197 protein-coding genes, 8 pseudogenes and 5 riboswitches (1 of these 210 only partly in view) are annotated in these 228,609 nt (G+C 73.4%); of the genes and pseudogenes, 106 read left to right on the forward strand and 99 right to left on the reverse strand.

The annotated features are described in order from the left end of the window. The first annotated feature begins 94 nt into the window (after positions 1-94). From DVR05_RS16215 to DVR05_RS16240, 6 genes are all read left to right on the forward strand, one after another. A complete protein-coding gene (locus DVR05_RS16215; RefSeq protein WP_116246737.1) occupies positions 95-1,180 on the forward strand; it encodes an S-(hydroxymethyl)mycothiol dehydrogenase in 1,086 nt (361 codons plus the stop codon). Continuing rightward, on the forward strand, positions 1,177-1,806 hold the full coding sequence (locus DVR05_RS16220; protein ID WP_116246738.1) for an MBL fold metallo-hydrolase: 630 nt from the start codon (positions 1,177-1,179) through the stop codon (positions 1,804-1,806). The genes DVR05_RS16215 and DVR05_RS16220 overlap by 4 nt, the downstream gene beginning before the upstream one ends. Positions 1,807-1,841: 35 nt before the next feature. Continuing rightward, positions 1,842-4,292 (forward strand): FAD-dependent oxidoreductase, encoded by a 2,451-nt coding sequence (locus DVR05_RS16225; protein WP_116246739.1) that lies wholly within the window; start codon positions 1,842-1,844, stop codon positions 4,290-4,292. Between the two features lie 106 nt (positions 4,293-4,398). Further along, positions 4,399-5,565, forward strand: coding sequence for an aromatic ring-hydroxylating dioxygenase subunit alpha (locus DVR05_RS16230; protein WP_116246740.1), 1,167 nt, complete (start codon positions 4,399-4,401; stop codon positions 5,563-5,565). A gap of 5 nt (positions 5,566-5,570) precedes the next feature. After that, positions 5,571-7,328, forward strand: a complete 1,758-nt coding sequence (locus tag DVR05_RS16235; RefSeq protein ID WP_116246741.1) for a BCCT family transporter — start codon at positions 5,571-5,573, stop codon at positions 7,326-7,328. Between the two features lie 3 nt (positions 7,329-7,331). After that, on the forward strand, positions 7,332-9,659 hold the full coding sequence (locus DVR05_RS16240; protein WP_116246742.1) for an FdhF/YdeP family oxidoreductase: 2,328 nt from the start codon (positions 7,332-7,334) through the stop codon (positions 9,657-9,659). 80 nt (positions 9,660-9,739) lie between these two features. Here the strand turns inward: DVR05_RS16240 and DVR05_RS16245 are convergent, their stop codons facing one another. Continuing rightward, a complete protein-coding gene (locus tag DVR05_RS16245) occupies positions 9,740-10,396 on the reverse strand; it encodes a GntR family transcriptional regulator (RefSeq protein ID WP_116246743.1) in 657 nt (218 codons plus the stop codon). Between the two features lie 76 nt (positions 10,397-10,472). Between DVR05_RS16245 and DVR05_RS16250 the strand changes: the two genes are divergently transcribed. Genes DVR05_RS16250 through DVR05_RS16285 form a run of 8 tightly spaced genes read left to right on the forward strand, consistent with a single transcriptional unit; the run spans position 10,473 to position 19,138 of the window. Then, on the forward strand, positions 10,473-11,720 hold the full coding sequence (locus DVR05_RS16250) for a sarcosine oxidase subunit beta family protein (protein ID WP_116246744.1): 1,248 nt from the start codon (positions 10,473-10,475) through the stop codon (positions 11,718-11,720). Between the two features lie 17 nt (positions 11,721-11,737). Continuing rightward, the gene (locus DVR05_RS16255; RefSeq protein ID WP_116246745.1) at positions 11,738-12,037 is read left to right on the forward strand and encodes a sarcosine oxidase subunit delta; all 300 of its coding nucleotides are present in this window, start codon (positions 11,738-11,740) and stop codon (positions 12,035-12,037) included. Continuing rightward, positions 12,034-14,904 carry a 2Fe-2S iron-sulfur cluster-binding protein gene (locus tag DVR05_RS16260; protein ID WP_116246746.1) on the forward strand — a complete coding sequence of 957 codons (2,871 nt, stop codon included), beginning with the start codon at positions 12,034-12,036 and terminating at the stop codon, positions 14,902-14,904. Before DVR05_RS16255 ends, DVR05_RS16260 begins: the two co-directional genes overlap by 4 nt. Then, entirely contained in the window at positions 14,894-15,505 is a 612-nt protein-coding gene (locus tag DVR05_RS16265; RefSeq protein WP_116246747.1) for a sarcosine oxidase subunit gamma, read from the forward strand. Before DVR05_RS16260 ends, DVR05_RS16265 begins: the two co-directional genes overlap by 11 nt. Next, the gene (locus DVR05_RS16270; protein ID WP_116246748.1) at positions 15,502-16,875 is read left to right on the forward strand and encodes an L-serine ammonia-lyase; all 1,374 of its coding nucleotides are present in this window, start codon (positions 15,502-15,504) and stop codon (positions 16,873-16,875) included. The genes DVR05_RS16265 and DVR05_RS16270 overlap by 4 nt, the downstream gene beginning before the upstream one ends. A 54-nt stretch (positions 16,876-16,929) precedes the next feature. Further along, positions 16,930-17,781: a formyltetrahydrofolate deformylase gene (gene purU / locus DVR05_RS16275; RefSeq protein WP_116246749.1), complete on the forward strand. Its 852-nt coding sequence runs from the start codon at positions 16,930-16,932 to the stop codon at positions 17,779-17,781. A gap of 47 nt (positions 17,782-17,828) precedes the next feature. Further along, a complete protein-coding gene (locus DVR05_RS16280) occupies positions 17,829-18,329 on the forward strand; it encodes a cyclodeaminase/cyclohydrolase family protein (RefSeq protein ID WP_116246750.1) in 501 nt (166 codons plus the stop codon). After that, a complete protein-coding gene (locus DVR05_RS16285; RefSeq protein WP_116246751.1) occupies positions 18,326-19,138 on the forward strand; it encodes a bifunctional 5,10-methylenetetrahydrofolate dehydrogenase/5,10-methenyltetrahydrofolate cyclohydrolase in 813 nt (270 codons plus the stop codon). The genes DVR05_RS16280 and DVR05_RS16285 overlap by 4 nt, the downstream gene beginning before the upstream one ends. Before the next feature lie 76 nt (positions 19,139-19,214). On the opposite strand, the gene DVR05_RS16290 is transcribed toward DVR05_RS16285, so the two are convergent. From DVR05_RS16290 to DVR05_RS16315, 6 genes are all read right to left on the reverse strand, one after another. Beyond that, entirely contained in the window at positions 19,215-19,607 is a 393-nt protein-coding gene (locus DVR05_RS16290) for a VOC family protein (RefSeq protein ID WP_116246752.1), read from the reverse strand. Between the two features lie 37 nt (positions 19,608-19,644). After that, positions 19,645-20,202 (reverse strand): DUF2752 domain-containing protein, encoded by a 558-nt coding sequence (locus tag DVR05_RS16295; protein ID WP_116246753.1) that lies wholly within the window; start codon positions 20,200-20,202, stop codon positions 19,645-19,647. A gap of 53 nt (positions 20,203-20,255) precedes the next feature. Beyond that, entirely contained in the window at positions 20,256-21,245 is a 990-nt protein-coding gene (locus DVR05_RS16300; RefSeq protein ID WP_116246754.1) for a M56 family metallopeptidase, read from the reverse strand. Further along, complete coding sequence (locus DVR05_RS16305; protein WP_116246755.1) at positions 21,242-21,640, reverse strand: BlaI/MecI/CopY family transcriptional regulator; 399 nt, start codon at positions 21,638-21,640, stop codon at positions 21,242-21,244. Before DVR05_RS16305 ends, DVR05_RS16300 begins: the two co-directional genes overlap by 4 nt. A gap of 87 nt (positions 21,641-21,727) precedes the next feature. Continuing rightward, positions 21,728-22,747: a F510_1955 family glycosylhydrolase gene (locus tag DVR05_RS16310; RefSeq protein ID WP_116246756.1), complete on the reverse strand. Its 1,020-nt coding sequence runs from the start codon at positions 22,745-22,747 to the stop codon at positions 21,728-21,730. A gap of 153 nt (positions 22,748-22,900) precedes the next feature. Next, positions 22,901-23,746, reverse strand: a complete 846-nt coding sequence (locus DVR05_RS16315; RefSeq protein WP_116246757.1) for an SDR family NAD(P)-dependent oxidoreductase — start codon at positions 23,744-23,746, stop codon at positions 22,901-22,903. 170 nt (positions 23,747-23,916) lie between these two features. Here DVR05_RS16315 and DVR05_RS16320 point away from each other — a divergent pair, with 170 nt between their 5' ends. Further along, positions 23,917-24,633 (forward strand): TetR/AcrR family transcriptional regulator, encoded by a 717-nt coding sequence (locus DVR05_RS16320; RefSeq protein ID WP_116246758.1) that lies wholly within the window; start codon positions 23,917-23,919, stop codon positions 24,631-24,633. A 243-nt stretch (positions 24,634-24,876) separates the two neighbouring features. Here DVR05_RS16320 and DVR05_RS16325 read toward each other — a convergent pair whose 3' ends face one another. Further along, positions 24,877-26,322 carry an FAD-binding oxidoreductase gene (locus DVR05_RS16325; protein ID WP_157982456.1) on the reverse strand — a complete coding sequence of 482 codons (1,446 nt, stop codon included), beginning with the start codon at positions 26,320-26,322 and terminating at the stop codon, positions 24,877-24,879. 352 nt (positions 26,323-26,674) lie between these two features. Further along, positions 26,675-27,127: an Lrp/AsnC family transcriptional regulator gene (locus DVR05_RS16330; protein ID WP_116246760.1), complete on the reverse strand. Its 453-nt coding sequence runs from the start codon at positions 27,125-27,127 to the stop codon at positions 26,675-26,677. Between the two features lie 111 nt (positions 27,128-27,238). Here DVR05_RS16330 and DVR05_RS16335 point away from each other — a divergent pair, with 111 nt between their 5' ends. The 4 genes from DVR05_RS16335 (at position 27,239) to DVR05_RS16350 (ending at position 31,105) form a co-directional block, all read left to right on the forward strand. Next, complete coding sequence (locus DVR05_RS16335; protein WP_116246761.1) at positions 27,239-27,859, forward strand: LysE family translocator; 621 nt, start codon at positions 27,239-27,241, stop codon at positions 27,857-27,859. A gap of 144 nt (positions 27,860-28,003) precedes the next feature. Then, positions 28,004-28,444, forward strand: coding sequence for a hypothetical protein (locus tag DVR05_RS16340; protein ID WP_116246762.1), 441 nt, complete (start codon positions 28,004-28,006; stop codon positions 28,442-28,444). 93 nt (positions 28,445-28,537) lie between these two features. Continuing rightward, positions 28,538-29,218, forward strand: coding sequence for a hypothetical protein (locus tag DVR05_RS16345; RefSeq protein WP_157982457.1), 681 nt, complete (start codon positions 28,538-28,540; stop codon positions 29,216-29,218). 381 nt (positions 29,219-29,599) lie between these two features. After that, the gene (locus tag DVR05_RS16350) at positions 29,600-31,105 is read left to right on the forward strand and encodes an endonuclease/exonuclease/phosphatase family protein (protein WP_116247047.1); all 1,506 of its coding nucleotides are present in this window, start codon (positions 29,600-29,602) and stop codon (positions 31,103-31,105) included. A 211-nt stretch (positions 31,106-31,316) separates the two neighbouring features. Here DVR05_RS16350 and DVR05_RS16355 read toward each other — a convergent pair whose 3' ends face one another. Then, the gene (locus DVR05_RS16355; protein ID WP_116246764.1) at positions 31,317-35,024 is read right to left on the reverse strand and encodes a hydantoinase B/oxoprolinase family protein; all 3,708 of its coding nucleotides are present in this window, start codon (positions 35,022-35,024) and stop codon (positions 31,317-31,319) included. Positions 35,025-35,235: 211 nt separating this feature from the next. Here DVR05_RS16355 and DVR05_RS27930 point away from each other — a divergent pair. Then, positions 35,236-35,346, forward strand: a pseudogene (locus tag DVR05_RS27930) (DUF4259 domain-containing protein); the annotation flags it as partial. Between the two features lie 37 nt (positions 35,347-35,383). Here DVR05_RS27930 and DVR05_RS16365 read toward each other — a convergent pair. Beyond that, positions 35,384-35,833, reverse strand: a complete 450-nt coding sequence (locus DVR05_RS16365; RefSeq protein WP_116247048.1) for a GNAT family N-acetyltransferase — start codon at positions 35,831-35,833, stop codon at positions 35,384-35,386. A gap of 93 nt (positions 35,834-35,926) precedes the next feature. Beyond that, positions 35,927-36,550, reverse strand: coding sequence for a TetR/AcrR family transcriptional regulator (locus DVR05_RS16370; RefSeq protein WP_232832179.1), 624 nt, complete (start codon positions 36,548-36,550; stop codon positions 35,927-35,929). Between the two features lie 90 nt (positions 36,551-36,640). Between DVR05_RS16370 and DVR05_RS16375 the strand changes: the two genes are divergently transcribed. Then, a complete protein-coding gene (locus tag DVR05_RS16375) occupies positions 36,641-37,222 on the forward strand; it encodes a DUF1772 domain-containing protein (protein ID WP_232832180.1) in 582 nt (193 codons plus the stop codon). Here DVR05_RS16375 and DVR05_RS16380 read toward each other — a convergent pair. After that, on the reverse strand, positions 37,219-38,514 hold the full coding sequence (locus DVR05_RS16380) for an isochorismate synthase MenF (protein ID WP_116246766.1): 1,296 nt from the start codon (positions 38,512-38,514) through the stop codon (positions 37,219-37,221). The two genes, DVR05_RS16375 and DVR05_RS16380, sit on opposite strands and share 4 nt — an antisense overlap. A gap of 230 nt (positions 38,515-38,744) precedes the next feature. Between DVR05_RS16380 and DVR05_RS16385 the strand changes: the two genes are divergently transcribed. Continuing rightward, the gene (locus DVR05_RS16385; RefSeq protein ID WP_116246767.1) at positions 38,745-40,451 is read left to right on the forward strand and encodes a glycoside hydrolase family 10 protein; all 1,707 of its coding nucleotides are present in this window, start codon (positions 38,745-38,747) and stop codon (positions 40,449-40,451) included. Between the two features lie 136 nt (positions 40,452-40,587). Here DVR05_RS16385 and DVR05_RS16390 read toward each other — a convergent pair whose 3' ends face one another. Beyond that, complete coding sequence (locus DVR05_RS16390) at positions 40,588-41,082, reverse strand: GNAT family N-acetyltransferase (protein WP_116247050.1); 495 nt, start codon at positions 41,080-41,082, stop codon at positions 40,588-40,590. Between the two features lie 170 nt (positions 41,083-41,252). Here DVR05_RS16390 and DVR05_RS16395 point away from each other — a divergent pair, with 170 nt between their 5' ends. The 3 genes from DVR05_RS16395 (at position 41,253) to DVR05_RS16405 (ending at position 44,490) form a co-directional block, all read left to right on the forward strand. Further along, positions 41,253-42,989 carry a GAF domain-containing protein gene (locus DVR05_RS16395; protein WP_116246768.1) on the forward strand — a complete coding sequence of 579 codons (1,737 nt, stop codon included), beginning with the start codon at positions 41,253-41,255 and terminating at the stop codon, positions 42,987-42,989. A 152-nt stretch (positions 42,990-43,141) separates the two neighbouring features. Beyond that, a complete protein-coding gene (locus tag DVR05_RS16400; RefSeq protein WP_116246769.1) occupies positions 43,142-43,912 on the forward strand; it encodes an HAD family phosphatase in 771 nt (256 codons plus the stop codon). 158 nt (positions 43,913-44,070) lie between these two features. Beyond that, positions 44,071-44,490 (forward strand): Hsp20/alpha crystallin family protein, encoded by a 420-nt coding sequence (locus DVR05_RS16405; protein WP_116246770.1) that lies wholly within the window; start codon positions 44,071-44,073, stop codon positions 44,488-44,490. Positions 44,491-44,688: 198 nt separating this feature from the next. On the opposite strand, the gene DVR05_RS16410 is transcribed toward DVR05_RS16405, so the two are convergent. After that, the gene (locus tag DVR05_RS16410; RefSeq protein WP_116246771.1) at positions 44,689-45,594 is read right to left on the reverse strand and encodes a universal stress protein; all 906 of its coding nucleotides are present in this window, start codon (positions 45,592-45,594) and stop codon (positions 44,689-44,691) included. Between the two features lie 34 nt (positions 45,595-45,628). Further along, complete coding sequence (locus DVR05_RS16415; RefSeq protein ID WP_304598597.1) at positions 45,629-46,381, reverse strand: response regulator transcription factor; 753 nt, start codon at positions 46,379-46,381, stop codon at positions 45,629-45,631. 145 nt (positions 46,382-46,526) lie between these two features. On the opposite strand from DVR05_RS16415, the gene DVR05_RS16420 reads away from it, so the two are divergent. The 5 genes from DVR05_RS16420 (at position 46,527) to DVR05_RS16440 (ending at position 52,450) form a co-directional block, all read left to right on the forward strand. Continuing rightward, on the forward strand, positions 46,527-47,345 hold the full coding sequence (locus tag DVR05_RS16420; RefSeq protein WP_116246772.1) for a PP2C family serine/threonine-protein phosphatase: 819 nt from the start codon (positions 46,527-46,529) through the stop codon (positions 47,343-47,345). An 83-nt stretch (positions 47,346-47,428) separates the two neighbouring features. After that, positions 47,429-47,800: a metalloregulator ArsR/SmtB family transcription factor gene (locus tag DVR05_RS16425; protein WP_116246773.1), complete on the forward strand. Its 372-nt coding sequence runs from the start codon at positions 47,429-47,431 to the stop codon at positions 47,798-47,800. A gap of 3 nt (positions 47,801-47,803) precedes the next feature. Beyond that, complete coding sequence (locus DVR05_RS16430) at positions 47,804-49,921, forward strand: cation-translocating P-type ATPase (protein ID WP_198659215.1); 2,118 nt, start codon at positions 47,804-47,806, stop codon at positions 49,919-49,921. Beyond that, positions 49,918-50,556 (forward strand): isoprenylcysteine carboxylmethyltransferase family protein, encoded by a 639-nt coding sequence (locus tag DVR05_RS16435; RefSeq protein WP_116246774.1) that lies wholly within the window; start codon positions 49,918-49,920, stop codon positions 50,554-50,556. Before DVR05_RS16430 ends, DVR05_RS16435 begins: the two co-directional genes overlap by 4 nt. A 385-nt stretch (positions 50,557-50,941) precedes the next feature. Then, positions 50,942-52,450, forward strand: a complete 1,509-nt coding sequence (locus DVR05_RS16440) for a hypothetical protein (RefSeq protein WP_116246775.1) — start codon at positions 50,942-50,944, stop codon at positions 52,448-52,450. 87 nt (positions 52,451-52,537) lie between these two features. Here the strand turns inward: DVR05_RS16440 and DVR05_RS16445 are convergent, their stop codons facing one another. Further along, the gene (locus DVR05_RS16445) at positions 52,538-53,299 is read right to left on the reverse strand and encodes an SDR family oxidoreductase (RefSeq protein ID WP_116246776.1); all 762 of its coding nucleotides are present in this window, start codon (positions 53,297-53,299) and stop codon (positions 52,538-52,540) included. 133 nt (positions 53,300-53,432) lie between these two features. On the opposite strand from DVR05_RS16445, the gene DVR05_RS16450 reads away from it, so the two are divergent. Together DVR05_RS16450 and DVR05_RS16455 are read left to right on the forward strand one after the other, a co-directional pair. After that, the gene (locus DVR05_RS16450) at positions 53,433-56,501 is read left to right on the forward strand and encodes a BTAD domain-containing putative transcriptional regulator (protein WP_116246777.1); all 3,069 of its coding nucleotides are present in this window, start codon (positions 53,433-53,435) and stop codon (positions 56,499-56,501) included. Between the two features lie 139 nt (positions 56,502-56,640). Beyond that, positions 56,641-56,835: a glyoxalase/bleomycin resistance/extradiol dioxygenase family protein gene (locus DVR05_RS16455; protein WP_116246778.1), complete on the forward strand. Its 195-nt coding sequence runs from the start codon at positions 56,641-56,643 to the stop codon at positions 56,833-56,835. Between the two features lie 63 nt (positions 56,836-56,898). Here DVR05_RS16455 and DVR05_RS16460 read toward each other — a convergent pair whose 3' ends face one another. The 5 genes from DVR05_RS16460 to bla form a co-directional block, all read right to left on the reverse strand. Continuing rightward, positions 56,899-57,246 carry a DUF3817 domain-containing protein gene (locus tag DVR05_RS16460; RefSeq protein WP_116246779.1) on the reverse strand — a complete coding sequence of 116 codons (348 nt, stop codon included), beginning with the start codon at positions 57,244-57,246 and terminating at the stop codon, positions 56,899-56,901. 206 nt (positions 57,247-57,452) lie between these two features. Beyond that, entirely contained in the window at positions 57,453-57,659 is a 207-nt protein-coding gene (locus tag DVR05_RS16465) for a DUF5988 family protein (protein WP_116246780.1), read from the reverse strand. A gap of 123 nt (positions 57,660-57,782) precedes the next feature. Then, complete coding sequence (locus DVR05_RS27075; protein ID WP_198659216.1) at positions 57,783-58,403, reverse strand: hypothetical protein; 621 nt, start codon at positions 58,401-58,403, stop codon at positions 57,783-57,785. Positions 58,404-58,531: 128 nt separating this feature from the next. After that, a complete protein-coding gene (locus DVR05_RS16480; RefSeq protein WP_116246781.1) occupies positions 58,532-59,134 on the reverse strand; it encodes an HAD family phosphatase in 603 nt (200 codons plus the stop codon). A 239-nt stretch (positions 59,135-59,373) separates the two neighbouring features. Further along, on the reverse strand, positions 59,374-60,330 hold the full coding sequence (gene bla, locus DVR05_RS16485; RefSeq protein ID WP_198659217.1) for a class A beta-lactamase: 957 nt from the start codon (positions 60,328-60,330) through the stop codon (positions 59,374-59,376). A gap of 306 nt (positions 60,331-60,636) precedes the next feature. Here bla and DVR05_RS16490 point away from each other — a divergent pair, with 306 nt between their 5' ends. Together DVR05_RS16490 and DVR05_RS16495 are read left to right on the forward strand one after the other, a co-directional pair. After that, entirely contained in the window at positions 60,637-61,866 is a 1,230-nt protein-coding gene (locus tag DVR05_RS16490) for a hypothetical protein (RefSeq protein WP_116246783.1), read from the forward strand. Beyond that, the gene (locus tag DVR05_RS16495) at positions 61,863-62,798 is read left to right on the forward strand and encodes a carbohydrate kinase family protein (RefSeq protein WP_116246784.1); all 936 of its coding nucleotides are present in this window, start codon (positions 61,863-61,865) and stop codon (positions 62,796-62,798) included. The genes DVR05_RS16490 and DVR05_RS16495 overlap by 4 nt, the downstream gene beginning before the upstream one ends. A gap of 1 nt (position 62,799) precedes the next feature. Here the strand turns inward: DVR05_RS16495 and DVR05_RS16500 are convergent, their stop codons facing one another. Both DVR05_RS16500 and DVR05_RS16505 read right to left on the reverse strand, forming a co-directional pair. After that, positions 62,800-64,941 carry a tetratricopeptide repeat protein gene (locus DVR05_RS16500; RefSeq protein ID WP_232832182.1) on the reverse strand — a complete coding sequence of 714 codons (2,142 nt, stop codon included), beginning with the start codon at positions 64,939-64,941 and terminating at the stop codon, positions 62,800-62,802. A gap of 591 nt (positions 64,942-65,532) precedes the next feature. After that, on the reverse strand, positions 65,533-68,679 hold the full coding sequence (locus tag DVR05_RS16505) for a BTAD domain-containing putative transcriptional regulator (RefSeq protein ID WP_116246786.1): 3,147 nt from the start codon (positions 68,677-68,679) through the stop codon (positions 65,533-65,535). A 277-nt stretch (positions 68,680-68,956) separates the two neighbouring features. Between DVR05_RS16505 and DVR05_RS16510 the strand changes: the two genes are divergently transcribed. Continuing rightward, positions 68,957-69,733: a creatininase family protein gene (locus tag DVR05_RS16510; protein ID WP_116246787.1), complete on the forward strand. Its 777-nt coding sequence runs from the start codon at positions 68,957-68,959 to the stop codon at positions 69,731-69,733. 27 nt (positions 69,734-69,760) lie between these two features. Here DVR05_RS16510 and DVR05_RS16515 read toward each other — a convergent pair. The 8 genes and pseudogenes from DVR05_RS16515 to DVR05_RS16550 all read right to left on the reverse strand — a co-directional run. Further along, a pseudogene (locus DVR05_RS16515) lies at positions 69,761-70,630 on the reverse strand (YbhN family protein); the annotation flags it as partial. Next, positions 70,627-71,466 (reverse strand): trans-aconitate 2-methyltransferase, encoded by an 840-nt coding sequence (locus tag DVR05_RS16520; protein WP_116246788.1) that lies wholly within the window; start codon positions 71,464-71,466, stop codon positions 70,627-70,629. The gene DVR05_RS16520 and the pseudogene DVR05_RS16515, both read right to left, overlap by 4 nt. Further along, positions 71,463-72,500: a glycosyltransferase family 4 protein gene (locus tag DVR05_RS16525; protein WP_116246789.1), complete on the reverse strand. Its 1,038-nt coding sequence runs from the start codon at positions 72,498-72,500 to the stop codon at positions 71,463-71,465. Before DVR05_RS16525 ends, DVR05_RS16520 begins: the two co-directional genes overlap by 4 nt. Further along, positions 72,497-72,880, reverse strand: a complete 384-nt coding sequence (locus tag DVR05_RS16530; protein WP_116246790.1) for a 6-carboxytetrahydropterin synthase — start codon at positions 72,878-72,880, stop codon at positions 72,497-72,499. Before DVR05_RS16530 ends, DVR05_RS16525 begins: the two co-directional genes overlap by 4 nt. A gap of 47 nt (positions 72,881-72,927) precedes the next feature. After that, complete coding sequence (locus DVR05_RS16535) at positions 72,928-73,902, reverse strand: zinc-binding alcohol dehydrogenase (protein WP_116246791.1); 975 nt, start codon at positions 73,900-73,902, stop codon at positions 72,928-72,930. Between the two features lie 93 nt (positions 73,903-73,995). Continuing rightward, entirely contained in the window at positions 73,996-74,709 is a 714-nt protein-coding gene (locus DVR05_RS16540) for a CDP-alcohol phosphatidyltransferase family protein (RefSeq protein ID WP_116246792.1), read from the reverse strand. Continuing rightward, positions 74,702-75,346 carry a GTP cyclohydrolase II gene (locus DVR05_RS16545; RefSeq protein ID WP_116246793.1) on the reverse strand — a complete coding sequence of 215 codons (645 nt, stop codon included), beginning with the start codon at positions 75,344-75,346 and terminating at the stop codon, positions 74,702-74,704. The genes DVR05_RS16540 and DVR05_RS16545 overlap by 8 nt, the downstream gene beginning before the upstream one ends. Positions 75,347-75,517: 171 nt before the next feature. After that, complete coding sequence (locus DVR05_RS16550; RefSeq protein ID WP_116246794.1) at positions 75,518-76,138, reverse strand: hypothetical protein; 621 nt, start codon at positions 76,136-76,138, stop codon at positions 75,518-75,520. A gap of 32 nt (positions 76,139-76,170) precedes the next feature. Here DVR05_RS16550 and DVR05_RS16555 point away from each other — a divergent pair, with 32 nt between their 5' ends. Both DVR05_RS16555 and DVR05_RS16560 read left to right on the forward strand, forming a co-directional pair. Next, positions 76,171-76,455 (forward strand): hypothetical protein, encoded by a 285-nt coding sequence (locus DVR05_RS16555; protein ID WP_369974545.1) that lies wholly within the window; start codon positions 76,171-76,173, stop codon positions 76,453-76,455. Positions 76,456-76,522: 67 nt separating this feature from the next. Further along, complete coding sequence (locus tag DVR05_RS16560) at positions 76,523-77,356, forward strand: alpha/beta fold hydrolase (protein WP_116246796.1); 834 nt, start codon at positions 76,523-76,525, stop codon at positions 77,354-77,356. A 58-nt stretch (positions 77,357-77,414) separates the two neighbouring features. Here DVR05_RS16560 and DVR05_RS16565 read toward each other — a convergent pair whose 3' ends face one another. Further along, positions 77,415-78,308: a polysaccharide lyase gene (locus DVR05_RS16565; RefSeq protein WP_116246797.1), complete on the reverse strand. Its 894-nt coding sequence runs from the start codon at positions 78,306-78,308 to the stop codon at positions 77,415-77,417. A 183-nt stretch (positions 78,309-78,491) separates the two neighbouring features. Beyond that, a riboswitch (cobalamin riboswitch) is annotated at positions 78,492-78,705 on the forward strand. 58 nt (positions 78,706-78,763) lie between these two features. On the opposite strand from DVR05_RS16565, the gene DVR05_RS16570 reads away from it, so the two are divergent. From DVR05_RS16570 to DVR05_RS16600, 7 genes and pseudogenes are all read left to right on the forward strand, one after another. Beyond that, the gene (locus DVR05_RS16570) at positions 78,764-79,801 is read left to right on the forward strand and encodes an ABC transporter substrate-binding protein (protein WP_116246798.1); all 1,038 of its coding nucleotides are present in this window, start codon (positions 78,764-78,766) and stop codon (positions 79,799-79,801) included. After that, entirely contained in the window at positions 79,798-80,814 is a 1,017-nt protein-coding gene (locus DVR05_RS16575) for an iron ABC transporter permease (RefSeq protein WP_116246799.1), read from the forward strand. The genes DVR05_RS16570 and DVR05_RS16575 overlap by 4 nt, the downstream gene beginning before the upstream one ends. Beyond that, positions 80,811-81,590, forward strand: a pseudogene (locus DVR05_RS16580) (ABC transporter ATP-binding protein); the annotation flags it as partial. The gene DVR05_RS16575 and the pseudogene DVR05_RS16580, both read left to right, overlap by 4 nt. Positions 81,591-81,674: 84 nt before the next feature. Then, a riboswitch (cobalamin riboswitch) is annotated at positions 81,675-81,792 on the forward strand. A 34-nt stretch (positions 81,793-81,826) separates the two neighbouring features. Continuing rightward, complete coding sequence (locus DVR05_RS16585) at positions 81,827-85,417, forward strand: cobaltochelatase subunit CobN (protein ID WP_116246800.1); 3,591 nt, start codon at positions 81,827-81,829, stop codon at positions 85,415-85,417. Next, positions 85,414-86,139 (forward strand): precorrin-6A synthase (deacetylating), encoded by a 726-nt coding sequence (gene cobF, locus DVR05_RS16590; protein ID WP_116246801.1) that lies wholly within the window; start codon positions 85,414-85,416, stop codon positions 86,137-86,139. Before DVR05_RS16585 ends, cobF begins: the two co-directional genes overlap by 4 nt. Further along, positions 86,136-87,617, forward strand: coding sequence for a cobyric acid synthase (locus DVR05_RS16595; RefSeq protein ID WP_116246802.1), 1,482 nt, complete (start codon positions 86,136-86,138; stop codon positions 87,615-87,617). The genes cobF and DVR05_RS16595 overlap by 4 nt, the downstream gene beginning before the upstream one ends. Continuing rightward, positions 87,614-88,333, forward strand: coding sequence for a cobalt-precorrin-6A reductase (locus tag DVR05_RS16600; protein ID WP_116246803.1), 720 nt, complete (start codon positions 87,614-87,616; stop codon positions 88,331-88,333). Before DVR05_RS16595 ends, DVR05_RS16600 begins: the two co-directional genes overlap by 4 nt. 892 nt (positions 88,334-89,225) lie before the next feature. Here DVR05_RS16600 and DVR05_RS16610 read toward each other — a convergent pair. Beyond that, positions 89,226-89,795, reverse strand: coding sequence for an ATP-binding protein (locus DVR05_RS16610; RefSeq protein WP_116246805.1), 570 nt, complete (start codon positions 89,793-89,795; stop codon positions 89,226-89,228). A 300-nt stretch (positions 89,796-90,095) separates the two neighbouring features. Between DVR05_RS16610 and DVR05_RS16615 the strand changes: the two genes are divergently transcribed. Then, positions 90,096-91,406 (forward strand): hypothetical protein, encoded by a 1,311-nt coding sequence (locus DVR05_RS16615; protein ID WP_232832183.1) that lies wholly within the window; start codon positions 90,096-90,098, stop codon positions 91,404-91,406. On the opposite strand, the gene DVR05_RS16620 is transcribed toward DVR05_RS16615, so the two are convergent. From DVR05_RS16620 to DVR05_RS16670, 11 genes and pseudogenes are all read right to left on the reverse strand, one after another. After that, positions 91,400-92,287 carry a phosphotransferase enzyme family protein gene (locus tag DVR05_RS16620; protein WP_116246807.1) on the reverse strand — a complete coding sequence of 296 codons (888 nt, stop codon included), beginning with the start codon at positions 92,285-92,287 and terminating at the stop codon, positions 91,400-91,402. The two genes, DVR05_RS16615 and DVR05_RS16620, sit on opposite strands and share 7 nt — an antisense overlap. A 77-nt stretch (positions 92,288-92,364) precedes the next feature. Continuing rightward, entirely contained in the window at positions 92,365-93,039 is a 675-nt protein-coding gene (locus DVR05_RS16625) for an HIT domain-containing protein (protein WP_116246808.1), read from the reverse strand. A gap of 16 nt (positions 93,040-93,055) precedes the next feature. Beyond that, a complete protein-coding gene (locus DVR05_RS27750) occupies positions 93,056-93,994 on the reverse strand; it encodes a DUF2797 domain-containing protein (RefSeq protein WP_116246809.1) in 939 nt (312 codons plus the stop codon). Then, positions 93,991-95,013 carry a hypothetical protein gene (locus DVR05_RS16635; RefSeq protein ID WP_232832184.1) on the reverse strand — a complete coding sequence of 341 codons (1,023 nt, stop codon included), beginning with the start codon at positions 95,011-95,013 and terminating at the stop codon, positions 93,991-93,993. Before DVR05_RS16635 ends, DVR05_RS27750 begins: the two co-directional genes overlap by 4 nt. After that, the gene (locus DVR05_RS16640; protein ID WP_116246810.1) at positions 95,010-95,669 is read right to left on the reverse strand and encodes an AAA family ATPase; all 660 of its coding nucleotides are present in this window, start codon (positions 95,667-95,669) and stop codon (positions 95,010-95,012) included. Before DVR05_RS16640 ends, DVR05_RS16635 begins: the two co-directional genes overlap by 4 nt. Then, positions 95,662-96,552 carry a hypothetical protein gene (locus DVR05_RS16645; protein ID WP_116247053.1) on the reverse strand — a complete coding sequence of 297 codons (891 nt, stop codon included), beginning with the start codon at positions 96,550-96,552 and terminating at the stop codon, positions 95,662-95,664. The genes DVR05_RS16640 and DVR05_RS16645 overlap by 8 nt, the downstream gene beginning before the upstream one ends. A 5-nt stretch (positions 96,553-96,557) precedes the next feature. Continuing rightward, positions 96,558-97,250, reverse strand: coding sequence for a pyruvate phosphate dikinase (locus DVR05_RS16650; protein ID WP_116246811.1), 693 nt, complete (start codon positions 97,248-97,250; stop codon positions 96,558-96,560). Between the two features lie 130 nt (positions 97,251-97,380). Further along, positions 97,381-97,988: pseudogene (locus tag DVR05_RS16655) on the reverse strand (Uma2 family endonuclease). Positions 97,989-98,045: 57 nt separating this feature from the next. Beyond that, positions 98,046-100,430, reverse strand: coding sequence for a cobyrinate a,c-diamide synthase (locus DVR05_RS16660; protein ID WP_116247054.1), 2,385 nt, complete (start codon positions 100,428-100,430; stop codon positions 98,046-98,048). 41 nt (positions 100,431-100,471) lie between these two features. Further along, positions 100,472-101,086 carry a cob(I)yrinic acid a,c-diamide adenosyltransferase gene (cobO, locus tag DVR05_RS16665; RefSeq protein ID WP_116246812.1) on the reverse strand — a complete coding sequence of 205 codons (615 nt, stop codon included), beginning with the start codon at positions 101,084-101,086 and terminating at the stop codon, positions 100,472-100,474. Beyond that, on the reverse strand, positions 101,086-103,161 hold the full coding sequence (locus DVR05_RS16670) for a VWA domain-containing protein (protein WP_369974546.1): 2,076 nt from the start codon (positions 103,159-103,161) through the stop codon (positions 101,086-101,088). The genes cobO and DVR05_RS16670 overlap by 1 nt, the downstream gene beginning before the upstream one ends. A 45-nt stretch (positions 103,162-103,206) precedes the next feature. Continuing rightward, a riboswitch (cobalamin riboswitch) is annotated at positions 103,207-103,310 on the reverse strand. A gap of 71 nt (positions 103,311-103,381) precedes the next feature. Between DVR05_RS16670 and cbiE the strand changes: the two genes are divergently transcribed. Further along, positions 103,382-104,704, forward strand: a complete 1,323-nt coding sequence (gene cbiE, locus DVR05_RS16675; RefSeq protein WP_116246814.1) for a precorrin-6y C5,15-methyltransferase (decarboxylating) subunit CbiE — start codon at positions 103,382-103,384, stop codon at positions 104,702-104,704. Here the strand turns inward: cbiE and DVR05_RS16680 are convergent. The 5 genes from DVR05_RS16680 to DVR05_RS16700 all read right to left on the reverse strand — a co-directional run bounded on the left by DVR05_RS16680 (position 104,673) and on the right by DVR05_RS16700 (position 109,485). After that, positions 104,673-105,455 carry a cobalt-precorrin-4/precorrin-4 C(11)-methyltransferase gene (locus DVR05_RS16680; RefSeq protein WP_116246815.1) on the reverse strand — a complete coding sequence of 261 codons (783 nt, stop codon included), beginning with the start codon at positions 105,453-105,455 and terminating at the stop codon, positions 104,673-104,675. The genes cbiE and DVR05_RS16680 overlap by 32 nt on opposite strands. Continuing rightward, positions 105,440-106,945: a precorrin-2 C(20)-methyltransferase gene (locus DVR05_RS16685; RefSeq protein WP_116246816.1), complete on the reverse strand. Its 1,506-nt coding sequence runs from the start codon at positions 106,943-106,945 to the stop codon at positions 105,440-105,442. Before DVR05_RS16685 ends, DVR05_RS16680 begins: the two co-directional genes overlap by 16 nt. Beyond that, positions 106,942-107,607, reverse strand: coding sequence for a precorrin-8X methylmutase (locus DVR05_RS16690; RefSeq protein WP_116246817.1), 666 nt, complete (start codon positions 107,605-107,607; stop codon positions 106,942-106,944). Before DVR05_RS16690 ends, DVR05_RS16685 begins: the two co-directional genes overlap by 4 nt. Further along, a complete protein-coding gene (locus DVR05_RS16695) occupies positions 107,604-108,497 on the reverse strand; it encodes a nitrite reductase (RefSeq protein ID WP_116246818.1) in 894 nt (297 codons plus the stop codon). The genes DVR05_RS16690 and DVR05_RS16695 overlap by 4 nt, the downstream gene beginning before the upstream one ends. A gap of 62 nt (positions 108,498-108,559) precedes the next feature. Further along, positions 108,560-108,768, reverse strand: a riboswitch (cobalamin riboswitch). A gap of 54 nt (positions 108,769-108,822) precedes the next feature. After that, positions 108,823-109,485: a protein-L-isoaspartate(D-aspartate) O-methyltransferase gene (locus tag DVR05_RS16700; RefSeq protein ID WP_116246819.1), complete on the reverse strand. Its 663-nt coding sequence runs from the start codon at positions 109,483-109,485 to the stop codon at positions 108,823-108,825. 194 nt (positions 109,486-109,679) lie between these two features. Then, a riboswitch (cobalamin riboswitch) is annotated at positions 109,680-109,900 on the forward strand. 30 nt (positions 109,901-109,930) lie between these two features. On the opposite strand from DVR05_RS16700, the gene DVR05_RS16705 reads away from it, so the two are divergent. The 4 genes from DVR05_RS16705 to DVR05_RS16720 are packed head-to-tail and all read left to right on the forward strand — an operon-like array spanning position 109,931 to position 112,753. Continuing rightward, positions 109,931-110,692: an energy-coupling factor ABC transporter permease gene (locus DVR05_RS16705; protein ID WP_116247055.1), complete on the forward strand. Its 762-nt coding sequence runs from the start codon at positions 109,931-109,933 to the stop codon at positions 110,690-110,692. Beyond that, positions 110,689-111,069, forward strand: a complete 381-nt coding sequence (locus DVR05_RS16710) for an energy-coupling factor ABC transporter substrate-binding protein (protein WP_116246820.1) — start codon at positions 110,689-110,691, stop codon at positions 111,067-111,069. Before DVR05_RS16705 ends, DVR05_RS16710 begins: the two co-directional genes overlap by 4 nt. A 5-nt stretch (positions 111,070-111,074) precedes the next feature. Next, on the forward strand, positions 111,075-111,815 hold the full coding sequence (gene cbiQ / locus DVR05_RS16715; protein ID WP_116246821.1) for a cobalt ECF transporter T component CbiQ: 741 nt from the start codon (positions 111,075-111,077) through the stop codon (positions 111,813-111,815). Positions 111,816-111,850: 35 nt separating this feature from the next. Next, on the forward strand, positions 111,851-112,753 hold the full coding sequence (locus DVR05_RS16720; protein WP_116246822.1) for an energy-coupling factor ABC transporter ATP-binding protein: 903 nt from the start codon (positions 111,851-111,853) through the stop codon (positions 112,751-112,753). 307 nt (positions 112,754-113,060) lie between these two features. Here DVR05_RS16720 and DVR05_RS16725 read toward each other — a convergent pair whose 3' ends face one another. The 5 genes from DVR05_RS16725 to DVR05_RS16745 form a co-directional block, all read right to left on the reverse strand. Next, entirely contained in the window at positions 113,061-114,107 is a 1,047-nt protein-coding gene (locus DVR05_RS16725) for an ABC transporter substrate-binding protein (RefSeq protein WP_232832185.1), read from the reverse strand. Beyond that, positions 114,104-114,940: an ABC transporter ATP-binding protein gene (locus DVR05_RS16730; RefSeq protein WP_116246823.1), complete on the reverse strand. Its 837-nt coding sequence runs from the start codon at positions 114,938-114,940 to the stop codon at positions 114,104-114,106. Before DVR05_RS16730 ends, DVR05_RS16725 begins: the two co-directional genes overlap by 4 nt. Further along, positions 114,937-115,962 (reverse strand): iron ABC transporter permease, encoded by a 1,026-nt coding sequence (locus tag DVR05_RS16735; protein WP_116247057.1) that lies wholly within the window; start codon positions 115,960-115,962, stop codon positions 114,937-114,939. Before DVR05_RS16735 ends, DVR05_RS16730 begins: the two co-directional genes overlap by 4 nt. A gap of 165 nt (positions 115,963-116,127) precedes the next feature. Next, complete coding sequence (locus DVR05_RS16740; RefSeq protein WP_116246824.1) at positions 116,128-117,873, reverse strand: prolyl oligopeptidase family serine peptidase; 1,746 nt, start codon at positions 117,871-117,873, stop codon at positions 116,128-116,130. A 3-nt stretch (positions 117,874-117,876) separates the two neighbouring features. Beyond that, positions 117,877-119,079 (reverse strand): hypothetical protein, encoded by a 1,203-nt coding sequence (locus DVR05_RS16745; protein ID WP_116246825.1) that lies wholly within the window; start codon positions 119,077-119,079, stop codon positions 117,877-117,879. Positions 119,080-119,195: 116 nt separating this feature from the next. On the opposite strand from DVR05_RS16745, the gene amiA reads away from it, so the two are divergent. From amiA to DVR05_RS16780, 7 genes are all read left to right on the forward strand, one after another. Continuing rightward, positions 119,196-119,378, forward strand: coding sequence for a streptamidine family RiPP (gene amiA, locus DVR05_RS16750; protein ID WP_017598926.1), 183 nt, complete (start codon positions 119,196-119,198; stop codon positions 119,376-119,378). 85 nt (positions 119,379-119,463) lie between these two features. Further along, the gene (locus tag DVR05_RS16755) at positions 119,464-120,354 is read left to right on the forward strand and encodes a hypothetical protein (protein ID WP_116246826.1); all 891 of its coding nucleotides are present in this window, start codon (positions 119,464-119,466) and stop codon (positions 120,352-120,354) included. Continuing rightward, positions 120,351-121,349 carry a CocE/NonD family hydrolase gene (locus DVR05_RS16760; RefSeq protein WP_116246827.1) on the forward strand — a complete coding sequence of 333 codons (999 nt, stop codon included), beginning with the start codon at positions 120,351-120,353 and terminating at the stop codon, positions 121,347-121,349. The genes DVR05_RS16755 and DVR05_RS16760 overlap by 4 nt, the downstream gene beginning before the upstream one ends. Further along, a complete protein-coding gene (locus tag DVR05_RS16765) occupies positions 121,346-122,776 on the forward strand; it encodes a YcaO-like family protein (RefSeq protein ID WP_116246828.1) in 1,431 nt (476 codons plus the stop codon). Before DVR05_RS16760 ends, DVR05_RS16765 begins: the two co-directional genes overlap by 4 nt. A 10-nt stretch (positions 122,777-122,786) precedes the next feature. Further along, on the forward strand, positions 122,787-123,881 hold the full coding sequence (locus DVR05_RS16770) for a hypothetical protein (RefSeq protein WP_157982458.1): 1,095 nt from the start codon (positions 122,787-122,789) through the stop codon (positions 123,879-123,881). Continuing rightward, positions 123,878-125,539 (forward strand): ATP-binding cassette domain-containing protein, encoded by a 1,662-nt coding sequence (locus tag DVR05_RS16775; RefSeq protein ID WP_116246830.1) that lies wholly within the window; start codon positions 123,878-123,880, stop codon positions 125,537-125,539. The genes DVR05_RS16770 and DVR05_RS16775 overlap by 4 nt, the downstream gene beginning before the upstream one ends. Further along, entirely contained in the window at positions 125,536-127,224 is a 1,689-nt protein-coding gene (locus DVR05_RS16780; protein WP_116246831.1) for an ABC transporter ATP-binding protein, read from the forward strand. The genes DVR05_RS16775 and DVR05_RS16780 overlap by 4 nt, the downstream gene beginning before the upstream one ends. Before the next feature lie 157 nt (positions 127,225-127,381). On the opposite strand, the pseudogene DVR05_RS27935 reads toward DVR05_RS16780, so the two are convergent. The 5 genes and pseudogenes from DVR05_RS27935 to DVR05_RS16805 all read right to left on the reverse strand — a co-directional run. After that, a pseudogene (locus DVR05_RS27935) lies at positions 127,382-127,548 on the reverse strand (ISAzo13 family transposase); the annotation flags it as partial. Positions 127,549-128,038: 490 nt separating this feature from the next. After that, on the reverse strand, positions 128,039-128,524 hold the full coding sequence (locus DVR05_RS27940; RefSeq protein WP_369974547.1) for a transposase: 486 nt from the start codon (positions 128,522-128,524) through the stop codon (positions 128,039-128,041). Positions 128,525-128,589: 65 nt separating this feature from the next. Then, positions 128,590-128,752, reverse strand: a pseudogene (locus DVR05_RS16795) (IS481 family transposase); the annotation flags it as partial. A 112-nt stretch (positions 128,753-128,864) separates the two neighbouring features. Next, positions 128,865-129,803, reverse strand: coding sequence for a phosphatidylinositol-specific phospholipase C (locus tag DVR05_RS16800; protein WP_116246834.1), 939 nt, complete (start codon positions 129,801-129,803; stop codon positions 128,865-128,867). A 186-nt stretch (positions 129,804-129,989) separates the two neighbouring features. After that, a complete protein-coding gene (locus tag DVR05_RS16805; RefSeq protein WP_116246835.1) occupies positions 129,990-130,607 on the reverse strand; it encodes a TetR/AcrR family transcriptional regulator in 618 nt (205 codons plus the stop codon). Positions 130,608-130,714: 107 nt separating this feature from the next. Here DVR05_RS16805 and DVR05_RS27760 point away from each other — a divergent pair, with 107 nt between their 5' ends. Together DVR05_RS27760 and DVR05_RS16815 are read left to right on the forward strand one after the other, a co-directional pair. Continuing rightward, a complete protein-coding gene (locus tag DVR05_RS27760) occupies positions 130,715-133,945 on the forward strand; it encodes a bifunctional cytochrome P450/NADPH--P450 reductase (RefSeq protein WP_198659219.1) in 3,231 nt (1,076 codons plus the stop codon). 90 nt (positions 133,946-134,035) lie between these two features. Next, entirely contained in the window at positions 134,036-134,557 is a 522-nt protein-coding gene (locus tag DVR05_RS16815) for a GNAT family N-acetyltransferase (protein WP_116246836.1), read from the forward strand. A gap of 61 nt (positions 134,558-134,618) precedes the next feature. On the opposite strand, the gene DVR05_RS16820 is transcribed toward DVR05_RS16815, so the two are convergent. Beyond that, complete coding sequence (locus DVR05_RS16820; RefSeq protein WP_232832187.1) at positions 134,619-135,683, reverse strand: aldo/keto reductase; 1,065 nt, start codon at positions 135,681-135,683, stop codon at positions 134,619-134,621. A gap of 76 nt (positions 135,684-135,759) precedes the next feature. Here DVR05_RS16820 and DVR05_RS16825 point away from each other — a divergent pair, with 76 nt between their 5' ends. Beyond that, positions 135,760-136,371: a TetR/AcrR family transcriptional regulator gene (locus tag DVR05_RS16825; RefSeq protein ID WP_116246837.1), complete on the forward strand. Its 612-nt coding sequence runs from the start codon at positions 135,760-135,762 to the stop codon at positions 136,369-136,371. Between the two features lie 4 nt (positions 136,372-136,375). Here DVR05_RS16825 and DVR05_RS16830 read toward each other — a convergent pair whose 3' ends face one another. Further along, a complete protein-coding gene (locus DVR05_RS16830) occupies positions 136,376-136,927 on the reverse strand; it encodes a TFIIB-type zinc ribbon-containing protein (RefSeq protein WP_116246838.1) in 552 nt (183 codons plus the stop codon). Further along, on the reverse strand, positions 136,924-137,727 hold the full coding sequence (locus DVR05_RS16835) for an IclR family transcriptional regulator C-terminal domain-containing protein (RefSeq protein WP_116246839.1): 804 nt from the start codon (positions 137,725-137,727) through the stop codon (positions 136,924-136,926). Before DVR05_RS16835 ends, DVR05_RS16830 begins: the two co-directional genes overlap by 4 nt. A gap of 173 nt (positions 137,728-137,900) precedes the next feature. Here DVR05_RS16835 and pcaD point away from each other — a divergent pair, with 173 nt between their 5' ends. Beyond that, on the forward strand, positions 137,901-138,668 hold the full coding sequence (pcaD, locus tag DVR05_RS16840) for a 3-oxoadipate enol-lactonase (RefSeq protein WP_116246840.1): 768 nt from the start codon (positions 137,901-137,903) through the stop codon (positions 138,666-138,668). 179 nt (positions 138,669-138,847) lie between these two features. Here the strand turns inward: pcaD and DVR05_RS16845 are convergent, their stop codons facing one another. From DVR05_RS16845 to DVR05_RS16865, 5 genes are all read right to left on the reverse strand, one after another. Then, entirely contained in the window at positions 138,848-139,684 is an 837-nt protein-coding gene (locus tag DVR05_RS16845) for an SAM-dependent methyltransferase (RefSeq protein ID WP_116246841.1), read from the reverse strand. A 347-nt stretch (positions 139,685-140,031) separates the two neighbouring features. Then, on the reverse strand, positions 140,032-140,775 hold the full coding sequence (locus DVR05_RS16850) for a hypothetical protein (protein WP_116246842.1): 744 nt from the start codon (positions 140,773-140,775) through the stop codon (positions 140,032-140,034). Beyond that, complete coding sequence (locus DVR05_RS16855) at positions 140,772-143,792, reverse strand: DEAD/DEAH box helicase (RefSeq protein WP_116246843.1); 3,021 nt, start codon at positions 143,790-143,792, stop codon at positions 140,772-140,774. The genes DVR05_RS16850 and DVR05_RS16855 overlap by 4 nt, the downstream gene beginning before the upstream one ends. A gap of 66 nt (positions 143,793-143,858) precedes the next feature. Next, positions 143,859-145,265 (reverse strand): MFS transporter, encoded by a 1,407-nt coding sequence (locus DVR05_RS16860; RefSeq protein WP_116246844.1) that lies wholly within the window; start codon positions 145,263-145,265, stop codon positions 143,859-143,861. Between the two features lie 8 nt (positions 145,266-145,273). Then, on the reverse strand, positions 145,274-146,098 hold the full coding sequence (locus DVR05_RS16865) for a glycerophosphodiester phosphodiesterase family protein (RefSeq protein ID WP_198659220.1): 825 nt from the start codon (positions 146,096-146,098) through the stop codon (positions 145,274-145,276). Between the two features lie 152 nt (positions 146,099-146,250). On the opposite strand from DVR05_RS16865, the gene DVR05_RS16870 reads away from it, so the two are divergent. The 5 genes from DVR05_RS16870 to DVR05_RS16885 all read left to right on the forward strand — a co-directional run bounded on the left by DVR05_RS16870 (position 146,251) and on the right by DVR05_RS16885 (position 152,567). Continuing rightward, positions 146,251-146,742 carry an Rv3235 family protein gene (locus DVR05_RS16870; RefSeq protein WP_116246845.1) on the forward strand — a complete coding sequence of 164 codons (492 nt, stop codon included), beginning with the start codon at positions 146,251-146,253 and terminating at the stop codon, positions 146,740-146,742. A 320-nt stretch (positions 146,743-147,062) separates the two neighbouring features. Next, positions 147,063-148,961, forward strand: coding sequence for a S9 family peptidase (locus DVR05_RS16875; RefSeq protein ID WP_116246846.1), 1,899 nt, complete (start codon positions 147,063-147,065; stop codon positions 148,959-148,961). 488 nt (positions 148,962-149,449) lie between these two features. After that, positions 149,450-150,460, forward strand: a complete 1,011-nt coding sequence (locus DVR05_RS16880) for a C40 family peptidase (RefSeq protein WP_116246847.1) — start codon at positions 149,450-149,452, stop codon at positions 150,458-150,460. A 140-nt stretch (positions 150,461-150,600) separates the two neighbouring features. Further along, positions 150,601-150,777 (forward strand): hypothetical protein, encoded by a 177-nt coding sequence (locus DVR05_RS27080; RefSeq protein WP_198659221.1) that lies wholly within the window; start codon positions 150,601-150,603, stop codon positions 150,775-150,777. A gap of 191 nt (positions 150,778-150,968) precedes the next feature. Further along, positions 150,969-152,567 carry a glycosyltransferase family 2 protein gene (locus DVR05_RS16885; protein WP_116246848.1) on the forward strand — a complete coding sequence of 533 codons (1,599 nt, stop codon included), beginning with the start codon at positions 150,969-150,971 and terminating at the stop codon, positions 152,565-152,567. Positions 152,568-152,719: 152 nt separating this feature from the next. Here DVR05_RS16885 and pstS read toward each other — a convergent pair whose 3' ends face one another. Next, positions 152,720-153,874, reverse strand: a complete 1,155-nt coding sequence (gene pstS, locus DVR05_RS16890) for a phosphate ABC transporter substrate-binding protein PstS (protein WP_116246849.1) — start codon at positions 153,872-153,874, stop codon at positions 152,720-152,722. A gap of 241 nt (positions 153,875-154,115) precedes the next feature. Here pstS and treY point away from each other — a divergent pair, with 241 nt between their 5' ends. The 4 genes from treY (at position 154,116) to DVR05_RS16910 (ending at position 160,207) form a co-directional block, all read left to right on the forward strand. Next, entirely contained in the window at positions 154,116-156,542 is a 2,427-nt protein-coding gene (gene treY / locus DVR05_RS16895; protein WP_116246850.1) for a malto-oligosyltrehalose synthase, read from the forward strand. Positions 156,543-156,563: 21 nt separating this feature from the next. Next, on the forward strand, positions 156,564-157,478 hold the full coding sequence (locus DVR05_RS16900; protein ID WP_116246851.1) for a putative RNA methyltransferase: 915 nt from the start codon (positions 156,564-156,566) through the stop codon (positions 157,476-157,478). A gap of 30 nt (positions 157,479-157,508) precedes the next feature. Next, complete coding sequence (gene treZ / locus DVR05_RS16905) at positions 157,509-159,317, forward strand: malto-oligosyltrehalose trehalohydrolase (protein ID WP_116246852.1); 1,809 nt, start codon at positions 157,509-157,511, stop codon at positions 159,315-159,317. A gap of 134 nt (positions 159,318-159,451) precedes the next feature. Next, entirely contained in the window at positions 159,452-160,207 is a 756-nt protein-coding gene (locus tag DVR05_RS16910) for an alpha/beta fold hydrolase (protein WP_116247061.1), read from the forward strand. 5 nt (positions 160,208-160,212) lie between these two features. Here DVR05_RS16910 and erm read toward each other — a convergent pair whose 3' ends face one another. Next, positions 160,213-161,013: an ErmE/ErmH/ErmO/ErmR family 23S rRNA (adenine(2058)-N(6))-methyltransferase gene (gene erm / locus DVR05_RS16915; protein WP_116246853.1), complete on the reverse strand. Its 801-nt coding sequence runs from the start codon at positions 161,011-161,013 to the stop codon at positions 160,213-160,215. A 467-nt stretch (positions 161,014-161,480) separates the two neighbouring features. Here erm and DVR05_RS16920 point away from each other — a divergent pair, with 467 nt between their 5' ends. Together DVR05_RS16920 and DVR05_RS27945 are read left to right on the forward strand one after the other, a co-directional pair. Next, complete coding sequence (locus DVR05_RS16920; protein WP_116246854.1) at positions 161,481-162,182, forward strand: class I SAM-dependent methyltransferase; 702 nt, start codon at positions 161,481-161,483, stop codon at positions 162,180-162,182. 311 nt (positions 162,183-162,493) lie between these two features. Beyond that, positions 162,494-162,679, forward strand: a pseudogene (locus DVR05_RS27945) (GNAT family N-acetyltransferase); the annotation flags it as partial. A 133-nt stretch (positions 162,680-162,812) separates the two neighbouring features. On the opposite strand, the gene DVR05_RS26630 reads toward DVR05_RS27945, so the two are convergent. The 5 genes from DVR05_RS26630 to DVR05_RS16940 all read right to left on the reverse strand — a co-directional run bounded on the left by DVR05_RS26630 (position 162,813) and on the right by DVR05_RS16940 (position 166,816). Then, positions 162,813-163,034, reverse strand: a complete 222-nt coding sequence (locus DVR05_RS26630) for a hypothetical protein (RefSeq protein WP_157982461.1) — start codon at positions 163,032-163,034, stop codon at positions 162,813-162,815. A 182-nt stretch (positions 163,035-163,216) separates the two neighbouring features. Continuing rightward, positions 163,217-164,116, reverse strand: coding sequence for a phosphotransferase (locus tag DVR05_RS16925; protein ID WP_116246855.1), 900 nt, complete (start codon positions 164,114-164,116; stop codon positions 163,217-163,219). A gap of 169 nt (positions 164,117-164,285) precedes the next feature. Beyond that, on the reverse strand, positions 164,286-165,500 hold the full coding sequence (locus DVR05_RS16930; protein WP_232832188.1) for a M20 family metallopeptidase: 1,215 nt from the start codon (positions 165,498-165,500) through the stop codon (positions 164,286-164,288). Beyond that, positions 165,497-166,279, reverse strand: coding sequence for a helix-turn-helix domain-containing protein (locus tag DVR05_RS16935; RefSeq protein ID WP_232832189.1), 783 nt, complete (start codon positions 166,277-166,279; stop codon positions 165,497-165,499). The genes DVR05_RS16930 and DVR05_RS16935 overlap by 4 nt, the downstream gene beginning before the upstream one ends. 21 nt (positions 166,280-166,300) lie before the next feature. After that, positions 166,301-166,816, reverse strand: coding sequence for a hypothetical protein (locus DVR05_RS16940; RefSeq protein ID WP_232832190.1), 516 nt, complete (start codon positions 166,814-166,816; stop codon positions 166,301-166,303). A gap of 215 nt (positions 166,817-167,031) precedes the next feature. Between DVR05_RS16940 and DVR05_RS16945 the strand changes: the two genes are divergently transcribed. Genes DVR05_RS16945 through DVR05_RS16965 form a run of 5 tightly spaced genes read left to right on the forward strand, consistent with a single transcriptional unit; the run spans position 167,032 to position 171,101 of the window. Next, complete coding sequence (locus DVR05_RS16945) at positions 167,032-168,135, forward strand: NAD(P)-dependent oxidoreductase (protein WP_116247064.1); 1,104 nt, start codon at positions 167,032-167,034, stop codon at positions 168,133-168,135. Next, positions 168,132-168,887, forward strand: coding sequence for a methyltransferase domain-containing protein (locus tag DVR05_RS16950; protein WP_116246856.1), 756 nt, complete (start codon positions 168,132-168,134; stop codon positions 168,885-168,887). The genes DVR05_RS16945 and DVR05_RS16950 overlap by 4 nt, the downstream gene beginning before the upstream one ends. After that, complete coding sequence (locus tag DVR05_RS16955) at positions 168,884-169,564, forward strand: class I SAM-dependent methyltransferase (RefSeq protein WP_116246857.1); 681 nt, start codon at positions 168,884-168,886, stop codon at positions 169,562-169,564. The genes DVR05_RS16950 and DVR05_RS16955 overlap by 4 nt, the downstream gene beginning before the upstream one ends. Continuing rightward, positions 169,561-170,682: a hypothetical protein gene (locus DVR05_RS16960; RefSeq protein WP_116246858.1), complete on the forward strand. Its 1,122-nt coding sequence runs from the start codon at positions 169,561-169,563 to the stop codon at positions 170,680-170,682. The genes DVR05_RS16955 and DVR05_RS16960 overlap by 4 nt, the downstream gene beginning before the upstream one ends. Beyond that, on the forward strand, positions 170,679-171,101 hold the full coding sequence (locus DVR05_RS16965; protein WP_116246859.1) for an S-adenosylmethionine decarboxylase family protein: 423 nt from the start codon (positions 170,679-170,681) through the stop codon (positions 171,099-171,101). Before DVR05_RS16960 ends, DVR05_RS16965 begins: the two co-directional genes overlap by 4 nt. Positions 171,102-171,174: 73 nt before the next feature. Here the strand turns inward: DVR05_RS16965 and DVR05_RS16970 are convergent, their stop codons facing one another. Together DVR05_RS16970 and DVR05_RS16975 are read right to left on the reverse strand one after the other, a co-directional pair. Then, positions 171,175-171,354, reverse strand: coding sequence for a DUF397 domain-containing protein (locus tag DVR05_RS16970; RefSeq protein ID WP_116246860.1), 180 nt, complete (start codon positions 171,352-171,354; stop codon positions 171,175-171,177). After that, positions 171,314-172,090, reverse strand: coding sequence for a DUF5753 domain-containing protein (locus tag DVR05_RS16975; protein ID WP_116246861.1), 777 nt, complete (start codon positions 172,088-172,090; stop codon positions 171,314-171,316). The genes DVR05_RS16970 and DVR05_RS16975 overlap by 41 nt, the downstream gene beginning before the upstream one ends. A 423-nt stretch (positions 172,091-172,513) precedes the next feature. On the opposite strand from DVR05_RS16975, the gene DVR05_RS26635 reads away from it, so the two are divergent. The 8 genes from DVR05_RS26635 (at position 172,514) to DVR05_RS17010 (ending at position 176,854) form a co-directional block, all read left to right on the forward strand. Further along, positions 172,514-172,708: a hypothetical protein gene (locus DVR05_RS26635; RefSeq protein WP_157982462.1), complete on the forward strand. Its 195-nt coding sequence runs from the start codon at positions 172,514-172,516 to the stop codon at positions 172,706-172,708. Continuing rightward, positions 172,705-173,118, forward strand: a complete 414-nt coding sequence (locus tag DVR05_RS16980; RefSeq protein WP_116246862.1) for an ATP-binding protein — start codon at positions 172,705-172,707, stop codon at positions 173,116-173,118. The genes DVR05_RS26635 and DVR05_RS16980 overlap by 4 nt, the downstream gene beginning before the upstream one ends. Further along, a complete protein-coding gene (locus DVR05_RS16985) occupies positions 173,115-173,558 on the forward strand; it encodes a hypothetical protein (protein ID WP_157982463.1) in 444 nt (147 codons plus the stop codon). The genes DVR05_RS16980 and DVR05_RS16985 overlap by 4 nt, the downstream gene beginning before the upstream one ends. After that, positions 173,555-173,803, forward strand: a complete 249-nt coding sequence (locus DVR05_RS16990; protein ID WP_116246864.1) for a hypothetical protein — start codon at positions 173,555-173,557, stop codon at positions 173,801-173,803. Before DVR05_RS16985 ends, DVR05_RS16990 begins: the two co-directional genes overlap by 4 nt. Positions 173,804-173,824: 21 nt before the next feature. Further along, positions 173,825-174,370: a DUF6879 family protein gene (locus tag DVR05_RS16995; RefSeq protein WP_116246865.1), complete on the forward strand. Its 546-nt coding sequence runs from the start codon at positions 173,825-173,827 to the stop codon at positions 174,368-174,370. 122 nt (positions 174,371-174,492) lie between these two features. Next, positions 174,493-175,320, forward strand: coding sequence for a DUF6879 family protein (locus DVR05_RS17000; protein ID WP_116246866.1), 828 nt, complete (start codon positions 174,493-174,495; stop codon positions 175,318-175,320). 18 nt (positions 175,321-175,338) lie between these two features. Next, entirely contained in the window at positions 175,339-176,307 is a 969-nt protein-coding gene (locus DVR05_RS17005) for a hypothetical protein (protein ID WP_116246867.1), read from the forward strand. A gap of 334 nt (positions 176,308-176,641) precedes the next feature. Beyond that, positions 176,642-176,854 carry a hypothetical protein gene (locus DVR05_RS17010; protein ID WP_157982464.1) on the forward strand — a complete coding sequence of 71 codons (213 nt, stop codon included), beginning with the start codon at positions 176,642-176,644 and terminating at the stop codon, positions 176,852-176,854. Positions 176,855-176,860: 6 nt separating this feature from the next. Here the strand turns inward: DVR05_RS17010 and DVR05_RS17015 are convergent, their stop codons facing one another. The 3 genes and pseudogenes from DVR05_RS17015 to DVR05_RS17025 all read right to left on the reverse strand — a co-directional run bounded on the left by DVR05_RS17015 (position 176,861) and on the right by DVR05_RS17025 (position 178,186). After that, a complete protein-coding gene (locus tag DVR05_RS17015; RefSeq protein ID WP_116246869.1) occupies positions 176,861-177,049 on the reverse strand; it encodes a hypothetical protein in 189 nt (62 codons plus the stop codon). A gap of 112 nt (positions 177,050-177,161) precedes the next feature. Further along, positions 177,162-177,539, reverse strand: a pseudogene (locus tag DVR05_RS17020) (aminoglycoside phosphotransferase family protein); the annotation flags it as partial. 272 nt (positions 177,540-177,811) lie between these two features. Further along, entirely contained in the window at positions 177,812-178,186 is a 375-nt protein-coding gene (locus DVR05_RS17025; RefSeq protein ID WP_116246870.1) for a cyclic nucleotide-binding/CBS domain-containing protein, read from the reverse strand. Positions 178,187-178,349: 163 nt separating this feature from the next. Between DVR05_RS17025 and DVR05_RS17030 the strand changes: the two genes are divergently transcribed. The 7 genes from DVR05_RS17030 (at position 178,350) to DVR05_RS26640 (ending at position 189,428) form a co-directional block, all read left to right on the forward strand. Further along, a complete protein-coding gene (locus DVR05_RS17030; protein ID WP_116246871.1) occupies positions 178,350-179,285 on the forward strand; it encodes a ribose-phosphate pyrophosphokinase in 936 nt (311 codons plus the stop codon). A gap of 896 nt (positions 179,286-180,181) precedes the next feature. Beyond that, on the forward strand, positions 180,182-182,836 hold the full coding sequence (gene lanKC / locus DVR05_RS17035) for a class III lanthionine synthetase LanKC (protein WP_116246872.1): 2,655 nt from the start codon (positions 180,182-180,184) through the stop codon (positions 182,834-182,836). A gap of 37 nt (positions 182,837-182,873) precedes the next feature. Further along, positions 182,874-182,999, forward strand: a complete 126-nt coding sequence (locus tag DVR05_RS17040) for a SapB/AmfS family lanthipeptide (RefSeq protein ID WP_116246873.1) — start codon at positions 182,874-182,876, stop codon at positions 182,997-182,999. Positions 183,000-183,154: 155 nt separating this feature from the next. Then, positions 183,155-184,912 (forward strand): ABC transporter ATP-binding protein, encoded by a 1,758-nt coding sequence (locus tag DVR05_RS17045; RefSeq protein ID WP_116246874.1) that lies wholly within the window; start codon positions 183,155-183,157, stop codon positions 184,910-184,912. Between the two features lie 131 nt (positions 184,913-185,043). After that, positions 185,044-186,792: an ABC transporter ATP-binding protein gene (locus DVR05_RS17050; protein WP_198659231.1), complete on the forward strand. Its 1,749-nt coding sequence runs from the start codon at positions 185,044-185,046 to the stop codon at positions 186,790-186,792. Between the two features lie 399 nt (positions 186,793-187,191). Beyond that, complete coding sequence (locus DVR05_RS17055) at positions 187,192-188,052, forward strand: ABC transporter ATP-binding protein (protein WP_116246875.1); 861 nt, start codon at positions 187,192-187,194, stop codon at positions 188,050-188,052. After that, positions 188,049-189,428 (forward strand): hypothetical protein, encoded by a 1,380-nt coding sequence (locus DVR05_RS26640; protein ID WP_157982465.1) that lies wholly within the window; start codon positions 188,049-188,051, stop codon positions 189,426-189,428. The genes DVR05_RS17055 and DVR05_RS26640 overlap by 4 nt, the downstream gene beginning before the upstream one ends. Here the strand turns inward: DVR05_RS26640 and DVR05_RS17065 are convergent. Further along, positions 189,418-190,689, reverse strand: a complete 1,272-nt coding sequence (locus DVR05_RS17065; protein ID WP_116246876.1) for an MFS transporter — start codon at positions 190,687-190,689, stop codon at positions 189,418-189,420. The two genes, DVR05_RS26640 and DVR05_RS17065, sit on opposite strands and share 11 nt — an antisense overlap. Positions 190,690-190,776: 87 nt before the next feature. Here DVR05_RS17065 and DVR05_RS17070 point away from each other — a divergent pair, with 87 nt between their 5' ends. After that, a complete protein-coding gene (locus DVR05_RS17070; RefSeq protein ID WP_116246877.1) occupies positions 190,777-191,337 on the forward strand; it encodes a transcriptional regulator in 561 nt (186 codons plus the stop codon). Positions 191,338-191,700: 363 nt separating this feature from the next. Here the strand turns inward: DVR05_RS17070 and DVR05_RS17075 are convergent, their stop codons facing one another. Continuing rightward, on the reverse strand, positions 191,701-192,297 hold the full coding sequence (locus DVR05_RS17075) for an ABATE domain-containing protein (protein ID WP_116246878.1): 597 nt from the start codon (positions 192,295-192,297) through the stop codon (positions 191,701-191,703). Between the two features lie 122 nt (positions 192,298-192,419). Between DVR05_RS17075 and DVR05_RS17080 the strand changes: the two genes are divergently transcribed. From DVR05_RS17080 to DVR05_RS17095, 4 genes are all read left to right on the forward strand, one after another. Continuing rightward, positions 192,420-193,211 (forward strand): MBL fold metallo-hydrolase, encoded by a 792-nt coding sequence (locus tag DVR05_RS17080; RefSeq protein ID WP_116246879.1) that lies wholly within the window; start codon positions 192,420-192,422, stop codon positions 193,209-193,211. Positions 193,212-193,598: 387 nt separating this feature from the next. Then, positions 193,599-194,171 (forward strand): rhodanese-like domain-containing protein, encoded by a 573-nt coding sequence (locus tag DVR05_RS17085; protein WP_116246880.1) that lies wholly within the window; start codon positions 193,599-193,601, stop codon positions 194,169-194,171. 154 nt (positions 194,172-194,325) lie between these two features. Continuing rightward, complete coding sequence (locus DVR05_RS17090; RefSeq protein ID WP_116246881.1) at positions 194,326-195,744, forward strand: rhodanese-like domain-containing protein; 1,419 nt, start codon at positions 194,326-194,328, stop codon at positions 195,742-195,744. Between the two features lie 200 nt (positions 195,745-195,944). Next, positions 195,945-196,823 carry a sulfite exporter TauE/SafE family protein gene (locus tag DVR05_RS17095; RefSeq protein WP_116246882.1) on the forward strand — a complete coding sequence of 293 codons (879 nt, stop codon included), beginning with the start codon at positions 195,945-195,947 and terminating at the stop codon, positions 196,821-196,823. A 75-nt stretch (positions 196,824-196,898) separates the two neighbouring features. Here the strand turns inward: DVR05_RS17095 and DVR05_RS17105 are convergent, their stop codons facing one another. The 3 genes from DVR05_RS17105 to DVR05_RS17115 form a co-directional block, all read right to left on the reverse strand. Beyond that, positions 196,899-198,287 carry a hypothetical protein gene (locus tag DVR05_RS17105; protein ID WP_157982466.1) on the reverse strand — a complete coding sequence of 463 codons (1,389 nt, stop codon included), beginning with the start codon at positions 198,285-198,287 and terminating at the stop codon, positions 196,899-196,901. A 248-nt stretch (positions 198,288-198,535) separates the two neighbouring features. Further along, complete coding sequence (locus tag DVR05_RS17110; RefSeq protein WP_232832191.1) at positions 198,536-200,848, reverse strand: DUF6351 family protein; 2,313 nt, start codon at positions 200,846-200,848, stop codon at positions 198,536-198,538. Positions 200,849-201,063: 215 nt separating this feature from the next. After that, on the reverse strand, positions 201,064-201,636 hold the full coding sequence (locus DVR05_RS17115; protein WP_116246885.1) for a pyridoxamine 5'-phosphate oxidase family protein: 573 nt from the start codon (positions 201,634-201,636) through the stop codon (positions 201,064-201,066). A gap of 286 nt (positions 201,637-201,922) precedes the next feature. On the opposite strand from DVR05_RS17115, the gene DVR05_RS17120 reads away from it, so the two are divergent. Further along, positions 201,923-203,140 (forward strand): NAD(P)/FAD-dependent oxidoreductase, encoded by a 1,218-nt coding sequence (locus DVR05_RS17120; RefSeq protein WP_116246886.1) that lies wholly within the window; start codon positions 201,923-201,925, stop codon positions 203,138-203,140. Here the strand turns inward: DVR05_RS17120 and DVR05_RS17125 are convergent. From DVR05_RS17125 to DVR05_RS17145, 5 genes are all read right to left on the reverse strand, one after another. Continuing rightward, a complete protein-coding gene (locus DVR05_RS17125; protein WP_116246887.1) occupies positions 203,130-204,008 on the reverse strand; it encodes a hypothetical protein in 879 nt (292 codons plus the stop codon). The two genes, DVR05_RS17120 and DVR05_RS17125, sit on opposite strands and share 11 nt — an antisense overlap. 106 nt (positions 204,009-204,114) lie before the next feature. Continuing rightward, complete coding sequence (locus tag DVR05_RS17130) at positions 204,115-205,332, reverse strand: FAD-dependent oxidoreductase (protein WP_116246888.1); 1,218 nt, start codon at positions 205,330-205,332, stop codon at positions 204,115-204,117. Continuing rightward, complete coding sequence (locus DVR05_RS17135) at positions 205,329-205,949, reverse strand: TetR/AcrR family transcriptional regulator (RefSeq protein WP_116246889.1); 621 nt, start codon at positions 205,947-205,949, stop codon at positions 205,329-205,331. The genes DVR05_RS17130 and DVR05_RS17135 overlap by 4 nt, the downstream gene beginning before the upstream one ends. A 59-nt stretch (positions 205,950-206,008) precedes the next feature. Beyond that, a complete protein-coding gene (locus tag DVR05_RS17140; RefSeq protein ID WP_116246890.1) occupies positions 206,009-206,665 on the reverse strand; it encodes a nucleoside/nucleotide kinase family protein in 657 nt (218 codons plus the stop codon). Between the two features lie 53 nt (positions 206,666-206,718). Continuing rightward, entirely contained in the window at positions 206,719-207,255 is a 537-nt protein-coding gene (locus DVR05_RS17145; protein WP_116246891.1) for an NUDIX hydrolase family protein, read from the reverse strand. Between the two features lie 377 nt (positions 207,256-207,632). On the opposite strand from DVR05_RS17145, the gene DVR05_RS17150 reads away from it, so the two are divergent. Then, the gene (locus DVR05_RS17150; protein WP_116246892.1) at positions 207,633-207,995 is read left to right on the forward strand and encodes an STAS domain-containing protein; all 363 of its coding nucleotides are present in this window, start codon (positions 207,633-207,635) and stop codon (positions 207,993-207,995) included. 21 nt (positions 207,996-208,016) lie between these two features. Here the strand turns inward: DVR05_RS17150 and DVR05_RS17155 are convergent, their stop codons facing one another. Next, positions 208,017-209,810 carry a PH domain-containing protein gene (locus tag DVR05_RS17155; RefSeq protein WP_116246893.1) on the reverse strand — a complete coding sequence of 598 codons (1,794 nt, stop codon included), beginning with the start codon at positions 209,808-209,810 and terminating at the stop codon, positions 208,017-208,019. Further along, positions 209,807-210,304 (reverse strand): PH domain-containing protein, encoded by a 498-nt coding sequence (locus DVR05_RS17160; RefSeq protein WP_116246894.1) that lies wholly within the window; start codon positions 210,302-210,304, stop codon positions 209,807-209,809. The genes DVR05_RS17155 and DVR05_RS17160 overlap by 4 nt, the downstream gene beginning before the upstream one ends. Positions 210,305-210,406: 102 nt before the next feature. On the opposite strand from DVR05_RS17160, the gene DVR05_RS17165 reads away from it, so the two are divergent. Further along, positions 210,407-211,315 (forward strand): SPFH domain-containing protein, encoded by a 909-nt coding sequence (locus DVR05_RS17165; RefSeq protein ID WP_116246895.1) that lies wholly within the window; start codon positions 210,407-210,409, stop codon positions 211,313-211,315. A 15-nt stretch (positions 211,316-211,330) separates the two neighbouring features. Then, positions 211,331-211,549, forward strand: a complete 219-nt coding sequence (locus DVR05_RS17170; protein ID WP_116247067.1) for a hypothetical protein — start codon at positions 211,331-211,333, stop codon at positions 211,547-211,549. Between the two features lie 56 nt (positions 211,550-211,605). Here DVR05_RS17170 and DVR05_RS17175 read toward each other — a convergent pair whose 3' ends face one another. From DVR05_RS17175 to DVR05_RS17185, 3 genes are all read right to left on the reverse strand, one after another. Further along, positions 211,606-214,980 carry a pyruvate carboxylase gene (locus tag DVR05_RS17175; RefSeq protein ID WP_116246896.1) on the reverse strand — a complete coding sequence of 1,125 codons (3,375 nt, stop codon included), beginning with the start codon at positions 214,978-214,980 and terminating at the stop codon, positions 211,606-211,608. A 188-nt stretch (positions 214,981-215,168) separates the two neighbouring features. Beyond that, positions 215,169-215,786: a Uma2 family endonuclease gene (locus DVR05_RS17180; protein WP_116246897.1), complete on the reverse strand. Its 618-nt coding sequence runs from the start codon at positions 215,784-215,786 to the stop codon at positions 215,169-215,171. 132 nt (positions 215,787-215,918) lie between these two features. Beyond that, positions 215,919-217,583 (reverse strand): FAD-binding dehydrogenase, encoded by a 1,665-nt coding sequence (locus tag DVR05_RS17185; protein WP_116246898.1) that lies wholly within the window; start codon positions 217,581-217,583, stop codon positions 215,919-215,921. A gap of 206 nt (positions 217,584-217,789) precedes the next feature. On the opposite strand from DVR05_RS17185, the gene DVR05_RS17190 reads away from it, so the two are divergent. After that, positions 217,790-218,647, forward strand: a complete 858-nt coding sequence (locus DVR05_RS17190; protein ID WP_116246899.1) for a hypothetical protein — start codon at positions 217,790-217,792, stop codon at positions 218,645-218,647. 4 nt (positions 218,648-218,651) lie between these two features. Here DVR05_RS17190 and DVR05_RS17195 read toward each other — a convergent pair whose 3' ends face one another. Continuing rightward, complete coding sequence (locus DVR05_RS17195) at positions 218,652-219,746, reverse strand: alcohol dehydrogenase catalytic domain-containing protein (RefSeq protein ID WP_116246900.1); 1,095 nt, start codon at positions 219,744-219,746, stop codon at positions 218,652-218,654. 247 nt (positions 219,747-219,993) lie between these two features. Between DVR05_RS17195 and ddaH the strand changes: the two genes are divergently transcribed. Then, positions 219,994-220,821: a dimethylargininase gene (gene ddaH, locus DVR05_RS17200; RefSeq protein WP_116246901.1), complete on the forward strand. Its 828-nt coding sequence runs from the start codon at positions 219,994-219,996 to the stop codon at positions 220,819-220,821. 218 nt (positions 220,822-221,039) lie between these two features. After that, positions 221,040-221,687: a TetR/AcrR family transcriptional regulator gene (locus tag DVR05_RS17205; protein ID WP_116246902.1), complete on the forward strand. Its 648-nt coding sequence runs from the start codon at positions 221,040-221,042 to the stop codon at positions 221,685-221,687. 10 nt (positions 221,688-221,697) lie between these two features. Here DVR05_RS17205 and DVR05_RS17210 read toward each other — a convergent pair whose 3' ends face one another. The 3 genes from DVR05_RS17210 to speB form a co-directional block, all read right to left on the reverse strand. After that, positions 221,698-223,140, reverse strand: coding sequence for an aminobutyraldehyde dehydrogenase (locus DVR05_RS17210; protein ID WP_116246903.1), 1,443 nt, complete (start codon positions 223,138-223,140; stop codon positions 221,698-221,700). A gap of 175 nt (positions 223,141-223,315) precedes the next feature. Then, positions 223,316-224,938: a thiamine pyrophosphate-binding protein gene (locus DVR05_RS17215; protein ID WP_116246904.1), complete on the reverse strand. Its 1,623-nt coding sequence runs from the start codon at positions 224,936-224,938 to the stop codon at positions 223,316-223,318. A gap of 15 nt (positions 224,939-224,953) precedes the next feature. Continuing rightward, positions 224,954-225,898, reverse strand: coding sequence for an agmatinase (speB, locus tag DVR05_RS17220; RefSeq protein WP_116246905.1), 945 nt, complete (start codon positions 225,896-225,898; stop codon positions 224,954-224,956). Positions 225,899-226,046: 148 nt separating this feature from the next. Here speB and DVR05_RS17225 point away from each other — a divergent pair, with 148 nt between their 5' ends. Beyond that, positions 226,047-227,561, forward strand: coding sequence for a PucR family transcriptional regulator (locus DVR05_RS17225; RefSeq protein WP_116246906.1), 1,515 nt, complete (start codon positions 226,047-226,049; stop codon positions 227,559-227,561). 187 nt (positions 227,562-227,748) lie between these two features. Continuing rightward, a protein-coding gene (locus tag DVR05_RS17230) for a helix-turn-helix domain-containing protein (RefSeq protein WP_116246907.1) crosses the window boundary here: on the forward strand, positions 227,749-228,609 show its 5' portion. It continues 462 nt past the right edge of the window; 861 of the gene's 1,323 nt are visible here — the first part of the coding sequence; it begins with the start codon at positions 227,749-227,751; the stop codon falls past the right edge of the window.

Raw genomic sequence — 228,609 nt, forward strand, 5'->3', positions numbered from 1 at the left:
CCCGGGCCCTGCGGGGTCGGGTGCGGGCTCTGACGGACAAGCACCCGCTCTACCCCAACCTGTGACGGGTCCTGACACGACAGGGAGAAGAACAGTGGTACACGCAGTCAAGGGTGTCGTGGCCCCGGGGCGCGGAGCCGAGGTCTCCGTCGAGACGATCCTGGTCCCCGAGCCCGGCCCCGGCGAAGCCCTGGTGAAGGTCCAGGCATGCGGGGTCTGCCACACCGACCTGCACTACCGGGAGGGCGGCATCAACGACGACTTCCCGTTCCTGCTCGGGCACGAGGCCGCCGGGGTGGTGGAGGCCGTCGGAGACGGTGTCACCGACCTGTCGGCGGGGGACTTCGTCGTCCTCAACTGGCGTGCCGTCTGCGGAGTGTGCCGGGCGTGCCGACGCGGACGGCCCTGGTACTGCTTCGACACCCACAACGCCGCGCAGCCGATGACGCTGGAGGACGGCACCCCGCTGAGCCCCGCGCTGGGCATCGGCGCCTTCGCCGAGAAGACCCTGGTCCACAGCGGCCAGTGCACCAAGGTCGACCCGAAGGCGCCGCCGGAGGTGGCCGGACTGCTCGGCTGCGGCGTCATGGCGGGCATCGGCGCGGCGATCAACACCGGGTCGGTCGGCCGCGGGGACAGCGTCGCCGTCCTCGGCTGCGGCGGTGTCGGCGACGCGGCCATCGCGGGCGCCCGACTGGCTGGCGCCCACACGATCATCGCCGTCGACCTCGACCGGCGCAAACTCGACTGGGCCGAACAGCTGGGCGCCACCCACACCGTGGACGCGGGGGCCCGGGACGTGATCGAGTCGATCCGGGAGCTGACCGGCGGTCACGGGGCGGACGTCGTGATCGACGCGGTCGGCAGGCCGGAGACCTTCCGCCAGGCGTTCTACGCCCGCGACCTCGCCGGGACGGTGGTGCTGGTCGGCGTTCCCACCCCGGACATGACCGTCGAGCTCCCCCTCCTGGACGTGTTCGGCCGCGGCGGGGCGGTGCGGTCGTCCTGGTACGGCGACTGCCTGCCCAGTCGCGACTTCCCCATGCTCGTCGACCTGTACCTCCAAGGCCGGCTCGACCTGGGCGCCTTCGTCACCGAGACGATCGGCATCGGCGACGTCGAACGCGCCTTCGAGGACATGCACGCCGGGCGCGTCCTGCGATCGGTGGTGGTCCTGTGAGCGCGCGTATCGAACACCTGGAGACCTTCGGGACCTTCAGCCTCGACGGCGGCACCTGGGAGGTGTTCAACAACGTCTGGCTGGTGGGCGACGACGAGGAGGTCGTCGTCATCGACCCCGCGCACGACGCCGCGGCGGTCTCGGCGGCGATCGGCGGTCGCACCGTGGTCGCCGTGGTCTGCACCCACGGACACGACGACCACATCAACGCCGCCGCCGAGGTGGCCGACAAGTCCGGTGGGCCGATCCTGATCCACCCCGACGACGAACCGCTCTGGCGGTCCGTCCACCCCGACCGCGACCCCGACGTCTGGCTGGCCCACGGGGAATCCGTCACGGTGGCCGGGGTGACGCTGCGGGTGCTCAGCACGCCGGGCCACACCTGGGGCGCGGTCTCGCTGTACGCCCCCGACCTGGGCGCCGTCTTCTCCGGCGACACCCTCTTCCAGGGCGGTCCGGGCGCCACGGGCCGCTCCTACTCCTCCTTCCCGACCATCATCGAGTCGATCCGGGACAGCCTGCTGACACTGCCCGCCGACACCGTCGTCCACACCGGACACGGTCCCACCACGACCATCGGCGCCGAGGCGCCGCACCTGGACGGCTGGATCCAGCGCGGATTCTGACGCGCTCCGACCACACGATCAGGAGGGACCCCCCTATGCCGACCCAACCACGCGTCGTGCTCATCGGAGCGGGCATCGTCGGCTGCGCGCTGGCCGACGAGCTGACCGCACGCGGGTGGACCGACGTCACCGTGCTCGAACAGGGGCCGCTGTTCGCCACCGGTGGCTCCAGCTCCCACGCGCCCGGTCTGGTGTACCAGACCGTCGGGTGCAAGACCATGACGGAGTTCGCCAAGTACACCGTCGCCAAGTACACCGCGCTGACGCTCGACGACAAGTGGTGTTTCCAACAGCTCGGCGGTCTGGAGGTGGCCACCACCCCGGAGCGCTGGGCCGACCTGAAGCGCAGGCACGGCTGGGCGACGTCGTGGGGGGTGGAGAGCTACCTGCGCGACCCCGGCGAGTGCGCCGAACTGCACCCGCTGCTCGACCCCGGCAAGGTCCTCGGCGGGTTCCACATCCCCAGCGACGGCCTGGCCAAGCCGCTGCGCGCGGCCGAGGCCCAGGCCAGGCGGGCGATGGACCGCGGCGCGCGCTTCCTCGCGCACCACAAGGTCACCGGGGTAGAACGCCAGGGCGGACGGGTCCGCTCCGTCGTCACCGAGCACGACACCTTCGCCGCCGACATCGTCGTCTCCTGCGCCGGCATGTGGGGACCGCGGATCGGCCGCATGGTCGACCTCGACATCCCGCTGGTGCCGATGGCGCACCAGTACGTCAAGACCTCGCCGCTGCCGGTCCTGCGGGGCGTCAACGACGAGCTGCGCGAGATGAGCAAGCCCCTGCTGCGGCACCAGGAGGCCGGCCTCTACTTCCGCGAACACGTCGACCGCCTCGGCATCGGCGCCTACGAGCACCGCCCGATGCCGGTCTCCGCCGACGACATCCTCGACCCCGGGGACGCGCCGACCATGCCGTCGGAGCTGCCGTTCACCCCGGACGACTTCGACACGTCCTGGGCGGACTCGGTCGACCTGCTGCCGTGCCTGGCCGACGCCAAGGTCGACGAGGGGATCAACGGGCTGTTCTCCTTCACCCCGGACGGCAACCCCCTGCTCGGCGAGCACCCCGACCTCCGGGGTTTCTGGGTGGCCGAGGCGGTCTGGATCACGCACTCCGCGGGCGTGGCCAAGGCGATGGCGGAGTGGCTGGTCGATGGTCACCCCACCCTCGACCTGCACGGCTGCGACCTCAACCGGTTCGAGGAGGTCGAGCGCGGAGCGGACTACGTCCACCTGCGCAGCTGCCAGGCGTTCGACGAGGTCTACGACGTGCTGCACCCGTTGCAGCCCGCCGAACGGCCGCGTCCGCTGCGGACCAGCCCGTTCCACGAACGACAGGTCGAACTCGGCGCGGTGTTCCTCGAGGGGGGCGGCTGGGAGCGGCCGCACTGGTACGAGGCCAACGCGGACCTGCCCGAGATCGAGGAGATCCCCGAACGGGGCGACTGGGCCGCCCGGTTCTGGTCGCCGATCGCGGGTGCCGAGGCGTTGGTGGCGCGCAAGCGGGTGGCGATGTTCGACATGACCCCCCTGAAGCGGATCGAGGTCACCGGCCCCGAGGCGCTGACCTTCCTCCAGACGATGACGACCAACCAGCTCGACCGCAGGGTCGGATCGGTCGTCTACACCCTCATGCTCAACGAGGACGGCGGGATCCGCAGCGACCTCACCGTGGCCCGGCTCGCCGAGGACCGCTTCCAGGTGGGCGCCAACGGCCCGATCGACCTCGACTGGCTGCGCCGGCACCTTCCGCCGGGCGGGCGCGTGCAGGTCCGTGACATCACCGCGGGCACCTGCTGCATCGGGCTGTGGGGGCCCGCCGCGCGCAGGCTCCTCCAACCGCTGACCCGTGAGGACTTCTCACACGAGGGGCTGGGCTACTTCAAGGCCAGGTGCGCCTTCGTCGGCGACGTCCCGGTGACCGCGATGCGCCTGTCCTACGTCGGCGAACTGGGCTGGGAGCTCTACACCACCGCAGACCTGGGCCGTCGCCTGTGGGACACGCTCTGGGAGGCGGGCCGGGAGCACGGCGTGATCGCCGCGGGCCGCAGCGCCTTCAACAGCATGCGCCTGGAGAAGGGCTACCGCTCCTGGGGCACGGACATGACCACCGAACACGACCCGTACGAGGCGGGGCTCGGCTTCGCGGTGCGCATGAACAAGGGCTACTTCCACGGGAAGAACGCCCTGAAGGGCCGCTCCGAGGACACCGTCACACGCAGGCTCACCTGCCTGACCATCGACGACCCCCGCCAGGTCGTCATGGGCTCGGAGCCGGTCCACGCCGACGGCGCGCCGGTCGGCTACGTCACCAGCGCCGCGCGCGGCTACACCGTCGGCAGGAACATCGCCTACGCGTGGCTGCCCGCCCAGGTCTCCCGGCCCGGCACCCCCGTCGAGATCGAGTACTTCGGCGAGCGCGTTCCCGCGGTGGTCGCGGCCGAGCCGCTCTTCGACCCCGACATGACCCGTATCCGGTCGTGAACCGGACACGGAACTCCCGGCCACCGGCCACGGTTCCCGAACGTTCCCGTCCCCTTCGATCCCCGGCGCCCCGTCAGCGTCCGCACAGCACGGAACGGAGACCACATTGACCGAGAACCTCGTCGCCCCTCCAGCCACCGGCGGTTCCGAACTGCCCGAAAGCCTGATCCCGACCCTGCCCGGCCACACCTACACCGACCCGGAGGTCTTCACCCGGGAACAGGAGAGGATCTTCGAGCGGATGTGGTTCTGCGCGGTCCGCGGCGCCGACCTGCGCAAACCCGGCGACTTCCGCACCGTCCAGATCGGACGGGAGAGCGTGGTCGTCACCCGGTCCCGCGACGGCGCGCTGCGCGCCTTCCTCAACATCTGCCGGCACCGGGGCGCCAAGCTCTGCGTGGAGGAGTCGGGCAGCGTCAAGCGGAACTTCCAGTGCCCCTACCACGCCTGGACCTACGGGCTCGACGGGAAGCTGGTCGCTGCCCCCAACCTGACCTCGATGCCGGACATCGACCGCACCGAGTACGGCCTCAAGCCGGTACACCTGCGGGAGTGGCTCGGCTACGCGTGGCTGTGCCTGGCCCAGGACCCGCCCTCGTTCGCCGACACCGTGCAGGCCGACGTCATCGGGCGGCTGGGGTCGCTGGAGGCCATCGACAACTTCGAGATCGACGAGCTCGAACTCGGCCGGCGCATCACCTACGACGTCAGGGCCAACTGGAAGCTCATCATCGAGAACTTCATGGAGTGCTACCACTGCGCGACCATCCACCCCGAACTCACCGAGGTGCTGCCCGAGTTCGCCGACGGCTACGCCGCCCAGTACTTCGTCGGCCACGGCGCGGCCTTCGGTGAGGACGTCTCCGGGTTCACCGTGGACGGCAGCGAAGGCTTCGACAAACTGTCCGGGGTGGGCTCCGACCAGGACCGCAAGTACTACGCGATCACCGTCCGGCCGCAGGTTTTCGTCAACCTGGTCCCGGATCACGTTATTCTGCACCGGATGTTCCCATTGGCCGCCGACCGCACCCTCGTGGAATGCGACTGGCTGTACAGCAAGGACGTCGTGGCGTCCGGCCGCGACGTCTCGCACTCCGTCGAGCTGTTCCACCGGGTCAACCAGCAGGACTTCGACGCCTGCGAGCGCTGCCAGCCCGCGATGTCGTCGCGGGCCTACGCCGACGGCGGTGTCCTCGTTCCCTCCGAGCACCACATCGGCGAGTTCCATGAATGGGTGCAGAACGTACTATCCCCCGACAAGGACGGTGACTAGCAGGCATGATCACTGCCCCCAGGGTCTTTTGGCCCTCAGTGATTCTAGTAACGGTATTCGTCGCGTTCACGGTAGCCTTCACCGACGTCGTGTCCACGGCGATCACCACCATGCAGAGTACCCTGATCGGCACGTTCGGGTGGTACTACATCCTGATCGTGTGCGGGTTCGTGGTGTTCTCGGTCCGGGTGGGCCTCGGCCGGTTCGGCGACATCAAGCTCGGCCCCGACGACGAGGAGCCCGAGTTCAAACTCAGCACCTGGTTCTCGATGCTGTTCGCCTCGGGCATGGGCATCGGGCTGGTGTTCTGGGGCGTCGCGGAGCCGCTGAACCACTTCGCCGCCCCGAAGCCGGGTGTCGAGGGAACGTCGCAGGAACTCGCCCAGCAGTCGCTGGTGCAGACGTTCCTGCACTGGGGCCTGCACCCGTGGGCGATCTACGTGGTGGTCGGCCTCGCCATCGCCTACGCGATCCATCGCAAGAGGCGTCCGGTGTCGATCCGCTGGGCGCTGGAACCGTTGCTGGGCAAGCAGCGGGTGAACGGCTGGCTCGGCGACCTGATCGACATCGTCACGGTCATCGGGACCCTGTTCGGTGTGGCCACCTCGCTCGGCCTCGGCGTGCTGCAGATCGCCTCCGGGCTCGACGCGCTCGGGATCGTCAGCGACCCGGGCAACTGGACGAACATCATCCTGATCGGCGGCATCACGGCGCTGGCCATCTTCTCGGTGACCACCGGCGTGAAGCGCGGGGTCAAGTGGCTCTCCCAGATCAACATGGGGCTCGCCGCCGTCCTGATGCTCGTCGTGCTGGTCACGGGGCCGACGCTGTTCCTCCTCCGGGAGTTCGTGCAGTCGATCGGGCTCTACTTCCAGAACCTGCTTCAGCTGAGCTTCGACACCACCGCGCTGGAGGGTCAGGACGGCGCCCAGTGGCAGGGCGGGTGGACGACCTTCTACTGGGGCTGGTGGATGTCCTGGGCGCCGTTCGTCGGCGTGTTCATCGCGCGTATCTCGCGTGGCCGGACGGTGCGGGAGTTCGTCACCGGTGTCCTGCTGGTGCCGACCGCGGTCACCTTCCTGTGGCTCACCGTGTTCGGCGGCAGCGCACTGTACCGCGAGCTGTTCGGTTCCGGGGGAGGCGTCTCGGCGGACGGAGGCGTCAACACCGAGGGCGCCCTCTTCGGCCTGCTCGGTGGTCTGCCGGGGGGCACCGTCCTGGTCGCGGGCGCGGTCGTCCTGATCGTGCTGTTCTTCGTGACCTCGTCGGACTCCGGTTCGCTCGTGGTCGACATGCTGGCCTCCGGGGGCAGCGCCGAGACGCCGGTCTGGAGCCGGGTGTTCTGGGCGACCGCCGAGGGACTGGTCGCCGTCACGCTGCTGCTCGCGGGTGGCTTGGGCGCCCTTCAGGTCGGCGCCATCCTCATCGCCCTGCCGTTCAGCGTCGTCATGCTGCTGATGTGCGTGGCGACCTGGAAGCAGCTCGGGGAGGAACGCCGCCGCCAGATCCGGGCCCAACGCAGGATGGAGCGCGAGGAACTCACCGAGCAGGTCTCCCAGAACCTCCTCGAAGAGGGGGAGTTCACCGAGCAGGTCTCCCAGAACCTGCTCGAAGAGGGGGAGTTCACCGCGCAGCTCTCCCAGAACCTCATCGAAGAGGGCTGGACCGACCCGAACGGCGGAGCGAACGGTACGGAACCCTCGCCGAACGGTACGGGCTCCTCGGACACCGCGGCCGCCGACACCGCCAAGGACAAGGTCTGACACATGGCGAAGCGCGTATCCGACGAGGACATTGACGAGGATGCGCTGCGCGTGGGTGAGCCCGGCCACGCCGCGGCCGGGCTCACCGGGGTTCTCGTCTCGCTCCAGCGCAGCCGGGAGCAGATGGGCGTCGGCCGGACCGTGCGGACGCTGCCGCTGATCAACCAGCGGGCCGGGTTCGACTGTCCCGGCTGCGCGTGGCCGGACCCGCGCGCGGCCGAGGGAGAACGGCGCAAACCCGCCGAGTTCTGTGAGAACGGGGCGAAGGCCGTCGCGGAGGAGGCCACGACCCGCCGGGTCGGCCCCGACTTCTTCGCCCGGCACCCGGTCGCCGAACTGGCCGAGCGCACCGACTACTGGCTCGGCCGGCAGGGGAGGCTGACGCAGCCGATGATCCTGCGCCGCGGCGACGATCACTACCGGCCGATCGGCTGGGACGCGGCGTTCGACGTCATCGCCGAGAACCTGGCCTCGCTCGGTTCCCCGGACGAGGCGGCGTTCTACACCTCGGGCCGGACCAGCAACGAGGCGGCGTTCGCCTACCAGCTGATGGTGCGGTGCCTGGGCACCAACAACCTGCCCGACTGCTCGAACATGTGCCACGAGTCGTCGGGGGTGGCGCTGAAGGAGACGATCGGGGTCGGTACCGGGTCGGTGTCGCTGTCCGACGTGGAGCACGCGGACCTGGTCCTGGTGCTCGGCCAGAACCCGGGCACCAACCATCCGCGCATGCTGGCGTCACTGGAGAGGGTGAAGCACCGCGGCGGCCGGATCGTGGCGGTCAACCCGCTGCCGGAGGCCGGGCTGTACCGGTTCAAGAATCCGCAGAAGCCGAGCGGGATCGTGAGCCGGGGCACCGCGCTGGCGGACGAGTTCGCGCAGATCCGCATCGGCGGCGACCTCGCGCTGCTCCGGGCCCTGACAGGGTTGCTGGCGCAGGCCGAGGACGCGGCGCCGGGCACGGTACTGGACCGCGCGTTCATCGAGGCGCACACGCACGGCTTCGCGGAGTTCCTCGCCCAGGCCCGGCGGATCGACTGGACGGCGACCGAACGCGCGACCGGACTCGACCGGCGGCAGATCGAGCGGATCGCGCGCATGCTGATGGACTCGGAGCGCACCGTGGTGTGCTGGGCGATGGGCCTGACCCAGCACAAGCAGGGGGTGGCGACCATCCGGGAGGTCGTCAACCTGATGCTGATGCGCGGCATGGTCGGCAAACCCGGGGCCGGGCTGTGCCCGGTGCGCGGGCACTCCAACGTGCAGGGCGACCGCACCATGGGCATCTACGAGAAGATGCCCGACTCGTTTCTGGACGCTCTGGAACGCGAGTTCGGGGTCACGGTACCGCGGGAACACGGCATGGACACCGTCGAGGTGCTGCACGGGATGCACGACGGGCGGGTCAGGGCGCTGTTCGCGATGGGCGGGAACTTCGCCGCCGCCACCCCGGACACCGAGGCCACCGCGCGGGCGCTGCGCGGCTGCGCGCTGACGGTGCACGTCTCGACGAAGCTCAACCGCTCGCACGTCGTGCCGGGGGAGACCGCGCTGATCCTGCCCACCCTCGGCCGCACCGAGCGGGACGTCCAGGAGTCGGGGGAGCAGTTCGTCACCGTCGAGGACTCGATGTCGGTGGTGCACGCCTCCCGGGGCAGGCTCCGCCCCGCGAGCGAGCACCTGCTGTCCGAGGTGGCGATCGTCAGCCGTCTCGCCCGCAGACTGCTCGGCGCGGACCATCCGGTGCGGTGGGAGGAGTTCGAGCGCGACTACGACGTCGTCCGCGACCACATCGCGCGGGTGGTGCCGGGCTGCGAGGACTACAACCGGCGGGTGCGGGAGCCGGACGGGTTCGTGATGCCGCATCCGCCCCGTGACTCACGCACCTTCCCGACGCGGACCGGACGGGCGAACTTCACGGTCAACGTCCCCGAACCGATCGAGGTCCCCGAGGGCAGGCTGCTCCTGCAGACGCTGCGCAGCCACGACCAGTACAACACCACGGTCTACGGGCTGTCCGACCGCTACCGGGGCATCGAGGACGCGCGCCGCGTGGTGCTGGTCAACGACGCCGACATCGCCGCGCTCGGCTTCGCCGACGGGGACCTGGTCGACCTGGTCTCGGAGTGGCCCGATCCGCGCGGCGGCGTCGAGGAGCGCCGCGCCCGCCGGTTCCGGATCGTGTCCTATCCGACGGCCGTCGGGTGCGCCGCCGCCTACTATCCGGAGGCGAACTCGCTGGTGCCGCTCGGCGCGGTGGCGGACAGGTCCAACACGCCCGTGTCGAAGGCGGTCGTGGTGCGGTTGGAGGCCCCTGCCGGTGCCGACTAGATTCCGCGTCTCGGAAGGGGTACTCCGGGGGCGCCCGAACGCGGGCCGCAGCGCAGCGGAGGGCCAAGGCGAGGACAGCGTCAGATCAGGGCGCGGATGGCCTCCTCGAACCCGGTGACGTGTCTCAGGGCGAGGTCGGCGGCTTGGTCGGCCTCGCCCTCGATGATGGCGGTCAACAGCGGGACGTGCTCGTCCACGTGGCCGGTCACCCCGGACAGCCGGGGGATGAAGACGCACCAGATCCTGGTGGCCAGACTGTCGTAGGCGATCAGCGTGTCCTCGAGGAAGGGGTTGTAGGCGCACCGGTAGATCGCCCGGTGCACGGCGACGTCGGTGCGGAGCAGTTCGGCGTTGTCGTTGCCCCGCTCGCTCTCCAGACGGGACCGCAGCTCGGTGAGCTCGGCGCGGTCGGCGGGCGTGGCGCGCTCGGCCGCGGCCGAGGCGGCGAGCGGCTCCAGGGTGCGCCGCACCTCCGAGATGTGCGCCAGGTCGGAGATCTGCACGTCGGTGGCGAAGGTGCCGCGGCGCGGGTAGGCGACGACCATGCGGTCCCTCTCCAGGCGTTTCAACGCCTCGCGGATCGGCGTGCGACCCATCCCGAGGTCGGCGCTGAGCCGGTCCTCGTTGATCGGATCGCCCGGCTTGATCTCCAGCATCACCAGCCGGTCGCGGATCGTGACGTAGGCCTGTTCCGCGAGTGAGGCTCCCGACGATTGGTTCTTGACCTGAGTTCCCATGTGACCTACAGTACTACGAAGACTGATATATCAGTAGTTGATCAGATGGCGTCCCCCTTCCGCTGGAGGCATCGCGATGACCGACCCCGTGCCCCCCGTCCAGCCGCCCGGCGCGCACCTGCCCGACCACCCCGACTTCCTCTGGGACGACCTGGGCCCCAGGGCCTTCTACGACGTCGTGATCGTCGGCGGCGGCGGTCACGGCCTCGCCACCGCCTACTACCTCGCCAAGGTGCACGGCATCACGAACGTGGCGGTGCTGGAGAAGGGGTGGCTGGCGGGCGGCAACATGGCCCGCAACACCACGATCATCCGCTCCAACTACCTGTGGGACGAGAGCTCGGGCATCTACGAGCACTCCCTGAAGCTCTGGGAGGGCCTGGAGGAGGACCTCGGCTACCCGATCCTGTTCGACCAGCGCGGGGTGCTCAACCTCGCGCACAGCCTCCAGGACGTGCGCGACAGCGTGCGGCGGGTCAACGCCAACCGGCTCAACGGCATCGACGCCGAGTGGCTCGACCCGCGGGGCGTCAAGGAGGTCTGCCCGATCGTCAACATCTCGGAGGACGTGCGCTACCCCGTGCTGGGGGCGACCTACCAGCCGCGCGCCGGGATCGCCAAGCACGACTACGTGGCCTGGGGCTACGCACGCGCCGCCCACGAGATGGGCGTCGACCTCATCCAGAACTGCGAGGTCACCGGGATCGAGACGGTCGGCGGCCGGGTCACCGCGGTGGAGACCACCCGCGGCCGCATCGCCGCGGGCCGCGTCGGACTGTGCGCGGCGGGCCACAGCTCCATCCTCGCGGCGATGGCCGGCATCCGGCTCCCGCTCGCGTCGCACCCGTTGCAGGCGCTGGTCTCGGAACTGCTCGAACCCGTGCACCCCACCGTGGTGATGTCCAACGCGGTGCACGTCTACGTGTCCCAGGCGCACAAGGGCGAACTGGTGATGGGCGCCGGGATCGACAGCTACAACGGCTACGGCCAGCGGGGGTCGTTCCACATCATCGAACGGCAGATGTCCGCCGCGCTGGAACTGTTCCCGATCTTCGCCCGGGCGCACCTGCTGCGGACCTGGGCGGGCATCGTCGACGTGAGCCCGGACGCCTCCCCGATCGTCGGCCTCACCCCCGTCGAGGGCCTCTACCTCAACTGCGGTTGGGGCACCGGCGGGTTCAAGGCCACCCCCGGCGTCGGCGACTGCTTCGCCTTCACCATCGCCCACGACAAACCGCACGCCCTCAACGAGCCGTTCACCCTCGAACGGTTCACCACCGGAGCCCTCGTCGACGAACACGGCGCCGCCGCCGTCGCGCACTGAGGGACAAGGAGCCAGGCATGCAACTCATCCCCTGCCCGTGGTGCGGGCCGCGTGAGGAAACCGAGTTCCACTACGGCGGCCAGGCACACGTCGCCTACCCCGAGGACCCAGCCGCCCTGACCGACGAGGAGTGGGCGCGGTACGTGTTCTTCCGCGACAACCCGAGCGGCCCGTTCGCCGAACGCTGGAGCCACAGCGCGGGTTGCCGCCGGTGGTTCAACGCCGTCCGCGACACCAGAACCTACGACCTGCTGGCCGTCTACCGCATCGGTGAGCCGATGCCCGATCTCAGCGAGAGGGACGAGGTGGTCTCGTGAGCGCGACCTTCCGCCTGCCCACCGGCGGCCTCATCGACAGGGACACCGCACTGCGGTTCACCTTCAACGGCCGGTCGATGACCGGGCACCCCGGGGACACCCTGGCGTCCGCGCTGCTGGCCAACGGCGTGCACGCGATCGGCACCAGCGTCAGGTACGGCCGGCCGCGCGGCATCGTGGCGGCGGGCTCGGAGGACCCGACGTCGCTGGTGCAGATCGAGCGGCCGTTCCCCGAGCCGATGCTGACCGCGACCACCGTCGAACTCCACGACGGCCTGGTGGCGTACGGCCTGCCCGGACAGGGCAGGCTGGCGGACGAGCCCGACCCCGCCCGCTACGACGCCAAGCACGTGCACTGCGACGTCCTCGTCGTCGGCGCGGGGCCCGCGGGCCTGGTGGCCGCGCTCACCGCCGCCCGCGGCGGCGGCCGGGTCGTCGTGGTCGACGAGCAGGACCGGGCCGGGGGCGCGCTGCTCGGCACCAGGGAGTACCTCGGCGAGCGGCTGTCGCAGGAGTGGGTCGCCGACATCGTGGCGGAACTGCGCGGCACCCCCGGCGTGCTGGTCCTCGACCGCACCACGGCGTTCGGCGTCTACCAGGACGGGTTCGTCCTCGCCCTCCAGCGCCGCACCGACCACCTCGGCTTCGACGCGCCCGCCGACGCGGCCCGTCAGCGCGTCTGGCGGATCAGGGCCAGACAGACCGTGCTCGCCACCGGCGCCCACGAGCGCCCCGTCGTCTTCGCCGACAACGACCGTCCCGGGATCATGCTCGCCGGTTCGGCGCGCACCTTCCTGCACCGCTACGGCGTCCTGCCCGGCACGCGGGCGGTCGTCTTCACCACCAACGACAGCGCCTACCGCGCGGCGATCGACCTCGCCAGGGCCGGTCTGGACGTCGCGACGGTCGTCGACGCCAGACCCGCCGCGCCCAGCGTCCTCGCCGCACGCTGCTCCGCCCGCGGGATCGAGGTGCGCGCCGGTCACGTCGTCACCGGCACCGAGGGCGACGCCCGGGTCACCGGCGTCCGCATCGCCCCGCTGCCCGGCGCCGACGGGACCCCCGAGACCGTCGACTGCGACACCCTGCTGGTCTCCGGCGGCTGGAACCCCGTCGTGCACCTGTTCAGCCAGGCGCGCGGCATGCTCCGCTACGACTCCGGGCTCGGCGCCTTCGTTCCCGGCGAGGAGCTGCCGACGGTGCGGGTCGCGGGGTCGGCGACGGGTGCGCTGGACCTCACCTCGTGTCTTCGACAGGGTCGCGCCGCCGGGCTCGCGGCCGCGCTCGCGGCGGGGTTCGCCCCGGTGGACGAGGACGAGCTCCCGGTGTCGGGCGAGCGGACCGACGAGCAGCCCGGCACGGTCATGTGGCGCGTCCCGGGCGAGCCCCGCAAGGGCGCCCCGGACACCCGCTTCGTCGACTTCCAGCGCGACGCCACGGTCTCCGACGTGCTGCGCGCCACCGACGCGGGGCTGCGCTCACTGGAGCACGTCAAGCGGTACACGACCATCGGCACCGCCCACGACCAGGGCAAGACGTCCGGGATGATCACCGCGGGGCTGGTCGCCGAGGAGCTGGGCGTCGAGCTCTCCGAGCAGCGGCCCACCACGTTCCGGCCGCCGTACACCCCGGTGTCCTTCGCCGCGCTGGCCGGACGGGACCGGGGGGAGCTGCACGATCCGGTGCGCGTGACCGCACAGCACCCCTGGCACGTCGCGCGCGGCGCGCTGTTCGAGGACGTGGGCCAGTGGAAGCGGCCCTGGTACTTCCCCCTGCCGGGCGAGGACATGGACACCGCCGTCCTGCGGGAGTGCCGCGCGGCGCGCGAGGGCGTCGCCCTCATGGACGCCTCGACCCTGGGCAAGATCGACCTCCAGGGCCGGGACGTCGGGTCGTTCCTCGACATGCTCTACACGAACAAGATGAGCAGCCTGAAGGTCGGCAGGATCCGCTACGGGGTGATGTGCGGCGTCGACGGCATGGTCATCGACGACGGAACCGTCATCCGGCTGGCGGAGGACCGGTTCCTGGTGACCACGACGACCGGCAACGCCGCGACGGTCCTGGACTGGATGGAGGAGTGGCTCCAGACCGAGTGGCCGCACCTGGACGTGTACGCCACCTCGGTCACCGAGCACTGGGCCACGTTCCCGTTGGTGGGGCCGCGGGCGCGGGACGTGCTCGCCGGGATCGCCCCCGACCTGGACGTGAGCAACGGGGCCTTCGGGTTCATGGAGTGGCGGGACACCGTGCTCGACGTCGGAGCGGGCGTCCCCGCGCGGGTGTGCCGGATCAGCTTCTCCGGCGAGCTGGCCTACGAGATCAACGTGACCGCCTGGCACGGCCTCGCCGTCTGGGAGGCGCTCATGGCGGCGGGCGAGCGGTACGGGATCACGCCGTACGGCACCGAGACCATGCACGTGCTGCGCGCCGAGAAGGGCTACCCGATCGTCGGTCAGGAGACCGACGCCACGGTCACCCCCCAGGACCTGGGAATGTCGTGGGCCGTGTCGAAGAAGAAGGCCGACTTCATCGGCAAGCGGTCCTTCGCCAGGGCGGAGAACACCCGGCCGGACCGCAAGCAGCTCGTCGGACTGCTGCCGGTCGACCCGCAGGTCCGGCTGCCGGAGGGCGCGCAGGTCGTCGGTACCGATCGCCTGCCCGACCCCCCGGTCCCGATGCTCGGCCACGTCACCTCCAGCTACCGCAGCGCCGCACTGGAGCGGACGTTCGCGCTCGCGGTCGTGCGCTCCGGCCGCGAACGCCTGGGGGAGACGCTCTACGTCCCCGTCGGGGACGACCTCGTTCCGGTCACCGTGACCGAGTCCGTGCTCTACGACAAGGAAGGAGCCCGCCGTGACGGCTGACACCAGCTCCCGGACCAGTCCGCTGACCGCCTGGGCGGACCGCCTCGCCGACCTCGCGCCCGCGCTGACGGCGGTGGAGCGGCCGTTCCTGACCCAGCTCACGGTCCGGGTCTCGGACCCGGAGGCCGTCGTCGCGATGGGGGAGGCGCTGGGCGTCGCGTTCCCTGCCGCCCCGTGCACGTTCACCCGGGGAGGCGGCCCCTTCGGCGACGTGGAGGTGCTGTGGCTGGGGCCGGACGAGTTCCTCGTGGTGGCCCGGTCGGAGCTGGACCTGCGGGTTCCGGTCGAGGACGCGCTGCGGGCCGCCCTCGGGCCTGCGCGGGGGGCGGTCGTGGACACCTCGGCCCAGCGCACGACGGTGGCGCTGTCGGGGCCGCACGTGCGGGACGTCCTCGCCCACGGCTGCGCCGTCGACCTGCACCCCTCGGCGGCCCCGACCGGCACCTGCGTGCAGACACTGCTGGCCAGGGCCGGGGTCATCATCCAGGTCGTCGACGCCGAGGCCGACATGTTCACCGTGCTGGTGCGGTCGTCGTTCGCCGAGTACCTGGCCGCGTGGCTGAGCGACGCCTGCGTCGAGTACCGGGCGGCCCTGTCATGAGCCTGAGCGTGTTCGACCTGTTCAAGGTCGGCATCGGGCCGTCGAGCTCGCACACCGTCGGTCCGATGCGCGCGGCGAGGACGTTCGCGGAGGGGCTGCGGGAGGAGCGGCTCCTGCCGCGGGTGGCGTCGGTACGCGTCGAACTGTTCGGATCGCTCGGAGCCACCGGCCACGGACACGGCAGCGTCAGGGCGGTGGTGCTCGGGCTCGCGGGGCACGCGCCCGACACCGTCGACCCGGTCGCGGTCCAGCCGGTGGTGGACGACGTGGCGGCGACCGGGAAGCTGGAGCTGGCGGGCGGCCGTGTGATCGGGTTCTCGGTCGACGACGACATCGTGCTGCACCGGAACAGGCGGCTCGACTTCCACAGCAACGGCATGGTGTTCCAGGCGTTCGACCGCGCCGGGACCCCGGTCGCGAACCGGACGTACTACTCGGTCGGCGGAGGCTTCGTCGTGGACGGGGACACCGCCGGGGCGAAGGTCCTCGTCGAGGACCCGACCCCCGTGGAGTACCCGTTCTCCACCGCCGAGGAACTGCTGGCCCACACCGCCCGCACCGGCCTGTCCCTCAGTTCGCTGATGCTGGCCAACGAGCGGGCCCGCCGCCCGGAGCAGGACACCAGGGACGGGCTGCTGGAGATCTGGGCGGTGATGCGGGAGTGCGTCGAACGCGGCTCCACGACCCGGGGCGTGCTGCCCGGCGGGCTCAGGGTCCGACGGCGCGCCGCGGCGCTGCGGGAGGAACTGGAGGCCGCGGGTGACCCCGGTGATCCGCTGCGGGCCATGGAATGGGTCACGATGTTCGCCCTGGCGGTCAACGAGGAGAACGCGGCGGGCGGTCGGATCGTGACCGCGCCGACCAACGGCGCGGCCGGGATCATCCCGGCGGTCCTGTGCTACTACGACCGCTTCGTTCCCGGAGCCGACGAGGACGGGATCGTGCGGTTCCTGCTCACAGCGGGCGCGGTCGGCATGCTGTTCAAGCGGAACGCCTCGATCTCCGGAGCGGAGGTCGGCTGCCAGGGTGAGGTCGGCTCCGCCTGCTCCATGGCCGCCGCCGGTCTCGCCGAGGTCCTCGACGCGACCCCCGCCCAGGTGGAGAACGCCGCGGAGATCGGGATCGAGCACAACCTCGGCCTCACCTGCGACCCGGTGGGCGGCCTGGTGCAGATCCCCTGCATCGAGCGCAACGCGATCGCCGCCGTCAAGGCCATCACCGCGGCGCGGATGTCGGTACGCGGCGACGGCGCACACCACGTGAGCCTGGACAAGGCCATCAAGACCATGCGCGAGACCGGTGCCGACATGAAGGACAAGTACAAGGAGACGGCTCGTGGCGGGCTCGCGCTCAACGTCGTCGAGTGCTGACCGGCGCCGCCTGAGCGTGGAGAACCCCCATCCCTGCACTCCGAGGAGGACATCGTGGCGCGCAACTTCATCCTCACCCTCCGGTGCCCGGAACGGGCCGGCATCGTCCACGCGGTGACCGAGTTCCTGGTCGACCGGGACTGCGACATCGTCGAGCACCAGCAGTTCGACGACGACATCCGCGGACAACTGTTCCTCAGGACGTCGTTCTCGTGCTCGGAGCCGGATGCGGACCTCGACGACCTGCGCAGCGCGTTCGTTCCCGTGGCGCGGGAGTTCGCCATGGAGTTCCAGATGTGGGACGAGCGGCCGCCCCGTGTCCTGGTGATGGTGTCGAAGACCGCCCACTGCCTCAACGACCTGCTGTTCCGCTGGCGTGCGGGCAACCTCGGCGGGGAACTCGTGGGGGTGGTGTCCAACCACGAGGACCTGCGGCCGATGGCCGAGGCGGCCGGCCTGGACTTCGTCCACGTGCCGGTGACCGCCGAGACCAAGGCCGCCGCCGAGGCGCGTCTGCTGGAGCTCGTCGAGGAGTACCGCGTCGACCTCGTGGTGCTCGCCCGGTACATGCAGGTGCTCTCCGACGACCTGTGCGCCAAGCTCGAAGGGCGCGTGATCAACATCCACCACTCGTTCCTTCCGGGTTTCAAGGGCGCGAAGCCGTACCAGCGGGCCTACGAGCGCGGCGTGAAGTACGTCGGAGCGACCGCGCACTACGTGACGGCCGACCTCGACGAGGGCCCGATCATCGAGCAGGAGGTGCTGCGGGTGGACCACTCCCACGACCCGCGCGCGCTGGCGACGGTGGGCCGCGACGCCGAGGCGCTCGCGCTGTCCCGGGCGGTGCGCTGGCACTGCCAGCACCGTGTCCTGCTCAACGGCCGCGGCACCGTCGTCTTCCGCTGACTTGCCAGGGCTGTCCCGCCCCCGACCCCCCAAGGACGGACATCGTGATGCACAGCCAGACCATCGGCGACTTCCTGGCCGAACTCGCCGCCCGGACACCCGCCCCCGGAGGCGGCGCCACCGCCGCCGTGCACGCGGCCCAGGCCGCCGCGCTGCTCGGCATGGTGGCCCGGTACAGCGACGGGGCGCGCTTCGCCGAGCACGCCGAGGAGATCTCGGACATCGTGCGGGCCGCCGACCGGCTGCGGACCGAGGCACTGCGTGTCGCGGAGGCGGACGCGGAGGCGTTCTCGGCCGTCGCCGACGCCTACGCCCTGCCCCGCTCGACCGACGACGAGAAAGCGGCGCGCGCCACCGCCGTCGCCGCGGCCCTGAGGGCGGCCTGCGCCGCCGCCACCACGGCCCGGGTGAACATCGAGGTCCACCTGGGCGGCATCGGGGACGACGGGGCGCGGGTGGAGTCCTCGGCGGCGACCCGGTCCGTCGACCCCGTCGTCGAGCGGGCGGAGAAGGCCCCCGCCGCGGTCAGGAAGGAGCTCGCCGGATGACCACCGCGACGACGTCGGAGCACCACGTCACCGCAGCGCTGTCGGGCAGGCCACTGGCCGCGGAGATCCGGCGGCGCGTCCGGGAGGAGGCCGCCGACCTGGGGGCGGCGGGCACCCAGCCGAGGCTGGTCGTCGTCGCTGCCACGGACGACGGGTCGACCATGTGGTACGTGCGCTCGATCGCCAAGGCGACCGCGGCCGTCGGGATCGACTGCGACATCGCCGACCTCGGCCCGTCGGCCTCGCGGGCGATGGTCCGGGACACGCTTCGCGCCCTGAGCCGGGACCCGGAGGCGCACGGAGTCATCCTGCAGACCCCGCTGCCCGACGGCATGTCGTCGGCCGAGCTCGCCGCGGAGATCGACCCGGCCAAGGCCGTGGTGCGGCTGCTCGACCACCACGGGACCGAGCTCGCGGGCAGGGACGTCGCCGTGGTCGGCCGGTCGGTCGTCGTGGGCACACCGACGGCGCTGCTGCTACTGGAACGGCACGCGACGGTGACGGTCTGCCACTCCCGGACGGCCAGCCTCGAGGACCACACCTCCGCCGCCGACATCGTGATCGTCGCGGCGGGCGTGCCCGGACTGATCGGCGCGAACCACCTCAGGCCGGGTGCGGTGGTCATCGACGTGGGCACCAACGCCACGGACGTCGGCCTGGTCGGCGACGTCGACGCGGACGCGGCGGACGGCGTCGCGGGGGCGCTCACCCCGGTGCCCGGCGGCGTCGGACCGGTCACCACCGCTCTCCTGCTCGCGCACACCGTGCGGGCCGCGGGCGGTGCGGCGGTCGACGCCCTGGAGGCATAGCGACGGGGCCACCGGTGGCGCCGTCCGGCGTCACCCGTGCCGCCCCGGAGGCCGCCCCAGCGGCGGGGCGGCCGTCTCAGAACGTACGTCGGTCGCGGCGCAGAGGATGGTCGTCCGGGACCTGGACCAGGACGATCCGCACACCGTCGGGGTCGGCGATCCACGCCTCCCACAGCCCCCAGGGCTCCAGCCTCGCCTCGCGCAGCCCCCGCACACCGGCCTCCCTCAGGCGCGCGTACTCGGCACGGACGTCACGCACCTGCAACCAGAGGGACAGCGGCGGCGCCGCGAAGGGCTCGGAACTCCCGGAGACCTCCAGCAGCCCGTTGCCGACGAAGAAGACCGTTCCAGGCCGCTCGGGGTCGCCGAACTCGCGATGCACCGCCAGACCCAGCACGTCACGGTAGAAGTCGCGGCTCCGGATCAGATCGGTGGGGCGCAGCAGGATGCGACTGCTCAGAATGTCCATACCCGCATCCTCCCAGTCACCCGGGGAGCCCGCCGGGTCACGCCTTCGGCCGTGCCCGGGCGGCGCGGCTCCGGGCGATGATCCGGCGGCGCTGGACGGTGATCCAGGCGCCCGCGACCAGGACCGGCAGCGCGTTCAGGAACACGCCGAGGAACGAGAAATCGTCGTCCGGGGTGCGCAGGAGGTCGACGTTGAGCTGCTGGCGGATCCCCAGCAGCACGAAGAGGGCGCCGCCCACGACCCACAGCGTCCTCGTGTGGGTGACGTACACGTTGATCCACCGGCCCGTCGCGAACCCGAACAGGATCCGCAGGACGGTGAGGACGGCCCCCGCCACCAGGGGGATCCCGACCGGGTTGTACGTCCACGACAGAGCCGGGTCGCCCTTCATCGCCAGCCACACCGACCGGGTGCCCCCGCACATCGGGTCCATGACCCCCAGGAAGTGGAGCGGCCCGTGGATGCTGACCGGGGGCAGTCCGAAGACCGCCATGCCCGCGCCGAGGGTGAGTCCGGCCACCGCCAGCCAGAACATCCACCGGTGCTGGTCGTGGTCCTCGATCCGTGCCGCGATCGGTGTCGCCCACTGGGGCATCGTGTGGCTCCCGTCAGGTGTCGTCTCGCAGGTGGGGTAATCGTGACCGGCGGTCAACCGTGGACCAGGCAGCAGTCCACCGTCGCCGTCAGGAGACCGGAGGGCGCCACGACGGCGAACGGCACCGCGAGCGCCGCGCCCACCGCGACGGCGGCCACGAGCAGTCCGCCCCGCCCCAGCGGGGGCTGTGCGTCCAGCAGGCGCCGCACCCGGCGTCCGCTCCCCGAGCCGCTGGCGGCCAGGGCGACACCGGGTATCCCGTCGGCCGGGGGCGCCTGTCCGGCCGTGTCGCCGCGGTCGCCCCGGGCCAGGGCCAGCAGCGCCCCGGCGACGGTGAGCCGGTCGGTGGCCGAGGCGGCGGCGTCGTCGGCGGCCAGCTCGGTGAGTCTGGCGACCTCCGCACGAGCGTGGGCGAAGGCCGAGGCGAACGGGAACGCCCGCTGCACCCCGCGCGCCGACGCGACCATCAGATGGTGGCGTCGGCGCAGGTGTTCGCGCTCGTGCGCCAGGACCGCGGTCAGCTCCGGACCGTCCAGGGCGGCCAGCGCGGCGCTGGTGAGCACCACGTGGCCGCCGCGTCCGGGCAGGCAGTAGGCGGCGCACGCGTCGTGGTCGACCACGGTCGCGCCCAGACGCGCGTTCCCGGTGCCGACCACGGCCAGGGCCGCGAGGTGGCGGCGGCGGTCGAGGACCGTCCGCGCCCACTCGGCGCCGAGCCCGTAGCCGGTCCGCAGCACGACCACCGCCGACACCGCGAGCCCGGCGGTGGCCGTGAACGCACCGCCCGGCGTGGCGTAGGCCCGGCGGAGCATCGCCGCGCAGGAGTGCAGCACCTGGGCCAGGTCACCGGAGACGGGGGTGACGGGTACGGCGAGGGTGATCCCGGCCAGGACCGCCGAGACCAGGACGGAGAAGGTCAGGACCTGCCAGGCCAGCAGTCCCAGCCGGGGCGCCCGGTCGACCCAGGCGGCGCGGCGCAGGAGCGGTGCGACGAGGAGGAGCCCCGCGACCGTGTGGGCGGCCAGGAGCGGTGCGGCGCTCACGAGGGCCTCCCCTCGGCGGAACCGTCCCGGCCGGAGTGCCGTGCCCTGGCGGTCGCCAGGCGTTCGGACAGCTCGGAGATCTCCTGGGCGTCCATGCCGTCGACGAACCTGGCGAGCGCCGCCGACCGGTCGGGGCTCTCGTCCAGCGCGTCGCGCATCAGCCGGGCGACGTAGTCCTCGCGGCCGGCCGTGGCCCAGTACCGGTAGGCGCGCCCGTCCATCCGACGGTCCAGCCAGCCCTTCCCGTGCAGGATGTTCATCACCGTCTGCACGGTGGTGAACGCCGGCGCGGGGTCGCGGTCGAGCCGCTCCAGGACCGCGCGCACGGTCAGGGGCTCCCCGACGCCCCACACCGCGTCCATGATCGCGGCCTCCAGGTCTCCGAACCGCTGCACGACTCCCTCTCCTCCCTGTTCGCCGTCCCCCGGCCGGGGCATCCGCAGCGTACCGGGCGCGTACCCGCCGAGCGCCCCGCCCCGGGATCAGCCGGACGCGACCCGCCCCCGGTCCACCACGGCCTCCCACGTCCGGCCGCCGTCCTCGCTCCGGTGCAGGCCCGCGCCGAAGGTGCCCGCGTACACCACATCGGGGTCCTCGGGGTGGATCGCGAGGTGGCCGACCGCGTCCTCCTCCAGCGTCCAGCCCAGCTCCGACCAGGTCCGTCCGGCGTCGGTGCTCTCCACGAGCCCGGTGGCGACACCGTAGGCCAGGACGTGGTCGGGGTCGGCGGGGTCGAGGTGCACCGCGCTCACCGCGCCCCGGTCCAGGACCGGTTCCCACCCCTGCCCGCCGTCGGTGCTCCGGAGCAGACCGTCCTGGGTCCCGGCCCACACCTCGTCGGGGTCCTCGGGATGGGCGGCCAGCGCGGTCGCGCCCTGGGCCCGGACCAGCGCGGGGGCCTCCACCCGGTCCCAGGTGAACCCCTCGTCCCCACTGCGGTACAGCCCCTGGGACCAGCCGTACACGGACTCTCCCCCGGCGCCGACGCTCATCGCGTGGAAGTCGACCTCCCCCTCCAGTGAGCGCGTCTCCCAGGTCCGGCCGCCGTCCTCGCTGACCATGAAGCCGAGCGGGTTCACCAGCGAACTGCCGGGGGCGGGGTGCCCGCTGGAGAACATCCGCCCCTCCTGCGTGGGGTGCGCCGTGAACCCCATGAAGTCGTGGCGTTCCTCGCTGACCGTCCGCCAACCGCCGTCGGATCCGCTCTCGACGAGACCGTCGTGGGTGGCCACGAACGGCTCACCCGACGACCACGCCGGGAGGGAGACCCCGTGGATGTGGGTGAACGCCGCCGTGTCCCCGCCGTGCCCGTCCGGCCCCTCCGACGACACGACCGTCCACCCGACGCCCGCCGCGAGGGCGACGGCGCCCACGGCGGCGCCCCCGCCCCAGAGCCAGCGGCGGCGTGTCCTCACCCCGCGCTCGCGCTCCCGCTCCCGGCGGCGCCGTTCGGCGGCCTCCCGGCGTGCTCGGGCCCGTTCCGCCCCCCTGCCGTCTGCCATCGGTGTTCCCGTCTGTCCGAGCACGTGCGGTCGGTGCCGACAGCGCGGCCCCGCACATGCTGACCTATGTACCTAAGTTGCTTAGGTCTGATGTCGGGGGACACGCTACCCCCTCCCCGGGGCCGCCCGTACCCGGCCCCGGTCCGACGCGGCTCAGCCGGTCGGTTCGCGGTCGCCGGCCCCGACGTCCTGCCGTCCCACCAGACGCAGACTGCGGCGCCACAGCTGTGCCCTGACCTTCGGGTCGGCGGCCTGGTCATGGGCCCGGCTCTCGCGCAGCCGGTCGTAGAAGCGGTCGGTCACCCCGGTCAACGCGGGGTCGGTGACCAGGCGGTACGTCGCGGCCACGCCCTCCTCCAGGGTGTCGACGGGGGTGATGCCGTGCAGCGTGACGATCTTGGTCGGCATGTAGGTGGCCGGATGGAGGCTGGTGAAGGTGACCTCGTCGGCGGGGACGCGGGCGGCGAACTCGGTGGCCGACATGATCTGCGCGAGCTTGCTCCGCCGGTAGGCGTCCACCCCGTCGTAGCCGCGCTCGAACATGAGGTCGTCCAGGTCGACGGGGGCCTGGCCCAGGGAGGAGACGTTGACCACGCGTGCGGGCGCCGAGGCGCGCAGCAGGGGCAGCAGGTCGAGGGTGAGCAGGAAACCGGCCAGGTAGTTCACGGTCAGGCGCAGTTCGTAGCCGTCGGCGCCGACCCCGCGCTCCCGTCCGTCGGGTTCGCCGAACCCGATGCCCGCGTTGCTGACCAGGACGTCGAGGCGGTCAGTGCGGGTGGGCACCTCGGCGGCCATCCGGGCCACCTGGGCGAGGTCGGAGAAGTCGGCGACCAGCGTCTCGGGGGGCGGCGCGCCCTCCTTCCCGACCTCCGTGGCCAGGGCGGCGAGTTTGGCGGGGTCGCGGCCGTGGAGAAGCAGCCGCGCCCGGTCCCGGGCCAGGCGCAGGGCCAACGCGCGGCCGAGACCGTCGGTCGATCCGGTGATGAGGATGGTGGTCATGTGGTCCGCTCCGGGGCGTGAGGCGTCGGTGGGGGCGAGGCTAGCGCCGGGGGCGGTCGCGTGCGTGGGCGTGTTGTGCCTACGCTCCCGAGGGTCTGTCCGGCGTACCGGCCCCGGGGCCGCCGACCCTCGTGATTCTGCTGATATCGGATATGCGTTATCGTCGTTACATGACGGGACGACAGGACACTCGGGCTCGGATCGTGACGGCCGCCGCGGAGCTGCTGTCCGAGGGCGGACGCGGGGCGGTGACGACGCGGGCGGTCAGCCAGGCGGCCGGGGTGCAGCCGCCGGCGATCTACCGGCAGTTCGGTGACATGGACGGCCTGCTGGACGCGGTGGCGGCGGCGGGTTTCGGGGACTACCTCGCCCGCAAACAGGCTCAGGAGCCCTCCGGGGACCCGGTGGCCGACCTGCGCTCCGGATGGGACCTGCACGTGGCGTTCGGCCTGGACAACCCGGCGTTCTACTCCCTGATGTACGGACGGACCCACCCGCGCGGCGGTGGTGAGGCGGCGGCCGAGGCGTGGCGGATCCTGGTCGGCATGGTCACCAGGGTCGCGGAGGCGGGGCGACTGACCCTGGATGTCGAGGGGGCGGCGGCCATGATCCACTCCGCCGCCGTGGGGGTGACGCTGACCCTCATCGACACCGCCCCGGAGCGGAGGGACCCCGGCCTGTCCGGACGGATGCGGGACCTGGTCGTCGACGGGGTCACCGACGCGGGCGCGGCGCGGGACGGCGGCCGGGTGGGCTCCGGTGACCGTGCGGCCGCCCGGCACGCCGTCGCCCTGGGGGCGGTCCTGGACACCGCCGCCGCCCCGCTCACCCCCGGCGAGCGGATGTTCCTCCGCGAACTGCTCGACCGCCTCGCGCGCGCCGAGTGAACGGTGGCCGTGTCCGGCGGACACGGCCCGAAGCCGGGGAACCGACCCCCGTACCGGTCTGGGGTCTGTTTCTCGGAACGGTCACCCGAGGGGGTGTCGTCCGGGCGTCGGCAGGGTTCTGTACGACGAGGCGAGCCGCGTGGCGAGGAACGAGCGGCAGGCGCGGCCGAGGACGGGGAGTCCCTGCCTTTCGGGCGCCCCAACACGGCCCGAAGCCAAGCGGAGGACCACGACGGACACCGCCTAGTTCCGCGCGGTCTGTGCGAGCGGGAAACCGAAGACGCCGTCCGGGTCGTAGTGGACGCGGATCTCCTCCAGACGGGCGTGGTGGGCGCCGTGGTAGGTCTGGCGCCAGTCGGCCCGGTCCGCCTCGGGGTGGTTCGGGTGCGCCGCGCCCGAGGCCAGCGGCCGGAGTACCCCGTGCAGCGCCTCCTGGGCGGCCCGTGACTCGGCGGTCGCCCCGACGGCGGGTCGGAACTCCGAGAGAGCCCCGAACAGGGCTTCGCGGTGCGGGAACGCCGCCGATTCCGCCGCCGGCCGGCCGTAGGCGCCGCCCATCGCCTCCAGGGTCAGGCGACGGTGTTCCCCGACACGCGGGCCCCGGTCCATCGCCGCGGTGATCCCGTCCAGGGCGGTCGCGTCGAGCGGGCGGTCGAAGAACTCGTGCCGCCGCAGCACGAGGCTCCGAGCGCCCACGTCGTCGGCCCGGATCGCGGACCCCGGCGTGGTGTTCCTCGCCCCCGTGGCTCTGGTCCGGACCCGCGGGGGCTGACCCACCGCCGCCACCAGGTCGTCCACCAGGTGCTCCACACCGGTCGGCTCACCCAGCCAGGAGCCGCTCACGGTGGCTGGGGACAGGGCGGGGTCGGGGGCGCCCGCGGTGATGGTGGCCGTCGTCGACAGCTCGTCCGGGGCGTGCGGGCCCCAGGTCTGCCAGGCGGCCAGTACCCGCGCGCGGCAGTCGGCGGGCCAGCCGAGCAGGAACTCGGTGACCGGCCGGGCGGGCCGGGTCCGGAAGGTCAGTCCGGTGACCACGCCGTAGGCGGCGTGGCCCGCGCCGCGCAGTGCCCAGAACAGGTCGGGGTGGTGGTCGGCGTCGCAGTCCACCACGTGTCCGTCGCCGAGGACGACGCGCGCGCCGGTCAGACTGTCGAGGGTGAACCCGTGCCCGCGTCCGGTCGGGCCGGTACCGCCGCCCAGGGTGTGGCCCGCCACGCCGACCGACGCGCACCGGCCGGTGGGCACCGTGCGTCCGTGTGCGTCGAGGGCCTCGGTGAACGCTCCGGTGAGCGTGCCCCCCGCGCACCAGGCGGTGTCGCCGTCGACGACGGTGCCGCTCAGCGGGGACAGGTCGATGACCAGACCGGGGCCGGTCGAGGAGCCCAGGGGGCAGTGGCCGCCCGCCCGGACGTGGGCGCGGATCCCCCAGCGGCGGGCGAAGTCCACGGCGTGGACGACGTCGTCCTCGTGGGCGCACCGCACCACCGCACAGGGCGTGGCGGTGTCGAAGCGCGGGTCGGCGGTGCGGCGCGCGGTGTCGTACTCGTTCTGGTCGGGCAGGATGAGCTCGCCCACGAGACCGCGTCCCAGCCGGTGCCAGACGCGGTGCGGGGCGCGTAGGCCCGATCCGCTGACCACGTCCCGGGGTATCCGGGGCGCTCCCTCCGCGCGCGTGCTGTCCAAACTCACCCGATCACCTCGCCTGTGTGTGGAAGCGTCCACCGGGGTTTCGACCCGCACGCGTCGAGGGGACGACGGGGGCGCCGCGGGGGACGTGCCTGCTATTTTTACCAGACGTAATTGGACGATGACGTTGAGTCCGAATCTCGGGGCAGGGGTTTTCCCTTTGGGAGAACGATCCGTCTCCTTTTGCGCGCGCGGGCCCCGGTCGTTCTTCCATCGCAGAACGAACGTTCGATTTTGAGGGTTCCCGTGAGGTGACGACGACGTTCCCGCCGTGGGTACGGGTCCCGCCGGGCTCGTGCCCGCCGTCGGACCGGCCCGGCGCGGTGCGGTCCCCGGCCCCGTCGACGCCCGACCCTCACAGCGGAAGCGGGCGCTCCTCGACGACGTGTTTCATCACCAGGGTGGAACTCAGCCGCTGGACGCCGGGCAGGGTGGCGAGCCGGTCGTCGTAGAGCCGCTGGAAGGCGGGCAGGTCCCGGCTCACCACCCGCACGAGGTAGTCCGGATCGCCGAAGAGCCGCTCGGCGCGGACCACCTCCGGGATGTCGGAGAGCGCCCCCTCGAAGGCGGCGACGGTGTCGCGGTCCTCCTGGCGCATGGTGACGAACACGAGCGCCTCGAAGGTCAGTCCGACGGCGCCCGCGTCCAGAATCGCGCGGTAGCCGCGGATGGCCCCGGAGCGTTCCAGTTCCCGCAGGCGCCGGTGGCAGGGGGACAGGCTCAGGCGCACGCGCGCGGCCAGGTCGGTGACCGTCAGACGGCCGTCCTCCTGGAGCTCGGCAAGGATCTTCCGGTCCACAGCATCCATGAGGGAGATTCTTGCGCATAATGCGGGTAGTAGTCGAAACTTTGGCAGCACCTTCGGGCAAAAGGCGGCTAATCTCCCTCACGCAGTCCGCACAAGGGGGAGAAACACGCCGTGGCCACCAGCTCCATCACCGCCTTCTGGGCCGTCTCGGTCCTGCTCATCCTCGTTCCGGGGGCGGACTGGGCCCACACGATCACCGCCGGTCTGCGGGACCGGTCGGTCCTTCCGGCGGTCGGCGGTCTCCTGCTGGGCTACGTGACGCTGACGGGCGTGGTCGCGGCCGGGGTGGCGGCACTCGTGGCGCGGACCCCCGCCGTGCTCACCGCCCTGACCGTGACCGGGGCGGTCTACCTCGTCTGGATCGGCGCCATGACCCTGGTGCGGCCCGCGGCTCCGGGTGTGTCGGCCGAGGACGGCGCCGGGGCCTCGTGGGGCGCCCGACTCGCCCAGGGGGTCGGTGTCAGCGGGCTCAACCCCAAGGCGCTGCTGCTGTTCATGGCGCTGTTGCCGCAGTTCACCGACCCGGAGGACGGCTGGCCGATGGGTGCCCAGATCGCGACGCTCGGCCTGGTGCACACGGCAAGCTGCGCCGTGGTCTACCTGTGCGTGGGCCTGCTCGCGCGGGCCGTGCTGGGCGCACGGCCCGCGGCCGCCCGGGCGGTCACCCGGGTGTCGGGGGCGGCGATGGTCGTCATCGGCGCCGTGCTGCTGGCCGAACGCCTGACCGCCTGACCCGGCCCCGGTCCACGGCACACGCGTCGGGGGCCGGCGGCCGGCTTCGCGGTGCGGACGGAGACAGGGGTAGGGTCGTGCGTGGCGCGCGCCGACCCCCGCAGGTCCGCCCCGCCCCATCCCCCTATCAGGAGACCGCCGCCCGTGAGCCTCACCGTCGTGCGTGCCGCCCCCGCCCTGTGGTTGTCGGCGCTGCTGTGCACGCTTTTCGCGGTGACGCTCGTGCACGGGGTCGAGGGGGCCTCGACCCACACGTCCCACGGTCCGGCGCGGTACCACGTGGTGCACGAGGACGCGCGGCACCCGGCACACGAGGTGTCGGGAACGGTCGAGGAACACGGCGCGGAGCCGGAGGTCGGTTGCGCCGCCGCGCACGAGCACGCTCACGCCGACTGCCTGAGCGCGGCCGCGGCCCCCTTCGTCCTGTTCGTGCCGCTGGCCCTGGCCCACCCGCTGGCTCCACCGACCCCCGCACGCCCACCGCGTGCCCACGGTGCCCCCGTACCGTGGGCGTTCGCGCGCGGGCTCCGGCGCCGAAGACGCGTGCCCAGGATCCTCGCCGAACTGTCGGTGCTGAGGGTGTAGATGCTCCCGGTCACGCGCGACGCCGCCTCACGCGGCTCGTGCGGGCCCTCGGCATGTCCACCTTCGACCGAACGTCATCGGGAGTACGTAAGCATGAGTCACACTCGTCGTCGCGCCGTGCCCAGGGGCAGCGGGCTGGCCAGGTTCGTCGCGGCCACCGCCTCCGTGGGAACCGCCCTGATCCACCTCGTCATGACACCCGACCACTGGAACGAGTGGACGCTGGCCGGTGTCTTCTTCGTGACCACCGGTGTGGTCCAGACGGTGTGGGCCGTCCTCGCCGTATGGCCCGGCGGCCGGGCGCTGATGGCCCTCGGAGCGCTCGTCAACCTGGGGTCCGTCGGGATCTGGGCGGTCAGCCGCACGGTCGGGGTTCCCTTCGGCCCCCACGCCTGGATCCCCGAGCCGATCGGCCTCACCGACACGGTCGCCGTCGCGCTGGAGGTCGTCGTGGCGGTCTGCGCCGTCTGGGCGGTGCTCCGGCGCGGCGGTCACGCCGAGCCCGGGGCGCCGGTGATCGGCGCCGTCGTGGTCGCCGCCCTGGCGGTGGCGTTCTCCACCGCGGTCGCCGTGACCGGCGCCTCGGAGCACACCCACGGTACGGACGCCCACTCCGACGGCGGTCACACCGACGGGGAGCGAGAGGGGGCCGGGACGGGCGCGAACGATCCGGCGGACTCCACCGAGCGGGCGCCCGGGCAGGACGTGTCCTCCGAGCCCGAGGACACCGACGACGGCCACGAACACGACGACGGGCACGATCACGAGCACTGAGCGCGCGTGGGCGCGCCCCGCTCCGAGCAACGACCCGGAGCGGGGCGCCTGGGCCCGGGACCGGTGCGGGCCCCGGGCCCAGGCGCCCGGGTACCGACCGACGGCGATCTGTTCGGTGCCGGTGACGGGAAGAACCGGGACGGGTCGCCCCGGACGGGGAAACCGGTCGGCGCCACGCCGGTCATCGCCCGCTGGCGGCCGGTCCCGCACGCGGCGCCGACCGCCCGATCCTCGGAACTCGGGGACGGTTCGCGCCGCGGTGGGCCGGGGTTCACGCGGCGGCCACCCGCGTTCGGGGCGTGCCCCCGCGGGCCGGAGCGGAGGGCGGCCCTGGTAGTGATGGTGGCCGTCATCATCCCCCACACGAGAGGCAGCCACCGGATGCGCATCCGGAACCTGGTCCCCGCGGTCGTCGCGGCGATCATCCTGGCACTCGGCGCGGCTCCCGCGTCGGCGGAGCGACAGGGAACCCTGGAGGTGGTGGAGGGCTCCCCCGTCACCTTCTCCTACACCACCGCGGCCCCCGACCCCACGAACTGGATCGGTCTCTACCACGCCTCCGGCGGCGGACCCGCCGACGAGGAGTACGTGTCACCCTCGCTGGTGTGGCGGTACGCCCCCGGAACCGCGGGGACCGTCACGCTCCCCGCCGACTCCCTGGAGCCGGGCCACTACGTCGCCTACTTCCTGGCCCGGGACGGCTACACGTGGCTGACCGAGCCCATCGACGTGCACCTTCCCGTCGACGCCCCGGTCACCTTCCCCGTCGACGCGGCCACCCTGCACAACGCGCGCGTCGGCGACCCCTACGAAGCCGAGCTGGGCGGCCTGGCCTCACGCCCGGACGCCCGGTTCGCCAAGGTCGCCGGAGACGCGTGGATCGACGTCTCCGCGGACGGAGCCCTGTCCGGGACACCGGACGGCCCCGGCCCGACGACGGCGGAGGTCACCGTTGAGGCGACCGTTCCCGGCGGCTCCTCGGCACGCCTCACCGCGACCGTTCCGGTGAGGCCGCAGGGCTCGGTGCTCGTACCCGAACTGGACGTGCTCACCTTCAACACCTGGCACGGCGGCAGCCGGGTGACCGGCCACCACGACAAGCAGGTCCGCTTCCTGCTGGAGAGCGGCGCCGACGTCGTCGGACTCCAGGAGACCGAGGGCACCGCCGCGGCCCGGCTCGCCGACGCCCTGGGCTGGTACCACTGGCAGAGCGGCGGCAGCCTGGGCGTGCTCAGCCGCTACCCGATCGTCGAGGAGTACGGCACGGTCAACGCGTCGGCCGGGGTGCGTGTCGCACTCGACGGAGCGCACTCCCAGATCAACCTGTGGACGGCGCACCTGGGCTACACCCCCTACGGCCCCTACGACGCGTGCTTCGACGGGATGGACGTGGACACCATCCTCGACCGTGAGGCGCAGTCGGGCCGGACCGGGCAGATCACCGACACCCTGGCGGCCATGTCGGGTCAGATCGACCGCGCCGACGACGTGCCGGTGCTGCTCGTGGGCGACTTCAACGCCCCCTCCCACCTGGACTGGACCGAGGAGCTGCGGGAGAAGAACTGCGGTTACGCGGACGTGCCCTGGCCGACCTCGGTCCTACCGACCGAGGCGGGCCTGGTGGACTCCTTCCGCGTGGCCCACCCCGATCCGGTCGCCGTACCGGGTACCACGTGGTCGCCGCTGTACCCGCGGCACAACGGGTCGACCGGTCGGGCCGAGCCCCAGGACCGGATCGACTTCGTCTACCACGCGGGCGAGGGCCTGCGCGTACGTGACTCGCGCACGGTGGTCGCCGGTGACCCCGCACCGGTGCCGGACCACACGGACAACGAGTGGACCACCGACCACGCGACGGTGCTGACCACCTACGAGCTGACCGGCTGACGGCCGGTTCCCCGGTGCGCGGCGGGGCGTTTCCCACCGCGCACCGGGTCCCGCGATCCCCGCCCCGTCCGGGCCACGGCGGGCGTGCCACCCCCGTACGGGCCGGGTGACCGCCTGCGGCGTCGGGGCGGGGACACCGTCGACGCCGCCCCCGGAGGAGACCACGCCGTTCCATCCGCGCGGTGTGCGCGGCGGCCGGGAGCGGCCGCTCTCAGCCACCCGCCGGAGTGCCGTATCCGCCCCCTCCGGGGGTCCGGACGATCAATTCGTCATCCGGTTCCATCCGCACCGAGTCGCACCCGCCCAGCGGCTCGACCTCGCCGGACGCACGGCGCACGGAGTTCTCGCCCAGAGCGCCGGGCGACCCTCCGGCCATCCCGTACGGCGGCACCCGGCGGTGGCCGGACAGGGTGGTCACCGTCATCGGCGCCCGGAACCGGAGCCGCCGCACCGCCCCGTCCCCGCCGCGCCAGGCGCCCGCGCCGCCGCTCCCGCGCCGGATCGCGAACTCCTCGACCAACACCGGGAAACGCCACTCCAGCACCTCGGGGTCGGTCATTCGAGAGTTGGTCATGTGCGTCTGGACCACCGAGGTTCCGTCGAACCCGTGCCCGGCGCCCGAACCGGAGGAGACGGTCTCGTAGTACTGGTGCCGGTCGTCGCCGAAGGTCACGTTGTTCATCGTCCCCGACCCCTCGGCCTGGACGCCCAGCGCCTGGTACAGCGCGCCGGTGATCGCCTGGGAGGTCTCCACGTTGCCCGCGACGACCGCGGCCGGGTGGACCGGGGAGAGCATCGTGCCCGGCGGGATCACGATCCGCAGCGGGACGAGGCAGCCGTCGTTGAGCGGGATGTCGGCGGCGACCAGGGTACGGAACACGTACAGCACCGCCGCCGTGGCCACCGAGGAGGGCGCGTTGAAGTTGGTGTCCAGCTGCGCCGAGGTGCCGGTGAAGTCGACGACCGCCGACCGCCGCTCCCGGTCCACCTCGATCCGCACCGCGATCACCGCGCCCGAGTCCATCTCGTAGCGGGTCGCACCGTCGCTCAGGGAGTCGATCACGGTGCGGATCGCCTGTTCGGCGTTGGAGCGCACATGTCCCATGTAGGCCTGGACGACGTCCCGGCCGAAGTGGTCGATCATCCGACCCACCTCCTCCACCCCCCGGGCGTTGGCCGCGATCTGCGCCCGCAGGTCGGCCAGGTTCACCTCGGGGGCGCGGGAGGGGTGAGGGGCCTCGGTGAGCAGGCGGCGCGTCTCCTCCTCCCGGAAGCGGCCGCCGCGTACGAGCAGCCAGTTGTCGAAGAGCACGCCCTCCTCGTCCACGTGCCGACTGGTCGCGGGCATCGAGCCCGGGGTGATACCGCCGATCTCGGCGTGGTGCCCGCGCGAGGCCACGAAGAACAGGGGACGGTCGCGCTCCGCACCGAACACCGGGGTCACCACCGTCACGTCGGGCAGGTGCGTGCCCCCGTGGTAGGGGTCGTTGACCGCGTACACGTCGCCCGGCCGCATGTCGTCCCCGTTGCGCCGGACGACCTCCCGGATGGTGGCCCCCATCGACCCCAGGTGCACCGGCATGTGCGGGGCGTTGGCCACCAGGTACCCGTCCGGGTCGAACAGGGCGCAGGAGAAGTCGAGCCGCTCCTTGATGTTGACCGACTGCGCGGTGGCCTCCAGGCGGGCGCCCATCTGCTCGGCGATCGACATGAAGAGGTTGTTGAACACCTCCAGCAGCACCGGGTCGGCCTCCGTTCCGACCGTGCCCTCCGCACGCGCGGCCACCCGCTCCAGGACGAGGTGGCCGGTGCGCCGGGTCACCGCCCGCCACCCCGGATCGACCACGGTGGTGGCGTTGGCCTCGGTGACCACCGCCGGACCGGTCACCCGAGCGCCCGGACGCAGTCCGTCGCGGCGGTACAGGGGCACGTCGCGCCAGGCCCCGGCGGTGTACACGCGCACGGTCTCGTCGGGCGCGGCGCCGGTGTCCGCGGCGGGGGCGACGCCCGCGCAGCCGGACCCCGCGGCCGGGTCGCCTTCGGGGGCCCCGGGGCCGACGTCCGACACGGCCAGGTCCGTTGGGTCGGGCTGGACGGTGGCGCCCACCGCCTCCACCGCCACGGCCTCGGCCACCAACGGCCGGTCCATCGTGAAGGAGTAGATCCTCTGGTGGTTCTCCGCGAACTCGCGCGCCATCGCCTCGATCCCGGCCAGGGCGACCGGAACGGCGGTGTCGGTGCCCTCGTAGCGCAGGTGTACCTGGCGCGACACCCGGATCCGGGAGCCCGGCACCCCTTCGTCGAGCAGTTCGGCGCGGGTACGCTCCGCCAGGTCGTCGGCGACCTCGGCCAGCCGTTCCGACAGTTCGGGCGCCAACCGGGCCTCCACCGACTGCTGCCGCATCGCCGTGGTGTCGGCCAACCCGATACCCAGGGCGGAGAGCACCCCGGCCATCGGCGGGACGAGCACCGTGCGGACCCCCAGCGCGTCGGCGACCGCGCACGCGTGCTGGCCGCCCGCGCCACCGAACGTGGTCAGGGCGTAGCCGGTGACGTCGTGGCCCTTGCGCACGGAGATCCGCTTGACCGCGTTGGCCATGTTCTCCACGGCGACGCGGAGGAACCCCTCGGCGACCTCCTCGACGGGCCGGTCGTCACCGGTCTCCTCCCGGATGTTCGCGGCGAGGCCGGCGAAGGCCCGCCGCACCCCGTCGACGTCGATCGGCTGGTCGCCGTCGGGACCGAACACCGCCGGGAAGTGGTGCGGCTGGATCCGCCCGAGCAGGGCGTTGGCGTCGGTCACGGTCAGCGGACCGCCGCGGCGGTAGCAGCACGGACCGGGGTCGGCCCCCGCCGAGTCGGGGCCGACCTGGTAGCGCCCGCCCGCGAACCGCAGCACCGAGCCGCCGCCCGCGGCGACCGTGTGGATGTCCAGCATCGGCGCCCGCAGCCGCACCCCCGCCACCCGGCTGTGGAAGACCCGCTCCAACTCGCCCGTGTGGTGGGAGACGTCGGTGGAGGTGCCGCCCATGTCGAAGCCGATCACCCGGTCGTAGCCCGCCATCCGCGACAGTCGGGCCATCCCGACGATGCCGCCCGCCGGGCCGGACAGGATCGCGTCCTTGCCCCGGAAGTGCCCGGCCTCGGCCAGCCCTCCGTTGGACTGCATGAACATCAGCCGCACGCCGCTGAGCCGTCCGGCGACACCGCGCACGTACCGGCGCAGCACCGGTGACAGGTAGGCGTCCACGACCGTGGTGTCACCGCGCGGGACGAGTTTCATCAACGGGCTGACCTCGCTGGACAGCGACACCTGATCGAACCCCAGCCGCCGCGCGAGCGCGCCGATCCGCCGTTCGTGCTCCGGGTACAGGTGGCTGTGCAGGCACACGACGGCCACCGCCCCGACCCCCGCGTCGCGGACGCCCGCCAGCTCCCCGGCCAGCCGCTCCAGGTCGGGTTCGCGCAGCACCTCACCCTGGGCGGTGACCCGTTCGTCCACCTCGACGACCCGTTCGTGGAGCCGGTCGGGCAGCACGATGCGGCGGTCGAAGATACGCGGCCGGTCCTGGTAACCGATGCGCAGCGCGTCGGCGAACCCGCGCGTGACCACCAGGACGGTCCGCTCCCCGGTGCGCTCCAACAGGGCGTTGGTCGCCACGGTGGTGCCCATCCGGATCACGTCGATCCCGGGGCGGCCGGGTGTGTCCGGCCCCGGCGCGTCGGACCCGGCCGCCCCCGCACGGGCGAGCAGGGCGCCGATCCCCGCCACCGCGGCGTCGTCGTAGCGGCGCGGGTCCTCGGACAGCAGTTTGTGCGTGAACAGGCGTCCGTCCGGACGCCGGGCGACGATGTCGGTGAACGTCCCGCCCCGGTCCACCCAGAACTGCCACCCCTGGCCCAGGTCGGCTCCGCCCATGCCGCCTCCTCGATCCGCGCTCCCGGTGACGCCTCGTGCGCCCCGGTCCATCATGACCCGAAGGGGACGTTCGGTGACAGGGCGATCACGCGGTTGTGGGCGACCGGGTGCCCGGGCACCCGCGCGGAACGGAGAGAGGGAGGCGCGGTCGGCGGGGTCCGTCGGTGGTGTCCTCCATGATGACCGGACCCCACCACTGCGGGAGGCGGACATGGATGCCTGGGGCCGTGGTCCCTTCGACAACGACACGGCGATGGACCTCTGGACCGAGTCGGACGGCGCCGCCTGGCGGGCCGAGGTCGCCCGGCTCCGGGAGGCGCTCGGGCCGGTGCCGGACGGGGTGGATCAGGGGTGGGGTGTCACAGGACCTTCTCGAAGCAGAGGGAGGAGGGACAGTCGGCGTAGGCGCCGAACGGGGGGATGGGCTCGTACCCCGAACGCGTGTAGAAGCGTACGGCGTCGGGCTGCCGGTCGCCCGTCTCCAACCTCAACCGCTTCCAGCCCCGCCCCCGGGCCCAGTCCTCCAGCGCGGCCAGGACCACCGACGCCGCGCCGGAGCCGCGCCGCTCGGAGACGACGTACATGCGCTTGACCTCGCCTGCGTCGTCGCCCAGGTCGCGTAGGCCGCCGCAGCCCACGGCGGTGCCGTCCTCGTCGCGCGCCACGACGAACACCGCGATGTCGTCGGCGGACGGGGGAGTACCGGGCTCGGAGTCGGGGGTGCCGTACCGCTCGGCGATCTCCGTGCGTTGGAGGCCGCGCAGGCGGACGGCGTCGGGGTCGGTCCAGGGGACCACGTCGGTGCGCATGGTCCGCACGTTAACGGGGTCGTGTTACACGCGTGTGTCCAGGTCCCGACCCGACCGGCTCCGTCTGCTGCGGACGGGCGCGGTCGGTGTCGCTCAGCCTCCGCTGAGGGCCAGGAAGCGGTCCACCGCGACGACCGCCTGCGTGCGGATCTCCTCCTGGGAGGGAGGGCGCTCGCCCAGCAGCACTCGGATCTGCAGGTCGCGGACCACCAGACCGTAGAGGAGCCGGAATGCCTCCTCCGGATCGTCGACGCGCAGCACGCCCTCGCCCGCGAGCCGGTCGAGGAACGCCGCGACCAGGGGGCCGGTGGTGTGGCGGCCGTGGCGCAACAGGAGTCCGGCCAGTTCCGGCGAGGTCATGGCCGCCCGGTTGAGCGCCACCGAGACGTCGCCGACGAGCAGCGTCAGGAGGTCGCAGGCGACCGCCGTGAGGGCGGTGCGGGGGTCGGACGACCGGTCGATCGCCGTCGCGACCGCGGCGTTCACCTGCTCGGCCTGTCGTTCGATCAGTGCGGCGAGCAGTCCCTGGCGGTTGCCGAACCAGGCGTACAGGCTCTCCTTGGACGAGCCCGCCCGGGTCGCCACCGCCTGCATCGTGATACCCGCGACGCCGCGCTCGAGGAGTTCGGCGAGCGCGGCGTCCAACGCGGCCCGGCGCCGTACCGCCCGCTCTCCCGCGCGGGGGCGGCCGCGACGGGAACGTCCGCCTGACGTCATGGGCACCTCCGGGTGTTCCAATAAACCGAACTTGTGAGTACGATTAAATCCGAACTCGTAAGTTCGATTTTAGTCGGAGTCGGAGGCCACATGACGAAGCTCCTTCCCCCGCCGTCTCCCGCGGGCTCGCCGAGCACGGCCGTCCTGCGCGCCCGAGGATGGGCGCTGGCGTCGGCCGCGCTGGCCATGGGGCTCATGGCGGGTTTCTTCTACGCCTACGCCTGCTCGGTCATGATCGGCCTGGCCCGCGTCGACGACCGCACGTTCATCGATGCCATGCAGTGGATCAACGCCACGGTGCGCAACCGGTGGTTCGCCCCCGGCTTCTTCGGGGCGCTCGCGCTGACCGCCCTCGCCGTCGCCCTGCACCTGTCGCGCGGGGGACGGCGGGTACTGCCGTGGACGGCCGCCGCCCTGGTGCTGTACGCCACGGCCTTCGGCGTCACCATGGGAGTGAACGTGCCCCTCAACGAGGACCTGGCCGCGGTCGGCGACCCCGCGCTCCTCGACGACCCCGCCGCGGTCCGCGCCGCCTTCGAGGACCGCTGGGTGGCGTGGAACACCGTCCGCGCCATCGCCTCGACCGCCGCACTCGTGTGCCTGCTCCGGGCCCTGGTGCTGCACGGCGGGGCGTCCCGTGTCCCGGCCCCGGAGCCCGATCGGTCGGTCTAGGCCTCGGGTCGGGCGGCGGGGTCGGTGAGGGCCTCGCGCACCGCCCGGAACTTGGACTCGGTCTCGGCGAGTTCGGCGTCGGGGTCCGAACCGGCGACGATCCCGCACCCGGCGAACAGGCGGGCGCGACGGCCCTCCACACGGGCCGAGCGCAGCGCGATACCCCACTCGGCGTTGCCCGCCCCGTCCAACCAGCCGACGGGACCGGCGTAGCCGCCCCGGTCCATCCCCTCGACCTCGGCGATCAGGCGCATCGCCGCGGCAGTGGGCGTCCCTCCGACGGCGGCGGTGGGGTGCAGCGCGGCGACCGCGTCCAGAGCCGACACCCCCGGGGCCAGGCGGGCGTGCACGCGGGTGGCCAGGTGCTGGACGTTGGCGAGGGCGAGCAGCTGGGGGGAGGAGGGCACGGAGAGCTCCCGGGCCAGGGGCCTGAGCGCGGCGCGCAGGGAGTCCACGGCCAGGGTGTGCTCCTCCACGTCCTTGGTCGAGGACCGGAGTTCCTCGGCCAGGCGGCGGTCCTCGACGGCGTCGCGTCCGCGCGGGCGGGTACCGGCCAGGACCAGGGAGGAGAGCCGGTCGCCCTCGCGGCGCAGCAGGAGCTCGGGGGTGGCGCCGACCATGCCGTCGACGCAGAAGGTGAAGCAGCTCGGGTAGCGCAGGCGCAGGCGGTCCAGGAGGGTGCGCACGTCGATGGGGGACCGCGCCTCGGCGACGACGTCGCGCGCCAGGACCGCCTTGTCGAGCCGCCCGGAGCGGATGCGGTCGACGGTGTCGGCGACGGTGTCCGTCCACTGCCGTCCGGTCAGGGAGCCGGGGCCCCAGGAGAGGGGGCCGACCGGGCGCGGGGCGCGGGCGGGGGAGGCCGGGACGTCCGGGCGCGCGTCCGGTTCGTCGGTCACGGTGGTCACCCACGCGCGCCCGTTCCGTCTGCCGATCAGGACCCGGGGCACCACGAGCGCGGAGCCGTGGGAGGTGGGCGCGAAGGTGAACGTGCCGAAGGTGACCAACCCGGTGCCGGGCAGGCCGACCGCGTCCACCACGTCGGCGTTCTCGACGAGGTCGGCGAACCAGCGGGCGGCCCGGGAGAAGCGGCCGGTGTCGGTGGGTTCGGTGCCCCGGGGGGCGCCCTCGATGTCCAGGCGTGCGGCCGAGCCCCAGCCCACGACGCCGTCCTCGCCGGTCAGCCAGGCCAGGGGGGCCTCGGCGGGCAGGCGGTGGACGAGGCTTCCGGTGCCGTCCCGCAGGGGGGTGGTGCGGACGAACAGTTTCGTGGGGCTCAGGGCGGCGTTCACGGGGACCGAGTCTAGGACCTCGTGTGCGGGCCCGTGCCGTGCTCCCTGACGTGCGCGGGAGCGTCGGAGCGGTCGGGGTCCGGGAAGGCGCGGCCGTCCCATACCCTGACAGGTCGCGCCTTTGTCCACAGGTTGGCGAAATCGTGTCCGAACCTTGACGATCTCCTTTACTCTGTTGTGCGGCGCGCCGTGCGCACGACGGTGCGCGAACGGGTGTGAGGAGCGTGGGCATGGGAGCACGGACAGCGGCGGCGCCGCGTCGGGGGGCGCGCTGGTCGGCGGCGGTCGTGGCGGCCGCCGTCCTGCTGTCGGGGTGCTCGGCCTCCGGGGACACCGTCGACGGGACCGGTCAGGCCGGGGCCGTTCCGCCCTCCGGGCCCTCGCCCTCGGACGCGGCGTCCCCCGACGCCGCGCCCTCCGGACCTGACGGGCCGACCTCCGCGGCGGCCCCGCCGTCGGCGTCCGCGGCGCCCCTCCGGTGCCCGTCCGACGACCGTGAACGCCGGATGCGCGGCGCCTGGCTGACCACCGTGCGCAACATCGACTGGCCCTCCGAGCCGGGCCTGTCCGCCGACGAACAGCGCGAGGAACTGGACGCCTACCTCGACGACGCCCTGGACCTGGGGCTCAACGCCGTGTTCCTGCACGTGCGGCCCACCGCGGACGCGGTCTACGCCTCCGACCTGGAGCCGTGGGCGCGGTACCTCACCGGCGAGCAGGGCGGTGACCCCGGCTACGACCCGCTGGAGTACGCGGTGGCGCAGGCCCACCGGCGGGGCCTGGAGCTGCACGCCTGGTTCAACCCCTACCGTGTGGGGTTCCTCGACCCGGACCTGGAGAACCTGGCCGAGGGCCACCCCGCCGAGGAGAACCCGGAGTGGGTGGTCGAACACGGCGACGAGGCCTACCTCGACCCCGGCAACCCCGAGGTCCGCGCCTGGGTCACCGACGTCGTGCTGGACGTGGTGGAGCGCTACGACGTCGACGGCGTGCACTTCGACGACTACTTCTACCCCTATCCCAAGGAGGGGGCGGTCTTCGACGACGACGCCACCTGGGAGGAGTACGGCGGCGACTTCGACGACCGCGCCGACTGGCGCCGCGACAACGTCGACCGGCTCGTCGCCGACGTCCACGCGGGTATCGGGGACCTCAAGCCCTGGGTGAGCTTCGGCATCTCCCCGTTCGGGATCTGGCGCAACAGCGACAGCGACCCGGACGGGTCCGACACCTCGGGTCTGGAGTCCTACGCGGCCCAGTACGCCGACACCCGCACCTGGATCCGGGAGGGCACGGTCGACTACGTCGCCCCCCAGCTGTACTGGAGTCGCGGGTTCGCCGCCGCCGACTACGAGACCCTGGCCCGGTGGTGGGCGGACGAGGTGGAAGGGACCGGCGTCGACCTGTACGTGGGCCAGGCCGCCTACCGGGTGGGGGAGGAGGGCTGGCGCGACGAGGACGCGCTGAGCACCCAGCTCGACTTCTCCGAGCGGCTGCCGCAGGTCGACGGGGACATCTACTTCTCCATCAGAAGCCTGCGGGAGAACGCCGCCGAGGCCTACGCGAACCTGGCCGAGGAGCACTACGCCCACCCCGCCCTTCCGCCGAGCACAGCACCCCGGGGGCAGGACCCGCTGACCGGTCGGGTCGGTGGCGTCACCGCCCGGGCCGACGGCGACCGGGTCGACGTGGCGTGGGAACCGGTCGAGGACGCCCGCTTCTACGCCGTGTACAGGGTGGGTTCCTCGGGGACCCCGGAGTCGGGGGACCCCGAGGGGTGCCCCGCCCTGTCGCCCGAGGACCTCGTGGGGGTCACCGGCGGGACCGGGCTGACCGACACGGCGCCGCCCGGGGACGGTGTGGGGTACGCGGTCACCGCCCTGGACGTCTTCCGGGCCGAGGGACCGCCCAGCGAGATCGCCGACGTGCGCGGATAGGCCGCCCTTCCGCGACCAAACACCTCGCGCCGGGGCGGTGCCCGCACGCCCCGGTGAGCAGGGGACCGCCGGGGCGGACGCCCGCACACCGCCGTGGCCCGACCGTCCGGGGTCGCGCCGCGCCCCGGCGTGGAGATCAACCGGGGGTCAGGCTCTTCGCCATGACCCGCTCCCCGCGAACGCCGTCGGCCAGTGGTTTGCCGGACTCGCCGGTGTCGGCGAAACCGTTCCGCTCGTAGAGCGCGGCCGCCTCGTCGTTGTCCGGCATCACGGACAGGCGCAGTCTCCGGGCACCGCGTGTGCGCCCCCACCGCTCCGCAGCCCGGATCAGCCGGTCGTCCACGCCTTGCCCCCGGGCCGTCGGGTCGACCCACATCGAGATCAGCTCGACGCGCTCCGGCCCGTCCGGAACCCCGCTGGCCATGCCCGCCGGAAGGCCGTCGAGGAACGCGACCAGACGGTGCGCGCCGGGAATCGACAGCCGGGCACGCCAACGCTCCTCCCGATCGCCGGAGCCCCGCCACCCGTCCAGCGTCGACCCGAACGCGTGGGGCGCTTCGGCGAGCGCCGCCAGCCGCAGCTCCCGCCAGAGGGGCCAGTCGTCCGATCCCAGGGTGCGCAGTTCGAGCATGTCCCAGAGCATGCCCGCCCGCAGGGGCGGCGGAACGTCGGTGATGGCCGCCCGCGGGTCGGGCGCGGCCGGAGGGTGGAGCGGCGGTGGCCACTGAACATCCCGGACCCACGAGCCTAGGATCGAAGAGAAGGGGAAGCGGGAGCCGGGAACCGCGTCGACCTCGGGGGATGGTCATGGACGAGACGGCCGGTTCGGGGGGCGGACGTCCCCCCGCGCCGTACCGGCAGGAGGCGCTCGACCAACTGCTCGTGGAGCTGCGGTCTCGGGTCGACGACGCCGTGGTCAGCCGCGAACGGCTGAGCGCCCTCCTGGACGCCGTCGTCATGATCGGGGCGGGACTGGACCTTCAGGGAACCCTGCGGCGGATCGTCGAAGCCGCCATGACCCTGGTCGGAGCCCGGTACGGCGCCCTGGGCGTGCTCGGACGCGACGGACGACTGGACCAGTTCGTCCCGATCGGCCTCGACGCCGAGCAGATCGCCCGCATCGAGCACTGGCCACGCGGGCGTGGTGTCCTCCGACTCCTGACCGAGGAGCCACGGCCGGTGCGGCTGGACGACATCTCCCACCACCCCGAGTCGCACGGATTCCCCGAGGGGCATCCGTCCATGCGGGGCTTCCTGGGCGTACCCGTGCAGGTGCGCGGCGAGGTGTTCGGCCACCTGTACCTCACCGAGAAACGGGACGGAGGCCGTTTCGACGAGGACGACGAGTCCCTCGTGGTGGCGCTGGCCGCGACCGCGGGCACGGCGATCGAGAACGCCCGCCGATACGAGCGCACCCGGCGGCGCGAGATGTGGTTGGACGCCTCCGACGAGGTCACCACACGACTGCTGAGCGGGGTGGACACCACCGACGTGCTGGGGATGATCACCCAGCGGGCCTGCCGCATGGCGGACGCGGACCTGGCCGCCATCGCCGGTCCTGACGCCTCCGGGCGGCGGCTCACGGTGCGGATCGCCAGCGGGCGGGGCGCCGAACGGATCCGGGGTCGCGGCACGGCCGTGGAGGGATCACTGACCGGTCGCGTCCACACCTCCGGTGAACCCGTGATCACCGATGTCTCCCGCTCCGGTGCGCACACCGCGGTGCTGCTGCGCGACCTGGGGGTCGGCCCGGTCCTGTTGGTGCCGCTGGGCCACGGGGAGGCGGTGCGCGGAGTCCTGTGCCTGGCCAGGAAGGAGGGAGCGGAGCAGTTCCACCCCTCGACGGAGGAGACGCTGCGCGCGTTCGCCGGACACGCCGCCCTCGCCCTGGAGCTGGCCGAGGCGCGCGCCGACGCCGAGCGCCTCAGCGTCCTGGAGGACCGGGACCGTATCGCCCGCGACCTGCACGACACCATCATCCAGCGGCTGTTCGCCGTCGCGCTGTCCCTGACGGGGGTGGTCGAACGCGTCGACGACCCGGCGACCGCCCGGCGGGTCCGCCGGGCCGTGGACGACCTCGACGACACCATCCGCCGGATCAGGTCGGTGATCTTCGCCCTGACGACGGCGGACGAGGAACAGGAGCGCACCTGGCCGCGTGACCGGATCGTGGGCGTGGTGAACGCCGCCACCGAGCCGCTGGGGTTCGCGGCCGGGCTGAGGATGGACGGTCCCCTCGACAGCCGGGTGCCCGAGCCGATCGCGGACGAGGCGGTCGCCGTGCTCCAGGAGGCCCTGACCAACGCCGCCCGGCACGCCCGGGCCCGGCGGGTGGACGTCCGGGTGGCCGTGGACGGCGACCTGACGGTCGAGGTCGCCGACGACGGCGTCGGACTCCCCGAGGGCGGCCGCCGCAGCGGTCTGCGCAACCTGGCCGAGCGGGCGGAGCGCCTGCGGGGCGCCTTCGCGGTCGGACCGGCCCCGGGCGGCGGGACGGTCCTGCGGTGGACGGTGCCGCTCCCCGACGACGGCGCGTGACGGGCGGCGGCCGTGGGCCCGCCGCGGAGCGGACCTTCGTTCGGGCGGCGCGGACCAACGGCACTGGCCCCGGCCCCGCGCCACGGGTGCAATGAGGTGCACACACTGGTCCGACCCGTGCGGCGACCGCCGCGGTGGGGAGCCGGGAACCCATGGAGACCGAGAGGAGCACGGGGGTGCCGCTCGACCGTGTGCGTGGGGCGGTCCTGGACACCGACGGTGTCATCGCCGACACCGCCTTCGTGCACGCGGCGGCGTGGAAGCGGGTGTTCGACGCCTTCCTGCGCCGCCGCTCCCGCGCGGGGGGCGGCGGCTTCCGCCCGTTCGACATGCGGGAGGACTTCCTGCGCTACGTGCACGGCCGGTCACGCGCGGACGGTGTGCGGGCCTTCCTCGCCTCCCGGGGCGTCCACCTGCCCGAGGACCCGGTCCCCGGCCACCCCGAGGCGGTGACGGTGGGATGGCTGGCCGACCGCGAGGACCGCCACTTCCTGGACTTCGTGGGCCGGTATGGGGCCACGGCCGTCCCCGGCACCGTGGAGTTCGTCGGCGGTCTGCGGTCGGCCGGGGTGCCGGTGGCGGCGGTCTCCCCGGGGCGCGACCGCGCCCGGGTGCTGCGCGCCGCCGGGGTCGCGGACCTGTTCGACGCCCGCGTCGACGGCTCCGACGCGGGCCGCCTCGACCCGCCCGGCGATCCCGGCCCGGCACTGTTCCTGGAGGCGGTTCGGCGGATGGGGGTCGAGCCCCGCCTGGCCGCCGCCGTGGAGGGTACGCCGGGCGGTGTGGGGGCCGTGCGGCAGGGGGGCTTCGGTCTGGTGATCGGGGTGGACCGCACCGGGTTGCGCGAGGAGATGCTGGCGCGGGGGGCGCACGTCGTCGTGTCCGACCTGGCGATGCTCCTTCCCGACCCGCGGGCGCGCTGACCCGCCGGAGGAGGTCCCCGTGGCCGGGTGACGAAAGACCCTGCGAACCGCACCCTTGGACGCCTGACACGGCCGCCGTGCGACGGGTTGAGTGGTGACGAGGCCCGGGGTACGCCCCCGCGGGCGTGCCGTGGACCGGTGAACCGAGGAGGTAGGACATGAACGCCATCGCCCGCCGCTCGGGGTTCCCGCGCTTCCCCGACCTGGCCGAGCTGTTCGAAGCCCCGTTCTTCTCGTCGCACGGGCCCGCGAGCCTGCGCGTGGAGACCGCGATGGAGGACGACCGGTACGTGGTCCGGGTGGAGGCGCCCGGAATGGACCCCGACGAGGACCTGACGGTGACCGTCGAGCACGGGGTGCTGACCATCGAGGGCGAGCGGAGTGAGAGTGAGACGTCCCCGCAGCACTCGGAGTTCCGCTACGGATCCTTCAGCCGCACGCTCACGCTGCCCTCGGACGCCTCGGAGGAGGACGTCGTCGCCTCCTACGACAGGGGAATCCTGGAGGTGAGCATCGGACTGACCAAGGCGGCCAAGGCCAGCCGCAAGGTACCGATCTCGCGCAAGTCCGAGGAGTAGACCGCCCGGGGCGGCGACCGCTGTCCTCCGTCCGCCACACCGGCTCCGCTGTCCGTGCCCTCCCCGCGACCGGCCGAGCGCCGTTCACGGGGAGGCGTCGCCCCGGCCGCGTGAACACGGGGGACGGGCTCCACCCGGGGCGGCGCGCCGGGGACCGGGGAAGGGCGAGCTCTCCCGGCCCGGCACCGGATCACCGCGTCACCGGGACGCCGTACGGGACGTGCGGACCACCGCGACCGGGCACGGGCTGTGCGAGATCACGTTCCGGCTCACCGATCCCAGCAGCATCCCGGCGAATCCGCCCCGACCACGGGAGCCCACGACCATCAGGTCGCAGTCCTCGGCCGCGGCACGCAGCACCTCGACCGGGTGGCCCTCCGCCACGACCTCCTCAAGCCGCACCCCCGGCCACCGCTCGCGCTCGCCCGCGACCGACTCCGACATCATCCGACGCGCCTCCTCCCCGGCTGCGGCCTCCCCGCTCTCGCCCACCCTGACCCGCGGCGGCCTCTCGGACGCGCCGAAACGCCTCCGCGAGGTCTCCCCGTGCGCCGTCACCGCTCGCAGCACCGCTCCGCGCAGGTCGGCGGCCTCGAACGCCCACGTCGCCGCGGTCCGCGCGGTCGCCGACCCGTCGACGCCGACCAGGACGCGGCCGGCGGGGGGAGGGAGTTCCCGGTCCGGTACGACGACGAGGGGGCAGGAGGCGAACATGAGCATGTCCAGCGCCGTGGAGTCGGGCAGGAAGACGTCCACGGCCGTCGTCCGATGGGCGCCGAGGACGAGGCTGTGCGCCTTCTGGCTCTCCCTCAGCAGGACCGGTTCGGGGTCTCCGGTGATGTGCGCGGCGTCGACGGCGAGGCCCGGAACCCGCGCCAGCGCACGTCGGCGCGCGTCGTCCACGACGTGACGCGCGAACTTGTACGCGTCGAACCCCGACAGGCCGCGCGGTAGCGCGCGGTAGAGCGGCCAGTCGAAGGCGTGGACGACCCGCAGCCCGCGCCCCCGCAGCCGTGCCTCGTCCGCGGCCCAGTCCACGGCCCGCTCGCTGGCCGGTGTCCCGTTGACCGCCACCACCACCGGGGCGTTCGCGCTCCGAGCCATCATGGCCTCCCCTCGCCGTGGACCCTCGCCGCCACTACGAACGGTCGGTTCCGTCTCCCAGGGTCGGACGCCGAGGCCGGTCGGCCCCGGTGACCGGTGGTCGGGGACCGGGCCCCCGCCAGGGACCGCTGCGGGCGGCCTGGGCCCTGAGCCGCGCGGCGTACGCCGCGGCCTGGGACCGGCGCTGCATGTCCAGCTTGGACAGCACGCTGGAGACGTAGTTCTTCACCGTCTTCTCCGCCAGGAAGATCCTCTCGCCGATCTGCCGGTTGGTCAGACCCTCCCCGATCAACTCGAAGACGCGGCGCTCCTGGTCGGAGAGTTCATCCAGCGGGTCCGCGGCGTTCGCCCCCTCACGGATCCGCCGCATGACCAGGGCCGTGCTGTGCGGGTCCAGCATGGACTCGCCGGAGGCGACCGTGCGGATGGCGCCGACCAGGTCCGAGCCGTGGATCTGCTTGAGCACGTACCCGGAGGCTCCGGCCAGCACGGCCTCGTAGAGGGCCTCCTCGTCGTCGTAGGACGTCAGCATCAGACACGCCAGCTCCGGGAACCGCGACCGCAGCTCCCGGCAGACCTCCACACCGCTGCCGTCCGGCAGGCGCACGTCCAGGACCGCGACGTCGGGCCGGGCGGCCGGGACACGCCCGAGCGCCTCGGCCGCGGTGCCCGCCTCACCGACCACCTCGATGCCCTCCTCGTCCTCGACCAGGGCCGTGATTCCGCGCCGCACCACGTCGTGGTCGTCGACCAGGAAGACACGGACGGTCCGGCCACCCTCCGGCATCGGCTCACACCTCCCCCGCGGACGGACACCCGCGGCCGGCCGTCCCCCACGGACCCGGAGCCGCGCCCGTCCCCCTGTCCTTCCGCCTTCTTCGCTCATACCCGCGAGGCGGCCCGGGGCACCCTTCTGACAGGGTGGGACGCGTATGGACGGAGACCAGAACTGTGTCCGGTGCCGTGGGACGGTCGCTCCGGACGGCCACTGCTGGGACTGCGGTGCGGCCCAGCCGTCGTTCCGATCCCGTGTGGAGGCGGCCGCCGCAGGCGCGGCGGGGGTCAGCGACCGGGGGCTGCGGCGCGGTGTCAACGCCGACGCCCTGAGGGTCGTGGTGACGGGGGAGTGGACGGTCGGGGTCGTCTGTGACGGCGTCTCCATGTCGCCCCGCTCGGACCGGGCCGCCCGGGTCGCGGCGCAGGTGGGCGCGAGCACCGCGGCGCGACGGCTGCGGGAGGGGGCGCTGCCCGAGGTCGCCCTGGACGAGGCCGTCGGACGGGCGGGGCGCGCGGTCGCGGCCCTGTCGACGTCGGCGAACCCGGCGCCCGCCTGCACCTACGTCGCGGCCGTCGTCGGGTCGGGGGGTGCGTGGGTCTGCTGGATCGGGGACAGCCGCGCCTACTGGCTGCCGGACGAGGGGCCGGGGTTCGCGCTGACCGAGGACGACACGGGCGCGTGCGACGCGCTCTCCGCGTGGCTGGGCGCGGACGCGGGGGAACCGGTGGGTCGGTTCCGGAGCTGGCGGCCGTCGGTTCCCGGGCGCCTGCTGCTGTGCACGGACGGGCTGTGGCGGTACCTGCCCTCGGCGGACGGGTTGCGCGCCGCCGCCGCGCGCCACCGGCCGGATCCGGTGTCCGGGGGCGGTCTGCTGTCCGAGGCGCGGGGCCTGGTCCGTCACGCGCTCGACGCCGGTGGACACGACAACGTCACGGCGTTGCTCATCCCCGTGGACGGCTTCGCGGGCGGCTGACCCGGTGGGACCCTCCCCGGGGTTTTCCGGGCGGAGGCGGCACCCCCTTGCTACAACAATCCAACGAACGTTAGATTGTTGCTATGTCATCGGACTCCTGCGAACTCCTCTGCGTCGACCTGCCCCAGGCGGAGAAGGTCCGCGCCCGCGTACCCGGCGACGACGACGTGCGCCCCGCCGCCGACCGGGCCCGGGCCCTGGCCGACCCCACCCGGCTGCGGATCGCCCGCGCCCTCCAGATCGGCGGTGAGCTGTGCGTGTGCGACCTGGCCTGGGTCTGCTCGTCCTCGCAGAATCTCGTCTCCCACCACGCCCGACAGTTGCGCACCGCCGGTCTGACCGCTTCGAGGCGTGACGGGAAGCTCGTCATGTACCGCCTCACCGACGCCGGACACGCCCTGCTGTCCCTCCTGCTGCCCGACCCCGGCCTCGAACCCGCCGTGAGAGAGGGCTGAGCCGTGTCCGACCCGTGCTGCGGCGACGAGTCCCCCGAGCCGCCCCGGAACCGCCCGCTCCTGAACCCGCTACCCGTCCGGCCCTCCGCCGCGCCCGTCTCGGTGACCTGCTCCTGCTGCGCGGACGCGACGCGGGGAACCGAGCCGCCCCCCGAGGCGGCCGCCGACACCGACGGGTGCGGCGACCCCACCTGCTCCCCAGCCGATCCCGCGCCCGAGTCCGGGCCGGGCGCGTGGTGGGGCTCGACCGGTCTGCGTTGGGCGGCCCTGTCCGGGACGCTCTGGCTGGCCGGCGTTCTCACCGCCGGGCTGACCGACGTCCCCGTGGTCGCGACCGCGCTGCTGGCCGGAGCGATCGCGGCGGGCGGACGGACGTTCGTCCCCGGCACCCTGCGCGCGCTGCTGCGGGGCCGGTTGGGCGTGGGCACGCTGATGACCGTGGCCGCGGTCGGCGCGATCGCGCTGGGCGAGGTCGGCGAGGCGGCGATGCTCGCCTTCCTGTTCTCCCTGGCCGAGGCGTTGGAGGAGCACGCCGTGGCCCGCACGCGCCACGGGCTGCGGGCCCTGCTCGACCTCGTGCCGCCCCGGGCCACCGTGCTGCGCCGGGGCCGCGAGACCACCGTCGACCCCGCCGAACTCGCCGTCGGCGACCTGTTCCTGGTCCGCCCCGGCGAGCGCGTCGCCACCGACGGCGTCGTGCGCTCCGGCCGCTCCACCCTGGACACCTCGACCGTCACCGGCGAGTCGGTGCCCGTCGAGGCGACCGCGGGCACCGAGGTGTTCGCCGGGACGGTCAACGGCGGCGGCGCCCTGGAGGTCGAGGCCACCGCGCGGGTGGCCGACAACTCCCTGTCCCGCGTGGTGCACATCGTCGAGCGCGAGCAGGCCCGCAAGGGCGCCGCCCAGCGACTGGCCGCCCGGATCGCCCGCCCCCTGGTGCCGGGGGTCCTGGTCGTGGCGGCGTTCGTCGCCGCCGTCGGCTCCCTGCTGGGGGAGCCGGGGGTGTGGATCGAACGGGCCCTGGTGGTGTTGGTGGCCGCCTCCCCGTGCGCCTTCGCCATCTCCGTCCCCGTCACCGTGGTCGCCGCGATCGGCGCGGCCAGCCGCTCCGGGGTGCTGGTCAAGGGTGGGGCCGCGTTGGAGGTGTTCGGAACGGTGCGCCTGGTCGCCCTGGACAAGACCGGCACGCTCACCCGCAACGCACCGGTCGTGGTGGCCGTCGAACCCGCCCCCGGCCGCACCCGCCAGGAGGTCCTCGCGACGGCCGCCGCCCTGGAGTCGCGCAGCGAACACCCCCTGGCCGCCGCGATCCTGGCCGCCCATCCCGACCCCGAACCCGCCCGCGACGTGACGGCGGTGCCCGGCGACGGCCTGACCGGCACCCTGGACGGGGCTCCGGTCAGATTGGGCCGCCCCGGCTACGTCGACCCCGGCCCCCTGGAGCGGGTCGTGGCCGACCTCCAGGAACAGGGGGCCACGACCGTCCTGGTCGAGACCGCGGGCCAGGTCGTCGGCGCGATCGCGATCCGCGACGACCTGCGCCCCGAGGCCGCCGAGGCGGTCGCCGCACTCCACCGCACGGGGGTGCGCACCGTGATGCTCACCGGCGACAACGAACGCACCGCCCGCGCCCTGGCCGCCCGGGTCGGCATCGACGAGGTCCACGCCGACCTGCGCCCCGAGGACAAGGCGAGGCTGGTCGCCGAACTGCGACGGCACGGACCGGTGGCGATGGTCGGCGACGGCGTCAACGACGCCCCCGCCCTGGCCACCGCCGACGCCGGTGTGGCCCTGGGCGCCATGGGCGCCGACGCGGCCGTGGAGGCCGCCGACATCGCCCTCATGGGCGGGGACCTGCGCGCCCTGCCCCGCGCCCTGGCCCACGCGCGCCGCGCCAGGCGGATCATGCTCCAGAGCCTGGTGCTGTCGGCGGGCATCCTGCTCGTCCTCGTCCCGCTCTCCGCGTTCGGGGTGCTGGGCCTGGCCGCGGTGATCCTCATCCACGAACTGGCCGAGGTCCTGGTCATCGCCAACGGGGTCCGCGCCGGACGGCGGACTCCGGCCGCGCCCGCCGCCGCCACGGCCCGGGAGGCGTCCGAACAGACAAGGGAGAGGGTATGAACCTCATCGTCCTCGTGCTCTACCTGGTCGGGCTGGTGCTGGTGTTCGGCGTGCGCACCCTCCAGTCCTGGCGTGCCACCGGAGACACCCGGTTCCGCCGTCCGGACACCACCGCCTTCGGCGCCCCCTGGTGGGGCACGGTCCTGTTCGCCGCCGCCTGCCTGCTGGGAGCGGCGGCGCCGGTCACCGCGATCGCGGCCGGAACCTCCGCCCCCTCCCCTGCGGTGGCGTGGTTCGGGGTCGGGACCATGACCGCGGGGCTGCTCCTGGTCCTGGCCGCCCAGCGGGGCATGGGCGACTCCTGGCGGGTCGGAGTCCAGGAGGGGGAGAGCACCGAACTGGTCACCGGGGGGCTCTTCGCCCTCGTGCGCAACCCCGTCTTCACCGGTATGGCCGTCCTGCTCGCCGGGATGGTCGTCGCGCTGCCCGGAGCGCTCTCCGTCGCTGCCCTGGCGGTCCTGGTCATCGCGGTGCAGGTGCAGGTGCGACTGATCGAGGAGCCCTATCTGCTGAGCGCGCACGGCGCGGCCTACCGCTCCTACGCGGCGCGCACCGGCCGGTTCCTCCCGCTGCTGGGGCGCCTGGCACCCCCCGGACGCGATTCCGGTCGACGGGGTGGTTCCCGACCCCGGTGACGGCGGGAGAACCGCCGCGCCAGCCCTTCCGTGAACACCCTTCACGATTCCCGTCGCCGTCCGTGCGCCGATCGGGCGTTCCCGTTCACGATCCGTCTGCCCGCTGGTCGCCTTCCCGACCAGCGGGCACGGCGGTGGAGAAGCGGAACGCGCTGTCGGACGGCGCATGGTCGGACTTCTTTCACGCGCGTATCTCTGGAAACCCTCGTCATTGATGGGCGCTGACGGGAAACGTAAACTCCGCTGTGTGACACCGCGTGGAGAGCGCGACTGCGTGCCGACGCGTGGCCGCGACCCCGTCGCGTCCCGAGCCCCAACGCGTCCCTTCTGGCGATCCTGACGACGACCGGCGTGATCGACACCGACGATGTGGGGGAACGGGACGTTGACGACCACGAACGGCGGGGAAGACTCCACCCTGCACCAGATCCACTTCGGTCACCGGCAGAGCAACCTGTTGGGGCGGGGGTTCGGACCCACCGCCACGTCGTGGCGCGAGACCGACGACGGCCACCGGAGGCTGACCCACTGGTACACGCGGCTGAACGGGGTCGTCGACCCGGGGGCCGCCTCCGGGGAGGCGGAGGGCGGCTACTGGTACCGGTGGTACGACGACCAGCAGGGCGCACTGGTGTACCGCCTGCCCGAGGACCCGGGCCGCGACGGTCACGGCGACACGGCCAGGGCCCTGGTGGGGCGGACGATCACGCCGTCACCGGCGCTGGTGTTCGCCGCCCGCGGTTGGCCGGGGGAGCCCTCCGCGCCGCCCGGGACCTGGGGGGCGCTACGCCCGGTCCCCGCCCTCACCCACGACGACGTCGGGGCCGACAAGGCCGCCCTCACCACCGACGCCCTGGACAGTGCCGGGCTGCTCACCCTGGTCACGGCGGTGCTGGCCGACCCCTTCACCCCCGTGGACGTCCTCACCGCCCACGGGGACGGGGTGCTGGGACAGCGGGACCGCCTGGTGCTGCTGTGGGGGGTGTACCAGACGCTCCACGGGATCCTGGGGCGGGCCAGGGACCCCCGTTTCCCGGGTGTCGACTGGTCGTTCAGCACCTACGAGCCCTGGCCGACACGGCCGGGGGAGCACACGGAGCGGCCCCGGATCGCCTTCCGGCCGCCGCCCCCGGGCGGCGCGCCGGTCGACGGCGCGCGTGTCGTCGACCTGGCGGCTCCGGCCGGGCGGGACCAGCACCACCGTGTCGTCGCCCGGTGGCTGATCGGCCGCCTCGACACCGGTGCCGAGGTCCTCGGCGAGGACGAGTGGAGCCGGGTCCAGGCCCGCGGGAACGGCGCCGACGCCTACGCGGCCCTGCTCGACCTGCTCCACGATCGGGCCGAACGGGAGGGCGCGGGCTCCGCGTCGCCGGGACGGACGAGGACCACGCGGCGGGTGGGTGTCGGCGCGCCACCGGCGCCTCCGGGCTGGGAGGAACCCGGTGATCGGCTCCGGGAGCGGCCCGAGCGGACCCGGGACGAGCCCACCGAGCGGACCCGGACCGAACGGGAGGGCGCGGAGGACACCGAGGAACTCCCGCCGCGCCGGGACGCCGTCGAACGGACCGCCGAGGAGCCCGTCCCCGGCGGCGGCGCGGCGGACCGGACCGGGGCGCCCCCTCCGGGCGGCACGCAGGACCCGGGCGCGGACCCGCAGCTGGCGCTGTTGATGAGGATGATCGCGGGCGCTCGGGAGAACGAGGTGCTGGAGAAGGCCGTGAACGCGGTCGTGCACCGGCTCAACCCGGGTTTCATGGGGGAGATGGTGGTCGAGTCGGACACCCGGTACCGGCGGTTCTCCCTCACCACCACCCGCGCGTTCCTCGCCGTGGCGGGTGCGGCGCTGGTCCTGTTCGTCGTCTGTGTCGTCCTGCTGGCGCTCCTGGTCGGCTGACCGCACGTGCGCGGCCGCCGTGCCGCCCCCGCGGACACGGCGGCCGCTCCGACCGGGCGTCGCGTCCGCGGGGTTCCCCGACCCCGACTACAGTTCCGCGCTCAGCCCCAGCCCCAGCCCGCCGTCGACCAGGATCTCCTGACCCGAGGTGAAGGTCGCCTCGAACCCGAGGAAGAGCACGGCCCGGGCGACCTCGGCGATGGTGCCGTGGCGGCCCATGGGGGTGGCCTCGTCGCCGACGCGCATGAACTCGGCGCGCTGCTCGTCGGTCAGACCGGGGACACCCATGCTCGGGGTGTCGATGAACCCCGGGGCCACCGAGTTCACCCGGATTCCGCGCGGCAGCAGTTCGGAGGCCAGCACCCGGCCGAAACCGAGCAGGGCCGCCTTGGTGCCGGTGTACACGCTCATGCCCACGGCACTGCTCACGTTGGTCACGGAGGTGGTGAACACGATCGCCCCGTGGTCGGCGATCAGGGGAAGGAGCCGCTGGACGGTGAAGAAGGCGCCCCTGGTGTTGACACCGAACATCCAGTCGTAGGTCTCCTCGGTGACCTCGGTGACCGGCGCCATGCCCGACACCCCCACGTTGACGTGGAGGAAGTCGATCCCGCCGAGGTGCTCGCGCACCGTCACGGCGAGGGCGTCGATGTCGGCCAGGTCCGCCGCGTCCGAGCGCACCACCCGTACCCCGGGGCCGAGCTTGGCGCGCGCCTCCTCCAGGTTCTTCTCGTTGCGCCCGGTCACCAGCACCCGCGCGCCACCGGCCACGAGTTCCTCGACCACGCCCAGACCCATACCGTGCGTCCCGCCGATCACCACGGCCCGCCTGCCCTCGTAGACACCCATCGCACATCTCCGTCCTTCGACTCCGTCCGTGCGGCCGCTCGGCCGCCGGCTGACGTCCCCACGGTGTCCGCCGTCGCCACGGTTTCCCCACGGGTCCGCCACGGGTCCGCCCGTGGGCCGCTACGTTGGGGGCATGCGATTCGGGGTGCTGGGGCCGCTGGGGGTGTGGACCGACGACGGCGTGCCCGTCCGCGTCCGCGACACCAAGGTCCGGGCCCTGCTCGCCGCGCTCCTGCTGGCGGAGGGGCGGATGGTCACCGTCGACCACCTCGTCGACGTCCTGTGGGGCGACTCCCCGCCCGCGCGCCCCACCGCCGTGCTCCAGGCCCGGGTGTCCCAGTTGCGCGGCGTGCTGGACCGGGCCGAACCCGGCGCCCGCGCCCTGGTGCGGTACCGTGCCCCCGGCTACGCGCTGCGGGCCGACGACGTGGACGCCGCGCGCTTCGCCGCGCTCGTCCGCCAGGCCCGGAACGGCTCCGACCCCTGCTCGCGGGCGGACCTGCTGACCCGGGCCCTGGACCTGTGGCGCGGACCGGTCCTGGCCGAGTTCGCCGACACCGACGCGGTGCGTCCGGCGGCGGCCCGGTGGGAGGAGGCGCGGGTCACGGCGGTGGAGGACTGGGCCGAGGCCCGTCTCGAACTGGGCGAGTACGCGGCGCTGGCCGCCGACCTCGCCGCCGTCGTCGACCGGCACCCCTTCCGCGAACGGCTGCACGCCGCGTTCATCCGCGCGCTGTACGGGGCGGGCCGCCAGGGCGAGGCGCTGGCGGCCTATGAGCGGTTGCGCTCCCGGCTCGCCGAGGAGCTGGGGATCGACCCGGGCGCCGACCTCGTCGCCCTGCACCGCTCCCTCCTGAAGCAGGACCCCGTGCTCACCCCCGGACCGGCCGCCCACGCGCCGACCGGCAACCTGCCCGCTTCCGTCAGCGACCTGGTGGGACGCGAGGAGCGGCTGCCCCGGCTGGTCGCGCTCGCCCGGGAGCGGCGGCTGGTCACCCTGACCGGTCCCGGCGGGGTCGGCAAGACCCGACTGGCCCTGGCCGCGGCCGCCCGGCTCGCCGACACCGCGGCCGTGGGCGGCGCGTGGCTCGTCGAACTCGCCCCCCTGCCCGCGGACGGGGATCCCGTGGGGGTCCTGGCGGCGGTGCTCGGCGGACGCGACGACCTCGGCCCCTCCCCGTTCGAGCGGGTCGTCGACCTGCTGCGCGGAAGGCGGGCCCTGGTCGTGCTCGACAACTGCGAACACGTGGTCGCGTCCGTGGCCGACACCGTCGCCCGGCTGCTGCGCGAGGTGCCCGACCTGACCGTCCTGGCCACCAGCCGGGTCCCCCTGGACGTGGCGGGGGAACGGCGGTTCGTCGTGCCGCCGCTGGACCTGCCCCCGGACACGGACGACACCGAGGAGCTCGCCCGGTCCGGAGCGGTGCGGCTCTTCACCGCACGGGCGCGCGACGCGGTTCCCGCGTTCACGCTCGACGCGCGCACCGCCTCCGCCGTCGCGGTGGTCTGCCGCCGCCTGGACGGCATCCCCCTGGCCCTGGAGCTGGCCGCCACCCGCTTGCGGCACATGGGTGTGGACGAACTCGCCGCCCGGCTCGACGACCGCTTCGCCCTCCTGGGCATGGGCCGTCGCGACGCCCCCGCGCGGCAGCGCACCCTGCGCGCGACGATCGACTGGAGCTGGGAACCGCTCCCCCCCGTGGAACGCCGGGTGCTCGCCCGCCTGGCGGTCTTCGCCGACGGGTGCGACCTGGCCGCGGCCGAGGCCGTGTGCGCCGACGCCGAGGGCGCCGTCCTGGACACGGTCGGCGCGCTCGCCGACCGTTCCCTGGTCGTGGTCGCGGACCGCCCGGACGGGACCCGCTACCACCTGCTGGAGTCGGTGGCCGCCTACGCCCTCGACCGCCTGGAGGAGGCGGGCGAGACCCGCCGCTCCAGGCTGCGGCACGCCCTCCACTTCGCGGACGTCGCCGAACGCGCCGACGCGGCGCTGCGCGGGTCGGCTCAGCGGTCCTGGTTGGAACGCCTGGACCGCGAGGCCGCCAACCTGCGCGCGGCCCTGGACACCGCCGTGCGGGAGGCCGACGCGGACCTGGCCCTGCGGTTGGCCGACGCCCTGTGCTGGTACCGCTACCTGCGCGGCAGGACCGGTGAGTCACGGCGGGCGCTGGACCGCGCGCTGGCGCTGCGGGGCGGCTCACCCGGCGCGCGGGCGCGCGCCCGGGTGTGGCGGGCCGCCCTCGCGGACCCCGAGGACGTTCGGCTCCGGGACGAGGCGCGGCGGACCCTGCCCATCGTCTCGGGCACCGCCGCCCGCGTCCGGTTGGCCTGGTTCCTGGAGATGACCAGGTGGGGGCTGGGCGACACCGATCAGGCCACGCGGTGTGTCCGCGCCGCGCACGAGGAGGCCGTCGCGGCGAAGGACCCGTGGGGCGCCGCGGTCACCAGGATCCAGCTCGCGGACGCCGCCCACCAGCGGGGTGACCTGGACGTGGCGCTGGCGTTGGCGGAGGAGGGGGAGCAGGACATGCGTGCCCTCGGCGACCGCTGGGGACTGCTCCGGGCCGCGAACGTGAGCGCGGCGGTGCTGGAGGCGCTCGGCGACCTGGACGGGGTGGCCGTCCGCCACGAGGAGGGCAGGCGCATCGCCGAGGAGCTGCGGCTGTGGACGGTGGTCGCCCGCGCCCTCTCCGGCCTCGGGCGCGTGGCGCTGCTCCGCGGTGACCTGGACCGGGCGGTGGAACTGCTCACCAGGGCGCGGGGGATCGCGGCCGAACACGCGGACGCGCTGGGCGAGCAGTTCGCCGACGCCGGGCTGGCACTGGTGGCGCGGCGTTCGGGTGACCTCGGGCGCGCCGAACGGCTGCTGCACCGGTGGCTGGACTGGAACCGCCGGGCCGGCAGCCGGGTCGGGCTGGCGTTCATCCTCACCCAGCTGGGGTACGTCGCCGAGCAGCGCGGGGACGCCGAGCTCGCCCTGGCCCGGCACGAGGAGGCGCAGGGGGCGGCCGAGGAGAGCGGTGACCCCCGGGCGGTCGCGCTCGCGCTGGAGGGCCAGGCGGGCGCGTACGCCCTGATGGGGGACACGGAGCGGTCCGAGAAGCTGCTGTCCGAGGCCGAGGCGCTGCGCGAGCGGTCGGGCGCGCCGCTGACGGCGGCCGAGCGCGTGGACGTGGACCGGATCGGGCTGCGGCCAGGGTGAGGGGGCCGACCCCGCGGGCGGCACCGCTCCGACGGGCGCTGGCGGCACCGCCCGCGGAGGGCCGTGCCCCGGTCACTCCGTCGGTGTGGGGCGTCGGTGTCGGACAGCCCGGTTCGCGATCCGCCCGCCCCTGCCCGGGGTGGACCTGGACTCCGCCACCACCCCCGGCCTCGGTGTCGCGCTGTGGCTGAAGTGCGACGACGCGCCCGCACTGCACGACGCGCTGGTCGCGGCGGGGGTGCGCGTCGCCCGGCCTGTCGCACCGAGCCCGTCCGGTCCGCACCTCGCCTTCGTGGACCCGGAGGGTTACGTCGTCACCGTCCACGGCGGCTGAGCGCCCCGGACACGACGGGGGGACCGCGACGCCGTCGCGGTCCCCCCGGGGGTTCGTCGGCGCTCAGCCGACCGCTTCGGGGGTCCGGTCGCCCTCGGTCGGACGGTCGAGTCGGCCGGTGCGGCGCAGCCACCACTCCGCGGGCAGCGTGCCCAGGGGAGGGATGGAGGCGGCCAGCGCCACCAGGGTCGGCCACAGGCCCCACCGCAGGTGCAGCGCGGCCGCGACGGTGAGCACCACGTAGAGCATGAACGCGCCGCCGTGCAGCGGCCCGAACACGTGCACGCCGGTCTCGTCACCGTTGCCCAGGTACTTGAAGCCCATACCGACCAGCAGCCCGGCCCAGGTCACCGCCTCGACCACCGCCACCACGCGGAAGGCCGTCGCTGTCAGTCGCGGTTCGATGCTCACTGGAGTTCCCCGGGGTCGTCTGCGCTGGACACACAACGTCCCGGCGCTCGACGGCCGGGACCGGTCCCAGGTTAGGCCACCCCCGCGCGCACTCCCGCCCGGGGTACGGGGTAGGCGGGGCCACTCCCGGTCGATCAGGGGAGGCGGCGGAGGCGGTCCGTGAGCCGCCTCCGCCGCCGTGGGCGCCGAGGACCGGCACCCGAACTTCAGGAGGCCATCTCGGTGCGTGAGGTCCACTCGTAGACGGGCAGGTCGCCCTCGTCCGTGTACCGGTGCCGTGCCGTCGCGGAGAAATGCTCATAGCCCCCGCGGAACGGGATTTTGACCTCGTCGCCCGCGCGCGGGGCGGGCACGATCCGGTGTGGAAGGTCCTTCGGCCCGCCTTCCAGGACCGCCTTCTGTTTCTCGTTCATACGACCAGACTGGCACGCACCCGAGAGGGTGTCACGGACCACACCGCTGCCTTTGTCCAGGTGGGAGGGGTGAGAACGGCAGTGCCCCGTCGGAGGCCGACGGGGCACTGACTGCTCGGGAACCTACATCTCCACCATCGGGCGCTCCTCGGCGGAGACCTCCTCGGCGGGTGCGGCCTCCTCCGGAGCGACGGCCTCGGCGGGCGTCGCCTCCGCGGGTGCGGCCTCAGCCGGAGCAGCCTCGGCGGGGGCCTCAGCCGGGGCAGCCTCGGCGGGGGCGGCCTCCGCGGCCTCCGCGGGCGCCCCCTCGGCGGTGCCCTGCTCGGCGGACGCCGCCTCGTCCGGGGCCGCCTCAGCCGGGGCGGACCCCAGAACGATGACCGACTGGGCCTGCGGGTGCAGGTCGCGGATGGTGTCGCCCGCGGCGACGTACTCGACGGCCTGCGCCCGGCCGTTGGTCTCGAACTGCTCGCAGGCGTTCCGGATGAGGATGACGGGGGACTCCGTGTTGTTCGTGAACCTGTAGAACTCCGTCGTCCGCTCCTCGGCGCGCACCTCCTCCGGCACGGCGTGGCAGGACCCCGGCGCCGCGTCGGCGATGACGTGCTCCGTGGTCGTGAGCTTGCTCCAGTCGATGACCTCGAAGGTCAGGGTGCCCTCCGCGGCGTGGGCGGGGGTGGTGACGGACAGGGCCAGCGCGCAGGCGGCGAGACTCGTAGCGGCGGCAGTGGAGTAGCGGGCCACAGTCATCCCTTTCTGTGATTGATTAACTACACACAGTTATGCAGACACCTAGACCAGTATCACGAACAGGTCACGAATACGACGAGGAACCACCGGTCGTCCCAAGGTCGGGCCGCGACGGCCCGAGGTCACGCCCGCCCGGACAGGTGCTCCCGCAGCGCGCGCAGGGACGTGAACCGGTGCCCCCGCAGCCCCAACCCGATCGCGGCCCGCACGTTGGTCTCGCGGTCGTCGACGAACAGCACCCGCTCGGCGGGCACCTCCAGACGCTCCAGGGCCCACTCGAACGCCTCCGGTTCGGGCTTGGCCCTGCGGATCCGGCTGGACAGGCCCAACACCGAGAACGGCTCCAGCACCCGCGCGTGGTGGTGGCCGAAGTAGTCGGCGATCTCCGCGGGGATGTTGGACAGCAGCCCCAGCCGCGTCCCCTCCGCGCCCAGCCCGGTGACGAACGCGACCATCTCCTCGTCCACGCGCGACCAGCTCTCCACGTCGAGCGCGATCAGCCGCCGGATCGCCTCCTCGCCGAACGGCACGCCCAGGCGCTCGGACACCGTCGTCCAGTACGCGGGCCCGTCCAGGTCGCCGCGGTCGTAGGCCCGGCGCGGATGCCAGTACGCCGACCAGAAGTCCGGTCCAGCCACACCGGCCGCCCGCTCCAGGGCGACACGGCCCTCGGGGGACTGGTCCCGGGCGATGACCCCGAACATGTCGAAGAGCACGGCGTCCACGGATCGACCTCCTGTCGCTTGGGATCCGACCACCCTAGCCGCCGCGCCCCCGCGCCCCCGGGGCTGCTCCGGGCCGGACCGGGGATCACGGCGCGACCCGCTCCCGGGCCAGGGACCTCCAGGGCACGTCCCCGGGGACGGCGTCCGTGAGGACCTCGTCCACGGTCGCACCCAGCCCCCGGTTCGAGCCGCGGCGGATCCCCTGCCGTCGGAACCCCGCCCTCTCGTGGGCGCGGCCCTCACCGCCCCCGGGTGAGGGCTCCGACCGCCACCTCCGTGGCCCGCGCGACGAGGGCGTCGTCGTACCCCGCGCCCGCCTCGTCGCGGCTGGACATGACCGCCAGGACGACGGGGTCGCCCTCCGGAGGCCACAGCACGCCGATGTCGTGCCGGGTGCCGTAGCCGCACGCGCCGGTCTTGTCCCCGACCGCCCAACCCTCCGGAGCCCCGGCGCGGATCAGATCGTCGCCGGTGGTGTTGGAGCGCATCATGTCCACCAGGACGGCCCTGCGGTCCTCGGGCAGGACCTCACCCAGCGCGAACGCGCGCAGGCTCGCGGCCATCGCACGCGGGGTGCTGGTGTCGCGGTCGTCGCCCGGAACCGCCTGCGCCATCTCCGGTGCGAACCGGTCCACACGGGTGACGTCGTCGCCGATCCCGCGCAGGGCCTCGGTCAGCCCCTCCGGTCCGCCGAGCTCCGCCAGGAGCAGGTTGGCGGCGGTGTTGTCACTGTGGCGCAGCGCGGCGTCGCCCAGCTCGCGCAGCGTCATGCCGGTGGACACGCGCTCCCGGGCGACCGGGGAGTGGAAGACCAGGTCGGCCCCGGAGAAGGTGACGACCCGGTCGAGCTCGTCGACCGGTGTCCGGTCGAGCACGGCGCCGAAGGCCAGGACCTTGTAGGTGGAGCAGTGGGCGAACCGTTCGTCGGCCCGGAACTCCACCGCCTGCCCCGTGCCGGTGTCGAGCGCGTGGACGCCGAGCCGGGCACCGAACTCCTCCTCAAGCCGTGTGAACTCCGCGTCCATCCGCGGGGGGTCGGGCGGTGTGAGGGGCCGGGAGGTCTCAACGGTTCCGGTCGGTGACGGCGGAGCGCCGCGATCCGCCGGGCCGTCGGGGGGCGAGCAGGCGGCGAGCGGGATCGACGCGACCGCCAGCAGTACGGCCGACGCGACGCGTCGAGTCGTGGACCACGGCACCGCCAGGCACCTTCCCTTCGTGCGCGGACGCTGGCTCCCAGCAGTCTCGCGGCTGACGGGCGCGCTGTCGACGACGCCGACGGCACGGCGTGTACGTCCCCGGGGCCAGCGCACGCCCAGGCGTTCACCGCAGGCTGACGGGGAAACCCGTGCACAGGACGGCACCGCCCTGAACAGCACCGTCAGCCTCTGTCCAACCGCGTGTCCGGATCCGTCCAGGACCGTGTCCGGTGCCCTGTCCAGACCCGCTCCCGAACCTTCGTGTACCGCCCGCACCCCGTGGGCCGCACACGAAGGAGCAGACCCGTGAACGGATGGGTGCAGACCCCCGTCGGGACGGAACCGGAGAAGTGGACCACCTGGACCGGCTGCCGCCGCGTTCTGGCGATCGCTCGCACCGTCGCCGACACCCAGCGCCTCATGGATCCCGTCGCCACCCTCGCCCGCGACCCCCGAGTGCAGGTCGTGTTCACCGTCGCGCCCCGCGCGGCGTTCGGTGCTGGTGTCGAGAGGATCCTGGCCGGGATCGACGCCGCCGTCATCCCCTGGGAGCAGGCCCTCCACACCCGCTTCGACCTCGCCTTGGCCGCCAGTGTCGGCCGCGACCTCGACCTCGTGCGCGCCCCCGTCGCGCTCTTCGCGCACGGCGTCGGATTCAACAAGTACGTCCCCGTCTCACCCGCGCGGCGGCCCGACGCCTCCCGTGGCACCTACGGCCTCGGCCGCGACGGGCTGGTCCGCGGCGGCACGTTGGTCGCGGCCCGGGTCGCGCTCGCCCACTCCGACGAGGAACGCCGCCTCGCCGCCGCCTGTCCCGAGGCCGCCGATGCCGCCCGGGTCGTGGGCGACGCCGCCGCGGACCGGATCCTGGCCTCCCTCGACCGCCGTGACTGGTGCCGGGACCAGCTCGGCGTCGGCCCCGACGACCGCCTGGTGGTCGCCGCCTCGACCTGGGGTCGGGCCTCCCTGCTCGGCGCCCGTTCCCGGGTGCTGTGGCGCCTGGTCGCCGAGGCCCACAGGCAGGGCTGTCGAGTCGCCCTCCTCGTCCACCCCAACGTCCTCGCCGCGCACGGCCCCTGGCAGGTCCGGGAGTGGCTGAGCCCCTGGACCGATGCCGGGCTGCTCGCCGTCCCCACCGAGGCGGAGTGGCCCAGCGTCCTGGCCGCCGCCGACGCGGTCGTCGGTGACCACGGATCCACCACCGTCTACGCCGCCCTGACCGGGCGGCCCATGGCCCTGGCCACGGACGGCCACCGCGACGTCGACCCCGCCTCACCCATGGGGGAGGCGCTGAGGTCCGTTCCGCCCGCGGACGAAGGCGCCCCGCTCCTGGGCCAGCTCCTGCGCGAGGTGACCGACGGTGAGGCGCGCGCCCTGGCCTCGATCGCCTCCCGGGTCACCTCCCACCCCCGCCGCTTCGCCCACCGCGTCCGACCCGTCCTCTACGACCTGCTCGGTCTGCGCGAACCCGCCACCGAGCCCGCCGTGCGCCCCCTGCGCCCGCTCGGCCTGGACATCCCCGGAGGCCGGTCATGACCGACACACCGAGGATCGTGGTCGCCGGGGTGGCCAACCTGTGCACGGCCGCCCAGGTCGAGACCACCGCACCGGCCACCCCCGACCACAGGGGCTTCACCGATCACATGGTCACCGGGGTGAGCGGCGTGGGGGCCAACGTGGCCGCCACCCTCCGCCGACTGGGCACTGACGTCGACCTGTGCACCCTCGTCGGTGAGGACACCGCCGGGCGGGCCGTGCGCGCCGGGCTGGAACGGGAGGGCCTGCTCGGCCCCGGCTGCGTCCCGGCCGCCTCCTCCCCACTCGCGGTCAGCCTCGTCGGGGCGGACGGCCGCCAACTCGGGTACACCTTTCTCGGCCCACTCGCCGGGGCCGCCTACCCGACCGAGGTCTTCCTCGATCTGGTGAGCGGCGCTGACCTGGCGGTCCTCACCACGATCGGGTTCGCCCGGCCCCTGATCCACCACGCACGGCGCGCGGGCGTCCCGATCGCCGTGGACGTCCACGTCATCGCCGACATCCACCGTCCCGAGCAGCGGGCCTGGCTGCACAGCGCCGACATCCTGTTCTGTTCCCACGAACGGCTGCCCGGCCCGCCCCGCGAGTGGATCCGGCAGGTCTTCGACACCTATCCGGGGTGCGCGGTCGCCGGCGTGGGCAGGGGGTCCGACGGGGCCGTGGTGGGACTCCGGGACGGCACCCTCGTCAGCGCGCGGACGGACCCACCCCGCCCCCTGGTCAACACCGTGGGCGCCGGGGACACCCTGTTCGCGAGCTTCCTCCACGGCTGGGTGTCGGCGGGAAACCCGGTCCAGGCACTCCACGACGCCGTCCTGCACGCCAGTTGGGCGATCGGGGACCTCTTCCCCAACGACGGCCACCTGGAACGGGGGAACCTGAGCGAACTCGCGCACGCACACCCCGTCCAGGTCGACGTCGACCGCTGGTGACTCACACCCGGTCCAGTCCCGCCAGGCGCCGTTCGATACGGCTTCTGGCGGGATCGGCCGCTGGGAGCAGGTCCCGGGCCCGCTCGTACGAGCGTCGGGCCTCCTCGGTGTCCCCCCGGTCCTCGGCGAGACCTCCGAGCGCCTCCAGGGCCTCGCTCTCCCCGGAGACCGAATTCCACGCGCGCATCGCCGTCAGCGCACGGTCCAACTCGTTCCGGGCCCGGCCGGGGCGCCCCAGCGCGCCCAGGGCGGAGCCGAGGGCGACCCGGATCCTGGCCTGGTTGTAGCCGTCCTCCTCCAGGAGAGGGAGGCCGCGTTCCAGATGGGGCAGCGCCTGATCGGCGTCGCCGTCCGCGAGGTGGGCGCGGCCGAGCAGGAGGAGGGTGATCGCCAGGTTGTGCTCGTCGCCGGTGCGTTCGTCCAGGGTGAGGGTATCGGTCAGGAGGTCGATCGCCTCGCGGACCCGGCCTGACCGGAGGGCCAGTGCTCCGCGCTGCTGCCGGGTGAGCGCGATGCGTGCGGTGTCCCCGAGTTCCCGCCACACGGCCTCGGCCCGGGTGAGGTCGGCCAACGCGGCGTCCGCGTCCCCCAGTTGCCGGTGGCCGCGGGCGCGTTTGTTCAGCATCCGGCCCTCGGAGCGCGTGTCGCCGAGTGCGCGCGCGGCGGCGATCGCGGGCGCGGTGGCACGCAACCAGAGGGAGGCGTACCCGCGGTGGAGGAAGAGCGGCCACAGGCCCTCGACCAGACGCAGCGCGTGGGCCTGGTGCCCGTTCTCGTTCGCGTACGCCGCCAGGGAGGCCAGGGTCTCCCGTTCGTCGTCCAGCCACGTGATGGCCTCGGCCGGGTCGGTGAAGACCGGATCGTCGGATGAGGCGGCCCCCGCGTAGGGGCGTAGAGCGGCGTCGGCCGCGGCGGACAGCGAGGCGAAGTCGCTGAGCAGCCGTTCGACGGCGGCGAGGCGTTCCTCGGGATCCTCCTGCGCGCGGGCCTTCTCCGCGGCGTGCAGGCGGAGGAGGTCGTGGAACCGGTAGCGGCCGTGGGCGCCTTCCGACAACAGGTGTTGGCGCGCCAGGTCGTCGAGCAGGACCTCCGCGTCCTCCTCGGGGACGGACGCCAGGCGCGCGGCGATCCGGGCGGTGATGTCGCGTCCCGGGTGCCATGCCAGGCGCCGGTACATCCGGGCGTGGTCGGCGTCGAGCGCGGTGACGGAGAGGTCGAACGCCCCGCGCACCGACGTGTCCTCGCCGATCCGTCGGCTGGCCTCGCTCAGCCGGTGCAGCCGGACCTCGGAGTCCTGGAGGCCGTGTTCGACCCGCGCCCATGACTGTTCGCGGTGGACGCTCTCGCCGACGGCGACGGCGCACATCGCCACGGGCAATCCTCCGCACAGGTCCGCGACACGGCGGATCGCCGCGCGTTCGTCCTCGCCGCTGGGCGAGCGGCCGCTCAGCCGGGTGAGGAGTTCGACCCCGTCGTCGGGGGCCAGCGGCGGGACGTCGACGAACGCGGCTCCGTCCATGCGCAGTCCCGCGAGGCGGACACGGGTGGTGACGAGGACGGTGGCGTGCTCCCCGCCGGGAAGCAGCGCCCGGACCTGGGCCGCGGAGAGGGCGTCGTCCAGCAGGAGGCAGACGCGCGCGTCGGCGGTGACCGACCTCCACCAGCCGGAGCGGGCGCTGAGGTCGGCGGGGACCGACCGCAGGTCGACCCCCATGGAGAGGAGGAGGGACTCCAGCACGTCGTGGGGGTCGGCGGGCGGTCCGGGGAGGAACCCCCGCAGGTCCACGAAGAGTTGGCCCCGTGCGCCCAGCTCCGGGTGCGTGCGGAGGTAGTGGGTGGCCAGGGCGGACTTGCCGACACCGGCGGACCCGGTGACCACGACCAGGGCGCAGCGGCCGTCGGCGTGTGCCGAGGAGACCGCCGTGTCGATGGCCTCGACCAGTCCGGGTCGGGGAAGGTAGACGGCGGGTGACGGGGGGAGCTGCCGAGGGTTCGCCGGTGCCGGTGGTGGGGGAGCGGTGATGTGAACACCGCCGTGCACCGTTCTGGCCTGGACGGAGATTCCGTGCACGTCGCCTTCGAGGCGGTTGCTGGTCGAAGGAAGGGAGGGGCCTGAGCGGTGGGTGTCGGGAGCGGAGTCCACGTTCCTCCGGGGAAAGTCGCTCTTACGAAGATCGGCGCACAGACGTCGTGTTCGGGACCGTATGAGTTTCGGTTGCTCCATAGAGTGTTATTCGGATTCCTGGAGAACTCAAGGGTCTGATGACGCCAAGTTGCGGCCGACTTTCGGAGCGTCATGTTCGTTTGCATGGTCAGATGCACGTGCACCTGCATGGGGTGGCAGTTATTGCTGGTGGTGGCGCTTTCGGGGTATGCGAAAGGCCCACCGCGGCATGCGGTGGGCCTCGTGTCCTATGGGGGCGGTTGGATCACATGGATGCGCTCAGCAGTGGCTCGGCGGCGTTCCAGGCCACGAACCACGTCGTGACTGAAAATAGCGCGAAGGTGTGCGTCGCGCATACCATTAACTTCCTCATCAATCCTCCGGGAAGATGGTTCCTCTGGCTTTTGGTCAGGGCAGAAGGAACCGCTTGTGGTGAGATGAGGGGGGCGCACTGGTAAGACCGGTGCGCCCCGTTTTCGTGCAGGATAAACCGCACGTTCGCCTCATCACGACATCTCCCGGAGATACTATCGAATCAGGGGCGATCCGACGGGTGATAAATGGTTGGGTTTATCCCGATAGTGGCGTTTCGAGAAGAGTGCGCACCACGTCGGCCTCGGGTGCGGCCAGTTCGTTATAGAGCCGTGCCGCCTTCTCCAGTTGGCGGCGACCGTCCTTCTGCTCGCCGAGGGCGTCGAGGTGCTGTCCCAGTGCGTGATGGGACCGCGCGGCCTCCTTGCGCAGGCCGTGATGGCTCGCGGTCTCCACCGCTTTTCGCAGTAGACGTGTGGCCGTCTCCTGGTTCCCGTCCGCCTGTTCCACCTGAGCCAGGCCGAGCAGTGCGTCGACCGTTACCGCTGGGGAGGAGAACTCGCCGAGGTCGAGGCTGAGTTGGAAGCAGGGGCGGGCGTCCTCGAAACAGTCCATCATCACGTGGGCCAGGCCCAGGGTGGTGCTCGCGGTGCTCCTCGACCAGGGGTCGTGGAACGACCGGAGGCAGTCCAGGGCGTTCGACAGGAACTCCACCGCCTGTTCGGGGCGTTGCCGGTGAAGGGCCAGTTCGCCCAGGTTCCCCCAGGCCATGACCATTCTGCGATGGTCGCTCCGTCGGAGGGCACTGTCCAGGACCTCTTGGCAGAGGTTCCCGGACTCGCGGTGGTAGCCCAGTTGTTGCAGGGCACCCGCGAGGTTCAACTGGAGGTCCGGCAGGGTGTGCGGGTCGGGTGCGTGCCTGAGGATGCCGATGGCGTCGCTGAAGTCGGCTATGGCCTCGTGGAAGGCGCTTGTCATGAAGTGGCTCACCCCGCGGAACCTGAGCACGAAGATGATTCCCGGGCGGCTCCGGAGGACCTCGAACCTCTCTCCGCCCTCCTCCAGGAACGTCAGTGCCCGGTCATACCGTCCCGCGATGCAGTGGATCATGCCCCTCTGCGCGATGCTCCAGGCCACTCCCAGATCGTCGCCTGCCGCCGACCACCAGTCCTCGGCCGCTGCGTTGTGTGCCAGGGCGTCCCGGGGGTTCCCGACGCGCACCAGGGCGCGGGCCAGGTCGAAGCTTGCCCGGGCGGTCCCCCACGTGTCCCTTCGTTCCTGGTGCCAGGCCAGCGCGTGCTCGTGGATCGCGGGCGCGGTGTGCGAGGGTCCGTAGACGTCGAGGTGTTCGGCGAGGACGTGTGACAGGTCTGCGGCGACCTCACCCGGACCTTGGGTCTGGGCGTCACCGATCACGGTGAGCACGGTCGGCAGTTCGCGCCTGAACCACTCCTGTGCCCACTCCGGATCGCCGTCCGTCCGCTTCGCCCCCGGTCCGGCCTCGGTGGAGTCCCGGCCGGGGCGGTGCGGGTACAGGACCCGGTCCGCCCCGCGGCACGCCTCCAGGTAGGCGGTGTGCATACGCTTCCGCGCGGCCTGGACGGTATCGGTGGACAGTGTGGCCCGCGCCCTGTCGTAGGCGTAACCCTTGACGAGGGTATGGAACCTGAACCTATCTGGCTCATGTTCTTCCGCGAGGCTGGCACCCACGAGTTCGTCCAGCACACGACGGGAGGAGCCCCTGTCCCAGCCGATGAGCGCCTGGGCGATCGGCGCGCTGACGATCCTGGTCGGGTGCAGACCCAGGAGCAGGAACGCCTCGCGCGTCTCGGCGCTGACAGCTCGCAGAGCCAGGTCGAACACGCCCGCGATGTCGCGCTGACCCACGCGGAAGGCGTCGAGCCCGTGGTCGGACACGGGCGGCAGACGCCTGAGCATGTCGCGCGGCGACCAGCCGCGCAGCCGCAGCAGGGTGGCGATCAGCCGCATGGCGAGCGGTAGCCGACCACACCGGGTGATCACCTCCTCCATCGTCTCGGTGTCGGGGCCGTTCACGGGCTGGTCGCTGGCCGCGGCGAACATCTCCACGGACTCGGAGAGGGTGGGAAGCCCCAGCGGGAGGTGGGCCACATCGTCGAGTTCGGGGAGCTGGAACCGGCTCGTGACGATCACCGCGCACCGTTCGCCCGCGGGCAGCAGGGGGCGCACCTGCTCGGCGGTGGCCGCGTCGTCCAGGATCACCAGCGCGCGCATCGACCGCGTGTGCTCGTGCCACAGCGCCAACCGGTCGGGCAGCGACTCGGGGATGCGCTGGGCGGGCAGTCGCAGCAGTCGCAGGAGTTCGGTGACCGCCTCCTCCGGGGTGAGCGGCGGGAGCTGTTCGTGGTTGCCGCGCAGGTCCACGTCGATCCGCGCGTCGGGGAAGTCCTCGCCGACCCGGTGGGCGACGCGTGTGGCCAGGGTACTCTTTCCGATTCCCGCCATTCCGCTGACCACCCACACGCGAGGATGCTCCGACTCCTGTTCGCGAAGGTGCGTCGTGAGGATTTCGCACTCCTCGCTCCGGCCGCGAAAATATCCCGGATCGCGGCCGAGGTTGTTCGGCGCGGAGTTCTGTTTCTGGCCCTCGTTCGGCGTGCTCCGATTCTTCCTCTGCGGGGAGGGCGCGGACTCCTCCAGAAGGGCGTGGAACTCCGCCTGGACATCCCGGGAGGGGCTGGCCCCCAGTTTCTCCGACAACTGTTCCTGGAGTTCGTGGAAGGCCACGAGCGCGTCCGTGGTGCGCCCGAGCGCTCGCAGCGCGCGCAGGTGCCACAGGTGCAGCCGGTCGCTGGTGGGGTGGTGGACCAGGGCGTCGGCCAGGGTGGCGGCGACGCTGGCGGCGTCCCCGGTCTCCAGGGACAGCCGTGCCCACTCGCCGAGCGCCTCCTGGTGGGCGGTCCGCATCGTGGTCCTCATCCGCTCCATCCACCGCCCCGGCAGCCCGACCAGGGGCACGCCGGTCCAGAGGCGGAGGGCCTCCTCCAACGCCGAACGGGCCGCCGGGCGGTCCCCGGACCGGGCGAGCGCGGCGGCCCGGGACCTCAGCCTGCCCGCCAGTCCCCAGTCCAGATCCTCGGTGGCGAGGTGCAGGAGGTAGCCGCCGTCGGTGTGGGCGAGGACCGAGCGGTCGACTCCGGCCGCCTCCAGACGCCGCCGCAGCCGCGTCGCGTACGTGTGCAGAGTGCTTCGGAACGCCCTGGGCGGGGCGTCCTCCCAGAGCCGGTCGGCGAGTTCGGGGGCGGGGATCGGTTGGCCCTGCGCGAGGGCCAGGTGTGCCAGGAGTTCCCGTTCCCTGCCCGCCGGAAGTCTGATCTGGTGACCGCTGGACCTGAGGTGGATTTCTCCGAGTACGTAGAGCTGCACCGCCGCGTCCCTGTGTCGAGCCCATCCCCCTGATACAGGGTCGCATATTCGAGTGCGATGACAAGGGTCGGTTCCGGTTCCTTTGCGTGGCGGTTATATTTCCCCTGTTGCGTATTGGTAGCGTGCACGTGCATTGTCCGGAGAATATGTCAGTGCAAATGTTCTTGATGTGAATTGTGGTGTTTTCGCGCACGGGGGAGGCGGCTTCGCGCGTGGAGACGCCGTTCTCGCGGAGGGGTCTTCGGTCCGAGCCCGCGACCCCGCGATACTGGGGCGCATGGACGACCTCACGCTCTCGCTCCTGCCGCTGACCACCACGGTCGAGGAGGGCGAACGCGACGCCCGCATCGCGCTCCTGCCCGTCGGCAGCCTCGAACAGCACGGCCCCCACCTGCCCCTGGTGACCGACACCGTCATCGCCTGCGTCCTGGCCCGGGAACTCGCCCGCCACCACCCCGTGCGCCTGCTGCCGCCCCTGACGGTCTCCTGCTCCCACGAGCACGCCGCCTGGCCCGGCACCGTCAGCATCTCCGCGCGCACCCTGCACGCCGTCGTCACCGACGTCGCCGCCTCCCTCGGCGACACCCGGCTGGTCCTGGTCAACGGGCACGGCGGCAATCACGTCCTGGCCAACGTCGTCCAGGAGTCCCACGGCACGATGGCGCTCTTCCCCCAGCCGCACGAGTGGGAGGCGGCCAGGGCGGCGGCCGGGATGAGCACCGACAACGACACCGACATGCACGCGGGGGAGCTGGAGACCTCGGTCCTGCTGCACACCTACCCCGAGCTGGTCCGCCCCGGCCGCGCCGACCACGTCACCGGCCCCCGCGACCACATGCCCACCCTGGGCCTGGCGCCCTACACCCCCACCGGGGTGGTCGGCCGCCCCTCACTGGCCACGGCCGACAAGGGCCGTCGGCTCCTCGCCGCGCTCACCACCGCCCTCGGCGGACACCTGGCCGCCCTGGACCAGGCGGCGGCCGGCCAACCGGACGGCGATCACCGCCGCCCCGGGCAGCCCCGCCACCAGGGCGAGGAGTCCGTAGACGACTGACGCCGTCACCCCCAGACCGGCGCCCAGCCCCGCCGCGCCGAACGCCAACGCGGTGACCGCCTCGCGCGGACCCCACCCGCCCACGTTCACCGGCAGGCTCATCGCGATCAGCGACAGCACCACCAGCGGCACCACCTGGAACACCGGCGCCGACACCCCCGCCAGGGACGCGGCGAAGACGAACAGGGCCACGTGACCGGCCAGCGCCGCCGCGGACAGCCCCACCACCCGCGTCCCGCGCGCGAGCACGCCCGCGCGGGCGTCGGCCGCCGTCTCCCGCAGGGCGCGCCACCAGCGCGGCCGCCGCCCGCGGCCCCACACCAGCCCCACCGCCACCACCGCGACGATCCCCGCCAGCACCCCGGCGGACACACCGACCGCCCGCGCCCCCGGAACGAGCAGGGCGGCCGGAAGCGCGAACAGCACCCCCGCCCCCGCCGCCACCAGCACGGCCTGCCCCGCCAGCCGTTCCAGGACGACCGCGCGCACCCCTCGGCCCACGTCGCCCGCGTACCGGCCGTGGCTGACCGCCCGGTGGACGTCACCGAGCACCCCCGCGGGCAGCACGGCGTTGAGGAACACGGCGCGGTAGTAGTCGCCGACCGCCCGCGCGAAGGGCAGCCGCAGACCCACCCCGCGCGCCACCACCCACCACCGCGCGGCACTCAACACGGTCGTGTACGCGCCCACCGCGAGCGCCACCAGCACGGCGCCGGGGTCCACCACGGCGAACGCGGACGTGAACGCCCCGGCCGGGAACCACCACACCACCCCGGCCAGGACCGCCGCCCCCGCCGGAGCCCGCCACCACCCGGTGCGCCGGAGCGCTCCCGCGAAGCGGCCGCCCCGGGAGCCCCCGGCGCCGTGTACGGTCCCCGACACCTCCACCGCCCTCACGACGACTCCGTCCCCGGCGGCCGCACCGCCCCGGCCGACCCGGAAGATGCCGCTGTCCCGGCCGACCCGGGCAGCACCACCAGGTCGGTGTGGTGCACGACGGCCCGCAGACCGCCCCGCCCGCACTGCTCCAGCCGACGCTCCAGGTACCCCGCCACCGGCAGCCCCGGCTCCTGCTCGACCGCCGCCCCGACCCACCCGCGCAACCACTCCCGCAGCAGGTCGGCGCGGTCCGGCCCCAACCGCCACGGGCTCGCGAACGCGTGCGTGCGCGCCCCCAGCCCCTCGAACACCTCGGCCGCGACGGCGGCGGCGTCGGGCCCGAGCCTGCCCCCGCGCCGCTGGTGGTCGTCGAACGCCCGCCCCACCCGCGCGTCGAGCGGGTCGGCGGGGGACAGCTCCACCCGTCCCACCACCGTCAGCGTCAACAGCGCCGGACATCCGGCCGCCACGACCGCCCCGGCCAGCGTCTCCACCTCCGCGCGGGTGAGCAGGTCCAGCAGCGCCGACGCCGCCACCAGAGTGACACCGTCCAGATCGCGAGCCCGCAGCGACGCCAGATCCAGTTCACGGGTCCGCACCCGATTGACCGGCACCGTCTCCCGAGCCAACGCCAACAGGCCCGGATCGCGGTCGAACAGCACCCACCGCTCGGACCCGGACAGCCGGGGCGCGAGCCAACGGCCGAGCGAACCCGTGCCGCACCCCAGGTCGGCCACGACCCGGCCCAGGTCACGCACCACCTCGGCCGCCCGCTCCGATCTGGCCTCGGCGTCCGCGCCCTCGCGCAACGCCAGCCACTCCGGGGCGAACGCCGCACCACCCGCCGACGTCAACGGCACCCCTCCCTGTCGAGGACCGCGCCCATCGCGCGCGCCGCCTGCCTCCATCCTGCCAACTGTGACCGCCGCCGACGCGCCGAGGTTCGCAACCGTCCACGCAGCCTCGGGTCGGTGAGCCACCGGCGCAGGGCGTCGCCGAGCGCGTCGGCGTCCTCCGGGGCGACGAGGATCCCGGGCCGCTCACCCCGGGGATCGCGCCCCAGCGCCTCGGGAACCCCGCCCACCCGCGAGGCCACCACCGGCACCCCGCGCGCCAGCGCCTCGGTCACCGCCATCCCGAAGGTCTCGGCGCGGGAGGGCAGCACCACCAGGTCGGCGGCGGCGTAGGCGGCCTCCAGGTCGGCGCCGGTGAGAGCCCCGGCCAGCCGCACCTCCGACGCCTCCGCCGCCGCCCGCACACGGTCGGCGTACCCGCCTCGGCCGACCGGCCCCGCGCACACGCACGTCCACGGCGGGCCGTCCACCCGGGCCAGGGCCGCCAGCAGCAGATCGTGACCCTTGCGCGGGGTCACCGACGCCACGCACAGCAGGTGCGAGGCGCCGTCGGTGCCCGGGGCGAGCGGAGCGGGGTCGGTGCCCGGAGCGACGTGGTGGACCCGGGCCAGACCGTGGTGGTCGGCCAGCCGCCGGGCCGCCCAGCGGCTGGTGGCGACCACCCCCGTCATCCCCAGGACCGCCCGCTCGCGGGCGTCCAGGTCGGCCGCCGTCCCGGGGGACAGACCGGTCTCGTCGGCCAGGGGCAGGTGGACCAGGGTCACGATCCGCAGCCGGTCGGCGTGCGGGCCGAGGATCTCGGGCACCCCGCAGGCGACCAGGCCGTCCATCAGCACACCGGCGCCGTCGGGCAGGAGCGCCAGCTCCCGGGACAGCCGCTCCCGGTCGGCGGGACCCGGCCGGGGCCAGAACCCGGGCGCCTCGACCCGGCGCACGGGCCGCCCCGACGCCTCCAGCTCCGCCGCGATCCGCGCGTCGTAGGTGTTCCCGCCGCTGGGCACGTCGGCCGGCGGGACGACGAACGTGACGGTCACAGGTCGCGTTCGTAGGTCGCCCAGGCCACGTGGGACTCGTGCAACGTGACCGAGACCCCCGTCAGCCCGCGCCCGCGCGCGTCGATCCGCTCGACCAGCCGGTCGGCGACGACCTTCGCCAGGAACTCGGTGGAGGTGTTCACCCCCGCGAACTCGGGCGCCTCGTCCAGGTTGCGGTAGTTCAGCTCCGCGACGACGGCGCCCAGCTCCCGGGTCACCACACCGATGTCCACCACGATGCCGTCGTCGTCGAGCTCGGGGCGGCGCAGGGTCGCGTCCACCACGAACGTGGCTCCGTGCAGCCGCTGGGCGGGGCCGAACACCTCGCCCCGGAAGCTGTGCGCGACCATCAGGTGGTCGCGGACGGTGACGCTGAACACGAGGGGTGTCCTCTCGGGTCGGGGATCGGGCGGCGATACGGGTCGGGTCAGGGGTAGACGACACGGTGGCACAGGGCGGGCAGCGAACCGTCGGCCAACCGCGGCAGGACCACCGGCAGGCGCTCGAAGGTGCTCTCCCCGGTGACCACGGCGTCGAAGGCGGGGTCGGCCAGCAGCCGCAGGGCCAGGTCGAGCCGGTCACCGTGGCCGTACCGCCCGCGCCGGGCGGGGGAGACGGCCCCGACCTGGCTGGCGCGCACGGTCAGCCGCCGGGAGTGGAAGTCCCCGCCCAGCGGCAGGCTCACCTCGCGGTCGCCGTACCAGCTCAACTCGACCACCTCGCCCTCGGTCGCGACCAGCTCCAGCGCCCGGGCCAGCCCGGCACCGCTGGCGCTGGTGTGGAAGACCAGGTCACAACCGTCGAACGCCGAGGCGGGCCCGGCGAACCCGACACCGAGCCGGTCGGCGGTCGCGGCGCGGGCGGGGTCGGTGTCCACCAACTGCACGCGCGTCCCGGGGACCGCGCGCAGCAGCCGGGCCAGACAGCACCCCACCATCCCCGCGCCGACCACCGCCACGCGGTCCCCCACCAGCGGGGGCGCGTCCCACAGGGCGTTGACCGCCGTCTCCACCGTCCCGGCCAGGACCGCGCGCCCGGGCGGCAACCCCTCGGGCAGCGGCCGGACGGCCGAGGCCGGGACCACGAACCGGGTCTGGTGCGGGTACAGGCTGAAGACCGTCAGTCCCACCAGCTCGGCCGGTCCCTGCTCGACCACGCCGACGTTCAGGTACCCGTACTTGACCGGACCGGGGAAATCCCCCTCCTGGAAGGGGGCGCGCATCACCGCACGCTGGCCGGGCGGCACCCCGCCCCGGAACACCAGCGCCTCCGTGCCCCGGCTCACCCCGGAGAACAGGGTGCGCACCAGGACCTCCCCCTCACCCGGCGCGGCCAGGGGGACGTCACGCACCTCACCCCGGCCGGGGGCCACCACCCAGAACGCACGCGCCCGATCGTCCACGCGGCTCCTCCTCGTCTCGTTCCGGTCCGGCCCCGGCGGGGCGGCACCGGAGCCCTCACCACACGTCCTCCGCCGCCACGCCGCAGCGCCCGGTCACGTCCGCTGCGTCACCGACGCCCGCACCCGGCGACGCCGCGCGCCCCACAGGCCCAGCACGTCGCGCCCGAACGACCACACCAGCGCCGCCAGGGCCACCGCCACCACCACCGTCGAGACGGTGGGCGGCAGCACCCCCGAGGCCGCGACCACCAGGGTCACCCCCTGGAGCGCCGCCACCGCCTTGCGCGCCCGGCTCGGCGGCAGCGGGGCGCGCAACCACGGCGCGACCAGCGCGGCCGCGCCGAACACGTACCGCATCAGCCCGATGGCCAGCACCCACACCCCCAGGGACAGGGACACGAACGCGCTCAGCACCATGATCAGCAGGGCGTCCGTCTCCATGTCGAAGGCCGCGCCGAAACCCGACTCCGTCCCACCGCTGCGAGCGACCGCGCCGTCGACCAGGTCGAGCACCAGCGCCAGCGACGCCAGCCCCACCAACGGCCACACCGGACCGCCGCCGACCGCCAGCGCCAGCACACCCCCGGTCAGCAGCGCCCGCACCACCGTGATCCGGTCGGCCGCCCCCAGCGAACGGCGCCCCGAGCGCCGTGCCGCCCACAGCAGCGCGACCGCCCCCGCCGCCGCGTACGCGCCGCCCGCGTACCAGCCCCGCGGAGCCAGGCCCACGGTGACCGCGAGCCCGCCGAGCAGGGCCGCCTGGGCGAGGACGGCCGCCGCCACCTGGTGGCGCAGGGGTTCACGCACGGCCGGGCCCCGGTCCGGTCCCGTCCAGGTGTGGCAGGTCGTGCCCCAGACGGTCGCGCTTGGCGGTGAGGTAGGCGATGTTCTCCGTGCGCGCGGGCACGAGCAGCGGCACCCGCGCGACCACCTTGACCCCGTGGTCCTCCAGGGCCCTGCCCTTGGCGGGGTTGTTCGACAGCAGCCGCACCGATCGCACCTGAAGGTGCCGCAGGAGGCGCGCCGCCGGGCCGTAGGAGCGGGCGTCCACCGGAAGGCCGAGCACCGTGGCCGAGTCGACCGTGTCCAGGCCGCGTTCGTCCTGGAGGGCGAGCGTGCGCACCTTCTCCAGCAGACCGATCCCCCGACCCTCGTGGCCACGCAGGTAGACGAGCACGCCCCGGCCCCGTTCGACGATCGCGTCCAGGGCCGAGTTCAGCTGGTCGCCGCACTCGCACCGCAACGCGCCCAGGGCGTCGCCGGTGACGCACTCCGAGTGCAACCTGACCAGTACCTCCTCGCCGTCGCCCAGGGAACCGTGGGTCAGCGCCAGGTGCTCCTGTCCGTCGACGGGGTCGCGGAAGGCCAGCACGCGGAACGGGCCTCGGCGGGTGGCCAACTCCGACTCGGCGACCTCGGCGGGGTCGATGGTCCGCTCGTGCATGCTCCCCCTCACGCGGCAGGCGTCACATCGGGCCGGTGCCCAGCCGGTCCGTAGCGAAAACCTCGCGGTGCGTACGGGCCGCGTGCGGTGTCGTCGGGGTTGGACGTGATTCGCGTGGAACGTGGGACGAGCACCAGGTCAGGGCGTCGCGGTCACTCCCCGTGCGGCCGGTCAGGATTCGGGCAGCACGACGCGGATCTCGCCGCCCAGGCTCGCCCCGCCCGCCAACCGGAGGGTGGCGCCGCTCCAGAACCGGCCCGGGGCGTAGTATCCGGGACGGCGCCCGCGCGGCAACAGCCCCATCGCCTCGTAGGTCAGACCCATGACCTCCGCGCAGTAGGTGGTCTCCAGGTCGCGCTCGCGGGCGCGGCGGCCCAGCGGGACCCGCCCCCGGAGCCAACGGGTGACCATCGCCGCCGAGGACGGGAAGGGTGTGCCGTCCAGGCGGGCCACCGTGCGCAGGGCGGCGTCCTCCATCTCCGGGGTGGCCACCGGGTCGAGCTGCCGCAGCCAGCACTCCTGCCCGTAGCGTCGCCCCCACACCAGGACGGCGTCGCGCAGGTCGTGCAGCTGCGCCCCCCGCTGGTGGGTGCCCGTCCACATGTCGACGAGCGAACGTCCCAGCTCGGCGTGCCACATCAGCGGCGGCAGGTCCTCGATGGTCAGGGTCATGCCGACGTGGTTGACGGGGCTGTTCGTGCCGAGCTGGATGGCCCGGTCGGCCGCGCTCCTGCCGCGGAACACCCACGCGTCGCCGGTCCGGGTGATCGCCAGGGCCTGGTCCAGGGACATGCTCGCTTCCGTCACGCCGCTAGCCTAGGCGCATGCGTTGGAGGAGAGCTATCGGCGTGGCGGCCTTCGTCGGTGTGGCCGCCACCGGTGTCGTGATCGCCCGGGCCGAGCGCAGGCGCCGCGCCTACACCCCCGACCAGGTCAGGGAGCGTCTGCGGGAGCGCGTCGCCCGGATAGAGTCCGAGGGGGCCCCTGACCTCGCGCCGCCGCCCCGCACCCTGCGCGAGCGGGCCGCCGACCGGTGGAACACCCTGACCCGCTACCGCCCCCTGACGGTTCTGGCGGAGCGGATCCGGAAAAGGACCGGCGCGACGTGACCGCCCGGGTGTCGTACCTGTGTCCTAGGTTCGGCGAAGGTTTGGCATCCGACCCAGGAGGTTCCCGATGGACCGCGTTCCGACCGCCCCCGACACGTCCGGCACCCTGCCCGTCCCCGGCGCGCGCCTGTACCACGAGGTGCGCGGTGAAGGACCGCTCATGGTGCTCGTCGGCTCCCCCATGAGCGCCGTGTCCTTCGAACCGTTGGCCGCCCTGCTCGCCGCCGACCACACCGTGCTCACCACCGACCCGCGCGGGATCGGCCGCAGCCCGCTCGACGATCCTGAGCAGGACTCGGGACCCGACCTGCGCGCCGACGACCTCGCACGGCTCATCACCCATCTGGACCGCGGCCCGGCGACGGTCCTGGGCTCCAGCGGCGGCGCCGTCACCGCTCTGGCCCTGGCACAGAATCGCCCGGACCTGGTGGACACCGTGGTCGCCCACGAGCCGCCGCTGGAGGAGCTCCTGGAGGACCGCGACGAACTCCACGCCCAGACCGAGAAGATGATCGCCGTCTACCGGTCCGGCGACGTGGTCGGAGCCTGGCGCCTGTTCATGTCCGTCTCCGACATCCCGGTCCCGGACACGGCGCTCCAGGAGATGTTCGGCGGTGACCGGGACCCGCAGCAGGTCGCCGACGAGCGCCGCTTCTTCGAACACGAGCTGCGCCCGACCACCCACTGGAGCCCCGACCTCGACGCGCTGCGCGCCGCTCGGACGCGTGTGGTGGTCGGGATCGGAGAGGACTCGGCCGGGCAGCTGTGCGACCGCACCTCCAGGGCGCTGGCCACCGGGCTCGACACCGAACCCGTGCTGTTCCCCGGTGACCACACCGGTTTCGTCGAGAGGGCTGAGGACTTCGAGCCGCGGCTGCGCGAGGTGCTCGGGCGGGCGTAGCCGGGTCGTGCCCGGTGGCGTGCGGGTCGGCGTTCGGGGATCCGGAACTCCCGTGCGGTCAGAGGCAGCCGCCGATCTCGCAGATGTCCGCGGGGGAGGTGGACGCCTTCAGGTCGTCGTACCAGACGTGGCTGTCGTTGGCCGGGGCGAACCCCTCGGTGGACCCCCCGAAGAAGGACGAGAAGTAGGCCTTGTCCACCAGGTCGGCGTTGTCCACCAGCCGCAGACCGGTGACCAGGGCAGCGGGCGCGCCGTTGTAGAAGACCTCGATCTCACCGTCGGGGTTGGCCCGGCCGCCGGTCACGGTGTTGACCCTGAGCCGCTGGACGATGCTCACCCACTCGCCCCTCGGATAGTGGACGTCGGCGCCGTCGACGCGAAGGAACTCCTGGTCGCCGTAGGCACCCTTCTTGTCCATGTGGTAGTAGTACACGGCCGCCCGGCCGTCGCGGCGCCAGATCAGGCGCGAGGTGAACCCGTTCCGGCCGTCGCAGACCCGCCCGCCCGAGCACCCCCCGCCCCCGGCCAGCCCCAGCCCCAACTTCCCGCCGAACGACGTGGTCCCCCAGCTGAAGTCCTCGCTGAAGCGCGCCCAGAACGACAGGTAGTACTCGCGTGCCGGGGCGAGCGCGAACGGCGCCAGCGCACCGGACTCCCGCGGGCCGATCCTCCCCGCCGGGTAGGACACGCGCAGGGACTGCTCGCCCGTGCGGGCGGGAACCGTGTCGTCGATGAGCGTGCGCTCCTGCATCCCCCTGTCGCGGGTGGCGTACCACCCGTCCCTGGCCCACTCCTCCAACGGGTAGGGGCCGCCCGCGGCCGGGCGTTCGAAGGTGTTGTGCAGGGACGTGGACGGCGCGGCGGTGCCGGCGGTCGCGGGGGCGGCAGCGACGGCGGCCGACAGCACCGCCGAGGCGAACGTGACGGCGAGCGGGGCTCGGGTGACCGGCATGGGCGGCTCCGTTGCACGGCGACGGGTCGGTCGGGGGCGCCGCTGTGCCGTCCACAGGACGACGCTCCGGCGCTGCGATCATCATCCGTGTTCGATCGATCGCTGAGGGTGTTCGACACGGGTGGTCGGCGAACCGGCCCCCGCACCAGCGCCGGCCCCGCCCGTCGGCCGGCGCGCCCACGGCGGTATCCTGCCCGGGCCAGTCGTACCACGTTCGTGGTCAGGGAATCCGGTGCGAATCCGGAACTGACGCGCAGCGGTGAGGGGGACGGGCGGGGTACGTACGCCACTGGGGCGGGGCGGTGCCGACCGGAGCGTCGGCGCGGCCCGGACCTGGGAAGGCACTCCGTCCGGGCGAACCCGAGTCCGAAGACCTGCTGGCCCCTCCGCGTCGAGTGCGCGGAGGCGCACCATGCCGGGCTCCGCGATCGAGCCCCGACACACAAGGCATCCCCATGCTCAACCACGCCCTTCGCCCCCTCGGCCTCCTGGCCGCCTCCTCCCTGCTGCTCACCGCCTGCGGCCAGCCCCCGGGTGGGGAGGCCGACGGCACGGACTCCGCCGCCCCCACCGGGACGATCGACAACTGCGGCCACGCGGTCCCCCTCGGCACGGCACCCGAGCGGGTCGTCTCCCTCAACCAGGGCAGCACCGAGATCCTCCTCTCCCTCGGCCTGGCGGACCGCCTCGTCGGCACCGCCACCTGGACCGACCCGGTCATGGAGGGGCTGGAGGAGGCCAACGCGGACGTGCCCCGGCTGGCCGACGACTGGCCGTCCTTCGAGGTGGTCCTGGACGCCGAACCGGACTTCGTGACCGCCTCCTTCGTCTCCACGCTCGGGCCCAGCGGCCTCGTCGCCACCCGGGAGCAGTTCGAGGACCTGGGCGTGCCCACCTACGTCTCCCCGTCCGACTGCGCCGCGGGCAAGGACAACACGACCGGAGGCGACGGCACCCGCAGTGAGCCGCTCACCCTGGAGACCGTCTACGACGAGGTCCACGACCTGGCGGCGGTCTTCGGTGTGGAGGAGCGCGGGGAGGAACTCGTCGAGGAGCTCCGGGGGCGGGTGGACACCGCCACCGCCGACCTGGACGCCTCGGACGTGACCCTCATGTACTGGTTCTCCGACTCCCAGGCGCCCTACCTCGCCGGATGCTGCGGCGCCCCCGGCGCCATCACCCGCGCCGTCGGCGCGGAGAACGCCTTCGCCGACACCCACGACGAGTGGCCCCAGATCAACTGGGAGACCGTCGCCGACCGCGACCCCGACGTCATCGTGCTCGGCGACCTGACCCGCGAGTCCCAGACCGCCGAGAGCGCCGAGGCCAAGATCGACTTCCTGGAGGGCAACCCCGCCACCCGCAACCTCACCGCGGTCACCGAGGAGCGGTACATCCTGCTCAGCGGCCAGGCCATGAACCCCACGATCCGCACGGTCGAGGGGATCGAACGGGTCGCCGAGGGGCTGCGGGACCTCGGGCTCGCCCGGTGAGCGGCGCCCGTCTCGCGCTGCTCCTCTCCGGCGGACCGGTGGTCCTGGCCGCGTCGGTCGCGGTCGCCGTCACCATCGGCCCCGCCGACATCACCACGGTCGACGTCTGGCGCTCGGTCTCCTCCCACCTCGGGGTGGGCGAGACCGCGCTGAACCCGCTGCGGGACGGCATCGTGTGGAACCTGCGGATGCCCCGCACCCTGCTCGCCGCCGTGTGCGGGGCGGGACTGGCCCTGTGCGGCGCGGTTATGCAGTCCCTGCTGCGCAACCCGCTGGCGGACCCCTTCGTGCTCGGGGTGTCCTCCGGCGCCTCCACCGGCGCGGTCGCCGTGATCGTCCTCGGCTGGGGAGCCGGGGCGGTGTCCCTGTCGGCGGGCGCCTTCGTCGGCGCGCTGCTCTCCTTCGGGATGGTGGTCCTGCTCAGCCACAGCCTCGGCGCGACCATGGACCGCGTCGTGCTGTCCGGGGTCGCGGCCATGCAGCTGTTCTCGGCGCTGACCTCGTTCACCGTGCTGACCTCGGCGGACGCGGAGACCACGCGCGGGGTGCTGTTCTGGCTGCTGGGCTCCCTCAGCGGCGCGGGCTGGACCGACGTGGCACTGTGCTCGCTGGTGCTGGCCGGGGTGCTCCTGGTCTGCCTCGCCCACACCACCACCCTGGACGCGTTCGCCTTCGGCGAGGAGGCCGCCGCGCACCTGGGCGTCCGGGTGGCCCGCGCCCGCCTCGTGCTCCTGTGCGCCACCGCCCTGCTCACCGCGGCGCTCGTCAGCGCCGCCGGGGCGATCGGGTTCGTGGGGCTGGTCCTACCGCACGCGGCCCGCGCGCTCACCGGCTCCGGCCACGCCAGACTCCTCCCCGTCACCGCCCTGACCGGAGCCGTCTTCCTGGTGTGGGTGGACACGGTCGCCCGCACCGCGCTGGAACCGCAGGAGATCCCGGTGGGTGTGGTGACCTCCCTCATCGGCGTGCCCGCCTTCGTCGCCGTGCTGTACCGAGCCAGGAGGAGGACATGAACGGCCCCGACCACACCGGGCTGCGCGCCGACCGCGTGAGCCGCCGGGCCGACGGCGGATTCGTCCTCGACGGGCTCACCCTCGCCCCGAGCCCCGGCGAGACCGTCGGCCTGCTCGGCCCCAACGGCTCCGGCAAGTCCACGCTGCTGAGGCTGCTCTCCGGCGTCCTCGCCCCCTCCGCCGGGGTGGTCACCCTGGACGGCCTGCCGCTGCCCCGGGTCGGACGCCGCGCCGTGGCCCGCCGCGTCGCCTCGGTCCAGCAGAACGCGCACACCCAGACCGAGCTGACCATCCGCGACGTGGTGTCCCTGGGCCGTGTCCCGCACCGCCGCCCCTGGTCGCCCCTGTCCGCCTCCGACGCCCGCGCCGTGGCGGCGGCCCTGGACCGCACCGGCCTCACCGACCGGGCGGACCGGTTCTGGCACACCCTGTCCGGGGGCGAGCGCCAGCGCGCCCAGATCGCCCGCGCCCTGGCCCAGGAACCGAGCGAGCTCCTGCTCGACGAGCCGACCAACCACCTCGACATCCAGTACCAGCTCGACCTGCTGGAACTGGTCACGAGCCTGCCGGTCACCACCGTGATCGCCCTGCACGACCTCAACCTGGCCGCGATGTACTGCGACCGCCTGCTGGTGCTGCGGGACGGCCGCGCCGTCGCCGAGGGCGCCCCCGCCGAGGTCCTGACCCCCTCCCTCATCGGGGAGGTCTACGGGGTCCGGGCCGAGGTCGCCTCGGACCGGGGCCGCCCGGTGATCCGGTTCCTGCGCCGCGGCCCCGACCGCCGCGACCCCGATCCGTCGGCCCGGACCACCGGGCGCCGAGCTCCCCGCCCGAACGGGACCGGGAGCGGCCCGTTAGGGTGTGAATCCTTCGCTCGTGGTGCAGGAACCCGGTGTGAGTCCGGGGCGGTTCCGCCACTGTCAGACCCCCGTCCCCCGGGGGTCGAGCCAGACACTGGCCTCGGGCGCTCCTACCGCCGATGGGGCGAGAACCCCGAGGGAGGAATCCGACCATGACGGCACGGATCGCACTGCTGTCCACATCCGACACCGACCTGCTCTCCGCGCGGGCCAGCGGCGCCGCGTACACGTGGGCGAACCCGTCCCGCGCCGGTGACACCGAACTCACCGCCACCGTCGAGGGAGCCGACCTCGTGGTGGTGCGGCTGCTCGGCTCCCCCCACGACCTGTGGTCCGGACTCGCCGCCGTCCGCGAGCGGGGCACCCCCCTGGTCGTCCTCAGCGGCGAACAGCAGCCCAGCGCCGAACTGATGGAACACTCCACCGTCCCCATCGGCGTGGCCACCGACGCCCACCGCTACCTCGCCGAGGGCGGCCCCGACAACCTCGGCCGCCTGCACGCCTTCCTGTCGGACACCGTGCTGTTGACCGGAGAGGGCTTCGACCCGCCCGCCCCCGTCCCGCTGTGGGGCCACGCCGCGCGCGAGGTCCCCCGGGACCCGGAGCTGCCGAAGGTGGGCATCCTCTACTACCGGGCCCACGAGGCCGGGGGCAACACCGCGTTCGCGCACGCCCTGGCCGACGCCGTCGACGCCACCGGCCGGGCCGTGGGCGTCCCCGTGTTCGCCGGGTCGCTGCGCTCGGCCCCCGACGAGCTCTACGAGGCGCTCGGCGGCTTCGACGCCCTGGTGGTCACCGTCCTGGCGGCGGGCGGCAGCGTACCCGCGTCCGCGAGCGCCGGTGAGGACGACGAGACCTGGGACGTCGAACGGATGGCGGCCCTGGACGTCCCCGTCCTCCAGGGGCTGTGCCTGACCAGCTCCCGCGCCGACTGGGAGACCTCCGAGGACGGCGTCACCCCCCTCGACTCGGCGAGCCAGATCGCCATCCCGGAGTTCGACGGGCGGATCATCACCGTGCCGTTCTCCTTCAAGGAGATCGACCACGACGGGCTGCCCCGCTACGTCGCCGACCCCGAACGCTGCGCCCGCCTGGCCGGGATCGCCGCCGCCCACGCCCGCCTGCGCCACGTCCCCGCCGCCGAGAAGCGGATCGCGGTCGTCCTGTCCGCCTACCCGACCAAGCACTCCCGCGTCGGCAACGCCGTCGGGCTCGACACCCCCCGGTCCCTGGTCCGCCTCCTGCGCCGACTGCGCGCCGAGGGCTACGACCTGGGCGAACCCGGCGCCCTGCCCGGCCTGGACCTGCCCGACGAGACCGAGGCGGGCGACGCGCTGATGCACGCCCTGATCGAGGCGGGCGGCCAGGACGAGGACTGGCTGACCTCCGGCCAGCTCACCGACGCCCAGGTGCGGATCACCCCCGAGGAGTACGCCGCCTGGACCGAGGGCCTGCCCGCCGCCCTGAAGGACGCGATGACTGAGGCATGGGGTCCCGCCCCCGGCCGCCTGTACGTCAACGACGAGGGCGAACTCGTCCTCGCCGCGCTGCGCGCGGGCAACGTCGTCGTCCTGGTCCAGCCGCCGCGCGGCTTCGGCGAGAACCCCATCGCCATCTACCACGACCCCGACCTGCCCCCCAGCCACCACTACCTGGCCGCCTACCGCTGGCTGGAGCACGGTTTCGGCGCGCACGCCGTCGTCCACCTGGGCAAGCACGGTTCGCTGGAGTGGCTGCCCGGAAAGAACGCCGCGCTGTCGGCCGCCTGCGCCACCGACGCCGCCCTGGGCGACCTGCCGCTGGTCTACCCGTTCCTGGTCAACGACCCGGGGGAGGGCGCCCAGGCCAAACGGCGCGCCCACGCCACGGTCGTCGACCACCTCATCCCCCCGATGGCGCGCGCGGAGACCTACGGCGACATCGCCCGCCTGGAGCAGCTGCTCGACGAGCACGCCAACATCGCGGCCATGGACCCGGCCAAGCTGCCCGCGGTCCGGGGCGAGATCTGGTCCCTGATGCGCGCCGCGGAGATGCACCGCGACCTGGGCCTGGAGGAGCGGCCCGACGACGAGGAGTTCGACGACTTCCTCCTGCACGTCGACGGCTGGCTGTGCGAGATCAAGGACACCCAGATCCGCGACGGCCTGCACGTGCTCGCCGAGGCCCCCTCGGGTGAGGCCCGCGTCAACCTGGTCCTGGCCGTCCTGCGCGCCGCCCAGGTCTGGGGAGGCGTCGGCGGGGCCGTGCCCGGGCTGCGCTCCGCCCTCGGCCTGAAGGAGGACGCGCCGACCGCCGAGGTCGACCGGGTGGAGGCGCTGGCGCGGAGCCTGGTCGAACGGATGGAGGCCGCGGACTGGGACCCCGCCGCCGCGGCCGACGCGCACGACGACCCCGAGGTGCGCCGCGTCCTGGAGTTCGCCGCCACCCAGGTGGTGCCCCGCCTCGCCCGCACCACCGACGAACTCGACCACGCCCTGCACGCCCTGACCGGCGGATTCGTACCGGCGGGCCCGTCCGGCTCCCCGCTGCGCGGCCTGGTCAACGTGCTGCCGACCGGCCGCAACTTCTACACCGTCGACCCCCGCGCCGTCCCCTCCCGGCTCGCCTGGCAGACGGGGCAGGCGATGGCCGACTCCCTGCTGCGCCGCCACCTGGAGGAGACCGGAACCTACCCGGAGTCGGTGGGCCTGTCGGTGTGGGGCACCTCGGCGATGCGCACCTCCGGCGACGACGTGGCCGAGGTGCTCGCCCTCCTGGGCGTGCGCCCGGAGTGGGACGAGGCGTCCCGACGGGTCGCCCGGCTCGACGTGGTGCCGCTGGAGGAGCTGGGCCGTCCGCGCGTCGACGTCACCGTGCGCATCTCCGGGTTCTTCCGCGACGCCTTCCCCCACGTGGTCGCCATGCTGGATGACGCCGTGAACCTGGTCGCCGACCTCGACGAACCGGAGGAGCGCAACTTCGTCCGCGCCCACACCCGCGCCGACCTGGAGACCCACGGCGACCGTCGCCGCGCCACCACCCGGATCTTCGGCTCCGCGCCCGGGTCCTACGGGGCGGGCATCCTCCATCTGGTGGAGTCCGGCAACTGGCGCGACGACCGCGACCTGGCCGAGGTCTACACGGCCTGGGGAGGGTACGCCTACGGGCGCGACCTCGACGGGGTCCCGGCCGCCGACGACATGCGCGCCAACTACCGCCGGATCAGGGTCGCGGCGAAGAACATCGACAGCGCCGAACACGACATCGCCGACTCCGACGACTACTTCCAGTACCACGGCGGCATGATCGCCACCGTCCGCGCCCTCACCGGCGCCGACCCCAAGGCCTACGTCGGCGACTCCACCACACCCGACGCGGTCCGCACCCGCCCCCTCGCCGACGAGACCGCGCGCGTGTTCCGCGCCCGGGTGGTCAACCCGCGCTGGATCTCCGCCATGCGGCGGCACGGCTACAAGGGCGCCTTCGAACTGGCCGCCACCGTCGACTACCTCTTCGGTTTCGACGCCACGGCCGGTGTCGTTCACGACTGGATGTACGAGAAACTGGCGGCCGAGTACGTGCTCGACGCCGACACCCAGGAGTTCCTGCGCACCTCCAACCCGTGGGCGCTGCACGGCATCGTCGAGCGGCTGCACGAGGCCGCCCGGCGCGGGCTGTGGGCCGAGCCGGACCCGGCCACGCTCGAAGCCCTGACGGAGGTCTACCTGGAGGTCGAGGGGGACCTGGAGGACCGCTCGGAATGAGGGTACGGATCCTCGGTATCGGCATGGGGCCGCGGCACCTCACCCCCGAGGTCGCCGACGCATTGCGGGACTGCGACTACGCGGTGGCCGCCCGCAAACGCGACGACGACGGGCTGCTGGCCCTGCGCCGGGCCGTCTGCGACGTCCACGGCGTCCCCCTGGTCGTCGTGCCCGACCCGGAGCGCGACCGCGACGACCCCGCCGACTACCGGGCCGCGGTCGCCGCCTGGCACGAGGCCCGGGTCGTGGCCTACGAGCGGGTGCTCGGCGAGCGCGGCGGCACCGCGGCGTTCCTGGTCTGGGGGGACCCGTCCCTGTACGACTCCACCGTGCGGATCGTGGAGCGGGTCGCCGAGCGGGGGGTCGTGCCGGTGGAGTACGACGTCCTGCCCGGGATCAGCGCCCCCCAACTCCTCGCCGCGCGGCACCGGATCGTGCTGCACGAGGTGGGCCGACCGGTCCACCTCACCCCGGCGCGGCGGCTGGCTGAGGCCGTGGCCGCCGGGCAGGACAACATCGTCGTCATGCTCGGCGGACGGCCCGCCTTCGAGGGCCTGGCGGAGTGGTCGGTCTGGTGGGGCGCCAACCTGGGCACCGACACCGAGGAGCTGGTCGCCGGACGGGTCGGCGACGTGCTGCCCGCGATCGAGGCGGCCCGGACCCGGGCCAGGGACCGGGCCGGCTGGGTGATGGACACCGCGTTGCTGAGGAGGACGTCGTGAGCGGTCTCCTGGTCGCCGGGACCACCTCCGACGCGGGCAAGAGCGTCGTCGTCACCGGTCTGTGCCGGGCCTTCGCGCGCCGCGGCGCGCGGGTCGCGCCGTACAAGGCGCAGAACATGTCCAACAACTCCATGGTCTGCCACGGCCCGGACGGCCGCCCGGCGGAGATCGGCCGCGCCCAGTGGGTGCAGGCGTTGGCCGCCGGGGTCGGGCCGGAGCCCGCGATGAACCCGGTGCTCCTCAAACCGGGCACCGACCGGCGCAGCCACGTCGTCCTGCTCGGACACCCCGCCGGGGACGTGTCCTCGGCCGACTGGGAGTCCGGCCGCCGGCACCTGGCCAAGGCCGCGCACGCCGCCTTCGACGACCTGGCGGCCCGCCACGACGTCGTCGTCGCCGAGGGGGCGGGCAGCCCGGCCGAGATCAACCTGCGGTCGGGCGACTACGTGAACATGGGGCTGGCCCGGCACGCGGACCTGCCCGTGGTGGTCGTCGGCGACATCGACCGGGGCGGTGTCTTCGCCGCGCTGTACGGCACGGTGGGGCTGCTGGAGGGAGCCGACCAGGCGCTGGTCGCGGGCTTCGTGGTCAACAAGTTCCGCGGGGACCCCGGGTTGCTCCGGCCCGGTCTGGCCGACCTGGAACGGCTCACCGGCCGCCGGGTGTACGGCACCCTGCCCTGGGACCCGGGGCTGTGGCTCGACTCGGAGGACGCCCTGGACCTGGAGGGCCGCCGGGCGGGCGGGGGCGCGGTCCGGCGCGTGGCGGTGGTGCGCCTGCCCCGGATCAGCAACTTCACCGACGTGGACGCCCTCGGCCTGGAGCCCGGTCTCGACGTCGTCTTCGCCTCCGGCCCGCGCGACCTGGCCGACGCGGACCTGGTCGTCCTGCCCGGCACCCGGTCCACCCTCGCCGACCTGGCCTGGCTGCGCTCCCGCGGCCTCGACCGGGCGATCACCGAGCACGTCCGCCGCGGTCGGCCGCTGCTCGGCGTCTGCGGCGGGTTCCAGATGCTCGGCCGGACGATCGCCGACCCGGACGGCGTCGAGGCCGAGCCCGGTGCGCGCGCGGACGGCCTCGGCCTGCTCGACACGCGGACCGACTTCACCGCGGACAAGACCCTCCGCCTGCCCTCCGGGGCGGCGCTCGGCGCGCCCGCGCACGGCTACGAGATCCACCACGGCCGGATCACGGTCGGCGACGGGGCGGAGGAGTTCCTGGGCGGCGCCCGGTCGGGGAACGTCTTCGGCACCATGTGGCACGGCAGTCTGGAGGGCGACGCGTTCCGCGCCGCCTTCCTCGCCGAGACGATCGGCCACGAACCCTCCGGGGTGCGGTTCGCCGCCGCCCGGGAACGCCGCCTCGACCTGCTCGGCGACCTCGTGGAGCGCCACCTCGACGTTGACGCGCTGCTCGCCCTCGCCCGCGAGGGGGCCCCGGCGGATCTGCCCGTACTGGCCCCGGGAGGGACCCGATGAGACTGCTCCTGCTCGGCGGCACCTCCGAGGCCCGAGAACTGGCCGCCCTCCTGGTCGAGGCGGGTGTGGACGTCACCACCTCGCTCGCGGGACGGGTCGCCAGACCGCGCCTGCCAGTGGGGAAGGTCCGCATCGGCGGGTTCGGGGGAGTGTCCGGGCTGCGCGCGGCGCTGACCGACTACGACGCGGTGGTGGACGCCACCCACCCCTTCGCCCTCGGCATGACCGCCAACGCGGCGGCGGCCTGCACGGATCTTCCCCTGTTGCGGCTGGAACGGCCGGGCTGGGACCCGGACCCGGCCTGGCACCACGCCGACACCCACGAGGAGGCGGCGCGTCGGGCGGCGCAGCTGGGCACGCGGCCGTTCCTCACGGTCGGCCGCCAGGAACTCGCCCGTTTCGTCCCGGACCTGGGGCGGCACGCGGTCCTGGCCCGGGTGGTGGACGTGCCCGACCTCGATCCGCCCGCCGCCTGGCGGCTGGTGACCAGCCGGGGGCCGTACCGCCTCGACGGCGAACTGGAGCTGATGCGCGAGCACCGCTCCGACGTCCTGGTCACCAAGGACTCCGGCGGCACCTACACCTGGCCGAAGATGGCGGCCGCGCGGGAGCTCGGCGTCCCGGTCGTGGTGGTGCGCCGCCCGCCCGGCCCGCCCGGCGTCCCCACCGTCCACGACGTGGCCGCCGCGTTCGACTGGGTGACCGACCTGGTGTGATGCCCCTCAGGCGCGTCATACGGTCCCGAAGTCGACCAATGCGCCACCCCGGAGCGCGCACTCCTGCTGGTCAGGTGGTCATGGCCTGCCAATCGCGCACGAGGCGGGCCAGCTCAGCGAACTCACCCGCACCGCCGCCCTCGGGAACCGGAGCGGGCACGGGCGCTGGCTCGTGAACGGCGGCCAGGAGGTCGCCATGACCAGCGCCTACAGTCGTTTCGGTGTGGCCGCGGAGGTAGCGTTCCTCTGCGCGGGCGAGGTAGGGGCGCACCCCACACACCCCGTCATCGTCCACACACCAGCCACGTCGCCCCGGATACGGGTTCCTCTGACTCGGCACCACAGCAACATCTCCGCCGGTGCCGCTCTCCGTGTGGGTACGTGAGGCCGCCCTCGGCTTCCCACCCACCGGCGGCCCCGAGGTAGCTTCCCAGTCCGGCCGAGCACGCCGATCCGGACGCGGTCGCCGGGCCTCGGGCTCTGGCCTTGGCGGAACGGTTCGGCTGGCGGGTCCGCAGAACATGGCGGTGAGTACCGCGCCGAGCATCCAGCGCACGTGTTCGCCCCACCCCCGGCGGCGTTTGCGGTGTCGCCCGATAGACTTCTCCACAGTTTCCTCCTGCGCTCTCAGGTGGGAATCACGCCCCAGGTTGGTGTTCGCGCACCGGCCTGGGGCATCCCTTCTTCTCTTCTTCGTCAGCCCCGGGACGAGGCTGACCCTCTGTCCTCGTGGGTCGGGGTGAGTGTCAATGGCCCCGAGGTCGCGCACCCTCGGAACTGCACTTCTCACCCACAAACCCACACACATGGACAAAATCCATCCCTCAATGCAGGGAATGGTTATCCACCCTGGTCAGGGCTGGTCGATGGTCAATTGGGTGGACGGGAATCTTCAACCCCCGCCACAAAGAACAGGGTTGTTTCTGTCCCAACGACTATTCGTCGATCCTCTGGTACGAGTGCGCCCAGATCGGTCGAAGGCCGCGCTGACGGTCAGTTCCCCGCCGGATTTCCTGGAGAAGTCCCAGCACAGGGCCATCGCTTCGACCACTGTCAGGCCGTAACCACACTCAGCAAGGTCGGGGCTCGCCCCCTCTGTTGGGTGTGAGAAGTCCAGTACGGGGACGGTTGGCGCGGCTCCCGGTCGCGGTCCGTCGTCGGTCACGTGCAGGAGGAAGAGGAGGCGGCATCGTTCGATCTCGATCCGTACCTGCCCGCCTGGCAGCCCCGAAGCGCTGTGTCTCAGGGCGTTCGCGTGAAGCTCGGCCAGGGAGGCGACCAGAGGGTATGCGGCCGGCGGCGTGGTTCGAGTGACCTGTGCCGCCCATCGGCGGGCGGTGGGCAGATGAGCGGTGTCGGAACCGCACAGAAGTCCCGTTTTGTTCGGGTCGTCGTAGCTAATACGTCGGGGCAACAAAACCCCTTCGCCCGAAACCGGAGGAATACGAAGAGGCGGTTGCATCAGTTCTCCACTGAGAAACAGCAGGCCAGCGCGGGCGAGGCATGCGGTGTCGTGGTCATGTACTCACTGTCCGGAGAAACGCCTGACAGCTCCATGACGGAGCGGGCATGGTGGTCATGACAAGCCGGTCATGGCTTGTCGTGTGGTGGCGCCCGTAGGCTTCGGTGTCACCCACCCGCCCCGAAGAGCCGAGCGGAAGGCGTACCCGTGTTCTGCGGAAATTGCGGTCGAAACCGAAGAACTGGCGACTGTTCGTGCGTTCCGGCCCGGTTCTGGCGCATTCCCGAGGTGCAGCGAGCCGTGGCTGGGGAGGACCCCAACTCGCTGATCCGACTGCTGCTGAGGCACACCCTGCTGTCCCAGGACGCCATCGCGCGGATGTGCGACCTGTCACAGACCATGGTCTCCCGCGTCCTGAAGGGGACCCGGGAACTCCGCAAGCCCGACACGATCCTCCGTGCTTTCGCAGGCATCACCGATGGATACGACATCCCGGCCCCGGGCCTTCTTCGTGTTCCTCCTGGCCTGGGTCTGGATCTGAACGACTCCGGCGTTGAGACAGCGGCTGTCCTGGAGCGTCTGACGTGCGCGGATACCCAGAACACACCGGGCATGGAGTCCGGCACCGAAGCTTCGGAGGTCAGCCGTGCTGTGCTCTCCTGGCTCGTACGGAACGCGTCCTCACCCGCTGGGGAATCGGTGGTGGACGAGGGACCCGTGGCCGCGATCCGTGCGGCGACCACGGCGTTCGCTTCCTTGGACAACAGGTTCGGCGGAGACAACGCCCGCACCACCGCCGTGCACTACCTCAACGAGACTGTCGTCCCTCTCCTTGGGCAGACCCACTCGGAAGCGGTTCGACGACCGTTGTTCACGGTCGCGGCCGAGTTCGTGCTCTCCGTCGCCTGGATGTCCTATGACGCCCAGCGCAACGGCGCGGCTCGACGGTATTTCGTTCAGGCATTGGACCTCGCTGCCCACGCCGAGGACCGGCTGCTGGGCGCCAGCGTGCTGTCCGCGATGAGCCACCAAGCCAACTACCTGGGAGCGCACCGCGAGGCTCGGGACCTGGCGCGGGCCGCCCTGACCGGGGCCGGGGACCGTGCGACGGCGACCATGCGCGCGCAGTTCCTGATGATGGAGGCGCGCGCCCACGCGGCCCGCCGGGACAAGACCGACTGTTTCCGGGCGATGAGCGAGGCCGAGCGGGAGTTCGGTCGGCGTCAGCCTGGCCTGGATCCGGAGTGGATCGGCTATTTCGACCACTCCGAGTACTCCGACGAGGTCGCGCACTGCCACCGGGATCTGGGGCACGCGCATGTGGCCCGCCGCCTGGCCGAGCAGAGCCTCGCCGAGTCGACGGGGGACGACTACGCGCGCAGCCGGGTCTTCACTCGCTTGGTCCTGGCCGCGGCCGTGCTCAGGCAGGGTGAGGTGGAGGAGGCTGTTCACCTGGGCACGTGTGTGATTCCTCAGGTTCGGGAGACCTCCTCCGCTCGATGCGTCGGCTACCTGGACGACTTCGCCAAGCGGGTCCTGCCCTACCGTGACCAGCCCGAGGCGGCGCGGTTCCTCCGCCAGGCCGGTTCCGTGGTGGGAGCGACTCAGTAGGGGTGCCAGCCTCGGGAGTGTTCGGGGTGAGCCAGGTCGGCGATGCGCTGGTCGATTTCGGCGTCAATCTTGGGGCTCTCCCCGCCCTTCTGCGCGAGCCAGGTGGTCATGCGTAGTTCCCGGATCGCCTTGTAGAGGAGGTAGCCGTCCCAGGTGGTGACGTCGAACCCGTAGGCGTCGCAGAAGTCGGCGTACTCGGCCTCGGTGTGCCAGCCCAGGTCCCGGTACAGGGCGGTGAGCACCAGGTCCCATTCGGGCGGTCCCCAGCAGATGCCGTCCAGGTCGAAGAGCACCACTCCGTGGTCGGTGGCGAGCACGTTGCCGATGTTGGCGTCCCCGTGGATGACGTGGTGGCCGAGCACAGGTGTGACAGCGGGAAGGCGTGCGGCCAGGTCATGGTGGATTTGACGGAGCTGGTCGCGCTGGGCTGTGGTGAGCCGGGGTGCGGTGTCGATGCGTTCGGTGACTCGGTCGAAGGGGTCCAGATCGGGCAGGTGGAGGTGGGGTGGCGGGGTGAGGTGATGCAGGGTACGCAGCAGGACCGCGAGTTCCTTGGGTACTGTCCACTCCCCGTCCACCGCCTGCCAGAAGGTGACGGCGGTGTCCTCGACCAGGAGGGGCTGGTCTCCGGGCAGGGGTTCGCTCACTGGTAGCCCCTGGTCGGCGAGCCAGCGGGCGGCGCGGACCTCCCGGTCGGCTTCCGTCCACCGGGCGGCGGAGCGCTCGACCCGGCCGATGACCGTGCCGCCGCCGAGGCGGAAGACGGCGCGTTCCCCGGCCCGGATCAGTTCGGGTGCCGCTGGCGAGGCGATGCCCAGGGTGTGCGCGGCGGTGTGGACGGCGCGGGTCGCGCGCTTGGCGAACTCCTCGGTGTGGACCACGCGCCCCAGACTACGCCGACACCCCGCGCTCGCTCCGCCTTCCGGTGTGGTGGGTACCGCATGTGGCTGGGTGTGGGTCATCCGGTGGTGAGCAGAGTACTCATCCGGTGGACGCGGTCGGTCTGGGGGAAGGTAAGCCAGTCCCATTCGCCTTCCTCGGCGCCGATCCAGGAGGCGAGGCAGCGGCGGAAGAACTGGGAGGGCGCCCCGGTGGCGGTGCCGATCCAGTCCTGGCCAGGGGCACCGAGGGCGAGGTAGGAGCGGTGTTGGTCGTTCACCAGGTGGCGGGCGGCGCCGATCCAGTCGGCGCACGGGCGCATGGTGATGGGTGCGGGGATCTGGTCGAGGAAGGCGTGGTGGTCACGGTCGGTGGCCACGACGTGGATGTGGGTGTGGTCGTAGCAGGCGCCGCCCTTGTCGCGGAAGTCGAAGCTGCCGTGTTCGAAGACGAGGCTGTCGAGCCCGCTGCGCTGGCGGATGAGGCCGGTGACCCGGGGGATGAGGGTGCGCAGGTCAGCGCGTTCGGCTTCGTCGAGCCAGCCCACGGACAGGGTGTGGCGTTTGGAGACGATGAGCAGGTACCAGTCGGTCAGGGCCCCGATGCACGGGATGACGGCGAAGTGGTCGGTCTCGTGGAGCACGTAGTCGGAGCGGGTGCGGGCCAGGCCGAGGTCGTAGAAGAGGTTGGAGTCGTCGCCGCCTTCGACCTCGCAACAGAAGGTGCAGATCTCGCGCAGGGTGTCGTCGTCCACGGGTGCCTTTCCGGGATTAGAAGAGGGTGGGGGCACTGGAGGGTGTGTCTTCGGGGGTGGCGGGGGTGAGGCGGCGGCCGATGAGCTTCGTCAGGTTGGCGCAGTAGCGGGCCGCGTCGGTATGCGGCTCGGGGTCGGTGGTCAAGAGGGCGACGGGGCCGCTGGCACCGGTGATGTGCAGGCGGTGGGTCCCCTGGGTGAGGTCGGCGGGGTAGGCCAGGACGGGGGCGGCCTCGAAGGCGGTGGTGGCGCACGCGGGTCGCACCCAGAGTTCGGGGTCGCTGAAGACGTCGATATCGGGCTGATCGGTGGTGAGCTTGTCCAGGTAGGAGACGACCTGGGTGGCGAGGTCGGTGAGCCGGGTGGTGAGGAGTGCGGTGTCCACCGCCTCCTGGAGGCCGAGGATCTTGCGGCGAGTCGGCACCTGCTGGGGCAAGCCGAAGTGTTGGGAGACGGCGGACTCCAGGGCACGGATCGTCATGCCGTCGGGGGTGCGGGCGACGTAGACGGCGGCGACGGGTCCCTGTTCGGCCAGGCGGCTGCGGCGGCGGGATTCGGCGGCGGTGCCGACCTTGGTCATGCCCTTGGCGAAGACGTCCAGGTAGAGCCAGTGCGGTTGCTGGAGGTAGTCGCGGATGTTCTCGGGCAGGGCGGCGGAGTCACGGTGGGCTTGGTGGGCTGCGATGAACCCCTCCTTGTACTGGCAGCGCCGACACTGCCTTCCCTGGGTGGCGACCTCGTCGGTGCGGCAGCGCACGTGCCTGGCCTCGGTGCGGGTGAGGTCGAACCAACCGACGCAGCGGCGCTGGTCAGAGTCGACATGGAAGGTGTGCTCGCCCAGGAGAGGGTGGAGGAGGCTGCCGTCGCGGGTGTCAGGGTCGGTGGTGCGCAGGTGCGGGGTGTCCGGGGTGCTCCAGTCCAGGCCCAGGAGGGTGACGGGTGCGGTGAGGTTCATGTCAGACTCCGGTGCAGGATGGCTTCGATGTCGCGCAGGCAGCGACGTCGCCGGGTGGCGACGGGGGCGCTGCGTTCGGCGTACAGGCCGTGTTCGTAGGTACCGTTCAGGTTGTCGGTGACGATGTGCAGGTAGTCGAAGGACACGTCGGCGGTGGCGGCGGCTCGGGCCATGTGGCCGATCTCGGGGTCGACGATGTCGAAGTGGTCGCGGTGGTTCTGGAACCAGGCGCGGGTCTCGTCCATGACGCTGGGGACGGTGACGTGCCGTGTCTCGGTTCGGAGGGTCGGTGGGGCGTCGATGAGGTCCAGTGAGCTGTCCCAGGTGAGGGTGTGGTTCTCGATGCGGGTGGTGGTGCCGGTGACGATGAGGGTGTTGGGCACCATGTCCGGTTGGAGGCCGCCGAGCTTGCCGACGTAGACGACGCCCGTGGTGTGCCCGCGTGCGACGAGCGCGGTGACGAGATCTCCGGCGAGGTCGCCCCAGAAGCTGAACTCACAGCCCAGGAGGAGGACGGTGGATGAGCCGATGCGGACGGTGCGCCAGCCGAACCCGGTCTGATGTGCCCACTCAGTGGTGCGGCCGTGGAAGAGAGGTTCGACGTGGCCGAGGACGGCCAGATCGTGTACGGGCAGGTCGTTGGGAAGCCAGTGGTCGACGAACTCCAGGCCCTGGCCAGGGGGCGGTGGTTCGGTGGTGACGTCGGGGACCAGATCGGCGAACGCGCAGGCGGAGCGGAGGAGTTGGGTGTAGTGGTGCGTGTAGTCCCGCCCGGGAGGGACCACGCAGTGCAGCACCTGGTCGGCAACGGTGAAGTAGGGGCGCCTCCAGTTGAACCTCTTCCCCTGGCGTTTCTCCCCGCCCAGGAGGAAGGACAGGGACCGGTTGGGGTAGACCCAGGCGCGGCCCGCGGTGGCGGCAAGGAGGTCGACGGGGACCTTGGGGAGTACGTAGTCGACGAGCCGATCCCCCATCGTGTGGTCCTCAGTGGTGACGGCCGCGGGGGCGGTGACACTCACGGATTGGTCTCCTCACGGAGTAGTGACAGCAGGCCCTTGGAGGAAGTGCTGCCGTCCAAGGTGTGAACGGGAGCGGGGTGCCGCCGGAGGAGTTCGTCCAGGGCCTGGTTGGTGCGGGTCTGGTAGGTGGTGAAGCCCCGTTCGGACGTCGCGGTCTGGTCGGTGAGGAAGGCTCCGTGTTCGGAGGGTTTGGAACTGCCCGACCTGCGAACCGCAGCGAGGCCGGGAGGTGTGGACAGCTTGACCACCTGGTCCGGTTGGGGCAGGGCGGAGAACACCTGGGCGGCCAGCGACACCATGTCTTCATCTTTGGAGAGCGCCATCCGGGCTTGGTGTTTGAAGAACCAGCCGTCGACGATCACCGGACGGTGTTCAGCGAGAGCAGGTGCCACGTGGACATGGTGGAACAGTTCGTACCAGGCGGCCAGCGTGTGCAGCCAGTACCGCGACGGGTAGTGCCACACCGGTTCGGCGTGGTCGTAGCCCCAGGTGAGGCGGTGCATCGCGGCGAGCCGTTCCTCAGCCCATCGATTTCCGCTCTCGGGGCGGTCGTCCTTGCGGAGGACGACCGTCTCGCAGGTGATGTCGGCGAGTCGGGACAGCAGGTGGCTCTTGCCCGCGCCGTCAATCCCCTCGACTACCCAGAACTCAGCCACGGGCGCTCCTGACTGTGATTCCGGCCTCGCGCAGGTTGATGGCCAGGTGGGAGAGCAGCCCTGAACGGAGACAGACCTCGCGGGTTCCTGCCTCACGCAGACGGTGGACGAACGCGGTGAGCTCGGCGTGGTCCTCACGGGCGATGGACACATCCAGCAGCGTGGGACCGACAGGTATGGGTGCGTCCGTGGAGGACACCACGGTCGTCTCGGTGGTGGAGGGGTGGTCTCCGCGGTGCCACGTGTCGATGTCGGGCGCCGTGTTCCGAAGGTTCTGCGGGGACAGGCCGAATCGGGCGGAGTAGTGCAGTTTGAGGCCAAAGGGATGCCCCAGGTCCGTGAGCGTGGCGTTCAGGGCTCGGTGTTGGGCTCTGGTCCACTCCAGCACGGTGGCGAGCTGCCAGTCATCAATGCGCGCGGGGCGCTCGTGCAGGCCGTGATGGGGATCGTGGAACCGTGCGCGCTGGACCTCGCCGCCGTCGGTGGCCGTGAGGTCGACGCGGTCACCGCGAATCTGCAGAACGAGCGGGGCCAGACGGTTGTCCAGCTCCCAGATCCCGGGGACGGCCTCGGCCACGTGCAGACCCTCGTAGACGGCCAACTCCACGGAGAACAGCACGTGGTCGTAGGGCTGGACCAGTACGGACAGCATCGGCGGAAGAGCGTTGATCCACTCCACTGCGGTCTCGGCCGTCGCGCCGACCAACCGGGGGAGATTTCGTTCCTCGGAGTCGGCTCCCGTGCGTACGACGAGGTGCGTATCCCGACCGAACAGTTTCTGAAGCTGCCAGCTGGCCACCGAGGCCGGGTATCGGAAGACCTTCACCGGCATGCGCAGCAGACCGTGGTTCTCCAGGACGGTGACGACCTCCGACTTCCCCATGCCGCTCACGAGACCCACTCCAGGGGATGGCCGGTGACGGGGCGGATCTGGAGCACGACCACCGTCGCGCCAGTCCACGCCCACTCGACATCGACGTCGAACCCAAAGTGATCGGCCAGCAGCAGACACACCCGGCGCAGGCGGCGGACCAGGACCAGGCTGGGGACGAGCTGCCCGCTGGTATCGACGGCGAGCCGTGCACCCTCGGCTTGGGCGCGGATCTGCGGTGTTCCTCCGGAAGTCACCCCATCAGGCTGTTGGGCCGCCTCGACCAGCACACGGCGCTCGTGGGTGAACGCCACGCCGTAGAAGGGTGCCTCGACCTGTTCCTGCACCATGACGCAGGTTCCGCTGCCATCGCCAAGGTTCTCAGTGGTGAGGAGGTCCTGGTCGATGGTGCGCAGCAGCGCTAAGGCGTCAGGCGGGCAGTTCAACAGGGAGACTGTGCGCCCCGCCTGCGCGTTGTCCGCCAAGTCCTCGTATGCGCTTGTCCGGATCACCACGCGTCGGGGCCGGTAGAGGCTGAGCCAGGTCTTGGTCGCGGTCACCGCTTCGGCGGTCCCGCGGGCTAGGTCGTCAGCCCGCAGGCACAGCGCGGGAGGTACCGGAAACCCCAGATCCGCGACCTCGCTCAGTCTCGCGGCCTTGAACCCCCAGCGTCCCGGTTCCAACTCCTGGGTCAACAGGTCAGCTACCATCGCCGCACCTGCCCGTAACGAAGCCCGTCAGGGCACAGGCGCCTTCTTCGAATCCATCCATGCGCCCACTATGGCTGGACCGCTCCCGCAACCCCATGACCAGCCAGTCATAGCTTCAATGACGAGTCGGTCATAACCGTCCACGGCTGAACCGGTTCTTCAGCTCGTCGGTGGCCAGGATGATCCCGGTGCCGGGAATCTCGGTCCGGTCGCCGTAGACGTGCCTCGACCGGTCCTGGTACTCACCGCGTTTGGGGCGGGAGTCCACGGCCACGGCGTTGACGTCCCGGTCAACCAGCAGGTAGGCGGGGATGCCGGTGGCGGCGTAGGCGGCGGGTTTCCCGATCCGGTCGCGGGCGTGGGTGTCGGCGTCCCAGGAGGTCACCTCGACGACGGCGAGGACCCCCTGGGGATCGGCCCACTCACCTTGGCCGTCGAAGTAGCCGACCGGGGCCAGGATGCCGTCCGGGCGGGCGCGCCCGTTGCGGTGGGTATCGACCTTCAGCCCTTGGCCCTGAATGAGGTCCAGGTCGGGCCGGTGCGCCACGAACTGGCGGAACAGCCACGTCAGGATGGCGTTGTGGTCTCCGTCGGTCACGCCTTCGGCCCAGATCTTCATCTTCCCGTTGATGTACTCGAATCTGACGTCTTCGCGTTCGGCGGCCAGGGCGATGGCTCGAACTGTTCGACGGTGACGGACGGGTGAGCGGGCGGCGGGCGGTGGTCGGCGACGGTCATGATGGGCTCCTCCAGCGCACGTCCCAAGCCAACACGTGGCGCAGGACACGTGGTGTCCTAAGTGAGGGCGGCGAGCAGACGCCGGGTGGTCTCCGGAGGCCGCACGGCCACCCGCACCCAGGAGGCGTCCAGGCCGGGGAAGGTGTCGGCCCGCCGCACGGCCACGCCCCGTGCGCGCAGGCGCGCGTGGACCCCTTCGCCCACCCGGGCCAGGACGAACGGCGCGCGGGACGGCACGACGTCCACACCCGCCTCCCGCAGCCCGGCCTCCAGGAACCCGCGCCAGTCGTCGAGCTCCCCGGCGCGGCGCGGCCCCTCCGCGCGGGCCTCGTCGGACACACAGGCGACGGCGGCGGCGATCGCGGGAGCCGACACCGACCACGGCGTCTGCGCCCGGCCCAGCGCGCCGACCACCTTCTCGTCCCCGACGACGTATCCGGCCCGGATGCCCGGGATCGACCAGTGCTTGGTGAGGCTGCGCACCACCACCAACCCCTCGGCCCGCTCACCCGTGAGGGTCTCCGGCTCCCCGGGCACGGCGTCCATGAACGCCTCGTCGACCACGACCACCCGTCCGGGGCGGCACAGCCCGCGCAGGGCGGACGCCGGGTGCAGGACGCCGGTGGGGTTGGTGGGGTTGCCGACCACCACCAGGTCCGCGTCGTCGGGGACGGCCCCCGGATCGAACGCGAACCCGTCCCCGGCCGCGCAGAGCACGCTCGTGACCGTGTGCCCGGCCTGTTCCAGGGCGGCGTGCGGTTCGGTGAACTGGGGGTGCACCACCACCGGCCGCCGCCACGGCCGCAGTCGCGCGATCAGGGTGAACGCCTCCGCCGCGCCCGCGGTCGGCAGGACCTCGGCGGGCCGCCGGGCGTGCCGACGGGCGATCGCGGCCCGGGCGGGTTCCGGGTCGGGGTAGACGGCGGAGCGCTCCAGGCCCTCGCGTAGGGCCCGGTCCAGCCAGGCGGGACGCGCGCCCGCGTAGACGTTGACGGCGAAGTCCAGCAGCCCGTCGCGCGCCTCGACGTCGCCGTGGTGCCGCAGCGGATCGGACACCTCGTCGGTGGCCGGGCCCGGGCGGCGGTCGCGGGCCGGGGGAGGGGAGGAGCGCGCGACCGGGGCGGACCGCGCCGCCTCCGCGAACCGGGCGGCGAAGCCGGGGTGCCCGGCCCAGTGGACGTGCAGGTAGGAGGCGTGCAGCGTCGGGGAGGCGAACCCCTCCGCCGTGCCGTCGACCTCCCACGCCGGACGGTCCGCGCAGGCGCCGGGGGTGAGGCGGGTCCGGTGGAACTCGTGTCCGGTGGCCCGCTCCCCGGCCCGGGTGAGCAGGGTGTCGTGGGGCGAGACGGCCTCGGGGTAGCGCAGGGTGAGCCGCTCGGTCATCCGGGCGCGCGCGGCCAGGACCCCGGACATGGCCTCGCCGTCCAGCGCCTCGGCGAGGTAGAGCAGGCCCGCGCACTCGGCGACGGTCGGCACCCCGTCCCGTACCGCGTCGCGCAGGTCGGCCAGCAGGCCCCGGTTGGCGGCGAGCCGCCCCGCGTACACCTCGGGGAAGCCCCCGCCGAGGTAGACGCCACGGGTGCCGGACGGCAGCGCGGTGTCCTCAAGCGGGTCGAAACCGACGACCTCGCACCCGGCCGCGGTGAGCAGCTCCTCGGTCTCGGCGTAGCGGAAGGTGAAGGCCCTCCCGCCGGCCACCGCGACCACCGGCCGCGATCCCGTGGGGGAGGGGGCCGCCTCCACCTCACGCGCCGGGTCCCAGGGGCGGGCGTCCAGGGCGGGCGCGGAACGGGCCAGCTCGAGCAGCGCGTCCAGGTCCACCTGGCGTCCGACGCTCTCACCCAGCCGTTCGACCACCCGGGCCGACTCCGCCCGTTCGGCCGCCGGGACGAGCCCCAGGTGCCGGGACGGGGTGGCCAGCCGCTCGTCGCGGCGGACCACGCCGAGGACGGGCAGGCGCGTCGACCGGATGATCTCGGCGACGTTGCGCTCTGAACCCGCCTGGTTGAGGATCACCCCGACGACCTCGACCGCCGGGTCGTAGGCGGCCATACCCGCCACCAGCGCACCCACCGAACGGGACATCCGGGACACGTCCACGACCAGCGCCACCGGTGTCCGGGTCAGGGCCGCCACGTGCGCCGACGAGGCGAACCCGGCGGTGCCGATCCGCCCGTCGTGCAGACCCATCACCCCCTCGACGACGGCGACGTCGGCGCCGCGCGCCCCGTGCAGCAGCAGAGGAGCGACCCGGTCCGCCCCCACCAGGTGGGGGTCCAGGTTGCGGCCGGGCCGCCCGGTGGCCAGGGCGTGGTAGCCGGGGTCGATGTAGTCGGGGCCGACCTTGTGGCCGCTCACCACGTGCCCGGCGTCGCGGAGCGCGGCCATCAGCCCCGTCGCGACCGTGGTCTTGCCCTGGCCGGTCATGGGGGCGGCGATCATCAGCCGGGGCGGGGCCGCGGTCCCGGAGGCGGCCGGGACGGTCACCACTCGATCCCCCGCTGGCCCTTCCGTCCGGCGTCCATGGGGTGCTTGACCTTCGTCATCTCGGTGACCAGGTCGGCGGCCTCCAGCAGCCGGGGGTCGGCCCGGCGGCCGGTGATCACCACGTGCTGACGGCCGGGACGGTCCCTCAGCGTGGCCACGACGTCGTCGACGTCGACCCAGCCCCAGGCGATCGGGTAGGTGAACTCGTCGAGGATGAGCAGGTCGTGCGTCTGCTCCGCGAGCCGCCGTCTGATCTCCGCCCAACCCTCCGCGGCGGCCGCCGCGTGGTCCTCGGCGTCGCCCTTCCGGCGGATCCACGACCAGCCGGAACCCATCTTGTGCCACTCGACCGGACCGCCCTCGCCGGTCTCCTCGTGCAGCTGGCCCAGCCGCTCCAGCACGGCCTGCTCGCCGATACGCCACTTCGCCGACTTGACGAACTGGAACACCCCGATCCGCCAGCCCTGGTTCCAGCCGCGCAGCGCGAGGCCGAACGCGGCGGTGGACTTGCCCTTGCCGTCACCGGTGTGGACGGCCAGCACCGGCTGGTTGCGGCGTTGGCGCGTGGTGAGTCCGTCGTCGGGGACGACGAGCGGTTTTCCCTGGGGCATCAGCAGGCCCTCTCTCGTACGGCGGAGCCCAGCGCGTCGGCGCTGACCTCGCTGACGGGCAGGTGGTCGGCGCCGAGGTGGGCGGCCAGCCGGGCGGCCAGGCCCAGGCGCAGCGGTCCGGACTCGCCGTCCACCACGACGGTGGTGACGCCCAGCCCGGCGACGTGGTCGGCGGCCTCCAGCGCACGGCCGACGGCGCCGCGACCGCCGGTGGCCCGACCGTCGGTGACCACGACGAGCAGCGGGCGCAGCCTCGGATCCCGCAGGCGTTCGCGGCGCAGGACGCGGGCCGCCTCCACCAGGCCCTCGGCGAGCGGGGTGCGCCCCCCGGCGGGCAGGTCGTCGAGGCGGGCCGCGGCGGTGTCCACGGACCGGGTCGGCGGCAGCGCGAGTTCGGCCTCCCGGCCCCGGAAGGTGACCAGGCCGACCTTGTCGCGGCGTCGGTAGGCGTCGAGGAGGAGGGAGAGGATCGCGGTCTTGACCTCGGTCATGCGCTTGCGCGCCGCCATCGACCCGGAGGCGTCCACGCAGAACAGGACCAGGTTGCTCTCCTGCCCCTCACGGACCGCGACGCGCAGGTCACGGGGTTGGAGCCGCAGCCGGCCGCCGTGGTGCGGTCGACAGGCCGCGGCCCGCACGGTCTCGACCAGGTGGAGCGAGGCGCCGGACCCCTGCCCGGGCGGGGCGGCGCCGATCCGGCGGCCCCGCCTGCCCACGGCCCGGCTGCGCCTGCCGTCGGCCCCCTCACCGGAGCCCCGCACGGTCAACAGCCGGGGCCGGTAGGGCGCGGCTGCCCTGACCGTGGAGTCACCGGCGGGACGGGGCGCGGCGGGGGGCTCCTCGTCGGAACCGTCCGCCTCCTGCCGGGCGGGTTCGGGGACGGGGGGCTGGTCGGGCGGTGCGTCGTCCGCCGGGGTGTCGGGGCCGTCCGTCTCAGGCGGGGGAGGGGCGCTGTCGTCAGCGGGCTCGTCGGCGGGGGTCGGATCGGCGGGGTCGTCGGTCCCCTCCGGACCCGGCGGCCGCGGGGGGTCCGGCGGAGGTTCCTCGTCGCCGAGGATCTGGTCGAGCAGGTCCTCGTCGAGCCCCGGGGCGTCGAACGGGTTGCGCCGCCGCCGGTGCGGCAGGGCGAGCAGGGCGGCGCGGCGGATGTCGGCCCGGGTGACCGAGGTCCGGCCCGCCCAGGCGGCGTGCGCCATCGCGGTGCGCGCGGTGACGATGTCGGCACGCAGCCCGTCCACGTCGAACGCCGCGCACACCTCGGCGATCTTCAGCAGCGCGGCCTCGGACAGCCGCACCCGCCCCAGGGACTCCCGGGCGAGGGCGATGCGCTCGGCCAGGGCCTCCTCGGCGTCGCGGTAGCGCTCGGCGAAGGCGGCGGGGTCGGCGTCGTGGGCCATGCGCCTGCGGACGACCTCGGCGCGCCGCGCGGGCTCGGGCGGCGCGGCGACCTCGACGGTGAGCCCGAACCGGTCGAGGAGCTGCGGGCGCAGCTCGCCCTCCTCGGGGTTCATCGTGCCGATGAGCAGGAACCGGGCCGTGTGCTCCACGGAGAACCCGTCGCGCTCCACGGTCACCCGGCCGGTCGCGGCGGCGTCGAGGAGGAGGTCGACCAGGTGGTCGTGGAGCAGGTTGACCTCGTCGACGTAGAGGATGCCGCGATGGGCCCGGGCCAGCAGACCGGGTTCGTAGGCGACCTGGCCGTGGGTGAGTGCCTGCTCCAGGTGCAGGGAGCCCAGGACGCGGTCCTCGGTGGCGCCGACGGGGAGTTCGACGAGCCGTACCGGACGGCTCTCCACGGGCGAACCGGGGCCGAAGGGGCCGTCCGGCGACTGCTGCGCCGGGTCGGCGGGGTCCACGGAGAACCGGTCCCCCCGGTAGACGTCCACGGGCGGCAGGAGGGAGGCCAGCCCCCGGACGGCGGTGGACTTGGCGGTGCCCTTCTCCCCGCGCACCAGGACGCCGCCGATCTCCGGCGAGACGCTGGTGAGGACCAGGGACAGGCCCAGGTCGTCGAGGTGTTCGCCGTCGCAGCCGACGATCGCGGAGAAGGGGTAGTGCGAAGACCGCAATGGCATGGTGAGGCTCCCGCTCGTTGCGCCATACGTCAGGGGCGGTCGCGAGGCCGGTCTTCGGACTTGCCGGGTCCTCCCTCGTGGAGGCTCGGTTCACCGCAGCGGGCCTGTGCCGGAGTCTCACCGGGCTTCCCAGATTCTCCCCGGAGACCGTCCCCACCGTTTCCGATGGTTGGGCCGCCGGGGCACCTCACGCCTGGTCCGCCACGATAGCGTCCTGGTTATGCAGGACGACAACCGCCCACCCTCAACGGCCGCCTCCGGCGCCGTGCCCTCCCTCTCCGCCACCCACCACCGCCCGGGGGCCGCCGCGCGGCGGGGCGGGGCGCCCTACCCCGCCGCGGTCACCGTCGTCGGAGTCGGCGCCGACGGCTGGCCCGGGGTCCCGGAGCGGCTGCGCCGCGTCGTCCTGGACGCGGACGCGGTGCTGGGCGGCCGCAGGCACCTGGCGATGCTGCCCGACCGGGCCGGGCAGCGCCGCCAGCCCTGGCCCTCGCCCCTGCGGGAGGGCCTCGCGGAGCTGCTCGCCTCACTCGAAGGCGCCCGCGTGGTGGCCCTGGCCTCCGGCGACCCCCTCGTCTCGGGCGTGGGCACCACACTGCTCGACCTCCTGGGCGCGGACGCCGTGCGGGTGGAGCCCGCCGTCTCCTCGGTCGCCCTGGCCCGCGCCCGGATGGGCTGGTCGGCGGAGCGGTGCGCGGTGGTGACCCTGGTCGGGCGCGACCCCCGCCTGCTGCTGCGGGAGTTGGCGCCGGGCCACCGGGTCCTGGTGCTCTCCTCGGGCGCGGACACCCCGGGGGAGGTGGCCGCCCTGCTGACCGGCGCCGGGTACGGCGCCAGCCTGATGACCGTGCTGGGCGACCTGGGAACGGACGACGAGTCCCGCCTGGAGGCGGCCGCGCGCGACTGGCTGACGGCCCCGCCCGGGACGCCGTCCGCGCTGCACGTGCTGGCCCTGGAGCTGCTCGGCCCGCCCGGGCACGGCACGCTCGCGGGTCTGCCCGACGACGCCTTCGAGCACGACGGGCAGCTGACCAAGCGGGACCTGCGCGCCTCGGCGCTGGCCCGCCTTGCGCCCGGGCCGGGACAGCACCTGTGGGACGTCGGCGCGGGCGCGGGTTCGGTCGGTGTCGAGTGGATGCGGGCCCACCCGACCTGTACCGCCACGGCGGTGGAGGCCGACCCCGAACGGGCCGCGCGGATCGGCCGGAACGCGGGCCGCCTCGGCGTCCCCGGCCTGCGCGTGGTCACCGGTCGCGCCCCGGACGCGCTGGCCGGGCTCCGCCCGCCCGACGCGGTGTTCGTCGGCGGCGGCGCGACCCGGCCGGGCGTGCTCGACACCTGCCTGGCGGCGCTGCGGCCGGGCGGTCGGCTCGTGGTGCACGGAGTGACGCTGGAGACCGAGCACCTGCTCGCCGACGCCTACCGGCGCCACGGAGGGGAGCTGACCCGGATCGCCGTCGAGACCGCCGCGCCCATCGGCGCGTTCACCGGATGGGCGCCCGCCCGCACGGTCACCCAGTGGTTCCTGGCCGTGGATCGCTGACCCGGGGGCGGGCCGGGTCGTAGAGGAAGGACTCACCGCCCGCCTGAGGGTCGAGCGCCCACCCCACGAGGATCACCGCCGCCTGCCGGAACCCGGCCTCCTCCACCGCGTCCGCGATGGTGGCGACCGTGCCGCGCAGCACCGCCTCGCCCGGCTGGCTGGCCCGGTGGACGACGACGACCGGGCAGTCGGCCCCGTACGACGGTTCGATCTCGACCATCAGCTCCCGCACCCGCCGGATCGCCAGGTGCAGCACCAGCGTGGCCCGGGTCCCGGCGAACGCGGCCAGTGACTCGGTGTCCGGCATGGCGGTCGACCGGGCCCGGGTCCGGGTCAGTACCACCGACTGCGCCACCAGCGGAACGGTCAGCTCCCGTCCCGCCAGCGCCGAGGCGGCCGCGTACGCGGGCACCCCGGGGGTGACGTCCCAGGGGACCCCGTGCGCGTCGAGCCGCCGGGTCTGCTCGGCCAGCGCCGAGTACAGCGACGGGTCCCCTGAGGTGAGCCGCACCACGTCCCGGCCCGCCGTGTGCGCGGCGACCAGCCGTTCGGTGATGCGGTCCAGGTCCAGGCCCTGGGTGTCGACCAGTTCGGCGCAGGGCGCGCAGTGGGTCAGGACCTCGGGGTCCAGGTACGTGCCGGGGTAGAGCACCACGCCGGCCCCGGCGAGCATCCGCGTGGCGCGGACGGTCAGCAGGTCGGCGGCTCCGGGTCCCGCCCCCACGAAGTGCACGGTCACGGCTGCACCCACCTCGGGGTCCAGACCCGGCCCGCCCCGGAGACCCGGGTCGCCGACGCGCCGACGATCAGCAGGCAGCGCATGTCGACGGAGGCCGGATCGAGGTCGCCGAGGGTGGTCACCGTCAGGGACTCGCCGTCCCGGCCGACGTCCCGGCCGACGACGACCACGGTGTCGGGCTTGCGGTGCTCCAGCAGGATCCGGCGGGCGGTGGCGATCTGTTCGGTCCGGGACCGGGAGGCCGGGTTGTAGACGGCCAGCGCCAGGTCGGCCTCGGAGACGGCGCGCAGCCGCCGCTCGATCACCTCCCACGGTTTGAGCCGGTCCGACAGGCTCATCACCGCGAAGTCCCCGCCGATGGGGGCGCCCGCCCGGGCCGCGACCGCCTGGACGGCGCTGACCCCCGGCAGCACCCGGACGGGCACGTCCCGGAAGCCGGGCTCCTCGGCCGCCTCGAACACGGCGGTGGCCATGCCGAAGACGCCGGCGTCCCCTCCGGAGACCACGGCGACGCGTTCGCCGCGCCCGGCCAGGTCCAGGGCGAGGCGGGCGCGGTCGAGTTCGACGGTGTTGCCGGAGGCGTGCCGGGTGAGTCCGGGGCGCTGCGGCACCCGGTCGACGTAGGGGCCGTATCCCACGACGTGGTCCACCTCGGCCAGAGCCGCGGACGCCTCGGCCGTGAGCCAGTGGTCGGGGCCGGGGCCCAGGCCGACGACCAGCAGTTCGGCCGCCGGTCCGGTGGACGCCGACTCCGGGGGCGTGGCCGCGCCGCCGTCGCGGGAGCGTCTGCCGTTGCGGCTGTCCCCCGTGACCAGGACCAGGGAGAAGTAGGGCACCGTCGCCGGGTCGACCTGTGCGACCGGCAGCCGCCGCTCCCCGTCCATCGAGGCGCGCTCGACGTAGACGGCGTGCTCCAGTCGCCCGGCCGCGGCCAGGGCGCGGCGGACGGCGGGGAAGGTCCGGCCCAGCTTCATGATCACGGCCGCGTCGGTGTCCGCCAGACGGCGGGCCAGCTCCGGTTCGGGCAGGGTGCCGGGCAGCACGGTGAGCACGTCGGTCTGCCGGGCCAGCGGGGCCGACGCGGCGGCGGCGAACGCCGGGACCCCGGGTACGACCTCGGTCGGGTACCGCTCGGACAGCCGGTCGTGCATGTACATGAACGACCCGTAGAACAGCGGGTCGCCCTCGGACAGCAGGACGACGTCGCGGTCGGCGTCCAGGTGGGCGGCCAACCGCGCGGCGGAGGTCTCGTAGAAGTCGGCCAGAGCCCCCGCGTAACCGCCCGGGTGGTCGGTCGCGCCGGTGGTCACCGGGTAGGTGAGCTGCTCCTCGATCGCCGTGTCCGGGATCAGGTCCCGGGCGATGCGGCGGGCGTTGGACTCCTTGCCGACCCCGGCGTGGTAGGCGACCACGTCGGCTCCGGCGATGAGCCTGGCCGCCTTGAGGGTGATCAGCTCGGGGTCCCCGGGACCGACGCCGACGCCGTGGAAACGACCGGTCACTCCTCCTCCTTGGCGAGTGCGTTGAGGGCCGAGGAGGTCATCGCCGAACCCCCGCGGCGACCGCGGGCGGTCACGTAGGGGACGTCGATGCCGTGTCGGCCCGCGAACTCCGTCAGTGCCTGCTTGGACTCGGCCGCGCCGACGAAGCCGACGGGGCAGCCGACGATCGCGGCCGGGCGCGGGGCGCCGTCGATGAGCATCTCCAGCAGGTGGAACAGGGCGGTGGGCGCGTTGCCGACGGCGACCACCGCGCCGTCGAGCAGGGGTTCCCACAGGGACACCGCGGCCGCGGTGCGGGTGGTGCCCCACTCCCGGGCGAGGGCGGGCACCCGCTCGTCGCCCAGGAGGCAGAGCACCTCGTTGTCGCACGGCAGGCGGTTCGCGGTCACCCCGGTGGCCACCATGGTCGCGTCGCACAGGATCGGTGCGCCGGCCCGGAGGGCGGAGCGCGCTGCGGGGACCAGATCGGGGTGGACGACCAGGTCGTCGGCGAGGTCGACCTGGCCGGTGCCGTGGATCATCCGCACGGCGAGCCGCTCGGCGTTGGCGGGCAGGTGGTCGAGCCGGGCCTCGCGCCGGATGGTGGCGAAGGAGTCGGCGTAGATCGCGGGTCCGTCGTCGACGTACGCGTAGTGCCGTCTGGGTCGGCTGGGTGCGGTCACTGTTCTCCTCCCGGGACGATGACGCCGCGCCACGGCGTGACGACGAGCTCGTCGGATCCGGCGGTCAGCGCCTCGGCGGCGAGTGCCTCGGCGGTCGAGCGGTCCAGGCCCGACTCGGACACGGGCACGTGCCGTCCGCCTCCGGGCAGCGGGCCGTGCGGCAGCGGCGGGGCGGGGTCCGGCAGCCGCGGATCCGGCGGTGCCGGGTCGGCCAGCGGGGAGGGGAGTTCGGCGACGTGCCACGGGGCGGTGGGCCCGTCGCCGCGCCGGGCCAGGAACGCGTCGGCCAGGTGCACGAGTGCGGCGGCGGCCTCGTCGAGGGGGGTCAGCGGCCCCCACCCCCCGCCGACCCTCAGCTGGGCGGTGTTCCGGTCGAGGGCGACCAGCCCCAGGTCGCAGGAGCGCTCCAGCAGGTCGCCGCGGCCGTCGTCCAGCACGAACAGGAAGCGTCCGGGAAGGTCGGCGCGGCGCGGATCGGCGCACAACAGTTCGTCCAGCGCGCTGGCGAGGGGACGCAGGTCGGCCCGCCCGCCCTCCGAGGGGCGGTCGCGGCGCGGTCCGGTCCGCGGGGAGACCATGATGTTGCGGACCAGTTCGTGCGTGCGCGAGGGCAGCAGCCCGGTCCCCTCCACGGCCCGGAGCGCCTCGGGGGGCAGCCGCCCGTCCCGCCCGGGCAGGGCGCGCAGCTGCACGTTGGCCCGGCCGGTGACGTGGATTCGGCCGTCACCGTACTCGTCGGCCACGGCGGCCAGGGCGAGCAGCGATCGGAGGGGGAGCCGGCCGCCGACGAGCCGGAGGCGGACCAGCAGCCCGTCGTCGGCGGGCCAGGGGCGCAGGGCGCCGGGGCAGCGGTCACGCCGGGTGCGGACGGTGGGGGACGGGGAGTCCATCGGGGATGCGTGTGTCCTTCGGGTCGGGGACCCATGCGCGGGGTCCGCGGATGACCTGGCGGCCCTTCACCGCCAGTGCCAGCAGGTCTTCGGACTCGGGTTCGACCGGAGCGGAGCGCCTTCCCGGAGCGGGGCTCCAGTGGCTGTCCCGGGAGACCGAGTCCCCGGGACGTGCCCGCCCGTCACCCTCACCGCTGCGCGTCAGTTCCGGACTCCCACCGGATTCCCTGCCCCACGAGGTGGAGAAACGACTGGCCCGACGAGGGTACCGCGCCCTCCCCGGAGCCGCTCCAGGCCCCTTCGCCCTGACGGGAGCGCGGGGCACTCACGGGCCCTCCCACCCCTCCGGGAGCGGGTAGCCGTGCTCTCCGTGCAGGCGGACGAACCTCGCACGGATCACCGAGGCGCGGCGTTCCAGGCCCCGCTCGGCGCGCTCGAACAGCACCACGTCCTCGTCCCCGCCGGGGCCGATCGGCTGCACCAGGCGCCCGCCCACCGCCAGCTGCCCGACGAGCGGTGGGGGCACCCGCGGGTGGGCGGCCGAGACCAGGACGGCGTCGAAGGGCGCCTCGTCGGGCGCGCCCAGGGTCCCGTCGCCCACGCGCAGCACGACGTTGGTCACCCCCAGGCCGCCGAGCCTGGCCCGGACGCGTTCGACCATCTCGGGCCACAGGTCGACGCTCACCACCCGCGCCGCCAGCCGGGACAGCAGGGCGGTCTGGAACCCGTAGCCCGTCCCGACCTCCAGCACGTGTTCGTCCCCGGTCAGCCGCAGGGCCTCGATCATCGCGGCCGACAGGGACGGCTGCGTGGTCACCTGCCCGTGCCCGATGGGCAGCGGCCGGTCCTCGTAGGCCTCCGCCCGGTGTTCGGCGGGGACGAAGCGGGCACGCGGGACCTCACCGAACGCGGCGAGTACGCGCTCGTCGCCCACGCCCGCCGCCCGTACCGCGCGGACCAGATCCTCCGGGGTGGCGCTCCACCGCACCCGAACCCCTCCCTGCTCACGGGACGCGTTCCGTCCAACAGCAGCCTAGTACCGCGCGAAGGTCTCCTCCGGTGGCCGCTGGGCGGGAGGACCCCCAGGCCAGCGGGGTGCTCCCAGGCGGCGGGCGGGGCCGTTCGGCGGCGGCCGGGACGGATCCGTCTCCCCGCGCTTATTGCCAAACCCCCGGCCGGGGCATACTTTCGGGATGCCGTGGTGTTCGGGAAGTCCGGTGTGAGTCCGGCGCGGCCCTCGCCACTGTGTACGGGAAGCCCTCGCGTCCCGCGCCGACCGGATCCGTCCGGCGGCGCGGCCACACGCCACTGGGGAGGCGCCCTCACGGGTGCGGATCTGGGAAGGCGGACGCGGGGGCGGTGACCCGGCAGCCAGGAGACCGGCCACGGCACCGATGACCGTCCACGAGGTGCTGGAGATTGGTCCCCCACACATGCACATACCCGAAGGGCTGCTGCCCCCACTGCACGCCGCCGCCTGGACGGCGGCCGCGGCGCCGTTCGTCGTCCACGGCGTCCGCTCACTCACCCGCGAGGTCCGCGCCAACCCCGACACCAAACTCCTGCTCGGCGCCGCCGGAGCGTTCTGCTTCGTCCTGTCCGCGCTGAAGATCCCCTCGGCGACCGGGACCAGCTCCCACCCGGTGGGGGTCGGCCTGGGCGCGGTGCTCTTCCGACCACCGGTGATGGCGGTCCTGGGCACGATCACCCTGCTCTTCCAGGCGCTGCTGCTCGCCCACGGCGGCCTGTCCACCCTCGGCGCCAACGCCTTCTCACTCGCGGTGGTCGGCCCGTGGGTGGCCTACGGAGCGTTCCGGCTCGTGCGTTCGCTCACCGCCCGGTCGTCCGAGGGGCTGTCGCTGTCGGCGTCGGTGTTCGCGGCCGCGTTCTCGGCCAGCCTGGGCACCTACACCGTCACCAGCCTCCAGCTCGCCCTGGCGCACCCGGACCCGGAGGGCGGGATCGTCGGGGCGTTCGTCAAGTACGCGACGATCTTCTCCCTCACCCAGATCCCGATCGCGGTCATCGAGGGTCTGATCACCGTGGCGGTGGTCCGGATCCTCACCTCGGTGAGCCGCGGCGACCTGGTCCGGCTCGGGGTCCTGCGCCCGTCCGCCGCGCCCCCGTCCGGGACGCGGACCGCGACCACGACCGCCACCACCGCCGAGGACCGGGAGAAGGGAAGCACCGAATGAGCGAGCGGACCAAGCCCCGCGCCTGGGTGACCTGGGCGCTCCTGGCCGCCGTGGCCGTCGTGGCGGTCCTGCCGCTGCTGACGGGGGCCGCCGACCACCTGGAGGAGCCGTTCGCCGGAGCCGACGGTCAGGCCGAGAGCCTGGTCAACGAGCTGAACCCGGAGTACGAGCCGTGGCTGTCGCCCGTGGTCGAGCTGCCCTCGGGGGAGGTCGAGTCCGGGCTGTTCGCCCTCCAGGCGGCGATCGGCGCCGGGATCGTCGGCTACGCGCTCGGGGTGGCCCGCACGCGGTCCCGGTCGCGGTCCGAGGAGGGCTCCGCCGTCGCCGCCGGCGGCCCCTCCGGCCCGGAGCCGAGCGGCGACGCCTCCGACGGCTGACCCCCGTGACGCCGATCGACACCGCCGCCTACCGGAGCCGGTGGCGGCGGTACCACCCCGCCGTCAAGGGGGTCCTCTGCGGAGGGCTGCTGGCGTGCGCCCTGCTGCTGCCGCCGTGGCCGGGAGCCGCTCTGGTGGCGGTGGCCACCCTGGCCGCCGCCACCGCGGCCCGCGTCCCCCCGGGGTTGCTGGTACGCGTCGCGGCCGCCCCGCTGCTGTTCGTCGTCACCAGCGCGGCTCCGCTCCTGGTCACGGTGGGCGGCCCGGAGACGTTGGCCTGGGCCGAGGGCGGGGCGGCCCGGGCCGCCGAGGTCGCGGCGCGGGCGTCCGCGGCGGTGGGCACCCAGCTCCTGTTCGTGCTGACCACCCCCGTGGCCGACCTGCTCGCCCGACTGGCCCGGACCCGCCTGCCCACCGCCCTGGTCGAGGTGGTCGCCCTCACCTACCAGATGCTGATGGTGCTGCTGCGGACCGCCCAACGGGTCGCCTCCGGCCAGGCGGGGCGGCTCGGCTACCACTCCCGGCGGGCCGGGGTCCGCTCGGCGGGGGCGCTGGGCGGGGTGCTGTTCGTGCGCTCCCTCGACCGGGCGCGGCGGCTCCAGGAGGGGCTGGCCTGCCGGGGGTACACGGGGCGGCTCACCGTGCTGGTCGCCGAACAGCCGGTCCGGCCGGTGGAGCTGGCCGCGGCCGCCGCGCCACCGCTGCTGGTCGCAGCCCTCTCCCTCGCCCACGCGGCCCTGCTGTGAGCGGCGGGACCGCCGACGACCCCCAGGAGACACGCATGTGTGCCCGACCTCCCGACCCCCGCGCGACCAGGGCGGCGGACCCCGTGCCGCCCGGCCCCGACGTCCCGCCCGTCCTGGCCGGGCAGGGCCTGCACTACGACTACGCGGACACCGGACCGGCGGTGGCCGGGGTGGACGTGCGGGTCCGCCCCGGCGGGCTGCTGGCGGTGCTGGGCCCCAACGGGGGCGGTAAGACCACCCTGCTGCGGCTGCTGGCGGGCAGCCTGGCCCCCACCCGGGGGACGGTGCTGCTGGACGGTGACCCGCTGCCGCGCGGCCGACGCGGACGCGACCGTCTGCGCCGCCGCGTGCAGATGGTCTTCCAGGACCCCGACGACCAGTTGTTCTCCGCCACCGTCGGCCAGGACGTGTCGTTCGGCCCCCTCAACCTGGACCTGCCCGCCGACCGGGTCCGCGAGCGTGTGGACTGGGCGTTGGCCGCGCTCGGCATCACCGCGCTCGCCGACCGGCCCACCCACCTGCTCTCCTACGGCCAGCGCAAGCGGGTGGTGCTGGCCGGGGCGATGGCGATGCGCCCCGACGTGCTGATCCTGGACGAGCCCACGGCCGGGCTGGACCCGGCGGGGGTGGCCGAACTGGTGTCGACCCTGGACGGGTTGCGGGCCCGGGGCGCCACGCTGGTGGTGTCCACGCACGACGTGGACCTGGTGCACGGCTGGGCGGACCGGGCGTTGGTCCTGGACCGGACGGTGCTGGCGGAGGGGCCGGCCGGGGAGGTGCTGGGCGACACCGACCTGCTGGCCCGGGCCCGGCTGCGCCCCGCCTGGGGTCCCCTGGTGGGGCGGGCGCTGCGCGCGCACGGGCTGCTGCCCGACGACGCCGCCGACCCCGCCTCACCCGAGGACCTGGCTCGGCTCCTCGGGAGGTCTGACCGATGAGTCCTCCACCATCGAAGCCGCGACCGTCGAGGAGGTCGTCGGACTCGTGTCGAAGCCCCCGTGCGCGGTCGCGCGGGGCGTGGTCGGGGTCCGGCCGTCGCGGGAACCGTCGCAGCTGTTGCGCACCGGGTTCGACGGAGGCCGGTGGCCTGACGGGACCACGTGCGGGCAGGTGCCGCGATGGTGGCTGACCTGCCCGCACAGGAACCGGACCCGGAACGCCGGGGGTTCGGGGCCGCGAGCGCGACGGCTACCCGGCCTCGCCCGTAACGGCCCCGGCGGGCTCGGAGTCCTCGTGAACCCTCCTTCAGCCCGTCTGGAGCGCGTCCGGGTAGAGCCGCCGGGCGATCGTCTCCACGGCGTCGACATTCCCCAGGGCACCGGGGTACAGGTCACTCGCGGGGACGGCGATGAGGAGATCGTCCTGCACGGCCGGGACGTCGGGGAAGGTGCTGCGAAGGTACGCGCGGGTCCGCTCTTCGTGCTCGGGTCCGCTCACGCCGAACACGATGGCTTCGGGAGCGCGGCTGATGATCTCCTCAGGGTTGATCTGGGCGGCGAAGAAGTCGGCGAACTCGGGCGCGTCGGGGTCGAAGACGTTGTCGCCGCCGGCGGTCTCGATGATGTCCGCCTCGATGCCGGCGCCGATGGCCGACAGCGAGTTGCCCTCGACGTAGACCTGCGCGACGGTGGGCCGCGGAGAGTCGCCGATCGCGTCCTCCACGGCGGCCAGCCGTTCCTCGACGTCCTGTGTGAGCTCCTCGGCCGCGGCGGGGACGTCCAGGATGGCGCCGAGGTCGGTGATGTCCGTCAGCACGTCGGTGACCTCCGCGGTGTTGCGGCGGTCGGCGCAACCACCGGTCGCGACGTAGGCCCGGGCTCCGTTCTCGTTCAGTTGCTCGATGCTGGCGAAGCCCTGTTCGGCCGTGAACTCGTACTCCGTCGGGGAGACCACGAAGTCGGGGGTGACGGCGAGCAGGTCCTCGCGGGCCGGCGGTGCGTCCGCGCTGAGCACCGGGATGTCGGCGGCCTCGTCGGCGATGTCGTCCGGCAGTGCCGAGACCTCGGTCTGGGCCTGGCCGACGATGGAGTCCCGCACACCGAGGCGGATGAGCAGTTCGGTCTGCGAGGGCATCAGTCCGACGACACTGCTGGGAGTGGTGTCGAAGGACAGCTCCCGTCCGCAGTTCGTGACCGTCACGGTCTGCCCGGAGTCGCCGGTGTCCGCCGCGTCGGTGGTGACGCCGGTACCGCAGGCGGTCAGCGCCAGCGGTAGCACGGCCAGGGCGGCGCGTGCGGTCGGGAGGGGGCGGGAACGGCGCCGGGACACGGCCCGGGTGGCATTGCCTGTCATGGGGTGCTGATTTCTTCCTGGGTCGTGATGGATGGGTTCGGGGAGTCGTGATCGTTCGGCTTCAGCGGGCTGCGGGCGTCGAAGAGCAGATGCCGCCGTCCGGAACGCGGATGGGCGACGGCTGTCGACTCGACGCCGAAGACCGAACGGACCAGGTCGGTGTGGAGCACCTCGTCCGGGGCGCCGAGGGAGAGCAGGCGCCCCTCGGCCAGGACGCCGATGGCGTCGCAGGAGCGCGCGGCCAGGTTCAGGTCGTGCAGGGCGACCACCACGGTGCGGTCGGTGGCTCTGACCAGATCGAGGAGTTCGAGCTGATGGGCGATGTCGAGGTGGTTCGTGGGCTCGTCCAGGACGAGCACGGGTGTGTCCTGGGTGAGCGCGCGGGCGAAGAGCACGCGCTGGCGCTCGCCACCGGACAGGGCCGAGAACGGGCGGGCCTCCAGGTGCGCGGCGCCGACCCGGGTGAGGGCCTCCCGCGCCAGGGCGATGTCGCGGTCGGAGTCGCGTCCGTATCCGCGGCCGTGCGGGATGCGCCCGAGCAGCACCATGTCGAGGACGGCGATCTCGAACTCCTCGCTGTGCTCCTGTGCCATCACCGCCACGTGCCGGGCGAGCTCCTTGCGCTTCAACGCGGTGATGTCGGTGCCGTCGAAGCACACGCGGCCGACTGAGGGGGTCGCGAGCCCCGCCACGGTGCGCAGCAGGGTGGACTTGCCGCTCCCGTTGGGCCCGAGCAGCCCGAGCACGGTGCCCGAGGGCACCGAGACGCTCACGTCGGTGACGACGGGCCGTCCGCCGCGGTGGGCGGTGAGGTTCTCGACGTCGACTCTCATCGGCCCACCCCCACGCTGTCGGCGCGGTCGCGGCGCAGCAGCCACAGGAAGAACGGTGCTCCGACCATCGCGGTGAGCACGCCCAGGGGGATCTCCGCGGGAGCGGCGAGGACCCTGGCCAGGAAGTCGCAGGCGGCGAGGAACACCGCTCCGCCGAGCAGGGCGACCGGGAGCATCCTGCGGTGGTCGGAACCGACGATGATGCGGGCGATATGGGGGATGATCAGCCCGACGAAGCCGATGCCTCCGGAGACCGCGACGACCGATCCGGTCAGCAGGGCCGCGGCGACGAGGGCGCCGCTGCGCAACCGGTTGACGTTGACGCCCAGGGACGCGGCCGCGTCGTCCCCGACGAGGAGGGCGTTGAGCGCCCGGGCGCGGAAGGCGGCGTAGAGCCCCACGACGAGCAGTGCCGCCGAGGGCAGGGCGAGGTGGCCCATCGTGGCGGCGGAGACCGAACCCAGCAGGAAGAACATGATGCTGAAGACGTTCTGCGCCTCGGTGGTGATGGTCAGGTAGCTGGTCACGGCGCTGAACAGGGAGCCGAGGGCGACGCCCGCGAGGATGAGGCGCTGGGGCGCGATGCGCCCGTTCTTGTGGGCCAGGGCGTAGACGGCCGCGGTGGCCAGGAGCGCGCCGAGGAAGGCCGCTCCCCCCACCCCGAGGGAGCCGGCCCCCACGCCCAGGACGATGAACGAGACCGCGCCGACCCCGGCGCCGGCGGAGACGCCGAGGATGTAGGGCTCGGCCAGGGAGTTGTGGACCACGGCCTGCATCAGCGCACCGGCCAGGGCGAGCGCGGCACCGGCGGTCGCGGCCAGAAGCACGCGGGGCAGCCGGAACTGCCAGACGGCGTTGTCCTGCACCGTCGTCAACGACCCGTCCGACATCCACGGCATCCCGGGCACGAGGTGGCCGATGACGATACGCAGGGCGTCGGCAGGGGACACGTCGATCGTGCCGGTGCTCGTCGACAGCAGCACCACCGCGACCAGCGCGAGAGCCAGGACCGGGACGAGGATCCGGGCGGCGAGCACGCCGCGCCGCCGGGCGTCGGCCGCGGGGGCGGCCGGGCCCGCGGCGCCGCCGGGAGGTGCTCCCGCGGGGCGCGTCTGGGGCAGGAGGCGGGGGAGGGGAGTCGACACGCGTCTCTCGTTCGTTGCTCGTGCCATCTGTCGGGGGCTCTCTCAGGTCGTTGACGGAGCGGTCTGTACTGATCCGGTGGTGGCGGCGGCGAAGCTGAGGACGGTCGCCCCGAGACGGTGGAGGCTGTCGAGGTGGTTGCCGCCGTGACCCGTGTCTGGGGCGCGCCACACGGTGGCGTCGCCCCCGACCCGGCGCAGCGCGTCGACGACCGCCAGGGTGTCGTCGGCGACCACCCGGGAGTCCTCCGCCAACACGATGCCGAGGAAGCGGGGGAGAGCGGTGCCGGAGGCGAGGGTCAGGGCACGGTGCAGTGGTGAGATCCGGCGCAGGTGTGCGATCCCCTCGGGGGAGTCCGAGCCCCCGAACTCACCGGCCCACCGCTGTCCGAGCGGGTGGGCACCGAGGTTGAGCAGGTCGAGTGGGGCCGCGGTGCTGACGACCCCGGCGCACAGGTCCGGCGATCCGAGCGCGCAGCTGGTGGCCAGGACTCCGCCGTGGGAGGAGCCCGCCAGGACGAGCAGGTCGGGCCGGGTGAGTCCTGCCTCGACCAGGCCGCGTGCGATGACGGCGAGGTCGTCGACACCGCGGCCTTTGGCGAGGCCGTACCCGGCCCGCCGCCAGGCCGGACCGTGCTCGCCTCCGCCCCGGACCTGGGCGATGGCGTACCGGCCACCCTGCTCGACCCAGGCCGGCACGGTCGGCTCGAACGCCGGCAGACTCGGCACGCCGAAACCGCCGTAGCAGGTGAGGATCAGCGGAGCGGGACCGCGGGCGTCGGCCGGTGAGGTGACCACGACGGGGACGCGTGCGCCGTCCTCGGCGGTGAAGACGTGCCGTTCGGTGCGTGCCGGAGTCTTCCGGCAGGCCGCTGTCGGCCGGTCGGACAGCAGCTCCTCGGCGGATACGACCCGTGGGGGCAGGAACGGGCCTTCGACGAGGGCGTGGAACAGGCCGGCGTCAGCGCTCACGCCGGTCGCGACGGCCGGGGCGCCCCGATACGTGACCTCCCGTTCGGCCACGACCGCCCCCTGGACGAGTCGCACGATGACACTGCGGCCGGCGCGTGCGCCGACGGCGACGATGTCCTGGCCGAGGGCGGCGAAGGAGGTGACTCGCAGGTCCGGGTCGTCCCAGCGCCACCTCTCGGCGCCGCTGCCCGGGTCGAGGCACCGCAGGCGGGTGCCCTCGTCGACGACGACGCCGTCGGCGCAGGGCAGGACCCGGACGATGGCGCCGAACGCGCCGATCTCGATTCCGGTGGCCCGGTCGATGAGGCGGCTGGGGCTTCCCGGGCGGCTCTCGGCGAACAGTCCGCGTCGGCCGCCGGGGAAGAGCCTGAGCCGGGTGTCCGGCGACACGGCCGAGGACGTCGGCCGACCGGTGCGCGCGTCGAGGCGGACGAGGCTGTGGGACTGGCCGGCGACCAGTTCGACACCGGACGAGTCACCGGCCCAGAGCATGGGGTCGTAGCGGCAGCGAACCTCCGGGTAGAGCCGCAGGGCTCCGGTGGCGGTGTCGACCAGCCCCAGCGCGGCGTCCTCGTCCGCCCGCTCGGCCAGTTGGACGCAGATGCTGCGCCCGTCCGGAGCGGGGGCCATGCGCAGGATGTGCCCCTCGGGCTCGATCACCGGGGAGCCGGTGTCCACCCGATAGATTCCGTGGCGTCGGCGTCCGGGCGGTCGGCTGAGCGCGAACCCGTTCTCCGGCAGACCCGGGCGGCCGTGCCATTCCCACTTCGCCAGCGCGGTGTCGATGGCGGGGACGATGGGAGGGAGGGAGTCGTGCATCGCTCACCGGCCGATGGTGTCGACGTCGTCGCCGTGCCAGTGCAGGTGCCCGCCCTCGTCGAGGGGACTGGGCACGGCGACGGTGTCGAGTCCGCCGTCCTGGAACAGGTGCAGTTGGCCGTCGCCCCCTCGGGTCACCGCGACCGTCGTCCCGGTGGGATCGACGGCCACGGAGCGCCGCTGCGCGGTCGAGTCGCCGACGGGGTCCCAGGGCAGGTGCCCGGGGGAGGGCGGGCACGACATCGCGGGAAGCGGGATCCGGTGCGGGACGCCCATCAGCGGATCGGCCCGCTCGATGACGGTGAGCTCGTCCCCGTCGGGATGGATCGTGGCGACGGCGGCCCGGGTGCCGCCGAGCGCGAAGCGGAAGGCCAGTCCCCGAGGCAGCTCCAGGCAGCGCGTCCGGCCGGTGGACAGCTCGATGTCGACCAGGTGGTTCGTCCACCCGGTCCATTTCGCCGGGGACGCCGGACCGCCTCGGACCACGCCCACCGCCCGGCCGGCGGTCGGGTCCAGGCGCAGGTAGTAGGCGCGTCCGGGCACGGGCCAGGCGACGGTGCCGAGTAGGCGCGGGACGCCGTTCTCGACGACGAAACGCTCCAGTCCTTCGCTGGTCGCGGTCGCGGCGATGCCGGTGCGCTGGTCGACGACGTCGCCGTGTCCGTCGTCGGCGATCTCGCGGACGGTCTCACCGGTGATCCGGGGCACGTGGGGGGCGACGTCGAGGCACCGGGAGAGCGGAAGCGCCTCGAGCGCGCCGGGCTCCCGGTGGCGCAGCACGACCGCCGGTTCGCCGCCCGCCTGGTCCGGGACGATCATCGCCCCGGGCTCGCCGACCCGTGAGCGGAACCGTGCCGACCCGCCCCGCTCCAGGTCGACGAGGGTGACGACGTCGCTCCACGCCTCCGCGTTCGCGCCCAGTCCGGTCGTCACCACCACGTAGCGGCCCGAGGCGTCGCAGGCGAGGTGCTCACCGGGGATGGCCACGGGGAAGCGCCGTTCCCCGTGGGGCCCGGAGACCACGAGCGCACCGGAGCGGTCGTCGACGAAGGCCCGTGCGGAGCCGCCCTCGCCACGGCGGGGCAGCGTGAGGACCCCGGCGTGCTCGGCGAGGACGGCGTCGCCGAGCGGTTTCACGGCGCCGTCGGCGACGGCGTAGGTGCGGCCCGCGCGGTAGTCGGCCACGAGGAGCTCCTGGAAGTTCATGGGGCCAGCCTATTGGAAATGACAACCGTTTTCAATTATGGTGAGTCTCGTTCGCTCCCGCGGACACCTGTCGGCACAGATGACCGATACGTCCTGCCTTGAGAAAGGAATCCCCTATGGACAACAAGATCGTCGCCGAGATCGAGGAGCCCGAGCAGCTCGCCCACCTCTCCGCCACGCACTCCAACGCGCTCGTCGAGAACCCCTTCGACGTCGTCGCCGAGATCGAGGAGTCCGAGCAGCTGGCGCACCTGTCGGCCACGCACTCCAACGCGCTGGTCGAGAACCCCTTCGACTGACCCTCGCCCCCTGCGACGTAGTCAGTGAGAACCACCCGGTCGGGCAGCCCCGTGCTGCCCGACCGGGCCGCCTGAGAGGTCGGCCATGCCCCCAGAACCATCCGCCGTCCCCGTGCCGGGGACCGGCGCGCACGTCATCGTCGACGGCGGGCGTACCGATGTCGTACGCACCTCCTCCGGACACTTCCTCCGTCTGGTGTCCCCGCCGCCCGGTCTCCTGGACGCCCTGGGAGGTGCGTCGGGCGGTGCCGGGGAAGCCGCCGAGTACGCCGCGGCGCTTCGGGCGAGGATGTCCGCGCGCGAGGAGGAGGACGCACAGCGCCGCTGGCCGGGCCCGCGGCGCGAGGTCGCCCTGGTCGGCGGCGGTCCGCTCGTCGACGCGGTGGCCGACGCCCTGACCGACTGGGGCGCGTCCGTCACCCGCCACACCGACGGCGCGGCCCTGCTCGCCGCAGTGGACGGCACGGCCGGCGACGATCGCGAGAACGGTGGCGCGGCCGGTCCCCCCAGCGAGGGCGCCTGGCCGTGGGGGCTCGTGGTCGCGTACGCGGACTCACCCGGCGAGCGCGTCGGATGGGACCGGCTCGACGCGCTGCCGAGCCAGGGCGTCGCCTGGCTGCGCGCCTACCGCGAGGGCGAGAACAGTTTCGTCGATCCGATCTGCCTCAGCGGAGACGACCCCGGAGCCGAACAGGTGTACCGGCGACGCCTGGCGGCGAGCCTGGTTCCCCGCGAACTCGACGCCTGGCGGCGCGCGGCCGCGGCCGCCGCGCCCCCCTCGCCCGCCGCGCACACGCTGCTGACCAGCCGACTGCTCACCCTCGCCCTGGCATGGGCACAGGACTCGGACACGTTGGAGGGCTACCGCAGCACGCTGTGGAAGCTGGTCCCCGCTACCGGCACGGTCAGTGAGCACCCGATCCTGGCCTACGACCCGCCGTCCGCCATCGACCGAGGGGCGCGTCAGCGGGTATGACCGAAGAACCCGGACGCGAACACCTCTGCCGGGTGGGCGACGGCACCGTCCTGCGCGGGCGGATCTGGGAATGCGCGCACCCGGAAGGGCTCGTGCTGATCCGCACCCCCTACGACGCAGGCCAGCACGAGACGACGGCACGCTCATGGAACGCCCGCGGCTACCACTGCCTCGTCCAGGACGTGCGCGGACGCTACCGGTCAGCGGGAGCCTGGTCCCCCTACGCGCACGAGGAGGACGACGGCGGACGGGTACTCGCCCACCTGCTCGACGAGTACGACGGGCTGCCGCTGGTCCTCTTCGGCGCCTCCTACGCCGCTCACACCGCGCTGGAAGCCGCCCGTGCCGTGACACGCGACGGCGCGCACCCCGTCTCGGCGATCATCGCCCTCGTCCCCGCCCTCGGACTGGCCGAGACCGCGTGGGACACCCAGGGCTCCCCGCGGATCCCGCACCGGATCGGATGGTGGCACGAACACGGACGCCACCGGCGCTCCCAACCCCCGCTGCCCGCGGGCGAGCTCGACCGACGCGTCGCACAGGCACGCGAGCGGGGCGTCGTCGAGGCCGCCGAGCACTGGGGCTGGTCGCCGTCGGCGTTGACCGGCTGGCGGCGGCTGTGGAGCGCGGAGCGGGTGGACCCGGCGTCGCGCTACGGCTACATCGACGTGCCGCTCCTGGTGATCAGCGGCGACGACGACTTCTTCCACGACGACGCCCGGCGGCTCGCGCGCGCGTGGAGCGCCCCGAGCCATTTCGCCAGCGGCCCCTGGGGGCACCGCCTGGCCGCCGGCGTCACCGACCGGGTCACGCGGTCCGCCATCAGGGCCGCGGGCGGACTGACTCACATCATCGACCCGTGGCTGGCGGCCCAAGGACTGCCCGGCGCCCCGGCGGAGTGGACCGAGATCCTCACGGCCGCGTCCGTGTCCCACACCCGGTCGACCCTCGATCCCGCGTCAGGGGCCTGGCGCCACGAAAGGACCTCACCGTGACCCTCCCCACAACCGGGCGGCACCACCCGGGGACCGCCGACGACGATGCGGCCGGGGCCGACCACCCCCTGCCCGTGGAGGCGCTCGTCGACCCCGAATGCGGCATCATCCGCTCCGTGCGGGCCGTGCCGCACCCCACCGGCGCCCCCGCCTCCTACCTGGGACTGACCGCGGCCGTCGCCGATGCCCGACAGCTCGGTGAGTGGCCGGCCGACCGCGTCTCGCTGGGCACGTCGTTCGACGACGTCGAGCAGGCCAGGATCGCCGCGATCGCCGAAGGGATCGAGCGCTACTGCGGGAACTGGCTTCCCGCGGACCTCGCCGACGACGACCTGCGCACCGGATCCCGTGCGGAACTGCTGGCCGCCGGCCGCAGCCCGATCGACCTCGGCGACCTGCCCCTGTTCGCTCCGTGGCAGTACACCCGCCCCGGGTTCCCCTACCAGCCCCTCACCGAGGACACCCCCACCCTCTGGGCGCGCTGCGACGACCTCGACGGCGCCGAGGTCTGGATGCCGGCCTCGCTGGTCTACCTCAACTGGAGGCAGTCGCGCTTCCGGCACCTGCCGCGTGTCCACCACCTGAACTACGCCGGGATCGCCACCGGGCAGGGGGTCGACGACGCGCGGGACCGGGGGGTCCTGGAGATCATCGAACGCGACGCCCTCGAACTGTGGTGGCACCTGGACGGACCCACCTTCGGCATCGACCCCGTCAGCGTTCCCGGACTCGCCGACGACCTGCGCGGCAGCTCCCTGGAGGTGTCCCTGGTAGCCATGCCCTCGGAGTTCGCCCCCACCGTGGCCGCACTCGTGCACGACGGGGAACGCGGCCTGTACGCCGCGGGGTTCTCCGCCTCGCTCGACCCGGTCAGGGCCGCCCGCAAGGCCGTCCTCGAAGCCGTCCACACATGGGTCTACACCCAGGGCTGCACCACCTCCGACGGGTGGGTCTTCCGTGCCGTCGAGCAGGGCCTGATGGCCCGCGGCCTCTACCTCGACTTCCGCGCCGACGCCACCTATCTCGACGCCGCCGGAGCCCAGTGCGAGCACGTCGTCGACCTGGGCGCGCACGTCCAGCTCTGGCTCGACCCCCGGGTCCACGGGGAGGCCCGCCGCTTCACGGCGCCCGCCCTGGGGATCCGGCCGATCACCGACGTCCCGGCCGTGTCGATGGACGACGTCTACCAGCGGCTGGCCGCCCACGGGCACCGCGTCCTCACCCGCGACCTGACGACGAGCGATGTCCGTCGCACCCCGCTCCGGGTGGTGCGGAGCTTCGTCACGGGGCTCGTCCCCAACGCCCCCGCCGCCTTCGCGTACCTCGGTATGTCCCGTTTCGAGCACGCGGCCCTCGACCGGGGGTGGCGCACCTCCTGGGGCGGGGGCCCGACGGACGTCACCCTCATCCCGCCCCCGCACATGTGAGGCCGCACCCATGTCCCGCCCCATCCCACCGCCCCCCGCACCGCCCGACGCCGAGCGCGGTCCGGCGGACCCCTCGCGCCTGCCGCCCGCGCTGGCACGCGCCCTCTCGACCGAAACACCGGGCCCTCCCCTCCCGCCCGGGCCGCGCGCCAACCCCTGGCACCGGGCCGGAGCCAGCCCGGTGCCGGTGCCCGAACGCGAACGCGCCCTGCTCGACGGCCTGTGGCGCGGAGCGGGACACCACCGCCTGGCCGACGGGACTGTGACCCGAGTCCCCCGGCGCCCGGTGCCCTCCGCGGGAGCGACCTACCCCGTGCACACCCACCTGGTCGTCGGCGCGGACGGCCCCCTGGAGCCGGGGCGGTACGCCTTCGACCTGGAGCACGGCACCCTCCGCCGCCGCGACGAGACCCGCGAACGGGAAGCGGGCTGGAACGTCCCCGGCACGGGCGCCGACGTGACGGGGACCCACCTGGTCCTGACCGTGCAACCCGGTCGGAGCTTCGGCCGGTACCGCCACCGAGCCTGGCCGCTGTGGATCGCGGACACCGCCTACGCCCTGACCGCGGTGGAGTTCCTGTGCGCTCCGGCCCCCGCCGCGGTACGGCTGGGCCCCGGTCCGCGGCTGCGCGAGCTGCTCGGCGTTCCGCGTGCGGCCGACCACGGACGGTGGCTCGCGCGCGGACTCGCGCCGGAGATCCCGCTGGCCGCCGTCGAGCTGCCCGACTCCTGGTCGGTCCTCCCCGGGCGCCGGGACGCCCTGGCCGCGAGGCGTTCCCCGGCGATCGGCGAGTTCGAAGCCGCGGTGCGCACACACGATCCGCGGGCCGTGGACGTCGCGAGGGCCTCCGGGCAGGGCTGGGTGCTCGGGGCCCACCGGTTGGAGACGTGGTCCATCGCCACCGACGCGCCCGCCGCCGAGATCGTCGAGGCCCTGTGGCGGGCCCACCGGGCCGCGGCCGACCTGTGTTACGCGGGGGCCCTGTCCCGGCGATGGCGCTGCCGCCCGGTGTCGGGACTCGTCGCCACGCGCGACCGCTGGACCGTCCACGCCCTGGCGATGCTCCCCGGCGAACCCGACCTCGACAAGGAGTCAGCCGCATGATGATCGTCCCCCTGCTGTGGCGTGAGGCGGCCCGGTTCCCCGCGTCTCTGGCACGGAGCGTCGCCCTGCTGGCCCTCGTCTTCCTCACCCACCTCGGACAGGCCGTGGCGATCGCCTGGTCGATGTCGGCGGTGCTGCACGGGCGGGCCCAGGAGGTGCTCGTCGCGCTGTCGCTGATCCTCGGGATCGCCCTGCTGCGCCTGGTGCTCTCCCTGGGGCAGGCGTCGGCCGCCGCGCATCTGGGCGGCCGGGTCAGGCAGGCGGTTCGCCGCCGCGCGATGCGGGCCGCGCTCGTGCCCGAGCGGCTGCACGACACCGCTGCCCGGGACGGCTCGATGCGGGCCAGCCTCGGCGACGGCGTCGACGGCATCGACGCCTACGTCTCCAAGTACGTTCCCGCCATCGTGCAACTGCTCCTCACCTGCCCGATCGTCGTGACCGGCCTGCTTCTGCTCTCCCCGTGGGCGGGACTGTGCGTCGCCGCCGGGGTCGTGCTGGCCCTGATGGGGCCCATGGCGTGGAAACGGATGATGGCCCGACGCGGACTCGACCACTGGGACAGCTACGAGGCGCTCAGCGCCGACCTGCTCGAATCCCTGCGCGGAATGGCCACCCTGCGCACGCTCGGTGACGTGCCCGGCACCCGCGATCGGCTGGGCGACCGCTCGGAGGCGCTGCGCAGGGCCACCGAACGGGTGATGCGCGTCTCCCTGGGCGAGACGGCCGTCATCGACGCGGCCGTCCAGGGGGGAGCGGTCGCGGCGGCGGCCGTCGCTATCGCCCACGCGGTCACCGGGCAGGCCCCCGCCGTCGAGGTCTACCTGCTCCTCCTGCTCTCCTCCGAGGCGTTCCGGCCCATCCGTGACCTCTCGCGGCACTGGCACGCCGGATTCCTCGGCCTCACCGCGGTCCCCGGCCTCGAACGGATCGGGGCCTTCACCGAACAGCGCGACACCGCCCCAGCCCCCACCGCGTCCGGCCCCGGAGGCGACCGGGCGACCGAGGCCCGACGGGCGGACGTACTCCGCGTGACGGGCCTGAGCTTCCGCTACCCCGACGCTCCCGGCGACGTCATCCACGACCTCGATCTGACCGCCCGACGGGGCTCCCTCACCGCGATCGTCGGCGCCTCCGGGGCGGGGAAGTCCACCCTCTTCGACCTCCTCCTCGGTTTCCTCACCCCGCGCACCGGAAACGTCGACCTCGACGGTCGGCCCCTGCGCACCTTTGACATCGCCGTGGTCTCCCAGCGGCCGGTGCTCTTCGCCGGGACCATTCGCGACAACCTCGCGGTCACCGGCGCCACCAAGGAAGCGGACCTCGTCGCGGCCTGCCGCGACGCGGGGATCCTCGACGAGATCCGGCGCTTCCCGCGCGGCTTCGACACCGAGGTCACGGAAGCCGGTACCAGCCTGTCCGGCGGACAGCGCCAACGCCTCGCCCTGGCCCGCGCACTGCTGGCCCAGCGCCCGGTCCTCCTCGTCGACGAGCCGACGAGCGCGTTGGACGCCGACCGTGCCGCGGACGTCGTCCAGGCTCTGCACCGTGTCGCCCGCGACCGCATCGTCATCATGATCAGCCACCGCTCCGAGACCCTCACCGAGGTCCCCCACGTGCTGAGCCTCGACTCCGGACACCTGAACAGGAGCGCCTCGTGAACACCCTCGCCGCGTTCCGAGCCTTCCGCGAACTGCTGCCGGTCCTGCGGCCCGAATGGCGGGGGATGCTCTGGACCTACCTGATCGGCACCGCGAGCATGCTCGGCCTGGCCGGACTGACCGTCCTCACGGCGTGGGCGGTCGGCCACGCCGTCGTGGAGCGGACACCGCCCGGCCCCCTCTGGTGGGCCCTGGTCCTCGGGATCGTGCTGCTGCGCGTGGTTCTGACCTGGCGGGAGATGGACGTTTCCCATGCCCTCGCCTACCGCGTGCTGGCCCGGTTGCGGATGGCGCTGTTCGACGCGTACGCGCGCAGCGTTCCCGGTCGGCGTCGCGAGCACTCCGGACGCGCGGCCGCCGTCGCGATGGACGACATCGAGAAGCTCGAGTTCTTCTACGCCCACACGGTCGCCCAGCTCGGCGCCTCGCTCACCCTGTTCGCCGCCTCCCTCGTCACCGCGTCCGCCCTGTTGCCCGAAGCCGCGCTCGTCATGCTCCTCGGCGCCGCGGTCGTCGCGAGCAGCGCACTGTACTGGGCGCGAGCGGCCAGGCGACTGGGGGAGCGGGAACAGCGTGAGCGCTCGGACCTGTCCGAGCGCATCGTCGACGCCCTGGGCGCCCTGCGGGAGGTACTCGCCTACGGACTCGCCCTTCGGATCATCGTCGAGACCAGCGCCGCCACCGCACGGGCCGCCACGATCGCGCGACGGCGCGAACTGCTGTCGCAGCTGGTCACCGCCGTCCGGGAACTCATCCTCACCGCCGTGGTCATCGGCGTCATCGCCACCAGCGCCACCGCCGCGGGCGTGCTCTCGGAAGGCGCCCAGGTGCGGCTGCCCCCCGCGGAGCTGCCCGCGCTGGTCGCTCTGGCCCTGGCAGGGATCGCCGCGGTCGTCGACGCCACCGACACCCTCACCAGGCTCCATCCACTCGTCTCCGGCGCCGAACGCGTCGCCGCGGGAATCAACCGCCCCTCGGTCGTCACCGTGCCCGAAGCGCCGCGGCAGCTGCCCGACGGGCCGCTCGGCCTCCGGTTCCGGGACGTGTCCTTCTCCTACGAGGGCCGACCGCCGACGCTCACGTCCTGGTCCACCGAACTCGCCCCCGGCGAGCACGTCGGGCTGGTCGGCCCCTCCGGCTCGGGCAAGAGCACGGTCATCGCCCTCGCGGCCCGCCTCTGGGACCCTTCGGCGGGCAGCGTCGAACTCGTTCCCGCGGATGGCGGGGGCATCCCCGTCGCCGATCTCGACGACGCGGCGCTGCGGAGGGCCGTCGCCCTGGTCGACCAGGACGCGATGCTCTTCCACGGCACGGTCCGGGACAACCTGCTGCGCGGCTGCGGGCCGCGGTCCGACGACGACCTGGCCGCCCTGCTCGAACGCGTCGGAGCCGCCGCCTGGATCGGTCTGGACGACGAACTCGGAGAGGGAGGTGTACGGCTGTCCGGCGGCCAGAGGGCACGCCTCTGCCTCGCCCGCGCCCTCGCCCGCCGCCCGCGCGTCCTCCTCGTGGACGAGGTCACCGCCAGCCTCGACCCGGCCACCGAACGACTGATCTCCGGCGTCATCGCGGAATTCCGCGGCACCGTCCTCATCGCGTCCCACCGGGCCGAGACCCTCGCCCGCCTCGAACGCGTCGTCGATGTGTCGCCGTCCGGCCTCGTCACCGCAAGGACCCGCGGCTGAAACGGTGCCCGGGGGGAACCGCCTGCCGGAACCGTGCCTTCCTCCCACGGGAGGGCACGGCCCCGCGTGGAACCGTGAACGGTCCCGGAGCGACGGAGGAACAGGGCCTACGACGGGGGCCTCGGTCTCGTCGTGCGGCTCGTGGCCGGCCGTGCGGGGATGACCGCTCGGAGCTGCGTCGGTTCGAGGAGACCCGGGCGAACAGGCGGTGCTCGATCTTGTCCCACTTCAATGTTCCCGGCGGGGAGTACGGCACGGTGACCTCGATCCCCCAGGCGGGCGAAGCGGCCAGGCCCGGACCCGGTAGCCGTTCGGCCCGCTCGCGATCGGCTGCCCGGTAGTGCGGTGCGTGCCCTGGAGAATGGGCCCCTCGGCCTGGAGCAGGGTCGCGACCGTCTCATGTCCGGCAGGGTGCCCGGCAGCGGTGTGTTCTGCGGCTGTTTCCAACCCGATGGAGGAGATACCGGCGCGGGCCGGGATCGCCTCCCGTCACTCCTGTGAACCGACGAGCCGTCGCTCGTGATGCTTGCGTCGTGCTGACCGCGGGCACCTATGCCGCCGTTCTCTCTGAGGTGGGCAGGCAGACGGCGTGGCTGATTCTCTGCGACTCCAACCAGGTGATGGAGAAGCTCAGGAGGCCACGCCGACCGTAGGAGACTTGGTCTACGTGGCCCTGTCAGAGGATCGTCTTGGCTGAAGCGTAACGAAGGCCCGAGCTGACCTGGTCGGATTCGACTCTGCGGCCAGCGTGTGAGGGTGGTCTGTCGGAGGGGCGGTGTTGGATGTTGAGCGTGGTTGAGTTCAAGGGTGGTTTTCAGCGACACGCCGGGGTTGTCTGCACTACCGGAGGGCTGCTGAAAAATCTGACTCGGATCGATGAGCCATACGTGCTGTGGCCAGGGACTTTACCGTCGGGACCTTCCTCGCCCCTGCGAGGGGTAGCAACCGGACCCCGACTCCGAACGCGACCTGGACCGGATGGCCCTCGGCAACCATCACCGCGATCGCCTCGAACCGTCTGTTGGGGCACCACCTTCCCCAACAGCTCACTGGCCCGGCGATGGATGGTCAGCTCGGCTTTCAGCTTGGCGATGCGCTTGTTCGCCGCGGCCAACCCGGTCTTCTCGGTGTTGGTCAGGCCAGGGGCCAGACCTTGGTCGATACGGTCCTGGCGCCGCCAGGCGTAGACGGTCTCGGTGCTGATGCCCAGGTCGCGTGCCGCGTCCGCGACGCTGCGCCCGCTCTCGACCAGGTCCAACACCTTGCGGCGGAACTCGGCGGGGTATCCACGACGTCCCACGATGCCTCCTTGAGGTCACGTGGCCCCAGAAGCCAGGAATCCGACCCCGAAAAACGCGGGACACACCATCGGCTCTCCCGCCGCCTGGCGGTGGTGTGGCTGACTCCGAAGCGTTCGGCGGCCTGTCGCTGTGGCCAGCCCTGGCCAGCCCTGGTCGACGACGCAGCGGGCCAGGAGCAGGCGTCCGGCGGGGGTCAGGCGGGCGTTGGCGTGGGTGGTGTGGGGCATCGAGGGCCTTCTGGTGAGCCGGTGGAGATGTCGCAATCCACACCGATACCGAAGGCCCTCTTCGTAGGTGTCGACCGGGGGTGGGTGTTACCAACCTCCATGGTCAGTACACCTAGGCCCCCGGGTTACGGGCCAGGACGAGGTCGGTGAGCTCCTGGCTGGGGAAGTCCATCACCATGACCCCGGTCCGGTGGGCGGTCGAGCCCCGCAGGTGGTCCAGGGCGTACTCGTTCATCCCCCGCAGACCGAACGCGCCCCAGGCCACCTCGCGCGGGTTGGCCCACGGGGCGCCGCTGCCGCTGAGGTGGTTGACGTACAGCACGTCCTTCGGGCCCGAGGCGGCGGCGTCGAGGTGGGCGCGCGCCTTCTCCCACTTGTCGGGGATGTCGAACAGGGTGGGCACCCGGTAGTCGTCCTGGATGTCGAGGGCGGGGCCGTTCCACCGCACGCCGTAGTCGCGCGAGGCCGCGAAGTCCTGCGCGATCACGATCCGGCCCCGCGCCTCGCCCAGGCCGGGCACGCGGTCGCCACCCCCCTCCCCGGGGATCCACAGGTGCGCGGAGAGCAGGTCCCGGGTGTCGGGGTCGTGCCGGATGTAGTGCTCCAGCGTCTCCTCGTAGGTGCGGGTGTTCTCCTCCTCGGTGTGCTCCTTCTTCATCCGCATCAGCACCGTCTCGGCGGGGCTGCGGGCGAGGAAGGCGCTGACGTCGCGCACGACGTCGGTGAAGTTGAGGTGCAGGTACTCGGCGCCGTGGTGGATGGTGAACGCGTCCCGGTAGTGGCGCGTGCGCACGTCCAGGAAGCGCACACCGGAGTCGAGCTGGCCGGTGAGCGTCAGGTCCTGCGTGCGCGACCACACGCTACCGGTCCACGCGCCGCTGTCGTGCGTGCCGGGCAGCGACAGCGAGGTCACAGGGGTGGTGTCGGGCAGGCGTCCCATCCAGGAGGTGCGGGCGGGGGCCGCGGAGGCGGGCGGGGGAGCGGCCAGGAGGCCGAGGGCGGCGGTCAGCGCGGCGCCCAGCACGGCGCGGCGTCGGGGGGCGGACTGCATGGGGGTGTCCTTCGCCGGTGGGGGACGGGCGGGCCGCGTGGCCCGCCCCGGTCGCCGTCCACCCTGGCACGCGGCCCGGAGCGTGACCACCCTCCCACGCGCCGGGATCCCGTCGGGGGAGCGGTGTCCGCACGTCCGTGCGGCGGTTCCGTCGGCGTTCGCTCCGCCCGGGCGGCGCCCCCGGCGTCAGCCGGAGGGTGTGGGCCCGCCCAGGGCCAGGGTCGTGGTGGCGGCGACCAGGTGGTCGAGGCAGGCTCGCTCGGCGGCCTCGTCCGGTTCGGCCAGGTGCTGGTTGATCATCCCCTCCAGTCCGCAGAGGAGGAAACGGGCCACGGACTCGACGGGCACGGCGAACTCCACCCCGTGCCGACGGGCGATGGCGGTCAGCAGCTCCGCGGCCACCGCGTACATGTTGGCGTTGTGCTCGGCGATGGCGGCGCGCAGCGCGGGGTCACGCAGGGACTGGACGCACAGTTCGATCCACAGCAGCTTCTCCGCCGTGTCCTCGCGCACGTCGCGCCACAGTTCGGCGACGGTGTCGGCGACGTCCTCGGCGAAGCTCCGCCCGCCCGCCCGCTCGGCGGTGGGCCGGATCCGGTCCACGACCCGGCGGCTGAGTTCGTCCATGATCGCCCGGGTGAACTCGGCCTTGGAACCGAACACGTAGTGGACGGTCATCTGCGCCACACCCAACTCGGCGGCGATCGCCCGGGTGCTGCCCGCGGCGGCCCCCTCCCTGGTCATCAGGTCGATCGCCGTGTCGATGAGCTGGGAGCGCCGTTGGGCCGCGGGGACGTGTGCCATGCGCTCATCGTACCGAGAACACCACCCCTACTTGTAACGCTGACTTGGTCATGTAACTTTGTCGTGTGACAAAGTCAGTCGCATTCCTTGAGTCCGAGGGGGAACCCGTGACCACCACACCGACGCTCGCCCCGATCCCCGAGCCGCCCGGCCTGCCCCTGCTCGGCCACACCCTGGAGATCGCCGGCCGGCACGGCTTCGTCGGCGGCCTGACCCGGATGCACCGTGAGGCCGGTCCGATCATCCGCGTCCGCGTGCCCGGGGAGGAGTTCCTCAGCGTGACCGGCGCCGACCTCGTGGCCGAGGTCTGCGACGAGACCCGCTTCCGCAAGGGCGTCCACGACGCCCTGCTGTTCCTGCGCACCATGGTCGGAGACGGGCTGTTCACCGCCTTCAGCGACGAACCCAACTGGCGCAAGGCCCACGACATCCTCATGCCCGCCTTCTCCCTGGGGGCGATGCGCGACTACCACGACACGATGGTCGACGTCGCGCGCGGTCTGCTCGCGAAGTGGGACCGGGCGGGCGACGAACCCGTCGACGTGGTCGGCGACATGACCCGGCTCACCTTCGACACCATCGGCCGCTGCGGCTTCGGCTACGACTTCGGCTCCTTCGGCCGCGCCGACCTCCACCCCTTCGTCACCGCGATGGCGGGCAGCCTCGGCCACGCCCAGGCGCGCTCGGCCTACCTCCCCGGAACCGAACCCCTCCACGTCCGGGCGAACCGCTCCTTCCGCGCCGACGTCGCCTACATGAACAGCACCGTGGACGAGGTGATCGGACGACGCCGCCGATCGGGCGACACCGACACCTCCGACCTGCTCGGGCGGATGCTGCACACCCCGGACCCGGTGACCGGCGAACTCCTGGACGACGTCAACATCCGCAACCAGGTCATCACCTTCCTCATCGCGGGCCACGAGACCACCAGCGGCGCGCTGTCCTTCGCGCTGCACTACCTCACCAAGCACCCCGAGGTCCTCGCCCGCGCCCAGGCCGAGGTGGACGCGCTGTGGGGCGACACCGACCTGCCCGAACCCACCCACGCCGACGTGGGACGGCTCCCGTACGTCCGCCAGGTCCTCAACGAGTCCCTGCGGCTGTGGCCCACCGCGCCCGCCTTCTCCGTGGAGCCCCTGGCGGACACCGTGGTCGGCGGTCGGTACCGCGTCGCCGCGGGCACGCCCATCGTCGTCTTCATCCCGGGGCTGCACCGGGAGCCGGAGTGGGGTGACAACGTCGAACTCTTCGACCCCGAGCGCTTCTCACCGGAGCGGTCCCAGGCCCGGCCGCCGCACGTCTTCAAGCCGTTCGGCAACGGCGAGCGCGCCTGCATCGGCCGCCAGTTCGCCCTGCACGAGGCGGTCATGGTGCTGGGGCTGCTCATCCACCGCTACCGGTTCATCGACCACGCCGACTACGACCTCAGGGTCAAGGAGACCCTGACCGTCAAGCCCGACGGGTTCACCCTGCGCCTGGCCCGCCGTACCGGAGCCGACCGTGCGCGCGCCGCCGCCCCGCCCCCGACCGCCGCCGCGGCCACCCGGGAAACCGGCGGCCCTGGCACTCCCGGTACCCCCGGCGCCGCCCCGGCCCGCCGAGCCCCCGGCACCGCGCTGACCGTCCTGTACGGCTCCAACCTCGGCACCTGCGCCGCGCTCGCCCGCGATCTGGCCGAGGACGCCGCCGACCACGGCTTCACGCCCACGACCGCCACCCTCGACGAGGCCGTCGGCCGTCTCACCCGCGACACCGGCCCCGTACTCGTCACCACCGCCTCCTACAACGGCAGGCCCACCGACGACGCGACGGAGTTCGTCGACTGGCTGGAGGGGCTGGACCCCGGCGCCCTGGACGGGGTCGAGTACGCCGTGCTGGGGATCGGCGACCGCAACTGGGCGGCCACCTACCAGCGGGTCCCCACCCTCGTCGACGACCTCCTGCACGCGGCCGGAGCCACCCGCCTGGTCCCGCGCGGCGCGGCCGACACCTCCGGTGACTTCGCCGCCGCCGTGGACACGTGGACCGCCGCGACGCGGGCGCTTCTGCTCGACCGCCACGGCGAGGAGACCGCCGACGCGCCCGACCGGGCCGACGCCGACCTGCCGCCCTACACCGTGGCCGAGGCCGCCGCCTCGGCCGAGGACCAGCTCGCCCGCCACCACGGCCTGCGGCCCATGCGCGTGCTGGAGTCGCGCGAACTGGTCGACACCGACCACCCCCTGGGCCGCTCCAAGCGGTTCGTCCGCCTGGAGCTGCCCGAGGGGGTCTCCTACCGCACCGGGGACCACCTGGCCGTCCTGCCGAGCAACGCCCCCGACCTGGTGTGCCGGGTCGCCGACCGCCTCGGCCTGGACCTGGGCCGCACCGTGCGGATCACGCCCCGCCGCGGGGTCCGCGGCGCTCTGCCCGTCGACCGCCCCCTCACCCTGCGGCGGCTGCTGTCGGACTACGTCGAACTCCAGGCGCCCGCCACCCCGGCCCAGGTCGCCGTCCTGGCCGAGCACACCCCCTGCCCGCCCGAACGCCGCCCCCTTCTGGAGCTGGCCGGGCTGTCCGCCGACGGCTTCGCCGAGCGGGTGACACGGCCCGGGGTCAGCGTCCTGGACCTGCTGGAGGACCACCCCGCCTGCCAGCTCCCCCTGGAGCGGTACCTGGGGATGCTGCCGGAGCTGCGCCCCCGCCGGTACTCGGTCTCCTCCTCCGCGGACGCCAGTCCGGACACCGTCGACCTCATGGTCGCCGCGCTCACGGGGCCGCACCGCCGCGGCCGGGGCACCTACCGCGGCACCGCCTCCCACCACATGGCCCGCCTGGCCCCCGGCGACACCGTGTGGGCGCGGGTCCTGCCCTGCGCCGACCGGTTCCGTCCGTCCCGGGACGGCACCCCCGTGATCATGGTCTGCGCCGGCACCGGTCTGGCGCCCTTCCGCGGCGTGGTCGCCGACCGGGTCCACGCGGGGGCGGACGGCGCGGCCCTGCTCTACTTCGGATGCGACCACCCGGACGTGGACTTCCTGCACCGGGAGGAGCTGGAGGCGGCCGAGCGCTCCGGCGCGGTCGGTCTCCGCCCCGTCTTCAGCGAGGCGCCGGTCGACGGCGCCCGGTTCGTGCAGCACCGCCTCGCGGCCGAGGCCGAGGAGGTCTGGTCGCTGCTGCAGGAGGGCGGCCGCGTCCACGTGTGCGGGGACGGGCGCGCGATGGCGCCCGGGGTGCGTGACGCCCTCGCCCGGATCCACCGGGAGATGACGGGTTCCGACGCCGCCGGGGCACTGCGCTGGTTGGACGACCTCATCGCCGCGGACCGGTACGTGGAGGACGTCTGGTCGGGGTGAACGCCCAGGTCATGGCGGCTTCGGCGGGGTTCGCACAGATGTGCGGCGGACCCCTGTCGCGGTCGCGCGGTCCGGGTTACCGTGGATCGTATGAGCCTTGAGCTGCGGACCGACCGACTCCTCATCCGGGAGTGGGAGCTGGACGACGCGGAGGCGGCCCTGCGCATCTACGGGGCCGAGGAAGTCGCGCGCTGGCTGACGCCGGAGTGGCAACCGGTGACCGACATCGACGCGATGCGTTCGGTGCTGCACGCCTGGATCGAGGCGGGACCCAACCTGATCCCGCCCGCGGGGCGGTGGGCGATCGTGCGCGTCTCCGACGGCGAGCTGGTGGGAGGGCTGTCACTCAAGCTGCTCCCACCCTTCGAGGAGGACTTCGAACTCACCTGGGCGATCCGCCCCGACCTGTGGGGCCGGGGGTACGCGAGCGAGGCCAGCCAGGCCATCACCGACTGGGCCTTCAAGCAGGGCATCGAGGAGGTGTTCGCGGTCGCGCGGCCGGACAACGAGCGGGCGATCGCGGTGGCGCGCCGACTCGGTATGGAATGGGTCGGCGAGACCGAGAAGTACTACGGCATGCGCCTGCAGGTGTTCCGCATGCGCCCCGCCTGACCGACACGACCGCGGGCGGCCCGGCCGGGAGTCGATCCCCGGCCGGGCCGCCCGCGCGTGTTCACGCGCGGGCGAACATCGGCGGGTCCAGCCGGGCGAACGCCTCCTGGCGGTGGTACGGCGACCGGGGGTAGGGCGGCTCCTGGTGGCTGACCGCGTCCAGGCGCGCCACCTGTTCGGGGGTCAGCTCCCATCCGACCGCGCCCAGGTTCTCGCGCAGCTGGTCCTCGTCCCGGGCGCCGGCGATCACGGAGGAGACCGTGGGCCGGCGCAGCAGCCAGTTGATCGCCACCTGGGGCACCGTGCGCCCGGTCTCCTCGGCGATCCCGGCCAGGACGTCGACCACGTCGAACAGGAGTTCCTCGTCCACGGCCGGTCCCAGGGACGCGGTCCGGTGCAGGCGGCTGCGTCCGGGCGGCGGCGCGCCGCGACGGATCCGCCCGGTCAGTCGGCCCCACGCCAGCGGGCTCCACACCAGGGCGCCGACCCCCTGGTCGGCGGCCAGCGGCATCAGCTCCCACTCGTAGTCGCGGCCCACGAGCGAGTAGTACACCTGGTGGGCGACGTACCGGGGCAGGCGCAGGCGGTCGGCGGCGGCCAGAGCCTTCATCAGCTGCCATCCGGCGAAGTTGGACACGCCCACGTAGCGGACCTTGCCCTCGCGCACGAGGGCGTCCAGCGCCGACAGGCTCTCCTCGACCGGGGTGGCGGCGTCGAAGCCGTGGAGCTGGAGCAGGTCGATGCGGTCGGTGCCCAGACGGCGCAGGGCCCGTTCGGCGCCGTCGATGATCCGCGAGCGCGACGTGCCCGCGTCCCGGGGGTCCTCGCTCACGGGCAGGCCGATCTTGGTCGAGATCAGCGCCCGGTCGCGGCGGCCGCGCAGGGCCGCGCCGAGGGCCTCCTCGGCGGCGCCGTCGGAGTAGACGTCGGCGCTGTCGAAGAGGGTCACCCCCGCCTCCAGGGCGATGTCGACCATGCGGCGGGCCTGGCGGTGGTCGCCGGTGCCCCACTCGCCGAACAGGGGTCCCCGCCCGGCGAAGGTTCCCGTGCCCAGGCTCAGTTCGGGCACGCGCAGGCCGCTCGCGCCCAGGGTTCGGTACTGCATGAGGATCCTCCACTCCACCATTAACGGGTCTGTGGTTCCGTTAGTGTGCGATGTACGCTAGCACGGAACGAGCATTAACGGAACGGGAGTCCCTTTAATGGTGACGGGTGAGGAACCGGGCACCGTACGGCCCGGAGGGAGGACGGCGCGCGTGCGCGCGGCGGTGCTCCGCGCCGCGGGCGACGCGCTGGCCGAGCACGGAATGGACCGGCTCGACCTGGCCGACGTGGCCCGGCGCGCCGAGGTCGGCAAGACGACCGTCTACCGGCGGTGGGGGAGTGTGCCCGCACTCGTCGCCGACCTGCTGGAGGACATGGCCGAGCAGTCCCTGCCCAGAACGGAGACGGGGTCGCTGCTGGAGGACCTGACCGCCAACGCCCGCCTGGTGCGCGACACCCTGGCCGACCCGCGCCAGGGGGCGTTGTTCCGCGCCGTGATCGCCGCCGCCACCTGCGACGACCGGACGGCGCGGGCGCTGCACCGGTTCTACGCCGCCCGCATCGGCGAATGGGCGCCCTGCGTGGAGGAGGCCGTCGGACGCGGGGAGGTGCCGCCGGGCACCGACGCCCGCGAGGTGGTCCGGGCGGTGTCGGCGCCGCTGTACTACCGGGCGCTCGCCAGCGGCGACCCGCTGGACGAGGACTGCGCGCCGCGCGCGGCCCGGGCCGCGTTCGAGGCGGCCCGGGCCGGGGTGTACGTGCGGTCGTGAGGGGTCAGCCCCCCGGGCGGTTTCCGTACCCTCCGCCGGGCCCGTCCAGGTTCCACGCCGCGGGCAGGTCCGCGTCGCAGAACGCGCACACGAAGAAGCCGTCCTTGACGAGGTTGCGCTCACCGCACTCCGGGCAGCGCCGGAAGACGAACGGCGTCCTCAGACGGTCGGGGCGGGCGATCCCGGCCCGGTCCAGCGCGTCGGCGACGGCGGGCCAGCAGTCGGGGTCGGGGCAGTACCCGGTCGACTGGTTGCTCACCTCCACCGCCTGCCAGCCGTCCCGGCGCCACCCGAGGGTGATCTCCCCGGCGGCCAGGATCCGCTCCCCTCCGGCGCAGACCACGTGCTCGCCGCGCCGGGGCACGAGGCGGAGCACCCCGTCGAGCCCGACGACGAAGGTGAACGGCTCCTCGCGTTCGGCGGGCTCCCGGAGGGCCAACCAGGCGGCCAGGTCGTCCCGTCCGCGCACCGGCGAACCCTCCGCCCCGGGGCGGACCAGGGCGAGCGGTCCGGCGGGGCCGACGTAGGCGTACCCGCGCGGGGCGGACCCGGTCACCGCTCCGCGTCCCGGCGCGCCACCGCGACCAGGTCGGCCTCGATCAGCGCCGCGGTCTCCAACAGGGCGGGCAGCAGGCGTTCGTGGACGTCCTCCAGGGAGGACCGGGCCGCGTGCGCGGACACGTTCACGGCCGCGACCACCCGGCCGGAGGCGTCGCGCACGGGAGCGGCCAGGGCGCGCAGTCCCTCCTCCAGTTCCTGGTCCACGACCGCGTAGCCGCGGCCGCGCACGCGGACCACCTCGGCGCGCAGTTCGGCGCGGTCGGTGATGGTGTGCCGGGTGAGTTTGGGCAGTTCGACCCTGGAGAGGAAGGCGTCGAGCGCCTCGTCGTCGAACCCGGCGAGCAGAACCCGGCCCATCGACGTCGCCGCTGCCGGGAAGCGGGTGCCCACCGTGATCGCCACGGTCATGATGCGCAGAGTGGCCACCCGGGCGACGTAGACGATCTCGTCGCCGTCCAGGACGGACACCGACGCCGACTCGCGCACCCGGGCGGACAGGTCCTCCAGGTGGGGCTGGGCGACGTCGGGCAGCCCCGCGGAGCACACGTAGGCGTACCCGAGTTCCAGCACGCGCGGGGTGAGGGAGAACAGGCGTCCGTCGGTGCGCACGTAGCCCAGGTCGGCCAGTGTGAGCAGGAAGCGCCGGGCCGCGGCGCGGGTCAGGTCGGTCGCACGGGCCACGTCGCTCAGGGTCATGGACGGCCGTTCGGCGGAGAAGGCGCGGATCACCGTCAGTCCCCGCTCCAGGGACTGCACGAAGTGGGTGCCGCGGGCCGGCTCGGCTTCGGTGGACATGGGGCCTTCCTGGTCGGGGGGCTGGGGTGGGCGGGAGCGGGAACGCCCGTGGTAGCTGCGATGTTGTCATACCGTTCGGCCGCCGTCACTCCCCGGGTGGGAGGATCACCGGGCCGGGGCACGGGGTAGGACCGGCGGGTGGGAAGTACCGGTACCGAACGAGGAGGAACGCGATGGGCGTCGACGTCCACCACATCGAGAACGGGCCCGAGGGAGCCCCGCCGCTGGTGCTGGCGGGTTCGCTGGGGGCCACGGTCCGGATGTGGGAACCCCAGGTCGAGGCGCTCTCGGCGGTGTTCCGGGTGATCCGCTACGACCACCGCGGCCACGGGGGCACCCCGGCTCCCCGGGGCCCCTACTCGATGGCCGACCTCGGCGGGGACGTCCTGCGGCTCCTGGACCGCCTGGGCCTCGAACGCGCCCACTTCGCCGGCCTGTCCATCGGCGGCATGGTCGGCCAGTGGCTGGGCGTCCACGCGCCCGATCGGATCGACCGTCTCGCCCTGCTCGCCACCTCCCCCCACATGGGGCCGCCGAGCTCCTGGCGGGACCGGGCCGCCGTCGCCCGTGACAAGGGGCCGGCCGCGCTCGCCGACGCGGTCGTGGAACGGTGGTTCACCCCCGGTTTCGCCGAGGAGCACCCGGAGGACGTGATCCGCATGCGCGACGGGATCGCCGCCACCGACGCCGAGGGCTACGCGGGCTGCTGCGAGGCGATCGAACACCACGACGTGCGCGACGAGCTGTCCCGGATCCGGGCGCCGACCCTGGTCGTGGCGGGCGCCGACGACCCCGCCACACCCCCGCGCGGCCACGGCGACCTCATCGCCGAGCGCGTACCGGACGCCCGCCTGGTGGTCCTCGACGACGCCGCCCACCTGCTCTCCTGGCAGCGGGCCGCCAAGGTCAACGGTCTGCTGACCGAGCACTTCGCCGGCTGAGCGCGCCGGACCCGCGGCCCCGGCGGCGTCCGCGCGGGCCTCGCGGCCCGTGGTCCTCCTCGCCCCGGCCGCGTGTCCGGCCTCCCCCTCCGGTGAGGCGGCGACCGCGCGCCTCACCGGGGCACGGTCGGCTCAGCTCCGCTTCGGCGGGGAACCCCGGGGTCCCAGATCCGGGAGGTTCACCGTTTGACGGCCACCCCCGCCATCTCCCACAGCTTCACCTGGGGATCGGCGGGGCGGGTGAGGGGGTCGCGCTCGGGGTGGCGCCAGGTGGCGCAGTCGACCGTGCGGGGCCCGTGGTCGCGGTCGTCACTCCAGGGGCTGACCAGTTCCAGGCCCTGGAAGACGGCCGCCGCCTCCCGCTCACTGCGCACCCGGCCCCAGGGGGTGCCGAAGGACAGGATCTTGCGCGTGATCCAGTCCCCCGCGGCCGGGTCGTCGGTGACGCAGTGGGAGAAGATCACCCAGGAACCGGGCGCCAACCGGTCCAGCAGGGTCCGCACGGCGCCGAAGGGGTCGTCCTCGTCGGGCAGGCAGTGCAGCAGGGAGACGGCCATCAGGCACACCGGGACGTCGGTGTCGATGAGCCGCCGGGTCTCGGGCGCCTCCAGGATCCGTTCGGCGGAGCGCAGGTCCTCGTGCAGGAAGGCGGTCCGGCCCTCGTCGCTGATCAGCGCACGGCCGTGGACGGCCACGATCGGGTCGTTGTCGACGTAGACGACCCGGGCGCCGGGGTTGGTCCGCTGCGCCACGTGGTGGGTGTTGTCGACCGTCGGCAGGCCCGCCCCCAGGTCGAGGAACTGCTCCACCCCCTGCGAGGCAACGTACTCGACCGCGCGGGAGAGGAACGCGCGGTTGTCGTTGGCCAGGGACAGCACCTCCGGGACACGGTCCAGCAGTACGTCGCAGGCCTCCCGGTCCACCTCGAAGTTGTCCTTGCCGCCCAGCAGATAGTCGTACATGCGCGCGATGCTGGGGGTGTCCATGTCGATGTCGGGGGGGAAGCGATCGGCCATGTGTGGTCCGGGGCGCACCGACTCCGGGAGCCGGGGCGGGTCCCTGCCTCCTTCTGTGCGATGCGGGTACGGTCACCGGACACGCTGCGACCGGCGGTCGTGTGCGTGGGCGCCAACGCGGGTCACGGCGGGAGGACCGATCACACGAGCGGGCCGGGGCGGGTGCGGGACGCGGCGGGCGTCGACACCCTCGCGTGGAGTGGCTGGCTCCACGGCAGGGGCGGCGGAAGCGGGCACCGCAGCGGAGGCACACCCCCGCGGCTCGTTCGCGCGGTGCGGTCTCCAAGGGAATCGTAACCGTGGAACTCCCTGCCCATCGGCGTTTTCCACAGAAAATCCGACGCCGTTTATTCGGTTTCTCCAGGGGCGTTCGCGAGGCGGGAGAATATCGGCAGTGCGTCGGTCACCGCACCCGGTGCCGCCGCCCGCACCCGGGCTCCCAACGCCTCCGGCAGAGGCGGCGGTGCGGGCGGTTCGGGCGCCGACCAGAACTCGGCCGCGGAGACGGGTGTTCCCACCTGCGCATTCCCCCGCGCCCATTCTCCGCCCCCCGTATCCGGTTCCGTTTTCTCCGGGAATGCCTCCTCCCCGACCGCCGAGGCGCCGGTTCCCGGAACGGAAAGCGCCGCCACCCGGTCCACGACGGCGCGACGCTCCCGGCCCGACCACCGGACCAGGACGAACGGGTCCCGGTCGGCCTCCTCGCCCAGCGCCGCCGCCGTCGCGGACAGGTGGGCGCACCGGCCCTCCCACCGGTCGCACGAACAGGTGGCGACCAGGTCGGCCCACCCGCGCGGCACCAGGTCCAGCCCCAGGACCTCGAAGACCCGGGCCGCGGCCACCGGCAGCTCCCCGGCCGCGAGCCGCGCGCGGAACACCGGCTGCGAGGCCAGCGCCGCGCACACGCGCTCCCACTCGGCGTCGGGCAGCACCGTGCGGATCAGGCTCGCCTCCTGGACCCGGCCACGGGCGTCGTGGACCCGGGCGAGGACCTCGCCGGGCCGCACCGCCAGCCGGTCCACTCCGACCCCCGGGCCGCCGTCCGCCGCGCCCAGGGCCCCGGCCACCAGGTCCGACCACCTCGCGCTCATCCGGCCACGGCCTCCGGCGCCAGCCGGACCACCTCGCGCAGGTCCGCCACCGACAGCCCGGCCAACCACTGCTCCCCGGTGGCCACCGCCCCGTCGGCCAGTGCGCTCTTGCGCTCGATCATCTCGTCCACCCGCTCCTCCACGGTGCCCACGCACACCAGCTTGCGCACCTGCACGTCCCGCCGCTGCCCGATCCGGAACGCCCGGTCGGTGGCCTGGTTCTCCACCGCCGGGTTCCACCACCGGTCCACGTGCACCACGTGGTTGGCGGCGGTCAGGTTCAGCCCGGTCCCGGCCGCCTTGAGCGACAGCAGGAACACCACGGGCCCGGAGGCGCCCTGGAAGCGCCGCACGAGCTCCTCGCGCTCGGCCCGCGGGGTGCCCCCGTGCAGCCACAGCACCGGCACCCCCAACCGGGAGCGCAGGTAGGGCGCCAGCCGCTCCCCGAACCGCGCGTACTGGGTGAAGCACAGCGCCTTGTCGCCCTCGGCCACGGCCTCGCCCAGGATCGCCTCCAACCGGTCGAGCTTGCCCGAGCGCCCGGCCAGCGCCGAGCCGTCCCCCAGGAACTGGGCCGGATGGTTGCAGATCTGCTTGAGCCGGGCCATGGTCGCCAGGACCAGGCCCCTGCGCTCCTTCTCGTCGGCCTCGGCCATCCGCTCGGCCATGTCGTCGGCGACCGCCTTGTACAGCGACGCCTGCTCCGGGGTGAGCGTGCACCACGTCCGCACCTCGAACTTCTCCGGCAGGTCGGCGATGATCGACCGGTCGGTCTTGAGCCGCCGCAGCACGAACGGCCGGGTCAGACGGCGCACCAGGTCGGTCGCGGCGCCGTCGTCGGCGCCCTCGGCGCGGTCGGCCACGGTCCGCTGGAAGTCCTGGGCCGACCCCAGGAGCCCCGGGTTGGCGAAGTCCATGACCGACCACAGCTCGCCCAGGTTGTTCTCCACCGGCGTTCCGGTCAGGGCGATCCGCGTGGCGGCGGGCAGCGACCGCACCGCCCGCGCCTGCCGCGTGCCGTGGTTCTTGAGCGCCTGGGCCTCGTCGCACACCACCCGGTGCCAGGGCAGCGCGGCCAGCTCCCCGGCGTCGCGGGTGACCACGCCGTAGGTGGTCACCACCAGGTCGCAGTTGCCTACCAGCCGCGCCAGCGCGTTCCCGGTCGGCCGGTCCGGACCGTGCTGGACGTGCACACGCAGGTCCGGGGCGAACCGGGCGGCCTCGCGCGACCAGTTGCCCACCAGCGACACCGGGCACACCAGCAGGGTCGGTCCGGGTGCCGCGCCCCGGGCGCGTTCGTCGGTCAGCAGGGCCAGCAACTGGACGGTCTTGCCCAACCCCATGTCGTCGGCGAGGATCGCGCCCAGCCCGAGTTCGCCGAGGAAGCGCAGCCACGACGCGCCGCGGTCCTGGTACGGGCGCAGGGAGCCCCCGAACCCCGGCGGGGTGCCCATGGGCCGCAGCTTCGCCGAGACACCGCCCTCCAGCAGGGCGCCGATCGGCCCCTCGGCGACCACGTCGGTGACGGGCAGGGGCGCGGCGTCGGCCACCCCGATCGCCGCCCGCAGCGCCTCGTCCCTGCGCGACCAGCCGCGCCCCCGTTTCCGGAGCGCCTCCAGGGCGGCGCCGACCCGCTCGGGGTCGATCTCCATCCACCTGCCGCGCACCCGCACCAGGGACCGTTTGAGCCTGGCCAGCTCCGCGAGCTCGTCCAGCTCCTCCTCCGACAGCGGCTCGGCGGACCCTGGCCCGTTCACCAGCGCCTCGAAGGACACCCGGACCAGGTCGTCGACGCCCACCCCTCCCCGGCGCCGCCGCGGTGCCTCCTCCACGGTCATGCGCAGCCCGAGGGCGCGGCGTCCGCTCCACTCGGGCAGGACCACGCCGAACCCGGCCGAACCCAGCCGCGGCGCGGCCTCGGAGACGAACGCCTGCGCCCCGGCCGTGTCCAGGAGCAACCGCGCGGGCGCCAGGTCGTGCAGGGCCCGGCGCAGGGCGGGGTAGTGGCGGGCGGCCCGGCGCAGGTCGGCCAGGGCGGTCTCGCCCACGTCGCGGGGCAGCCAGGCGGCGCCCTCGCCCAGCCACACCCGCTCCAGGGGCAGGCGCAGACCCGGGTCGCTCACCGAGCGCACCCAGAACTCGACCTCCCACGGCCCCTCCCGCTCCGGTTCGCGCAGCAGGAACAGCAGTTGGGCCCGGCCGGAGCCGCGGACCCGCGACCGCCACTCGCGCAGCGGCGCGCACAGCGCCTCGGCGTCGGCCGCCTCGACCCGGGGGTCCCCGCCGGTGAGCGCCACGGCCAGCCGTGCCGCCGGGCCGTCGGCAGCGGTCCGTTCGCCGCCGCCCGGCGGGCGGGCCAGGCGACGGGCCACGGCGTCGGTGAGCAGTTCCAGGGGGGCGAGTACGCAGGCCCGGGCCACCTCCCGGGCGTTCGCGCCGGGCAGGTGGGCGCGGGCCGGGGCCGGAAGGGCCGCGGTGAGCGCGTTCAGGTGTTCCTCGGCGGCCGCCACCGGGGCGGGCCGCCACCGGGCGCGCGGCGGGTCGCCGACCAGGTCGGGCAGGACGCATCCGGTGTCGACGAGCCGCTGGGCGAAGCCCCGTACCGCCGCCAGGTGCGCCAGGGCCGGACCCACCCCCAGGCCGTCGTGCGGGGTGTCCAGGGCCGCCAACAGGGTCTCGGCGGCGCGGGCGCAGAGGAACAGCGCGGGGATCCGCCAGGGCGTCAGCCGCCCGGGAACGGCCCCGCGGGCGCCTTCGGGGCCGTCGGCGGCCTCGGCGGAGTGCGCCGGGGCGCGGTCGTCGCCGGGCAGGGCGAGGACCAGGTCGTCGACGGTTCCCTCGGCGGCCGCCCGTCCGAGGCCCAGTCCGTCCAGCAGCGACCCCAGGTCACCGGCGGACAGGGCGAAGGGGTGGGGTCCGGGCGTTCCGGAGGGCTCCGGGGGGACGGGCGCCGACCGGGACCGCTCGCCCCACACCGCCAACGTGTCCCTGACCCACGCCCCGTGCAGAACCGGCACCGCACCTCCCCGTCCCTCGTCGGCCCCCAGTATGCCCGGGGCCGACGACGGGGCGGGACCGTCGCCTCACAGGCGGCTGGGCACCTCGTTGCCGACCGCCGCGATGCCCTCGCGCATCCGCGTCCGCCACAGCAGGACGGCGCCCAGGAGGAAGAACAGGATGAGCGAGACGACCGCCGTCCGGTAGCCGCCGGTGAGGCTGACGGCGACCGTGACGGCCAGCGACCCCAGGAACGTCGACCCCCGGTCGGAGATCTGGAACAGGCTGAAGTACTCCGCCTCGCGCCCCTTGGGGATCAGCTGGGAGAACATCGACCGGGCCAGCGACTGGGTGCCGCCCAGCACCAGGCCGATGCCCACGCCCAGGGCCACGAACAGCGGCACGTCGCCCGCGGGCAGGAAGTAGGCCAGGGTCACCAGCGCGCACCAGACCGCCAGCGATCCGAGCACCGTCGCCTTGGTGCCGACCGCGCGCGCCACCCGCCCGGCCACGAAGGCGCCCACGAACGCGACGAACTGGATGACCAGGATGGTCGCGATCAACGCGCTCTCGTCCAGCCGCAGGTCCTGGCTGGCGAACGGGGCGGCGTAGCGGATGGCCGCCTGGATGCCGTCGTTGAAGAAAATGAACGCCAGCAGGAACAGGATGGTGTTCGGGTACCGGCGCATGTCGCGCAGGGTGTGCCCGAACTGGCGCAGCGACGGTCCGACCCTCGGCCGCCCCCGCGACCCCAGGGCCAGCGCGCCGTAGCGGTCGCGCAGCGGCCGGACCGCGAGGACCGTGAAGCCCGCCCACCACAGGCCGACCGAGGCGAACGCGATCCGGACGGCGTGGTCGGTGCCGATCCCCAGCGAGTCGGCCGACAGGACCAGGCCCAGGTGGACGGCGAGCAGCAGGGCGCCGCCCAGGTAGCCGATCCCCCAGCCGGTGACCGACACCCGGTCGCGCTCGTCGGGGGTGGCGATCTCGGGCAGGAACGCGTTGTAGACCACGATCGACAGCCCGTACAGCACGTTGGCCAGCACGAACAGCGCGGCGGCCAGATGGTAGCCCTCGGTGGCCGCGTACAGGCCGGCCGTGCTCGCCGACCCGCCCGTGGCCAGCCAGAACAGCCACCGCCGCTTGTGCCTGGACTGGTCGACCATCGCGCCGACGACGGGCAGCAGGAGGATCTGGAGGAGGATCGCCACGGTGGTCAGCGCCGGGTAGAGCGCGTTCGGGTGCAGCGTGACCGCGTCCACACCCAGCGGCGTGATCGCCAGCGAGGGGTCCTGGCACGCCTGGGCGTCGGGCGCTCCGGCCGAGACGCACGCCAGGTTGCTCATGTAGGGACCGATGAGGACGGTGACCACCGAGGTGATGAACACCGAGTTGGCCCAGTCGTAGACGTACCAGCCGCGCTGCTCGCGTCTGCGCTGGGCGGCGTCGGGGGAGGGGGAGCCCTCGATCGTCGGCTCCGGAGCGTTGGTCATGGGGGACGTCATCCGTTCTTCGGGGTGCCGTCGGCACCGTGCGCGGGTTCGGGCCACCGGCCGCGCCGGGCGAGCACCCGCCTGAGGCCGACGGTGTTGTCGGTGACGATCCCGTCCACCCCGGCGTCGAGCAGGCGGTCCATCACGTCGGTGCCGTTGACCGTCCACACGTGCACCTGCAGGCCCAGGCGGTGCGCGGTGCGGATCAGGTCGCGGCTCAGCACCGGGAACGTGCCGTGCCACAGGGGGATCTGCGCGCACACGGGCACCCGGCTGGCCAGGGCGCGCAGCAGGGGGGAGAGCGAGGCCACGCGCAGGCGCGCCACGTCGACCGGGCCGCAGGAGGTGGCGACCGGGCGGTCGAACAGGCGCCGGGCGCGGTCGAGGCGGAACTGGTCGAAGGAGCCCACGCACACCCGGTCCCAGGCGTTGGTGCGGCGCAGGACGTCGCGCATCGGCAGGACGGCCGCGTCCGACTTCAGGTCGATGTTGAAGCGCGCCTGCGGCCAGGAGCCCAACAGGTCCTCCAGCACCGGCACCGGCTCGCGTCCGGCGACCCGGGCCCGCGCCACCTCCCGGTAGGGCAGGTCGCCGATGGCGCCGCTCATGTCGGTGGTGCGGTCCAGCGTGTCGTCGTGGAAGGCCATGAGGACACCGTCGACGGTGGCGTGCACGTCCGTCTCCAGGTAGGTGTACCCGAGGTCGACGGCGTGCTGGAAGGCCACGGCGGTGTTCTCCAGCTCGGTGCGCCGGACGCCCTGGTCGTCGGTGAACCACCCGCCCCTGTGCGCGAGCGCCAACGGGGTGGGGGAGGAAAGGTACGCGTTGGTCACACTGGCAGTATGCCGTCTGGGTGGGACGGGCCGTTCCCGGGCCGGGTGGCGTCGTGGCCAAGAAACCTGGAATTCCCGGTGACGCGTCGGCGGCGTCGGGTCCTCCGAGTCGGGGTGAAGGCGCACGATCACGCTCGGAAGGGAACCCCTCCATGCCCCACGCCGCCCGACACCCCCTGTGCCCGCGCCCCGCCTGCCACCACGGCCGCACCCCCGCGCACCGGCCCGCCCCCACCCCGGCCAGGACCCCCCTGCGCCGACCGCGCGCGGGACGGTGCGGTGCTCCGCTCCAGGGGCACCGCACCCCGGGCGACGTGTACCACCTGGCGCAGCGGATGGCGGAGGTCCTGGTGGGCCGCCGGGCCCCGGAGGTGCTGCGCGACCAGCTGGCCGCCCCGGTCCGGGAGGAGCTGCGCCGGTTGCGCGGCAGCGTGCCGTGCGGGATCGCGCCCAGGTTGGGGCGCGTCTTCCACCAGTCCCATCCGCCGGCGTCGCTGGAGGTCAGCGCCGTCATCGCCTGTGACCGGCGCGCCCGGGCCTTCGCCTTCCGCGCCGACCGCGCGGGCGGCCGGTGGGTGTGCACCCTCCTGGAGACCGATCGCGTGCACGGGTCGCTCGCACGGTCCCGGCAGACCCGGCGGTGAGCGGTGCCCGCGGGGCGGACGGTCGCCGCGCGGCGACCGCGTGGCGCACGGTGCGCGGTTCCCCCGGCGGTGCGTCCGCGCGGATCGGCGGGCCGCGTGTCCTGGATTTACCGGGGGAGGCGCGGATAGGGTCCCCGTGGGCCGACTCCTCCCGGATCGGGGGGTCGGCCCGTCCGGATGGCGGTCCCGTCCCACCCACTCGGGACACGACCACCCCTCCGTCGTGCCAGTCACACGGTGCCCGGACCACGGACCCACCGCCAAGGAAGAAGGAGGGGCCGCCCGGCGCACCCCCGCGCCGAGGCGGCCGACATCGGCGTATGCGACCTTCCGACATCGTCCACCTGCACAGTCTCAGCGCCCCCACGCTCTCGCCGGACGGCGCTCGCGCCGTCTTCTCCGTGATCCGCCCGGATCTGGAGGAGGACGCCTACACCGGAGCCCTGTGGTCGGTGCCCACCGACGGCTCGGCGCCACCGCGCCAGCTCACCCGCGGCACGAGGGACGACGCGCCCGTCTGGTCGCCCGACGGACGGTGGATCGCCTTCCTGCGCCCGGACGAGGACCGCAGGGCCCAGCTCCACGTGCTGCCCGCCGACGGCGGCGAGCCCTGGAAGGTGACCGACCACCCGCTCGGCGTCGCGGGCGCCCGCTGGAGCCCGGACTCCACCCGCCTGGCCTACACCGCGCGCGTCCCCGAACCCGGGCGCTACGTGGGCGTCGAGCCCGGCAAGGAGCCGCCGCGCAGGATCACCCGGCTCAAGTACCGCCTCGACGGACTCGGCTTCACCGGGGACCGCCGCCGTCAGGTGTTCGTCACCGCGCCGATCGACCCCTCCGGTGAGCCGGGCGAGCCGGTCCGGGTCACCGACGCCGATGTCGACCACGGCGCCCCCGCGTGGAGCCCGGACGGCTCCCTGCTGGTCTTCGCCGCCGCCCGGCACGACACCCGTGACACCGATCTGGTCGAGGACCTGTGGGTGTGCGCGCCCGAGGAGGGCGCCGAGCCGCGCCGCGTCACCGCGGGCGACCTGTGCGCCCAGGCTCCGTGTTTCTCCGCCGACGGTGCCACCGTCTACTTCCTGGCCGACGAGCTCGGGCCGGACCTGGACGACTTCGTCGGACGGACCACGGGCGTGTGGTCGGTACCGGCGGACGGCTCGGCGCCCCCCGCCCGTCTGACCCCGAGGGAGGGGCCGCGCGCCACCGGTGAGGTCCGGGTGACCCCCGAGGGCCTGGTGACCCGGATCGAGAACCGGGGCGCGGTGCACCTGGTCCGGCTGCCCTTCGCGGGCGGCGAGCAGGCCACGCTGGTCGGCGGCGCGGTGCAGACCCAGTCCTTCGACCACGGGGGAGGCGTGACCGTCGCCGTGGTCGCCGACGGTTCGGGCAGCGGCGAGCTGGTGCGCGTGGCCGAGGACGGCGAACAGGACCTGACCTCCTTCGCTGAGGGGGTGGACCCCCGGCCGATGACGGAGCTGGTCGCCCACACCCCCGACGGCTACCCCGTGCACGGCTGGGTGGCCCTGCCGGAGGGGGAGGGACCGCATCCGGTCGTGCTCATGATCCACGGGGGCCCGTTCACGCAGTACGGCTGGCAGCTCTTCGACGAGACCCAGGTCCACACCGCGGCCGGGTACGCGGTGGTCATGTGCAACCCGCGCGGCTCGTCCGGTTACGGACACGAGCACGGCCGGGCGATCATCGGTTCGGTCGGCGCGGTCACCGCCACGGACGTGCTCGCCTTCCTCGACGAGGCGCTGCGCGACGAACGCCTGGACGCCGCGCGCGTGGGCGTCATGGGCGGCTCGCACGGGGGTTTCATGACGACCTGGCTGGCCGCGCACCACGGCGACCGGTTCAGGGCCGCGATCAGCGAGCGCGCCGTCAACGCGATCGAGAGCTTCCACGGCTCCTCCGACATCGGGGCCTTCTTCCCCGGCCCCCTGTACGGCCCGCCGGAGACGTGGGTGAAGGAGAGCCCGCTCACCTACGCCGACCGGATCGACATCCCGCTCCTGATCATCCACTCGGAGGAGGACTGGCGCTGCCCTGTGGAGCAGGCCCAGCGCCTGTTCGTGGCGCTGCGCACGCGCGGGTGCGAGGCCGAGATGCTGCTCTTCCCGGGGGAGGGGCACGAGCTGTCGCGTTCGGGGCTGCCCAGCCACCGGGTCGCCCGCTTCGAGGCGATCCTCGACTGGTGGTCGCGCCACCTCTGACCGGGTCGGGGTCGGGTCCACGGCGGCCCGACCCCCTTCCCCGGGTCGAGTGTGATGTATGTCACTCGCCGTGGCGCCGTGCGACCGGGGTCGGCGGCCGTCTCGTGCCGCGCCCGCGCCGCGAGGTCCCCGGTGTGGGCGGCGATCCTGTCCTCGGCTGGACATGTCCGCAGGTCAAGAGGGTTGCCCAAGGGAAGGTAACGAACGGGTCGCGAATCCTTTCATGATGGTTTAGTGTTCCCACCAAGCCGGAACGCCCGAGTGATCCCCACAAGGGGGACAGTGTCCGGTTTCCGTCGTGCTCCGCTCGCTCGCAGTCCTCTTTCCCACGAGCGGAGGCCGTCGCGGTAACACCCGGCCCACCTCCCGCGGCCCCCTTCGCGCCGACGCCGGATCCCCCTCACGCGCAGAGCCACACGCCCGATCCGGGCGTGCCCTCGGTGATGCCCCGTGGCGGTAGGCGGGTGTGGGAGAAAGGCAGTCATCCCTTGACTCGCAACCCGGAACCCCGTGTGCGCGGACGGTACCGACTCGCGACGGTCGGATGCGTGGCCGTCGGCGCCGTGCTGCTCTCGTCCGGCGCCGCCCTGGCCGACACCTCCCCGGAGGAGGCCCAGGGCCGCTACGAGGAGCTCCAGCGCGAGCTCTCGGAGCTGAACGAGGTCTACAACCAGGCCGAGGAGGACCACGAGGCCGCACAGGCCGAGCTGGAGGACGTCGAGGAGCGGCTGGACCGGGCCCGGGAGGACCTGGACGCGATGTCCGGCGACGTCGTCCACATCGCCCAGGCCGCCTACACCGGGGGGACCCACAGCCTCCTGGGCGTGCTCTTCGACGGCACGCCGGACGACGCCCTCCAGAACGTGGCCGACCTGGACTACCTGTCCGCCGGCCAGCAGGTCGTCCTCGCCGACTACGTCGCCGAGGTCCAGCGCGCCGAGGACCTGCGCGAGGAGGCGAAGGAGGCCGAGGCGGCCGCGGCCGAGGCCCTGGAGGAGGCCGAGGCGGCCCAGGCCGACGGCGAGGCCGCGCTCGACGAACAGGCCGAGGTCCTGGCGGACCTGGGCGGTGTGGACCCGACCTCGGGTGCGGCCTCCGACGCCGGTGCCGCGCAGGCCGCCCCCGTCGCCGCCTCCGGCGACGTCCAGGCGGTCCTGGACTTCGCCCGCGCCCAGATCGGCAAGCCCTACGAGTGGGGCGCCACCGGCCCGGACTCCTACGACTGCTCCGGCCTGGTCCAAGCGGCCTGGGCCCAGGCGGGCGTCAACCTGCCCCGGACCACCTACGACCAGGTCAACGCCGGAACGCGGATCTCCCGTGACCAGGTGCAGCCCGGTGACCTGCTGTTCTTCTACGACGAGTCGGCGCCCAGCCACGTGGGCATCTACTCGGGCAACGGGAACATGATCCACGGCTCCAACCCGTCCAAGCCGCTGGAGGAGGTCGCCCTGGCCGACTACTGGGACGGTGTGTTCACCGCCGCGGTGCGCGTCGGCTGACGGGTCCGGATCCGGTTCCCGGAACGGTCCGCCGCCCCGGGAACCGGACCGTCCGTCCGCGGCCGCCGCGCGGGCCCGCGTACCCGGGCGGGGCTCGTCCGTCGTTCCCTCCTCCACCGCGCCCGCGTATCGTGTCCCGGATGGGACGTCTTCTCCTCAAGGTCGGCGCGGCCCTGGCGGTCGTGCTCGTGTTCTTCTGGCTGTTGTCCATCGTGGTCGGCGTGTTGACGTGGGGTCTGATGATCGCCCTGGTCATCGGCGTGGTCTGGCTCGGGATCAGGATGCTCAAGACCGACGCGGGCGGCTCCGCGCGCTGACGCGCCGCCGGCCCCGGGGTGCGCCGCCCCCGAACGGGGTGGCGCGCGCCCGCGCGGGATCGGCGGACACGACCGATTCGTAACACATCGGTGATCGGCGCCTCGCGATGGGGAAACACGGCTATAGTGACTCTGTGTCACTGAATAAGCACGTAGCGTCTCATGTCGACGGGGTCTCCCACCGAGGCCGCGTGGAACGGGTGCGTACCCGGGTCTTCCGCAACGACTGGAGCGCACTGGCGCCGCCACCCCTCGGCGAGTGGACCCCCGACCTGCGCGTCACCGTCGTCATCCCCGCGCGGGGCGGGCAGCGCCGACTCGACCTCGCGCTGGCCTCCCTGGCCGTACAGACCTACCCCGACCGCCTCCTGGAGGTCGTGGTCGTCGACATCCACACCGCGCCACCCCTGCGGCTGCCCGCCGTCCGCCCCCGGCACTGCCGCCTCGTGCGCGCGCCCGAGGGCGTCTGGGGCGCGGGCTACGCGCGCGCCCTCGGAGCCCACACCAGCACCGGCGACATCCTGCTCTGGATGGACGCCGACATGGTCGCCTGCCCCGAGTTCGTCGAGGCGCAGGCCCGCTGGCACCACACCCACGCCGAGACCGTCACCCTCGGCCGCGTCCGCTTCGCCGACACCGGACCGGCCGACCCCGCCGACGTGATCGCGCGCGCCCGCACCCGGACCCTGCACGACACCCTGGAGACCGGCCGCCACCACGAGTGGGTCGAACACCTCCTGCGCGACAGCGGCGACCTGCGCGACGCCGACCACCTGGGCTTCCACGCCTACGTCGGCGCCGCCGCGGGCCTGCGGCGCAGCCTGTACGAGGCCGCCGGAGGCGTCGACCCCGACCTCGACCTGGGCCAGGACACCGAGTTCGGCTACCGGCTCTGGCAGGCGGGCGCCGTCATGGTCCCGGAGCGGGCCGCCACCGCCTGGCACGTCGGCCGCGCCACCACCGTGCGCACCCGCCTGCCCTCCGAACGCTTCCGCACCGAGGTGCTCGCCGAACTCATGCCCCACCCCCACGTCTACCGCGAACCCCTGCCCGCCCACCGCCGACGCGTCCCCCTCGTCCACGCCGTCGTCGACGTCTCCGGCGCCCCCTACGACCTGGTGCGCGGCTGCGTCGACCGTATCCTGGACAGCGCCGAGACCGACCTGGGGCTGACCCTGGTCGCCGACTGGGAGGGCGCCGGATCCGAGACCGCCCACCCGTGCGGCCCCCACCTGGACCTGCGCCTGGTCCAGGCCAACTACCTGCGCGACCCCCGCGTCTCCTTCGCCTCCTCCGTGCCCCGCACCGGGTTCCCCTCGCCCTTCCTGCTGCGGGTGCCCGTCGCCTGGGGACTGGGCCAGGTGGCGATCTCCCGCATGCTGGCCAGCGCCGAACGCGCCCGCGCCGGGATCACCGAACTGTTCCCCGCCACCTCGCCCACCCGCGACGCCGGGGTCCGGCTCTGGCGGACCCGCGCGCTGGCCCGGGCCCTGCGGGTCCGCCGGGACGGGGAGGACCTGGGCGACGTGGTCGCCGAACTCCACGGGCGCTACCGCATCCACGCGGGCGAGGAGACCCTCACCGACCTGTCGCTCTACCGCTCGGTCCCACCGCCGCCACGACCGTCCCCCGACTCCCGGCCGCCGCTCGCGGACGAAGCCGCCACCGGGAACACCGCGTGCCCGGACCACGAACCGGAGCGCGCCCCCCAACCGCGCGGACCCCGGCGGTTCGGGGCGTGGCTGCGCGCCCTGCGAGGCCGACCGGGCCGCCCCGGCGACCACCGCTAGGCCGCGCTTCCACGGACGCCTGCGGCGCGGCCCCGTCCACGAGCACCCCGGCGGCGCCCGAACCGTGTTCGCTCCGGGCCTCCGCTTCGCTTCGGCCGTGTTCGGGCGCCCGAGCGGCCACCCCCTCGGGCGACCGTCCCGGGCAGCGGATCCTAGCCGTGCACCCCGATCGAGTCGATGGACTCCAGCAACTGCTCACGCAGGGCGTCGTTGACCGGCGCCGAACCGGTCTCCTCCGACACGTTCTGCTGTGCCTCGGGGCTGACCACGTAACGCAGGAACGCCTGGAGCCGCTCCACGGTGTCCGCGTCCTCGTACTCGCCGCACACGACCTCGTAGCTGACCAGCACCATCGGGTAGCTGCCCGGCGCGGTCGTACCGTAGTCCAGGTCCAGGGCCAGGTCGTACTCGTTGACGTTGTCCTCGCGGCGCGGGGACTCGGCCACCACCTGGGCCGCGGCCTCGGGGGAGATCTCCACGAACTCGTCGCCCACCCCCAGGTTCACCGTGGACATGTCGTGCACGTGCGACATCTCCACGTACCCGATCGCGCCGTGGGCGCGCTTGACCGTGTCGGCGATACCGCTGTTGCCCTGCGCGGACTCACGCGGGTGGATCGGCCACTGCCCGTCGGCCTCGTGCGGCCAGGCGTCCGGGGCGGCCGCCGACAGGTACCGGGTGAAGTTCTCCGTGGTCCCGGAGTCGTCGGACCGGTTGACCGGCGTGATCGCCAGGTCCGGCAGGTCCGCGTCGGGGTTGGTCTCGGCGATCTCCGGGTCGTTCCAGCGGGTGATCTCCTGGTTGAAGATCTTCGCCAGCGTGTCCGGCCGCAGGTTCAGGGAGTCCACCCCGTCCAGGTTGAACACCACGGCGATGGCCACCACGTAGGCGGGCAGGTTGATGGTGTCCGACCCGTGGCACCGTTCGCGCGCGTCGGCGTTCTCCTCCGGGCTCATCGCCGCGTCGGTCCCGGCGAAGTCCACGGCGCCGTCGATGAACTGGCTGCGGCCGCCACCGGACCCGATCGAGTCGTAGTAGACGCGGGCGTCCTCACACGCCGTCTGGTAGCCCGCGATCCACGTGGTCATCGCGTTCTCCTGGGCGCTGGAGCCCGCACCGGCCAGGCTCCCGGAGAAGCACTCGATGTCCTCGGGGGTCGCGATCTGGAGCCCCCCGGGAACCGCCTCGTCGCTACCGCAGGCGGTGGCCGCCAGCATCAGACCGGCCAGCGCGGCCGAGGTGGCGCCCCGGTGCACGGCGCCACGGCGCCGGACGGGGGACTGGGAGTGCTTGTTGGACGGGAGCACGACTGCTTCTCAACCTCTCGTCGGTGTCGGTGGCGCGGGAGCGTCCGGCGGACGTACGCTCTGCCGCCCGTCGTCTCGGGGCGGCCGCGACGGCACGCCCCCGTGCACCACCGCGCGACCGGCCTCGGGCGCGTCGTCGCTGGTGATGGGAGACCGCCGACGAGTCTAGCCACCGCCGAACGGCTACACCCAACGCGGCTCCGTGTGGGATGCCGCTCACCCCGTGTGCCGCGACGCGTGCATGACACGCGCACGCCGCGGGCAGGTGTCCTGCGTGAAGAGCGCACACGACACGACCGCCACGGCCGCGCCGACGTCAACCTACCGCCTCCAGCTGCGGCCCGGGTTCAGCCTCGCCGACGCCGCGGCCCTGCTCGACCACCTGGGCCGGATGGGCGTCGGCGCCGTCTACCTCTCCCCCCTGCTCGCCGCCGCACCCGGCTCCCAGCACGGCTACGACGTGGTCGACCCCACCCGTGTCTCCTCCGCCCTGGGCGGCGACACCGCCCGCGAGGCCTTGGTCGCCAAGGCCCACGACATGGGCGTCGGCGTGGTCGTCGACATCGTCCCCAACCACATGTCGGTCGCCGACCCGGCCGCCAACCCGTGGTGGTGGGACGTGCTCAGGCACGGCCGCGACGCCGTCCACGCGCGCTGCTTCGACGTCGACTTCGACGCCGGGCCCCTCCTGATCCCCGTCCTGGCCGACGACGGCGACGGCGGCCGCGCGGCCCTGGACGACCTCACCATCGCCGACGACTGCCTGGCCTACCACGACAAGCGCTACCCGATCGCGCCGGGCACGTTCACCCCCGGCGACACCCCCCACCAGGTGCACGAACGCCAGCACTACCGGCTGGTGTCCTGGCGGCGCGGCGACGCCGAACTCACCTACCGCCGCTTCTTCGACGTCAGCGAACTGGCCGCCGTCCGCGTGGAGGAACCGGGCGTGTTCGACGCCGCGCACGCCGAGATCCTGCGCTGGGCCGACCTGGGACAGCTCGACGGGCTGCGGGTGGACCACGTCGACGGGCTCACCGACCCCGGCGGCTACCTGCGCCGACTCACCGAGCGCTTCGACGGCTGGATCGTGGTCGAGAAGATCCTCGCCCCCGGCGAGGACCTGCCCCAGTCCTGGCCCGTGGACGGCACCACCGGCTACGACGCGCTGCGCGAGGTGTGCGGGGTCTTCGTCGACCCCGACGGCGAACCCGCCTTCACCGCCCTGGCCGCCGAACAGGGCGTGGACACCGACACCGGCCGCGTCGACGCCCGCGCCCGCCACCAGGCCGCCACCCGCCTCCTGCGCGCCGAGGTACGCCGGATCGCCGCCCTGCTGCCCGCCCAACCGCCCGACAGCACCCCCCGCCCCTCCGCGATGGCCGTCCGCCAGCGCGAGGAGGCCGTCGCCGAACTCCTGTGCTCCTTCGACGTCTACCGCTCCTACCTGCCCGAGGGAGAGGACGCCTGGACGCGCGCCGTCCGCCGCGCCGTGGACCGCCGCCCCGACCTCGCCTTCGACCTGGAGGTCATCGACCGCCGCGTCCGCGCGGACCCCGAGGGCGAACCCGCCCGCCGCATCCAGCAGACCAGCGGCATGGTCACCGCGATGGGCACCGAGAACACCGCGTTCTACCGGAGCACCCGGTTCGCGGCGGCGTGCGAGGTCGGCGGCGACCCCGCACGGATCGCCGTCACCCCCGAGGAGTTCCACACCCGCGCCGCCCACCGCCAGGCCGCCACCCCGCACACCATGACCGCCCTGTCCACCCACGACACCAAGCGCTCGGAGGACGTGCGCGCCCGCCTGGCCGCACTGTCCGAGGTCGCCGACGACTTCGCCGACGCCGTCCGCCGCTGGACCGCCCGCAGGCCCCTGCCCGAGCCCTCCCTCAACCTCCTGGGCTGGCAGACCCTCGTCGGCGCCTGGCCGATCGGCGACCGGCGTCTGGCCGACTACCTGCTCAAGGCCGCCCGGGAGGCCCGGCTGGGCACCTCCTGGACCGACCCCGACCCCGACTTCGAGGACCACGTCCGCGCCTGGCCCACCCGCGTCCTGGGCGACCCCGACCTCAGCGCCGAGGTCGCCGCGTCCGTCGACACCGTCCGCGACGCCGGGTGGAGCAACTCCCTCGGCCAGAAGGCCCTGCAACTCCTCGGCCCCGGCGTCCCCGACGTCTACCAGGGCACCGAACTGTGGGACCTGTCCCTGGTCGACCCCGACAACCGCAGACCCGTCGACTGGGCCGCCCGCACCGCGCTCCTCGAACGCCTCGAACGCGGCTGGCGACCGCCCGTCGACGACTCCGGCGCCGCCAAACTCCACCTCGTCCGCGCCTGCCTGCGGCTGCGGCGCGAACTTCGCCCCACCGGCTACCTCCCGCTCACCGCCACCGGACCCGCCGCCCGGCACGCCCTGGCCTTCGCCCGCACCGCCGCCGGGGGCCACCGGCCCGACATCGTGGCCGTCGCCACCCGACTGCCCCTCACCCTGGCCGCCGCGGGCGGATGGCGCGACACCGTCCTGCCCCTGCCGTCGGGCCCCGGCACGTGGACCGACCGGCTCACCGGCCGGTCCCTGGCCCCCGTACGCCCGGACGGCTACACCGTCGCCCCACTGGCCGACCTGCTCGACCACTACCCGGTGGCGGTCCTGGTCCGCGCCTGAACCGGATAGGCTGACGCGATCATGGCGCGCCCGAACACCCCACCCCACACCGGTCCCCGACTGCGCATGCCCGACGCCGTCGCCGCGGCTCTGGCCTGTCCCACCTGCGGCGCCGCCCTGACCACCGGCGAACGCGGACTGGCCTGCGCCGCCGGACACAGCTTCAACGTCGCCCGCGAGGGCTACGCCAGCCTCCTGACCGGCGCCACCCCGCCCGGCACCGGGGACAGCAGGGAGATGGTCGCCGACCGGCTCCGCTTCCAGCGCGCCGGACACTACGACCCCGTGGGCCGGGCCCTGGCCCAGACCCTGCGCCGCGCGCTCGCCGACCGCGCCGCCCCCCTGCTCGCCGACGTGGGCGGCGGCACCGGCCACTACCTCACCCAGGTCCTGACCGCCCTGCCCGACGCCGTCGGCCTGACCCTCGACGTGTCCAAGTTCGCCGCCCGCCACGCCGCCCGCGCCCATCCGCGCGGGGGCGCCGTCACCGCCGACGCCTGGCGCGCCCTGCCGCTGCGCACCGACAGCGTCGACGCCCTGCTCAACGTGTTCGCTCCGCGCTCGGCCGCCGAGTTCCACCGGGTCCTGCGCCCCGACGGCGTCCTGGTCGTCGTCACACCCGCCGCCGACCACCTCGCCGAACTGCGCTCCCCGCTGGGCCTGCTCGACGTCGACCCCCGCAAGGACGAGCGCCTGGCCGAGGGCCTGCACGGGCACTTCACCCCCGCCGGGGAACGGGAACTGCGCTTCACCATGAACCTGACCCACGACGACGCGGCCACCGTCGTCGGGATGGGCCCCAGCGCCCGCCACATCGGCCCCGACGACCTGCGCGCCCGCGTCGCCGCCCTGCCCGAACCGGTGGCCGTCACCGCCTCGATGCGCCTCCACCTCTACCGGCCCGGACCGCGGAAAGAGACCGCCGGCCAGGGGTGAGATCCGCGGGTACCGGGTAGATCACCGCGCGTGAACGAACCGGACACCGCCCCCGGCCTCGGCGTCCACGGCGACTTCGCCGTGTGGGCGCCCCACGCCGACCGCGTCCGCCTGCGCGCCGACGGAACCGACCACCTCATGCGACGCGGCGCCGACGGCTGGTGGCACGCCCGCGTCGACCGCGCCGGTCCCGGCACCGACTACGGCTACCTGCTCGACGACGCCCCCGAGGTCCTGCCCGACCCGCGCTCACGCTGGCAGCCCGAGGGTGTCCACGCGCCCAGCCGCGTGTACGACCACACCGCCTTCGACTGGTCGGACGCGCACTGGACCGGCCGCCCCCTGCCCGGCGCGGTGGTCTACGAACTCCACGTGGGCACCTTCACCCCCCAGGGCACCCTCACCGCCGCCGTCGACCGGCTCGACCACCTCGTCGACCTCGGCGTGACCCACGTCGAACTCCTCCCGGTCAACGCCTTCGACGGCACCCACGGGTGGGGCTACGACGGCGTGCTGTGGTCGGCCGTCCACCACCCCTACGGCGGACCCGACGCGTTCAAGACCCTCGTCGACGCCTGCCACGCGCGCGGACTCGCCGTCATCCTGGACGTGGTGCACAACCACCTGGGCCCCTCCGGCGCCTACCTGCCCCGGTTCGGCCCCTACTTCGGCGGCGAGACCGACTGGGGGCCCTCCCTCAACCTCGACGGACCCGACTCCGACCCGGTCCGCCGCCTGGTCGTCGACAACTGCCTGGACTGGCTGCGCCACTTCCACCTCGACGGACTGCGCCTGGACGCCGTGCACGCCCTGCGCGACGACCGCGCCACCCACCTGCTGGCCGAACTGTCCGCCGAGGTCGACGCGCTCGCCACCGGCCTGGGCCGCCCCCTGTCCCTGATCGCCGAGTCCGACCGCAACGACCCCCGTATCGTCCTGCCCCGCGAGGCGGGCGGGATGGGGATGACCGCCCAGTGGTCCGACGACCTCCACCACGCGCTGCACACCGCCCTGAGCGGGGAGACCCACGGCTACTACGCCGACTTCGCCGGTCCCGACGTCCTGCCCACCGTGCTGCGCCGCGTCTTCTGGCACGCGGGCACCCACTCCTCCTTCCGGCGCCGCGCGCACGGGGCGCCGGTCGACACCGCGCGCGTGCCCGGCAGCCGCTTCCTCGCCTACCTGAGCACCCACGACCAGGTCGGCAACCGGGCGCGCGGCGACCGCATGGGGGAGTACGTGTCCCCGGACCTGCTGTGCTGCGGGGCCGCGCTCGTCCTGTGCTCGCCCTACACCCCGATGCTGTTCATGGGCGAGGAGTGGGCGGCCACCACCCCCTGGCCGTTCTTCGCCTCCTTCACCGACCCCGATCTGGCCGAGGCCGTCCGCAGGGGCAGGCGCCGCGAGTTCGCCGCCCTCGGCTGGGCGCACGAGGAGATCCCCGACCCGATGGACCCCGCCACCCGCGACGCCGCCGTCCTGGACTGGGGCCAGCGCGACCGGGACCCCCACCGCCGGGTCCTGGACGCCCACCGCTCCCTCATCGCGCTGCGCCGGGCCGAACCCGACCTGGCCGACCCCCGCCTGGACCGGTTCGCCGTGCGCGCCAGCGCCGACGGCCGTCAGCTGGTCCTGGTCCGGGGAGGGCTGCGCCTGCTGTGCAACCTCGACGGCGCCGACGCCGCCGTGGAGGTGGACGCGCCGCCACGCGAGGTCCTCCTCGCCACCGGAGAACCACGGACCCGCGGGACCACGGTCACCCTGTCGGGGGAGTCCTTCGCGGTGGTGCGCGTCCGCCCCGGTCCGTCCGGCGCGCCGACCGTCGTCCCCCACCGATAGGCTCCGCTCCGTCGACGACCCGGCGGGGCGGAAGCGGCCCGCACGAGACGAAGGGGGCGGCGGTCGTGGCCGACACCACCTGGTACCTGGACGAACGATTCGACGCACCCAACGGAGCGGTCCGCTGGACCCGGATGGGGGAGGGGGAACCCGTCGTGCTCCTGCACGGCACCCCGTTCTCCTCCTACGTGTGGCGGCACGTGGCCCGCGCCCTCGCGCCCCGGTACACCGTGTACGTGTGGGACATGCCCGGCTACGGGGCCTCCGCCAGGTTCGACGGCCAGGACGTGTCCCTGGCGGCGCAGCAGACCGCGTTCACCGCCCTGCTCGACCACTGGGGTCTGGACCGGCCCCGGGTGGTCGCCCACGACTTCGGCGGCGCGGTGGCCCTGCGCACCGCCCTGCTGGACGGAGTGGCCTACGACCGCCTCGCCCTGGTCGACGCGGTGAGCGTGCGCCCCTGGGGCAGCGACTTCTTCCGCCTGGTCAACGCCCAGGCCGACGTGTTCGCCACCCTCCCGCCCCACCTGCACGAGGCCCTGGTGCGCGCCTACATCGCCACGGCGTCGCACTCCGGGCCGCGCGCCGAGGTCCTGGACGCCCTCACCCGACCCTGGCTCGGCGCCGACGGCCAACCCGCCTTCTACCGCCAGATCGCCCAGGCCGACGAGCGCCACACCGCCGAGGTCGAGGACGCCTACGCCGACCTCGACCTCCCGGTGCTCGTCGTGTGGGGCCGTGAGGACACCTGGCTGCCGATCGACCGCGGTGAGCGGCTGGCCGCCGCCATCCCCGGGGCCCGGCTGCACTCCCTGGCCGGCGCCGGGCACCTGGTCCAGGAGGACGCCCCGGCCGAACTGACCGCCGCCCTCCTGGACTTCCTGTCCTGAGGCGGCTACCGGTCCAGGGCCCGGTGGAGCGCCAACCACTGGTCGGGCGCCACCAGGCCGACCGGGGTACCCGGGCCGACCCCGGCCGCCCGCAACGCCGCGTCCACCCTCCGGGAGGGGTGCGCCCGGCGCAGTGACGCGCCCAAGGAGCCGCCCACCCCCTCGAATCCCAGCGCGACCAGGCGCCGGTAGGCGCCCATCCGGTCGGGGGCCACGAGCGGTGCGGATCTGCGCCGGAGCACCAGCAACCCGGCGTCCACCCGGGGGACCGGACGGAACCGGTTCCGGCTGATCCGACCGGCCAGCGACCACGACCACTCCGGCCAGGTCAGCACGGTCAGCAGACTCCACCGCCCGTAGGCGCCGGTGCGCTTGCGCGCGTACTCCAGCTGGGTGACCAGCGTGGCCGAGGCCAGCCCCGGTGCGTCCAGACACCAGCGGACGATGTCGGAGGTGCGGGCGTAGGGGATGTTGCCGACCACGTGGAAGGGGCCGTGCGGCGGCCGGGCGCGGGTGAAGTCCGCGCACACCACCCGCACGCCCCGGTCGGGGTCGCGGTAGCGGGAGCTCAGGCGGTCGGCCAGGTGGCGGTCGATCTCGTAGGCGATCACCCGGCGCGCCGCCGGGGCGAGGAAGCGGGTGATGGCTCCCTCTCCGGGGCCCACCTCCACCACCAGGTCGTCGGGGGTCACCCCGGCGACCCTGACCACGTGTCGGGCGGCGCCGGGGTCGGCGAGGAAGTTCTGGGAGAGGCGTCGGCGGCGGTCACCGGCGGTGCCGCGGCGTGGACGTGTCGTACGTGCCATGGAAGGGTCCGATCCAGCCACACGCGTGGCGGACGAGGACGGGCGGCACGGACGGGCGCGGCGCTGCGCGCGCTCCGGGGGAGGGATGGTCCGGGCGGCCCGTCCGTGGTGGTTCGGGGACGGGACTGGACCTGGACCGGTACACGCGCATGGCGGGGAGCCCGGTGTCCGTTCGCCGCGGCACGGACGTGCCGACGCGGGACGCCGGGGCTGTCACCCTCGAGGGAGCCGCCGCGAACACACGGGTCCGGGGGCTCGCCGACGTCGTCTAGCGGTCCAGGGACCCGGACCGGGGGCGGACGACGAGATCGTGGGCGCTCGCGGACCAGGACTGGACCCGGTTCACGATCGCGTGGAAGCTGGCCATGCGCACACCCTAGGAGGGGTCCGCCCCGGGAGCAACGGGTTTTCCACAGCCGGGAAAACACGGTGGCGGCCTCGCGCACGGTCGCGGAATACTCGTTCCCATGCCGAACTTCGCGGACTTCGACACCCGCCACTACCGCACGGTCGACGTGGCCACCGGCTACGACGGCTGGTCGAGCACCTACGAGGACTCCGTCCTGGACGCCATGGACCTGGCCCTCCTCGACGGTCTGACCCGTCCGGACTGGTCGGGGGTGGAGCGCGCCGCCGACCTGGGCTGCGGAACCGGACGCACCGGAGCCTGGCTGCGCGGGAGGGGCGTGCCGCACGTGGACGGCGTCGACCTCAGCGAGGGGATGCTGCGTCTGGCCCGCGAGCGCGGCGACCACACCACCCTGATCCGGGGGGACGTGCGCGCCACCGGCCTGCCCGGTGGCGGCTACGACCTGGTGATCTCCTCACTCATCGACGAGCACCTGCCCGACCTGGCCCCCTACTACGCCGAGGCCTGGCGGCTCACCGCGCCCGGCGGGTCCCTCGTCCTGGTCGCCTACCACCCGCAGTTCATCATGGTCTCGGGGATGCCCACGCACTTCACCGACGCCTCTGGTGAGGACGTGGCGATCAGCACCCACCTGCACCTGTTCAGCGACCACACGCGCGCGGCCATCGCCGCCGGGTGGACCCTCGCCGAGCTGTCCGAGGCCACGGTGGACGACACCTGGGTGGCGGCCAAGCCCACATGGAAGCGTTTCCACGGCCATCCGATCTCGATGGCCGCGGTCTGGACCAAGCCCGTCTGATCCAGAGCCCGGGGAAGGACGGGGTCGTGCCCCGCCGAAGCCACTGCGGGAGAGGAAGCTGCTCGACTACACCGGGGACAGACGCAACCGGCACGGCGAGAACGACAGGAGCTCACGCAGGAACATCGCCGGGTCCAAGCGGCTGGTGGAGCGGGCCAACCGCCGCCGCGCGTGCGGGGCGCTGGCGGGCGTGCGCGGTGTCGTGGACGCGGAGGCGGGGCGGGGAGCCAGTGTCGAGCGGTTGCGGTGCCTGCGGGAGTGGATGCGTCGACCAGACCGGTGATGAGGCTCTGCTCCCCGCGCACGCGGGAATGGTCCCCACTGTTGGGGCGGTGGGCTGGTCGGAAGCGATCACGGACGGGGTGACGGGCTGGGGTCCCCGGTGCCCCCCGTACGGGTACATCCTGGCGGTGGTTGTCGCCCCACGGTCGCGCCGCTGTGGGGTGGGTCGGGTGTTGGTGGAGGAGTTCGTGGCCCGTGCCGGAGCGGTTGGGGTGGGGTGGGTTTTCGCTGCTCCGGACGCTGGGTTGGGTGTGGAGGGGCGGGTTGCGTGGCTCCGGGCGTGCGGGTTCGTCCCGGTGATGATCCGGGTGAGGAGTGGCCGGTCATGGGGCGGTGGACGGGGTGAGGTCATTCACCACCTCCGCCTCCTCCACCATCACCTCCGTATCCATCATCCCCATCTCCGCTGTAACCGGAGGAAGACGAACCGTTATACCCGGCCCCACCTCCACCGTTTTGTTCGGAGCTTCCTTCCCCCCGAGTCAACAGGTAGAGCAACGGGCCGCCATAAAAGAAGATCAGCACAAGGGCCGTAGTGACAAAATCCACAAGTTTGTCGAAGAAATCCATGCATCTCTCCTAGGGATACGGTGCCCGCCTTGTACCCCGCTCAGGAGACCACGACCCGCGAAGGGGGCGGCCTGATCTGGCCACTCACGCCAGGGTGCGAGGATTCTGCATGGTCGAGGAACACGTCAACGTCCTCGAGGAAGGCGATGTGGCGGCCCAGCCCTGCTCCAGCGAACCCAGGTTCACAGGATGCTCCACCGCAGTTCCGTGTCGTTTTGGAGCCCCCGGATTCGTCGGCGCACCTCGGCCAGGCTCCCCGGTGTGTGGCGGGCCTTGCGGGCGTTGGTGGTGACCATCCGCAGTTCCCTGATATCGCGCAGCACCTGATACCCCGACCAGGTGGTCACGTCGAACCCGTAGACGTCGGCGAACTGCTCGTAGTGCCCGAAGCCGTGACCAAAGCGCCTGCAATGAATCTCGACCGTCACCAGGTCCCACTCCGGTTGGCCGTGGGCCACGGTGTCCCAGTCACACAGCACGGTCCGCTGCTCGTCGTGGAGGGCGTTGCGGTGTTGCGGGTCGCCTTGGACCACACCGGGTGGCAGCGCGAACTCCACGTCCTTCAACGCCAACTCCAGATGGTCGATCCGCTGGTGTAGGAACGCCAGCTCCTCCTGGGGCAGGGTGGTGATCGCCGCCAGCGATCTGCGAACCGCGGCGACGTTGTCCAGTTCCCTCATCCGGACCGGGGGTGCCGGGAGGCCATGCAGAGCATGTAGGGGTTGTGCGAGGTCGCGGGCGTGGATCGGTGTGCCGTTCTGCAGCAGGTAGGTCCAGAACGTCACCGGGTGGCCGTCGACCACCACCGGTTGGGTGACGCCGGGGTGCAGGGGCACGGTGGGGAATCCCTGGTCCATGAGCCAGCGCACGAACGCCACCGTGCGCTGCACTGAGGCTACGGGGGTGCCCTTGCGGGCGATCTTGGCCACCACGCCTGCGGTGGGTAGTCGCACGACGGCGTTGGTGTGCCCGCGTAGGAGTTCCACTTCGGTGTCGTCGAGTCCCACAGTTGCGCAGGCATTCTTGAGGACGTCGTACAGCTCGGGTGCGGCGAAGCCGCCGGGCAGGGGTGCCAGTGTCATGGGCTCACTGTGGCCGATCAACGAAGGCGGTGTCACCCCACCGTGGCGGGAATCTCCAGGGCGTCGCTGAGGCGGCGGGCGGCCCTGGCCGATCTCATGGAGGGCGGCACCACGTCTAGGATGTGGCGTGCGTGTGCGATGAGGATGGGGATGCGGCCAACCCCCGTCCCTACGCCTCACCGCTCTCATCAGAGGACATGAGTGTTCGCACCGCCTGGTCGTAGACCGCCTGGGCGACGGGGATGGTGTCGATACGGACGCGTTCGTCGGTGGCGTGCAGTCCTTCGTAGGCGGGTCCGAACCCGGCCGTGGCCGGTATCCCCAGTCCGGCGAGGTAGTTGCCGATGTTCGACGGTCCCGCGACCTTCGCCTTCACATCGACCCCATATGCAGCGGCAGCGCTCACCAGCGCATCCCGCAACGGCGCGCCTTCGGCCAAGGCGTAGGCGGGCCACCGTGTGTGGGCCTCCACCAGAGTCGGAGCGGTGTCCGGCCAGTCCGCATCCACCTTGGCCACCACACCGGCCACCAGGTCCGCCGCCTCATGGTCAGTGAACGCCTTCGTGGTGCGCACGTCCACGTTGACCGTGCACAGGTCCGGCACCACCGAGAATCCCTCGCCCGCCTCGATGGCGGTCACTGTGAGCTTGCCGGGGCCGAACCCCGCGGCCGGTCCCGGGAGGGGCTCGCGGTCCAGTGCCTGGATGATCGCGGTCGCCTTACTGATCGCGTTGGGCGTGGAGCGGGAGCCGCCCGAGTGGGAGGCGACACCGTGGACGCGCAACCGGACCCGGTACACGCCGCGTCCGCCGATGACGAGTTTGTCCATGCCGGGGTAGCCGATCATCACCCCGCCGATGTCGGTGGGGGTGTCGGGTGCGTCGAAGAAGCGTTTCGCTCCGCCGAAGCCGCCGGTGTGCTCGTCCAGGTCGAAGAGCAGCACCAGGTCCCCGCGCAGGTTCGCGGTCTCGGTCCGCAGGTGCGCGGCCAGGTGGCAGAACACGGCGACCGCGACCTTGGAGTCGGCGGCCCCGCGCCCCCACAGCCACCCGTTGTCGATCACGCCGCTGGTGGGCGGGTGGTGCCAGGCGGTTGCGTCGCCGAACGGGGCGGTGTCCAGGCAGGCGTCCAACACCCACGTCGACCCCGGATGGTCGCCGTGCACTCTCGCGGTGAGGGCGACGGCCGCTCCGGTCTCATCACGCAGTACCCGCGGCTCCAGGCCCTTGGCGGTCATCCAGACGTTGAGGTGGGTGATGGCGTCGTCGTAGGGGTCGATGCCGCCTCGGGTGGGGATGCGCACCAGGTCCCGGGTCAGGGCCAGGACCGAGTCCAGGTCGCGGTGGGCTCGGTTCAGGGCGGACTGAGTGTGGGGGTTGGTCATGCGGGGTCCCGGTGGTGTGAGGCGGAGGGTGCGAGCTGGTGGAGGGCTTCGGGGGTTTCTACCCGTGTGGCGGCGGCGTAGCACTGGCGGGCGTGGTCCAACAGCCGTTCGGCGGCTTGCGGTCCTAGCCTGACCCCGGAGTCGAACCCGTAGGCGCTGGTGAGTGAGGGGATGGGGACGACGGCGGCCTGTTCGGAGGCGACGAAGAACCGTTCGGGCATGTCCTGTTCGGGGCGGATGAGGCCGATGTGCAGGGTCTTCATCCCCAGCGACCGGTCGTCGGGGTCGCGGATCTCCAGCAACCGCCGAAGGTGGGCGTGCAGTGCCGTGTTGCGGGGCGGGCCGAACAATAACCGGTAGTGGACCAGGCCGGGACGGTCGGCCAGGGCGTGTTCGATGGTCTCCAGGTACGCCACGTCCCGGGAGCGTGAACCGGCCACGGCCAGATGGGCTTGCGCGGATCGGACCACGTCGGTCATGGCGGTGCGCAGGTCGCGGGGGCCGCTGACGAGCTGGGGCGAGTCCTGGGCCGTAGTTGCCCCGTCCTGGTGAGCGAATAGCTCGTCAACCGGGCGGTCGTAGTAGTCGGCGAGCAGGGTGCGGTAGCGGCGGCTGGTGGTGTGCCGGCCACGTTCCCATCCGGAGAGCATGCTGGGCGTGACTCCGCTGGAACCGGTCGGTGAGGCGTGGTCGAGGTCGGCGCACACCTGTTCCAGGGTGGTGCCGAGGTCGAGTCGGGCTTGACGTAGCGGGCTTGGGCGGGGGTTGGGGGGCCTCAACGCACCACGTCCTCGAAACGGTTAGGGGGCGGGTGGGGGGTCGATGGTGGTCTCTCGGACGAGCGGGGTTGACACCAGTTTGTCGCACACTGCCCTCCAGCCGGGGTAGCGGTCCACGAGCGTGTACCCCTGGGGTGGGTGGAAACCGTCCAGCATCCCGTCCAGGTCCTGGGTGGTGAACCCCGCGTACTCGCGTACCCGGCGGATCGGCATCGCATACCCCACCTGTTTGCCGTCGCGGGCGAGGTAGGGCTCCACGGTCGCGCCGTTGCCGGGCCGCATCCGTTCGGCGATCTGCGCAATCCGCTCGGGGGTGTCCTCGATGGCGGGTGCCAGGTCGATGACGGCGCACAACCGGGAGGTGGGGGCGGTGAGGTAGACGAACCACTGGGTGGGCGCTCCGGTGAGGAACCGCCGCCGGAACTCGTGGGTTTTCTCCCCGGTCCACATGAGTTCGTACCACTGGGCGTCCAGGGCCATCACGACCGGTACCGGGTCGGGTTCGGGTGCGGTGACGTCGAACAGCGGCTCGTCCACAGGGGGCTCCTCACTTCACGGGGGCGGGTGGGGCCACAGTAACCACCCCGGTAGCGGGGGCGCAGGCGCTTGTCGAACTCGCCGCCAAGTTGTTCACCTCGCCCCGACAGGACGTGGACAGGTGATGAACAGGAAGGCGGACAAGTAGTGATCTGGCCCAAACCCGGCTCGGGAGTGACCCTGAAACCACCTGCCGTCACCGGTTGGAGGTCACCGTGCACCACCACCCTTCCACGATCGGATTCCCCCACGAAACCGGCCCTCGTGAGCGCCGGACCCTGCTCACACCCCACCTGGCCCGCGCCCTGACCGACGCCGGGTTCCGCCTCGTCGCCGAGCCCGGAATCGGCGACGGGATCGGTGTGAACGACGCTGACCTGCCCGGGGTGGAGTTCTGCCCGGCCGAACGGGTGTGGGCTGCGCCGCTGGTGCTGCGGTACAAGCCCGGTCCGCCCACCGACCTTGCCCACCTCCACCGTGGGCAGGCCGTGGGGGCGATCTTCCACGCCGAAGGCAACCCGGACATGCTCAACGCGTTGACCCAGAGCGAAGTGAAGGCGTTCAGCTACGAATTCCTCCACGAACACGGACGCTTCCCGCTGGCAATGGCGGGCGGGCAGATCGCCGGGGTCCAGGCCGTGCACCTCGGAACCCACGCCCTCCAACACCCGCAAGGGCGCGGGGTGCTCCTGGGCGGTGTGGACGGCGCTGAACCGGCCCGCGTGGTGGTCATCGGGAACGGAAACGTCGGCACCGCCGCTGCCGTCACCGCTGCCCGGCTGGGAGCCGATGTCACGATCCTGACCCGCACCGCCCACAGTGCCGCCACCTACGAACGCCAGGCCCCGCCCGGGGTGCACGTGGCGGTCAACACCCCCGACCGGCTTACCGAACTCCTCACCCGCGCGGATCTGGTCATCGGCGCCATCCTCATCTCCACCCACACCACCCCACCGATGATCACCCGCGCCCACCTGGCGACCATGCGCCCGGGTGCGGTCATCGTGGACGCCACCTGCGGGTACGGGGACGGCTACCTGCCCACCGCCGGCCCCGTCCAGAAACCTGGGGACCCGCCGTGTGTGGTGGACGGCATTGTGCACGTCAAGGTCGACGTGCTGCCCCGTCTGGTGCCGGTGACCGCTTCACACGCCTACACCCGGGCCGCGGCCCCGTACCTGCTGCGCCTGGCCCGCCACGTCCTCCACGGAGCCGAGGACCCTGGGGTCGAGAGCGCGCTGATCGCACGGGACGGAATGCTGGTGCACCCGGTGGTGCGCGAGCACGCCGACCGGTACCAGGCGGGAGCGGCAGCATGAACGCCCAAGCCGAGCGGGTGGTGGAATCCTACCGGCACCGGGCCGCCTGGATGCGCGCCGAAGCCCGCCCGACCACCCCGCACCTGCTGTCGAAGGCGTTGGACGGGGCCACGCACGTGACCGAGTTCCCGTGCGGGGCGGGCCACTTCCTGAACTCCTACGCGAAAGCCGGGGTGCGGGTGCGGTTGGTCGACGCCAGTTGGCCGATGCTCACCGCCGCTACCCACCATGCCCGTGAGACCGGTGTGGTTGAACTCGCGCTGGGGTGCCACTTCCTCCACCAGCTCCCGGACCTGAGCGAGGAGGACCTGGTGGTGGTGCCCAACGCGGCTTTGAACCAGCTCACCGCGCAGACGACGCTGCCCGACGTGCTCACCCTCCTGCGTCGCGCGGTACGACCCGGTACCCGACTGCTCCTGCAACACCTAACCGTCGACATGTTGGGGTGCGGCTTCTACACCCCCACCCTGGCCGACGGCCACCAGATCCGCGACCACCGTTTCCGTGCGCCCGACGGCCAGGAAGTGACCCGCTACCGCCGCCAACACCACACCCACGACCGCAGCCAGGTTCGGATCGAGTTCACCTACACCAGCCCCGGGCAGGTGGACCACACCACCCACGTCAACCTCGCCCTCCCGTCCGCAGCCGAGATCGAGACCGCGCTCACGAATACCGGGTGGACCACCACTCACACCCACACCCGATCCGGGTTCCGCGAAGTCCTCGCCACCGCCAGAGGCAGCCGATGAACCGGCCGCACACGGTACTGGACGCCAACGCCTACTGGAACACCTACTACGCCGACACCTTCCGCTTCGGACAGGGCACCGAACACATCCTCGACCTGCTCCTGAACGTTCCGCCCGTGCGCACCTGGACCGACCTGGGCGCCGGTTCCGAGAGCCTGCTGTGGGCCACCGCCCTGGACGCCCACCACCTGACGGCGGTCGACGTCGACCCGGAACGGTTGGCCACCCTCACCGAGTTCGCGCGCACCGGCCAACCGCGGGGCGTCCACCAGGTGGCGCTGGCCCTGTGCGACCGCGACCTCGATACCTTCAGCGATCGGTGCCGGTCCCTGACCAGCACGCTGGTCGCCGACTGCCTGACCGCCGACCAGCTCCCGCCCCGAGTGCTCGGCGTCGACCTGCTCACCCAGTTCGGGCTCCTGGGCCTGTGCCAGTCCCCCGCCCATTTCGCCGACGTCTTCACACGGCTCCACACCCACCTGCCCGGTGGCGGGTGGGCGGCCGGAGCCAACTGGGTTCCCGCTCACCCGAAGAGCCGAGTCCATCTCACCCGCAGCCTGTACCAGCGAGCAGCCCGCGCCGCTGACCTCCACCTGCTCCATCTCGAACGTGTCCCCAGCACCGACCCCCAGTTCCCCTTCGTCTGGACCTATCTCGCCCGGAGGATGCCACGATGAACCACCCCCCAACCCCCGACCTGTACTTCGCCCCCGTCGGGATCGCGCACCTGACCGACTCCAACACCGACCTGATCCGCGCCGCCGCCCGAGGCCGCACCCAGCTGCGGGTCACCACCGCCGCCCAACTCAACGGCCACCCGCACCTGGGCACGGTCACCACGATCATGGCCGTGTTCGCCCTGACCGCCCACATGGCCGACGAACTCGGCCTGCCCGCCACGATCATCTTTGACAGCCTGGAGAACGCCCCCGCCGAGCACGTCACCATCGACGGCCACCACTACACCCGCAACGTGCAGGACCTCATCGACGGCGGGGTCCTCGACAGCACCGAACGCTCCTCCGGGTTCCGGCGCCTGCTGGCCTGGGCGTCGGCCCGCAGCACCATCGGCTGGCAGGAACGCCCCTATGCCACCTACCAGGAACTCGCCCCCGTGCGGGCGTGCCTGCACACCATCGCCACCCGCCAACACGAGTTCGCGCCCATCCTGGCCCCCACAGATGGGCGCATCCGTATCCGGCCCCGCTGCCCCCAGTGCCGCCTGATGGACAAGGACGCCCACCACCTGACCATCCGCGCGGGCGCCGGGGTCGTGTTGTTGGACTCGGCCTGCCCCCACCACGGCCCCTATCAGGAAGTCATCCCGCTGGCCGGCCGCGGCGGCTGGTACGACGCCAACACCCCCGTCCGGTCGGTGCAGAAGGTCGCCCTGCTGGCGGCCGAACGGGAGCTGTACGACGCCTGCTCGGTGAGCATTGACGGTCCCGACTGGGGTGGGGTGTGGTTCGCGCACGTCATCGCCCCCGCGTTGGCCGTGTTGGGGGTGCCGGTGGCCGACTGGCCGGTGAGCGTGTTCACGCCGATGGTGCTCGACCGTACCGGCGGCAAGCTTTCCAAGTCTCTGTACGTCCGGTACGGGCGCGAGTACGCCGACCTGCCCCCGGCGTTCCTCGACTTGGACTCGTTGTTGGACACCTACGGCGAGGACGCCCTGGAGGCGTTGTGGCGAGAAGCGGTGCGGTGGGCGGCTGAACCGCGCCGGTTGCACCGCTCCTACACCGTCGACCACCTGGCCGCCCTGATCCCGGGCGCTCGGATGGGAGAGGTCGCATGATCTGCGCTGCCCTCGACCTGCTCGACTGCGCCCACCCTGATCCCGCACCCGACGACCTTGTGGCCGCCATGCGCGCGAGTGTCGACCTGCTGGGGGTGCACGCCTTGGCGGAGCTGTCGGTGCCGTTCGTCCCGCATGGGCACACGGTGGTGATGGTGTTGGCCGAGTCGCACCTGACGGTGTCCACCTGGCCGGAGTACCGGATGGTGCAGATCGACTTGGTGACCTGCCGTGCCGACACCGACCCGCAGAAGGCGCTGCGGCCTGTGGTGGAGCTTCTGGACGCCGGGGACGTTCGCGTGCAGCGAGTCCAGCGTGTGGACCCCCGGCTGGGGAACGGGGGCACGAGCGACCGGCCGCGCACGGGCGTTCTCAACACTCTGCACGATCCCGTGGGCGCTGTTCCGCCTCGGGGGTAGCCTGGTGGGGTCGCGACATGGAACCGGCTCCCGCCACCACGATTGGCGGGAGCCGGTTCGCTCGTTCAGCAACTCATCGGGTGGTGCGCACCGAGGTCAACAGCGCGGCCCACTCGTGGGCGGACACGTCGAGGTGCCCCAGCTCGCGGTGCTGGGTGTCACGGATGCCGGTGACAGGCCCCTCCGCGACCTCAACGCAGTTGTGCGCCCCGTCACTGTAGCTCGACTTGTGCCACGGCAGGTTCGTCGTCATCCTCGTACTTCCTTCTCACCTGTCGGAGGTAGTCCACCGACTCTTTCACGGACCGAGCGTTCGCCTGCAATCTACTGAACAGGGACACGAACGATCGAACCATGTGCGGGTCATCCGTCGTCTGCCCCAGGTAGACCGACTCCGCGTGCAGTACCTCCGGCGCAGAGGAGGACGCTATCAGCGAGAACGCCCCATCTGGCCCTGAGTGCGGAAGCGTTCCCCACCTGTAGAGCTGAAGCTGTATCCGGCCGGTGGTAGCGAGCCGGATGAGGGTGTCGACCTGGTCGCGCATGACCGCGTTCCCAGCCACCGGCCGTTGCACGACGACTTCATCAAGGACCACATGGTATTGCGGGCCGTCATCGTCAAGGATGCGGTGAGCCCTCTCAACCCTGGTGGTGGCCCTCTTCTCAACCATTGGCTCCTTGAGCCAAGGTGCTCCCGAAGCGAAGACCGCTTTGGCGTAGTCCTTCGTCTGGAAGTTACCAGGAATCAGAACACAGCTGTACTGACGGATGAGGTCTGCGCTCGCCTGGAGAACGTGTACCTGCTCTTGCCAGTCGAGACGCTCCGGGGCGTACAACTCCTCGTACAACCTGACCAGGCGTTTTCCCGCTGACAGGAAGTCATCGAGGTCCTGGATCTTCGATGCGTCAAGGGTCTTCCAACCGCATTCGACCTGGGAGATGAACCCCTTCGAGTACCCGAGTTTACCAGCGACTTTGAGCTGGGTCATACCACTCTTACGCCTTGCTCGGGCGATTGCTTGCCCAAAACGGACGTCCGATATGTCCTTTTTCTTGTTCGCTGTCACAGGTTGAGTAAAGCAGAAGCATCACTGAAAGTCTACCGATGACCACCAGAGAATACCTGGGGTATCCGCTAGTCCTCTCAAAGCTCGTAGGTCTTTTCTTGTTCTGGACCCTCAGGAATTCTGGCTGTCGTCACTCCGGAAGGAGGTGGCGTCCCGGCCCGTCCCCCTTGGGCCGGGGAGCCCCACCGAGGAAGCCGAGGGCGGAATGGCTTCGGGGGGACCTCGGTGGCACGGCCGCCCTGACCAGGGCACCCGGCAGGGCGGCCCCATAACGAAAAACGCCCCGAACCGATGGCACCGGTTTCAGGGCGTGAGCCCCACCCCGTCCAGACCGAGGTGAGACACGTGAAGCCTAGCAACCCACCCCACCCCGGGTCACCAAACCCGGACAACCCACCCCTCAACCCGGCCCTGGCCGACGCGGTCGACCGGTACAGGCGACGACTGGGCATCCCCACCGAACCGGTGCCCCCGCTGCCCGGGAGCGGTCTCGACGCCCTGCTGGCCCTCGCCCACCAGACCCAGGGGAGCCACCGGTGATCACCGCACCCCAAAAACCCCAACACCCCACGATCATCCGGCACACCTTCGACGGCACCACGCATGCGGCCCGCCACGCCCGCGCGTGGGCACGCCACCGGCTCGAAGCCCTGGGAGTCGAACCCCCCACCGACCTGGAGCTGATCCTGTCCGAGCTGGCCACCAACGCGGTGGCCCACAGCCACAGCGGTGACCCCGGCGGGACGTTGGCGGTGCGGCTCAAGGTCTACCCGGACCGGGTGCGCGTCGAGGTGCGCGATGCCGGGCCGCTCACGGGCCGCACCCCCACCAGGCGCACCCCGCCGCTGACCGCCCAGCACGGCCGCGGGCTCCTGCTCGTGGACGCTTTCTCCCGAAAGTGGGGACGTCTGCCCGTGGGGACCGGCATGTGGGCGGAGGTCGCCCGGTGACCCCCGCACCCTCGATCGTGCCGCTGCACACCACTCCACCCACGTCGCCGGAGACTGCCGAGTTGGCGTTGATGGACATGCACACCACCCTCGTCCAAGCCCGGTACGTCCCCCACGTCGATTGGGGGCAGGCGAGCATCGACGCCCGCCTGTACGCCAACCGCGACGTACACAACGGCCGGGTGGTCGGGGCCGACCCGATCGCGGCGGTGTGCCTGCGCCTGCACCAGGCCACCCCGCACCGGTTGGAGTGGGTGGCCGAGTTCCCCGCCCGCACCCCCGACGAGTGGGAGATGCCGGACCGGGACACCTCCACCCGCCGCCTGGCGATCCTCGGACCCGCCACACCCGTGCGGCCCCCGCACCCGCAGGACCTCGCCCTGGTCGACTACCTGATCGACCGCGTCCAGCCGGAGCAGAAGCAGGAGCCGAGCACGTGAAGCGACGATCCCGACCGCCGCGCCGCACCCGTAGCCCCGAGTTCGCACATCAGGCCCGCAGCGCGTGGGAGGACACCCGGTGGAAAGCCGCCCGGCAGGGGTGGTCCCTGGCCCGCGAACGCCGGTTCCTCGGAGCCGTGTACACCCTCACCCGACCCGGCACAGTGCTGGTGCTCTACGACCTGGCCGAGGTCGACCACCACCTGAACCAGCCTCCGGACCCGGGCTCGCCTCCGGCCGCCTGACACCGACGAGGAGAACCCCCTGTGCGCGTGACCTCCCCCCTCGCCCCCGAAATCCAACACCTGCTGACCGAAGCCCAGACCGTGGACCGGCTGGAAACCCTCCAGATCTACGACACCGACCAGGAACGTCGGTCTTTCGACCAATACCTGTCCGGGCAGCGCCCCGACCCCACCCCCACAGGTCAGGCTTGGGCGAAGCTGATCCACGACAGCCCCGCCCGCTTCCGGCTCGTGCACGCGGTCACCGAACCGCTCAGCGACTACATGCGGTACCGGCTCACCCACACCTACCCGGCCGCCGCCGCAGCGGGCGAGGAGATCACCATCCTGCCGATCCCCCGAGGAACATGGCCTTGGCCGGTCCGACAGCAGGACTTCTGGCTGGCCGACACCACCCTCGTGGCGGTGGAACACTCCGGGGCCGGTCGGTTCGAGCACGCCGACATACTCACCGCGGGCGCGCTCGTGGCCGACGCTCGTGCGGTGTTCTCCCGGGCTTGGCGGATGGCCATGCCCTTGGCCGACTACATGGACCGCCACAACGGTGTGTCCGCTGTGGCCCTGTGACCCGGTGCGGCGGGGACGCACCCCTCCGTCCAGGGGGTTCCCCCGCCGCACCGACCCAGACCGGGGCTCGGCGCTTCCTTCCCCGGCCGAGCCCCACCACCACCGTCACGAGAAAGACCCGCATGCCCCCCAACTACGACCTCCTGCGCCAACGAGCGCGCGCACTCGCCGAGGTCACCGATCAGGACTGGCTCACCCCCAAACAGGCCACAAGGATCACCGGGTTGAGCAGGCACATCTTGCGCACCCGCGCCCGCTCAGGTGCTCTCATCGCGCACCGTCCGTCGTCTCGCCGCAACTACGCCTACCTGAAGCAATCCCTCCTGGACCTGGTCGCAGACACCGGACCGCTCACCATCTTCGATACCGCCCTGCGCATGGCCTCCAGTAACGGCACCGCCCTGGGCACCGACGCTCTACACGAAGAAGAGAAGGCCCTGTGCAACAGCGACGGCCACACCGGGACGTGCTGGCAACTGGACACCCGAAGCATGAACGACACCACCGACGAAGCGCTTCGATCATGGCTGCGTGGTCACTACCGGCACGCGCTGAACCTGCTGGCAGGACACCATTCACCACTGATGGAGCGGGTGGCCCTGCACACGAGCACGGGCACGACCGTTCACACCGTATGGGCGCCCCAGGTCCCGATGACCCCGTACAACCAGCTCCAACTGGAGGCGTACCGCATCCAGGCCGCGGCGGGAATCCCCACCAGGGTCCTGCGCCCCTCCGATCGCAGCCACCTGGAGTACGAGCACACGCTGCCGCACCTGGTGGTCTACCCCGGGCGGTTCGTCTACGTGCTGCGCCACACCCCGCACGGCGGGAGCGACGGAGCGATCCGTCTTGACCATCCCGCGCTGGCGGACGGGCTCGCCGACCAGCTCCGTGACCTGTACGAGCGTGCGCTCCCCCTCGAACGATTCGCGCGCCCCTACCTGTAAACACTTCCGGGAAGGACAATGGTGGAAGACCCGAACCTGCACGTGGCCCTGGTCAACATCCAGGACGGCGGCCGAGGCTACGACCGTGTCGCCGAGTTCGTGGACCCGCTCTTCGCCCCGGTGACCACTCCTCCCGGGGTGGTCGTCGTCAACGAAGCCACCGGATGGCGGAACCGGGGGATGCGGCGCGGCCTGGACGTCGCCCACCACCTGCGCACCCGCTACGGCCCCGCCTACCAGCTCCTGGTCGGGCACCTCGACCGATCCGACCACCCGCCCGCGATCCTGTACGACCCGGACGTGCTCACCCTGAGGGAGTGGCGGCACCCCACCACCAACACGACGGTCGCCTCCCACAACCTCGCGACCTTCACCACCCGGTGGGGTGAGCTGTCGATCCTGCCCCAGCACTGGCACCCCTGGGACGCCAACACCCGGCTCCACGAAGCACACCAGGTCCGCGGAGTCGTCGCGAACCGGCCCAGGGTGATGGTGGTCGGGGATCTCAACTCCACCTGCTCCGGTCCGGGCGAACTGTGGCCACGCAAGGACTGGGACACCATCCCCGTCGCGAAGCGGCACGAGAAGGGATGGCAGCCCGGCGGTCCCGAAGGCGCGTGGGAGCCGCGCACCGACGCCCTGGACCACCTCATCGGCACCTGGAACCCCACCACCGGAACCCGGGTCGGCGGAGCCGGTTTGGCCACGGTCGTGGAACTCGACTGGCAGCGCCGTGGTTGTCCTCCCGGTGACCGGTTCGCGGCGACCACGAACACCCCGCCCGAGCGGGGCGGCGGCATGGTGATCGACCACGGGCTGCTCACCCGGGACCTGTGGGAGACCGTGGTGGCGGGCTCCTACCAGGTCCACGTCCCCCCGGCGGGGCGGCAGGTGAGCGACCACCGGCTCGTCACCTGGACGCTGCGCCTCGACCAGACGGGCGCTGACGCCGCCCCGGCGCGCGCGACACAGGGGGTGGCGCGGTGACCTCGAACGCCGTCACCGGCATCCTCGCCGCCCTGCCCGCCCACGTTGAGCGCGCCGCCCGGTTTCCGGCCGCCCACCCCGGCCCGCACCTGACTGTCGGCTTGGCAGCGGGCATCCCGGGCACCTGTCCCGACGACGCCCGCCGCCTGCTGCACGAGCTGGTGGACGCTGAACTGGTCACGGACCTGGGCGGCGGCCGGTGGACCCACCACCAGCTCACCGCCGCCGCGCTCGACAACGCCCTGGACCCCGGGCTACGCGGGGTCGTCATGGACACGATCGGCCAGCACTACCGAACCCGGGCAGCCGTCGCGCGTGCGGGGTGCTGGCGGGCGTGCGCGGTGTCGTGGACGCGGAGGCGGGTGCGGCGGCCCGGGAGAGTTTCGAGCGGCGGCGGCCCAAGCGGTGGGCCAGGTACCCGGACGATCCGCTCGGGCAGGTGGTCGAACGCGTCCTGGAGGGTCGTGTGGAGGCGGAGGAGGGGCGGGGAGCCGACGTCGAGCGGTTGCGGCGCCTGCGGGAGCGGATGCGTCGACCGGACCGGTGACCGCGGTCAGTCGTCGCGGACGTGCTCGGTCTCCACGGACTCGAAGAAGGGGTCCACCTGGCGCAGGCGCTCCTGGATCACGTGAGCCAGGTACGGACCGAGGTCCTCGTCGTCCGCCAACCCGTGGTCGGTCCGGAACCTCTCCTCCTGCTCGGGTTCCATCGTGATCTGGATGCCCACCTTGCACAGCCGCATGGAACCAGCGTAGGACGGACCGGCGCTGGCGAGGGTCGTACACGCGGGCGGTCCCACCTCGTGTGTCCGACGACCGTTCCCGTCCCGGGGCGGGCGGATCGAGCGGAACGTCTCACGTGCCCGGAACGGAGCGAGGGGGCGCGGTGAGTGCGGCCAGCCACACGCCGCGGTGGCGCTCGGCGTAGTCGGCCGCCGGCCCCCAGTGGTCGGCGCGTCCTTCGGCGTGCGGCCGCGCCCACGGTCGGCGGCCGGTCCGCGCGCCCGCCACCAGCAGGTCGTGCATACCGCGCACCTCGTGCAGGGTCGCGTCGGGCAACTCCCGGCGCTGGGCGCCGTCGCACCCGTACCCGTCCGCCAGCGCCCGCAGCCTGGCGGCGTCACGCGCGGGGGAGCCGTCCGGGTACAGCGGCACGAACCCGTGGGCGGCGTAGCCCAGGTCGCCCAGACGGGTGCCCGGCCCGGCGTTGTCCCAGTCGATGAACGTCCACGCGCCGGAGACGTTGCCGCCGTCCAGAGCCTCCTCGTCGGGCGCCTCACCCACGGTGTCGTCCACGCGGTCCAGTGTCGTCCGGCCAGGCGGGCACCGCACCCGGTTTTCTCCGCCTCCGGCTGACGGCGCCCCTCCGGACCAGGCGGTGTGCGCGGCGGGGCCCGCACACGGGGAAACACCTCCCCGCTGCCATCGGCCGTTCGAGGAGAGGTCCACCCACCCCTGACGGTCCGGGTGGGGACGGGGAGGCCGCCCCCGCCGTCCTCCCGGGTCTAGGACGCCCACGTCTCCAGGGTGAGCAGGTCCCGCATCGACACCATGCCGACCACGCGCCCCTCGTCGACCACCGGAAGGTGGCGGATGCCCGCCTCCAGCATCCGGCGCGCCACCTCACGCGAGTCCTCGCCCAGGCCGGCCGTCTCGATCTCCGTCGAGGCGTGGTCGGCCGCGCTCTCGGAGGTCGGAGCGAACGCCGTGACCAGAGCCCGCACCAGGTCGCGTTCGGTGATGATCCCGATGACCCGGTCACCGTCGAACACGGCCAGGGAGCCGACGTTCTCCTCCACCATGCGCTGTGCCGCGTCGACCAACCGGTCCCCCACCTGGCAGCCGAGGATGGTCGGACGGTAGACGTTGCTGATGAGCATGTGTCCTCCCGGCACGCGTTCCCCACGTTCTCGCTCGTGTCCAGCCTCCTCGACGTGGGAACACCCCGGGTAGAGACCTCGGTTCACCGTCCGGGGGACCTTCGGCCCTTCGCCGCGAACCCGCCCGGTGTCGGTCCTTCCCAGAACCGTGAGGAGGCGGGCGATGTCCACTCGGATCGTGTCCGGGACGGCGCACCACACCCTCGCCGAGGCCGTCGCGTCCGCCCTGGACGCCGAACTGGCGGCCTGCGAGGTGGAGCGGTTCCCCGACGGTGAGTTGCGCCCGGTGGTGGAGCGCGTGCGGGGCGACGACGTCTACGTGGTCCAGCCCACCGGCCCCCCGGTGGGTGAGCACCTGGTCGAGCTGCTGCTCCTGTTGGACGCGTGCCGCCGGGGCGGGGCGCGGACGAGCACCGCGGTCGTCTCCTACTTCGGCTACGCCCGGCAGGACCGCCGCGGCCGGGCGGGCGAGGCGGTGGGCTCCAGGGTGGTGGCCGACACCCTGGCGTCGGCGGGGGCGGACCGGCTGGTCGTGGTCGATCCGCACACCGTCGCGTTGGAGGCCATGTGCGCCATGCCGGTGGAGATGCTGACGTCCGTGCCGGTCCTGGTCGAGGCGCTCGCGGAGGAGACACCCGACACCGCCGTGGTGGTGGCGCCCGACCTCGGCGCGGCCAAACTCGCCGAGCACTACGCCGGGCGGCTGGGGCTGCCGGTCGCCGTGGTGCGCAAGAGGCGGCTGAGCGGTGAGGCCGTCCGGGCCGGGGAGGTGGCCGGCGAGGTGGCCGGTCGGCCCGCGGTCGTCGTGGACGACATGATCAGCACCGGCGGGACGATCGAGGCGGCCGTGGACGTCCTCCTCGCCCACGGGGCGCTGGCCGACGTCACCGTGGCCGCGACCCACGGGTTGTTGGTGGGCACCGCCCACGACCGGCTCGAACGGCTGCCGATCCGCCGCCTGTTCGTCACCGACACCCTCCCCGGGTGTCGGGAGCGGGCGCCGCGCGTCCGGGTCTGCTCCGTCGCGCCGCTGCTCGCCGACGCCATCGGCCGCCTGCGCGACGACGAGCCCCTGGACGCCCTGATGGTCCACGGGTGAGGCGCGGACGTGGGGACGGGGGCACCGACGGCGGTCAGGCGGGGGCGCGGTGGACGCCGCGGCGCGAGCATCGGTGCGGGTGTGCGCGACGGAGCGCCCGGGAGAGCGAAGGCGTGAAAATCCGCGGTCTTTCAGCGGGGGTTCCTTCGCCGTGGCGAAAGCGTCCCCCGCGGGGCGGTGGAGGGGCAGGAGTTCGCTCGCTCCGCACGGTTCCCTCCCCGAGTTCCGGGGAAGCGTGACTTTGGTCCCGACACGGACGTTTTTCTTGGCATTCAACCGGAAGAACAGAAAATTCGAGTGATCGACAGCTCCGGGGATCGCGCGGACGGGGTTCGTCCGTTCGCCTGCCCCTCGGGCGCGGTCGGATATCCCGACCCACCCCGTCGTCCGGGTGGCGTCCTCGGGGCGCGCGCTCGGAGGTTCTCCGAGTCCGCGGAATTGTCCCACGACGCACCTCCGAGGGGCCTCCCCGCGGCTCCCGGGGCTGTGACCCGCGATGACTTCCCTGTTCACAGCTTTTTGCAGTGTTCACAAACTTCACATACGTGCATGTAGTAGACAAAAAGTCATTATCCGAAAAAGGTAATAGAAAGGACTTCTTGTTGCTTTTGGGTGTCCTTGTGCGTTGCGTCTTCGGACGTCGAACTCCTTCACCCCAGGGGGAGTCGGCAAGGTCCCGTGTTCGCCCTGGGGGAGGCGCGCTTCTCGTGAATCCGCTGGGCGGGAGCGGTGGATGTGCGCGGTGACTCCGGAGGGGCGCCCGCTTGCCTCCTCCGTAAGTTAATTGTGAGTAGCCAATGACCCGAAAAAAGTGCATGTAAAGGTATGGACTCAGAGATAACCCCTATGTCACTATCTGGAATGCCGCTGACCGAGACAGACGCGAGGGAGTCCGTGTGATCAAGGGGTACGGTGTGTTCTGCGACGCCGACCGCTACTTCTACGACACGCCCCACCGTCTCTGGCCGGGCTCCGGCGCATCCGGGGCGGTCGGCGAACGCGACCGGGCCTTCGAGGCGGCCGAGCGGCCGGTGCCCGAAGGATGGCAGAGCCACCGCGTGGGCGACTGGTTGGCGCTGCGCCCCGTCGAGCACCGACTCCCGGACCAGGGATGGAAGATCCACGTCTCCGCCTGCCTGGACAACGCGGAATCGATCCTGGCCCGGGTCTGGGACTTCTGCGTGGCGCGGGGGGTCTCCTTCAAGTTCGTCCCCACCCGCTATCTGCTGCACAACCGGAACGCCAAGTACGCCGACCGCGGGGGCAGCGGGAAGTTCGTCACGGTCTACCCGGCCGACGACGGCGAGTGCGCCTCGATCGCGGCCGGTCTGGACGCGCTCGTGGGCGGTGAACCCGGCCCTTACATCCTCAGCGACCTGCGCTGGAACGCGGGCCCGGTGTATCTGCGCTACGGGAGTTTCACCCGCAGGCACTGCTACGACGAGCACGGCGAGCCGGTGCCCGCCCTGGCGAACGCCGACGGCGTGCTCGTGCCCGACCGGCGCGGACCGGTCTTCCAGACGCCGGAGTGGGTGACCGTCCCCGACTTCCTGCGCCCGCACCTGGAGGCGCGCGCCGCCGTCGACGTCACCGGACTGCCGTACGACATCGAGCGGGCCCTGCACTTCTCCAACGGCGGCGGGGTCTACGCCGGTCGGGACCGCCGCACCGGTGAGACCGTCGTACTCAAGGAGGCCCGCCCGCACGCCGGTCTGGCCTCCGACGGCGCCGACGCGGTGCGCCGCCTGGAACGGGAGCGCGCGGCCCTGGAGCGGCTCTCCGGCCTGGCCTGTACCCCCGAGGTCAAGGACGCCTTCACCCTGGGCGACCACCGCTTCCTGGTGATGGAGTACGTCCACGGCAGGCCGTTGAACTCCTTCTTCGCGCACCGACACCCGCTGGTCGAGGCCGACCCGCCCCCGGAGGGGCTGCGGGAGTACGCCCGGTGGGCGATGCGCCTGCACGGCCTGGTGGAGGAGGCCGTCGAAGCGGTGCACGGGCGCGGCATCGTCTTCAACGACCTGCACCTGTTCAACATCATGGTCGCCGAGGACGAGTCCTCGGTGACGCTGCTGGACTTCGAGGCCGCACGCGACGCCGACGAGGACGGCCGTCAGACGGTCGCCAACCCGGGGTTCGTCGCCCCGCGCGGTCACCGGGGCTTCGACGTGGACCGGTACGCCCTGGCCTGCCTGCGCCTCGCCCTCTTCCTCCCCCTGACCAACCTGCTCGCCGTGGACAGGGACAAGGCCCGGCACCTGGCCGAGGAGGCCGCGCGCGTCTTCCCCGAGGCCCGGGAGTTCCTGGAGCTCGGGGTGGCGGAGATCCTGCGCGATCCGAACGGCGGACGGCACGCGGAGGCGACCCTCGCGGAGGCCGGCGCGCCGGTCGCCGGCGAGCACGACCCCTACCCGCCGGTCGAGCCGGGGGACTGGCCGCGCAGCCGGGACTCGATGGTCGGCGCCATCCTCGCCTCGGCCACCCCCGACCGGGACGACCGCTACTTCCCCGGTGACATCGCCCAGTTCTCCGCGCCGGGCGGCGGCCTCTCCTTCGGCCACGGCGCGGCCGGGGTGCTCTACGCCCTCGCCGAGAGCGGCGCCGCGCGGTGCCCCGACGCCGAGGAATGGCTGGTGCGGCACAGCAAGGAACCGGCGTCAGGCACCCCGCTGGGCTTCTACGACGGCCTCTCGGGGATCTCGTGGACCCTGAACCGCCTCGGCCACCGGGAGCCCGCCCTGGCGCTGGCCGAGCTGGTCCTGGCACAGCCGTGGGAGGGGATCGGCCCCGGGCTGTACGGCGGGACCGCCGGACTCGGACTGGCCCTGGACTCCCTGGCCGCCGACACGGGGGAGACGGACCTGTGCTCGGGCGCGCTGCGCTGCGCGGAGCTGGCCGCGCACGGTTTTCTGGACGCCCCGCCCGAGCGGCGCCGCGCCGGACTGCTGTACGGGGGCGCGGGCGTGGCCCTGCTCTGCACGCGCCTGTACGAGCGCACCGGTGACGGCGCCCTGCTCGACCTGGCCCGGCGGGCACTCCAGGCCGACCTGGACCGCTGCGTCACCAGTGCCTTCGGCACCCTCCAGGTGGACGAGGGGTGGCGGACCATGCCCTATCTCGGCGCGGGCAGCGTCGGCGTCGGGATCGTGCTGGACGACTACCTGGAGCACCGCCCCGACGAGGCGTTCGAGCGGGTCCGACCCGAGATCGTCCGGGCCGCGCAGGCGGGTTTCTACGCCCAGTCCGGCCTCTTCCGCGGCCTGGCGGGCATGGTCCTCTACCTGAGCCGGACGACCGCCCCCGGAATCGGGTCCGCGGACGTTCGCCGTCAGATCGACGCCCTGTCCCGGTACGCCATGCGCTACCGGGGCCACCTGGCCTTCCCCGGCGAGCAGCTGATGCGGCTCTCCAACGACCTCTCCACGGGCACCGCGGGCTGCCTCCTCGCGCTCGCCTCGGCGCAGCGCGGACAGCCCGCCCAGTTGCCCTTCCTTCCTCCGCTACGGCGGACCCAGAACCGGCCACTGCCATGGTCCGGAACAACTGAATAGAAGAGATGGAACAGAACCGAAGGAAAGGATACCAGTCATGACCCTCCTCGACCTGCAGTCCCTGGAGACCGTGAAGGACGAGGTGCACGGCGAGGTCGCCGGCACCAGCACCGCCAGCCTCACGCTGTGCGGCGACAGCAGCCTGAGCGTCACCACCTGCTAGGGGCCGGCCGCGGATGAGCGCGGCGTGACCGAGCCGTGGGGCCGTGAACCCGGCCCCACGGCGCCGGGTCCGGTGCACGGACCCCCTCGCGGCCCGGCTGCGCCGATCGGCGCAGCCGGGCTCCCCCGCCACGAGCCACGCAGGAAGGCTGCCGGATGGCGTTCACCCGCCCGCGTGCCGCTACGACCGACCCCGACGCCGCACGCTCGGCGGACGCCCTGCTCGCCCGCGTGATGCGGGCGAGCGCCGGACGCACCGCGGCGATCCTGCTGTGCGCCGCCGCGGCGGCGGTCGCCTCGCTCGCCCTGCCCGCCGTGCTCGGGCGCACCCTCGACCTGCTCCTGGACGGCCACCCGGACGCCGGCCGCATGCTGCTGGCGGCCGTGGCCCTGACCGCCGCCGAGGTCACGCTGGACGCGGCCGTCGCCCTGCTGTCGGGAACGGTCGGCGCGCGTTCCACCGCCTGGCTCCGGCTCCGGGCGGTCCGACGGCTGTCGGCCGCGGCGCCCCACGACGTGAACCGCTTCTCCCCCGGAGACGTGGCGACCCGGCTCTCCGCGCACGCCACGGAGGCCGGAGCGGCCCCCGCCGGGGCGGCCCAGATCGTCGCGTCAATCCTCGCCCCCCTCGGAGCCCTGGTCGCGCTGTTCCTCATCGACCCGTGGACGGGGACGGCCTTCGTCCTGGGCCTTCCCCTCCTGGTCCTGCTGCTGCGGTCCTTCGCCCGCCACTCCTCCGACAGCGTCTCCCAGTACCAGCGGGTGCAGTCCGCGATCGCGGCACGGCTGACGGACGCCCTGGGCGGCGCACGGGCCATCGCCGCGGCCGGGACGGCGGACGCCGAGCGCGCCCGCGTACTGCGCCCCCTGGGCGAGCTCGGCGTCGAGGGTCGGCGCATGTGGTCGGTGCACGGGTCCGCGACGGCACGCAGCGGCGTGCTCCTGCCCCTGCTCGTCACCGCCGTGCTGGCGGTCGGCGGACTCGGGCTGGCCGACGGGCGGATCAGCGTCGGCGACCTGCTGGCGGTGTCCCGGTACGCCGCGCTCGCCGCGGGGCTGGGATCGGTCACGGGACCGCTCGGCGCCCTGGTCCGGGGGCGGGCGGCGGCGCGGCGCGTGAACGAACTCCTGGCGCTCCCCCCGCTGCCCCACGGGCGGGAGGACCTCCCCGCCGGGGGCCCCGGAACGCTGGAGCTGCGCGGGGTCGGAGTCAGGCGCGCCGGGGAGTGGGTGCTGCGCGGGGTCGACCTGTACGTGCCCGGTGGGGCGACGGTGGCCGTCGTGGGCCGGTCGGGCTCGGGCAAGTCGACGCTGGGCGCCGTCGCCGGACGTCTCACCGCGCCCGATGAGGGCGAGGTCCGCCTGGACGGTGTACCGCTGGACACCGTGGCGGCCGACGTGCTCCGCCGCGAGGTGGGGTACGCGTTCGAGCGGCCCTCGCTCCGGGGCGCCACCGTCGGGGACGCGATCGCGGACGGGGCCGAGACCGCCTCCGGAGACCGGGTGCGGGCGGCGGCCCGGGCCGCCGGAGCCGACGTCTTCGTCCGTGCGCTTCCCCGGGGGTACCGCACGCCTCTGGGCGAGGCGCCGCTCTCCGGCGGGGAGCTGCAACGGCTGGGACTGGCGCGCGCGTTCGCCCACGCGGGGCGGCTGATGATTCTGGACGACGCCACCTCCAGTCTCGACACGGCGACCGAACGGCAGGTGGACCGGGCGCTGGCGCGTGAGGTCCGCCCCGGCACCCGTGTCGTCATCGCGCACCGGCTCTCCACCGCGGCGCGCGCGGACCTGGTGGTGTGGCTGGAGGGCGGTCGTGTCCGGGCCGTCCGCGGGCACGCCGAGCTGTGGCGGGACCCCGACTATCGCGCGGTCTTCGGGCACGTGGACGCCTCCGACGCCAGGGGTGACCGGTGAGGCCCGGAACGGCGGCGGACACGGCCGGGGCGGTCGGCTCCTCCGCCTCCGGCCCCCAAGACCCTCGCGCACGGCGACGCGACCCGGACCCGCGGCCGCGGTCCGGACGGCGGCGGGGGGCGCTGCGCAGGCTGACCCCGCACGCCCGGCCCTTCCTGTGGCGGCACAGGGGGGCGTTGCTGGGCCTGGGCGCCTGGTCGCTGCTGGAGTCCGCGCAGACCTTCCTCGTCGGGATCTGCCTGGCCCGCGCTCTGGACCAGGGATTCCTGGCGGGGCGGACCTCCGTCGGCCTGGTGTGGCTGGCCGTCGCCGCGGGCTCGGTCCTCCTCGCCGGTCCCGCCCTGCGCGGTGTGTTCCGCCGACTGTCGGGGCTGGTGGAACCGCTGCGGGACGGGCTGGTGCGGCGAGCGGTCGAACAGGCCCTGCGCCGGGCCGTGGCCGACCCGGCCCGGGCCGCGGAGGCCGAGCGCGCCGCGGTCTCGCGGCTCACCCAGCAGACGGAGATCGCCCGGGACAGCTTCGCCGGGTTGGTCCTGACGGTGCGGTCCTTCCTGTTCACGGCGGTCGGAGCGTTCGCGGGAATGCTCACCCTCGCCCCCGAGCTGCTCCTGGTCGTGGTACCGCCGATGCTGCTCGGCCTGGTGCTCTTCCTTCTCACACTCGTTCCGATGGCCGCGGCGCAGCGCCGTTTCCTCGACGCGGACGAGGAGTTCACCGACCGCGCGGGAGCGCTGCGGGTCGGACTGCGCGACCTGGTGGCCTGCGGGACGACCGACGCCGCGGTCGACGGGGTGCGGGATCTGGTCGAGGAGGCCGCCGCGTCGACACGGTCCCTGGCCCGGTGGACGGCCGCCAGGACGCTGGCGCTGGGTGTGGCCGGGCAGCTCCCCGTCGTGCTGCTGCTGGTGGCCACGCCGTGGCTGCGCGACCAGGGCGTCACCACGGGGGCGCTCATGGGCGCCCTGGCCTATCTCGTGCAGTCGCTGCTGCCCGCGCTCCAGACGATGATGACCGCGCTGGGGGCCGCGGGCAGCCGCCTCGTGGTGGTCCTCGACCGGTTCGTGTCCTCGGAGACGGACGGCGCCGACGGTGACGGGGTCCGGCCCGCGCGGGCCGGTGGTCCCGGGCCGTGCGCCGGCCCCGGCCCGGCCAGGGAGCCCGCCCCGGCGGTGTGGTGCCGCGGGCTCAGGGTGTCCTACGGGGCCGGAACCCGGCCCCTGGTGGAGGGGTTCGGCCTCACGGTCGAGGAGGGCGGGCACCTCGCGGTCGTCGGCCCGAGCGGGATCGGCAAGTCGACGCTGGCGCACGTGCTCTGCGGACTGCACCCACCAGACGAGGGCGCCGTACGGCTGGCGGGCCGACCGGTCGCCGGGCGCTCCCCCCGGGAGCTGGCCCGGATGCGGGTGCTCCTCCCCCAACAGGGCTACGTCTTCGCCGGGTCGGTCCGCGAGAACCTCGCCCAGCTGGACCCCGGCGCCGACGACGACCGCCTCGCCCGGGCCGTGACGGCTCTGCGCCTGGAGCCGTTGGTGGACCGCCTCGGCGGGCTGGAGGCCGAGGTGGACCCCGGGGCGCTCTCCGCCGGGGAGCGGCAGGCACTCTGCCTGGGCCGGGCCTACGTGTCCCCGGCGCCGCTGCTCATCCTGGACGAGTCGACCTGCCACCTGGACCCGGCCGCCGAGGAGCACGCGGAGAAGGCGTTGGCGGACCGGCCGGGTACGACGTTGGTCGTCATCGCGCACCGGTTGTCGTCGGCGCTGCGGGCCGACCGGATCCTCGTCCTGGACGGCGCGGGTACGGCGTTCGGCACCCACGAGTCCCTGTTGCGTGACTCCCCCCTCTACCGGGACCTGGCGGGCCACTGGAACGCGTCCGGCTGAGCGCACCGGGACCGGGGGCTTCCTGCCAGGACCGAGACCGACCCGGTCGAACGCGTCCGCCTGGGCATCGCCGCGGCCCTCACCCACCTCGACGCCGCCGCGTTGGCGGCCGCCCGCGAACGCACCCTGCTGATGCTCTCGGCGCCGAGCCTGCGCGCCCGCCTGTGGGAGAACCAGGCCGCCACCCAGCGGCTCCTGGAACGGACACTGCACGGGGCGGCCCCGGGCCGATCCCCCTGGCCACCCGCGCCATCGCGGCGGCCTGCACGGCCGTGCTCACCACCACGGTCACCACCTGGGCCGAGGACGGCCCCACCGAAGCCCTCCCGAGCATGGTCGACGAGGCCCTCGCCGCCCTGCGCCCTCCCATGCCCTGACCCGGGCGGAAAGGCGGTCGCCGTGAGCGCGATCGACGTACGCGGCCTCACCGTCCGCTACCGGGGAGCCCCCGCCCCGGCCGTGGACGGTATGGACTTCACCGTCGAACGGGGCGAGGTCTTCGGCCTCCTGGGGCCCTCCGGAGCCGGGAAGTTCACCGTCCACCGCGTCCTCACCCGGCGGATCCGCCGTTTCGGGGGGAGCGTCAGCGTGCTGGGCGCCCCCGTCGGGCGGGGTCGCGACCGGGACTTCTTCGAGCGGATCGGCGTCGGCTTCGAACTCCCCGCCCATCTTCCCGCCCTGACCGGCCGGGAGAACCTCGCCGTCTTCGCCGCCCTCCACCGCGGTCCCACCGAGGACCCGGACACGCTCCTGGAGCTGCCGGACCTGACCGACGCCGCCGACCAAAGGACCGCCGAGTTCTCCAAGGGCATGCTCGTCCGCCTCAACCTGGCCCGAGCCCTGGTCAACCGGCCCGAACTGCTCCTGGTGGACGAACCCACCAGCGGGCTGGACCCGGTCCGGGCCGAACGCGTCCGCGAGGTCCTCAGGGACCGCGCCCGCCGGGGCGCCACGGTCGTCGTCACCACCCACGACATGCTCACCGCCGAACGCGTCTGCGACCGAATCGCCCTCGTCGTCGACGGACGCGTCGCCGCCGTGGACAGCCCCCGACGCCTGCGGCTCGCCCACGGCAGTCCGGGTGTGCTCGTGGAGTTCCGCCGGAACGGACGCCTGGAACGCGCGGAACTCCCGCTGACCGCCCTGGCGGAGCCGCTCGGGATCACCGGATCCCTCGTGGAGACCGTGCACAGCCGCGAGGCCACGCTCGACGACGTCTTCGCGCGCGTCACCGGGCGCCGGATCGGACGGGAGCGGTGAGCGTCCCGTCGTCCCGCGTCCTGGTCGCGCTGGGTCTGGAGGCGCGCACCCACGCCCGTCGGGGCACGGCGGTCACGGCGCTGGCCCTGGCGCTGGTGTGGACCCTCGTCGTGCTCGCGCTTCCGCCGAAACCGGCCCGCACGGTCGCCGGGCTGCTGCTGTTCCTGGACACCGCCGGGTTCGGCGTGCTGTTCGTCGCGGTCCTCATGCTCGGCGAGCGCAACGGCGTGGCCGGAGCCGCCGTGGCCGTCGGGGGCACGGCCCTGCTCGCGACCCTGCTGTGCGCGGTGTCGGTGGCCGCGTGCGCCTCAGCCCGGGACCTGGCCGACCTGACGGTCGCCGTCCCCCTCTGCCTGGGGCCGCTCCTGGCGCCGCCCCTGCTGGTGGCGGCGGGGGCGGCCGGGCACCCGGCCCTGTACGCCGTTCCGACCACGGCCGCGCACACGGTCGTGCGCTGGGGGCTGGACCCCTCCGCCGTACCGCTGCCGGGCACGGCGGTCGTGGCGTCGGCGGCGGTCGCCGTCGTCGCGACCGCCGGTGCCTGCGCGTGGGCGCGCTGGTCCGTGGCACGGGCGCGGACGGCCGAGGGATCCCGTCCGCCGTGGGCCCGGGCCCGGGGAGCGCGTCGGTCCCGCGGCCCTGGAACGGGGGGTCCTCCGGTGTGGATCCTGACCCGGGTCGACCTGCGGGGAGCCGCCACCGACGGCATGGTCTGGGCGCTCGTGGCCGGGCCGGTCGTGGTGGCCCTGGGGCTGCGCGCGGGTCTGCCCCTGGCGTCGGACGTCCCGCTCCTGGCCGGTGCCGAGGTGGCGGAGTGGCGGCCGGTGCTGTTGGCGGCCCTGGTCCTGCTGCACGTGCCGACGATGGCCGGTTCGGTGGTGGCGCTGTGGGCTGCGCAGGACCGGGAACGGGGCACGCTGGCCCTGTGGGCAGCCTCCCCGCTCGGGACCGGCGCCTACCTCGCCTGGCGTGCGGTGGCCGCCGCCGGACTCGCCGCGGTGCAGCTCGCGGTCGCCCTGCCGCTCAGCGGGCTGGTCGACGACGGCGTGTGGTCGGTGGCCGGAGCGGTTCCCGTCGCGGGACTCCTGGCGGCGGCCCTCGCGCTGGCGGTCACGGCCGTCGCGCCGGACCGGGTGCGCGCCCTGGTCGTGCTCAAGGGGGTGGGGGCGCTCTTCGTCCTGGTGCCCGTGGCGGTGTGGGTCCTGCCTCAGCCCTGGTCGTGGTTCCTGTTCCCGTTGCCGGTGGTGTGGCCGCTGGCCGCACTGCCCGCCTACGGTCTGGCCCCCGCCCCGCTCGCCGCGCCGTGCGGGGCGGGGGCGGGCGCCCTGCTGGTCGCGGCCGCCTGGCGGTGGGCGCGCGCCGCGGTCAGCCGTTGACCGTGCGCGTGTCGGAGAGGGCGGCCTCGTCCAGGCGGGCCAGGGCCGCCAGGGGGGTGACGATCACCAGCGCCATGAGCGCGAACACCGCCCGCAGGCCCAGGAACTCGCCGAGCAGGCCGCCCAGCGCGGCCCCCAGGGGCATCGTCCCCCACGCCACCAGCCGGTAGGCGCTGTTGACGCGGCCCAGGAGGGTGTCGGGGGTGACGCGCTGGCGCAGCGACACCGTGACGACGTTCCACACCGCGATGCTCACGCCTCCGACGAGGAATCCCGCCCCGACCGGGAAGGGGGCGGCCGTCAGGGCGGGAACGCCGACCAGGGCGCCGAAACCGAGGACCGACAGGCGCAGCGCCCACACCCGGCCCAGGAGCCGTTCGACGCGGTCGGCGGCCAGGGCGCCGACGAGACTCCCCGCGGCCGTGGCGGTCAGCAGCAGCCCGTAGCCGGGTTCGGACAGCCCCATCGGGGAGTCCGGACCGACCGCGAACAGGACGAAGGCCGCGAACGAGGCACTGGTGGCCAGATTGGACACGCCGACCAGGACCGCGAACGTGCGCAGCAGCCGGTGCCGCCACAGGAACCGCAGCCCCTCGGCGACGTCGGCGCGCACGGTCGTGCGGGTGGGGCGCTCGACCCGGAACCGCCCCCGCACGAGCAGCAGAGCGCCCACGGCCACCAGCCACAGGGCGGCGGGCGCGGCGAAGGCCACTGCGGCGCCCAACGCGACCAGCAGGCCGCCCAGGGGCGGGCCGACGAACTGGTTGGCGGTCAGCTCGACCGCGTGCAGGCGCCCGTTGGCTCGGGAGAGCCGCTCGCGCGCGACGACCTGGGGCAGGATCGACTGCGCGGCGGTGTCGTACACGGTCTCGGCGGCGCCGACACAGAACGCCAGGGCGTACAGCGCCCCGATCGACCCGGTGTCCAGCACCAGCAGCACGGCGAGGAGACCGAGGAGCGCCGCACGCGCGACGTTGGCGCCGAGCATGGCCGCGCGCCGGTCGGCGCGGTCGGCGAGCGCCCCGGCGGGCAGGGCCAGCAGCAGCCACGGGAGGCCCAGCGCCAGGGTCACGCCCGCGACGAGCGTGGGGGAGTCGGTGTAGGTCAGGGCGGCCAGCGGCAGGCCGACCTTGAGCACGCCGTCGGCCAGGTTGGACAGCCCGGACGAGGTCAGCAGGAACCCGAACCGGGCGCCCGCGGGGCGCGGAGCGGCGTCGGGGGAAGGGGGTGTGTCGGTCCTGAGAGGGGTGCCATCGGTCATGAATCGAGGATCGCTGATCGATCGAGAAAACTCAATCACTTTCCGCCCGGGCGTTCGCGACCCCCGGGTGTTCGTTAGGCTGTCGCCATGGGCGAGCTGGAGGACAGGGACGGGGCGGCTCCCGCCGGACGGCGACGGCGCCCGGCGACCGTGCGCGAGGCCAAGGCCCTGGCGCACCCCCTGCGCGTGCGCATCCTGCGGTTGTGCCTGCACCGCGAGCTCACCAACAAGGAGATCGCCGACCGGCTCGACACCACGCCGGGCACGGTGCTCTACCACGTACGCCAGCTCGTCGACGCGGGACTGCTCGTCGCCGCGCCCGTGCGTACCGGCGCCAGCGGCGCGCTGGAGAAGCCCTACCGGTCCACGGGGGAGACCTGGTGGCTCTCGTTCGACGACACCGGGGACGAGTCGGGGCCCACCGCGGAGGCGCCCCTGGCCGCCTTCCGGGAGGAGTTGGCCGAGGCCGGTCCGGAGTCGGTGCGCGCCTTCTCCCGGTTCGCCCTGCACCTGTCCGACGAGGACGTGGCGGAACTCGACCGGCGTATCCTCGCCGTCCTGGACGAGTTCGTCGCCACCGACGACCAGCGCCGGGACCGACCGCTGTACAGCGGGTTGTTCGTGCTGCACCGGCCCGCCGAGTCCTGAGCCGGGCTCAGCCGCGCTCTTGTGCGGTCCGCCGTCATCCTGGTGCGGCCGCCGACATCGTGTTCTTCCCCGGTCCCGCCGCCGACCTCGCTGACCTGCCACGGCTTCGAGCCCGAGGACGCCGTCCTCGCCTGGGAGGCGTTCCCGGCCGCCCCCTCCGGCGCCCTCCCGCCCCGTGGGCGACTCCGCGCCAGGACCGGACCCACCACGCCGCGCCCCTCCTCGACGACGGCGTCGGGGTGTTCGCCGTCCCGGGCGGGCTGACCAGGACCCTCTCCCGGCCCAGCCGGTCACCGTGGCGGGGGTCCTTCCCGTGGAACCGGGCCGCCTGGACGAGTGGGCACGCCGGGGCGGGGGAGCCCCTCAGCCGGTCCCGGACCGGGAGCGCCGGGCGTAGGCGCGGGCCGCGCGGGCGCGGTCGCCGCAGCGGGTCGAGCACCAGTGCCGGCGGCCGTGCCGGACCAGGTACCGGTTGCAGGGGGTCGAACCGCAGGCGGTGAGACGTTCCGCGTCCGGCCCGGTGAGCAGGTCGGCGGCGTCGGCGGCCAAGGTCGCCAGGGCGTGGTCGACGATCTGGGTGGTGGGGTGTGTGGTGGCGCGGTAGGGGCCGGTCTTGTCGTCCCACAGCAGCAGCGGGGCGGTGGGGGCGCGGGTCAGCGCGTCGTTGACGGCGCTCAACGCGGCGGGCAGGGCGGGCAGGGCGGCGGTGCGCGAGGCGAACAGCGCCCTGACCTGCTCACGGAGCGAGCGCAACTGCGACGCGCACATCTCCCGCAGGTCGGTGTCCACCGGGGCCAGGTCGCGCTCGACCAGCCACCGCTTCGCCGCCGGGACGGTGCCCAACAGGTCGATGAAGCGTCCGCCCGGAAGTGCGATGACGGTGTTGACGAGGGCGAGGGAGGGGTACCGCTCCTCGCCCGGCGCGGGCGGCAGCTCGGGCTCGGTGGTGGGGTCGTCCATGCATGTCATGGTACGGCGTCCGGTCATACGTGAGTCTCACGTTTGCTCTTGCCAACATCCGTGATGCTCGCCTACGCTCGCATCACGGTTAACAAACCATCTATCCGTGAGGAACTTTCTTCATGTCCTCGTCCTCCACGACGACCGCCCCCTTTCCCGTCCGCGTCTTCGGCGGCCCGACCGCCCTGTTCGACTACGGCGGCCTGCGCTTTTTGACCGACCCGACCTTCGACGACCCCGGCGACTACCCGACGCCGGGCGGCCCGACCCTCACCAAGACCGCCCCCGCCACGGGCGCGCCCGCCGACCTCGGCCGCGTGGACGTGGTGCTGCTCTCCCACGACGAGCACGCCGACAACCTCGACGACTCCGGTCGCGCACTGCTCGCCGACGTTCCGCTCACCCTCACCACCACCGGCGGCGGTCGGCGTCTCGGGGCGGGGGCCCGGGGACTGGCGGACTGGGAGTCGGTCGAGCTGGAGCGCCCCGGGGGCGGCACGGTCACCGTGACCGCCGTCCCCGCCGTCCACGGCCCGGCTCCGCGCGCGGAGGTCGAATCGATCACCGGGCAGGTCGTCGGCTTCGTCCTGACCGGAGAGGGGCTGCCCACCGTCTACGTCAGCGGCGACAACGCCTCGCTCGACCGCGTCCGCGAGATCGCCGGGCGCTTCGCCCCGATCGACACCGCCATCCTGTTCGCGGGCGCACCCCGGTCCCCGGGTCTCTTCGACGAGCAGCCCCTCGTCCTCGACAGCGTCCAGGCCGCCGAGGCCGCCCGCGTCCTCGGCGCCCGTCGCGTGGTGCCGGTCCACTACGAGGGCTGGGCCCACTTCACGGAGGGTCGCGCGGACCTCGAGGCCGCCTTCGCGAGGGCGGGGCTGACCGACCGTCTGGACTGGGGCAGCCTCGGCTGATCCCCCGGCCGGTTCGGTGCGGGCGCCGGTGGGGGAGCGCCGTCCTGGTGTCCGCCCCTCCACCGGCGCCCTGCGGTTGGTGTGACCCACGCGACTGGCCAGACAGATACACGGGGGGGTATGCTGACGTCCAGGCGGTGCGAAAGCAGAGGTCCACCTATGACTCTCAGATACTCCCCCCTGTATATAGACGACTCGCGGGCGGTGTCGCGCGAGCGGTCGGGCGACCGCCCGGCCCTCGTGCGACGATCTCCGGCGTCCTGTCCGGGCCCCGGCTCCGATCGGCCGCCGTCCCGTTCCCTTTCCGTGGCACAGGATCCCTTGTGTCTCCTTGATACCCCCGGGTGTGTCAAGGGGCGGGGTTCGACATCATCTTCGAGGAGACCCATGAACGACGACACCATCGACGTGCACGCCGTGCGCGCCCTGGTCGAGGCCGACCCCGGCGCCCTGCTGGTGGACGTGCGGACCCCCGCCGAGTACGAGAGCTCCCACATCCCCGGCTCGGTCAACCTTCCGCTGCAGCGGGTGGACGCGCACCTGGAGCGCATCGTCACCGGCGCCGGGGGGCGTCTCGTCCTCGTCTGCCAGTCCGGGAGCCGGGCCCGACAGTGCCGGGACAAGCTGGCCGCCGCGGGCCTGCGGGACACGGTGGTGATGAACGGCGGTATGAACGCCTGGGAGGCCCAGGGCTCCCCCGTCGTGCGCGGACGGCAACGGTGGTCCCTGGAGCGCCAGGTCCGTCTGGTCGCCGGAAGCGTGGTCCTGGCCTCCGTGCTCGCCTCCCTGCTGTGGCCGCCGGCCGTGGCGGTCGCCGGGGTCATCGGGGCCGGGCTGACCTTCGCCGCGATCACCGACACCTGCGCCATGGGCATGGCCCTGGCCCGCCTGCCCCACAACCAGCCCCGCAACCACGTCGACATCGAGGACTCCCTGGAACGGATCGCCGCCCGCCGGTGACCGGTCCCGGCCGCGCCCGCCGGTGACCGGGCGTCCCGCCGTGCGCTCCTCCCGAGCCGGGGGTGAGCACACCACACAACCCGCGACCCTCGCCCCGGTCTCTCTGTCAGATACACCCCGGGGTATAGGGCGACACCCATCACAAGGAGACGCCATGCTGCTGGAACGCATCTACGACGACGACCTCGCCCAGACCAGCTACTTCATCGGCTGCCAGGCCAGGGGAGAGGCCGTCGTGGTCGACGCCCGCCGCGACATCGGCACCTACCTCGACCTGGCACGCGCGCACGGTATGCGGATCGTGGCCGTGACCGAGACCCACATCCACGCCGACTACCTCTCCGGCACCCGGGAACTCGCCGCGGCCACGGGCGCCACGGCCTACGTCTCCGGTGAGGGGGGCGAGGACTGGCAGTACGGCTTCGACGCCGAACGTCTCCTCGACGGCGACGCCATCACCGTCGGCGACATCACGGTCCGGGCCCGCCACACGCCCGGCCACACCCCGGAGCACCTGTCGTTCCTGGTCACCGACGGAGCGTTCAGCCAGCAGCCGGGCTACATGCTCTCCGGCGACTTCGTCTTCGCCGGGGACCTGGGCCGCCCGGACCTGCTCGACGAGGCCGCCGGCGGGGTGGACACCCGTTTCGAGGGCGCGCGCCTGCTGTTCGCCAGCCTCCGTGACGCCTTCCTGACGCTGCCCGACCACGTCCAGGTCTACCCCGGACACGGCTCCGGCAGCGCGTGCGGCAAGGCGCTCGGCGCGCTCCCGGCGACCACGGTCGGATACGAGCGCCTCAACGCCTGGTGGGCGCCGTACCTGCGCGACGGCGACGAGAAGGGCTTCATCGACGAACTGCTCGACGGCCAACCCGACGCGCACGCCTACTTCGCCCGGATGAAGCGCCAGAACAAGGAGGGGCCGAAGGTCCTGGGCCCGCTGGCCCCGCTGGCCGAACTCGCCGGTGAGGAGGTCGGCGGGGCCCTGCGCGAGGGCGAGGCCGTCGTCGTCGACACCCGCCCCCACACGCAGGTGCACCGGGGCACCGTGGCCGGGGCGCTGAACATCCCCGGCCCGGCCAAGGCCGCCAGCTTCGGGGCCTGGGCCTACGACCCCGAGGCCGAGAGCCGCCCCCTGGTGCTCCTGGCGCCCGACGGGGACACCGCCCAGAGGGTGCGCGACCACCTGCTGCGCGTCGGTATCGACCACGTCGTCGGCTACACCACCGCCACCGAGGGCCTGCCGATGACCGTGCCGCCCGTCATCTCCCCGGCCGAGCTGGAGGGGTACGGCGCCGCGCTCGTCCTGGACGTGCGCGACAAGTCCGAGCACGCCGCGGGGCACATCCCCGGTTCCCGCCAGCTCAGCGCGGGCCGGGTCCTGTGGCACCTCGACGCGCTGCCCGCCGACGGCACCATCGTGAGCTACTGCCAGTCCGGCGCCCGCAGCTCCGTCGCGGCCAGCGCCCTGCGCCGCGCCGGATACGACGTCGTCGAACTCGACGGCAGCTACGCGGCCTGGGCCGACTGGCGGCGGAGCCAGGGCGTCCGGGCCGGGGCCGCCACCGGCTGACCCCGCCGACCGGGGGCGGCGCCTGATCGGACGCGTCCTGTTCCGCGCGACGGGCGCCGCCCCACACCCGGGAAGCCGCCACGACCGCTCCGGCCGTATCCGGAGCCCAGCGCCCCTCCGGGTGGGTGGTCCTGTCCGAACCCAGGGCCGACCGCCGCCCGGTCGAGCCCACAGTTCCCAGCACACGAAAGAAGTGAGGCATGGAGTTCCAGATGATCCTCGTCGCGGCCCTCGCCGTGGCGGTGGGGGTCACGCTCGGGCTGCTCGGAGGCGGTGGCTCCATCCTGATGGTCCCGCTGCTGACCTACGTCGCGGGCATGGCCCCCAAGGAGGCCATCGCGGCGTCCCTGTTCGTCGTCGGCACCACGTCGCTGATCAGCGTGTTCACCCACGCACGCAGGGGGAACGTCCGGTGGCGCACCGGTCTGGTCTTCGGGGCGGCGGGCATGGCGGGCGCCTTCCTGGGCGGTCTGGCGGGCGGGCACGTCCCCGGCACCCTTCTGATGATCGCCTTCGCGCTCATGATGGTCGCCACCGCCGCGGCCATGATCCGCGGAAGGAAGAGATCCCCCGCCGGGGGTGGGGAGCCGCACAGCGGAGACCTCCCCCTGAGACGGATCGTCCTGGACGGTCTGGCCGTCGGGGCGGTCACCGGCCTCGTCGGCGCCGGGGGCGGCTTCCTGGTCGTGCCCGCCCTGGCGCTGCTGGGCGGCCTCGCCATGCCGGTCGCGGTGGGGACCTCGCTGCTGGTGATCGCCATGAAGTCCTTCGCCGGACTCGCCGGATACCTGACGGCGGTGAGCCTGGACTGGACGCTGGTCGCCACCGTCACCGTCGCCGCCGTCGCGGGATCGTTCGTCGGCGCGCTCCTGACCTCCCGGGTGCCCGAAACCGCGTTGCGGCAGGGATTCGGTGTCTTCGTGCTGGTCATGGGCGTCTTCGTGCTCACCCAGGAGCTTCCCTCTCCGTTCGGCCTTGTCACCGTGATCGTCGCGGGCCTCATCGCGGGGCTGGCCGGTCTCTGCCGCCTGGCCGGAGAGTACTGTCCGTTGACACCGCCCCTGCGGGCGGGGGCGTGAGCGGATCGGCGCCCGCCCCCGACGGCCACGCGGTACCCGGGTCCCGGCGCCGCCCACGTCCACCGGCCGGGCCGCTCATGTGCCGGGGCGCTGTTCGGCGAGGCGTCGGCGCAGCTCGGCCACGACCTTCCGCCGGTTCGGTGAGGGCGTCGGCGGGGGCGGCGGGGCCGGGCGCGCCCGACACCCGGCCTCGTCGAGTGAGGCGCGCATCCGTTCCAGCAGCACGGGGTCCAGGGCCACGTCCTCCTCCGGCGGCTCCGGCTCCGGTCGGCGGCGCGGCGGGGCCTCGTCCGCGGCGGGCGGGTGCACCAGCTCGCCGGGGACCGTCCGGCAGGGGCGGTCGCACACCCGGCAGGCGCCGCCCGGGACGTTGCGGATCCCCGGGTGGTCGGGGCAGGTGCGCGGCGCCGTTCCGGCCGCGTCCAACCGGAACTCCGGCGGCCGGGCGAAGGGGTCCACGGGTGCGTCGTGGCCGGAACGCGGACGGGGCACCAGCGGGGGCGCCGCCGCCCCGAGCACCCCCCTGCCCAGGCGTCCGTCCAGGAAGGCCCGTGCGTCCTCGGCACTGCGCAGGCGGCGCATGAGCGCGGGGAAGGGGCGGCGCGCGGCGGTCGCCGCACGCAGCACGGCGGTGAGCTCGCGGGGCTCCAACCCCTGGGCCAGGACCCTGCGGGCGGCCCGCTCCAGGGCGGCCCGGTCAGCGGCCGGGTTCTCCAGGGCCCCGTCGGGGATACGCGCGATCAGCGGACCCGCCGGGGCGCCGGACACCGGCTCCGGTGGCGGGGCGGCGGCTTCCTCGGGCCCGCGCCTGCGGACGGACGGAGAGGGGTCGCTGGGGCAAGGGTGTGTGGGGCAAGGGTCTGTACCCCGATCTGACGTGCCGCCGACGTCATCGTGACGTGTCGTGGGTTCAGGATGACGTGCCGTTCCTACCGGTGGGTAGGGGCGGGTGGTCGCGTCGAGGGGCTCCTCGCCCAGGCGCGTGCGCACCTCGTTGATCTCCGACAGCGTCGGTTCGGCGAAGGCGCTGGCGGGGATCAACAGCTCCAGGACGACGGGGAGCCGGTCCTGTGACAGGCGACCGGCCTCGATGTCCTCGGCGAAGAAGTCGCGCACCTGGGAACGGGTCAGGCACCGGATGAGCCCGGCCGCGGCGAGGTCGTCCAGGGCGCGCTCGACCGTGGACCGGCTCACGGTCCCGCCGCACCGCCGCACGATGCTCTCACGGCTCAGGAAGCACCACCGCCCGTCGGCGTCCACGGCGTCGGCGATGGCCAGGGCGACCGGGACCGTTCGGCAGCAGGGCAGCAACCCCTCACGCAGGGCCCGGGCGACCCACAGGACCGGGACGAACCCGACCCCTGTCATGACGCCCCGGTCGCGCTTGCGCGGGCCGCGCGCGAAAGACTCGGTCGGATCGGCGGTTTCGGCCCCGGGAATCGGGCAGGAGAGAGTAGACTGCACGGCAGCCGCCTTCCTGATTGGTCCAGGAGGGATGGTCAGAGCCCGGGATCGGTGTTGGTAGCACCGACCGGGCTCGAATCTTTTCGGGACCCAACGTAGTGGGGCGAACACGGGTTCGTGTCGTTTCGGGGGAACTCCGCGAAGCTCCGGCCGGAAACGCCGCCGGAAAACACCTGCGACGGGGCGTGTGCGCGGTTCGTCCCGGCCCCACGCCCCCGGTTTCGGCCCTGCCGCACCCCGGGATCGGGTCAAAACCGCAACCAGGTGCCCGCCAGATCCTGCTGCCCCTCACCGGGCGCCGACCAGTCGCACACCCCCTCCGCGAACACCCGCGCCGCCCGCCGCGCCTGCTCCCCGGTGAACTCCGCCGGGTGCGCCTTGGCGTCGAAGGGCACCAGACGGCACCGGATCACGTCCGAGGCCAGCGGAGCGCCCGCCACCATGCGCGGCGAGGAGTGCACCGGGTAGACCTGCGCGCACGTGTCCCCGCTCCCGGCCCCCAGCGGGAGCTGCTCGCCGACCACCCGCCGCCGCGGCGCCTCCCCCACCCAGCACGAGTCGGTGAGCCACTCCGGCCGCGCGGCGCGGACACGGTCCGCCACCGGGACCCACGGGTGCTCGCGGCCCAGCTCCAGGATCCCCGTCGCCCACGCGTCCAGCTCGACCAGCGCCCGACCGGCCACCGGCGCCGACGCCGACAACCCGCCCGAACCGCGCGCCTCCACCAGCATCACGTGGTTGTCGGCCGTGCCGTTGGCCGCGCGCAGCCGCTCACGGGTGGCGAACGAGTGGTAGCGCATGTGCACGTCCCCCTTGGGCGAGTCGTCGAGGTAGGTGCGGTGGTCCACGACCGGGATCCGCGCCAGCCCCCCGCCGCCGTTGAGCAGGCGGCCGGTCCGGTAGGCGGCGGCGGTCGCCGCGGGGTCGGCCACGGTCCGCGCGGCCGTCACCCGCCCGTCGGCGTCGACCCCGCCGATGTGCTCGTTCAGGTGCAGGAACTCGTCGACGTCGATGTCCCCCTCCAGCAGCGCCCCGAGCCCGTACTGCACACCGACGTTGTCCAGCGGACGCCGGGGCAGACCGGTGTCCGGGTCGGCACCGTAGACGTTGACCGTGTGCGCGAACAGTTCGCAGCGGGCGCCCCGGGGGTTGTCCTCGGGATGGTAGAGCAGGTCGTCGGGCACCCGGTCCCGGCAGGTCCCCTCAGGGTCGATCCGCACCGCCTCCCGGGCCATCCGTTCGATGCTCCGCCAGGAGGGGAACCCCGACACCGCGAGCTGCTGGTCGCGGGACAGGGCCTGGGGGTGCTTCCGGGCGTAGGCGTCGAGCAGGAGCGCGTCCACGGCCGCCGGGACCAGTGAGGTGAGCACGTCGGGGAAACTCTGCGACACCACCACGCCGTCCAGCAGGCCCGGATAGTTGTCGGCGATCTGATGGGCCTGGTAGGCGCCGCCGGAGGACCCCCACCCCAGGGTCAGGTCGGGGGCTCCGTGGGCCAGGACGAACCGCTCCCGCACCGCCGCCGTCGTCTCGGCGGCCAGCAGGTCGTTGCAGTTGAACCCGAACACGTTGAGCGTGGCCGAGGCCACCGCGTACCCGCGGGAGAGCATGCCGTGGTCCAGGACCCCGGCGGTCCTCGACCCCTGCACGTACCACCCGCCCTTGCACCCGCCGCCGAACTTGTAGACCAGGCGCCGGTTCCAGCCCTCGGGCGCGTGCCAGGGGTCGGGACCGTCGGCCCCCGGGGTGAACAGCACGGCCGTCTCGTAGATCGCGCGGTTGGCGGTCCCGGTCTCCACCCGCACGGTGTAGGGGACCTCCGCGCCGGTGGAGGTGGTGGTGCGGGCTGCGTCGTCGGGCACGCGGCCGGGGTCGGGCATCGCCGCCCACGCGCCGCCGGTGGTGCGGTACATGTGGCGGACCACGGTCGGCGCGGAGCAGTCCTCGTCCAGGGCGGGGCCGAGGGTACCGCCGCCGTGCAGCGTGAAGGAGTCGGTGTCGCACACGAACGGCCTCTCCTGCGGACCGGAGAACACCGGGCCCTGCGCCGGGTGGTTGGTGACCGCGAGCCGCGTCCGCGCCCGGCGCCCGGACAGCGACGCCACCAGCGTGCTCCCGCCCTCGGGCAGACCGGTGAGCACCCCCTCCAACGCCGGTCCGACACCGTCCACGTACACCGCCCGGAGCGCGTCGGTGACGTCCCGGCCGTCGACCGTCAGCCGGGCCCGGTCCGGGTCGGTCCCGGTCGGCAGGCCCAGCCGGACCAGGGCCGTGCCGCCCATGACGGTGTCGGGCCGGGAGGAGAGCACCTGGAGTGTGGGCCGGTCCGCGCCCTCCGGCACGGGGACGGCGGGCGCCGCGGACGGGGGGAGGACGGCCGCCAGGGCCCCGAAGGCGTCCCGCGGGGTGGTCGGTGTCCCGGAGACGGTGAACAGGACGGCGCAGAGGGCGGCTCCGGCGCCGAACAGGACGCGTCGGCCGCGCGTGCTCAGGGCGGGCGGCCGCGGGACGGATCGGTTGCGGGGACTGCGGCCGAGGGCCGCTCGGGATCGCTCGCGCACGCCCCGATCGTGTCCGGGGGGTCACCCGGGGCCGTGGGAACACACCGGGGATGAGACGGGCTTTGCACTCCCATGACACCTCGGATACCCCGAACCGGGACGAACCGAACTCCCGTCGAAGACGGCGCGGGGTGGACGCGCCGGAACGCGCCCACCCGGTCCCACCGCGCGGCGGGCGCACGGCCCGGTCACCGTCGACCGGGCGGCGTCAGCCCTCACGACCTGCTGATCCGCCGACCCGTCACCCTGGCCGGGATGATCTTGAGGACCTCGTCGCGCGGCCCGGCCGCCCACGGTTGGGGCATGCGTCCCTGGGGGAGCCGGGAGAGCTCCCCGGGGTCGCGGACCCAGCGGCAGCGGCCCGAGGCCAGGACGCTCCACCCCTCGCGCCGGTCCTCGTCGAACTGGTCGACCTGGAACGAGGCATAGCCCCGCCCGTGCCGCATGATCGTTCCGGCCAGGGTGGAGCGGAACACGATCGTGTCGCCCGTCATCAGGTAGTTCACCGGCAGGACCGTCGGCGCGGCGTCCCCCTCGATCATGAAGGCCACCCGCCCGATGCCGCGTGAGGCCAGCAGGTTGAGGCAGGTCTCCCGCTCCAGGACGGTGAAGCTGGCCCTGGAGTCACCCTCGGCCAGGTCGGCTCCGGCGAGGAGTTCGGACTCCTCGTCCAACCGGGCGCTGCCCTCCATGACGCCGCCGCCCTGGCGCTGCTCGGGTGGGGCGGTCGACGCGGTCCCCGTCTCCCGTGCCCCGGACCCCGCGCCGCTCCGGCTTGTTCCATCCATCACGAGCCCCCTGAGATGTGCCTTCGTCTCTTCCCACGCCGTCCTCGACGGACGGAGCCGGAAGGCGCGGCTCCACGACTGCGACGGCGCAGGTCCCACTGACCGCGTACCCCGTCGCACACACGAACCAAACGGTGCGGAAGGTGTGGTTCCGGGCACTGTGCGGGACCGGGGGCGGCGGGCTCTGCGGCGGGGGTGATCGGCGTCGCGCCCCGGCCGTGTCACGTTCGGGCGCGACGCCCCGTCCGAAGGGGTGAAGGTCCACCGAACCGATGGGAGAGACCCCATGGCACACGACATCCTGGTGCTCGGCGCCGGATACGCCGGGCTCGCGGCGGCACGCAAGCTCGCCCACGACGCGCGGAGGCGCGCACCGGAGGTCCACGTCACCCTGGTCAACGCCAGCGCCGACTTCGTCGAGCGGGTCCGCCTGCACGAGGTGGCCGCCGGGCGGGACGTGGGCACGCATCCACTGTCGGAGCCGCTGGAGGGCACGGGCATCGACCTGGTCGTCGGGTGGGTCGAGGCCGTCGACCCGGAGGCCCGCCGGGTCTCGGTGCGCGTGGAGGGTCGGGTCCGCACCCTCACCTACGACACCCTCGTGTACGCCCTGGGCAGCACGGAGGGCCGCCTCCCCGTCCCCGGCGCGACCGAACACGCACTCACCTGCGCCACGCTCGACGGCGCCCGCGCCATCGCCGCCCGTCTCGCCGCCGACCGGCCCACACGCCTGGCCGTGATCGGAGGCGGGGCCACCGGGGTCGAACTGGCCACCGAGATCGCCGAGAGCCACCCCGGCGTCCGCGTCGACCTGCTCACCCGGGGACGGGTCGCCCCCGGCACCAACGACAGGGCGCGCGCCCACGTGCTGCGCGTGTTCGACCGCCTGGGCGTGACGGCCCGCGAGGACACCGGCGTCGCCGAGGTGGAGGCCACCGGTGTCCGCCTGACCGACGGTTCCCGCGTCCCCGCCGACCTCGTGGCCTGGACCGTCGGCTTCTCCGTCTCCCCCCTGGCGCGGGCGGCCGGACTGACCGTCGACGAGGACGGCCGCGCCCTGGTGGACATCACCCAGCGCTCGGTCTCCCACCCGGACGTGTACGTGGTGGGGGACGCCGCGCACGGATCGGACCCGGGCGGCGGGGTCATGCGGATGTCCTGCGCCACGGGTCTGCCCATGGGCTGGACGGCCGCGGAGGCCGTCCTCGACCGCCTCAGCGGACGCGAACCGGCACGGGCCGCCTTCGGCTACGTCAACCTGTGCGTGAGCCTGGGACGCCGGGACGGGGTCATCCAGTTCGTCACCGCCGACGACCGCCCCCGCCCGCTCGTGCTCCGGGGGCGCGTCGCCGCGCGCTACAAGGAGTTCATCGTCGCGGGCGCCTACGGGGGGCTGTGCGGGAGCACGCGCACGGCCGACATCAACCTCGCCCTGCTGCGCCGGATGGCCCGGCGCACCGCGAAGCGCGGCGCCGGGACCGTCGGGGAACCCGTCAGCCCGTGACGGGGTCGCCGGGCGCGGGGAAGTCCACCTCGACGGGGCCGTCGAACTCCGCGAAGGTGTGCGTACGGGCGTACTCGCCGCTGGTGTGCTCCAGCTTGACCGGGTATCCGTCCTCGCCGATCCACAGGGTGAACGGCGAGTCCGGGTACTCGGACAGCTCCAGCGCCAGCCCGGCGCCCCGGTCGGTGAAGTCCGTGACCGAGGCGGTGAAGGTTCCGCTGTAGCGCTGGGCGGGGACGGTCTCCTGCACCGTCTCGTAGGACCCCTCGGCGGAGCGGTCGGTGTACTGGACCTCGACCGCCTCCTCCCCGTCGTGGGTCAGGTCGGCGGAGCTGTCGAGGATCTGCCGGAGCAGGGCTGAACCCACGGCGAAGTCGGTGTTGTACCGGTCCGCCGGGGTGGGCTGGTCGACCACCGCGTGGAGGTCGTCACCGTAGGCGAGGAGCGTCCGCCGCGCGTTGGCGTGGTAGACGGCGGACACGGCGCCGTCACCGCCGAGGTTGGTGCGCACGGTCTCCTCCGGGGTGCTCGTGTACGCGTAGCCGCCGCCCAGGGATCGGAAGGGGTCACCGCTCTCGTGGGTGAGCACGACGCGGATGTCGTAGCTGTCGGCCGCCTCGACCCTCTCCGCCGCGGCGGCCACACTGCCCGTCGCGTCCGCGGGGTCGGGCTCCTCCGCGGTTCCGCCCGGGACGGGGCTCTCGGACGCGGCGCCGGGATCCGGTCCCGTGCCCGGACCGCTGCCCGGGAGGAACTGGCAGCCGCCGGTCACGAGGACCAGCGCACCGGCCACGGCCGCGGCTGCGGCGACGGCCGGGCGTCGTGCGGTGGAACGCGCGGCGGGGGCGGTCAGGGGGCGCGACGTCATGTTTCTCCTCAACTGGGGGCACGGGCGTTGACGGCGGGGGCCGGTGTCCGTCGCCCGGAGCACCGGTCCTCCCCACCCTCGTGGACGCTCCCCGCGCCGGGTCGGTTCAGGCGCGCTGCCGGTCCGGGGCCAGCTTCGGGCTGGCCAGGAAGGGTCGTGCCACCCGGTCGGCCAGGGGCGTGGCCGCCAGGCGCAGCAGTTGGCGGCGCACCAGCATCCGGGTCGTGGAGGCGGGCACGAACCACCGGGCCATCCGCCGTCCGGCCGCCTGCTTGGTCTCGATCACGGGTTTGACCCGCTCCTCGTACCGGGACAGGGCGGACCCGATCCGGGCGCCGGAGGTTCCCGCCGCGCCCAGTTCCCGCCCCAGCACCTCGGCGGCGGCCACCGCCATGCTCGCGCCCTGGCCCGCCATCAGCGACACCGCCTGGCAGGCGTCGCCGACCAGCACCACCCGGGAACGCGACCACGCGGGCACGACGATCTGCTCGACCTCGTCGTAGAACGGCCGCGGGGGACACGCCGCCAGCAGGCGCGGCAGGTACCAGCCCATGCCCGCGTAGACCTCGCGCAGCCGGGCGCGCGGGTCCGCGGGAAGCGAACCGTCGGGCGCCAGGTGGCACAGGAAGGTCGCCCCCGTGGTCTCGGTCAGGCGGTACACGCCCGCCTGGACCCGGGGCGCCTCCAGCATGTGCAGCTCGCGGCCCAGGGCGTCGGCCACCTCGGGATCCTCGAACAGGAACGCCGCGGTGTGCGCCCCCAGATAGCGGCGGAACCGCTCCTTGGGCCCGAACACCAGCTCGCGCACCCGCGAGTGCGTGCCGTCGGCCCCCACGAGCAGGTCCGCCCGCTCCACGGTGCCGTCGGTCAGTTCCACCGTCACCCCGTCGGGGTCCTGCTCGACGCGGGTGAGGCTGAGCCCGTGGCGCACGTCGGCGTCGGACCCCAGCGCCTCGCGCAGGGTCAGTTCCAGGTCGCCGCGCAGCAGGGAGACCAGTCGCCCGCCGCCCAGCCGCCGGGTGGCGTCGGTGCCCATGCGCACGGTGCGCCGGCCGTTGGTCGCCCGGTACTGGATCCCCTCCAGGCGCAGGTCGTGGTCGTGCACCCGGTCGCGCAGCCCCATGGCCTCGATCGAGTCGTAGCCGGGGCCGAAGAAGTCGATGACGTAGCCGCCCGGGATCGTCCCCGTCGCGGTCGCGTCGGGGTCGAGGCCCCCGTGGCGCTCGGCCCGGTGTTCGACCACCGTGGTCTCCCAGCCCGCGCGCCGCAGCCACCACGCCGTGGCCAGACCGGCGATGCCTCCGCCGACGATGATGGCCCTCATCGGGTGTCCTCCCGGGCGTCGGGCGCCGTGAGCAGGCGGCGCAGGGGTTCGGTGTAGGACTCCGGATCGGGGACGGGGATCAGCGCCCGGTGCAGCACGACGCCGTCGAAGAAGGCGCACAGCAGTTCCGCGACCGCCTCGGCGTGGGGGGTTCCGTGCCCGGTCAGCCACGCGGTGATCGCCGACCGCACGTCCAGCAGGACGCGTGACATGGTCGCGTGCAGCTCGGGGTCGCGGGTGGCGGCCAGGTATGCCTCCGCGAACAGGATGGAGGCGGGGTCGTCGCCGGAGTAGGCGTTCACGGACCGCAGCGTGGCCATCACCCCCTCCACGGGGTCCTCGGCGGCCTTCATCGCGTCCAGGGGGCCGTCGAGCACCTCGGTCAGCGTCGATTCGACGGCGGCGCGCAGCAGGGCCTCCAAGGAGTCGAAGTGGTAGTGCACCAGCCCCGGCCGGACCTGGGCCCGGGCGGCCACGAGCCGGGTGGTGACCGCGTTCCAGCCCACCTCGGGGATGAGCTCCACGGCGGCGGCGAGCAGCTTGGCACGGCTGCTGCGGCCCCGTTCCGCGGAGGTGACGGACGGTGGTTCTGCTGGTTGGTCGTTCGCCTTGGTCATATGACCAAACTAGGGCGCGCGGGCCCCCGGGTCAAGGGCGCACCCGGGGGTCTTGGAGCTCAGCGGCTCCGGAGGGCGTCCCCGCGCACCACGCGGGTGCAGTTCCGCTGGAAGCGTTTGACCAGCTCACCGTTGGGGCGGTCGCTGCGCTCGACCCAGTCGCGGGCGGCCTCGTCGGTCAGGCCGCCCGCGCGTTGGCGGCGGTGCAGCCGCAGCTCCCGCACCTCGTCGGGCGCCTCCACGTACCACAGCTCGGCGAACAGGGCGCGCGCACCGGACCAGGGGACCTCGTCGTTGGCGAGGTAGTTGCCCTCGGTGACGACCAGGCGGGTGTGCGGTTCGATCACGTGCCGGGCCGCGACCGGCTCGTGCAGGTCGCGGTCGTAGTCGGGCACGTAGACGGGGTGGTCGGTCTCCTCCAGCAGGCGGCGCACCAGCGCCACGTATCCGTGGGCGTCGAAGGTGTCCGGCGCGCCCTTGCGGTGGCGGCGACCGAGGCGGTCGAGCTGGGCGTTGGACAGGTGGAAGCCGTCCAGGGGCAGGTATCCGGCCGTCCCGGGCGCCGTGCGGTCGTTGATCTCGGCCACCAGGTGGCGGGCGAGCGTCGACTTCCCGGCGGCGGGGGCGCCCGCCAGCCCCAGCACGGCGCGGCCCCCGCGGCCGTCCCGGGAGGCGGGGATGAGGGCGAGGGCGTCGGTGACCACGGTGTCGGACATGGCCCGAGCCTATGCCGGTCCCGCGGGGCGCGCCCCGCGGGACCGGCGGACGGTCAGGGCGCGTGGCCCACGTGTGCCAGGGCCTGGCGTACCAGCACCCCCTCGCCGCCCGCCATCTCCTCGTGCACCAGCGGGCTGGTCGCCTCCTCGGGCGTCAGCCACACCAGGTCCAGGGCGTCCTGACGCGGCTGGCAGTCGCCGGACACCGGGACGATGTAGGCCATCGCGACGGCGTGCTGGCGGGGGTCGTGGAACGGCGTGATTCCCGGGGTGGGGAAGTACTCGGCGACCGTGAAGGGCTGGGGCGAGGTGGGGATGCGCGGGAGCGCGACCGGGCCCAGGTCCTTCTCCAGGTGGCGCAGCAGCGCGTCGCGCACGCGTTCGTGGTAGAGCACGCGGCCCGAGACGACCGACCGGCTGAAGGTGCCGTCCGGGGCCGCCCGCATGAGCAGGCCGAGATGGGTCACCGCCCCGGCCTCGTCCACGCGCACGGGGACGGCCTGGACGTAGAGCACGGGCATACGGCCGCGGATGCTCTCCAGCTCCTCGGAGGAGAACCAGCCGGGCTGGGTGTCTGCGGTCTCGGTCATGGGGTGCGCGGCGGAGCTCCCCGGGCACGGTCGGGGACGCGGACGCCGCTCCCTCCCTTCGCTCTCGTCGTGACGGACCCGCGCCCGGACCCGCCGGGCGGGGCGCACGTGTGCAGTACCGCTTCTACCGCACCGGCGGACGGAAAGCACGGTGCGGGTGGGGGTCCGGGAGTGTCCGAGAGAGGTGTGTACGGGGTCCTGAACCGCCGTTGACGAGATTTCCCGGGTTTTTCTCGCGAAAAGCCTCCCACGGCCTCCCTGGAGAGGTTACGATCTCGTACGCGGTCGCGTAGTGGATAGGTTACGCCCGGTGAGAGGTGGCCCGAGTGGCGAGTGATGCCCGGTTCTCTGCCCAGGAACGTTTTCCCTGCACGGGAGTGACGGTGGTCCCCGTCCACGGTGAAATCGACCTCGCCACCGCCGGCCGCATGCGCGACCGACTGCTGCGGGCCGTCCACGACTCACGGTGCGACTGCCTCGTCGTGGACATGTCCGGCCTGGACTTCTTCGACGCCAGCGGGCTGCGCGCCCTGCTGTCGGTCTACCGGGTCCTCACCCGCGAGGGCCGCCACATGGTCCTGGCCGAACCCTCCCCGATCGCCGCGCGTGTGCTCGACGCGCTCGGCATGGACCGGGTGCTGGAGATCTACCCGCTGGTGGAGATGGCCCTGACCCACACCAGCGGGTTGCGGGTGGACGGCGCCCCGGTCCCGGGAGGGCCGGTCACCGGGACCCCCTGACCGGGGCCGGAGCCCCCTCGCTCACCGATCCCTCGACCCGCCCCCCTCCGGCTCCCGGCTCTCCGGAGCACGGCCGTCCGCCTCCTCGCCCTCCCGCACGAGGAAGGGCTCCAGCAGCCCCGGGACCGCCGCGTCGGCCCACGCCAGTCCCTGGCCCAGACCGACGTCCGTGGCCGCGTACATCCCCGAACCCGCGGCCGTGGTCGCCGCCACGTCGGCCAGACCCGCCCACCGCTGGAACGGCGACCGCGTGATCCGCCATCCGATCACCGCCGACCGCTCCAGGGTCACGGTGTCGCGGGCCGCCATGCCCTGACGCACCACCAGGTAGCGCGGGTGCAGGCCGTGGCCCAGCCCCCGGTAGGAGCCCAGCGCGTACCAGAACGCCGCCACCCCGAACGCCACCGCCAGCACGGCCCAACCCCAGGCCGGCGTGGTCCGCAGCACCGGGGTGGCCAGGGGGATCGGAGCGAACTCCTGTTCGGCGCGGATCGCGTGCTCCCACCACGTCTCGTTGGCCAGACCGTGCGCCCAGGCCAGCGCCGCCGCGGCCGACGCACCGAGCACCGTGGCGACCCCGGCCCGGGTGAACCGGCGGCGCAGCGCCGACCGGGGGTGGGCGGTCAGCGGCACGTCCAGCGGCGAGTCCTCCTCGCGCATGAGCGCGGCGGCCAGCGCCCGCGCCCGGGCCACGGGCATGCCGGGGGACAGGCGGCTCTTCGCGCTGGTCTTCTTCTCGTCGGCGGCGGACAGGCCGGTCGCCACGGCCCGTACGTCCGCGCCGCCCACCGAGCGCAGCACGAACGGCTCGTGCAGGGTGACGCCGTTGAGGCGCCGCTCCTCCACCGACAGCGACACACTCGTCAACAGCCCCCGGCGCAGCCGCACGGTGCCGTCGGGTTCGCGGGTGAGCCGGTAGTTCCACCAGGTCTCCACCGCGGCCAGGGTCAGGACCACCACCCCCGACACCAGCAGGGCCAGGAGCGAGAGGGGGACCACCGCCAGCAGCCGCGCCATCACGAACGAGGACATCTCCTCGGGCGTCGGCAGCCCCAGCCGACCGGAGACCCAGTCCCAGCCCACGCCGCCGGTCTGGGAGTTGAGCCCCAGCAGGGCGGCGATCGCACCGAGGCCGACGCCCAGGGTGGCGGCGGTCGCCGGGGCGTAGGCCAGCCACGCGGGCACGAGTCGGGCGAGCTCGACCTCCCCGGCGGCCTCCTCCGTCCGAGCGTCCCCGGTCGGCCCGGCGGCGTCGGTGGCCGCCTCGGGGCCGGTCCGCCGCGCGCCCCGCCGGTTCAACAGGTCCCGTCGCAGGTCCTCGCCCTGGGCGGCGGTGACGTAGACGAGCTGGAGCTGGTCGGAACCGCCGGCGCCGACCTTCTCCCCGGTGCCGACCGTCACCGAGCACAGCCCGAACAGCCGCACGAACAGCGGGGCGGCCACGTCCACGCTGCGCACCCGTTCGCGGGGGATGGACCGGTAGGACTTGGCGACGATCCCCGACCGCACCTCCATGCGCTCGTCGGTGACCCGGTACCGGGTGGCGCGCAGCCGCATCAGGTCGAGGTAGGTCACCAGGGTCAGGAAGGCGATCGCCCCGGGCAGGGGGAGGAACGCCCACGGGTACTGGCCCATCACGACGAGCACGATCGTGCCCACGATCGCGGCGGGGACGAGGGCGGCTCCGGTCGCCGCGGCGCCGGCCCACACCGACAGCGGGTGGAGCCGCTGCCAGGGGACCTCGGCGTCGGCGGGGGCGCGGGTGTCGGCGGGGCCGTCCGGGGCCCGCGGGGGAAGGTCGTCGGGGGAGGTCATGTCGCGTCTCCCGGGGTCGCCTGGGTGGTCTCGGTCAGCCGCTCGGCCACCTCGGTGGCCACGGTGTGGTCCAGCCCGGCGATCTCGATGGGTCCGGCGGCCGACGCGGTCGTCACGGTCACGCTGGACAGGCCGAACGCGCGCTGGAGGGGGCCGCGGGCGGTGTCCACGGTCTGGATCCGCGACATCGGCGCCACCCGCCACTCCTGCCAGATCCACCCGCTGGAGGTGTAGACGGCGGTGTCGGTGACCTCCCATCGGTGGACGCGGTACCGCCACTGCGGCATGACCACCGTGATCAGCAGCCCGAGACCGCCGATGACCGCGGCCGCGAGCAGGAACCACGGGCGCGGCGGCGCCCAGATCAGGGCCGGGACCACGGGCACGACCGTGAGGACCACGGTGGTCGCCAGCGACCGGGTGGTCCACCACCAGACGGCGCGGCGGTCGACACGGTGGTGGGGTGGGCGCAACCGCGGAGCGTCGCTGCTCATCGCGTCCGCATCTCCTCTCAGTCGGGGGCCGAACGGCCCTGTCCATAAAAAGTGATATCACAATGCTATGCTGGAGTCATCGCCTGGAGGAGAGACGACGACATGAACCAACCCACCGGAGCCCCGCGCCCCACACCCCAGTACCGCGAGTACGAGGCCCGCAGCGGGAACGGCCTGCCGATGGCGGCCGTCAGCGGCCTCCTCGTCCTGGCGGGGGCCGTGGTCGCGGCCCTGACCCTGTTCGGCCTGCCCCCGGCCCTGGTGGCCGTCGGCGCGGCCCTCGCCCTGGCGGGGGCGGGGCTGTCCCTGGGGCTGACCATGGTCTCGCCCAACGAGGCGCGCGTGGTGCAGCTGTTCGGCCGCTACGTGGGCACCGTCCGCACCGACGGGCTGCGCTGGGTCAACCCCTTCACGCTGCGCGGCACCATCTCCACACGCATCCGCAACCACGAGACCTCCGTCATCAAGGTCAACGACGCCTCCGGCAGCCCCATCGAGATCGCCGCCGTCGTGGTCTGGCAGGTCGAGGACACCGCACGGGCGACCTTCGAGGTGGACGACTTCGTCCAGTTCGTCTCCACCCAGACCGAGGCCGCGGTCCGCCACATCGCGGGCCGCCACCCCTACGACTCCTACGACGCCGACGGGGTTCCCTCCCTGCGCGACAACGCCGACCTCATCACCGAACAGCTGTCCAAGGAGGTGTCCGAACGGGTCGAGGCCGCCGGGGTGACCATCGTGGAGTCCCGGTTCACCCACCTGGCCTACGCTCCGGAGATCGCCCAGGCCATGCTCCAGCGCCAACAGGCCGGGGCGATGATCGCCGCCCGCCGGGAGATCGTCGAGGGCGCCGTCGGCATGGTCGACCGCGCGCTGGAACGCCTGTCCGAACAGCGGGTCGTGGAACTGGACGAGGAGCGCAAGGCGGCCATGGTCAGCAACCTGCTCGTGGTGCTGTGCTCCGACCGTCCCACCAACCCCGTCGTCAACACCGGGACCCTGTACCAGTAACCCGGCGAGGTGGCCGTGCCCGAGCGAAAGAAGGTGCTGCTGCGGCTCGACCCGGCGGTCCACGACGCACTCGCGCGCTGGGCCGGGCAGGAGCTGCGCAGCACCAACGCCCAGATCGAGTTCCTACTGCGTCGCGCGCTCGACGACGCCGGGCGCATGCCCAAGGAGGCACGCGACATCCCCCGGCGCGGCCGACCCCGCAGAGCCAGACCCGAGGGGGAGGACGAGGAGTGACGACGGAGCCGGGCGCCCCGCGCGGGGCGCCCGGCTCCGTCGGCGGCGTCGGCGGATCAGTCCACGCTCAGGATCAGGTCGCCGCCCTCCACCCGCTGGACGTCGTCGATCGCGATCCGGGACACGGTCCCCGCCCTCGGAGCGGTGATGGACGCCTCCATCTTCATCGCCTCGATGGTGGCGACCGTGTCACCGGCCGCCACCCGCTCCCCTCGCGCCACGGTCAGCGTGACCACACCGGCGAAGGGCGCGGCCACGTGCCCGGGGTCGCTCCGGTCCGCCTTCTCCGCCTCGCGCAGGACGGACGCCTGCGAACGGTCGCGGACCTGGAGAGGGCGGAGCTGGTCGTTGAGGGTGGTCATCACCGTGCGCACCCCGCGCTCGTCGGCCTCGCTGACCGCCTCCAGGCCGATGAGCAGCCGCACACCCGGCTCCAGGTCCACCACGTGCTCCTCGCCCTCGCGCAGCCCGTAGAAGAAGTCCGGACTGGAGAGCACGCTCGTGTCGCCGTAGGCGGAGCGGTGCGCCTGGAACTCCCGGGTGGGACCGGGGAAGAGCAGGCGGTTCAGGGTGGCGCGGCGGTCCTCGGCCAGCCCGGCGCGGTCCTGCGCCGTCAGCTCCTCGGTCCGCCGGGCCCCGCCCCGCCCCGCCAGGGCCTTGGTGCGGAACGGCTCGGGCCACTCGCCGGGCGGCACCCCCAGCTCGCCCCGCAGGAAACCGACCACCGAGTCGGGCACGTCGAACCGGCCCGGGTCCTTCTCGAAGTCCTCGGGCGCGACCCCCGCGCCGACCAGGTGCAGGGCGAGGTCGCCCACCACCTTCGACGACGGCGTCACCTTGACCAACCGGCCCAGCATCCGGTCGGCGGCGGCGTACATCGCCTCGATGTCCTCGAACCGGTCGCCCAGCCCCAGGGCGACGGCCTGCGTGCGCAGGTTGGACAGCTGCCCGCCCGGGATCTCGTGGTGGTAGACACGGCCCGTGGGCGAGGCCAGACCCGCCTCGAAGGGCGCGTACACCCGGCGCACGGCCTCCCAGTACGGTTCCAGGGCGTTCACCGCCTCCAGGCTCAGCCCGGTCGGACGCTCGGAGTGGTCGAAGGCGGCCACGATCGCCGACAGCGACGGCTGCGACGTCGTCCCCGACATGGAGGCCACCGCGCCGTCCACCGCGTCCGCGCCCGCGTTCACCGCCGCGAGGTAGGTCGCCAGCTGCCCGCCGGCGGTGTCGTGCGTGTGGACGTGCACGGGCAGGTCGAACTCCCGGCGCAGCGCCGCCACCAGCTTCGCGGCCGCGGGCGCGCGCAGCAGGCCCGCCATGTCCTTGATCGCCAGCACATGGGCGCCCGCGGCCACGATGCGCTCGGCCAGGGACAGGTAGTAGTCCAGCGTGTACAGCCGCTCGTTCGGGTCGGACAGGTCCGAGGTGTAGCACAGCGCGACCTCCGCCACCCCGGTCCCGGTCTCGCGGACCGCGTCGATCGCCGGACGCATCTGCTCCACGTCGTTGAGCGCGTCGAACACGCGGAACACGTCCACGCCCGTCGCCGCGGCCTCCTGGACGAACGCCGAGGTCACCTCGGTGGGGTAGGGGGTGTACCCCACGGTGTTGCGACCGCGCAGGAGCATCTGGAGGCAGATGTTGGGCACCGCCTCGCGCAGCGCCGCCAACCGCTCCCACGGGTCCTCGGCCAGGAACCGCAGGGCCACGTCGTAGGTGGCGCCGCCCCAGCACTCCAGGGACAGCAACCCGGGCAGGGTGTCGGCCACCGTGGGCGCCACGGCGAGCAGGTCCTTCGTCCGCACCCGCGTGGCCAGCAGCGACTGGTGCGCGTCACGGAAGGTGGTGTCGGTGACCGCCAGGGTGTCGGACTCGCGCAGCCAGCGCGCGAACCCCTCCGGGCCCAGTTCCGCCAACCGCTGCCTGGAGCCGGGACGCGGCCCGTCCTCACCGATCGCGGGCAGCTTGGTGACGGGGTCGACCAGGTGCGGACGCTCCCCGTGCGGCTTGTTCACCGTCACGTCGGCCAGGTAGGTCAACAGGCGCGTGCCGCGGTCGGCGGAGGGGCGGGCGGTGAGCAGGTGGGGCCGCTCCTCGATGAACGAGGTGGTGACCCGGCCCTGCTGGAAGTCCGGGTCGTCCAGGACCGCCTGGAGGAAGGGGATGTTGGTGGCGATGCCGCGGATGCGGAACTCGGCCACCGCGCGGCGGGCCCGGCTGATCGCCGTGGCCAGGTCCCGCCCCCGGCAGCTCAGCTTCACCAGCAGGGAGTCGAAGTAGGCGCTGACCTCGGTGCCCGCCGCGGCGGTGCCGCCGTCCAGCCGGATGCCGGAGCCGCCGGGGGAGCGGTAGGCGCTGATGGTCCCGGTGTCCGGACGGAAGCCGTTGGCGGGGTCCTCGGTGGTGATCCGGCACTGGAGCGCGGCCCCGCGCACGGTGATCGAGTCCTGGCTCAACCCCAGGTCGTCCAGGGTCTCCCCGGACGCGATGCGCAGCTGCGCCTGGACCAGGTCGACGTCGGTGACCTCCTCGGTCACGGTGTGTTCGACCTGGATGCGCGGGTTCATCTCGATGAAGACGTGGCGTCCGTCCCGGTCCACCAGGAACTCGACGGTGCCCGCGTTGCGGTAGCCGATGGTGCGGGCGAAGCGCACCGCGTCCTGGCACATCCGCTCGCGCAGCTCCGGGTCGAGGTTGGGGGCGGGGGCCAGTTCCACGACCTTCTGGTGGCGCCGCTGGACCGAGCAGTCGCGCTCGAAGAGGTGGATGACGTTCCCCTGGCCGTCGGCCAGGATCTGCACCTCGATGTGGCGGGGCTCCACCACGGCCCGCTCCAGGAACACCGTGGGGTCGTCGAAGGCCGCGCCCGCCTCGCGCATGGCGGCCTCCACGGCCTCGCGCAGCGCCCCCGGGTCGTCGACCCGGCGCATCCCCCGGCCGCCGCCTCCGGCGACGGCCTTGACGAACAGCGGAAAGCCGATCTCCTCCGAGGCGGCCACCAGGGCGTCCACGTCGGTGGAGGGTTCGGAGGAGCCCAGCACCGGCACGCCCGCGGCCCTGGCCGCCGCCACCGCGGAGGCCTTGTTGCCGGTCAGCTCCAGCACGTCGGTGGGAGGCCCGACGAACGTGATGCCCGCCTCGGCGCACGCCCTGGCCAGTTCGGGGTTCTCGGACAGGAAACCGTACCCGGGGTAGACGGCGTCCGCGCCCGACTCCAGGGCGGTCCGCACGATCTCCTCGACGGACAGGTACGCCCGCACGGGGTGGCCCGGCTCCCCGATCTGGTAGGCCTCGTCGGCCTTGAGCCGGTGCAGTGAGTTGCGGTCCTCGTGCGGGAAGACCGCGACGGTCCTCGCACGCAGCTCGTTGCCCGCGCGCAGCGCGCGGATCGCGATCTCTCCTCGGTTGGCCACGAGGATCTTCTGGAACATGACTGGCCGCCTCCTGGGTTCCCTGTCCGTGGTGAGGCCGGAACCCTCGGCGCCGTTGCCGGTGTCCGTGGCCCCGTGTTGACGGTCAGGGGCACGATAGTCGGCACGCCTCGTCGGCGCCGACACCGGGGCGGCGTAGCCAGGGAGCCGGGTGCCCCCTTCGGGGAGCCCGGCTCCGTCAAAGGCGCCTATCCGGTGGCCTCGTCGGATCCGCCGATGTGCCTCTTCCAACCGCCGCCGGGGGCGACGAGCCAGTGGGGGACGACGCTCAGGGGGAAGGGCGCGTCGGTCTTGAGGACGTTCTCACCCGTGACGGTGGCCACCTCCCGGTACCCGCCGTCCTCCAGACGGAGCTCGGTGATGCTCGGCAGAGCGGGGTCCGGGTTGATGATCCAGTACGAGGGGATGCCGAACTCCTCGTACTCCTGCCGCTTGGTGTGGTGGTCGCGGATGGCGCTCTCGGGGGAGACGACCTCCACCGCCAGCAGCGGGGGTTTGGTCAGGTACGGGCTCTCCGCGACGTCCGCTCGGATCACCGCGACGTCGGGGATCCGGTGGTGGGTACGGTCGGCGTTGAAGTTGATGCCCGGTGTCGATATGACCTCGAACTCCAGGGGAGCGACAACTCCAAGGTGGATGGTCAGCCGGGACTCCACACGGCTGTGCACGAAGATCGGTGCGGGTGACACGTCAAGCCGCCCGTCGACCAGTTCGTACCGCCGCCCGTCGTCCGGTGTGTTCTTCAGATCGTCCACGGTGAGCGGGGGTGGACCCAGGTCCGTCTTGCCGGTAGCCATGACACTCATGATGCCTCCTCGGGTTCATGAAGACCAGCATTCCGTGACTGTCCGTAGCGCGGGTGGGAATCACGAAATTCGTGAATAAGTGGCCTTCCTCTTCGTCTCCGACCGCGGGTCCGCAACCGGGTCGCCCGTCCGCTACCCCAACGCGGCGGCCGCCGCCCGTCCCGCCGTGCGGCCGGAGAAGAGGCATCCGCCCAGGAAGGTGCCCTCCAACGCCCGGTAACCGTGCACACCGCCCCCGCCGAACCCGGCGACCTCGCCCGCCGCGTACACCCCCGGCAGCGGGGCGCCGTCGGCCCGCAGCACCCGGGCGTCCAGGTCCGTGTGCAGCCCGCCCAGCGTCTTGCGGGTGAGGATGTGCAGCCGCACCGCGATCAGCGGGCCCGCCTTGGGGTCCAGGATCTGGTGCGGCGCGGCCACCCGCGCGATCCTGTCGCCCCGGTACGCCCGCGCGCCGTGGATGGTCATCACCTGCAGGTCCTTGGTGAAGGGGTTGACCATCTCCCGGTCGCGGGCGACCACCTCGCGCGTGACGGTGTCGGCGTCGAGCACCCCGTCACCCGCCAGCTCCCGCATCTTCCCGATGAGTTCCGGGAGCCGGTCGGCCACCACGAAGTCGGCGCCGTGCCGCTTGAACGCCTCCACCGGACCCGGCGCGCCGGGCAGCACCCGCTGGAGCACGAGCTTGAGGCTCTTGCCGGTCAGGTCCGGGTTCTGCTCCGACCCCGACAGCCCGAACTCCTTCTCGATGATCCTCTGCGAGAGCACGAACCACGTGTACTCGTGCCCGCTGCCCATGATGTGCTCCAGCGTGCCCAGGGTGTCGAACCCCGGAAAGCACGGCGCGGGCATCCGACGACCGGTCGCGTCCAGCCACAGCGACGACGGCCCCGGCAGGATCCGGATCCCGTGCCGCGCCCAGATCGGGTCCCAGTTCTGGATGCCCTCGGTGTAGTGCCACATCCGGTCGGGGTTGACGATCCGTCCACCGGCCTTCTCGGTGACGGCGAGCATGCGCCCGTCCACGTGCTCGGGGACCCCCGAGAGCATGTGCTCGGGCGGGGCTCCCAGCCGCTCGGGCCAGTTCCTGCGCACCAGGTCGTGGTTGGCGCCGATCCCCCCGGAGGTGACGATCACCGCCTGCGCGCCCAGCTCGAAGTCGCCGACCACCTGCCGGTTGCTGGCCGTGCCGCGCGGGGCGTCGCTGGGCGCCAGGACGGACCCGCGCACCCCCGTGACGGTGCCGCCCGTGACCACCAGTTCGTCCACCCGGTGGCGGAAGCGCAGCGAGACCAGACCGCGCTCGACGGCCGCGCGCACCCGGCGCTCGAAGGGGGCCACGACCCCCGGGCCGGTGCCCCACGTGATGTGGAAGCGGGGCACCGAGTTGCCGTGCCCCCCGGCCAGGTGGCCGCCGCGTTCGGCCCACCCCACCAGCGGGAAGATCCGCAGCCCCTGCGCGTGCAGCCACGCGCGCTTCTCCCCGGCGGCGAAGTCCACGTAGGCCTCCGCCCACCGGCGCGGCCACGCGTCCTCGGGGCGGTCGAAGGCGGCCGTGCCCATCCAGTCCTGCAGGGCCAGCTCCTTGGAGTCGCGGATTCCCATGCGGCGCTGCTCGGGGGAGTCGACGAAGAACAGCCCGCCGAACGACCAGTGCGCCTGACCGCCCAGGGACGCCTCGGGCTCCTGGTCGACCAGGAGCACCCGTTTGCCCGCGTCGGCCAGCTCGGCGGTCGCGACCAGCCCGGCCAGCCCCGCCCCGACCACGATCACGTCGGCCTGCTCGGCTCCACTGCTCATCCGGACACTTCCCCTCGACGGTCGGGCACGATGACGACGACTGTGCCCGGGGGAGTCCGCCCTGACAAGGGAGGTGTGTGTCCCACGCCACAGGATTTGTCAGTGTGTGACAGGCGCCCGGGTTCGTGGAACGATGTTCGGGTTTGTCCGGTCGGAACGTTTCCCCTGGTCGTTCCGACCGCATCCCCCGTTCGCAAGGAATCCCCGTGTACTTCCATCCCCCGACCTTCGAGCCCGGTCCGGTCGCCACGGCGATCGGCCTCGCGCTGATCGTGTGCCTGATCGCCCAGCCCCTCCTCTTCCGCCCCCTGTACGCCGCGATCCGGAGGCCGGTCCCTCCGGCGGGGCGCTCACCCCTGATCCGCCTGCACCGCGCCACCGCGTGGTGGTCCCTGGGGGAGGTGTTCGCGGGCATGCTGTTCGTCGGAACCGCCTCGGCGGTGACCCCGGCCGACATCGGACTGGCCCTGCCCGTCTTCCACGGGTTCGCCGACCGTCCGGGCCTGCTGAGCGTCGCCCTGTCCACGGCCGCGTTCCTGGCCCTGATCGTCGTTCCGGCGGTCCCCCGGTCCTGGGTGCTGTGGCGGCGCCTGGGCGGGACCCTTCCCGCGAACGTCCAGTCGAGGATTCCGCGTCGGAACATCGTCCTCCTCCCGCGGAACGCCGCGGAGCGGAGGGCGATCGTGCCGTCCTCCCTGACCTGGCTCCTGGGTTGGTCGGTCAGCGTCCACTGGGTCGTCGTCCCTCTCCTCATGAACGGCTTCGGGTTCTGGGCCTGGGACGCGCTCGTGTTCGTCTTCCTGCTGACCCTGTGGCGCGGGTTCGGCACGGGTTGGCGCGGCGCCGGAACCGCGGCCCTCGTGGGGGCGATCGCCACGGGGTGGTATCTGTTCGTCTTCGTCGGATCCCTGGTCACCCCCCTCCTGGTGTGGGGTGTGGTCCTCGCCGCGTCGCTCGCGGCCACGCCCTACCGGCGCCCCGACGACGGTGAACCGGCCGCCGCCGAACCGGTCATGACGTGGCGACCGGACGACGGCACCGGGATCCCGGAGAAGCGCGCCTGAACCCTCAGGCGCCGAACCGCACCAGCGACCTGCCGCCCCGGCCCTGACGCATCCGCTCGAAGGCCGCGGGCACCCCGGACAGCGGGATCTCGTCGGTGACCATCGAGGCCAGGTCCAGCCGGTCCGAGCGCACCAGCTCGGCCAGCACGGAGATGTCACGGGCGGGGTCGCTGGACCCGTACACGCACCCGCGCAACGTCCTGGCCTGGTGGAACAGCTCCAGAGCGTTGAACGACACCTCGTCGTCGCGCGAACCGACGCCCACCACGGTGACGGTCCCCCCGCGCCGGGTGGCGTTCCACGCCGAGCGCACCACCCTCGCCGAACCGACCACCTCGAAGGCGTGGTCGGCGCCCCGCCCCCCGGTCAGACCGCGCACGGCCTTGGTCAGGGAGTCGTCGGCCACCAGGAAGTCGGTCGCGCCCAGGGCGCGGGCCAGCTCCTCCTTGGCGGGGGAGGCGTCCACCGCGATCAGCGGGTCGGCCCCCGCCAGGCGCGCCGCCTGCAGGACCGACAGCCCCACGCCGCCCAGGCCCAGGACCACCGCCGACTGGCCCCGGCGCACCCGCGCCGAGTTGGCCACCGCGCCCCACCCGGTGAGCACCGCGCAGCCCAGCACGGCGGCGACGGCCGGGTCGATGCCGTCGGGCAGCGGAACCACGGCGTCGGCGGGGACGACGGTGGCCTCGGCGAAGGCTCCCGTGCCCAGCCCGGGGTAGACCGGGGTGCCGTCGGTGAGCTCGGCGTGGGGGCGCCCGGCCCGGTCCAGGGCGTGTTCGCACAGGTGCGGCTCGCCCTGCCCGCAGAACCAGCACTCCCGGCACGGCGGCGCCCAGTTGAGGATCACCTGCTGCCCCGGAGCCACCCCGGTCACCCCCTCGCCGAGCGCCTCGACGGTGCCCGCGCCCTCGTGGCCGAGCACGGCGGGCCAGGGCTGGGGCAGGGTGCCGTTGGACAGGGACAGGTCGGAGTGGCACACCCCGGCCGCGGCGACGCGCACCCGGACCTCCCCCGGGCCGGGGTCGGGCAGGACCAGGTCGCGGATGCTCGGCGGGGCTCCGGTCTCGGTGAAGACGGCGGCCTTGACGGTGGTACTCATGCAGGGCTCCAATCACGGACTGCCGCGACAGTAGCAATACCGTCTGGTCGGTCGGCAGAGGGGGTTGGGGCGGGCGCGGCGTCCGCACGGGGCGCCGCGGTCCGCGTCTCCCCCCGGGTACGAGTTTGTGGAAGTGCCTATATTGGGCTTCCCCCACGCCGGGTATCTCCCCTTCGTCCGCCCGACCAGGGTCGGGACAGGCAGCACCGGGGCCGCGCGGCCCCGGTGCGCGACACCGGGAGGTTCCATGGCGCGACCGGTCGGATCGCCGACTGCGCGGCACTACCTGATGTGCCGTCCCACGTACTTCGCCGTCGAGTACGCGATCAACCCCTGGATGGACCCCGCCGCCGGGGTCGACCGCGACCGCGCGATCCGCCAGTGGGAGGCGCTGCGCGACCTCTACCGGGACCTGGGGCACCGGGTCAGCGAGATCGCGCCCATCGAGGGGCTGCCCGACATGGTCTTCGCCGCCAACGGCGCCCTGGTCGTGGACGGCCGGGTGTACGGAGCGCGGTTCGCCAGCGCCGAACGCACCCCGGAGGGCCCCGCCTACCTCGACTGGTTCCGCGCCGCGGGCTACACCGACACCCGCGAGCCCAAGCACGTCAACGAGGGCGAGGGCGACTTCATCACCCTGGACGACGTGGTCCTGGCCGCCACGGGCTTTCGCACCGAGGCCGCCGCGCACCTGGAGGCCGAGCGCTTCCTGGATCGGCCGGTCATCACTCTGCAACTGGTCGACCCGCGCTTCTACCATCTGGACACCGCGCTGTTCGCGCTCTCCGGCGACCGGATCGCCTACTATCCCGGCGCCTTCTCCGCGGGCAGCCAGCGGGTCCTGCGCTCGCTCTACCCGGACGCGCTCATCGCGACCGAGGAGGACGCCGCCGTACTCGGCCTCAACGCCGTGTGCTCCGGCGGCGACGTGGTCATCGCGGCCGAGGCGACCGCGCTCGCCGACCGGCTCCGCGGGCTCGGCTACACCGTCCACCCCGTCGAACTCGACGAGCTGCGCAAGGCCGGAGGCGGCGCCAAGTGCTGCACCCTGGAGTTGCGCGACGCGCGGGCGTGAGCGGAGGGAGCGGCGGGACGGCCGGTGTCGGCGCACACACGTACGGATTCCGGCCGTTCAAACCCCCGCCGATGTGGGAAATGCCACTCTGCGTCAGGGTGGACTTACCGGTAGTCACAGGTCAGCGTCCGTGTCCGGGACCGTGGGGTCGCGGCTCGCGCGCGGCGGCCTCCGAAGGACCCCTGACTCAGGCGGCCCGGACCAATAGGGTCGAAAACGTGAAGACCAAACAGCGCCGACTTCCGCGTCGTGTCCGGGAACAGCAGATGATCGACGCCGCTGTCACCGCGTTCTCCCGAGGCGACTACCACACGGTACGCGTCGAGCAGATCGCCGCGGCGGCCGGTACCTCCAAACCCACCGTGTACCACTACCTGGGGTCCAAGGAAGGGATCTTCATCGCCTGCGTGCGCCGTGAGGCCGACCGCCTCGTCGCGGCCATCCGCGACGCCGTCCGCGACCCCCGGTCCCCCGCCGGAGCCGACCCGCTGCGCAGGGGGCTCCAGGCCTTCTTCACCTTCGTCACCGACAACCGCGACAGCTGGACCGTCCTGTACCGGCGCACGTCCGCCCAGACCGAACCCTTCGCGGGCGAGGTCGCCCGGGCCCGGGACCGCGTGCTGGCCGAGGTCGTCGACCTCGTCACGGCCTGCACCGGCGCCGCCGGTGACGTGCCCGACGGCGCCGGGTGCCTCCTCGACCCCAAGGACGCCGAACTCCTGGCGCGCGTGGCGGTCAGCACCGCCGACGCCTGCGCCGACTGGCTCCTGGAGCACCCGGAGGAGACCCCCGACGCCCTGGCCGGGCACGTCAGCGAGCTGACCCGGTCACACCTGCGCTCCAGGCACGCGGTGACCGCTCACTGACACCGGCCGGTCAGCCCAGCGAGCTCATCACGTGCTTGACCCGGGTGTAGTCCTCCAGGCTGTAGGCGGACAGGTCCTTGCCGTACCCCGAGTGCTTGAACCCGCCGTGCGGCATCTCCGAGGTCAGCTCACCGTGGCCGTTGATCCACACGGCGCCGAAGTCCAGGTCGGCGCTGACCCGCAGGGCGCGGGCGTGGTCGGCGGTCCACACCGAGGACGCCAGCCCCTGGTCGACACCGTTGGCCAGCGACACCGCCTCGTCCTCGTCGGCGAACCGCTGCACGGTGACCACGGGGCCGAAGATCTCCTCGCGGACGATCTCGTCCTCGGCGCGCAGACCCGACACGACCGTGGGGGCCAGGAAGAACCCGGCCTCGCCCACGCGGTGGCCCCCGGCCTCCACCACCGCGTGCTCGGGCAGGCGCTCCAACAGCCCCGTCACCCGGGCGAACTGGTCGGCGTTGTTGAGCGGGCCGAAGTCGCTGGCCTCGTTTGACGGCCTGCCGGTGACCAGCTTGGCGGCCTGGGCCGACAGCTCGGCCACGAACGCGTCGTGGACGCGCTCGTGCACGATCACCCGGGTCGCGGCGGTGCAGTCCTGGCCCGCGTTGAGGTAGGCGCCCGCGACCACGCCTGCGGCGGTCCCGGCCAGATCCACGTCGTCGAAGACCAGCACCGGAGCGTTGCCGCCCAGCTCCAGGTGCAACAGCTTCAGGTCGTCGGAGGCCGAGCGCGCCACCTGCGTCCCGGCACGGGTGGAACCGGTGACCGACACCAGGCGCGCCGCCGGGTGCTCGACCAGCGCCCGCCCCGTGTCGCGGTCGCCCACCACCGTGTTCACCACGCCCGCGGGCAGGACCCCGGCGGCGATCTCGGCGAGCATGACCGTGGTGGTCGGGGTGGTCTCGGCGGGCTTGAGCACCACCGTGTTCCCGGCGGCCAGGGCCGGACCGATCTTCCAGACCGCCATCATCAGCGGGTAGTTCCACGGGGTGATGCCCACGCACACGCCCACCGGCTCACGGCGGATCCACGAGGTGCGCCCGTCGACGTACTCGGCCGCGGCCCGGCCCTCCAGATGGCGGGCGGACCCGGCGAAGAAGCGGAGCGTGTCCACGCAGAACGGGATCTCCTCCTCCAGCATGGAGGAACGGGGCTTGCCGGTCTCGCGGCACTCGGCGTCGGCGAACTCCTCGGCGCGGGCGGCCAGGGCGTCGGCGATGGCGAGCAGGGCGTCCTGGCGGCGGGCCGGGGCGGCCTGCCGGCGCCAGGACCGGAACGCCCGGAGGGAGGAGGCCATGGCGGCCTCCACCTCGGCGGCCCCGCAGACCCCGGCCTGGCCGCTGACGCGACCGGTCACCGGGTCGACCAGGTCCAGCGCCCGGCCGTCGGAGGGCAGGACGGGCTCGCCGTCGATGAGGCTGGGCAGCGTGTCGAACTCGTGGATGCGCATGGCGTCCTTCGTCTTTCCTTGCTCGGGTGGTGTGCGAATGAGTGCGTGGGTCGGCGCGCCGTCGGGGCGCGCCCGCTGCGTCGTCGCTTCCGGCCGAGGGGACCCTCGCGGACCCTCCGAGCCGACCACCGCGGTTCGGGTGAGAACGTGACGGCGACGGGGTTCGGTTACGCGGTCACCGATGGGTGGGCGCGAACAGCTCCAGCACCGTGGGCAGCACGACCACGGACGGGCCGGGACGGGCCAGGGCGGCGGACAGGTCCGCGCGCAGCCGCTCGGGGTCGGTGACCGTGGCCGGGACGCCGAAGGCGGCGGACAGGGCGGCGAAGTCCGGTCGGGCCAGCTCGGTGTGGGCGGCCTCGCCGAACGCGTCCCTCATGTATCCGCGCAGCACGCCGTAGCCGCCGTCGTCGACGATCAGCCACGTCACGTCCAGGTCGTGCTGGCGCGCCGCGGCCAGCTCCGAGACCGAGTACATCGCGCCGCCGTCACCGGAGACCGCCAGCACCGGGCCGTCGGCGGCCACCGCCGCCCCCAGCGCGGCGGGCAGCGCGTAGCCCAGACCGCCGGCGCCCTGGGCGGAGTGCATCCCCGCGCCCCTGGGGTCCCATCCCGACCAGGCCCAGTACGCCAGGATCGTCATGTCCCAGAACGTCGGCGCGGTGTCGGGCACCGCCTCGCGCACCGCCGCCAGCACCGCCCGCTCGGCGGCCAGGCCCTGCCCGTCCAAGCGCTCGGCCACGGCCCGCAGCACCCCGGCCACCTCCGCGACCGTCTCCGGGGCCTCGGGGCGGCGCCGGACGCGCCCGGCCAGCTCGCCCAGGGTCAGCGCGGCGTCGCCGTGCACGCCCAGGGCGGGCAGGTTGGCCGCCAGCTTGCCCGGGTCGGCCTCGACCTGGACCACCCGGCCGCGCGGGGCCAGGGTGCGGTAGTTGCTCGACAGCTCGCCCAGCCCCGACCCCACGACCAGCAGGACGTCCGCGCTCTCCAGGAACTCCGTCGTGTGCCGGTCCTCGATCCACGACCGGAGCGAGAGCGGGTGCTCCCACGGGAAGGCGTCCTTGCCGCCGAAGGTGGTGGCCACCGGAGCCCGCAGCGCCTCGGCCAGCTCCACCAGCGCGGCCCGCCCGCCGGACCGGCTCACACCGCCGCCCGCGAGGATCATCGGCCGCTCCGCCGCGTCCAGCACACGCGCGGCCTCGGCCACCACCTCCTCGCGCGGGCGGAGCGGTTCGGGCTCGGCGGACACGTCCGCGACCGGCGGCGTCTGCGCCGGGCCCAGGAGCACGTCCTGGGGGACCTCCACCAGGACCGGGCCTGCGGGCGCGGACGCGGCCGTGCGCCAGGACTCGGCCAGGACCGAGGGGATCTGGGAGGCGTGCCGGACCGTGGCCGCCGACTTGGCGACCCCGGCGAAGTTCGCGGACTGCTCGGGCAGCTCGTGCAGGTAGCCGTGGCGTCCGCCGCCCAGACCGGCGCGCGGCACCTGGGAGGCGACCACCAGCACCGGGGCGCTGGCGGCCCGCGACTCCTGGAGGGAGGACAGGGTGAGCAGCGCGCCGGGGCCGGTGGACACGAACAACGGCGTGACCTGACCCGTCACCCGGGCGTGCCCGTCGGCGGCGAAGGCCGCGTTGTTCTCCACCCGGCTGGAGACGAACCGCAGCGGCGCCCGGCGCAGTGCGTCGAACAGCCCCAGCGCGTGCTGGCCGGGGATGCCGAAGGCCACCGTGGCGCCCAGCGCGGCCAGGGTCTCGACCACCAGGTCGCCGCCGCTGCGCGGCGCGCTCCCACCCATGCGTGTTCGCCCGTCCTACTTCTGGTTCAGGGCCAGCACGCTGACCAGGTCGTAGGCCACGTGCGAGGCCGCCGTCGCGGTGATCTGCGCGTGGTCGTAGGCCGGGGCGACCTCCACCACGTCCCCGCCCACCAGGTTGCAGGAGGACAGGCCGCGCAGGATCTCCAGCAGCTCGCGGCTGGTGATGCCGCCCGCCTCGGGCGTGCCGGTGCCCGGGGCGTGCGCCGGGTCCAGGACGTCGATGTCCACGGACACGTACAGCGGGCGGTTCCCCACGCGCTGGCGCAGCATGTCGGAGATCTCGTCGACGCCGCGGCGCATCACGTCGGCGGCGGTGACGATGCCGAACCCGAAGCGGCGGTCGTCCTCCAGGTCCTTCTTGCCGTAGAGCGGACCGCGGGTGCCCACGTGCGCGATCGCCTCGGTGTCGAGGATGCCCTCCTCCACGGCGCGGCGGAACGGGGTGCCGTGCGTGTAGGGCTCGCCGAAGTAGGTGTCCCAGGTGTCCAGGTGCGCGTCGAAGTGCAGCAGGGCGATCGGGCCGTGCTGGCGGTACAGCGAACGCAGCAGGGGCAGGGCGATCGTGTGGTCGCCGCCCAGCGTGACCAGGCGGGTTCCGGACTCGACGAACCTGGAGGCGCCCGCGTCGAGGGTCTCCACGGCGTCGCCGACCGAGAACGGGTTGACCGGGATGTCGCCGCCGTCGACCACCTGGAGGCGCTCGAACGGCGCCACGTCCAGGCCGGGGTTGTACGGGCGCAGCAGGCGGCTGGCCTCGCGGATGGCGGATGGGCCGAAGCGCGCGCCCGGCCGGTAGGAGACCCCGGTGTCGAACGGTACGCCCACCACCGCGATGTCGGCCCGCTCGACCTCGTCGATACGGGGCAGCCGGGCGAAGGTCGCGGGTCCGGCGAAGCGGGGCACACGGCTGGAGTCGATGGGTCCGATCGGAGTGTTCATGTCCGTCCTTGTCTTGCGGCAACGTTGACGCAGGTCACAGCGCTGCGCTCAGACTAGGGAGCGGGTAGCCTTCCTACCAGTGGTTCAAACGCACCATAACGTCCGTAAAACTGGGTGGAATGACCATACAGGGGAAGGGGGTGGGCGCGTGGTCTCCTCCGGGCCCGACACCCACGCCGTCCCGCTGAGCGCGGTCCTCGCGCGCCGGGACCTGGCCCTGGCCTCCGTCGTCGACGCGGGTGACCCCGGCATCGTCTGGGCGGTGGTCAGCGAGCTGGCCGAACCGGCCCTGTACCTGCGCGGCGGGGAGTTCGTGCTGACCGCCGGCCTCAACCTGCCCCGGAGCGCGGAGGGGGTGCGCGACTACGTGCGCTCGCTGGTCGAGACGCGCGTCAGCGCCGTCGGTTTCGGCGTCACACCCGTCCGCGACACCGTCCCCGCCGCGCTGATCGAACAGTGCCGCAGCCAGGGGCTGCCGCTGGTCGAGGTGCCCCGCCCCACCCCCTTCGCCGCGGTCAGCCAGGCCGTGGGGGAGGAGCTGGAGGAGCGGCGCATGCGCGACCTGCGCCGCCTGGGCCAGGCCCACCAACGGTTCACCCGCGCCGTGACCGAGCCGGAGCCCGTCGACCGGGTCCTGGCCGTCCTGGCCGACTCCCTGGACGCGTGGTCGGCGCTGGCCGCCCCCGAGGGTCTGCGCGCCGGTCCGGGGGCGCCGCGGGCCCTGGACGAGGAGCTGGGCGGCCTGGTCGCCAAACTCACCGAGCCCGCCGGCCCCCGCAGCGCCAAGGCCGCCCGCGGCCCCGACGAGGTCTTCCTGCACACCGTGGGCACGCCCCCCGAGGACCACGGCGTCGTCCTGGTGGGCCGCCCCCGCCCGCTCGGCATCACCGACCGCGCTGTCCTGCGCACCGCCACCGCACTGCTGGACCTGCTCTCGCGCGGCCACGACGACGCCCCGCCCGTCCCGGGCCGCCTCCTGACCGCCCTGCTGGTCGACGGCGGGCTCACCGGATCCGCCGGGCCCCTGCTCGCCGAGCTCACCGGCGCCGAGGGGGAGGAGACGCCCTCCTACCGGGTGCTGCGCGCCCTGCCCGCCGGACCCGGACGGTGCACCTCCCCGGCGGCGCTGCCCCTGCCCACCCAGGTCCTGGACGCCGGAACGGGGCCGGAGCCGCGGCTGCGGGCCGTCCTGGCCGACCGGGGCGAGGCCAGGCACCGAAAGGACCTGGAGGACCTGCGCGCACACGGCTGGGTCGCGGCCCTGAGCGGCGCGGTCGCCCCCGAGGAGCTGCCCGCGGCGGACCGCCGCGCCGCCGCCCTGCTGGAGCGGGCCCGCGTCGTGGGCGGCCCCCTGCTGTGGGAGGAGGACGACGACCCCTTCGCCGGGCTGCTCACCCCCGCTGGATCCGACGACCTCGCCCGCCGGATCCTCGGCCCCCTGGCCGGGGACACCGAGTCCGCGCGGACGCTGCGCCGCACGCTGCGGGCCTGGCTCGTCCGCCACGGCAACTGGGACCGGGCCGCCGCCGACCTGGGCGCCCACCGCAACAGCGTCCGGTACCGGATCGGCCGGATCGAGCGCGACCTGAACGTGGACCTGGCCGACGCCGAGCAGCGCATGCGCCTGTGGTTCGCGCTGACGCGGTGGCGGTCGGGGGACTGACCGGGTGGCCAGGTTCGACCCACCGTCGTGCGTCCCCGGCCGATCCACGGGTTCCGAGCCACGGAATCGGAGGTCGACACCGGTACCAGACTCCGAACCACGTGCACGTTCCGGTTCCGGCCACCTGGCTCACGGTCGAAGTTGGACACTGGTGAACTCCGCAGAGAACGTGAGGACTGGGGCTCAAATGTCGTTTCCCCCTCTGGACACGGCCCTTCCCGCCGGGGTCGACGCCCGTGAACACGCCAACCTCCTACGCCAGGTGCACGAGGCGGCCCTCAACGGCCACCCCGCTCCGGCCTCCCTCCGGCCGGTCATCGAGGACTCCTGGATGCGTATGCGCCGCTTCGGGATCGACCCCGACAGCGGCCCGCCGCCACGCGTGGCCCTGCCCGACGAGCTCCACCGGACCAGGACGGCCTCGCCGATCGCCGAGGTGCTGCCCCTCATCCGCCGGTCCCTGGTCTCGGTCGCCGACGAGGCCGAGCACATCATGCTCGTCACCGACGCCTCCGGCCAGATCCTGTGGCGCGACGGGTCCCACCGCGTGCGCACGGTCGGCGACCGGGTGGGCCTCATCGAGGGGGCCTACTGGAACGAGGGCAACACCGGGACCAACGCCATCGGGACCGCGCTGGTCGTGGGCAGGCCCGTGCAGGTGTACTCGGCCGAGCACTTCGTCCGCAACCTGCACACCCTCACCTGCGCCTGCGCCCCGATCCACGACCCGCGCGACGGGCGCCTGCTCGGCGCCATCGACGTCACCGGACCGGTCTCGACCATCCACCCCTCCACCCTGGCCCTGGTCACCACGGTCGCCCAACTGGCCGAGGCGCACCTGCAGAGCATCCACCACGGCCACCTGGAGCGGCTGCGGGCGGTGGCCGCGCCCCTGCTCGCCCGGATGGGCGGCCCCGCCCTGGTCGTCGACGAGGCGGGGTGGACCGCGGCCGCCGTGCACATGGACCCGGTCCGCCGGGTGCTGCTGCCCACCCAACGCGAGAACGGCACCGCCTGGCTGCCCGCCCTGGGCGAGTGCACGCTCGAA

Source organism: Nocardiopsis sp. FIRDI 009 (genome assembly GCF_003386285.1).
In the GTDB taxonomy this organism is placed as follows: Bacteria; Actinomycetota; Actinomycetes; order Streptosporangiales; family Streptosporangiaceae; genus Nocardiopsis.

What these genes read in the sequence shown, in the direction of transcription:
- DVR05_RS16225 (WP_116246739.1), top strand. Translation starts at nt 1,842, where the DNA reads ATGCCGACCCAACCACGCGTCGTGCTCATCGGAGCGGGCATCGTCGGC.
- DVR05_RS17160 (WP_116246894.1), bottom strand. Translation starts at nt 210,304, where the DNA reads ATGAGCAGCGACGCTCCGCGGTTGCGCCCACCCCACCACCGTGTCGAC.
- DVR05_RS17210 (WP_116246903.1), bottom strand. Translation starts at nt 223,140, where the DNA reads ATGCGCATCCACGAGTTCGACACGCTGCCCAGCCTCATCGACGGCGAG.
- DVR05_RS16705 (WP_116247055.1), top strand. Translation starts at nt 109,931, where the DNA reads ATGCACATACCCGAAGGGCTGCTGCCCCCACTGCACGCCGCCGCCTGG.
- DVR05_RS16350 (WP_116247047.1), top strand. Translation starts at nt 29,600, where the DNA reads ATGCGCATCCGGAACCTGGTCCCCGCGGTCGTCGCGGCGATCATCCTG.
- DVR05_RS17030 (WP_116246871.1), top strand. Translation starts at nt 178,350, where the DNA reads ATGTCCACTCGGATCGTGTCCGGGACGGCGCACCACACCCTCGCCGAG.
- DVR05_RS17075 (WP_116246878.1), bottom strand. Translation starts at nt 192,297, where the DNA reads ATGGACGACCCCACCACCGAGCCCGAGCTGCCGCCCGCGCCGGGCGAG.
- DVR05_RS27080 (WP_198659221.1), top strand. Translation starts at nt 150,601, where the DNA reads ATGGGACGTCTTCTCCTCAAGGTCGGCGCGGCCCTGGCGGTCGTGCTC.
- DVR05_RS17155 (WP_116246893.1), bottom strand. Translation starts at nt 209,810, where the DNA reads ATGACCTCCCCCGACGACCTTCCCCCGCGGGCCCCGGACGGCCCCGCC.
- DVR05_RS16245 (WP_116246743.1), bottom strand. Translation starts at nt 10,396, where the DNA reads ATGGGAACTCAGGTCAAGAACCAATCGTCGGGAGCCTCACTCGCGGAA.
- DVR05_RS16560 (WP_116246796.1), top strand. Translation starts at nt 76,523, where the DNA reads ATGGACCGCGTTCCGACCGCCCCCGACACGTCCGGCACCCTGCCCGTC.
- DVR05_RS16385 (WP_116246767.1), top strand. Translation starts at nt 38,745, where the DNA reads ATGGGAGCACGGACAGCGGCGGCGCCGCGTCGGGGGGCGCGCTGGTCG.
- DVR05_RS17185 (WP_116246898.1), bottom strand. Translation starts at nt 217,583, where the DNA reads ATGAGCAGTGGAGCCGAGCAGGCCGACGTGATCGTGGTCGGGGCGGGG.
- cobO (WP_116246812.1), bottom strand. Translation starts at nt 101,086, where the DNA reads ATGCCCCAGGGAAAACCGCTCGTCGTCCCCGACGACGGACTCACCACG.
- DVR05_RS16725 (WP_232832185.1), bottom strand. Translation starts at nt 114,107, where the DNA reads ATGACAGGCAATGCCACCCGGGCCGTGTCCCGGCGCCGTTCCCGCCCC.
- DVR05_RS16760 (WP_116246827.1), top strand. Translation starts at nt 120,351, where the DNA reads ATGACCGAAGAACCCGGACGCGAACACCTCTGCCGGGTGGGCGACGGC.
- DVR05_RS16255 (WP_116246745.1), top strand. Translation starts at nt 11,738, where the DNA reads ATGCAACTCATCCCCTGCCCGTGGTGCGGGCCGCGTGAGGAAACCGAG.
- DVR05_RS16270 (WP_116246748.1), top strand. Translation starts at nt 15,502, where the DNA reads ATGAGCCTGAGCGTGTTCGACCTGTTCAAGGTCGGCATCGGGCCGTCG.
- DVR05_RS16670 (WP_369974546.1), bottom strand. Translation starts at nt 103,161, where the DNA reads ATGCCATTGCGGTCTTCGCACTACCCCTTCTCCGCGATCGTCGGCTGC.
- DVR05_RS17080 (WP_116246879.1), top strand. Translation starts at nt 192,420, where the DNA reads ATGTCCTCGTCCTCCACGACGACCGCCCCCTTTCCCGTCCGCGTCTTC.
- DVR05_RS16585 (WP_116246800.1), top strand. Translation starts at nt 81,827, where the DNA reads ATGACGGCACGGATCGCACTGCTGTCCACATCCGACACCGACCTGCTC.
- DVR05_RS16920 (WP_116246854.1), top strand. Translation starts at nt 161,481, where the DNA reads ATGCCGAACTTCGCGGACTTCGACACCCGCCACTACCGCACGGTCGAC.
- DVR05_RS16435 (WP_116246774.1), top strand. Translation starts at nt 49,918, where the DNA reads ATGAACCTCATCGTCCTCGTGCTCTACCTGGTCGGGCTGGTGCTGGTG.
- DVR05_RS16400 (WP_116246769.1), top strand. Translation starts at nt 43,142, where the DNA reads ATGGAGACCGAGAGGAGCACGGGGGTGCCGCTCGACCGTGTGCGTGGG.
- DVR05_RS17195 (WP_116246900.1), bottom strand. Translation starts at nt 219,746, where the DNA reads ATGAGTACCACCGTCAAGGCCGCCGTCTTCACCGAGACCGGAGCCCCG.
- DVR05_RS17175 (WP_116246896.1), bottom strand. Translation starts at nt 214,980, where the DNA reads ATGTTCCAGAAGATCCTCGTGGCCAACCGAGGAGAGATCGCGATCCGC.
- DVR05_RS16825 (WP_116246837.1), top strand. Translation starts at nt 135,760, where the DNA reads ATGGTGACGGGTGAGGAACCGGGCACCGTACGGCCCGGAGGGAGGACG.
- DVR05_RS16600 (WP_116246803.1), top strand. Translation starts at nt 87,614, where the DNA reads ATGAGACTGCTCCTGCTCGGCGGCACCTCCGAGGCCCGAGAACTGGCC.
- DVR05_RS16555 (WP_369974545.1), top strand. Translation starts at nt 76,171, where the DNA reads ATGCGTTGGAGGAGAGCTATCGGCGTGGCGGCCTTCGTCGGTGTGGCC.
- DVR05_RS17095 (WP_116246882.1), top strand. Translation starts at nt 195,945, where the DNA reads ATGGAGTTCCAGATGATCCTCGTCGCGGCCCTCGCCGTGGCGGTGGGG.
- DVR05_RS16465 (WP_116246780.1), bottom strand. Translation starts at nt 57,659, where the DNA reads ATGAACGAGAAACAGAAGGCGGTCCTGGAAGGCGGGCCGAAGGACCTT.
- DVR05_RS17045 (WP_116246874.1), top strand. Translation starts at nt 183,155, where the DNA reads ATGGCGTTCACCCGCCCGCGTGCCGCTACGACCGACCCCGACGCCGCA.
- DVR05_RS16445 (WP_116246776.1), bottom strand. Translation starts at nt 53,299, where the DNA reads ATGGGTGTCTACGAGGGCAGGCGGGCCGTGGTGATCGGCGGGACGCAC.
- DVR05_RS17130 (WP_116246888.1), bottom strand. Translation starts at nt 205,332, where the DNA reads ATGAGGGCCATCATCGTCGGCGGAGGCATCGCCGGTCTGGCCACGGCG.
- DVR05_RS16775 (WP_116246830.1), top strand. Translation starts at nt 123,878, where the DNA reads ATGATGATCGTCCCCCTGCTGTGGCGTGAGGCGGCCCGGTTCCCCGCG.
- DVR05_RS16315 (WP_116246757.1), bottom strand. Translation starts at nt 23,746, where the DNA reads ATGACCACCATCCTCATCACCGGATCGACCGACGGTCTCGGCCGCGCG.
- DVR05_RS16375 (WP_232832180.1), top strand. Translation starts at nt 36,641, where the DNA reads ATGACGAAGCTCCTTCCCCCGCCGTCTCCCGCGGGCTCGCCGAGCACG.
- DVR05_RS16650 (WP_116246811.1), bottom strand. Translation starts at nt 97,250, where the DNA reads ATGGTAGCTGACCTGTTGACCCAGGAGTTGGAACCGGGACGCTGGGGG.
- DVR05_RS17000 (WP_116246866.1), top strand. Translation starts at nt 174,493, where the DNA reads ATGCCCCCCAACTACGACCTCCTGCGCCAACGAGCGCGCGCACTCGCC.
- DVR05_RS16970 (WP_116246860.1), bottom strand. Translation starts at nt 171,354, where the DNA reads ATGACGACGAACCTGCCGTGGCACAAGTCGAGCTACAGTGACGGGGCG.
- DVR05_RS16835 (WP_116246839.1), bottom strand. Translation starts at nt 137,727, where the DNA reads ATGTCCACCGAAGCCGAGCCGGCCCGCGGCACCCACTTCGTGCAGTCC.
- DVR05_RS16295 (WP_116246753.1), bottom strand. Translation starts at nt 20,202, where the DNA reads ATGCCCCAGTGGGCGACACCGATCGCGGCACGGATCGAGGACCACGAC.
- DVR05_RS17180 (WP_116246897.1), bottom strand. Translation starts at nt 215,786, where the DNA reads ATGAGTGTCATGGCTACCGGCAAGACGGACCTGGGTCCACCCCCGCTC.
- DVR05_RS16845 (WP_116246841.1), bottom strand. Translation starts at nt 139,684, where the DNA reads ATGGCCGATCGCTTCCCCCCCGACATCGACATGGACACCCCCAGCATC.
- DVR05_RS16610 (WP_116246805.1), bottom strand. Translation starts at nt 89,795, where the DNA reads ATGCAACCGCCTCTTCGTATTCCTCCGGTTTCGGGCGAAGGGGTTTTG.
- DVR05_RS17120 (WP_116246886.1), top strand. Translation starts at nt 201,923, where the DNA reads ATGGCACACGACATCCTGGTGCTCGGCGCCGGATACGCCGGGCTCGCG.
- DVR05_RS16310 (WP_116246756.1), bottom strand. Translation starts at nt 22,747, where the DNA reads ATGGCAGACGGCAGGGGGGCGGAACGGGCCCGAGCACGCCGGGAGGCC.
- DVR05_RS16755 (WP_116246826.1), top strand. Translation starts at nt 119,464, where the DNA reads ATGCCCCCAGAACCATCCGCCGTCCCCGTGCCGGGGACCGGCGCGCAC.
- cobF (WP_116246801.1), top strand. Translation starts at nt 85,414, where the DNA reads ATGAGGGTACGGATCCTCGGTATCGGCATGGGGCCGCGGCACCTCACC.
- DVR05_RS16550 (WP_116246794.1), bottom strand. Translation starts at nt 76,138, where the DNA reads ATGTCCCTGGACCAGGCCCTGGCGATCACCCGGACCGGCGACGCGTGG.
- DVR05_RS16805 (WP_116246835.1), bottom strand. Translation starts at nt 130,607, where the DNA reads ATGGCACACGTCCCCGCGGCCCAACGGCGCTCCCAGCTCATCGACACG.
- DVR05_RS16355 (WP_116246764.1), bottom strand. Translation starts at nt 35,024, where the DNA reads ATGGGCGGAGCCGACCTGGGCCAGGGGTGGCAGTTCTGGGTGGACCGG.
- DVR05_RS16410 (WP_116246771.1), bottom strand. Translation starts at nt 45,594, where the DNA reads ATGGCTCGGAGCGCGAACGCCCCGGTGGTGGTGGCGGTCAACGGGACA.
- DVR05_RS16330 (WP_116246760.1), bottom strand. Translation starts at nt 27,127, where the DNA reads ATGGATGCTGTGGACCGGAAGATCCTTGCCGAGCTCCAGGAGGACGGC.
- DVR05_RS16235 (WP_116246741.1), top strand. Translation starts at nt 5,571, where the DNA reads ATGATCACTGCCCCCAGGGTCTTTTGGCCCTCAGTGATTCTAGTAACG.
- DVR05_RS16250 (WP_116246744.1), top strand. Translation starts at nt 10,473, where the DNA reads ATGACCGACCCCGTGCCCCCCGTCCAGCCGCCCGGCGCGCACCTGCCC.
- DVR05_RS16415 (WP_304598597.1), bottom strand. Translation starts at nt 46,381, where the DNA reads ATGCCGGAGGGTGGCCGGACCGTCCGTGTCTTCCTGGTCGACGACCAC.
- DVR05_RS16900 (WP_116246851.1), top strand. Translation starts at nt 156,564, where the DNA reads ATGGCGCGCCCGAACACCCCACCCCACACCGGTCCCCGACTGCGCATG.
- DVR05_RS16420 (WP_116246772.1), top strand. Translation starts at nt 46,527, where the DNA reads ATGGACGGAGACCAGAACTGTGTCCGGTGCCGTGGGACGGTCGCTCCG.
- DVR05_RS16395 (WP_116246768.1), top strand. Translation starts at nt 41,253, where the DNA reads ATGGTCATGGACGAGACGGCCGGTTCGGGGGGCGGACGTCCCCCCGCG.
- DVR05_RS16925 (WP_116246855.1), bottom strand. Translation starts at nt 164,116, where the DNA reads ATGACACTGGCACCCCTGCCCGGCGGCTTCGCCGCACCCGAGCTGTAC.
- DVR05_RS16240 (WP_116246742.1), top strand. Translation starts at nt 7,332, where the DNA reads ATGGCGAAGCGCGTATCCGACGAGGACATTGACGAGGATGCGCTGCGC.
- DVR05_RS17025 (WP_116246870.1), bottom strand. Translation starts at nt 178,186, where the DNA reads ATGCTCATCAGCAACGTCTACCGTCCGACCATCCTCGGCTGCCAGGTG.
- DVR05_RS16510 (WP_116246787.1), top strand. Translation starts at nt 68,957, where the DNA reads ATGGACGACCTCACGCTCTCGCTCCTGCCGCTGACCACCACGGTCGAG.
- DVR05_RS16345 (WP_157982457.1), top strand. Translation starts at nt 28,538, where the DNA reads ATGAGTCACACTCGTCGTCGCGCCGTGCCCAGGGGCAGCGGGCTGGCC.
- DVR05_RS16860 (WP_116246844.1), bottom strand. Translation starts at nt 145,265, where the DNA reads ATGACCAACGCTCCGGAGCCGACGATCGAGGGCTCCCCCTCCCCCGAC.
- DVR05_RS16425 (WP_116246773.1), top strand. Translation starts at nt 47,429, where the DNA reads ATGTCATCGGACTCCTGCGAACTCCTCTGCGTCGACCTGCCCCAGGCG.
- DVR05_RS17005 (WP_116246867.1), top strand. Translation starts at nt 175,339, where the DNA reads ATGGTGGAAGACCCGAACCTGCACGTGGCCCTGGTCAACATCCAGGAC.
- DVR05_RS17065 (WP_116246876.1), bottom strand. Translation starts at nt 190,689, where the DNA reads ATGACCGATGGCACCCCTCTCAGGACCGACACACCCCCTTCCCCCGAC.
- DVR05_RS17070 (WP_116246877.1), top strand. Translation starts at nt 190,777, where the DNA reads ATGGGCGAGCTGGAGGACAGGGACGGGGCGGCTCCCGCCGGACGGCGA.
- DVR05_RS17145 (WP_116246891.1), bottom strand. Translation starts at nt 207,255, where the DNA reads ATGACCGAGACCGCAGACACCCAGCCCGGCTGGTTCTCCTCCGAGGAG.
- DVR05_RS16770 (WP_157982458.1), top strand. Translation starts at nt 122,787, where the DNA reads ATGTCCCGCCCCATCCCACCGCCCCCCGCACCGCCCGACGCCGAGCGC.
- DVR05_RS17115 (WP_116246885.1), bottom strand. Translation starts at nt 201,636, where the DNA reads ATGGATGGAACAAGCCGGAGCGGCGCGGGGTCCGGGGCACGGGAGACG.
- speB (WP_116246905.1), bottom strand. Translation starts at nt 225,898, where the DNA reads ATGAACACTCCGATCGGACCCATCGACTCCAGCCGTGTGCCCCGCTTC.
- DVR05_RS16950 (WP_116246856.1), top strand. Translation starts at nt 168,132, where the DNA reads ATGAACGCCCAAGCCGAGCGGGTGGTGGAATCCTACCGGCACCGGGCC.
- erm (WP_116246853.1), bottom strand. Translation starts at nt 161,013, where the DNA reads ATGGCACGTACGACACGTCCACGCCGCGGCACCGCCGGTGACCGCCGC.
- DVR05_RS16930 (WP_232832188.1), bottom strand. Translation starts at nt 165,500, where the DNA reads ATGACCAACCCCCACACTCAGTCCGCCCTGAACCGAGCCCACCGCGAC.
- cbiE (WP_116246814.1), top strand. Translation starts at nt 103,382, where the DNA reads ATGCAGGACGACAACCGCCCACCCTCAACGGCCGCCTCCGGCGCCGTG.
- ddaH (WP_116246901.1), top strand. Translation starts at nt 219,994, where the DNA reads ATGGCGCGACCGGTCGGATCGCCGACTGCGCGGCACTACCTGATGTGC.
- DVR05_RS16495 (WP_116246784.1), top strand. Translation starts at nt 61,863, where the DNA reads ATGACCGACACACCGAGGATCGTGGTCGCCGGGGTGGCCAACCTGTGC.
- DVR05_RS17135 (WP_116246889.1), bottom strand. Translation starts at nt 205,949, where the DNA reads ATGACCAAGGCGAACGACCAACCAGCAGAACCACCGTCCGTCACCTCC.
- DVR05_RS26630 (WP_157982461.1), bottom strand. Translation starts at nt 163,034, where the DNA reads ATGGATTTCTTCGACAAACTTGTGGATTTTGTCACTACGGCCCTTGTG.
- DVR05_RS16710 (WP_116246820.1), top strand. Translation starts at nt 110,689, where the DNA reads ATGAGCGAGCGGACCAAGCCCCGCGCCTGGGTGACCTGGGCGCTCCTG.
- DVR05_RS17090 (WP_116246881.1), top strand. Translation starts at nt 194,326, where the DNA reads ATGCTGCTGGAACGCATCTACGACGACGACCTCGCCCAGACCAGCTAC.
- DVR05_RS16850 (WP_116246842.1), bottom strand. Translation starts at nt 140,775, where the DNA reads ATGAGCGCGAGGTGGTCGGACCTGGTGGCCGGGGCCCTGGGCGCGGCG.
- DVR05_RS16870 (WP_116246845.1), top strand. Translation starts at nt 146,251, where the DNA reads ATGCCCCACGCCGCCCGACACCCCCTGTGCCCGCGCCCCGCCTGCCAC.
- DVR05_RS17215 (WP_116246904.1), bottom strand. Translation starts at nt 224,938, where the DNA reads ATGGGTGGGAGCGCGCCGCGCAGCGGCGGCGACCTGGTGGTCGAGACC.
- DVR05_RS16965 (WP_116246859.1), top strand. Translation starts at nt 170,679, where the DNA reads ATGATCTGCGCTGCCCTCGACCTGCTCGACTGCGCCCACCCTGATCCC.
- DVR05_RS16745 (WP_116246825.1), bottom strand. Translation starts at nt 119,079, where the DNA reads ATGAACTTCCAGGAGCTCCTCGTGGCCGACTACCGCGCGGGCCGCACC.
- DVR05_RS16405 (WP_116246770.1), top strand. Translation starts at nt 44,071, where the DNA reads ATGAACGCCATCGCCCGCCGCTCGGGGTTCCCGCGCTTCCCCGACCTG.
- DVR05_RS17165 (WP_116246895.1), top strand. Translation starts at nt 210,407, where the DNA reads ATGAACCAACCCACCGGAGCCCCGCGCCCCACACCCCAGTACCGCGAG.
- DVR05_RS16370 (WP_232832179.1), bottom strand. Translation starts at nt 36,550, where the DNA reads ATGACGTCAGGCGGACGTTCCCGTCGCGGCCGCCCCCGCGCGGGAGAG.
- DVR05_RS27750 (WP_116246809.1), bottom strand. Translation starts at nt 93,994, where the DNA reads ATGAACCTCACCGCACCCGTCACCCTCCTGGGCCTGGACTGGAGCACC.
- treY (WP_116246850.1), top strand. Translation starts at nt 154,116, where the DNA reads ATGACACGCGCACGCCGCGGGCAGGTGTCCTGCGTGAAGAGCGCACAC.
- DVR05_RS16910 (WP_116247061.1), top strand. Translation starts at nt 159,452, where the DNA reads ATGGGGGAGGGGGAACCCGTCGTGCTCCTGCACGGCACCCCGTTCTCC.
- DVR05_RS16740 (WP_116246824.1), bottom strand. Translation starts at nt 117,873, where the DNA reads ATGCACGACTCCCTCCCTCCCATCGTCCCCGCCATCGACACCGCGCTG.
- DVR05_RS16800 (WP_116246834.1), bottom strand. Translation starts at nt 129,803, where the DNA reads ATGCAGTCCGCCCCCCGACGCCGCGCCGTGCTGGGCGCCGCGCTGACC.
- pcaD (WP_116246840.1), top strand. Translation starts at nt 137,901, where the DNA reads ATGGGCGTCGACGTCCACCACATCGAGAACGGGCCCGAGGGAGCCCCG.
- DVR05_RS16820 (WP_232832187.1), bottom strand. Translation starts at nt 135,683, where the DNA reads ATGGTGGAGTGGAGGATCCTCATGCAGTACCGAACCCTGGGCGCGAGC.
- DVR05_RS16565 (WP_116246797.1), bottom strand. Translation starts at nt 78,308, where the DNA reads ATGCCGGTCACCCGAGCCCCGCTCGCCGTCACGTTCGCCTCGGCGGTG.
- DVR05_RS16570 (WP_116246798.1), top strand. Translation starts at nt 78,764, where the DNA reads ATGCTCAACCACGCCCTTCGCCCCCTCGGCCTCCTGGCCGCCTCCTCC.
- DVR05_RS16450 (WP_116246777.1), top strand. Translation starts at nt 53,433, where the DNA reads ATGCGATTCGGGGTGCTGGGGCCGCTGGGGGTGTGGACCGACGACGGC.
- DVR05_RS16875 (WP_116246846.1), top strand. Translation starts at nt 147,063, where the DNA reads ATGCGACCTTCCGACATCGTCCACCTGCACAGTCTCAGCGCCCCCACG.
- DVR05_RS17140 (WP_116246890.1), bottom strand. Translation starts at nt 206,665, where the DNA reads ATGTCCGACACCGTGGTCACCGACGCCCTCGCCCTCATCCCCGCCTCC.
- DVR05_RS16320 (WP_116246758.1), top strand. Translation starts at nt 23,917, where the DNA reads ATGACGGGACGACAGGACACTCGGGCTCGGATCGTGACGGCCGCCGCG.
- DVR05_RS16815 (WP_116246836.1), top strand. Translation starts at nt 134,036, where the DNA reads ATGAGCCTTGAGCTGCGGACCGACCGACTCCTCATCCGGGAGTGGGAG.
- DVR05_RS16955 (WP_116246857.1), top strand. Translation starts at nt 168,884, where the DNA reads ATGAACCGGCCGCACACGGTACTGGACGCCAACGCCTACTGGAACACC.
- DVR05_RS16285 (WP_116246751.1), top strand. Translation starts at nt 18,326, where the DNA reads ATGACCACCGCGACGACGTCGGAGCACCACGTCACCGCAGCGCTGTCG.
- DVR05_RS16660 (WP_116247054.1), bottom strand. Translation starts at nt 100,430, where the DNA reads ATGATCGCCGCCCCCATGACCGGCCAGGGCAAGACCACGGTCGCGACG.
- DVR05_RS16695 (WP_116246818.1), bottom strand. Translation starts at nt 108,497, where the DNA reads ATGGACTCCCCGTCCCCCACCGTCCGCACCCGGCGTGACCGCTGCCCC.
- amiA (WP_017598926.1), top strand. Translation starts at nt 119,196, where the DNA reads ATGGACAACAAGATCGTCGCCGAGATCGAGGAGCCCGAGCAGCTCGCC.
- DVR05_RS16720 (WP_116246822.1), top strand. Translation starts at nt 111,851, where the DNA reads ATGTGTGCCCGACCTCCCGACCCCCGCGCGACCAGGGCGGCGGACCCC.
- DVR05_RS16730 (WP_116246823.1), bottom strand. Translation starts at nt 114,940, where the DNA reads ATGAGAGTCGACGTCGAGAACCTCACCGCCCACCGCGGCGGACGGCCC.
- DVR05_RS17040 (WP_116246873.1), top strand. Translation starts at nt 182,874, where the DNA reads ATGACCCTCCTCGACCTGCAGTCCCTGGAGACCGTGAAGGACGAGGTG.
- DVR05_RS16960 (WP_116246858.1), top strand. Translation starts at nt 169,561, where the DNA reads ATGAACCACCCCCCAACCCCCGACCTGTACTTCGCCCCCGTCGGGATC.
- DVR05_RS17015 (WP_116246869.1), bottom strand. Translation starts at nt 177,049, where the DNA reads ATGCGGCTGTGCAAGGTGGGCATCCAGATCACGATGGAACCCGAGCAG.
- DVR05_RS16280 (WP_116246750.1), top strand. Translation starts at nt 17,829, where the DNA reads ATGCACAGCCAGACCATCGGCGACTTCCTGGCCGAACTCGCCGCCCGG.
- DVR05_RS16365 (WP_116247048.1), bottom strand. Translation starts at nt 35,833, where the DNA reads ATGCGCACCGACGTGGTCCCCTGGACCGACCCCGACGCCGTCCGCCTG.
- DVR05_RS17125 (WP_116246887.1), bottom strand. Translation starts at nt 204,008, where the DNA reads ATGACGTCGCGCCCCCTGACCGCCCCCGCCGCGCGTTCCACCGCACGA.
- DVR05_RS16645 (WP_116247053.1), bottom strand. Translation starts at nt 96,552, where the DNA reads ATGGGGAAGTCGGAGGTCGTCACCGTCCTGGAGAACCACGGTCTGCTG.
- DVR05_RS17085 (WP_116246880.1), top strand. Translation starts at nt 193,599, where the DNA reads ATGAACGACGACACCATCGACGTGCACGCCGTGCGCGCCCTGGTCGAG.
- DVR05_RS16390 (WP_116247050.1), bottom strand. Translation starts at nt 41,082, where the DNA reads ATGCTCGAACTGCGCACCCTGGGATCGGACGACTGGCCCCTCTGGCGG.
- DVR05_RS16290 (WP_116246752.1), bottom strand. Translation starts at nt 19,607, where the DNA reads ATGGACATTCTGAGCAGTCGCATCCTGCTGCGCCCCACCGATCTGATC.
- DVR05_RS16975 (WP_116246861.1), bottom strand. Translation starts at nt 172,090, where the DNA reads ATGACCCAGCTCAAAGTCGCTGGTAAACTCGGGTACTCGAAGGGGTTC.
- DVR05_RS16545 (WP_116246793.1), bottom strand. Translation starts at nt 75,346, where the DNA reads ATGCACGAGCGGACCATCGACCCCGCCGAGGTCGCCGAGTCGGAGTTG.